General features: G+C 63.8%; 190 protein-coding genes, 3 pseudogenes and 1 riboswitch (2 of these 194 running past the window's edge). Of the genes and pseudogenes, 110 read left to right on the forward strand and 83 right to left on the reverse strand.

Annotated features, from left to right (window positions below):
- The 8 genes from CCZ28_RS03860 to argE all read left to right on the forward strand — a co-directional run.
- Positions 1 to 145, forward strand: partial view of an ABC transporter substrate-binding protein gene (locus tag CCZ28_RS03860; RefSeq protein WP_140216056.1) — the 3' end only. The gene continues 1493 nt to the left of window position 1, outside the view; 145 of the gene's 1638 nt are visible here — the last part of the coding sequence; its start codon lies beyond the left edge, outside the window; it ends in the stop codon at positions 143 to 145.
- 75 nt (positions 146 to 220) lie between these two features.
- Positions 221 to 1177 (forward strand): ABC transporter permease, encoded by a 957-nt coding sequence (locus tag CCZ28_RS03865; RefSeq protein WP_140216058.1) that lies wholly within the window; start codon positions 221 to 223, stop codon positions 1175 to 1177.
- Positions 1174 to 2073, forward strand: coding sequence for an ABC transporter permease (locus CCZ28_RS03870; RefSeq protein ID WP_140216060.1), 900 nt, complete (start codon positions 1174 to 1176; stop codon positions 2071 to 2073). Before CCZ28_RS03865 ends, CCZ28_RS03870 begins: the two co-directional genes overlap by 4 nt.
- 1 nt (position 2074) lies before the next feature.
- Entirely contained in the window at positions 2075 to 3919 is a 1845-nt protein-coding gene (locus CCZ28_RS03875) for an ABC transporter ATP-binding protein (protein WP_140216062.1), read from the forward strand.
- Positions 3916 to 4221, forward strand: a complete 306-nt coding sequence (locus CCZ28_RS03880; RefSeq protein WP_140216064.1) for a (2Fe-2S)-binding protein — start codon at positions 3916 to 3918, stop codon at positions 4219 to 4221. Before CCZ28_RS03875 ends, CCZ28_RS03880 begins: the two co-directional genes overlap by 4 nt.
- On the forward strand, positions 4206 to 5621 hold the full coding sequence (locus CCZ28_RS03885) for an NAD(P)/FAD-dependent oxidoreductase (RefSeq protein WP_140216065.1): 1416 nt from the start codon (positions 4206 to 4208) through the stop codon (positions 5619 to 5621). Before CCZ28_RS03880 ends, CCZ28_RS03885 begins: the two co-directional genes overlap by 16 nt.
- A 5-nt stretch (positions 5622 to 5626) precedes the next feature.
- On the forward strand, positions 5627 to 6778 hold the full coding sequence (locus CCZ28_RS03890) for an NAD(P)/FAD-dependent oxidoreductase (RefSeq protein WP_205894664.1): 1152 nt from the start codon (positions 5627 to 5629) through the stop codon (positions 6776 to 6778).
- On the forward strand, positions 6775 to 7926 hold the full coding sequence (gene argE, locus CCZ28_RS03895) for an acetylornithine deacetylase (protein WP_140216069.1): 1152 nt from the start codon (positions 6775 to 6777) through the stop codon (positions 7924 to 7926). Before CCZ28_RS03890 ends, argE begins: the two co-directional genes overlap by 4 nt.
- Before the next feature lie 17 nt (positions 7927 to 7943).
- On the opposite strand, the gene CCZ28_RS03900 is transcribed toward argE, so the two are convergent.
- On the reverse strand, positions 7944 to 8870 hold the full coding sequence (locus tag CCZ28_RS03900; protein WP_140216071.1) for a 2-hydroxyacid dehydrogenase: 927 nt from the start codon (positions 8868 to 8870) through the stop codon (positions 7944 to 7946).
- Between the two features lie 231 nt (positions 8871 to 9101).
- Between CCZ28_RS03900 and CCZ28_RS03905 the strand changes: the two genes are divergently transcribed.
- From CCZ28_RS03905 to CCZ28_RS03985, 16 genes and pseudogenes are all read left to right on the forward strand, one after another.
- Positions 9102 to 9815: a cupin domain-containing protein gene (locus CCZ28_RS03905; RefSeq protein ID WP_140216073.1), complete on the forward strand. Its 714-nt coding sequence runs from the start codon at positions 9102 to 9104 to the stop codon at positions 9813 to 9815.
- Positions 9816 to 10158: 343 nt separating this feature from the next.
- Positions 10159 to 11865, forward strand: coding sequence for a ShlB/FhaC/HecB family hemolysin secretion/activation protein (locus CCZ28_RS03910; protein WP_140216075.1), 1707 nt, complete (start codon positions 10159 to 10161; stop codon positions 11863 to 11865).
- A 40-nt stretch (positions 11866 to 11905) separates the two neighbouring features.
- Positions 11906 to 24526: pseudogene (locus tag CCZ28_RS03915) on the forward strand (two-partner secretion domain-containing protein); the annotation flags it as partial.
- Positions 24527 to 24552: 26 nt separating this feature from the next.
- The gene (locus CCZ28_RS03920; RefSeq protein WP_167509203.1) at positions 24553 to 24909 is read left to right on the forward strand and encodes a hypothetical protein; all 357 of its coding nucleotides are present in this window, start codon (positions 24553 to 24555) and stop codon (positions 24907 to 24909) included.
- A gap of 296 nt (positions 24910 to 25205) precedes the next feature.
- Positions 25206 to 26294 carry a DNA/RNA non-specific endonuclease gene (locus CCZ28_RS03930; RefSeq protein ID WP_140216079.1) on the forward strand — a complete coding sequence of 363 codons (1089 nt, stop codon included), beginning with the start codon at positions 25206 to 25208 and terminating at the stop codon, positions 26292 to 26294.
- A 2-nt stretch (positions 26295 to 26296) separates the two neighbouring features.
- Positions 26297 to 26830: an SMI1/KNR4 family protein gene (locus tag CCZ28_RS03935; RefSeq protein ID WP_140216081.1), complete on the forward strand. Its 534-nt coding sequence runs from the start codon at positions 26297 to 26299 to the stop codon at positions 26828 to 26830.
- A 372-nt stretch (positions 26831 to 27202) separates the two neighbouring features.
- Positions 27203 to 27403 (forward strand): hypothetical protein, encoded by a 201-nt coding sequence (locus CCZ28_RS03940; protein WP_140216083.1) that lies wholly within the window; start codon positions 27203 to 27205, stop codon positions 27401 to 27403.
- Positions 27404 to 27405: 2 nt separating this feature from the next.
- Positions 27406 to 27981, forward strand: a complete 576-nt coding sequence (locus CCZ28_RS03945; RefSeq protein WP_140216085.1) for a DUF6883 domain-containing protein — start codon at positions 27406 to 27408, stop codon at positions 27979 to 27981.
- A gap of 5 nt (positions 27982 to 27986) precedes the next feature.
- On the forward strand, positions 27987 to 28184 hold the full coding sequence (locus CCZ28_RS24905) for a DUF4926 domain-containing protein (RefSeq protein ID WP_140216087.1): 198 nt from the start codon (positions 27987 to 27989) through the stop codon (positions 28182 to 28184).
- Between the two features lie 397 nt (positions 28185 to 28581).
- Positions 28582 to 29580, forward strand: coding sequence for a hypothetical protein (locus CCZ28_RS03955; protein ID WP_140216089.1), 999 nt, complete (start codon positions 28582 to 28584; stop codon positions 29578 to 29580).
- Positions 29577 to 29816 carry a hypothetical protein gene (locus tag CCZ28_RS24375; RefSeq protein WP_167509204.1) on the forward strand — a complete coding sequence of 80 codons (240 nt, stop codon included), beginning with the start codon at positions 29577 to 29579 and terminating at the stop codon, positions 29814 to 29816. Before CCZ28_RS03955 ends, CCZ28_RS24375 begins: the two co-directional genes overlap by 4 nt.
- Positions 29817 to 30232: 416 nt before the next feature.
- Positions 30233 to 30592 (forward strand): hypothetical protein, encoded by a 360-nt coding sequence (locus CCZ28_RS03960; protein ID WP_140216091.1) that lies wholly within the window; start codon positions 30233 to 30235, stop codon positions 30590 to 30592.
- A gap of 349 nt (positions 30593 to 30941) precedes the next feature.
- Positions 30942 to 31931 carry a PoNe immunity protein domain-containing protein gene (locus CCZ28_RS03965; RefSeq protein WP_240795230.1) on the forward strand — a complete coding sequence of 330 codons (990 nt, stop codon included), beginning with the start codon at positions 30942 to 30944 and terminating at the stop codon, positions 31929 to 31931.
- Between the two features lie 50 nt (positions 31932 to 31981).
- A pseudogene (locus CCZ28_RS03970) lies at positions 31982 to 35512 on the forward strand (DUF637 domain-containing protein); the annotation flags it as partial.
- Between the two features lie 14 nt (positions 35513 to 35526).
- Positions 35527 to 35739: a hypothetical protein gene (locus CCZ28_RS03975; protein WP_205894631.1), complete on the forward strand. Its 213-nt coding sequence runs from the start codon at positions 35527 to 35529 to the stop codon at positions 35737 to 35739.
- Positions 35740 to 36091: 352 nt separating this feature from the next.
- Positions 36092 to 36805 carry a cupin domain-containing protein gene (locus tag CCZ28_RS03985; RefSeq protein WP_140216096.1) on the forward strand — a complete coding sequence of 238 codons (714 nt, stop codon included), beginning with the start codon at positions 36092 to 36094 and terminating at the stop codon, positions 36803 to 36805.
- Positions 36806 to 36848: 43 nt separating this feature from the next.
- Here CCZ28_RS03985 and CCZ28_RS03990 read toward each other — a convergent pair whose 3' ends face one another.
- From CCZ28_RS03990 to CCZ28_RS04035, 10 genes are all read right to left on the reverse strand, one after another.
- Positions 36849 to 37340 (reverse strand): Lrp/AsnC family transcriptional regulator, encoded by a 492-nt coding sequence (locus CCZ28_RS03990; protein WP_007161776.1) that lies wholly within the window; start codon positions 37338 to 37340, stop codon positions 36849 to 36851.
- Between the two features lie 29 nt (positions 37341 to 37369).
- Positions 37370 to 38059 carry a haloacid dehalogenase gene (locus CCZ28_RS03995; protein WP_140216098.1) on the reverse strand — a complete coding sequence of 230 codons (690 nt, stop codon included), beginning with the start codon at positions 38057 to 38059 and terminating at the stop codon, positions 37370 to 37372.
- Between the two features lie 70 nt (positions 38060 to 38129).
- Positions 38130 to 39419 (reverse strand): 4-aminobutyrate--2-oxoglutarate transaminase, encoded by a 1290-nt coding sequence (gene gabT / locus CCZ28_RS04000; RefSeq protein ID WP_140216100.1) that lies wholly within the window; start codon positions 39417 to 39419, stop codon positions 38130 to 38132.
- Positions 39420 to 39560: 141 nt separating this feature from the next.
- The gene (locus CCZ28_RS04005) at positions 39561 to 41024 is read right to left on the reverse strand and encodes an NAD-dependent succinate-semialdehyde dehydrogenase (RefSeq protein ID WP_140216102.1); all 1464 of its coding nucleotides are present in this window, start codon (positions 41022 to 41024) and stop codon (positions 39561 to 39563) included.
- 271 nt (positions 41025 to 41295) lie between these two features.
- Positions 41296 to 41838, reverse strand: coding sequence for a ProQ/FinO family protein (locus CCZ28_RS04010; protein ID WP_058761941.1), 543 nt, complete (start codon positions 41836 to 41838; stop codon positions 41296 to 41298).
- Positions 41839 to 41926: 88 nt separating this feature from the next.
- Positions 41927 to 42832, reverse strand: a complete 906-nt coding sequence (locus CCZ28_RS04015; protein WP_140216104.1) for a LysR family transcriptional regulator — start codon at positions 42830 to 42832, stop codon at positions 41927 to 41929.
- Between the two features lie 62 nt (positions 42833 to 42894).
- Positions 42895 to 44949, reverse strand: coding sequence for a 2Fe-2S iron-sulfur cluster-binding protein (locus CCZ28_RS04020; RefSeq protein ID WP_140216106.1), 2055 nt, complete (start codon positions 44947 to 44949; stop codon positions 42895 to 42897).
- 45 nt (positions 44950 to 44994) lie between these two features.
- Positions 44995 to 45606, reverse strand: a complete 612-nt coding sequence (locus CCZ28_RS04025; protein ID WP_140216108.1) for a glutathione S-transferase family protein — start codon at positions 45604 to 45606, stop codon at positions 44995 to 44997.
- Between the two features lie 145 nt (positions 45607 to 45751).
- Positions 45752 to 46417 (reverse strand): response regulator, encoded by a 666-nt coding sequence (locus CCZ28_RS04030; protein ID WP_140216109.1) that lies wholly within the window; start codon positions 46415 to 46417, stop codon positions 45752 to 45754.
- Positions 46414 to 49809, reverse strand: a complete 3396-nt coding sequence (locus tag CCZ28_RS04035) for a hybrid sensor histidine kinase/response regulator (RefSeq protein ID WP_140216111.1) — start codon at positions 49807 to 49809, stop codon at positions 46414 to 46416. Before CCZ28_RS04035 ends, CCZ28_RS04030 begins: the two co-directional genes overlap by 4 nt.
- A gap of 292 nt (positions 49810 to 50101) precedes the next feature.
- On the opposite strand from CCZ28_RS04035, the gene urtA reads away from it, so the two are divergent.
- From urtA to urtE, 5 genes are read left to right on the forward strand one after another with little or no spacing between them, the layout of a single operon-like run.
- Positions 50102 to 51346 (forward strand): urea ABC transporter substrate-binding protein, encoded by a 1245-nt coding sequence (urtA, locus tag CCZ28_RS04040; RefSeq protein WP_140216113.1) that lies wholly within the window; start codon positions 50102 to 50104, stop codon positions 51344 to 51346.
- A 56-nt stretch (positions 51347 to 51402) separates the two neighbouring features.
- A complete protein-coding gene (gene urtB, locus CCZ28_RS04045) occupies positions 51403 to 52320 on the forward strand; it encodes an urea ABC transporter permease subunit UrtB (protein ID WP_167509205.1) in 918 nt (305 codons plus the stop codon).
- 10 nt (positions 52321 to 52330) lie between these two features.
- A complete protein-coding gene (urtC, locus tag CCZ28_RS04050) occupies positions 52331 to 53491 on the forward strand; it encodes an urea ABC transporter permease subunit UrtC (RefSeq protein ID WP_140216115.1) in 1161 nt (386 codons plus the stop codon).
- Complete coding sequence (gene urtD / locus CCZ28_RS04055; protein WP_140216116.1) at positions 53488 to 54252, forward strand: urea ABC transporter ATP-binding protein UrtD; 765 nt, start codon at positions 53488 to 53490, stop codon at positions 54250 to 54252. Before urtC ends, urtD begins: the two co-directional genes overlap by 4 nt.
- A gap of 47 nt (positions 54253 to 54299) precedes the next feature.
- On the forward strand, positions 54300 to 54989 hold the full coding sequence (urtE, locus tag CCZ28_RS04060; protein WP_140216118.1) for an urea ABC transporter ATP-binding subunit UrtE: 690 nt from the start codon (positions 54300 to 54302) through the stop codon (positions 54987 to 54989).
- 333 nt (positions 54990 to 55322) lie between these two features.
- On the opposite strand, the gene CCZ28_RS04065 is transcribed toward urtE, so the two are convergent.
- The 8 genes from CCZ28_RS04065 to CCZ28_RS04100 all read right to left on the reverse strand — a co-directional run bounded on the left by CCZ28_RS04065 (position 55323) and on the right by CCZ28_RS04100 (position 64451).
- Positions 55323 to 56561, reverse strand: a complete 1239-nt coding sequence (locus CCZ28_RS04065) for a Zn-dependent hydrolase (protein ID WP_140216120.1) — start codon at positions 56559 to 56561, stop codon at positions 55323 to 55325.
- A gap of 12 nt (positions 56562 to 56573) precedes the next feature.
- Positions 56574 to 57749 carry an amidase gene (locus CCZ28_RS04070; RefSeq protein WP_140216122.1) on the reverse strand — a complete coding sequence of 392 codons (1176 nt, stop codon included), beginning with the start codon at positions 57747 to 57749 and terminating at the stop codon, positions 56574 to 56576.
- Between the two features lie 30 nt (positions 57750 to 57779).
- Positions 57780 to 58775, reverse strand: coding sequence for an ABC transporter ATP-binding protein (locus CCZ28_RS04075; protein ID WP_140216124.1), 996 nt, complete (start codon positions 58773 to 58775; stop codon positions 57780 to 57782).
- The gene (locus tag CCZ28_RS04080; protein ID WP_140216126.1) at positions 58768 to 59841 is read right to left on the reverse strand and encodes an ABC transporter ATP-binding protein; all 1074 of its coding nucleotides are present in this window, start codon (positions 59839 to 59841) and stop codon (positions 58768 to 58770) included. Before CCZ28_RS04080 ends, CCZ28_RS04075 begins: the two co-directional genes overlap by 8 nt.
- Positions 59838 to 60731 (reverse strand): ABC transporter permease, encoded by an 894-nt coding sequence (locus tag CCZ28_RS04085; protein ID WP_140216128.1) that lies wholly within the window; start codon positions 60729 to 60731, stop codon positions 59838 to 59840. Before CCZ28_RS04085 ends, CCZ28_RS04080 begins: the two co-directional genes overlap by 4 nt.
- A 1-nt stretch (position 60732) precedes the next feature.
- Entirely contained in the window at positions 60733 to 61686 is a 954-nt protein-coding gene (locus CCZ28_RS04090; RefSeq protein WP_058761926.1) for an ABC transporter permease, read from the reverse strand.
- A gap of 87 nt (positions 61687 to 61773) precedes the next feature.
- Positions 61774 to 63447, reverse strand: a complete 1674-nt coding sequence (locus CCZ28_RS04095; RefSeq protein ID WP_140216130.1) for an ABC transporter substrate-binding protein — start codon at positions 63445 to 63447, stop codon at positions 61774 to 61776.
- A 203-nt stretch (positions 63448 to 63650) separates the two neighbouring features.
- Complete coding sequence (locus tag CCZ28_RS04100) at positions 63651 to 64451, reverse strand: IclR family transcriptional regulator (protein WP_140216132.1); 801 nt, start codon at positions 64449 to 64451, stop codon at positions 63651 to 63653.
- A 255-nt stretch (positions 64452 to 64706) separates the two neighbouring features.
- Between CCZ28_RS04100 and fmdA the strand changes: the two genes are divergently transcribed.
- The 11 genes from fmdA to CCZ28_RS04155 all read left to right on the forward strand — a co-directional run bounded on the left by fmdA (position 64707) and on the right by CCZ28_RS04155 (position 76353).
- On the forward strand, positions 64707 to 65936 hold the full coding sequence (gene fmdA, locus CCZ28_RS04105) for a formamidase (RefSeq protein WP_140216134.1): 1230 nt from the start codon (positions 64707 to 64709) through the stop codon (positions 65934 to 65936).
- A 24-nt stretch (positions 65937 to 65960) separates the two neighbouring features.
- Positions 65961 to 66308 carry an FmdB family zinc ribbon protein gene (locus CCZ28_RS04110; RefSeq protein WP_140216136.1) on the forward strand — a complete coding sequence of 116 codons (348 nt, stop codon included), beginning with the start codon at positions 65961 to 65963 and terminating at the stop codon, positions 66306 to 66308.
- A 33-nt stretch (positions 66309 to 66341) separates the two neighbouring features.
- The gene (locus tag CCZ28_RS04115) at positions 66342 to 67385 is read left to right on the forward strand and encodes an aliphatic amidase (RefSeq protein WP_140216138.1); all 1044 of its coding nucleotides are present in this window, start codon (positions 66342 to 66344) and stop codon (positions 67383 to 67385) included.
- A 23-nt stretch (positions 67386 to 67408) separates the two neighbouring features.
- Positions 67409 to 68440 (forward strand): AAA family ATPase, encoded by a 1032-nt coding sequence (locus CCZ28_RS04120; RefSeq protein WP_140216140.1) that lies wholly within the window; start codon positions 67409 to 67411, stop codon positions 68438 to 68440.
- 332 nt (positions 68441 to 68772) lie between these two features.
- Positions 68773 to 70203 (forward strand): amidase, encoded by a 1431-nt coding sequence (locus CCZ28_RS04125; RefSeq protein ID WP_140216143.1) that lies wholly within the window; start codon positions 68773 to 68775, stop codon positions 70201 to 70203.
- Between the two features lie 233 nt (positions 70204 to 70436).
- Positions 70437 to 71195 (forward strand): DeoR/GlpR family DNA-binding transcription regulator, encoded by a 759-nt coding sequence (locus tag CCZ28_RS04130; RefSeq protein ID WP_140216145.1) that lies wholly within the window; start codon positions 70437 to 70439, stop codon positions 71193 to 71195.
- On the forward strand, positions 71173 to 72453 hold the full coding sequence (locus CCZ28_RS04135) for a Zn-dependent hydrolase (RefSeq protein WP_140216146.1): 1281 nt from the start codon (positions 71173 to 71175) through the stop codon (positions 72451 to 72453). The genes CCZ28_RS04130 and CCZ28_RS04135 overlap by 23 nt, the downstream gene beginning before the upstream one ends.
- Before the next feature lie 10 nt (positions 72454 to 72463).
- Entirely contained in the window at positions 72464 to 73405 is a 942-nt protein-coding gene (locus CCZ28_RS04140) for a phosphotransferase family protein (protein WP_140216148.1), read from the forward strand.
- Positions 73406 to 73410: 5 nt separating this feature from the next.
- A complete protein-coding gene (locus CCZ28_RS04145) occupies positions 73411 to 74346 on the forward strand; it encodes a choline kinase family protein (protein WP_140216150.1) in 936 nt (311 codons plus the stop codon).
- Between the two features lie 226 nt (positions 74347 to 74572).
- A complete protein-coding gene (locus CCZ28_RS04150; protein WP_140216152.1) occupies positions 74573 to 74818 on the forward strand; it encodes a hypothetical protein in 246 nt (81 codons plus the stop codon).
- Positions 74815 to 76353, forward strand: coding sequence for a sodium:solute symporter family protein (locus tag CCZ28_RS04155; RefSeq protein WP_140216154.1), 1539 nt, complete (start codon positions 74815 to 74817; stop codon positions 76351 to 76353). The genes CCZ28_RS04150 and CCZ28_RS04155 overlap by 4 nt, the downstream gene beginning before the upstream one ends.
- Here CCZ28_RS04155 and atzF read toward each other — a convergent pair.
- The 8 genes from atzF to CCZ28_RS04195 form a co-directional block, all read right to left on the reverse strand.
- A complete protein-coding gene (atzF, locus tag CCZ28_RS04160) occupies positions 76350 to 78146 on the reverse strand; it encodes an allophanate hydrolase (RefSeq protein WP_140216156.1) in 1797 nt (598 codons plus the stop codon). The genes CCZ28_RS04155 and atzF overlap by 4 nt on opposite strands.
- 11 nt (positions 78147 to 78157) lie before the next feature.
- Positions 78158 to 81757: an urea carboxylase gene (uca, locus tag CCZ28_RS04165; RefSeq protein WP_140216158.1), complete on the reverse strand. Its 3600-nt coding sequence runs from the start codon at positions 81755 to 81757 to the stop codon at positions 78158 to 78160.
- Between the two features lie 179 nt (positions 81758 to 81936).
- Positions 81937 to 82572, reverse strand: coding sequence for an urea amidolyase associated protein UAAP2 (locus tag CCZ28_RS04170; protein ID WP_058768870.1), 636 nt, complete (start codon positions 82570 to 82572; stop codon positions 81937 to 81939).
- A 9-nt stretch (positions 82573 to 82581) separates the two neighbouring features.
- Entirely contained in the window at positions 82582 to 83292 is a 711-nt protein-coding gene (locus CCZ28_RS04175; protein ID WP_140216160.1) for an urea amidolyase associated protein UAAP1, read from the reverse strand.
- Between the two features lie 11 nt (positions 83293 to 83303).
- Entirely contained in the window at positions 83304 to 84062 is a 759-nt protein-coding gene (locus CCZ28_RS04180; RefSeq protein WP_058787829.1) for an ABC transporter ATP-binding protein, read from the reverse strand.
- The gene (locus CCZ28_RS04185; protein ID WP_140216162.1) at positions 84062 to 84874 is read right to left on the reverse strand and encodes an ABC transporter permease; all 813 of its coding nucleotides are present in this window, start codon (positions 84872 to 84874) and stop codon (positions 84062 to 84064) included. Before CCZ28_RS04185 ends, CCZ28_RS04180 begins: the two co-directional genes overlap by 1 nt.
- A gap of 23 nt (positions 84875 to 84897) precedes the next feature.
- A complete protein-coding gene (locus CCZ28_RS04190) occupies positions 84898 to 85962 on the reverse strand; it encodes a putative urea ABC transporter substrate-binding protein (protein ID WP_140216164.1) in 1065 nt (354 codons plus the stop codon).
- 51 nt (positions 85963 to 86013) lie between these two features.
- Positions 86014 to 86113: riboswitch (guanidine-I (ykkC/yxkD leader) on the reverse strand.
- A gap of 193 nt (positions 86114 to 86306) precedes the next feature.
- Positions 86307 to 87212 carry a LysR family transcriptional regulator gene (locus CCZ28_RS04195; protein ID WP_140216166.1) on the reverse strand — a complete coding sequence of 302 codons (906 nt, stop codon included), beginning with the start codon at positions 87210 to 87212 and terminating at the stop codon, positions 86307 to 86309.
- A gap of 179 nt (positions 87213 to 87391) precedes the next feature.
- Here CCZ28_RS04195 and CCZ28_RS04200 point away from each other — a divergent pair, with 179 nt between their 5' ends.
- From CCZ28_RS04200 to CCZ28_RS04230, 7 genes are read left to right on the forward strand one after another with little or no spacing between them, the layout of a single operon-like run.
- The gene (locus tag CCZ28_RS04200; protein ID WP_140216168.1) at positions 87392 to 88912 is read left to right on the forward strand and encodes an ABC transporter substrate-binding protein; all 1521 of its coding nucleotides are present in this window, start codon (positions 87392 to 87394) and stop codon (positions 88910 to 88912) included.
- Positions 88913 to 88960: 48 nt separating this feature from the next.
- A complete protein-coding gene (locus tag CCZ28_RS04205; protein WP_140216170.1) occupies positions 88961 to 89878 on the forward strand; it encodes an ABC transporter permease in 918 nt (305 codons plus the stop codon).
- 8 nt (positions 89879 to 89886) lie between these two features.
- Complete coding sequence (locus tag CCZ28_RS04210) at positions 89887 to 90789, forward strand: ABC transporter permease (protein WP_140216171.1); 903 nt, start codon at positions 89887 to 89889, stop codon at positions 90787 to 90789.
- Positions 90790 to 90803: 14 nt separating this feature from the next.
- The gene (locus CCZ28_RS04215) at positions 90804 to 91799 is read left to right on the forward strand and encodes an ABC transporter ATP-binding protein (RefSeq protein WP_140216173.1); all 996 of its coding nucleotides are present in this window, start codon (positions 90804 to 90806) and stop codon (positions 91797 to 91799) included.
- On the forward strand, positions 91796 to 92758 hold the full coding sequence (locus tag CCZ28_RS04220; protein ID WP_140216175.1) for an ABC transporter ATP-binding protein: 963 nt from the start codon (positions 91796 to 91798) through the stop codon (positions 92756 to 92758). Before CCZ28_RS04215 ends, CCZ28_RS04220 begins: the two co-directional genes overlap by 4 nt.
- Positions 92759 to 92809: 51 nt before the next feature.
- On the forward strand, positions 92810 to 94204 hold the full coding sequence (locus CCZ28_RS04225; protein ID WP_140216177.1) for a M20 family metallopeptidase: 1395 nt from the start codon (positions 92810 to 92812) through the stop codon (positions 94202 to 94204).
- On the forward strand, positions 94204 to 95358 hold the full coding sequence (locus tag CCZ28_RS04230) for a M20 family metallopeptidase (RefSeq protein ID WP_140216179.1): 1155 nt from the start codon (positions 94204 to 94206) through the stop codon (positions 95356 to 95358). Before CCZ28_RS04225 ends, CCZ28_RS04230 begins: the two co-directional genes overlap by 1 nt.
- 417 nt (positions 95359 to 95775) lie before the next feature.
- On the opposite strand, the gene CCZ28_RS04235 is transcribed toward CCZ28_RS04230, so the two are convergent.
- On the reverse strand, positions 95776 to 96705 hold the full coding sequence (locus CCZ28_RS04235) for a hypothetical protein (RefSeq protein WP_167509206.1): 930 nt from the start codon (positions 96703 to 96705) through the stop codon (positions 95776 to 95778).
- A 320-nt stretch (positions 96706 to 97025) separates the two neighbouring features.
- On the reverse strand, positions 97026 to 97496 hold the full coding sequence (locus tag CCZ28_RS04240; RefSeq protein ID WP_140216182.1) for an Lrp/AsnC family transcriptional regulator: 471 nt from the start codon (positions 97494 to 97496) through the stop codon (positions 97026 to 97028).
- 159 nt (positions 97497 to 97655) lie between these two features.
- Between CCZ28_RS04240 and CCZ28_RS04245 the strand changes: the two genes are divergently transcribed.
- The 3 genes from CCZ28_RS04245 to CCZ28_RS04255 all read left to right on the forward strand — a co-directional run bounded on the left by CCZ28_RS04245 (position 97656) and on the right by CCZ28_RS04255 (position 99981).
- Positions 97656 to 98669: a 1-aminocyclopropane-1-carboxylate deaminase gene (locus CCZ28_RS04245; RefSeq protein ID WP_140216184.1), complete on the forward strand. Its 1014-nt coding sequence runs from the start codon at positions 97656 to 97658 to the stop codon at positions 98667 to 98669.
- A gap of 48 nt (positions 98670 to 98717) precedes the next feature.
- Complete coding sequence (locus tag CCZ28_RS04250) at positions 98718 to 99122, forward strand: hypothetical protein (protein WP_140216186.1); 405 nt, start codon at positions 98718 to 98720, stop codon at positions 99120 to 99122.
- A 442-nt stretch (positions 99123 to 99564) separates the two neighbouring features.
- On the forward strand, positions 99565 to 99981 hold the full coding sequence (locus CCZ28_RS04255) for a hypothetical protein (RefSeq protein ID WP_140216188.1): 417 nt from the start codon (positions 99565 to 99567) through the stop codon (positions 99979 to 99981).
- A gap of 324 nt (positions 99982 to 100305) precedes the next feature.
- Here CCZ28_RS04255 and CCZ28_RS04260 read toward each other — a convergent pair whose 3' ends face one another.
- Together CCZ28_RS04260 and CCZ28_RS04265 are read right to left on the reverse strand one after the other, a co-directional pair.
- Positions 100306 to 102135 carry a chemotaxis protein gene (locus CCZ28_RS04260; RefSeq protein WP_140216190.1) on the reverse strand — a complete coding sequence of 610 codons (1830 nt, stop codon included), beginning with the start codon at positions 102133 to 102135 and terminating at the stop codon, positions 100306 to 100308.
- A complete protein-coding gene (locus tag CCZ28_RS04265; protein ID WP_140216192.1) occupies positions 102132 to 103892 on the reverse strand; it encodes a hypothetical protein in 1761 nt (586 codons plus the stop codon). The genes CCZ28_RS04260 and CCZ28_RS04265 overlap by 4 nt, the downstream gene beginning before the upstream one ends.
- 413 nt (positions 103893 to 104305) lie before the next feature.
- On the opposite strand from CCZ28_RS04265, the gene mgrA reads away from it, so the two are divergent.
- Entirely contained in the window at positions 104306 to 105343 is a 1038-nt protein-coding gene (gene mgrA / locus CCZ28_RS04270; protein ID WP_140216194.1) for an L-glyceraldehyde 3-phosphate reductase, read from the forward strand.
- A 66-nt stretch (positions 105344 to 105409) separates the two neighbouring features.
- Here the strand turns inward: mgrA and CCZ28_RS04275 are convergent, their stop codons facing one another.
- Positions 105410 to 106321: an AraC family transcriptional regulator gene (locus tag CCZ28_RS04275; protein WP_140216196.1), complete on the reverse strand. Its 912-nt coding sequence runs from the start codon at positions 106319 to 106321 to the stop codon at positions 105410 to 105412.
- Between the two features lie 282 nt (positions 106322 to 106603).
- Here CCZ28_RS04275 and CCZ28_RS04280 point away from each other — a divergent pair, with 282 nt between their 5' ends.
- Entirely contained in the window at positions 106604 to 107911 is a 1308-nt protein-coding gene (locus tag CCZ28_RS04280; RefSeq protein WP_140216198.1) for an ABC transporter substrate-binding protein, read from the forward strand.
- A gap of 73 nt (positions 107912 to 107984) precedes the next feature.
- Positions 107985 to 108758 (forward strand): L-iditol 2-dehydrogenase, encoded by a 774-nt coding sequence (locus CCZ28_RS04285; RefSeq protein ID WP_140216200.1) that lies wholly within the window; start codon positions 107985 to 107987, stop codon positions 108756 to 108758.
- A 10-nt stretch (positions 108759 to 108768) separates the two neighbouring features.
- Here CCZ28_RS04285 and CCZ28_RS04290 read toward each other — a convergent pair whose 3' ends face one another.
- Complete coding sequence (locus CCZ28_RS04290) at positions 108769 to 109362, reverse strand: DUF1349 domain-containing protein (protein ID WP_140216202.1); 594 nt, start codon at positions 109360 to 109362, stop codon at positions 108769 to 108771.
- A gap of 261 nt (positions 109363 to 109623) precedes the next feature.
- On the opposite strand from CCZ28_RS04290, the gene CCZ28_RS04295 reads away from it, so the two are divergent.
- From CCZ28_RS04295 to CCZ28_RS04305, 3 genes are all read left to right on the forward strand, one after another.
- On the forward strand, positions 109624 to 109833 hold the full coding sequence (locus tag CCZ28_RS04295; protein ID WP_140216204.1) for an MHS family MFS transporter: 210 nt from the start codon (positions 109624 to 109626) through the stop codon (positions 109831 to 109833).
- Between the two features lie 85 nt (positions 109834 to 109918).
- Positions 109919 to 110989, forward strand: coding sequence for a catalase family peroxidase (locus CCZ28_RS04300; RefSeq protein ID WP_140216206.1), 1071 nt, complete (start codon positions 109919 to 109921; stop codon positions 110987 to 110989).
- Positions 110986 to 111540 (forward strand): cytochrome b, encoded by a 555-nt coding sequence (locus CCZ28_RS04305; protein WP_140216208.1) that lies wholly within the window; start codon positions 110986 to 110988, stop codon positions 111538 to 111540. The genes CCZ28_RS04300 and CCZ28_RS04305 overlap by 4 nt, the downstream gene beginning before the upstream one ends.
- A gap of 633 nt (positions 111541 to 112173) precedes the next feature.
- On the opposite strand, the gene CCZ28_RS04310 is transcribed toward CCZ28_RS04305, so the two are convergent.
- On the reverse strand, positions 112174 to 113118 hold the full coding sequence (locus tag CCZ28_RS04310; protein WP_140216210.1) for a DNA replication terminus site-binding protein: 945 nt from the start codon (positions 113116 to 113118) through the stop codon (positions 112174 to 112176).
- A gap of 100 nt (positions 113119 to 113218) precedes the next feature.
- A complete protein-coding gene (locus tag CCZ28_RS04315; protein ID WP_140216211.1) occupies positions 113219 to 114793 on the reverse strand; it encodes an alkaline phosphatase D family protein in 1575 nt (524 codons plus the stop codon).
- 206 nt (positions 114794 to 114999) lie between these two features.
- Between CCZ28_RS04315 and CCZ28_RS04320 the strand changes: the two genes are divergently transcribed.
- Entirely contained in the window at positions 115000 to 116268 is a 1269-nt protein-coding gene (locus CCZ28_RS04320) for a 3-phosphoshikimate 1-carboxyvinyltransferase (RefSeq protein WP_140216213.1), read from the forward strand.
- 39 nt (positions 116269 to 116307) lie between these two features.
- Positions 116308 to 119379 (forward strand): hybrid sensor histidine kinase/response regulator, encoded by a 3072-nt coding sequence (locus tag CCZ28_RS04325; protein ID WP_140216215.1) that lies wholly within the window; start codon positions 116308 to 116310, stop codon positions 119377 to 119379.
- Here the strand turns inward: CCZ28_RS04325 and CCZ28_RS04330 are convergent.
- Entirely contained in the window at positions 119345 to 120223 is an 879-nt protein-coding gene (locus tag CCZ28_RS04330; RefSeq protein WP_205894632.1) for a helix-turn-helix domain-containing protein, read from the reverse strand. The genes CCZ28_RS04325 and CCZ28_RS04330 overlap by 35 nt on opposite strands.
- Positions 120224 to 120369: 146 nt before the next feature.
- Between CCZ28_RS04330 and pobA the strand changes: the two genes are divergently transcribed.
- Together pobA and CCZ28_RS04340 are read left to right on the forward strand one after the other, a co-directional pair.
- A complete protein-coding gene (gene pobA, locus CCZ28_RS04335; RefSeq protein ID WP_140216219.1) occupies positions 120370 to 121554 on the forward strand; it encodes a 4-hydroxybenzoate 3-monooxygenase in 1185 nt (394 codons plus the stop codon).
- A gap of 78 nt (positions 121555 to 121632) precedes the next feature.
- Positions 121633 to 122409: a TSUP family transporter gene (locus CCZ28_RS04340; protein ID WP_058768882.1), complete on the forward strand. Its 777-nt coding sequence runs from the start codon at positions 121633 to 121635 to the stop codon at positions 122407 to 122409.
- Here CCZ28_RS04340 and nudC read toward each other — a convergent pair.
- From nudC to CCZ28_RS04365, 5 genes are all read right to left on the reverse strand, one after another.
- Complete coding sequence (nudC, locus tag CCZ28_RS04345) at positions 122377 to 123204, reverse strand: NAD(+) diphosphatase (RefSeq protein ID WP_140216221.1); 828 nt, start codon at positions 123202 to 123204, stop codon at positions 122377 to 122379. The genes CCZ28_RS04340 and nudC overlap by 33 nt on opposite strands.
- The gene (locus CCZ28_RS04350; RefSeq protein ID WP_437179189.1) at positions 123201 to 124880 is read right to left on the reverse strand and encodes a ferrous iron transporter B; all 1680 of its coding nucleotides are present in this window, start codon (positions 124878 to 124880) and stop codon (positions 123201 to 123203) included. The genes nudC and CCZ28_RS04350 overlap by 4 nt, the downstream gene beginning before the upstream one ends.
- 487 nt (positions 124881 to 125367) lie before the next feature.
- Positions 125368 to 126102 (reverse strand): DNA polymerase III subunit epsilon, encoded by a 735-nt coding sequence (gene dnaQ / locus CCZ28_RS04355; protein ID WP_140216225.1) that lies wholly within the window; start codon positions 126100 to 126102, stop codon positions 125368 to 125370.
- Between the two features lie 33 nt (positions 126103 to 126135).
- Positions 126136 to 126600, reverse strand: a complete 465-nt coding sequence (rnhA, locus tag CCZ28_RS04360; protein WP_058773114.1) for a ribonuclease HI — start codon at positions 126598 to 126600, stop codon at positions 126136 to 126138.
- Positions 126593 to 127369, reverse strand: a complete 777-nt coding sequence (locus CCZ28_RS04365; protein WP_058768878.1) for a methyltransferase domain-containing protein — start codon at positions 127367 to 127369, stop codon at positions 126593 to 126595. Before CCZ28_RS04365 ends, rnhA begins: the two co-directional genes overlap by 8 nt.
- Positions 127370 to 127459: 90 nt before the next feature.
- On the opposite strand from CCZ28_RS04365, the gene gloB reads away from it, so the two are divergent.
- The 3 genes from gloB to fabI all read left to right on the forward strand — a co-directional run bounded on the left by gloB (position 127460) and on the right by fabI (position 131013).
- On the forward strand, positions 127460 to 128239 hold the full coding sequence (gene gloB, locus CCZ28_RS04370; protein WP_140216227.1) for a hydroxyacylglutathione hydrolase: 780 nt from the start codon (positions 127460 to 127462) through the stop codon (positions 128237 to 128239).
- 146 nt (positions 128240 to 128385) lie between these two features.
- Complete coding sequence (locus CCZ28_RS04375) at positions 128386 to 130017, forward strand: lytic transglycosylase domain-containing protein (RefSeq protein ID WP_140216229.1); 1632 nt, start codon at positions 128386 to 128388, stop codon at positions 130015 to 130017.
- Positions 130018 to 130212: 195 nt separating this feature from the next.
- Positions 130213 to 131013, forward strand: coding sequence for an enoyl-ACP reductase FabI (gene fabI / locus CCZ28_RS04380; protein WP_140216231.1), 801 nt, complete (start codon positions 130213 to 130215; stop codon positions 131011 to 131013).
- 41 nt (positions 131014 to 131054) lie between these two features.
- Here the strand turns inward: fabI and CCZ28_RS04385 are convergent, their stop codons facing one another.
- From CCZ28_RS04385 to CCZ28_RS04415, 7 genes are all read right to left on the reverse strand, one after another.
- Positions 131055 to 131918, reverse strand: a complete 864-nt coding sequence (locus CCZ28_RS04385) for a formate/nitrite transporter family protein (protein ID WP_140216233.1) — start codon at positions 131916 to 131918, stop codon at positions 131055 to 131057.
- On the reverse strand, positions 131918 to 132163 hold the full coding sequence (locus tag CCZ28_RS04390; RefSeq protein WP_058765317.1) for a hypothetical protein: 246 nt from the start codon (positions 132161 to 132163) through the stop codon (positions 131918 to 131920). Before CCZ28_RS04390 ends, CCZ28_RS04385 begins: the two co-directional genes overlap by 1 nt.
- A 97-nt stretch (positions 132164 to 132260) precedes the next feature.
- Positions 132261 to 132644 (reverse strand): response regulator, encoded by a 384-nt coding sequence (locus tag CCZ28_RS04395; RefSeq protein WP_140216235.1) that lies wholly within the window; start codon positions 132642 to 132644, stop codon positions 132261 to 132263.
- Positions 132645 to 132751: 107 nt separating this feature from the next.
- Positions 132752 to 132964: a hypothetical protein gene (locus CCZ28_RS04400; protein ID WP_167509207.1), complete on the reverse strand. Its 213-nt coding sequence runs from the start codon at positions 132962 to 132964 to the stop codon at positions 132752 to 132754.
- A gap of 300 nt (positions 132965 to 133264) precedes the next feature.
- A complete protein-coding gene (gene catA / locus CCZ28_RS04405; RefSeq protein ID WP_140216237.1) occupies positions 133265 to 134194 on the reverse strand; it encodes a catechol 1,2-dioxygenase in 930 nt (309 codons plus the stop codon).
- Between the two features lie 53 nt (positions 134195 to 134247).
- Positions 134248 to 134538: a muconolactone Delta-isomerase gene (gene catC / locus CCZ28_RS04410; protein ID WP_140216239.1), complete on the reverse strand. Its 291-nt coding sequence runs from the start codon at positions 134536 to 134538 to the stop codon at positions 134248 to 134250.
- Between the two features lie 27 nt (positions 134539 to 134565).
- The gene (locus CCZ28_RS04415) at positions 134566 to 135687 is read right to left on the reverse strand and encodes a muconate cycloisomerase family protein (protein WP_140216241.1); all 1122 of its coding nucleotides are present in this window, start codon (positions 135685 to 135687) and stop codon (positions 134566 to 134568) included.
- Between the two features lie 102 nt (positions 135688 to 135789).
- Between CCZ28_RS04415 and CCZ28_RS04420 the strand changes: the two genes are divergently transcribed.
- Positions 135790 to 136671 (forward strand): LysR family transcriptional regulator, encoded by an 882-nt coding sequence (locus CCZ28_RS04420; RefSeq protein ID WP_140216243.1) that lies wholly within the window; start codon positions 135790 to 135792, stop codon positions 136669 to 136671.
- Between the two features lie 42 nt (positions 136672 to 136713).
- Here the strand turns inward: CCZ28_RS04420 and CCZ28_RS04425 are convergent, their stop codons facing one another.
- The 5 genes from CCZ28_RS04425 to CCZ28_RS04445 form a co-directional block, all read right to left on the reverse strand.
- On the reverse strand, positions 136714 to 138066 hold the full coding sequence (locus tag CCZ28_RS04425) for an OprD family porin (RefSeq protein WP_140216245.1): 1353 nt from the start codon (positions 138064 to 138066) through the stop codon (positions 136714 to 136716).
- 1330 nt (positions 138067 to 139396) lie between these two features.
- Positions 139397 to 140872: an ABC transporter ATP-binding protein gene (locus CCZ28_RS04430; RefSeq protein WP_140216247.1), complete on the reverse strand. Its 1476-nt coding sequence runs from the start codon at positions 140870 to 140872 to the stop codon at positions 139397 to 139399.
- Positions 140869 to 141690: an ABC transporter permease gene (locus CCZ28_RS04435; RefSeq protein WP_140216249.1), complete on the reverse strand. Its 822-nt coding sequence runs from the start codon at positions 141688 to 141690 to the stop codon at positions 140869 to 140871. Before CCZ28_RS04435 ends, CCZ28_RS04430 begins: the two co-directional genes overlap by 4 nt.
- Positions 141687 to 142622 carry an ABC transporter permease gene (locus CCZ28_RS04440; protein WP_140216251.1) on the reverse strand — a complete coding sequence of 312 codons (936 nt, stop codon included), beginning with the start codon at positions 142620 to 142622 and terminating at the stop codon, positions 141687 to 141689. Before CCZ28_RS04440 ends, CCZ28_RS04435 begins: the two co-directional genes overlap by 4 nt.
- On the reverse strand, positions 142619 to 144115 hold the full coding sequence (locus CCZ28_RS04445) for an ABC transporter substrate-binding protein (RefSeq protein WP_240795231.1): 1497 nt from the start codon (positions 144113 to 144115) through the stop codon (positions 142619 to 142621). The genes CCZ28_RS04440 and CCZ28_RS04445 overlap by 4 nt, the downstream gene beginning before the upstream one ends.
- Before the next feature lie 937 nt (positions 144116 to 145052).
- Between CCZ28_RS04445 and CCZ28_RS04450 the strand changes: the two genes are divergently transcribed.
- The 3 genes from CCZ28_RS04450 to tal all read left to right on the forward strand — a co-directional run bounded on the left by CCZ28_RS04450 (position 145053) and on the right by tal (position 149425).
- Positions 145053 to 146600, forward strand: a complete 1548-nt coding sequence (locus CCZ28_RS04450; protein ID WP_140216254.1) for a GGDEF domain-containing protein — start codon at positions 145053 to 145055, stop codon at positions 146598 to 146600.
- An 840-nt stretch (positions 146601 to 147440) separates the two neighbouring features.
- Positions 147441 to 148451: a tRNA dihydrouridine(20/20a) synthase DusA gene (gene dusA / locus CCZ28_RS04455; protein ID WP_140216256.1), complete on the forward strand. Its 1011-nt coding sequence runs from the start codon at positions 147441 to 147443 to the stop codon at positions 148449 to 148451.
- A 47-nt stretch (positions 148452 to 148498) separates the two neighbouring features.
- Positions 148499 to 149425, forward strand: a complete 927-nt coding sequence (gene tal, locus CCZ28_RS04460; protein ID WP_140216258.1) for a transaldolase — start codon at positions 148499 to 148501, stop codon at positions 149423 to 149425.
- 12 nt (positions 149426 to 149437) lie between these two features.
- Here the strand turns inward: tal and rssC are convergent, their stop codons facing one another.
- The gene (rssC, locus tag CCZ28_RS04465) at positions 149438 to 149920 is read right to left on the reverse strand and encodes an anti-sigma factor antagonist RssC (RefSeq protein ID WP_059229407.1); all 483 of its coding nucleotides are present in this window, start codon (positions 149918 to 149920) and stop codon (positions 149438 to 149440) included.
- Positions 149917 to 151101 carry a two-component system response regulator RssB gene (gene rssB, locus CCZ28_RS04470; protein WP_140216260.1) on the reverse strand — a complete coding sequence of 395 codons (1185 nt, stop codon included), beginning with the start codon at positions 151099 to 151101 and terminating at the stop codon, positions 149917 to 149919. Before rssB ends, rssC begins: the two co-directional genes overlap by 4 nt.
- Before the next feature lie 204 nt (positions 151102 to 151305).
- On the opposite strand from rssB, the gene CCZ28_RS04475 reads away from it, so the two are divergent.
- Entirely contained in the window at positions 151306 to 151605 is a 300-nt protein-coding gene (locus CCZ28_RS04475) for a PilZ domain-containing protein (protein WP_140216262.1), read from the forward strand.
- Positions 151606 to 151664: 59 nt separating this feature from the next.
- On the opposite strand, the gene CCZ28_RS04480 is transcribed toward CCZ28_RS04475, so the two are convergent.
- Positions 151665 to 152366, reverse strand: a complete 702-nt coding sequence (locus CCZ28_RS04480) for an MlaA family lipoprotein (protein WP_205894634.1) — start codon at positions 152364 to 152366, stop codon at positions 151665 to 151667.
- A gap of 142 nt (positions 152367 to 152508) precedes the next feature.
- Between CCZ28_RS04480 and CCZ28_RS04485 the strand changes: the two genes are divergently transcribed.
- On the forward strand, positions 152509 to 152778 hold the full coding sequence (locus tag CCZ28_RS04485) for a DUF4404 family protein (protein ID WP_140216266.1): 270 nt from the start codon (positions 152509 to 152511) through the stop codon (positions 152776 to 152778).
- Here the strand turns inward: CCZ28_RS04485 and queF are convergent, their stop codons facing one another.
- From queF to CCZ28_RS04500, 3 genes are read right to left on the reverse strand one after another with little or no spacing between them, the layout of a single operon-like run.
- Positions 152779 to 153606 carry an NADPH-dependent 7-cyano-7-deazaguanine reductase QueF gene (queF, locus tag CCZ28_RS04490; RefSeq protein ID WP_140216268.1) on the reverse strand — a complete coding sequence of 276 codons (828 nt, stop codon included), beginning with the start codon at positions 153604 to 153606 and terminating at the stop codon, positions 152779 to 152781.
- Between the two features lie 14 nt (positions 153607 to 153620).
- The gene (locus CCZ28_RS04495) at positions 153621 to 154400 is read right to left on the reverse strand and encodes an ABC transporter permease (protein ID WP_058765378.1); all 780 of its coding nucleotides are present in this window, start codon (positions 154398 to 154400) and stop codon (positions 153621 to 153623) included.
- Positions 154397 to 155329, reverse strand: coding sequence for an ABC transporter ATP-binding protein (locus CCZ28_RS04500; RefSeq protein WP_140216270.1), 933 nt, complete (start codon positions 155327 to 155329; stop codon positions 154397 to 154399). Before CCZ28_RS04500 ends, CCZ28_RS04495 begins: the two co-directional genes overlap by 4 nt.
- Before the next feature lie 140 nt (positions 155330 to 155469).
- Between CCZ28_RS04500 and CCZ28_RS04505 the strand changes: the two genes are divergently transcribed.
- Positions 155470 to 155880, forward strand: a complete 411-nt coding sequence (locus CCZ28_RS04505; RefSeq protein ID WP_140216272.1) for a PA2817 family protein — start codon at positions 155470 to 155472, stop codon at positions 155878 to 155880.
- A gap of 58 nt (positions 155881 to 155938) precedes the next feature.
- Here the strand turns inward: CCZ28_RS04505 and nfuA are convergent, their stop codons facing one another.
- The 3 genes from nfuA to CCZ28_RS04520 all read right to left on the reverse strand — a co-directional run bounded on the left by nfuA (position 155939) and on the right by CCZ28_RS04520 (position 158574).
- Positions 155939 to 156523 carry a Fe-S biogenesis protein NfuA gene (gene nfuA, locus CCZ28_RS04510; protein WP_058765386.1) on the reverse strand — a complete coding sequence of 195 codons (585 nt, stop codon included), beginning with the start codon at positions 156521 to 156523 and terminating at the stop codon, positions 155939 to 155941.
- An 81-nt stretch (positions 156524 to 156604) separates the two neighbouring features.
- Positions 156605 to 157570 carry a sensor domain-containing diguanylate cyclase gene (locus CCZ28_RS04515; RefSeq protein WP_140216274.1) on the reverse strand — a complete coding sequence of 322 codons (966 nt, stop codon included), beginning with the start codon at positions 157568 to 157570 and terminating at the stop codon, positions 156605 to 156607.
- A gap of 2 nt (positions 157571 to 157572) precedes the next feature.
- Positions 157573 to 158574, reverse strand: a complete 1002-nt coding sequence (locus tag CCZ28_RS04520; protein WP_140216276.1) for a response regulator — start codon at positions 158572 to 158574, stop codon at positions 157573 to 157575.
- Between the two features lie 215 nt (positions 158575 to 158789).
- Between CCZ28_RS04520 and metH the strand changes: the two genes are divergently transcribed.
- Together metH and CCZ28_RS04530 are read left to right on the forward strand one after the other, a co-directional pair.
- Positions 158790 to 162506, forward strand: coding sequence for a methionine synthase (gene metH, locus CCZ28_RS04525; RefSeq protein WP_205894665.1), 3717 nt, complete (start codon positions 158790 to 158792; stop codon positions 162504 to 162506).
- A 93-nt stretch (positions 162507 to 162599) separates the two neighbouring features.
- The gene (locus tag CCZ28_RS04530; protein ID WP_140216280.1) at positions 162600 to 163727 is read left to right on the forward strand and encodes a PQQ-dependent sugar dehydrogenase; all 1128 of its coding nucleotides are present in this window, start codon (positions 162600 to 162602) and stop codon (positions 163725 to 163727) included.
- A 35-nt stretch (positions 163728 to 163762) separates the two neighbouring features.
- Here the strand turns inward: CCZ28_RS04530 and CCZ28_RS04535 are convergent, their stop codons facing one another.
- On the reverse strand, positions 163763 to 164065 hold the full coding sequence (locus CCZ28_RS04535) for a DUF1883 domain-containing protein (protein ID WP_058765397.1): 303 nt from the start codon (positions 164063 to 164065) through the stop codon (positions 163763 to 163765).
- Positions 164066 to 164150: 85 nt separating this feature from the next.
- On the opposite strand from CCZ28_RS04535, the gene CCZ28_RS04540 reads away from it, so the two are divergent.
- The 9 genes from CCZ28_RS04540 to CCZ28_RS04580 all read left to right on the forward strand — a co-directional run bounded on the left by CCZ28_RS04540 (position 164151) and on the right by CCZ28_RS04580 (position 173446).
- The gene (locus CCZ28_RS04540; protein WP_140216282.1) at positions 164151 to 165179 is read left to right on the forward strand and encodes an RNA methyltransferase; all 1029 of its coding nucleotides are present in this window, start codon (positions 164151 to 164153) and stop codon (positions 165177 to 165179) included.
- A 101-nt stretch (positions 165180 to 165280) separates the two neighbouring features.
- Positions 165281 to 165685, forward strand: coding sequence for a 3-phosphoshikimate 1-carboxyvinyltransferase (locus CCZ28_RS04545; RefSeq protein ID WP_140216284.1), 405 nt, complete (start codon positions 165281 to 165283; stop codon positions 165683 to 165685).
- Between the two features lie 51 nt (positions 165686 to 165736).
- Entirely contained in the window at positions 165737 to 166759 is a 1023-nt protein-coding gene (locus tag CCZ28_RS04550) for a YncE family protein (protein ID WP_140216286.1), read from the forward strand.
- Positions 166760 to 166917: 158 nt separating this feature from the next.
- Positions 166918 to 167775, forward strand: a complete 858-nt coding sequence (gene efeU / locus CCZ28_RS04555; protein ID WP_140216288.1) for an iron uptake transporter permease EfeU — start codon at positions 166918 to 166920, stop codon at positions 167773 to 167775.
- Positions 167772 to 168974, forward strand: coding sequence for an iron uptake system protein EfeO (efeO, locus tag CCZ28_RS04560; RefSeq protein WP_167509209.1), 1203 nt, complete (start codon positions 167772 to 167774; stop codon positions 168972 to 168974). The genes efeU and efeO (CCZ28_RS04560) overlap by 4 nt, the downstream gene beginning before the upstream one ends.
- A complete protein-coding gene (gene efeB, locus CCZ28_RS04565) occupies positions 168971 to 170263 on the forward strand; it encodes an iron uptake transporter deferrochelatase/peroxidase subunit (RefSeq protein ID WP_140216290.1) in 1293 nt (430 codons plus the stop codon). Before efeO (CCZ28_RS04560) ends, efeB begins: the two co-directional genes overlap by 4 nt.
- Positions 170264 to 170287: 24 nt before the next feature.
- Positions 170288 to 171103 (forward strand): iron uptake system protein EfeO, encoded by an 816-nt coding sequence (efeO, locus tag CCZ28_RS04570; RefSeq protein ID WP_140216292.1) that lies wholly within the window; start codon positions 170288 to 170290, stop codon positions 171101 to 171103.
- 200 nt (positions 171104 to 171303) lie between these two features.
- The gene (locus tag CCZ28_RS04575) at positions 171304 to 172962 is read left to right on the forward strand and encodes a nitrite/sulfite reductase (protein ID WP_140216294.1); all 1659 of its coding nucleotides are present in this window, start codon (positions 171304 to 171306) and stop codon (positions 172960 to 172962) included.
- Positions 172946 to 173446, forward strand: coding sequence for a DUF934 domain-containing protein (locus CCZ28_RS04580; protein WP_140216296.1), 501 nt, complete (start codon positions 172946 to 172948; stop codon positions 173444 to 173446). Before CCZ28_RS04575 ends, CCZ28_RS04580 begins: the two co-directional genes overlap by 17 nt.
- A 61-nt stretch (positions 173447 to 173507) precedes the next feature.
- Here CCZ28_RS04580 and CCZ28_RS04585 read toward each other — a convergent pair whose 3' ends face one another.
- Together CCZ28_RS04585 and sohB are read right to left on the reverse strand one after the other, a co-directional pair.
- Entirely contained in the window at positions 173508 to 174500 is a 993-nt protein-coding gene (locus CCZ28_RS04585) for a YhdH/YhfP family quinone oxidoreductase (protein WP_140216298.1), read from the reverse strand.
- Between the two features lie 52 nt (positions 174501 to 174552).
- Entirely contained in the window at positions 174553 to 175578 is a 1026-nt protein-coding gene (sohB, locus tag CCZ28_RS04590; protein WP_140216300.1) for a protease SohB, read from the reverse strand.
- 250 nt (positions 175579 to 175828) lie between these two features.
- Between sohB and CCZ28_RS04595 the strand changes: the two genes are divergently transcribed.
- The gene (locus CCZ28_RS04595; RefSeq protein ID WP_140216302.1) at positions 175829 to 176140 is read left to right on the forward strand and encodes an SCP2 sterol-binding domain-containing protein; all 312 of its coding nucleotides are present in this window, start codon (positions 175829 to 175831) and stop codon (positions 176138 to 176140) included.
- A gap of 120 nt (positions 176141 to 176260) precedes the next feature.
- Positions 176261 to 177589: an IS4 family transposase gene (locus CCZ28_RS04600; protein WP_140216304.1), complete on the forward strand. Its 1329-nt coding sequence runs from the start codon at positions 176261 to 176263 to the stop codon at positions 177587 to 177589.
- A 44-nt stretch (positions 177590 to 177633) separates the two neighbouring features.
- Here CCZ28_RS04600 and CCZ28_RS04605 read toward each other — a convergent pair whose 3' ends face one another.
- From CCZ28_RS04605 to CCZ28_RS04635, 7 genes and pseudogenes are all read right to left on the reverse strand, one after another.
- Positions 177634 to 179115, reverse strand: coding sequence for an efflux transporter outer membrane subunit (locus CCZ28_RS04605; protein WP_140216306.1), 1482 nt, complete (start codon positions 179113 to 179115; stop codon positions 177634 to 177636).
- Complete coding sequence (locus tag CCZ28_RS04610) at positions 179112 to 182222, reverse strand: efflux RND transporter permease subunit (protein ID WP_140216308.1); 3111 nt, start codon at positions 182220 to 182222, stop codon at positions 179112 to 179114. Before CCZ28_RS04610 ends, CCZ28_RS04605 begins: the two co-directional genes overlap by 4 nt.
- 1 nt (position 182223) lies before the next feature.
- Positions 182224 to 185355, reverse strand: a complete 3132-nt coding sequence (locus tag CCZ28_RS04615) for a multidrug efflux RND transporter permease subunit (protein WP_140216310.1) — start codon at positions 185353 to 185355, stop codon at positions 182224 to 182226.
- A gap of 9 nt (positions 185356 to 185364) precedes the next feature.
- Complete coding sequence (locus CCZ28_RS04620; protein ID WP_140216312.1) at positions 185365 to 186600, reverse strand: MdtA/MuxA family multidrug efflux RND transporter periplasmic adaptor subunit; 1236 nt, start codon at positions 186598 to 186600, stop codon at positions 185365 to 185367.
- 289 nt (positions 186601 to 186889) lie between these two features.
- Positions 186890 to 187390 (reverse strand): thiol peroxidase, encoded by a 501-nt coding sequence (tpx, locus tag CCZ28_RS04625; protein WP_140216314.1) that lies wholly within the window; start codon positions 187388 to 187390, stop codon positions 186890 to 186892.
- Positions 187391 to 187470: 80 nt separating this feature from the next.
- Positions 187471 to 191163: a translocation/assembly module TamB domain-containing protein gene (locus CCZ28_RS04630; RefSeq protein WP_140216316.1), complete on the reverse strand. Its 3693-nt coding sequence runs from the start codon at positions 191161 to 191163 to the stop codon at positions 187471 to 187473.
- Positions 191160 to 192835 (reverse strand): annotated as a pseudogene (locus CCZ28_RS04635) (autotransporter assembly complex protein TamA). The gene CCZ28_RS04630 and the pseudogene CCZ28_RS04635 overlap by 4 nt, the downstream one beginning before the upstream one ends.
- 178 nt (positions 192836 to 193013) lie before the next feature.
- Here CCZ28_RS04635 and xthA point away from each other — a divergent pair.
- The 3 genes from xthA to CCZ28_RS04650 all read left to right on the forward strand — a co-directional run bounded on the left by xthA (position 193014) and on the right by CCZ28_RS04650 (position 196393).
- The gene (xthA, locus tag CCZ28_RS04640) at positions 193014 to 193826 is read left to right on the forward strand and encodes an exodeoxyribonuclease III (protein ID WP_140216318.1); all 813 of its coding nucleotides are present in this window, start codon (positions 193014 to 193016) and stop codon (positions 193824 to 193826) included.
- A gap of 70 nt (positions 193827 to 193896) precedes the next feature.
- Entirely contained in the window at positions 193897 to 195249 is a 1353-nt protein-coding gene (locus tag CCZ28_RS04645) for a substrate-binding domain-containing protein (RefSeq protein ID WP_140216320.1), read from the forward strand.
- A gap of 391 nt (positions 195250 to 195640) precedes the next feature.
- On the forward strand, positions 195641 to 196393 hold the full coding sequence (locus CCZ28_RS04650) for a class I SAM-dependent methyltransferase (RefSeq protein ID WP_140216322.1): 753 nt from the start codon (positions 195641 to 195643) through the stop codon (positions 196391 to 196393).
- Here the strand turns inward: CCZ28_RS04650 and CCZ28_RS04655 are convergent.
- Positions 196386 to 196871: a DUF192 domain-containing protein gene (locus CCZ28_RS04655; protein WP_140216324.1), complete on the reverse strand. Its 486-nt coding sequence runs from the start codon at positions 196869 to 196871 to the stop codon at positions 196386 to 196388. The two genes, CCZ28_RS04650 and CCZ28_RS04655, sit on opposite strands and share 8 nt — an antisense overlap.
- Positions 196872 to 196935: 64 nt before the next feature.
- On the opposite strand from CCZ28_RS04655, the gene CCZ28_RS04660 reads away from it, so the two are divergent.
- Complete coding sequence (locus CCZ28_RS04660) at positions 196936 to 198144, forward strand: MFS transporter (RefSeq protein WP_140216326.1); 1209 nt, start codon at positions 196936 to 196938, stop codon at positions 198142 to 198144.
- A complete protein-coding gene (locus CCZ28_RS04665) occupies positions 198141 to 199352 on the forward strand; it encodes an MFS transporter (protein ID WP_140216328.1) in 1212 nt (403 codons plus the stop codon). Before CCZ28_RS04660 ends, CCZ28_RS04665 begins: the two co-directional genes overlap by 4 nt.
- Here CCZ28_RS04665 and cfaB read toward each other — a convergent pair.
- The 3 genes from cfaB to CCZ28_RS04680 all read right to left on the reverse strand — a co-directional run bounded on the left by cfaB (position 199343) and on the right by CCZ28_RS04680 (position 201460).
- Entirely contained in the window at positions 199343 to 200527 is a 1185-nt protein-coding gene (cfaB, locus tag CCZ28_RS04670; RefSeq protein ID WP_140216330.1) for a C17 cyclopropane fatty acid synthase CfaB, read from the reverse strand. The two genes, CCZ28_RS04665 and cfaB, sit on opposite strands and share 10 nt — an antisense overlap.
- Before the next feature lie 193 nt (positions 200528 to 200720).
- The gene (locus CCZ28_RS04675) at positions 200721 to 200915 is read right to left on the reverse strand and encodes a hypothetical protein (RefSeq protein ID WP_140216331.1); all 195 of its coding nucleotides are present in this window, start codon (positions 200913 to 200915) and stop codon (positions 200721 to 200723) included.
- A 257-nt stretch (positions 200916 to 201172) separates the two neighbouring features.
- Positions 201173 to 201460, reverse strand: coding sequence for a hypothetical protein (locus CCZ28_RS04680; protein ID WP_140216333.1), 288 nt, complete (start codon positions 201458 to 201460; stop codon positions 201173 to 201175).
- A 229-nt stretch (positions 201461 to 201689) separates the two neighbouring features.
- Between CCZ28_RS04680 and CCZ28_RS04685 the strand changes: the two genes are divergently transcribed.
- The 3 genes from CCZ28_RS04685 (at position 201690) to mqo (ending at position 205997) form a co-directional block, all read left to right on the forward strand.
- Complete coding sequence (locus CCZ28_RS04685; protein ID WP_140216335.1) at positions 201690 to 202106, forward strand: response regulator; 417 nt, start codon at positions 201690 to 201692, stop codon at positions 202104 to 202106.
- Between the two features lie 348 nt (positions 202107 to 202454).
- Positions 202455 to 204044 (forward strand): ABC-F family ATPase, encoded by a 1590-nt coding sequence (locus tag CCZ28_RS04690; RefSeq protein WP_140216337.1) that lies wholly within the window; start codon positions 202455 to 202457, stop codon positions 204042 to 204044.
- A 456-nt stretch (positions 204045 to 204500) separates the two neighbouring features.
- Positions 204501 to 205997 carry a malate dehydrogenase (quinone) gene (gene mqo / locus CCZ28_RS04695; RefSeq protein WP_058765158.1) on the forward strand — a complete coding sequence of 499 codons (1497 nt, stop codon included), beginning with the start codon at positions 204501 to 204503 and terminating at the stop codon, positions 205995 to 205997.
- Between the two features lie 72 nt (positions 205998 to 206069).
- Here the strand turns inward: mqo and CCZ28_RS04700 are convergent, their stop codons facing one another.
- The 3 genes from CCZ28_RS04700 to CCZ28_RS04710 form a co-directional block, all read right to left on the reverse strand.
- Complete coding sequence (locus tag CCZ28_RS04700; protein WP_140216339.1) at positions 206070 to 207863, reverse strand: gamma-glutamyltransferase family protein; 1794 nt, start codon at positions 207861 to 207863, stop codon at positions 206070 to 206072.
- 218 nt (positions 207864 to 208081) lie between these two features.
- Positions 208082 to 208585 carry a DUF1294 domain-containing protein gene (locus CCZ28_RS24650; protein ID WP_140216341.1) on the reverse strand — a complete coding sequence of 168 codons (504 nt, stop codon included), beginning with the start codon at positions 208583 to 208585 and terminating at the stop codon, positions 208082 to 208084.
- Positions 208582 to 209418, reverse strand: a complete 837-nt coding sequence (locus tag CCZ28_RS04710; RefSeq protein WP_058768452.1) for an undecaprenyl-diphosphate phosphatase — start codon at positions 209416 to 209418, stop codon at positions 208582 to 208584. Before CCZ28_RS04710 ends, CCZ28_RS24650 begins: the two co-directional genes overlap by 4 nt.
- A gap of 267 nt (positions 209419 to 209685) precedes the next feature.
- On the opposite strand from CCZ28_RS04710, the gene pnuC reads away from it, so the two are divergent.
- The 5 genes from pnuC to CCZ28_RS04735 all read left to right on the forward strand — a co-directional run bounded on the left by pnuC (position 209686) and on the right by CCZ28_RS04735 (position 212344).
- On the forward strand, positions 209686 to 210249 hold the full coding sequence (gene pnuC, locus CCZ28_RS04715; protein WP_140221280.1) for a nicotinamide riboside transporter PnuC: 564 nt from the start codon (positions 209686 to 209688) through the stop codon (positions 210247 to 210249).
- Positions 210246 to 210773 (forward strand): AAA family ATPase, encoded by a 528-nt coding sequence (locus tag CCZ28_RS04720; protein WP_140216343.1) that lies wholly within the window; start codon positions 210246 to 210248, stop codon positions 210771 to 210773. The genes pnuC and CCZ28_RS04720 overlap by 4 nt, the downstream gene beginning before the upstream one ends.
- A 37-nt stretch (positions 210774 to 210810) precedes the next feature.
- Positions 210811 to 211365: a Smr/MutS family protein gene (locus CCZ28_RS04725; protein WP_058765168.1), complete on the forward strand. Its 555-nt coding sequence runs from the start codon at positions 210811 to 210813 to the stop codon at positions 211363 to 211365.
- 63 nt (positions 211366 to 211428) lie between these two features.
- Positions 211429 to 211977: a GTP cyclohydrolase I FolE gene (gene folE / locus CCZ28_RS04730; protein WP_058778153.1), complete on the forward strand. Its 549-nt coding sequence runs from the start codon at positions 211429 to 211431 to the stop codon at positions 211975 to 211977.
- Between the two features lie 61 nt (positions 211978 to 212038).
- Positions 212039 to 212344, forward strand: a complete 306-nt coding sequence (locus CCZ28_RS04735; protein ID WP_140216345.1) for a putative quinol monooxygenase — start codon at positions 212039 to 212041, stop codon at positions 212342 to 212344.
- Between the two features lie 159 nt (positions 212345 to 212503).
- Here CCZ28_RS04735 and CCZ28_RS04740 read toward each other — a convergent pair whose 3' ends face one another.
- A complete protein-coding gene (locus CCZ28_RS04740; RefSeq protein WP_058778151.1) occupies positions 212504 to 213052 on the reverse strand; it encodes an adenine phosphoribosyltransferase in 549 nt (182 codons plus the stop codon).
- Positions 213053 to 213261: 209 nt separating this feature from the next.
- On the opposite strand from CCZ28_RS04740, the gene CCZ28_RS04745 reads away from it, so the two are divergent.
- The 6 genes from CCZ28_RS04745 to rbsD are packed head-to-tail and all read left to right on the forward strand — an operon-like array spanning position 213262 to position 219081.
- Positions 213262 to 214215 (forward strand): sugar ABC transporter substrate-binding protein, encoded by a 954-nt coding sequence (locus CCZ28_RS04745; RefSeq protein ID WP_140216347.1) that lies wholly within the window; start codon positions 213262 to 213264, stop codon positions 214213 to 214215.
- Positions 214216 to 214226: 11 nt separating this feature from the next.
- Complete coding sequence (locus CCZ28_RS04750; RefSeq protein WP_140216348.1) at positions 214227 to 215789, forward strand: sugar ABC transporter ATP-binding protein; 1563 nt, start codon at positions 214227 to 214229, stop codon at positions 215787 to 215789.
- On the forward strand, positions 215786 to 216763 hold the full coding sequence (locus CCZ28_RS04755; RefSeq protein WP_140216350.1) for an ABC transporter permease: 978 nt from the start codon (positions 215786 to 215788) through the stop codon (positions 216761 to 216763). The genes CCZ28_RS04750 and CCZ28_RS04755 overlap by 4 nt, the downstream gene beginning before the upstream one ends.
- Entirely contained in the window at positions 216763 to 217782 is a 1020-nt protein-coding gene (locus CCZ28_RS04760; protein ID WP_140216352.1) for a LacI family DNA-binding transcriptional regulator, read from the forward strand. The genes CCZ28_RS04755 and CCZ28_RS04760 overlap by 1 nt, the downstream gene beginning before the upstream one ends.
- On the forward strand, positions 217772 to 218680 hold the full coding sequence (gene rbsK / locus CCZ28_RS04765; RefSeq protein WP_140216354.1) for a ribokinase: 909 nt from the start codon (positions 217772 to 217774) through the stop codon (positions 218678 to 218680). The genes CCZ28_RS04760 and rbsK overlap by 11 nt, the downstream gene beginning before the upstream one ends.
- A complete protein-coding gene (gene rbsD / locus CCZ28_RS04770; protein ID WP_140216356.1) occupies positions 218677 to 219081 on the forward strand; it encodes a D-ribose pyranase in 405 nt (134 codons plus the stop codon). Before rbsK ends, rbsD begins: the two co-directional genes overlap by 4 nt.
- Here rbsD and CCZ28_RS04775 read toward each other — a convergent pair.
- Positions 219078 to 221948, reverse strand: coding sequence for a sensor domain-containing phosphodiesterase (locus tag CCZ28_RS04775; protein WP_140216358.1), 2871 nt, complete (start codon positions 221946 to 221948; stop codon positions 219078 to 219080). The two genes, rbsD and CCZ28_RS04775, sit on opposite strands and share 4 nt — an antisense overlap.
- Positions 221949 to 222299: 351 nt before the next feature.
- Between CCZ28_RS04775 and CCZ28_RS04780 the strand changes: the two genes are divergently transcribed.
- The 3 genes from CCZ28_RS04780 to CCZ28_RS04790 all read left to right on the forward strand — a co-directional run bounded on the left by CCZ28_RS04780 (position 222300) and on the right by CCZ28_RS04790 (position 224515).
- Positions 222300 to 222812 carry a ferritin-like domain-containing protein gene (locus CCZ28_RS04780; protein ID WP_140216360.1) on the forward strand — a complete coding sequence of 171 codons (513 nt, stop codon included), beginning with the start codon at positions 222300 to 222302 and terminating at the stop codon, positions 222810 to 222812.
- Between the two features lie 39 nt (positions 222813 to 222851).
- Positions 222852 to 223751 carry a manganese catalase family protein gene (locus CCZ28_RS04785; protein ID WP_140216362.1) on the forward strand — a complete coding sequence of 300 codons (900 nt, stop codon included), beginning with the start codon at positions 222852 to 222854 and terminating at the stop codon, positions 223749 to 223751.
- A 341-nt stretch (positions 223752 to 224092) separates the two neighbouring features.
- On the forward strand, positions 224093 to 224515 hold the full coding sequence (locus CCZ28_RS04790; RefSeq protein ID WP_240795232.1) for a hypothetical protein: 423 nt from the start codon (positions 224093 to 224095) through the stop codon (positions 224513 to 224515).
- A 35-nt stretch (positions 224516 to 224550) separates the two neighbouring features.
- Here CCZ28_RS04790 and CCZ28_RS04795 read toward each other — a convergent pair whose 3' ends face one another.
- Complete coding sequence (locus CCZ28_RS04795; protein ID WP_140216364.1) at positions 224551 to 225150, reverse strand: glutathione S-transferase family protein; 600 nt, start codon at positions 225148 to 225150, stop codon at positions 224551 to 224553.
- A 1-nt stretch (position 225151) separates the two neighbouring features.
- Positions 225152 to 226321 (reverse strand): PLP-dependent aminotransferase family protein, encoded by a 1170-nt coding sequence (locus CCZ28_RS04800; RefSeq protein ID WP_140216366.1) that lies wholly within the window; start codon positions 226319 to 226321, stop codon positions 225152 to 225154.
- Between the two features lie 80 nt (positions 226322 to 226401).
- Here CCZ28_RS04800 and CCZ28_RS04805 point away from each other — a divergent pair, with 80 nt between their 5' ends.
- The 5 genes from CCZ28_RS04805 to CCZ28_RS04825 all read left to right on the forward strand — a co-directional run.
- Positions 226402 to 226863 (forward strand): MarR family winged helix-turn-helix transcriptional regulator, encoded by a 462-nt coding sequence (locus CCZ28_RS04805; RefSeq protein ID WP_140216368.1) that lies wholly within the window; start codon positions 226402 to 226404, stop codon positions 226861 to 226863.
- A 108-nt stretch (positions 226864 to 226971) separates the two neighbouring features.
- Positions 226972 to 227577: a LysE family translocator gene (locus CCZ28_RS04810; RefSeq protein WP_140216370.1), complete on the forward strand. Its 606-nt coding sequence runs from the start codon at positions 226972 to 226974 to the stop codon at positions 227575 to 227577.
- Positions 227578 to 227584: 7 nt separating this feature from the next.
- Positions 227585 to 228772 carry a benzoate/H(+) symporter BenE family transporter gene (locus tag CCZ28_RS04815; protein ID WP_140216372.1) on the forward strand — a complete coding sequence of 396 codons (1188 nt, stop codon included), beginning with the start codon at positions 227585 to 227587 and terminating at the stop codon, positions 228770 to 228772.
- Between the two features lie 56 nt (positions 228773 to 228828).
- Positions 228829 to 229830 carry an NADP-dependent oxidoreductase gene (locus CCZ28_RS04820; RefSeq protein WP_140216373.1) on the forward strand — a complete coding sequence of 334 codons (1002 nt, stop codon included), beginning with the start codon at positions 228829 to 228831 and terminating at the stop codon, positions 229828 to 229830.
- A gap of 173 nt (positions 229831 to 230003) precedes the next feature.
- Positions 230004 to 230686, forward strand: the 5' portion of a protein-coding gene (locus tag CCZ28_RS04825; RefSeq protein WP_140216375.1) for a GGDEF domain-containing protein. It continues 241 nt past the right edge of the window; the window shows 683 of its 924 coding nt (coding positions 1-683); it begins with the start codon at positions 230004 to 230006; its stop codon lies off the right edge, out of view.

The raw sequence follows: 230686 nt of genomic DNA on the forward strand, positions 1-230686 counted from the left end.
GATCAACCAGCACTGCGGCATCGGCCTGCCGATCTTCACCAGCTCCATCGATGCCCATTCGCCCAAGCTCGGCGGCTACGGCATCATCCCCATCGGCGGCTTCATGGGCTACATGTTCGGCGAACACGTCTGGCTGGAAGCCTGACGCTTTGTGCCTGGTGGCGAGCGCGGTCCGTAGTGGCCGAACGCTCGCCGCTCCACGCTCAAGCAGGAGGTGGCTGTGGATCGTTCCGTCTTTTCCCTCATCATCAGGCGCGTCGGCGGCGGGGTGCTGACCCTGTTCATCGTCTCGCTGCTGGTGTTCTTCGTCTCCGCGCTGTTGCCGGGCGATGCCGCCCAGCAGGCCCTGGGCCAATTCGCGCTGCCCGAGCAGGTCGCGGCGTTGCGCGCCCAGATGGGGCTCGACCAGCCGGCGTTGCTGCGCTACTTCCACTGGCTGACCGGTCTACTGCACGGCGATCTCGGCCAGTCCCTGGCCAGCCAGGCGCCCATCACCAGCCTGATCGGCGACCGCCTGCTCGGCTCGCTGATGCTGGCCGGGGTGACCGCCCTGGTCTCGGTGCCGCTGGCGCTGGTGCTCGGCATCGCCTCGGCGATGAACGCGGGCGGGCGACTGGACCGGGGGCTCAACCTCTTCACCCTGGGCATCGTCGCGGTGCCGGAATTCCTCGTGGCGACCCTGGCGGTGCTGGTCTTCGCCGTGCATCTGCACTGGACCTCGGCGCTGACCTTCGCCCATGACATTTCCGGCCCCCTGGATTTCCTGCGCGCCTATGCGCTGCCGGTGGGCACCCTGTGCTGCGTGATCGTGGCGCAGATGGCGCGGATGACCCGTGCGGCCCTGGTGGAGCAACTGCAGAGCCCCTATGTGGAGATGGCGCGCCTGAAGGGCATCGGCCCGGTACGTGCCGTGTTGCGCCATGCCTTGCCCAATGCCGTGGGGCCCATCGCCAACGCCGTGGCCCTGAGTCTTTCCTACCTGATGGGTGGGGTGGTCATCGTCGAGACCATCTTCAACTATCCCGGTATCGCCCAACTGATGGTGGACGGCGTCGCCAGTCGTGACCTGCCGCTGATCCAGGCCTGCGCCATGCTGTTCTGCTGCGCCTATCTGGTGCTCATGACCCTGGCGGACCTCTGCGCCATCCTGTCCAACCCGAGGCTGAGAACGCTATGACCCGACCCGTGACGCCCGTGCGCAGCGCCGCCGTCCTGCCGGTGGACGGCAAGACGCTCGACGCCCAGCTGTCCCCGCCCCGTACCCGTCGCCCGGCACGCTGGTCCCTGACCGGACTCATCGGCGGCTTCCTGGTGGCCTTCTGGCTGTTCATCGCCGTATTCGGCGTGTGGCTCGCGCCCTATGATCCGGGCGCGCTGGGCGGCTCCGTGCTGGCCAGCTACAGCGCGGCCCATCCCCTGGGGACCGACTACATGGGCCGCGACGTGCTCAGCCGCATCCTCGACGGTGCTCGCTTCACCGTGGGCCTGGCGCTGATCGCCGCGGTGCTGTCCTGCGCCCTGGGCACCGGCCTGGGCCTGCTCGCAGCGCTCTCGGGGCGCTGGGTGGACGAGCCGCTGTCGCGGCTGATCGATGCGCTGATCTCCCTGCCAAGCAAGATGCTGGCGCTGGTGATGGTCTCGGCCTTCGGCTCCTCGGTGCCGCTGCTGATCGTCATGGCGGTGGTGGGCTACGCCCCGGGCTGCTATCGCATCGCCCGCAGCCTGGCGATGAACCTTACCGAACTGGAATACGTCCAGGTCGCCCGCACCCGTGGCGAGGGCCGGCTGTACATCGCCCTGGTGGAGATGCTGCCCAACATGCGCCTGCCGCTGCTTACCGACCTGGGCCTGAGATTCGTCTACATCGTGCTGCTGCTCAGCGGCATGAGTTTCCTCGGCCTTGGCGTGCAACCGCCCAATGCCGACCTGGGTTCGCTGGTGCGGGAAAACATCGGCGGCCTGGCCGATGGCGCCCCGGCGGTGCTGATGCCGGCCCTGGCCATCGGTACCCTGACCGTGGGCGTCAACCTGCTCATCGACCGGTTCGGCGCGCGGCGCCGGGGAGGGCGTTGAGATGACGACGCTGGTAGAGGTCAAGGACCTGCGCGTGGTCGCCCAGTCCGAGGATGGCAGTGAAACCCTCATCGTCAAGGAGGTCGGCTTCAGCCTGGCCAAGGGCGAGGTGCTGGCGCTGATCGGCGAGTCCGGCTCGGGCAAGACCACCATAGCGCTGTCGTTGCTCGGCTACGCCCGCGCCGGTTGCCGGCTCGCCGGCGGCTCGATCCGGGTGGGCGACACCCAGGTACTGGAGCTGGATGCGGCGGGCCTGCGGCAGTTGCGTGGCCGTACCGTGGCCTATATCGCCCAGAGCGCGGCAGCGGCCTTCAATCCGTCTCGCCGGTTGCTGGAGCAGATTATCGAGAGCGCCCTGATCCACGGCGTACTGACACGGCGCGACGCCGAGGCCCGCGCCCTGGAACTGTTCCGCGAACTGGCGCTGCCGGACCCCGAGCATATCGGCGAGCGTTATCCGCACCAGGTGTCCGGCGGCCAGCTGCAGCGGCTGATGGCGGCCATGGCGCTGATCACCGATCCGACCCTGGTGATCCTCGACGAACCCACCACGGCGCTGGACGTGACAACCCAGATCGAGGTGCTGCGCGTCTTCAAGCAGGTGGTGCGCGAACGTGGCGTGACCGCCATCTATGTTTCCCATGATCTGGCGGTGGTGGCCCAGATGGCCGACCGTATCCTGGTGCTCAATGGCGGTGAGGTCTACGAGAACCGTCGTACCGAGCGCCTGCTGGCCAGTGCCCGGCATCCCTATACCCGCAGCCTGCTGGCCGCGGCTCAGCCGGAGCCCCTGGCCGAGCGCGGGTTGCCCGCGGTGGAAACCCGGGCGCCCGTGCTGGAGGTAAAGGATCTGGTCGCCGGCTACGGCCCGCTGAATGCCGAGGGACTGCCGCGCTATCGGGTGCTGGAAAACATCAACCTGAGCATCGCACCGGGGCAGGCCCTGGGGGTGATCGGCGAATCCGGCTCCGGCAAGTCGACCCTGGCGCGGGTGATCGCCGGCCTGCTGCCGCCCGCGCGGGGCAGCGTGCACCTGGGTGGTGAGCCCTTGCCGCCGGGCCTGGATGGCCGCACCCGCGAGCAGTTCCGCCGCGTGCAGCTGGTCTACCAGAACGCCGACACGGCGCTGAATCCGGCCCATAGCGTGGAGCGCATCCTGATGCGCCCGCTGGAGACCTACCATGCCTTCGACAAGGCCACCCGTCAGCGCAAGGTGCGCGAATTGCTTGACCGGGTGCAGTTGCCGGCCAGCCTCGCCAACCGGCGTCCAGGGGAGCTGTCCGGTGGCCAGAAGCAGCGGGTCAATCTGGCCCGGGCCCTGGCGGCCGAACCCGAGCTGATCCTCTGCGACGAGGTCACCTCGGCGCTGGATACCGTGGTCGGCGCCGCCATCCTCGACCTGCTGGTGGAGCTGCGGCGCGAGCTGGGGCTGGCCTATCTGTTCATCAGCCACGACATCTCCACGGTGCGCAGCCTGTGCGACGAGGTGCTGGTGCTCTATTCCGGTCAGCCGGTGGAGCTGGGCACCCCGGCCACGTTGCAGCATCCACCGCTGCATCCCTACACCGAATTGCTCACCGCCTCGGTGCCCGCGCTGCGCCAGGGCTGGCTGGAGGAGCAGCCGGTCCGTACGGTGGCGCCCCTGGCGCCCAAGATCCAGGCGACCGGTGCGCTCTGTAGCTTCCTGCGCCGTTGTCCGGTGCGTGTCGAGGGCCGCTGTGATCGTGAGGCGCCGCCGCAACAGCGGCTGCCGGGCGGCAACCTTATCCTTTGTCACCATGACGGCGAGACCTTGCAGCACCTGCAAGGCGGCGCCGTGCTGCACACCCAAGGAGTTCGCGCATGACTTCCCGCTTCCAGCGACTCGCCGAAACCGGTCGCCCGCAGGTCAGCCTCACGGTCGACGGCCTGCCGGTCACGGCGCTGGCGGGTGACACCCTGATGGTCGCCTTGCTCGCCAACGGCCCGGCGTTGCGGCGCTCCGAATTCGGCGAAGAGCGCCGTGCCGGCTTCTGCCTGATGGGGGCCTGCCAGGATTGCTGGGTGTGGACCGCCGAGGGCGAGCGCCTGCGCGCCTGTGGTACCGAGGTCCGCGACGGGCTGCAGATCCTCACCAAGCAACCGGAGGCGGTATGGAATCTGGCCTAGCATCCTCTGACTCGAAGACGCCGCGGGTGGTCATCGTCGGGGCCGGCCCGGCCGGCGTACGCTGCGCCGAAACCCTGCTGGCCGCGGGTATCGCCCCGGTGGTGGTTGATGAGAATCGCCGCGACGGTGGTCAGATCTATCGCCGCCAGCCCGAGGGATTCCAGCGCTCCTATGCCACCCTCTACGGCAGCGAGGCGGCCAAGGCCGAAGACCTGCACCGCACCTTCGACGGGCTGCGTGGGCGGCTGGACTATCGCCCGGAGACGATGGCCTGGCACCTGCACGAGCGCACGCTCTACACCGTGCAGGGCAATCGCCAGCGCACCCTGGACTTCGACGCCCTGGTGCTCTGCACCGGCGCCAGCGACCGGCTACTGCCGGTGCCGGGCTGGAACCTGGCGGGCACCTATACCCTCGGCGGCGCCCAGATCGCCCTCAAGGCCCAGGCGGTGTCCATCGGCCGGCGGGTGATCTTCCTGGGTAGCGGTCCCTTGCTTTACCTGGTCGCCAGCCAGTACCAGCAGGCTGGTGCCACCGTCGCAGCGGTGCTCGATACTGCGCCGCTGCGGCTGCGCGCCCTGGCGGCGCCCAAGCTGCTGGCGCGGCCGGGTGTCGCCTGGAAGGGCGTGCAACTCATGGCTTCGCTCCAGCGCGCCGGGGTGCCGTTGCACTTTGGCGTCACCCCGCTGGAAATCCTCGGCGATGCCGAGCAGGGCGTACGGGGCGTGGCCTTCGCCGATGCCCGCGGCCTGCGCCAGGAGGTGGTCGGCGATGCCGTGGGCCTGGGCTATCACCTGAGACCGGAAACACAGCTGGCCGATCTCGCCCGCTGCGCCTTCGAATTCGAGCGGGCGACCGGGCAATGGGTACTGCAACTGGATGCCGAAGGGCGGACGTCCACGCCGGGCGTCTATGCCGCTGGCGATGGTGCCCGGGTACGCGGCGCCGATGCCGCCGAACTCGCCGGGCAGCTGGCCGCCTGTGCAGTGTTGACGGATCTCGGACGCACGCCACCAAACGGCCTCGCCGAGCGCTGCCGCGAGGGCCTGGAGGTGCAGGAGCGCTTCCGCCTCGGCCTGGCCGAGGCCTTTCCCTGGCCGGCCAAGCAGATGGCCAGCCTGCCGGATACGGCGGTGGTCTGTCGCTGCGAGGGCATCACCGCCGGTGAACTGCGCGCCGTGGTACGCGAGAAGGGCGCCCGCGAGGCCAATAGGGCCAAGGCCTTCAGCCGCGTTGGCATGGGCCGTTGCCAGGGTCGCTACTGCGCCCAGGCCGGTGCTGAGATCATCGCCGCCGAATCCGGGGTGCCGGTGGAGATCGTCGGCCGCCTGCGCGGCCAGGCACCGGTACGGCCCCTGCCGCTGGGCATCGTCGCCTGCGAAGAAGAGGTTTCGTCATGAGTCAGATCGCCGCCAACCGCGCGGACGTCATCGTCGTCGGCGCCGGCATCATGGGCAGCGCCAGCGCCTTCTTCCTGCGTCGCCGGGGGCTGTCGGTGCTCCTGCTGGAGCGCGACCAGGTCGGGCGTTTCGCCAGTGGCACCAACTTCGGCAACGTGCGCCGGCAGGGTCGCTACCTGACCCAGGTGGCCCTGTCCAACCGCTCCCGTGGCATCTGGGGTCGCTTGCCGGAATTGATCGGCGATGACCTGGAGTTCATCCCCGGTGGCCACCTGCGGGTGGTCTACGATCCCAGCCGCATCGCCATGCTGCACGACTACGCCCGGGCGCCGGAGACCGCTGCCCTGGAGCTGCAGGTGCTCGAAGGCGCGGCCCTGCACGAGAAGTTTCCCTACCTGGGCCCCGAGGTGGTGGCCGGCTCCTATGCGCCCCACGACGGCCATGCCAATCCGCGCCTCGCCGCGCCGGCCTTCGCGCGCGCCGGGGTACGCGAGGGCGTCAATCTGCAGGAGGGCGTGGAGATCACCCAGGTGTCCAAGTCGGGCGCCGACTTTCTGGTGCAGGCCGCCGATGGCCGCCGTTTCCAGGCACCGCGCCTGCTGATCACCGCCGGCGCCTGGGGCAGCCGGCTGTCCAGCCAGTTCGGCGAGCCGGTGCCCATCGAGACCCATGGACCGCAGATGGGCGTCACCGAGCCCTTGCCTTATGTCTTCAAGGAGGCGGTGGGCGTGTCTTCGCCGCTGGTGGCGGAGACCATCTATTTCCGCCAGATCCCGCGCGGCAACGTCATCTTCGGCGGCTGCTTCCGTACCCGCCCGGACCTGGACACCCGCCTGGCTCGCGCCGAACCCCATGGCCTGCTCAACCAGCTCACCCAGTTGCGCCGCCTGGCGCCGGCCCTTGGCCGGGTCAACGTGATCCGCACCTGGAGCGGAGTGGAGGGCTATATCGCCGACGACCTGCCAATCATGGGCCCGAGCAGCCAGGTGGACGGTCTCTACTATGCCTTCGGCTTCTGCGGCGCCGGCTTCCAGCTTGGCCCAGGGGTGGGCGACACCATGGCCGAACTGATCGCCACCGGCCGTACCGACACGCCCCTGGCGGCCTTCGACGTGGCCCGTTTTGCCCAAGCCCGCACCGAGAGTCTCGCCGGATGACTAGCCAGGAACTACTGCGTACCCTGATCGGTTTCCCCACGGTCTCCGCCGACTCCAACCTGGCGCTGATCCATCACGTGCAGGGCCTGCTGGAAGCAGCCGGCATCGCCTGTCGCCTGGTGCTCGACGAGAGCGGGCGCAAGGCCAATCTTTTCGCCAGCGTCGGCCCGGCCGACGTTCCCGGCGTGCTGCTCTCCGGCCATACCGACGTGGTACCCGTGGAAGGTCAGGCCTGGACCCTGCCACCCTTCGAAGGCACCCTGAAGGACGGCCGGATCTATGGTCGCGGCGCCTGCGACATGAAGGGCTTCGTCGCCTGCGCGGTAGTGGCCCTGCTGGCTGCCGCTCGCGGTGAACCTTTGAAACGACCGCTGCAACTGGCGCTGTCCCACGACGAGGAGATCGGCTGCGTCGGGGTCCGGCGCCTGCTGGATGTGCTGGAATTGGCGCCCGTGCGACCCTTCCTCTGTATCGTCGGCGAACCCACGGAATTACAGGTTGCCCTCGGCCACAAGGGCAAGGCGGCGCTGCGCGCCCACTGTCATGGCCAGGAGGGGCACTCGTCGAAAGCCCCCCTGCATGTGAATGCCATCCACCTGGCCAGCGATCTGGTCGGCGCACTGCGCGCCAGCCAGCGGCGCCTGGCGGAAGAGGGCGCGCGCGATGCGGCTTACGACATTCCCTACACCACCCTGCATGTCGGGCGTATCGACGGCGGCAAGGCGCTGAACATCGTGCCCAATCTCTGCACCCTGGATTTCGAGATCCGCCATCTGCCGGCCGACGATCCCGCTGCCCTGGTGGCCGCGCTGCAAGACACGGCGGATGGCCTGGTCCGCGAGGCCCGCCAACTGTCACCCAAGGCGGCCATCGAAATCGAGACCGTCAACGCCTATCCCGGCCTGGACACCCACCCCAGCGTCGAGGCCGTGCGTTTCCTGCAGACCCTGGTCGAACCCGGAACCGCGCAACTCAAGGTGGCCTTCGGTACCGAAGGCGGGCTCTTCGCCAGTCGGCTGGATACCCCCGTGGTGGTCTGCGGCCCCGGCAGCATCGACCAGGCGCACAAGCCGGACGAGTATGTCGAGCTGAGCCAGTTGGATGCCTGTGATGCCTTGCTGGGGCGGTTGCGGGTGGCTTTGAGTTAAGCCACCCCGACCGCTACCTAATAACCCCGCTGCCGATCCACCAACCCCCGCAGCGGCTCACCACGCTGATGGCGACGAATGTTCTCCAGCAGCACCGTGAAAGCCGTTTCCGGCACCGTCATGGCGCCTACGTGGGGCGTCAGCCAGATCCTCGGGTGCTGCCAGAAGGGATGGTCGGCAGCCGGCGGTTCCGTTTCCAACACATCCAGCACCGCCTGGCTCAGCTGGCCATTGTCCAAAGCAGCCAGTAGATCCGCTTCCACCAACTGGGCGCCGCGGCCCAGGTTGATCAGGCTGGCGCCACGGGGCAGGGCGGCGAACAGGCGGGCATCGAGGAGGCCACGGGTCTCCTGGGTCAGGGGCAGCAGGCAGATAAGGATCTCACAGTCGGCCAGGAACGCCGGCAACTGCTCGGCGCCGGCATGGCAGCGTATGCCGGGTAGCTCATGGGGCGAGCGCGACCAGCCCGATAGGGCGAAGCCGAAGCTCGCCAGCCGCTCCAGCACCGCCTGGCCGATCTGACCGAGGCCAAGCACCCCGACACGTCTGTTCTCCGCTGTCACCAGGGCATGTTCCTGCCAGCGCCCCGCACCCTGCTGGTCTAGGTAGAGTGGCAACTGGCGATGCAGCGCCAGGACCATGAGCGTCGCGTACTCCACCATGCCAGCGACGATGCCGGGATCGAGCATCCGTACCACTGGCAGCTCCGGTGGCAGCCGGCTCAGGTCGAACTGGTCGATGCCGGCGGAGGTGGCGAATAGCACTTCGAGATTGGGCAAGCGACTGGCCAGGTCTTCCGGTGGTTGCCAGCAGGCCAGGTAGCGGATCTCTTCGGCGTTACCCACCTCCGGCCAGTGGCGAAATTCGATATCGGGCGCGCGTTCCTGGAACAGGCGTCGCCACGCCTGGCCCCGCACGGGATCGGCCTTGTATAGCAGCGTCATGGTGAGGTCTCCGGCAAAGCCCAAGCATGGCGCACCGGGGCGATAGTTTGTCCCGAAATTCCGGGGGCTGCCGCCATGATCGGTGGTCCAGTGAAAACTGCGCCGCACCTTCGAAAAACGGCAGCTTCTGTGCTGCCTACCGCCCGAAACGCCATAACCCGGGTGCCTCGGCGGTCGATACTTGCCCTGTCCGCGGCACGCCTGCCGCACCTCTGATCGCGAGGAACCGCCATGCCCCTGCTGCACTACTGCCAGCCGTCCAGTGACCGCCAACTACCCCGGGCCCTCTATGCCCTGCATGACGATCCCCTGGCCGCCGGGCGCGAGTTGCATCTGCACGATGCGAGGCTGGGCTATGTCATGGGCAGTGCCGTCAGCCATTCCGCCGACTGCCAGATGGAGGACTATCCCTGGGTGGAAGTGAGCGTCATCGAAGCCGGCGAATTGCAGCTCGAATGGACCGGTGGTGCCTTGCAGCTCAAGGCCGGCGATGCCTTCGTCCTGCCGCGCGGGGTGCAGTGCCGCTGGCGGCACCAGGGCGAGCTGCGCCGCCTGTTCATGGCCTTTCCCGGCCGCGCCAGCGAAGGCCCCATGCCCTCGGCACCGCTGCTGCTCGATCCTGAGGCCCCGCGTGAGCCTTCACCGCCGCCGGCGGCCAGCGTGCTGCTGAGCCCCGAGCCCAGCGCCACGGGTTGCGATCTGTTCGAAAGCGGCGGCGGTGCCCTGCGGGTGGGGATGTGGGAATGCACGGGCTACGCGCGCAAGGCCGTGAGCAATCCCCACTGCGAATTGATGCTGCTCTATGCGGGGGCGGTGACTCTGGCCGTCGACGGGGACGCGCCCTGTCACGTCAGGGCGGGCGAGGCGGTGCTGGTGCCGGCGGAAACCCCCATGGCCTGGGACAGCCGCGAGACGGTGCGCAAGCTCTACTGCATTCTGCACTAACGGTGGAAATCACGTTAAGCGATAGGTGGCGTCTATCGGCTACGATTCTAGGGCATCCGCAACGCCGAGCTGAGCGTACGAGAGTTTTCGCCTTTTTTTTGACGAAAGCCGTGGGTTTGCCGAATTTTGGACAGGCGAAGTGCTGCGCCAGAGCACTTTGGTATAGATAGGCCGACACTTAAGATAGCAGTCCCGCTACTGCCGTTTACCGGTAAAGTCCCCCCATTTATCGGTTGATATCACAATGCCACTACACCTTTGTGATTAATTTATCAAATCGAGCCTGGGTTGCCAGGGCTAGGGTGGTGCCACACGGAAGTCAGTACTTTCCAGGGATAGAGCCATGTTCGTTCTCCTTCGCCAAGGTGTTGCCTTGGCTTGTCTTTTTTTGCTGTCGAACGCCTATGCCCAGGTGGTCCCCACCAATCCCGGAGATACCGACCTGATCCGCAATCGGCAGGAGCGTCTGCTCCAAGAGCAGCAAAAGCGCCTGCAGGATCTTCAGGAGCTGCCAGGGCCGGCCGCCCAACCGGCGCCACCGCCACCCAGCGAAGCAGGGCGCTGCTTCACCATCCAGCACATTGAGCTCAAGGGCGCCGAGCATCTCTCCGCTCAGGACCAGGCGACCCTGACACAGCCCTACGTCGGCCAATGCCTGGGTGTGAACCAGCTCAACGCCCTGCTCAAGACCATCACCGATCACTACATAGGGCATGGCTACGTCACCAGTCGGGCCTATCTGCCACAGCAGGATCTCGCCAAGGGCACCCTTACCATCCTGGTGGTGGAGGGCAAGCTGGAAAGCCTCAAGCCCGCGGCGGGCAGTGGCTTGACGCCCCGCGAGCTGATGCAGACCTTTCCCGGCGCGCCGGGCGAGTTGCTCAACCTGCGCGAGCTGGAGCAGATGGTCGACCAGCTCAATCGCTTGCCTTCCAACCAGGTGCAGATGGACCTGGTACCGGGCAAGGCGGTCGGTGGCAGCGATGTCGCGGTCAAGAACACCCCGAGCAAGCCCTGGCGCACCTCCCTGTCGCGCAACAACAACGGCCAGCGCAGCACCGGCGAGCAGCAGTGGGGTCTGGGCCTGGAATGGGACGACCCGCTGGGCCTGGCCGATCAGCTGGTGCTGCGGGGCGGTCACGATGGGGTGAGCGATAGTAACCAGCTGTCACGCAACGGCTACCTTGGCTACAGCCTGCCGTGGGGCTGGTGGACCTTCAACTACAGCTACAGCCGCAACGACTACCGCTCCCAGGCCAAGGCCAACGGCTTCGCCTTCCAGCAGAGCGGCGACAGCCAGAACCAGCAATTCAAGGCTGAGCGGGTGGTGCATCGCGACGCGGTGAGCAAGACAGCGCTCAACTCGGGGCTGTCGCTGCTGAGCACCAATAACTACATCGAGGACAGTCGCCTCGGGCTGAGCAGCAATCGCATCAGCGAGCTGCAACTGGGCTTCAACCACGGTCGCCGCTTCGGCAGCGCCTTCGTCAACCTGGATCTGGGCTGGCAGCGCGGCGTCGGGATCTTCGGCGCCCAGAGCGATCCCACCTCCGGCCCCGGCCAGCCCACCGCCCGCTACCGCAAGTACACGGGCACCCTGAGCTATCTGCAGAACTTCCAGCTGCTCGGCGAGAACCTCAGCTTCAGCAGCCTGGCGACCGGCCAATACAGCGACGACGTGCTCTACAGCCCGCAACGGATGAGCCTGGGCGGCCTGGCCTCGATACGGGGCTTCAAGGATCAGTCGCTGTCGGGCGACACCGGCGGCTACTGGCGCAACGACCTGCGCTGGACGCGGGCGGTGACCTGGGGCTGGTTGCAACCGCTGTTCAGCCAGTACGGCATCGGCCTGGGCTATGACCAGGGCGTCATTCATCACGGTCGCTACAACCCCGAGATGCATGGCCGGCTGTCCAGCGATTCCTTGGAACTGTTCGCCCGCGGTCGCTACCTGTCCGCCAGCCTGACCTTCGCCCAGTCGCTTGAGCGCCCCGCGGCGCTGCCCGAGCGCGAGCACCCGCTCTATTTCAGCGTCGACCTGTTTCTGTAAATCACCCGTTTCGCTACACCGCACTACCTGAGGAGCTGACATGGACGTCCGCCAATTCGACTTTCTCGCCGCCCAACCCAGCGCCGAACTCAAGCCGCGTGACACCTTCTGCGGCATTTCCAAGCGCGCCTTGGCCCTGCTGCTGGTCAATGCCCTGTTCTGGCAGCCGATCTGGGCCCAGGCCGAGGGCATCGTGGTCAGCAACGGCAATGGCGCCCGGCTCGATCAGGCGGGTAATGGCGTCCCCATCGTCAACATCGCCACGCCCGGGGCCAACGGCCTGTCGCACAACCAGTTCCAGGACTACAACGTCGACAGCCGCGGGGTCATCCTCAACAACGTCACCGACCGCACCGGCAATACTCAACTGGGCGGCATCATCGTCGGCAACCCCAACCTCCAGGGCCGGGCGGCCGGCGTCATCCTCAACGAGGTGGTGGGCGGCAGCCCCAGCCAGCTCAGGGGCTATACCGAGGTCGCCGGCCAGGCGGCGCGGGTCATCGTCGCCAACCCCTATGGCGTGACCTGCAACGGCTGCGGCTTCATCAATACGCCGCGGGTGACCCTCACCACCGGCAAGCCGATCCTCGACGGCAATCGCCTGGATCGTTTCCAGGTCGATGGCGGCAGCGTCACCATCGAAGGCAATGGCCTCAACGCCGACAACGTCGACCAGTTCGATATCGTCACCCGCTCGGCCAAGATCAATGCCGAGCTGCATGCTCGCCAGCTCAACATCGTCGCCGGCCGCAACGACGTCGCCGCCGATAGCCTTGCGGCTACTCCGCGCCCCGCCAGCCCTGGCGACGCCCCGCAACTGGCCATCGACTCCTCCGCCCTGGGTGGCATGTACGCCAACACCATCCGCCTGGTCGGTACCGAGGCTGGCGTAGGGGTGAAACTGGCCGGCAACCTGGCGGCCAGTGCCGGGGATATCCAGCTCGATGCCAACGGCCAGCTGACCCTGGCCCAGGCCGCCGCCAGCGGCAACATCGCCTTGAAGGGGCAAGGCGTCGACGCCCAGGGCCCGGTCTATGCCGGGGGTCGCGTCAACGCTCGGAGCGGGGGCAATCTCACCATCCACCAGAGCGTAGCGGCCCGTAACGCCATCACCCTCAACGCTGCCGGGCAACTCACCAATGCGGGTGTCATCGAAGCCGGGATAAATCCCGACAACAGCCGCAATGCCACGGGCGATGTCAGCCTGCAAGGCGCCGGGATCACCAACCGGGGCTCGGTGATCGCCAGCCGCAATCTCAGTGCCACCACCGGCGGCGGCCTCGACAACACTGGCGCCACCCTGAGCGCCGTCAGCCAGGCGCAACTCCAGGCCAGCACCCTCGGCAACGCCCAGGGCCGTATCCAGAGCCAGGGCAGCCTGGCGGTACAGGCCACCACCCTCGATAACACCCAAGGCCTCGTGACCAGCGCGGGCGCGCTCACCGCGACCCTTGGCCAGACCAGCAATGGCAAGGGCGAGATTTCCAGTCAGGCGCGCCTGACGCTGCAAGGCCAGGGCCTCGACAACCGCCAGGGCAAGCTCATCGGTACCTCGGGCCTGGACCTAACTCTGAATACCCTGGACAACCGTAGCGGCACCCTGGTCAGCCATGGCGACCTCCAGGCACGCCTCAGCGGCGCCCTGGACAACCGCCAGCAGGGCACCCTCCAGGGCGCCGGCAACACCACCCTGAGCTTCGGCCAACTGCTCAATGCCCAGGGCGTGCTCACCAGCGCGGCGGCCCTGAGCCTGAGCGGTAATCAGGTCAATAACGACAGTGGCCAACTCGGCAGCCAGGGCAACCTGACTGCCACCCTGGGTAGTCTCGACCAGCTCAATGGCCAGTTCATCAGCCAGGGCCAACTCAGCCTCATCGCCGACCGGCTGGGCAACACGGGCAACAGCCTGGTCGGTGGCCAGAACGGCGTCGAGTTGCGGGTAACCGCAGTCGACAACCGCGGCGGCGAAGTGTCCAGCCAGAGCGGCAGCGTCAGCCTCACCGGGCAGAGCCTGCTCAATAGCGGCGGCAAGGTCATCGCTGGGAGCGATCTGACGGCCAGCATCACCACCCTCGATAACAGCGGTAGTGGCTTGCTGTCGGCCAAGCAAGGCTTGCGCCTGAGCGGCCAGACCCTGGCCAACGGCGCTGGCGGTGTGTTGAACGCAGGCGCTGGCCTCCAGGCGACCCTGAGCGGCGCGCTGAACAATGCCGCGGGTAAGCTCCTCGCCCAGGGCGGCCTGACGCTCGGTAGCGCCAGCCTGAATAACCTCGGGGGCCTCCTCAGCGCCCAGGGTGCCCTGGCCGTGACGACCGGAGACCTGGGTAATACCCAGGGTCGTCTCGTCGGCCAAGCCGCCCTGAACCTCACGGCCGCCAGCCTGGACAATCGCCAAGGCCTGGTGTCCAGCGTCGGCCAGCAGACCCTGACCGTCACCGGCGGCGCGGTGCAGAACGACGGCGGTCAGCTGGTTACTAACAGCGGCCTGACCCTCAGCAGCGCCAGCCTGACCAACGGCAGCGGCACCCTGAGTGCCAAGGGTGCCGTGAGCCTGACCACCACCGGGGCGCTCAGCAACGCCCAGACCGGTCGCCTGATCGGCAGCGATACCTTCAGCGTCACCGCCGGCAGCCTCGCTAATGCCGGTCGCCTGGCCAGTGCCAAGGATCTACAGGTCACCACCGCCAGCCTGACCAACAGCGGTGAATTGTTCAGCCAGGCCGGCCTGACCCTGGACCTGCAGCACGGCAGCCTGAGCAACGCCAGCGGCGCCCTGATCACCGCCCCCGGCGCCCTGGTACTGAAGAACCTGGGTGATGTTCGCAATGCTGGTGAATTGAGTAGCGGCCAGGCCTTCACCCTGGTGGCGGCCAGCCTGGACAACAGCGGCGGCAAGCTGATCAGCAACGCCAGCCTGACCTTGCGCATCGCCCGTGCCCTGGCCAATGCCAAGGGCGTCCTGTCCGCTGCTGGCCTGGACATCGAGGCAGCCAGTCTCGACAACAGCGCCGGTATGCTCACCAGCCATCAAGACCTGAAGGTGATGCTGGCGGGTGACCTGCTCAACGGCCAGGGTCAACTGCTCAGCGACGGTGCGCTGGGCGTTACCGCGGCCAATCTGGACAACCGCCAGGGCGTGATCTCCAGCGCCGGTCAGCAGACCCTGACCTTCACCGACGGCGCCGTGCAAAACGACGGCGGCCAACTGGTCACCGATGGCGGCCTGACCCTCAGCAGCACCAGCCTGGACAACGGTGCCGGCACCCTGAGTGCCAAGGGCGCCGTCAGCCTGACCACCACCGGAGCGCTGAGCAACGCCCAGACCGGTCGCCTGATCGGCAGTGACACCTTCAGACTCAATGCCGGCAGTCTCACTAACGCCGGTCGCCTGACCAGTGCCAAGGATCTCTCGGTCACCACCGCTAGCCTGACCAACAGCGGCGAACTGTTCAGCCAGGCCGGCCTAACCCTGGACCTCAAAAACGGCAGCCTGACCAACGCCAGCGGCGGCCTGATCACCGCACCGGGTGCGCTGCTGCTCAAGAACCTTAATACGGTGCGCAACGCCGGTGAACTGAGCAGTGGCCAAGCCTTTACCCTGGCCGCGACCAGCCTGAACAACAGCGGCGGCAAGCTGATCAGCAACGCCAGCCTGACCCTGCGTATCGCCCGTGCCCTGACCAATGCCAAGGGGGCGCTATCCGCGACGGGGTTGGATGTCGAGGCGGCCAGCCTGGATAACAGCGCCGGGGTGCTCACTAGCCACCAAGACTTGAGTGTGAAGCTGGCAGGTGACCTGCTCAATGGCCAGGGCCAACTGCTCAGCGACGGTGCCCTCGGCGTTGCTGCCGCTAACCTGGACAACCGCCACGGCCTGGTCTCCAGTGCTGGTCAGCAGGCCCTCACCGTGACCGGCGGCACCGTGCAGAACGGGGGCGGGCAATTGGTTGCCGATGGCGGCCTGAGCCTGAATAGCGCCAGCCTTGATAACGTCGCGGGCACCCTCAGTGCCAAGGGCGCCATGAGTCTCACCACTGGCGTCCTGGCCAACAGCCAGAAGGGCCGCCTGGTGGGTGGCGATCGCCTGACGATCAGCGCCCTGCGCCTGGACAATACCGCTGGCCTGATCTCCGCGGCCAAGGGCCTGCAACTGGCGCTGAGCGATGGCTTGAGCAATGGCCAGGGGCAACTCCTCAGCGAAGGTACCCTGGGGATCACCGCGGCCAACCTGGACAACCGTCAGGGCGTGATCTCCAGCGCCGGCCAACAGACCTTGACCGTCACCAGCGGCGCGGTGCAGAACGACGGCGGCCAACTGGTCACCGATGGCGGCCTGACCCTCAGCAGTGCCAGCCTGGACAACGGCACCGGTACCCTTAGCGCCAAGGGCGCCGTGAGCCTGACCACCACCGGAGCGCTGAGCAACGCCGAGAACGGCCGCCTGATCGGCAGTGATACCGTCACGGTGACCGCCGGCAGCCTGACCAACGCCGGTCGTCTGGCCAGCGCCAAGGACCTGCAGGTCAGCACTGCCAACCTGACCAACAGCGGCGCACTGTTCAGCCAGGCCGGCCTGACGCTGGACCTGCAGAATGGCACCCTGACCAACGCCAGCGGCGGCCTGATCACGGCCCCTGGCGCACTGCTCCTGAACAACCTCGGCACGGTTCGCAACGCCGGTGAACTGAGCAGCGGCCAAGCCTTCACCCTGGCCGCGACCAGCCTGGACAACAGTGGCGGCAAGCTGGTCAGCAACGCCAACCTGACCCTACGCATCGCCCGCGCCTTGGCCAATGCCAAGGGCACCCTGTCTGCGGCCGGCCTCGACCTCCAGGCCGCCAGCCTGGCCAACGCGGGTGGCACCCTGGTCAGCCGCGGCGCCCTGAGCGTGACCACTACCGGGCTGCTGGACAATAGCGCCGATGGCCTCTTCAGCGCGGCCACCACCCTCGACGTCACGGCCAACAGCCTGACTAACAGCGGTGGCAGCCTGCTGGCCAAGGGCGCAGCGGCGGTCACCACTGGCCAACTGGACAACACGGCTAAGGGCCTGATCAACAGCCAGGCCAAGCTGACCCTCACCGCCGACCACCTGGACTCCAGCAATGGCGGCGAAGTCTCGGCCAAGGGTGACCTGCAACTGACCTTGGGTGAACTCAAGCAACAGGGTGGCCGTCTGATCGGTGAGGGTGCCCTGGCCCTAGACCTGGGGCGTAGCGGCGGGACCGGCAACCTCGACAATACGGGGGGCCTGATCACCACCACCGGCGTGCTCAGCTTTGCCCACCTTAACCAGGTCACCAATACCAGTGGCGAGATCAGCAGCGCCCAGTCTTTCGACCTCATCGCCCAGGCGTTGGATAACAGCAAAGGCAAGCTCATCAGCCAGGGCCTGCTCAAGGTCCAGGCCGGCCAGATCACCAACGATGGCGGTCTGCTCTCCGGCTGGCAGGGCCTCACCGTCATCGGCAGCAACCTGAGCAACCGCCAGAGCGGCACCCTGTCCAGCAAGGCCGGCGACGTGACCGCCACGCTCACCGGCACCCTGGACAATGGCGACAACGGCGCTCTGGCCACCCAGGGCGCTCTCACGGTGACCGCCGCCAACCTCAACAACACCGGCGGTGTCCTCTCCAGCGGCGGTGCCCAGACCCTGACCGTGACCGGCACGCTGCAGAACGGTAGCCAGGGCCTGATCGACGCCAAGGGAACGCTCACCGTCAATGCCGGCCAGTACGCCAACGGCGGCACCACCCAGGCCCAGCAGGCGTTGAGCGTCAGTGCGGACAACCTGGACAACAGCGGTGGCACCCTCAGCGGCCAAGCCGCTGTCACCCTCGACCTGCTCGGCGCCCTCACCAACAGCGGCGGGGCCGTGCTGGCCCAGGGTGACCTGCTGCTCAAACGGGCGACTCAGGTCGCGAATAGGAAGGGCCGACTCAACAGCGGTGGCCTGCTGACCCTCTTGGTCGGTGGCCTGGACAATAGCGCTGGCGGCACCCTGGCCGGCCAGAGCGGCCTGAGACTCACCGCCAGCGGCCAGGTGAGCAATGGCGGCGATGGCCTGCTGGCCAGCCAGGGCGGAGCCCTGAGCGTCACCGCCAGTGCCCTCGACAACAGCGGTGGCACCCTGCAAAGCGCCACCGGCCTGACCGTTGCCACCGGCTCCGGCACGGTCGGCAACGCGGGCGGCAAGCTGCTGGCCCAGAACGGCGACCTCAGCATCACCGCGGGCAGCCTGGACAACCGCGGCGGCATCCTGGCCAGCCTTCAGGGCGCCTTCACCGCCGGCATCAGCGGACTCCTGGCCAACGGCGGCCAGGGCCAGACCGGAGGCACCATCCAGGCGCAGCGCCTGGATCTCAGCGCCGGCACCCTGAGCAACTACAACGGCAAACTCTCGGCCCTGGGCGGCGATGCCCTGATCCAGGCCAGCAGTGTCGATAACCGCAACGGCAGCCTCTACGGCAAGGGCCTGGTGCGCGTCCGTGGGGGCAGCTTCGACAACAGCGGCGACAACGACGGCCAGGTCTTCGGCAACCAGATCGATTTCAGCCTGAGCGGCGCCCTCAATAACCGCCTGGGCATCATCGAAAGCAACAGCACCCTGAGCCTGGCCGCGGCCAGCCTGGACAACACCAATGGTCGACTGCGTGCCCTGGGTAGTGGCGGTACCACGCTACTCAACCTCGGCGGCACCCTGGACAACACCAATGGCCGGCTGGAAAGCGCCAACCAGAACCTGCAACTCAACCTCGGCGGCCTGACCAACACCAACGGCACCCTGCTGCATGTGGGCACCGGTACCTTCGGCCTGGGCCTGCCCCTGCTGCAGAACGCCGGCGGTAGCGTGACCAGCAACGGTACCCTGACCCTGAGCGGCAGCAGCTGGACCAACAGCAGCACGTTGCAGGTGGCCAACCTGGTGGTCAACGTCGACAACCTGACTCAGACCGGCAGCGGCCAACTGCTGGCCAGCAATAGCTTCAACGGCAACGGCGGCAACTGGACCAACGACGGCCTCATCTCCGCCGGTGGCAATTTCAGCCTCGCTCTGGGCGGCACCTACCAGGGCGTAGGGCGCCTGAGCAGTGGCTACGACTTCACCCTGAACGCCGGGCAGCTACTGCTGGACAATCCCAACGCCCGCCTGACGGCTGGCAGCGGCACCACCACCTTCAACATCGGCGGCCTGCTACGCAACCAGGCGCGGATCACCTCGGCGGGTAATTTCACCCTCAATGCTGGGCAAGTCGACAACCGGGGCACCCTGGGCGCGGCAGGCAACCTGGCAATCAGTACCCCTAGCCTGACTAATCAGAACAGCAGCCTGATCTTCAGTGGCGGCAATATGGCATTCGGGGTGAATGACTTCACCAACCGCTATGCCGATGTGTATAGCCTGGGTCGTCTACTAGTCGCTCGTGATAGCTCAGCTACTCAGCGTGCCAGCCGCTTCGAAAATATATCCGCGACGATGGAAAGCGCAGGCGATATGACACTTCGCGTGGATGAGATAATCAATCGTAAAGATATTCTAAATTATAATGAGCAATTCCTTTCTGGCGACATAGCCTACGAGTGCCTTAACTGTAAAGGTAGGTACTACGACCTGTATTATTATGTCACTCAAAAATTGAAAAGGGTTATTAGTGCTGACTCGCGGAGCGCCTCTTTGCTTTCTGGGGGAAGTCTCCAGGCTGATAGTAATAACTTCAGTAATAGATATAGTGTTATCAGTGCTTCTCGCGATATCGACATCCGGACGGGTAACTTCGAGAACACTGGTGCTGCGGACTCGGTAGTGGAAAGATTTTTACAGTACCGCAACCCAAATGATTCCGAAAGTAAAGATGTTTTTTATTCTTTGATCGGAGAGGGTGGAGCTGTTAATGAATACAATAAGTATATGGCCGAGAGGAAGCACCGCTATTTAGAGACTGTTCGTTTTGGTGGGAGAGATGGCGGTACGGAAACTCGATTTCTTAATAGAAATGAACAGGTTTTAAATGAGTCGAATCCTGACTACTCACCTTCTAGGCAGGTGGCTCTGCCTGGCATATTTTCCACCTATACCCAAGTAGATTCCCGAGAAACCGTTACCAGCACTGGCGCCAGCGCAATGGCGGTAGTGCAGGCCGGAGGCAGTGTCCGTATCGAGGCCTCACAAAACCTTTCTAATGGCCTCGTACAGCAGGGCATAGGCGCACAGCGTGGGGGTAATCGTACTCAAAATACCCAGGTTCCGGGTGTTGCGGTTCAAACGACGGTTACCTTTAATTCCCAACTACCCCCAGACCTAGCCCAACAACAAGTCAACCCCACCACGCTCCCTGGTTTCTCGTTGCCCACCGGCCAAAACGGCCTGTTCCGCCTCAGCGGCCAACAGAACAGCGCGGCAGACATCAATACGGGCAGCCAGGCTCAGTGGCTAGCCAAAAGCCAGGCCGCCGTCGGCGATCAGGTCAATACTCAGATTGCGACCTACACCGCGGGCCGTATCGGAGATATTGCCAAGGCCTTGGTCGGTACTCAGACAGAGGCTGTCGCGTCGCTGCAGATTCGTACCCCCACCGACACGCCCCTGGCCAATCAGATGGCGCTCGGTACCCTGGCGCAGGCGTCAAAGCTTGTCGATTCGACCACCAACCAGCCGGCTACCGGGGGTAGCAAGCTACGTTGGAGCCCGCTTGCCGAGGGTTCGCTCAAGAAGGTCGTCGCCGCCCAAGGCATCATGGCGCCCGAGGTCTCCGTAGTCCTGCCCACCACCGTGGGCCATGACCTGCCACACCGCTACCTGGTGGAAACCAACCCGGCACTGACCGACCTCAAGCAGTTCATGAGTTCGGACTACCTGCTGGGCAACCTCAACTACAACCCGGACACCAGCTGGAAACGCCTGGGCGATGGCCTCTATGAACAGCGCCTGGTCCAGCAGGCCATCGTCGCCCGCACCGGGCAGCGCTTCATCGACGGCCTGACCAGTGACGAAGCCCAGTTCAAGTACCTGATGGACAACGCCATCGCCAGCAAGCAGGCGCTGGGCCTCAGCGTGGGCGTGAGCCTGACCGCCGCCCAGGTGGCGGCCCTGACCCACGACATCGTCTGGATGGAAGACCAGGTGATCAATGGCGAGCACGTGCTGGTCCCGGTGCTCTACCTGGCCAACGCCAACAACCGCCTGGCGCCCAACGGTGCGCTCATCCAGGGCAGCGACGTCACCCTGATCGCCGGCAACGAGCTGACCAACGCCGGCACCCTGAGAGCTACCAACAACCTCACGGCTACCGCCACCAGCAACCTGGTCAACAGCGGCCTGATCCAGTCCGGTGATCGGCTGAGCCTGACTAGTACTCTGGGTGATATCACCAACCGTGCGGGCGGCATCATCAGTGGACGCGACGTGAGCCTGACGGCCAGCCGCGGTGACATCCTTAATGAACGCACTGTTACCACCCATACAGCAAACTATGCAGGCCAAACCCTGCGAGAAGACTACGCCGATACCGCCGCCCGTATCGAAGCCAGCAACAACCTCAGCCTCATTGCTGGGCGTGACATCAACAACGTCGGCAGTGTGCTGAGCGCCGGTGGTAATGCCACCCTGATCGCAGGGCGCGACGTCAACCTGGTAAACGCCCAGACGCAGACGGGCCGTAGTAGCGGTGCCAACAACACCAGCTCCAGCATCACCCAGCTGACCGGCAGCCTTACGGCAGGCCGTGACCTGGGCATTGGTGCCGGACGTGATCTCACCGCCGTTGCTACGACCCTCAGCGCAGGTCGCAACGCCAGTCTGGCTGCCCAGGAGAATCTGACCCTGGGCGTGGCTGCCAACGAAAGCCACAGCTACAGCAAGAGCAAGAAGACCACCCGCCAGGAAGACCACGTCGACCAGCAGATCACCACCCTGACTGCGGGCGGCAACGTCAGCCTGGTGGCAAGACAGGGCGACCTGACCCTGGTGGCCAGCAAGGTTGCGGCGGGTGGCGAGGCCTATCTCTACGCGGGCCAGGACCTCAACCTACTGGCGGCCCAGGACAGCGACTACTCGCTGTACGACATGAAGAAGAAAGGCAGCTTCGGCGCGAAGAAGACCAAGCGCGACGAAGTGACCGACGTGCGCAACCTCGGGAGCGAGATCAAGGCCGGCGGCGACATTACCCTGCAGAGCGAAGGCAACCAGACCTACCAAGCCGCCAAGCTCCAAAGCGGCAAGGACCTAACCCTCGACAGCGGTGGCAGCATCACCTTCGAGGCGGTGAAGGATCTGCACCAGGAGAGTCACGAGAAGAGCAATAACAATGCTTTCTGGGTTTCGTCCAAAGGCAAGGGCCAAACCGATGAAACCCTGCGCCAGACGCAGATCATCGCGGAGGGCAAGGTCAGCATCCAAGCCGTCGAAGGGCTGAAGATCGACGTCAAGGAAGTCAACGGCCAGACGGTAAGCCAGACCATCGATGCCATGGTCAAGGCCGATCCAAACCTCGCCTGGATCAAACAAGCCGAAGCACGCGGTGACGTGGACTGGCGGCAGGTCAAAGAGATCCACGACAGCTTCAAATACAGCAACTCCGGCCTTGGCCCGGCCTCGCAGATGATCATCGCCATCGCGATGGCCGTCATCATCGGCCCCATGGCGGGCGGTTTGATGGGCGGCACCGTCACCCAGGCCGCCATTACCACCGCTGCGACCAACGCCGCCGTCAGCACCATCAACAACCGTGGCAACCTGGGCGCCGTATTCAAGGACGTGACGTCCTCGGACAGCCTCAAGAGCTACGCCATGGCCGGTGCCTCTGCGGGCATCCTGCAGATGGCCGGCTATGACGCGACCAAGCTCAAGTTCGATACGGCCAGTGCCCAGGCGGTCGGCACCAAGCTCATGGCCGACACCCTGGCCCGCACCCTCATTTACGGTGGCAGCTTCCAGGACAACCTCAAGCAGGCGGCCTTGGGAACCGCCGTCGGTATCGCGGGCGTCAATGCGGCGAACGCAATCGGGGATCTAGGCCTCGCTAGCGGGAGCCTCTCTAAGATCGCGCTGCATGCTGCCCTGGGTGGCTTGATGGCCGAAGCCATGGGCGGTGACTTCCGTAGCGGCGCCTTGGCCGCCGGCGCCAGCGAAGCCATGGTGGGGATGCTGGGCGATAAATTCCTGCCGCCGGGCACCCAAAAAGGTAGCCCAGAGTATCAACGCGGCATGAGCAATCTGCTGGCCGCTTCGCAGTTGGTGGGTGTACTGGCCGCGAGCCTGAGCGATGGCGATATCCAGGCCGCTGCCACGGTAGCCGCCAACGCCACGGCGAATAACTACCTACGCCACCAAGACGTGGAGAACCTGGCCAAGGAGCTGCAAGGCTGCGAAGCCCGGGGCGATTGCCAGGCCGTCCGCGACAAGTACCAGGCCATCAGCGATGCCAACAGCGCGCGTGCCAAGAATTGCCAGCAAACGGGCGACTGTCAGCAGATCGAGCAAGAGATCCTGGCGGGCCAGCGGGCGATGGATCAACTGCACGGCTATGCCGACCAAGTGGTTAATGAGCAGTTTGCGAATCAACAACAAATAGACAGGAATACCGTTTCTAACAATATCATTGAGACTGGATACAAGGATCTAGAAAGTCAGCGTGAGCGTGAGCAAGCGCAGGCTCGCCAAGACGCTGAGCGTCTGAAAAATGACCCTGCCGCCCTGAAGCAGGAACTGAATGCCCAGGCCACGGACCTGGCGCGGAAGGATCTTGAGCAGCAGATGGCCAGCCAGGCCGACCAGCTTCGTGACAAGCTGGCAAACGATGCCGCTCTACGAGCAGAGGTTGGCGACCTCTTGGATTATCAGCAACGACTGGCAGGTGCTGCCGCCAATGTCGCCGGAGGTGCCAAGGCCATCGGCGAAATGCTCGAGCCGAGTGTCTGGGATCTGCTGACTCCGGCGGCTAAGGCAGTCAAGCTGGGCATGATCGTGGCCGCCCTGAAGGGAGGCGCCACTGAGTTCAAGATTGGCAGCCAAGTGGCGGGCGATCTGGCCACTATCGAGCAACTGTCCGGCAAGCTGAATGACCTGAACGCCGGTAAGTTGCCTGGCGAAGCGGAGCTGTCGAAGTATTATGACAAGACGCCGTTGGGGCAGGCGATCAGTGAAGCCAATAAGACGGGTTTTGGTGGTGCAAAAGGAACGACAACTGCTGGGGAGCTTGCTGGCGCACCTGCCAAAAATCCATTGCTTGATGATTCGATTCCGAGAAATGGTGATCGTCTGGTCGTGAACCAAGGGCCCGCGCCTACTTGCGGACATAACTCCTGCGGTATGGTTCTGGATACGTTGGGCAAGGAGGTTGATATAGAATCTCTTATCCAAAGGATTGCGCCTTCTGAGGGTGGGATTTACGCTCGAGATGTCGCAAACCTGATGACTTCTGAAGGTGTTCCTGCAAGTGCCTTTGGAAGCAGAAATGTTGCTGATTTGGCCAGGTACACCGGTGATGGAACTCCGGTGGTTGTCCGCATTGTTGACAACACGAGAGGCACTGACTTCTCCCATTTTGTTGTGGTGGATGGGGTTACAACTAGAAATGGAATCTCCGTTGTAGCTATTCGCGATCCGCATGGGTCGCAATACTTTAGTCCCGTCAGTACCTTTCAAAGAAATTTTTCAGGTGAGGTTGTTGTTCCTCGGAGTGCAATTAAGTGAGATTAAATATTGATTTTCCTAAAAACATGATTACGGATGAATTGCTCAGGCAGGAACGAATACCGTGCTTTTGCAAGGTTTCAAAAGAGTTTGAAATTTCGTTTTCGGATACTGTCCCTGAGTCATCGGGGGTGGTATCAGAATGGGATCGTAGAGAGCTGGAGTTAAGAGCCGTTGCAGGAGCGGGAGGTCGATATACGCATTTCGCTAATGGTTTGATTACATTGCAGAAAATTGATGAAGGCGCTTACAAGATCCTTGATCTTGACATGTTTTATAGAAGTTACGGCTGGTGCGCTGTCTTACGGGGTGGGGAGTATGCGCCTCCTGGAAATTTTTGGGATGAAGAGTAAAGGCATTTCTGATGAATGCTAGGCTGGGGATTCAATTGTATGAATGGACTCTCTCAGTCGAATTCCGAATCCAATCATTGATTATGCGTTTAGAAATGGTGCAAAAGCGGCAGGTGCAGTCAATGAAACGGCTGGTTCGATCAGAGGCGTCAATCCCTGCTTTCCAGAGGCCGGGCCGACTCATAACTGCATAAACTGTTCAATTGCAACTGATGCAACCTTGGCAGAAAATCCGGCTTCAGCGCTTCCGATAAAGTCAACAGATGGTGTCCAGGCCGCTGCCACGGTAGCCGCCAATGCCATGGCGAATAACTACCTGCGCCATCACTAACAATATCATTGAGACTGGATACAAGGATCTAGAAAGTCAGCGTGAGCGTGAGCAAGCGCAGGCCCGCCAAGACGCTGAGCGTCTGAAAAATGACCCTGCCGCCCTGAAGCAGGAACTGAATGCCCAGGCCACGGACCTGGCGCGGAAGGATCTTGAGCAGCAGATGGCCAGCCAGGCCGACCAGCTGCGTGACAAGTTGGCAAGCGATGCCGCTTTGCGGGCCGAGGTTGGCGACCTTTTGGACTACCGGGAGCGGCTGTCAGGTGCTGCCGCCAATGTCGCCGGAGGTGCCAAGGCCATCGGCGAAATGCTCGAGCCGAGTGTCTGGGACCTGCTGAGTCCGGCGGCCAAGGCGGTCAAGCTGGGCATGATCGTGGCCGCCCTGAAGGGAGGCGCCGCCGAGTTCAAGATTGGCAGTCAAGTAGCGGGCGAGTTGGCTACTATCGAGCAACTGTCCGGTAAGCTGAATGACCTGAACGCCGGTAAGCTGCCAGGCGAGGCGGAACTGTCGAAGTATTATGACAAGACGCCGTTGGGGCAGGCGATCAGTGAGGCAAGGGCGACAGGTTCTGGAGGGGCAAAAACAAATCTAGAAGGCTATCCAACACTTGCTAGGCCGAATCAAACTACACCTGGCAATGTGATTCTTGGTGATCTTGACTCACTTGGCCGTCCTACGGGGGTAACTGCAGTACTTAAGCCGGAAACATTGGGTGGTGGTTCCAGTGCTAACCCTGCAATTCGCCCACCGGGCTTCGAGGGGCAGGGAGCTAATCATGCACGTGGGCATTTGCTCGCTAATTCACTTGGGGGCGCCGGCGATGACGCAAGAAACCTGGTGACGCTTTTTCAGCGCAACGCAAATCATCCCAATATGAGTTCATTTGAGCGTCAAGTGAAGGCCGCTATTCAGAATGGAGAGACCGTTAGCTATAGAGCAATTCCGATTTACAAAGGGAGTGATCCGATACCTACGGGGGTTACATTGACTGCTCGTGGGTCAGGAGGTTTTAATCTCGATGTTTCAATTCCAAACATAAATGGAGTTAGATAAATATGATTACTGATTTGTTCAGTATCCTTCCTCCTACGCGCGAGCAGCGCTTTTTTGATGATATGACTTGGTCTCATTTTGAGTCCGCATGGCAAGTCAGTCTGCCTAAAGACTTTAAGGGGTTTATATCTGTATATGGTGGAGGGGTGATTGATGATTTTGTATGGATCCTTAGTCCTTTCTCGAAAAATTCTAATTTAAATTTTGAAAAAAGCAGGTATTTTCGAGAAGCTTACCTTGTGATGCAGCAGGATTTTCCGTTGGACTATCCAAGACCAAATTACCCTTTGCCAGGTTCGTTCTTACCTTGGGCGGTAACGGACAATGGAGAGACTTTTTTTTGGGTTGTTTCCGGAGAAGCTGACTCATGGAAGGTTGGTATTCATAGTGTCGATCAAGGAGAGGAGGAGATTTATAATTTAGGGTGTGTCGAGTTCTTATTGGGTCTCCTTCGTGGGGATTTTTTATCAAAAATTTTGCCTAGGCAATTCCCGCCGGTAGGCATAGAAAAGCATATATTTACAGCGGTTGAATAATAGCAAGGCTTCTTGTTTTTGAATTTTATTGAGTTGGTGTGATTACGCAGGGTGGCTGTTATCAGCTTGGCGGAAACCTCAAGATGGTAGTGTGGTGTCGTGATTATGTGTGGTTATGGTGGCTTTTACATCTATAACACATATAGCTTTAATAGGCTTCGGTGATATCGATTATTTGTTGCTGTATAAGATTCAATTTTTCTGTTTAAAGTGGATTTATTCCCTTGACTCGAAGTGGTGCGCGTCGTGCCGCTTCAAGCATTTTATTTTTAGTATTCTCCCTGTCGATCCCTAACAATCTGAGCACGTTCGATCAAACAGCTTCAAAACGTCCAGGCAGCCGAACTGGCGCGGCAGGACCTGGAGCTGCAGATGGCCAGCCAGGCCGACCAACTGCGTGACAAGTTAGCTAACGATGCCGCTCTACGGGCTGAGGTTGGCGGCCTCTTGGACTACCAGCAACGACTGGCAGGTGCGGCCTCTAATGTCGCCGGAGGAGCCAAGCTCATCGGCGAAATGCTCGAGCCGACTGTCTGGGACGTGCTGACTCCGGCGGCAAGGCGGTCAAGCTAAGCATGATCGTGGCCGCCCTGAAGGGAGGCGCCGCTGAGTTCAAGATTGGCAGTCAAGTAGCGGGCGAGCTGGCTACTATCGAGCAACTGTCCGGTAAGCTGAATGACCTGAACGCCGGTAAGCTGCCAGGCGAAGCGGAGCTGTCGAAGTATTATGACAAGACGCCGTTGGGGCAGGCGATTAGTGAAGCCAATAAGACGGGTTTTGGAGGTGCAAAAGGAGTTCCAGAGCTTGTCGAGGGAGCTCATTCACTTATAGGTGCCAATCGTGCGGTTATCGATCCACGCAAGCTCACAGACTACGCATTGAATCCAGATCATCCGGTTGGTGGTAACAAAGCACGTGTTTTTGAATCGGCACTCGGATTTACGAAGGACAATTCTGATCTGCTTATGAAGCAGCTTAAGGAGGGGGTAATGAACAATACACCAATTCCTGGAAAGGTGGATCAATATGGTGCTCGCTTTACCGTAGATATTCCTGTTATGGGGCCGGATGGAAGCGGAGTCGTTAGGAGTGGATGGATTTATAAGCCCGGCTCAAGCACTCCAGAGCTGACAACAATTTTTGTGAAGTAATTTATATGTCTTTAAAAGTTAATGAAGTCGTGCGCCTATTAGAGGATATTCCTGCTGAGGGGGTTTATAGTGGAAGCCTCGGGGTAATAGTAGCCGTCTTCTCGGGGCCTGAGGAGGCTTATGAGGTTGAGTTCTGCAATGAGAAAGGTGCCAGCACTGCACAGGTGGCACTGAGACCGTCTCAGTTTGAGGTTATGACATAATTAATTTATTGTAAAAGCCACTATCAGAGCAGGCTGCAAGGAGAGAACCCTACTGATTTTGGTCTCATGACGGTTTTTCCTAGCGACAGCTGGCTAAGCTTGGCAAGCTAAATTAAGAAAGCTTGGATTGGTGAAGAGTAAAAATAACCTTGGCGCTGCTGAGGCTTTTTTCCACTCGATGATTTGTGCAAAGCAACCCTGCATTACTCGAATGTGTGTCTGCTCGTTGACCTCTTCCTCGTCCTGTTACATCCAATAACCGCGTAGCTTGATACCAGGGAACGTTTGTTACCCGCTTTGGGGCGGTTAAAGGTGGGGCGTTTTCGTTCAGTCTTAAAAGCTCCGACACGCCCTGCGCTGAGACCGTCGGTACTATGCTCATGGCCGACACCCTGGCGTGCAGTTTGGCAATCAGCAGTGGCAGGACAATATCCTCGACTCTGCACACAAAGCCTTGGAAAGCCAGCACGAGCGGGAGCAAGCGCAGGCGCGCCAAGACGCTGAGCGTCTGAAAAATGACCCTGTAGCCCTGAAACAAGAACTGAATTCTCAGGCCACGGACCTGGCGCGGCAGGACTTGGAGCAGCAGGTGGCAAGCCAAGGGGATCAGCTGCGTGACAAGTTGTTAAATGATGCCGCTTTACGGGCCGAGGTTGGCGACCTCTTGGACTACCGGGAGCGACTGGCAGGTGCAGCGGCCAGTGTCGCTGGAGGTACCCCGACCATCGGCGAAATGCTGGAACCGAGTGTCTGGGACGTGCTGAGTCCGGTGGCCAAGGCGGTCAAGCTGGGCATGATCGTGGCCGCCCTGAAGGTAGGCGCCGCTGAGTTCAAGATTGGCAGCCAAGTAGCGGGTGAGTTGGCTACTATCGAGCAACTGTCCGGCAAGCTGAATGATCTGAACGCCGGTAAGCTGCCGGGCGAAGCGGAACTTTCGAAGTATTATGACAAGACGCCGTTGGGGCAGGCGATCAGTGAAGCCAATAAAACGGGTTTTGGCGGTGCAAAAGCAACAAGTAAGGTAATTGCTCGGTATGGGCCTATGAATCAAGGCCCACTACCTAAGGGCATCGCGGACACCTTCCGCAGCGGTACGTATTCTGAGGTAGTCACTGAACAGCCAAGCACACTGTATCGAGTCTATGGTGGAGCGGCGCAGGAGTTGGGCGGCTATTGGACCGCGACAAAACCAGCGGGCCCAGTCCAGTCTATTATTGACCGTGCTTTGGACCCCCAATGGTGGAATACCGCTACAAAAGTCGTTAAAATTGAAGTTCCTGCAGGTGTCAAATATTTTGAAGGTGTGGCTGCTCCGCAACGTGGCTTGGTTGCTGGTGGTAGTCAAGTGCTATTTCCCAAAGATTTTAAAATTGATGCTTCGTGGATAAGTAAATGAATAAGTGTAATTGGGAAGTCATAGATGAGTTTTTGTCGCCTCAGGAATACGAGAGGTTTGTCGCCTGGATTGCTGATCAAGTTGGCACTGGGATGGTAGAACAGGTTCCTGTTCAGGAAAGCTATGCAGGGCCAGGGTTTGAAGAAAAGTGGTTCAGATGTATAGTGGAAAGTGAAACATGGAGATTGGTTGCTCCTCAAGTCCCTTTTCGCGGCTATTGGGTGCCAATAGAATAAAATAATTTCTAAGAAAAGATTAGAGTTATTGATCCATCCTCCGGGTTTAAGCCGGGCACTATTACTAGCGTTCAGCAATATTTTGATACTAGCGGGAACAGATTAAGGTATGAGGCTGATCGGTGGAGGCCTTGGGAATAAGTCAATGTTTTTTTACGTTCCTGACTTAATTGCAGAGCTGGTTCCTACTAAAAGAGCTGCTGGGTTTGAGATTGGCGATGACTTCGAGTCAATTCTAAAGCGAATAGGTTCCGTTGGATGGCATAATAAGGACTCTGAGCTAGATGAGAGAATCCACTCGAACACTGGTTGGATCGGTGTGAAATCGAGATCTGGCTTTCCCGGCGGCCCTTACAAATTGGTTCATTCACTTATATATCTAATAGCTCCAGGGTAAAAATTGAGGTTGGTGAATAGTGAGAAAAAAATACAAGCTCAGTGGTTTAGTTGAAGATTCATGCTCTCCATTAAATGGTAATGTGCCTGTAATTAATGATGAGATGCTATCTCTAGCCGGGCGACTTGCTGACCAGTTACTCGAGATGCTAACTATACGGAATGGGTTTTATACTTTAGAAAATGCTTTACATGTTTTTCCATCAAGCTCCACTGAGGAAGAAATAGGATTGCACGAGTGGAATGATCCTCAGCTGTGGCGCAATGGGTATGAGGATGCGGTGACGAATTGCTTGTTCTTTGCTGAAGATGTTTTTGGTGGTCAGTTTTGTGTTAAGGAAAACAATGTTTTATATTTGACCCGGAAGCGGGTTCTTTAGATCACTTGGCTGATAGTATCGACGGCTGGGCTGAGGAGATTCTTTCTGACTATGATGTTTTGACGGGGGCGTCACTTGCCCGTTTATGGCAAAAAAACATGGCAGGATTTTGACCGGGAAAAGGCTTATTCCTAACGTGACTTTTTTCTTGGGCGGCGAATATTCTTTGAGTAATCTGCGTGCCGCTAGTGCTGTTGAAGGCATGAGGTTTAGATCTGATATTTTTTGGAAAGTCAGGGCATGCCTGATGGGGCGAAAGTCAAATTAAAATTTAATTATTAGTATTTTGCTGGTCTTTTTTTGAGAACTTGTGCTTGCTACGGCGTGGTATCAGTAGAAACCCCTGCAGTTGAAGTTCCGGAAAAAGGGGGCAGGTCACGAACGCCTTCTGTTTGTGAAAGTGTTTCGAGGGGAATTAATGAGTCGGGCATCATTGGGAAATCAAGATTATTGGGAAAAACAATTTCTCTATAGGGCTGAGCGTGCTCGGCTTGAATGGGAGCGCATAGTGCAACCTAGTAAAAACCCTGACTATCGCCCTCAGTATGTTTGGGATACAGCAAGAGGAACTTGCTTTCGCCTTTTATTGACAAGCTATTCGCGCGGCGATTCTGTACTTGAGTTAAACAAGTACTTTATCAGCGTTCTTGATGCTTGGGAGCTGTCTGATAGGTTGGCACAAGAACTGAACACTCGATTAGCGCCGGGACAGGGCTGGGACCATCGGCATCTGTTAACTGCTCCTTTGGCAAGTGATGATCCCCGTAGCCACGATGACCCGCGTGCTTGGATATTTAAATTAAGCAATCTTAATCACTACAACTGGTGCTTTTGGTTGGTAGGGCTAGCACTCGCTTTGGATATTCCAGAGGAGCAGTGGCAGCGGCTATTGCTTCTGGTCGGCGGCGAAGGTGATGACGAACTGCTAGACCGAGTCATCGCGAGCCGAGCGCCTTCACGTCGTATTGGTGAAACGTTACTGCATCCTAAACCTTACGCGCGTCTACTCAAGGCGGTAAATGCTCCAAAGGAACAGCAGGCAGTATTGCTGCGCGACTTTGTTGATCATTGGTATCCGGAGTTGAAGCGCAAGGGCAAAGACGAATTGTGGTGGTACATATATGGCGATCCTGAAAAGCATCCTCTAGAAAAAGGTAGTTATTTTGGCCGTTGGTGTGTCGAGGCAGTAGCTGCGGTAAAGGCATTTGGAATGGATGATAGTTTGTGCTTAGGGCATGAATATTATCCGGGTGATTTGTTAAGGCCAGATGGACCTACCACTCATCCGCTTAGAGTAGAGCCAAAGAAGGGCTTACTGGCCAGGTTATTTTTGAAATAGGTATGTATAGACTTGCTGCGTTGCTCCGATGTGAATTGGTGACACTGTAACGCGCCGGTCAGCGCTTCATCGATGGCCTGACCAGCGACGAGGCCCAGTTCAAGTACCTGATGGACAATGCTCTGCGTAGCAAGCAGGCATTGAACCTTAGCGTGGGCGTGAGTCTGACCGCCGAACAGGTAGTGGCCCTGACCCACGACATCGTCTGGATGGAAGACCAGGTGATCAACGGCGAGCACGTGCTGGTGCCGGTGCTCTACCTGGCCAACGCCAACAATCGCCTGGCGCCCAACGGCGCCCTGATCCAGGGTAGCGACGTCACCCTGATCGCCGGCAACGACTTGAGCAACTCCGGTACCCTCAAGGCTACCAACAACCTCACAGCCACCGCCAACAACGACCTGGTCAACAGCGGCCTGATCCAGTCCGGTGATCGCTTAAGCCTGACCAGCACCCTGGGGGACATCACCAACCGCGCCGGTGGGATCATCAGCGGACGCGACGTCAGCTTGACCGCCAGCCGTGGCGACATCCTCAACGAACGCACTGTCACCACCCACACGGCAAGCTATGCGGGCCAGAGCCTGCGAGAAGACTACGCCGACAGCGCCGCCCGTATCGAAGCCGGCAACAACCTAAGCCTGATCGCCGGTCGCGATATCAACAACATCGGCAGCGTGCTGAGCGCGGGTGGCAACGCCACCCTCATCGCCGGTCGCGACGTCAATCTGATCAGCGCCCAGACCCAGACCGGGCGTAGAAGCGGCGCCAACAACACTAGCTCCAGTATCACCCAACTGACCGGCAGCCTTACGGCAGGCCGTGACCTGGGCATTGGTGCCGGACGTAATCTCACCGCCGTTGCTACCACCCTCAGCGCAGGTCGCAACGCCAGTCTGGCTGCCCAGGAGAACCTGACCCTGGCCGCGGCGGCTGACGAAACCCACAGCTACAGCAAGAGCAAGAAGGTCACTCGCCAGGAAGACCACGTCAGCCAGCAGATCACCACCCTGACCGCAGGAGGCAACGTCAGCCTGATGGCGAACCAGGGCGACCTGACCCTGGTAGCCAGCAAGGTTGCGGCGGGTGGCGAGGCCTACCTCTACGCCGGCAAGGACCTCAACGTCCTGGCCGCCCAGGACAGCGACTATTCGCTGTACGACATGAAGAAGAAGGGCAGCTTCGGCGCGAAGAAGACCAAGCGCGACGAAGTGACCGACGTGCGCAACCTCGGCAGCGAGATCAAGGCCGGTGGTGACATCACCCTGCAGAGCGAAGGCAGCCAGACCTACCAGGCGGCCAAGCTCCAGAGCGGCAAGGACTTGACCCTCAACAGCGGCGGTGACATCACCTTCGAAGCGGTGAAAGACCTTCACCAGGAAAGCCACGAGAAGAGCAGCAACAGCCTGGCCTGGACCAGCATGAAGGGCAAGGGCAGCACCGACGAGACGCTTAGGCAGAGCGAGTTGATGGCCCAGGGGCAGTTGGCGATCCAGGCGGCGAACAAGATTCATATCGACGTCAAGGACATCAACGCCCAAACCGTCAGCCAGACGGTAGACGCCATGGTAAAAGCCGACCCCAACCTGGCCTGGATCAAACAGGCCGAGGCCCAGGGCAATGTCAATTGGCGACAAGTGAAGGAGCTTCATGACTCCTTCAAGTACAGCCATTCGGGATTGGGCCAGGGCGCCATGCTGGCGGTGATCATCGTCGTTACCGTGCTAACGGCCGGGGCGGCTTCAGGTCTAGCAGCGACCGCCGGTACAGCAGCTAGCAGCGCCGCCACAGCAGCAGGGGTTACCTCCGCCTCTACGGCTGCCGCCATAGGCTCGGCTGCCTCCGCCGCCACTACTGCGACACTCTCCTCCATAGCCTCGCAGGCGGTGGTCAGCACCATCAATAACAGAGGCAACCTAGGCGCCGTCTTCAAGGAAACATTTAGCAGTGACAGCATAAAAGGCTATGCCACGTCGGCGCTCACTGCTGGCTTCACGGCAGGGGTCATCGATACCAATCTGGGAGGCAAAACCGGAACCAACAGCTTGACCAAGGGCTTTGATCTTTCCAAGGCCAGCGATATAGGCGGATTTGCCCTGCATGCCGGCGCTCAGGGTGTCGCCTCGGCTGCCATCAAAACGGCTATTCAGGGCGGCAGCCTCGGTGACAATCTCGTCTCCAGCCTGACCTCCCAAGCCAATGCCGTGGTAGCGGCAGTCGCCTTCAATGCCGTGGGTAGTTTTGCCGAGTCCCACTGGAAGGAGGCCAAGGATGCCGGGGATGTTGCCGGCATGGACTATTGGAAGGAGGGTGGCCTAGGGCGAACGGCCCTGCATGCTGCCGTGGGCGGCCTGGTCTCCAGCGCCAGCGGTGGCAACTTCGCAACGGGAGCGATTGCGGCCGGCACTAGCCAAGCGTTCGCAGGTGTCCTGAACAGCACCTTCGCCGAGCATCCCGAGCTCAGGCAGGCCGCCGCGCAAGTGGTCGGCCTGACGGCGGCAGGGTTAGCTGGGGAAGATGTAAACAAGGCCGCCTGGGTTTCGCAGATGGCGGACCAGTACAACCGGCAACTGCACCAGAAAGAAGCCTTGGCATTGGACAAGCTTAGGCAGGAGCCGGGTGCGAACAAGGAGCGCTTGGACGCTGCTGCCTGTGCTTTGACCCACTGCAGTGCCTCGGTTCCGGAAAGCGATCCCAATTACTCGAAGTTACTGACCCTCGAGCAAAACGGGAGAGGCTACACGGCTGAGATCACTCAGCTCAAGGGAACAGGCGCGTTCGACGAGTACACGGCCTGGGACTCGGCCAACGACTTTCGCTTGAAGCACGATGAATTCTTCCAGCGCAGCGGCGCGGCTGGTCAAGCGGTTGCCAATGCGCTCGGGGCAGGGTTCTCCTATGCGGGTGCCCTCGCCATGGCTCCTGGCTGTGTCACCGTCGTAGGCTGCATGCCTTCGCTGGGGCTTGGCGCTGTAGGTTCGATGCAGGTTGGGGCAGGGTATGAGGCCAGTGGACGGGCCATGGCCGACTACGTGCCGCGGCAAGGTCAAGCTGTCCTGGCCTCCTTCAATCCGAGCACGTACCCCGGCGAGGCCACGCCTATACTTGATGACTTGCCGCATGTGGTTATGGCAGGGGCTGAGGTCGCTTTACCTTTGGGGGCTGGGCGGCTGGTTAGGGCGGGTGAAACAGTAACGGTAGCTGGTGCAAAAGCAACTGCTACAGCGGGAGACACTGTAGCTACCGAAGCCACAAGTGCAAATGCCCAAGCTGCATTAAGAGCGAAGCTATCAGGACTACAAAAAGCTCAAGAGACGGCAGAGGTCACTAGAACACTGCCTGATGGTCGAATTCGTTACTACACACAAGAGGTTCCAGCTAGAACGGAAGGTCCTACTCGGGGAGCCTCTTTCGTTACAGAGTTTGATCCTAAAGCGGGTACTACGAGGCAGTGGATGGAAAGCTATGATCAATCAGGAGAAGTAATCCGTGTCCATCCGAAAAGTATTAATGGACAGCCGGTTGATGCTCAGCACTATCCTCCGACTGGAACAGAACTGAAGAGTTGGGGGCGGCAATGAGCATGGAGGACGTAGTGGCTGACCGACTTGAAAAAGTAAGTGCGGATGGTTTTGATATTTTTAAAATCTCACAAGAGGCGCTTAATATTTATCAAGATCCACATTTTTCACTTACGAAAAAGCTTGATCTTGCGTTGTTATCCTTAGTGGCAATGGTCGAAGGACCAGAGTTTGAGATGACAGAAAAAGAGTTTCGTGATTTTTTATTTGATATTCGACGGGTGTAGTATCTTAAAATAGCTATATTGATCAGGCACTATCGACACCTGCCTGGCGTCCGGGACTGGTCGTTCAAAAACGTGCCGCGACGAATGGGAACTACGCACTCGGAAGTTCGAAGTTTTCTGTCGAAGTGGCGGCCGCGTTGGGTCGAAGAGTTACAAGAGGTAAGCCAGGGCGCCCCAAGAGCGCACCCGATCTCTAGTAGTAAAACGTGGTCTGTCCCCTATTAATCGCCTTCGAAAAACGGCAGCTTCTGTGCTGCCTACCGCCCGAAACGCCATAACCCGGGTGCCTCGGCGGTCGATACTGGCCTCGTCCGCGGCACGCCTGCCGCACCTCTGATCGCGAGGAACCGCCATGCCCCTGCTGCACTACTGCCAGCCGTCCAGTGACCGCCAACTACCCCGGGCCCTCTATGCCCTGCATGATGATCCCTTGGCCGCCGGGCGCGAGTTGCATCTGCACGATGCAAGGCTGGGCTATGTCATGGGCAGTGCCGTCAGCCATTCTGCCGACTGCCAGCTGGACGACTATCCTTGGGTGGAAGTGAGCATCATCGAAGCCGGCGAATTGCAGCTCGAATGGACCGGTGGTGCCTTGCAGCTCAAGGCCGGCGATGCCTTCGTCCTGCCGCGCGGGGTGCAGTGCCGCTGGCGGCACCAAGGCGAGCTGCGTCGCCTGTTCATGGCTTTTCCCGGTCGCGCCAGCGACGGCCCCATGCCCTCGGCACCGCTGCTGCTCGATCCTGAGGCCCCGCGTGAGCCTTCACCGCCGCCGGCGGCCAGCGTGCTGCTGAGCCCCGAGCCCAGCGCCACGGGTTGCGATCTGTTCGAAAGCGGCGGCGGTGCCCTGCGGGTGGGGATGTGGGAATGCACAGGTTACGCGCGCAAGGCCGTGAGCAATCCCCACTGCGAATTGATGCTGCTCTATGCGGGGGCGGTGACTCTGGCGGTCGCGGGTGAAGCGCCCTGTCACGTCAGGGCGGGCGAGGCGGTGCTGGTGCCGGCGGAAACCCCGATGGCCTGGGACAGCCGCGAGACGGTGCGCAAGCTCTACTGCATTCTGCGCTGAAGGGGCTGGCCGCTGCGCCAGCCGAGCGTTGGCGAAGCTTCGCTCAACCCGCCTTGATCAGACTACGCAGCGGCAGGGCGTTCTTGACCACCGGTGACTTGATGACGATGTAGCTGAAGTACTTCTCGATGCCCACGTTACGGTCGAGGATGGATTCCATCAGTTCCTGGTAGTGGCCGATGCTGCTGCACATGAAGCGCAGCAGGTAGTCGTAGCCGCCGCTGATCAGGTGACACTCGAGGATCTCGTCGACGCCCCGGATGAAGGATTCGAATTTCACGAAGTCGGCGCGCTTGTGGTCGGAGAGGGTGACTTCGGTGAACACCGTTACCGAGTTGGCGATCTTGGCGAGGTTGACGTGGGCCTCGTAGCCGCTGATGTAGCCGGCCGCCTCCAGGCGCTTGACCCGCTGCAGGCAGGGGCTGGGGGAGAGGCCCACGGCTTCGGCGAGGCTGACGTTGGTCATCCGGCCGTCCTTCTGCAATTGCACCAGGATATTGATATCGATGCGGTCCAGTTTCGTTGCGGCGTCCATCGTCATTCCTCGCAGTCGTGAACGGCAGGCTAGGCACGCAGGGCGGTCTGATGCGCATGCACCAGATCGGCGAGACTCGCGTACTCGCATCGCGTGCCATCCAGGGCCTGCCGCGAAAGGTTCCAGGGCCGCGAGCGATCACGGCGCAAGGTACACAGTGGAAAATCCACCAGGGGGTTCCAGGGGTCGTCCGGTTCGCTGCCGCGTACCGGCAACAGATCCTCGCGCGCCAAGCCCAGCTCTTCGAGGGTGGTATCCAGCGCCAGGCGCAGATCACCACCCCGATTGGGTACCACGGCGGCGAAGACGTCTGGCAACCGCGCCGTGACCGCTGCGGCTTCGCTGTCATCGGGCGAGGCCAGCAACACCAACCGATAGAACTTGCTCAGGTACTGCAGCGCGCCCGGCGCATCCTCGAACACCGGCCAGCACGTCGTGGCGTTTCCAAAGGCCACGCTGGCATCCAGGTCAGCGTCCTGCTGCAACTCCTGCGCCAGGCGCTGGTGGATGCGCAGGTGCAGGCTGGCCTGGCTGGCGGCGGGAGCCGCCTCGCGCAACTCGCGGGCCAGGCGGTGATAGCTGCCGAGCAGCCAGTCGGGATGGGTGCTGAGGCCAGCCTGCGCCACTATGGGGCGCAGGGCTTCCAGGATGCCCCCTTCACGATCGATAAGGGTGCCGTAGCAGGAAAAGCCAATGGCTTGGTAGCGCGTTATTCTCATGATCGGTTTCCCCTGGGCGCCGCTCCGGTGGGTCCTGGCGGCGTTGCGTTCGACCTCCGTGAACAGCTTCTCAGGCGCCGGCCTGGGCGAGGGCCTGGCCGAACATCTGCAAGGCTTCGGCCAGTTGTGTCTCGGTGGTGGTGAGCGGAGCCAGGAAGCGAATGACGTTACGCTCCACCCCGCATTTGATCACCAGTAGCCCGGCCTGGCGGGCGCCGTCGATCACCTGCTGGGCGAGGGTGGCATCGGGGCTGTGACCGTCCGCGCCGACCAGCTCCACCGCCAACATGAAGCCGCGACCGCGGACCTCGCCGATGCGCGGATGGCGGTTCTGTAAGTCGAGCAGACCGCTGCGCAGTTGCTCGCCGAGAGCTACGCCGCGGGCGACCAGCTCTTCTTCCTCGAAGATGTCCAGCACCGCCAGGGCTGCGGCGCAGGCCAGGGCGTTGCCGCCGTAGGTGCCGCCGAGGCCACCGGGTTGGGGCGCGTCCATGATGGCCGCGCGGCCGACCACGCCGGAGAGCGGTAGACCGCCCGCCAGGCTCTTGGCCACCGTCACCAGGTCGGGCTGGATACCGGTCTGCTGGAAGGCGAAGAGGCTGCCGGTACGGCCGAAGCCGGTCTGGATCTCGTCGGCGATGAGCACGATGCCGTGCTGGTCGCACAGGGCGCGCAGCGCCTGGAGGAATTCCACCGGCGCCGGGCGGAAGCCGCCGTCGCCCTGCACCGGCTCGATCAGGATGGCGGCGACCTGATCGGGGGCGATCTGGGTGGCGAACACTTCGCGCAGGCCGGCCAGCGCCTGTTGGGTATCCAGGCCGCGGAAGGCATCGGGGTAGGGCGCATGATGGATGTCGGCGGGGAAGGGGCCGAAGTTCTGCTTGTAGGGCTGGGCGAAGCCGGTCAGGGTGACGCCCAGCAGGGTGCGGCCGTGGAAGCCGCCGCGGAAGGCGATCACGCCCGGCCGCTTGGTATGGGCGCGGGCGATCTTGATGGCGTTCTCCACCGCTTCGGCACCCGAGGTGAGCAGCAGCGTCTTGTAGGCTTCGCCGTTGCCGATCAGGGTGTTGAGGCGGCTGGCCAGTTCCAGGTAGGGCTCGTAGGCCATCACCTGGAAACTGGCGTGGGAGATTTCTCCGACCTGGCGGCGCACGGCCTCCACCACCCGTGGATGGTTGTGGCCGACGTTGAGCACGCCGATGCCGCCGACGAAGTCGAGGTAGCGGCGACCGTCCACGTCCCAGATTTCGCTGCCCTGGGCGCGAGCCACCACGACAGGATGGGCGGTGACGATACCGCGGGGCACGCTCTGTTCGCGATGACCCAAGAGGCGATCGGTGGCTTTGGCAGCGGAATTCATGCAGCTATCTCCAGGCAGGGGCGAGGCTTTCAGCCTACGCAGACAGCGGGGTCGGTAACGCTGAAGTTGCCGGCCCTGGCATCGTGATCGACTGTTTTGGTCCGGGGTAGCGGCATTTTCGGTTGTCCACCGTCAGGGGTTTTAATCGAGCCCGCCGAGGTGCCAGGCCTTAACCTCCAGGTACTCATCCAGCCCCAGGTGCGAACCTTCGCGACCCAGTCCGGACTGCTTCACGCCGCCGAAGGGGGCGACCTCCATGGAGAGGGTGCCGGTATTGAGCGCCACCATGCCGAACTCCAGGCGCTCACCCACTCGCCAGGCGCGACGCAGGTCCTGGGTGTAGTAGTAGGCGCCGAGGCCGTAGGGCGTGGCATTGGCCAGGGCCAAGGCTTCGGCTTCGTCACGGAAGCGGAACAGCGGCGCCACCGGGCCGAAGGTTTCCTCGCGCGCCAGCAGCATGTCGGCCGTGGCACCGGTGAGCACCGTGGGGGCGACGAACTGGTCGCGGCCGCTGGGCGGGCCACCGAATAGGGCCTTGGCGCCCTGGGTCAGGGCGTCGTCGATATGGCGGGCGACCTTGTCCACCGCCAGGCGATTGATCAGCGGGCCAAGGGTCACTCCGGCCTCCAGGCCGTTACCTACCTTGAACTTGGCCACCTCGGCGGCCAGGCGTTCGGCGAAGCGGTCGTGGATACCGTCCTGGACCAGGATGCGATTGGCGCAGACGCAGGTCTGACCGGCATTGCGGAACTTGCTTTGCAGTACCCCGGCGATGGCGAGGTCCAGGTCGGCGTCATCGAAGACGATGAAGGGGGCATTGCCACCCAGCTCCATGCTGGTGCGCTTCACCGTGGCCGCGCACTGGGCCAGCAGCAGCTGGCCGATCCGCGTAGAGCCGGTGAAGGACAGCTTGCGTACCGCCGGATTGCCCGTCAGTTCGCCACCGATGCCGACGGGCAGGCCGGTAAGGACGTTGAACACGCCGGGCGGAAAGCCCGCGCGTTCGGCCAGTTCGGCCAGCGCCAGGGCCGACAGCGGGGTGAGATCCGAGGGCTTGACCACCACCGGGCAGCCGGCAGCCAGCGCCGGCGCAGCCTTGCGGGTGATCATGGCATTGGGGAAGTTCCACGGGGTGATGGCGGCGGCCACGCCCACCGGCTGCTTGAGCACCAGCACCCGGCGGTCCCGGGCGGGGGCAGGCAGGATATCGCCATAGCTGCGCCGGGCTTCTTCGGCGAACCATTTGACGAAGCTGGCGCCATAGGCGATCTCGCCGCGCGCCTCGGCCAGCGGCTTGCCCTGTTCCAGGGTCATGAGCAGGGCCAGGTCGTCCTGGTTTTCCAGCATCAGCGCGTGCCAGCGCTCCAGCAGCGCCGCGCGTTCGGCCGCGGGACGCTCGCGCCAGGCGGGCCAGGCCGCTTCCGCGGCGGCGATGGCGCGGGCGGTTTCCGCGGCTTCCAGGGCCGCGACCTGGGCGATCACCGCGCCGGTGGCGGGGTTTTCCACGGCGAAGGTGGCGCCGTTATCGGCACTTATCCAGTGGCCATCGACATAGGCCGATTGTTTGAACAGGCGAGGATCACGCAGATCGAGGTGCAGCGGCATGGTGGCGCTCCCAGTGGCAGGTCAGGCCCTGAGTCTAGGGAGGCGCAGCGGTGGCGAATGCCGAATTCGACGGGCCCGAGCGCCCGCGCAACGCGTTCGTCTCGCTGTGGCCGCAGTTTGTGCGGAAGGTTTGCATCGATCCGCCAGGCTAGCTGGTAACCACGAGCCTGGCGGATTGACGTCAGTGAAAAGCGCGACCGGAAGGCCGTAGCGCTACAGCGGCCGCCGGGTTCAGGCGCTGGCGCCTGCCCGGCTTGCGCGGGAGGCGGGGTTATTGAGCCGATTCCGCCTGGGGGGCGTCGCTGGTCTCGACTGGCTTTTCCTTCGCAGGTGCCTTGTCGCGGCGGGCTTGTGCCCGTTGCCGCCGGGCCTGGCGCGCGGCATGCAGCGCCTGCGAAGCGGTGACGACGCCGGCCGGCTGACCGTTCAGGTCGAGACGGGGCGCATTCTCCTTCATGCTCGCCCAGTATCTGTGACCCTGGCACCAGGCCGCGATGCCGAGCTTGAGCTGCTCGATGGACAGGCCGAGCGATCCCAGGTGCTGCTCGGCATCCTTGAGGATGCCTTCCTTCAAGGGCACCTTGGGCGCCGGATTGACCGGGAAGGCTAGCGGAAAATGCTTCTGCAGGGCGCGAATGGCATTGAAAGCCGCTTCCTGCTCGGGAGTCCTGGCTTCGCGCGGCGGCTTCTGCGGCTTCTGAGGCTTTTGCGCCTTCTGAGACTTCTGCGGAGGTTGCTGCTTGGCAGCAGGTTGCAGCTGCGCCTTTTCGGCGCGGAGCCGGTCGCGAAGCTCGGCTAGTTGTTCAAAACCCATTGTGTAGCTCATCGGTAGCGGATTTGGTCGGGCGTGAGGGTACCTCAAGCCGCGCCTTTGCACAGCCTCGGGCTGCCTTGAACTTCGATCAGCCGACGAAGCCTCTGCCCAATAGCGGGTCGCTCCGCAGACTGGCCACCGCCAGCTCGACAAAGGCGCGGACCTTGGCCGCCGCCTGGCGACCTTCCGGATAGACCAGGTGCACCGGCAGCGGGGAGTCCTCATGGTCTTCGAGCACGATCCGCAAGGCGCCCTCGGCCAGCGCCGGGGCGATCTGGTAGTGCAGCGCCCGGGTGAGGCCCCAGCCGGCCTTGGCCGCGGTGATGGCGGCCTCGTTGGTGTTGCACTGCAGCAGCGGATCGACCACCACCCGTTGCCCCCGGGCGAAGCGCCATTCCGGCGAGGCCCAGGCGCCCTGGCTGGCGAGGATGCGATGGTCCCGCAGCGCCGCGGGAGTGGTGGGTGTGCCCTCTGCCTCCAGATAAGCGGGCGAGGCGCAGACCACCCGCCGCATGCGGCCGACCTGGATCGCGGTGAAGCCGGAATCCGGTAGCTGGCCGATACGCAAGGCGACGTCCAGCCCCTCGTCCAGCAGATTCACCTGGCGATCGACGAACAGGGTGCGCACCCGCATCTGCGGATGGCGCCCCAGGAACTCCAGCACCAGGGGCAGCACGTGCAGTTGGCCGAAGAGCACCGGTGCGGTGATCGCCAGGGTGCCGGATGGCTTGGCCTGGTGCCCGGCCGCGGCCAATTCCGCTTCGGCGATCTCGTCGAGGATGCGGCGGCAATCCTGCAGATAGCGGACGCCGGCTTCGGTAGGCTTCACCGAGCGGGTGGTGCGCACCAGCAGCCGGGCGCCGATGAGGTCTTCCAGGCCGGCGACCATGCGGGTCACCGCCGGCGCGCTCAGGTGTAGCTCGCGGGCGGTGCGGGCGAAACTCTGGGTTTCGGCGACCTTCACGAACACGCGCATTGCCTGCCAACGATCCATCTGCCTCGCCACCCTGGGCTGCCGACCAGGCTGCATGGTAGCCAACTTCACAACCCTGAGGACTAAAGATCGAGTTCCAGGCGCGTACTGCCGGCAGCCGGTACCGCGCCGCACAACAGGGCTTCGCCCTCGGCGACGGCGGCCGCCGGTTCCCGGGGATAGGTGACCGCACCGCTCAAGACTCGGGTTCGGCAAGTGCCGCAGTGGCCTGCACGACAACTGAAGGCCGGGGCGAGGCCGCGGGCTTCGGCCAGCTCCAGCAAGGAGCCCGCAGCGGGCGTCCAGCGGGCTTCCTTGAGTGACTCGGTGAAAATCACCGGTACGGTTTCCGTTGCGGCGGGTGGCCGCGCGGGTACCACCGCACCCGCGGGCAGGCTGCGTTGCAGCGCAGCCGGGCCGAAGGCTTCCGCGTGGATACGGGCATCTTCGATGCCGTAGCCGCGCAGGCCGTCGTACAGCGCCTGGGTGAAGGCTGCCGGGCCACACAGGTAGAAGGCGTGATCGCCGAAGGGCAGGAAACGGGCGAGCACCTGCATGTCGATCCGCCCGGCCACCTCGTAGTCGACGCCCGCCACGGCGTCCTGGGTATCGCTCAGCGCCCGGACCACCTGGATCGCGCCACCGGCGGCGGCCACCAGCTCGGCGAGTTCCGCGTCGAAGGCCCGCTCGGCCTTGCGACGGGCGCCGTAGAAGAGGACGACCGGACGAAAGCGTTGGGTACGGCGCCCTTCATGGACCAGGTGCCGCAGCATCGCCAGCAGCGGGGTGATGCCGATCCCCCCGGCCAGCAGCACCAGGGAGTGATTCCCGGACGCCGCCAGGGCGAAGTCGCCGGCCGGCAGCCGGGTATCCAGCAGGTCACCCTCGCGCAGCTGGTCATGCAGCCAGCCGGACACCCGGCCCTCGCGCTTGACGCTGATGCGGTAGTGGCCATCGGCGGGCGCGTTGGACAGGCTATAGCTACGCAGCAGCGGGGGCTGGCCCTCATCCGGGCTGATGCGCAGCGGCAGGAACTGGCCCGCCTGGGCGGGTACCAGGTCGGCGCCATCCATGGCGGCCAGATGAAAAGAGCGGATGCTGGCGCTTTCTTCGACGATGCGCGCGACCCGCAGCGACTGCCAGCGGTTGCCGCGCTCGAGGGCCTGGAGACGGGCGCGGGCCTGCGGCCAACTGCCGGTCAGCTGCACGCTGTCTGCCTCCTCGTCGGGGTGCGCCGTCCAGCTTAGGGCAAGGGCGGCGCGGCGCCGTACCAGCCGCTGCGGGCGGAAGCTCCAGAGCCGCTCGGCACCGGAGAAGGCGGCGATCTCGGGCGAGTCGAACAACACCTCGGCGGTACCGCTCAGCTGCAGCAGCTCGCCGCTCTGGTAATCCACGAACAGTAGGCCGGCCTGGCCGTTGAGGACGATATTGCCCAGGGTGTTGAAGAACAGGTTGCCGTTGAAGTCGGGAATGGTCAGCAGCCCGTCCCCGTCCACCCGGACGAAGCCCGGCTTGCCGCCGCGATGGGAGACGTCCACCCGGCGTTGACCCTCCTGTTCCGCGTAGGAGGCGACGAAAAAGGTATTGGCGCCCTCGATCAGCCGTCGCGCGTCGTCATCCAGGCTCGTGAGGTGTTCGGCGGGCGGGACGGGCAGCGTGTCTGGTTCAGCGGGGAGGTGTAGGTCGCGCGGTTGGATGTAGCGTGGGCAATTGCCGAAGCTCTGATCGACCGCCAGGTGAAAACCCTGGGGAGTCATGCCGATCACGCCGTTGACGCGATTGCGCCGCCGGCTGTGCAGCTCGATGCCCAGCAGGCCCACCGCCGCGCCGTCGACCAGTCCTGGCCCGGCTGGATCGTCGACCGGCAGCGTGGCGGTGATCTCCAATCGAGTCGGGGTCGGCGCGGCGACGAAGCCCGGTGGGCCTTCCAGGATCGTCGCCCAAGCCAGGCCCGCCGCGTCCACGCTGCCCAGTACCAGGAAGGGCAACTGTTGGTAGAAGGCGCGGTGCTGATCGGGCATGAAGGAGCGGATCACCCGCGGGCCGACCTCGGCCATCCGCTGGCGGACACCGACGCGCTCCTGGATGAGGGTTTCTCCCGGGTGCCAGGTGGGCAGGGTGGTCAAGGACTCGTTCATCGATGGTGCTCCTCGCGGTGGAGAGGGGGCGTGGCCCGGCGTTCGTCAGCTACGCAGACCGGCGGCCGTCTGCGGAAAGGGGACGAAGCCCGGCAAGGCCTCCACCCGTTGCAGGAAGGCGCGCACCGCCGCATAGGGCGCCAGATCGACGTTGCCCTCCGGCGCTCCGGCGAGATAGCTGTAGAGAGCCACGTCGGCCAGGGTGGGATGGTCGGCGGCCAGCCAGTCGCGGGTGGCCAAATGACTTTCCAGGCGTTGCAGCAGTACCTGGGCGCGGGCGATGACTTCCCTCGCATCGAGCGGGGCGCCGAATACCGTGATCAGGCGCGCCGCCGCCGGACCATAGGCCAGTTCGCCAGCGGCTACCGACAGCCAGCGCTGTACCGCCGCGGCGCCGGCGGCGCCTTCCGGCAGCCAGTCGGTGCGGCCCAGTTTCTTCGCCAGGTAGACGAGAATGGCGTTCGAATCGGTGATGACCAAGCCGTCGTCCTCCAGCACCGGCACCTGGCCAAAGGGATTGAGCGCGAGAAAGGCCGGCGAGCGGTGTTCACCGGCGGCGAGATCGACCTCCACCAGCTCGGGCGCAAGGCCCAGCAGGGAAGCGAACAGCACGGCGCGATGAGCATGACCGGATAGCGGATGGTGATAGATCTTCATGATGCAGCTCCTGGCAGGTAGCGGGCCGGGGATGGTCCCGCTGGGTGCTACCAGCTTGGGAGCTAATGGGTATTGCGGGAATGGGCGTTCTCGTCAGTTCTTTATTCCGCAAACTGGAAGGATGCGGCAGGCGGTACTTCTCGCCTCAGCGACAGGCCGCGATGGCCAGGGTGGCGGCGGCGGTGCGGGTTTCCACGCCGAGCTTCACATAGACGTGTTCCAGGTGCTTGTTCACCGTCCGCGGTGAGAGGCCGAGGATGTCGCCGATGTCGCGGTTGGTCTTGCCGCAGGCCACCCAGTGCAGCACCTCGACCTCGCGGCCGGTCAGTTGGTAGCGGCTGCTGAGGGGCGCGAGGTCCAGCGCGGTCCTGGCCTGGGGCCGGCTCACCGGCAGGCTCCTGGCCGCCTGGAGTTCGCGGGCCGTGCGCAGGTGGGCGGCCACCCGTGCCAGCACCTCGTCGGTCTTCAGCGGCTTGGTGACGTAGTCGATGCCGCCCGCGGCGAAGGCCTCCACCACATGTTCGCTCTCGGTCAGGGCGGTCATGAACAGCACCGGGATGTCGGCCAGTTCGGCCTGGGCCTTGATCCGCCGGCAAGTCTCGAAGCCGTCCAGGCCAGGCATCACCGCATCGAGCAGCACCACGTCTGGCCGCCGGCGCTGCATGCGTTCCAGGGCGCTGGCCCCGTCCATGGCCACCAGCACCATGTAGCCGCTGGCGTCCAGCGCATCGGAGAGCAGCGCGAGGTTGTCGGGGGTGTCATCGACGATCAGCACGACGCCGGCGGGAGCGGGCTGTAGGACGGCATTCATGGGTGTTCTCCTTCCAGGGGCAGGTCGGCCGGCTGCAGGCTGTCCTTGAGGCGGCGGTTGAAGTCGTTGAGCTGGAAGCGCTTGACCAGGCTGCGCAGGCTGGCGACATAGGCGGCGCTGAGCGGCTCGTCGCGCTCGATGCGCTCCAGGCATTCGAGGATACCCTTGACGTAGCCCAGGGCGCCCAGCTCCCGTAGCTCGGCCAGACTGGCGGCGCTCGGTGCCTGCAGGGGCAGCGGCGATGCCTGGGGTGGCCCCGCTGGGCGCTCCAGCCATTCCAGGTTCAGGTGCTTCCTGATCTTCTCCAGCAACTGCGGCGTGTGCACCGGCTTGGCCAAGTAGTCGTCGCAAGCGGCGGCGGCGCTGCGCTCACGGTCGTCGGCGAAGGCATTGGCGGAGATGACGATGATCGGCGCCCGGGAGAGGCCGTTGCGGCGGATCAGGGTGCTGGTCTCCAGGCCGTCGAGCAACGGCATGGACAGGTCCATGAGGATCAGGTCCGGCTGCCACAAGGCCACCTGGCGGATGGCGTCCTGACCGTTGCTGGCCTCGGCCAGTTCGAAACCCAGGGGTTCGAGCATGCCGGCCAACACGCGGCGATGGTCGAGGTGATCGTCCACCAGCAGTACCCGACGGCGCGGCCCCTGGTAGCCGCTGATAGGGTGCTCGACGTGGACCAGCGCCTGGGGCACCCGCACCTCGGAAAGGAACAGCCGCACGATGAAGCGGGTGCCCTGGCCTGGCGTACTCTGGACATCCAGGGCGCCGCCCATGAGGGTCACCAGCATGCGGGTGATGGTCAGGCCCAGGCCGAGGCCGTTGTCCTGGCGCAGCGGGTCACCGCGTTCGAAAGGCTGGAACAGCCGCTCCAGCTGCTCCGGGGCGATCCCCAGGCCGCTGTCGAGGATCTCGAAGGTGGCGGTTTCCCGCGCGTAGGTGACCCCCAGCACCACGCCGCCCCGGTCGGTGTAGCGCACGGCATTGCCGAGCAGGTTGATGAGGATCTGGCGGACGCGCTTTTCGTCGCCGCGGACCACCGCTGGCAGGCGCCCTTGGGCGTCGAGGCGGAAGCCCAGGCCCTTGTCCTGGGCCTGGGGGGCGAACATCTGCTGCAGCTGCTCGATGAATTCCGGGAAGGGGATTTCCGAGGGTTCCAGGTTGAGCTTGCCGGCCTCGATCTTGGCCACGTCCAGCAGGCCGTCGATCAGCGACAGCAGGTGCGAGCCGCTGCGGTAGATGGTGGCCAGGGCGTCCTGCTGGCGGCTGTTGCTGGCTGCATCGCGCTGCAGGATCTGGGTGTAGCCGAGGATGCTGTTCAGCGGCGTGCGCAGCTCATGGGACAGGCCGGTGACGTAGCGACTCTTGGCGGCGTTGGCGGCCTCCGAGGCTTCCTTGGCGCGCTGCAGGGCCTCGTCGGTCTTGCGGTGGGCCTGGATTTCCTGCATCAGCAGCGCGGTCTGGCGGGTCGACTCCTCCAGGGCCACGTGGCGGCTCTCGCGGGTCAGCACCACCCACCAGGCCAGCGCCCCGGCGAACAGGGTGAGCACCATGAAGGCCTTGAAGAAACCCTGGTAGAGCAGGTGGCGCTCGTCGCCCTGCAGGCCCTGGGAGACCTGGCTGTAGATCAGCGCCAGGGCGCAGAACATCAGCCCGACCATGACCAGCAGCACGCCCAGATAATGCGCCAGGCGGGTATGCAGGCGCGGCACCGAGGTGTTCGGCAGCAGCCAGCGCAGCAAGGTATCGAACTGCGCGGACAGCCGCGCCGCGGGCTTGCACAGGTCGCCGCAGCGCGCGTCCAGGGCGCAGCACAGCGAGCAGATGGGCGCGCCGTACGCTGGGCAGAAGGCGATGTCTTCGCGCTCGAAGGCGTTGGTGCAGAGCACGCATTCCAGGTGGACCTGGGCGGGATGGAGCAGCTTCAGCACGCTGGTGCGGGCGATGTAGTAGCGGCCCCGGGTGAGCCAGGCCAGCAGCGGGGCGCAGACCAGTGCCGCGAGCAGGGACACCGCCGGCGAGATGGCCTGGGCCAGGGCGCCGAACACCCCGGCGTGGGCCAGGCCGGAGAGCAGCGAGGCCAGCAGCATGGCCCCGACCCCCACCGGGTTGATGTCGTAGAGGTGCGCGCGCTTGAACTCTATGTGCCTGGGCGACAGCCCCAGCGGCTTGTTGATCACCAGGTCGGCGACCACCGCGCCGATCCAGGCGATGGCGATGTTGGCATAGAGCCCGAGCACCTCCTCGATGGCCTGGAACACCCCCAGCTCCATGAGCATCAACGCGATCAGCACATTGAACACCAGCCAGACCACGCGGCCGGGATGGCTGTGGGTGACCCGGGCGAAGAAGTTGGACCAGGCCAGGGAGCCGGCATAGGCGTTGGTCAGGTTGATCTTGATCTGGCTGACGATGACGAACAGCACCATGGCGCCCATGGCCCAGCCCGGCGACGAAAAGACGTAGCCGAAGGCCACCAGGTACATCTGGGTCGGCTCGGCGGCGCGCTCCAGGGGGATTTCATGCTGCAGGGCGAGAAAGGCCAGGAAGGCGCCGGCGAGCATCTTCAGCGCCCCGGGCAGGATCCAGCCAGGGCCGGCCAGGAGCAGCGCGGCCCACCAGCGGCGGCGGTTGGCGGCGGTCTTCTCGGGCAGGAAGCGCAGGTAATCGACCTGTTCGCCGATCTGGGTCACCAGCGCCAGGCCCACGGTGCAGGCGGCGCCGAAGGACAGCAGGTTGAAGGCACCGGCCTCGCCCTCGCGGCCGGCGAAGGTGGTCCAGTCCGCCAGGGCACCGGGATTCTTGGCGATGACGAAGGCGTAGGGCAACGCCAGCAGGATCAGCCAGAGCGGCTGGCTCCACAGCTGCAGGCGATTGATCAGGGTGATGCCATAGGTGACCAGGGGAATCACGATGATCGAGCAGATCACATAGGCCAGCGCCAGGGGGATGCGGAAGTACAGCTCCAGGGCCAGCGCCATGATCGCCGCTTCCAGGGCGAAGAACAGGAAGGTGAAGCTGGCGTAGATCAGCGAGGTGATGGTGGAGCCGATGTAGCCGAAACCGGCGCCGCGGGTGAGCAGATCCATGTCCACCCCATAGCGCGCCGCGTAGTAGCTGATCGGCAGGCCGGTGAGGAAGATCACCAGGCTCACCGCCAGTACCGCCCAGAGGGTGTTGGTGAAGCCGTAGCTGATCGCCAGGGCGCCGCCGATGGCCTCCAGGGCCAGGAAGGAGAGGGCACCCAGGGCGGTATTGGCGATGCGGAATTCCGACCATTTGCGGAACGACCGGGGGGTGTAGCGCAGGGCGTAGTCTTCCAGCGTCTCGTCGGCGACCCAGCTGTTGTAGTCGCGGCGGATCTTGGCGATGCGTTGCGTCCCGGTCTGCTGCACGGCTGGGCTCCTGAGGGGGCGGTGGGCTCGTCAGGCAAGTTCCGTGCCCCACCATGGGGCCCGTGCCTGACGCCTCGGCATATATCGCCCGGGCAACCTTGCTCCGCGCGGGCGCGCGATGGACCCAGCATGCCCCAGGGCGTTGCAGCCGGCAGTACGTCAGATGACGTATGCCCTTACGTCATCCTGCGTATGTTCGGTAGCGGCACCGCCACCCCATTCTTGCTCCGCAGCGAAAACCCGCAGTCCTGGCCCCCAGGGACGAACGGCAATCACCTAGAGGAGCGAGAAGATGCACAGATCATCGGGCGTGAAATCCAGCCTTCCCCGGCGCCTGGCGCTGGGCGCCGCGGCGTTGTCCCTGCTGGCGGCCAGCGTGTTCAGCCAGGGCGTGATGGCGGACGCCGCCAATACCACGGGCCTGGCCGTCACCGACAAGGAGGTCACCGTTGGCCAGTTGCATTCGGCCACCGGCACCATGGCCATCTCCGAGACCGGCGCCATCCAGGCCGAGCGCCTGGCCATCGAGCAGATCAATGCCCAGGGCGGGGTGCTCGGCCGCCAGGTCAAGATCATCCAGGAAGACGGCGCCTCCGACTGGCCAACCTTCGCCGAAAAGGCCAAGAAGCTGCTGGAGGCCGACAAGGTCGCCGCGGTGTTCGGCTGCTGGACCTCGGCCTCGCGCAAGGCGGTGCTGCCAATCTTCGAGAAGGACAACGGCCTGCTCTACTACCCGACCTTCTACGAGGGCCTGGAGCAATCGAAGAACGTCTTCTACACCGGCCAGGAAGCCACCCAGCAGATCCTCTCGGCGCTGGACTGGCTGGCCAAGGAGAAGGGCGCCAAGACCTTCTACCTGGTGGGCTCGGACTACATCTGGCCGCGCACCTCGATGAAGATCGCCCGCAAGCACATCGAGAACGTGCTGCACGGCGAGGTGGTGGGGGAGGAGTACTACCCGCTGGGCGGCACCCAGTTCGGCTCCCTGACCAACAAGATCAAGCTGAAGAAGCCCGACGTGGTCTTCGCCGCGGTGGTCGGCGGTTCCAACGTGGCCTTCTACAAGCAGCTCAAGGCGGCCGGCATCACCTCCGCCAAGCAGAATCTGCTGACCCTCTCGGTGACCGAGGACGAGATGCTCGGCATCGGCGGCGAGAACATGGCCGGCTTCTACTCGTCGATGAAGTACTTCCAGACCCTGGACAACCCCAACAACAAGGCCTTCGTCGAGGCCTTCAAGGCCAAGTACGGCAAGGACGCGGTGATCGGCGACGTGACCCAGGCCGCCTACCTCGGGCCCTGGCTGTGGAAGATGGCGGTGGAGAAGGCCGGCAGCTTCGACGTCGACAAGGTGGTCGCCGCCTCGCCGGGCCTGGAACTCAAGACCGCCCCGGAAGGCTACGTGAAGGTGCATGACAACCATCACCTCTGGAGCCGCTCGCGCATCGCCCAGATCCAGCCGGACGGCACCTTCAAAGTGGTCTACGAGTCGCCCGAGCTGATCGAGCCAAACCCCTTCCCCAAGGGTTATCAGTAAGCGCCAGTTCGGGGCCGCCTCTGTGGCGGCCCCGCCCACCTCCGCGGGAGAGTCTCATGGAAAGCTTATCGGACTTCGGCGCGATCGCCGTGATGCAGGGCTTCAACGGCCTGTCGGTGTTCTGCGTGCTGCTGCTGATGGCGCTGGGCCTGGCGATCATCTTCGGGCAGATGGGGGTGATCAACATGGCCCATGGCGAATTCCTCGCCGTCGGCGCCTACACCACCTATGTCGTGTCGACGTTGATCCAGCATCATTTCCCCGCCTTGCAGCCCTATTACTTCTTCTTCGCCATCGTCCTGGCCTTCTTCGTCGCCGGCGCCATCGGCTGGCTGGTGGAGTGGGCGATGATCAGCCGGCTGTATCAGCGGCCGCTGGACACCCTGCTGGCCACCTGGGGCCTGTCGCTGATCCTGCAGCAACTGTTTCGCTCGGTGTTCGGCGCCCGCGAGGTGAGCGCCGAGATGCCGGAATGGCTGATGGGCTCCTGGAGCCCTACCGCCAGCATCGACATTCCCAAGAGCGGCCTCTTCGTGATGGCGGTGACGGTGCTGCTGACCATCACCCTGTTCCTCATGCTGTACCGCTCGCGCTGGGGCCTGCAGGTCCGGGCGACGGTGCAGAACCGGCTGATGGCGCGGGCCGTAGGCATCAATACCCGGCGGGTGGACCGCATGACCTTCGCCCTGGGCTGCGGCGTGGCCGGGGTGGCCGGCGCGGCCTTCACCACCATCGGCTCCATCGGCCCCACCGCGGGTTCGCTGTACATCGTCGATACCTTCCTGGTGGTGGTGTTCGGTGGCGCGGCCAGCCTGCTCGGCACCATCGCCTCGGCCTTCGGCATCGCCCAGGCGCAATCGCTGCTGGAGTTCTTCCTCTCCGGCTCCATGGCCAAGGTGCTGACCCTGTCGGCGGTGATCCTCATCCTGATGCTGCGGCCCCAGGGGCTGTTCTCGGCAAAAGTCCGCAAGTAGGGAGCGCGAGATGAACAAGGCAATCGACAACCTGCTCGGCGGTCGCCAGGGTGCCCTCGGCCTGCTGGTGCTGGCCGCGCTGATCCTGGTGGTGTTCCCGCTGGCGCTGGATACCTTCCGCCTGAACCTGGTCGGCAAGTACCTGACCTATGCGTTCGTCGCCGTAGGCCTGGTGCTGTGCTGGGGCTATGGCGGCATCCTCAGCCTCGGCCAGGGGATCTTCTTCGGCCTCGGCGGCTACTGCATGGCGATGTTCCTCAAGCTGGAGGCCTCGGACCCGGTGAGCACCAAGATCCAGTCCACCCCCGGCATTCCGGACTTCATGGACTGGAACCAGATCACCGAACTGCCCTGGCTCTGGCAGCCGTTCCACAGTTTCGGCTTCACCCTGGTGGCGGTGGTCGCGGTACCGGCGCTGCTGGCCTTCATCATCGGCATGGCGATGTTCAAGCGGCGAGTCGGGGACGTCTATTTCTCCATCGTCACCCAGGCCATCGCCGCCATCCTGAGCATCCTCATCATCGGCCAGCAGGGCCTGACCGGCGGGGTCAACGGCATCACCGACCTGAAGACGGTACTGGGCTGGGACATCCGCCCGGACAGTGCCAAGGTCACCCTGTACTTCATCAACGCCGGCCTGCTGTTCGCCTGCATCCTGCTCGCCCGCTTCGTGCTGGCCTCCAAGCTCGGTCGGCTGCTGGTGGCCATGCGCGACAAGGAAGAGCGGGTGCGCTTCTCCGGCTACGACGTGGCCAGCTTCAAGATCTTCGTGTTCTGCGTGGCCGCGGCCTTTTCGGCGGTGGGCGGGGCCATGTTCGCCCTGCAAGTGGGCTTCATGTCGCCGTCCTTCGTCGGCATCGTGCCCTCCATCGAGATGGTGATCTTCGCCGCCGTCGGCGGGCGCCTGTCGCTGCTCGGCGCGGTGTACGGCACCCTGCTGGTGAATTTCGGCAAGACCTATTTCTCCGAGTCCTTCCCCGAACTCTGGCTGTACCTGATGGGCGGGCTGTTCATCGCGGTGGTCCTCTACTTCCCCAACGGCCTTGCCGGCCTGTGGAAGAGCCATGGACTGCCCCTGGTCGCCCGCCTCAGACGCCAGCCGGCCCGCACCGTCGCCGCACCAGCCAAGCCCACCGCTGCCAAGCCATCCCCGCTGGAGACTACGCCATGAACACCAGTCCCGTCGGTTTCCAGCTGGCCAAGCCGGTGCTGGCCATCGAAGGCCTGACTGTCTCCTTCGACGGCTTCAAGGCGGTGAACGACCTCAATCTCTATGTCGACCGCAACGAGGTGCACGTGGTGATCGGCCCCAATGGTGCCGGCAAGACCACGGTGCTCGACCTGATCTGCGGCAAGACCCGCGCCACCGCCGGCAGCATCGAATTCAACGGCCGCGAGCTGACCAGGATGAAGGAGTTCGACATCGTCCGCGCCGGCGTCGGTCGCAAGTTCCAGAATCCCTCGATCTACGAAAACCTCACGGTGTTCGAGAACCTGGAGATGTCCTATCCCGAGGGCCGTAAGGTGTTCGGCGCGCTGTTCTTCAAGCGCAGCGCGGCAGTGGTCGCCCGGGTAGCGGAGGTGGCCGAGCAGATCTTTCTCGCCGACCTGCTGCACCAGCAGGCGGACCTGCTCTCCCACGGCCAGAAGCAGTGGCTGGAGATCGGCATGCTGCTGATGCAGGACCCGGAACTGCTGATGCTCGACGAGCCGGTGGCGGGCATGAGCGTGTCCGAGCGGGCCCAGACCGCCGAGCTGCTCAACCGGATCAGCCAGGGGCGCTCGGTGCTGGTCATCGAACACGACATGGAGTTCGTCAAGAGCATCGCCCACAAGGTCACGGTGCTGCACCAGGGCAAGGTGCTGGCCGAAGGCAGCATGGAGGCGGTGCAGAGCGATCCTAAGGTCATCGAGGTGTACCTGGGGCATTGAGACCCCGGCTATCCCCATCCACCCAGCCGATCACGGAGATCCCGGCCATGTTCACCATCCAGAACCTCGTCTCCGGCTACGGCCAGAGCCGCATCCTCCACGAACTCAGCCTGGACGTGGCGAAACAGGAAATCGTCGCCGTCATGGGGCGCAACGGCATGGGCAAGAGCACCTTCTTCCGCAGCCTCATGGGCATCCTGCCGAGCTGGAGTGGCAGCGTCGCGGTGGACGGCCAGGATGTCTCGACATTGGAGACCCACCAGCGGGTCGAGCGCGGCATCGCCTACGTGCCCCAGGGGCGGATGATCTTTTCCCACATGACGGTGCTGGAGAATATCCAGACCGGCCTGCCGGCCTCGGCCAGGGGCAGGGTGCCGGACGATCTCTATGCGCTGTTCCCGGTGCTGCACGAGATGCGCCAGCGCAAGGGCGGCAACCTCTCCGGCGGCCAGCAGCAACAACTGGCTATCGCCCGCGCCCTGGCCACCAATCCCAAGGTGCTGCTGCTGGACGAGCCGACCGAGGGCATCCAGCCCTCGATCATCAAGGACATCGCCCGCACCCTGAAGGAGATCCGCACCATGCGGGACTTGACCATCGTGGTGTCCGAGCAGGTGCTGTCCTTCACCCTCGATATCGCCGACCGCTTCCTGGTGATCGAGAAGGGCCGCTTCGTGGTGGAGGAAACCCGCGACAAAGTCGACGAGGCGACCATCAGCCGCTATCTGTCGGTCTGAGCGCCTGTGCGCTATCCACATCGGTCTCGGCCATGCCGGTGCGCTGTAGCGACCGCTCTTACAGTATGGATTGCCCTTTATGAGCAACTGTCTTACCGCCGCCATGGCCGTGATAGACCGTAGGTTGGGTTGAGACGGCTCCATCGTCGAAGCCCAACATGACCGGCGCCCGGAGACCGTGTTGGGCTTCGCTGCGCTCAACCCAACCTACGCCGTCCGGCAGGAACAGTCGCTACGGCGCACCGGCATGGCCGCGATAGCGAACGTCCGCCGTCCGCTTGCTCGTGTGATGTTTCAGACGTTCGCCTCTGAAACACCACACGAGAGGATCCGTCAGGACGCCCGGGCCAGCACCGCATGCAGCAACACATTGGCGCCTGCGGCCAGGTGCTCCTGCTGGGCATCCTCCAGCTCGTTGTGGCTGATGCCGTCCTTGCAGGGCACGAAGATCATGGCGCTGGGTGCCACCGCGGCCAGGTAGACGGCGTCGTGGCCGGCGCCGCTGACCACATCCATGCTGGCCAGCCCCAGGGTGTCCGCCGCGCTGCGCACCAGCCCGATGCAGTCGGCATCGAAGTGACAGGGCTTGAAGTAGACGACCTGTTCCACGGCGACATCCAGCCGCGCATCGCTGGCCATCAGCGCCGCGCAGCTGTCTCGTAGCGCCTGGTCCATGGCGGACAGCACGGCGTCGTCGAGGGCGCGCAGGTCGACGGAGAACTTGACCGTACCGGGGATGGTGTTGCGCGAGTTGGGCGACACCTGTATGAAGCCGACCGTGGCCCGCGCATGGGGGGCGTGGTCGAGGGCGATCTGGTTGATCCGCTGTACCAGCTGGGCGGCGGCCAGCAGTGCATCGTGGCGCTGGTTCATGGGCGTGGGACCGGCATGGGCCTCCATGCCGGTGACGACCACGTCGTACCAGCGCTGGCCGAGGGCGCCGGGGACCACGCCGATGGTCAGGTCATGGGCTTCGAGGACCGGTCCCTGTTCGATATGGGCTTCGAAATAGGCGTCGAACATCCCGTTGGGCACCTCGCCGGGCGCCTGGCTGCCGGCGTAGCCGATGCGCGCCAGTTCACCGCCCACGGTCAGGCCGTCGATGTCCTGTTGCGGCAACACCTCGTCCAGGCCGAAGGCACCACTGAACACGCCGGAGCCCATCATGACCGGGACGAAGCGCGAGCCTTCCTCGTTGGTCCAGGCCACCACCTCCAGGGGCGCGGCGGTGCGGATGCCGGCGTCGTCGAGGGTGCGCAGCACCTCCAGGCCGGCGAGGACGCCGAAGTTGCCATCGAACTTGCCGCCGGTGGGCTGGGTATCGATATGGCTGCCCATGGCGATGGCCCGGCGACTGGGGTCGCTGCCTTCACGGCGGGCGAAGATGTTGCCGATGGCGTCCACCCGTACGCCCAGCCCGGCTTCCCGGCACCAGGTCACGAAGAGGTCACGCCCTTGGCGGTCCAGGTCGGTCAGCGCCAGGCGGCAGACGCCACCCTTGGCGGTGCCGCCGATCTCGGCGAGGTGCATCAGGGATTGCCAGAGGCGGTCGGAGTTGATCTGCAGGGTCATGGGTAGCTCCAGTCAGGGCAGACGCTGGCCGGTCAGGCGACGGGCCAAGGCGATGAGGGAGAGATCGCTGCCACGCGGGCCGATCAGCGACAGCCCCAGGGGCGCGCCTTCGACCTGCAGCAGCGGCAGGGAGAGCTGGGGGCACCCCGACAGCACCGACAGGCAGAGCAGGCGGATGGACAGGTTGCGGTAGTCCTCCAGCGCCTCGTCCGAGGTGCTTAGCAGCGGTGCGACATCGGGCATGGTCGGCAGCAGGAGCACGCCGTCCCGGCCGAGCAGCGCCTGGAAGCGTTCCGCGAAGTCCCCTGCCGTCTGCCTGGCGGACGCGACCTGGCTATCGTCGAGGGTCTGGGCCCAGGCCACACGCTCCTTCACGCCCGGACCGAGCTGGACCGGATGGCGCGAGAGGAAATCGCCCTGGTTCTCCCAGACCTCGCGGCCCTGGATGTGGCGGAACGCCCAGTAGAGCTCGTCCAGGGGCAGCACCGCGCCCTTGACCGGGGTCGGCAGCAATTCGAGCTCGTCCAGCAGGGCGCGGGTGGTCTCGCGGACGCTGGGGGTGACCAGGGCCAGGAGGTCGGTCGCCAGCAGCAGTCGCGGCAGCGCTGGCAGGGGGCTGGGATCCGCGCCGAGCAGCACGTCGCCGACCCGGGCGAAGGTGTTTAAATCGCGGGCGAACCAACCGCAGGTATCGAAGCTGTGGGCCAGCGGCATGCAGCCGTCCAGGCTGATGCGGCCGTGGGTGGGACGCAGCCCGATCAGCCCACAATGGCTGGCCGGCGCCCGTACCGACCCTCCGGTGTCGGTGCCGAGGGCGAAGTCGCACAGACCGTTGGACACCGCCGCAGCCGAGCCGGAACTGGATCCACCGGGAATCCGCAAGGGCGCGGCGCCATTGCGCGGCGTGCCGAAGTGGGCGTTCTTGCCGGTCATGGAAAAGGCCAGTTCATCGGTGATGACCTTGCCGGTGAAGCGGGCGCCGGCCTCCAGCAACTGCCGGACGACCGGGGCATGGCTGGACTTGAGTCCGGACGCGGCCAGCTTGTGCGGATTGCCGCAGCCGGTGGGATAGCCGGCGACGTCGAAGAGATCCTTGACGGCGAAACTCAAGCCGCCGAGAGGGCCGCTGTCCGCGTGGGGTACGGGACTGTCGGGATAGGGCAGGTAGCAGTGGGCTTGGGCGTTCATGGGGGCTCCGCAGGCGTTCGAAAGGGCGATTCAGTGAAGGGCGCTAGGCGGTGCGGTCTGCGCCAGTTGCCAGCAGGCCGCGCGGTGGCCGTGGCCGAGCGGGGTCGCCTCCGGCACCGCCTGGTGGCAGTGTTCCTGGGCCAGGCCGCAGCGCTCGGCGAAGGCACAGCCGGGCGGCAGGCGGGACAGGTCCGGCGGGGCGCCGCCGATGCTGTCCAGGCGCTTGCCTTTTTGCAGGGCGCCTTCGCTACGGCTCTTCAGCAGCGCCTGGGTGTAGGGATGGCGGGGTTGGGTCAGCAGCACGGCCGCCGGGCCTTCCTCGACGATGCGCCCGGCGTACATCACCGCCATGCGGTCGGCGACTTCCGCAGCGGCGCCGATGTCGTGGGTGACGAAGACGATGGACAGGCCGAGTTCGCGTTGCAGCTCGCGCAGCAACAGCAGGATCTGGATCTGCACCGTGGCGTCCAGCGCCGTGGTCGGCTCGTCGGCCAGCAGCACCTGGGGATTGCAGGCCAGGGCCAGGGCGATCATGGCGCGCTGGCGCATGCCCCCGGACATCTCGTGGGGGAAGGCGTCGAGGCGGCGTTCCGGGCTGGGGATACGCACCCGTTCGAACAGCTGCAGGGCGCGCGCCCGGGCCTCGGCCTTGCTCAGCCCCTCATGGCGGCGGATGGCCTCGATGATCTGCTGGCCGAGGGTGTAGACCGGGTCGAGGGCCAGCAGCGGCTCCTGGAAGATCATGGCGACGCGCTTGCCGCGCAGCTGGGTCAGCGCCTGGGCCGACAGCGCCAGCACATCTTCCCCGGCGATCTGCAGCCCGCCGGCATAGCGGGTGGTCTTTTCCGGATGCAGCCGCATCAGGGCGCGCAGCGTCACGCTCTTGCCGGAGCCGGACTCGCCGATCAGTGCCAGCACCTCGCCCTGGCCGACCTCCAGGGACACGCCGTTGACCGCCTGGATGCGCTTGCCCGGCGGGTGGAATTCCACGTGCAGGTCACGCAGCTGGATGAGGGCCTCAGACATGGCTCGCCTCCGGGGACGGGTTGGGGGACAGCACGTAGCCGGAGTCGGGCTCGTAGCGCAGGCAGGCCACGCTACGACCCGGCTCGGCCTCGGCGAAGCGCGGTGCGCGTTGGGCGCAGACGGCTTGCGCGAACTCGCAGCGGGTATGGAAACGGCAGGCGGACGGGGGCGCTATGGGATTCGGCGGATCGCCCGCCAGCGGGGCTTCCTTGGTACGGTGCAGGGGATCGGTACTGGGCATGGAGCGCAGCAGCGCCCGGGTATAGGGGTGCAGGGGGCGCTCGAACAGGGCATCGGCCTCGCCCACCTCGACCACCTCGCCGAGGTACATCACCAGCACCCGGTCGGAGACGTAGCGCACCACATTGAGGTCATGGCTGATGAAGACATAGGTCAGCCCCAGCGCCTCTTTCAAATCTGCCAGCAGGTTCAGCACCTGGGCCTCCACCGACTTGTCGAGCGCGGAGACGGATTCGTCGAGGATGATCAGCCGCGGCTCCAGCGCCAGCGCCCGGGCGATGTTGACGCGCTGCCGCTGGCCACCGGACAGCTCGTGGGGATAGCGCCCGGCGAAGCGACTCGGCTCCAGCCCGACCCGCGCCAGCAGGTCATGGGCGCGGGTCAGGGACTCGGTGCGGGAGACGCCATGCACGCTCGGGCCGAAGGCGATGGAATCCTCGATGGTCATGCGCGGATTGAGCGAGGCGTAGCTGTCCTGGAAGACCATCTGGGTCTGCCGGCGATAGTCGCGTAGCGGCAACACCTCGCCGACGGTCTGGCCATCGAATACCAGCTCGCCGCTGTCCTGGCGGGTGAGTTGCATCAGCAGCCGGGCGGTGGTGGATTTGCCACAGCCGGATTCGCCCACCACGCCCAGAGTCTCGCCCTTGAGCAGGGTGAAGCTCACGCCGTCCACCGCGCGCACTGCCAGGCGCTCCCGGCGCAGGCTGAAACCGGTCTTCTTCAAGGGAAAGTGCTTCTTCAGGTCGCGCACGATCAGCAGCGGCTGGGCGGGACCGCCGACGTCGCGCGGGTCAAGCGGGGCTGGCAGGGGCGACGGGCTCATTGCTTGACCTCCATGGCCGAACGCAGGCCGTCGGCCAGCATGTTGAAGGATACCGAGGTGATGAAGATCAGCAGGCCGGGCAGGGCGGCGACCCAGGGCTGGCTGTAGATGGCGGTGCGCAGGGTATTGAGCATCAGCCCCCATTCGGGCTCGGGCGGCTTGACGCCGAGGCCGAGGAACGACAGCCCCGAGGCCAGGATCATCGACACCGAGATCAGGCTGGTGGCATAGACGAAGATGGGCCCTATGACGTTGCCCAGCACGTGCTTGCGCACGATCAGCAGGGCCGAGGCGCCACTGGCCCGTGCCGCGTCCACGTAGTCGCTGCGCCGCACCGCGGTGGTCACGCTTTCGGCGATGCGGGCGATCTGCGGCACGAAGACGATGGTCAGGGACACCAGGGCATTGGTGATACCCGCCCCCAGGGCCCCGGACAGGGCGATGGCCAGCAGCACCGAGGGGAAGGCGTAGAGCACGTCGATGCAGCGCATGATGACCGTGTTCAGCCAGCCACCGGCGTAGCCGGCGACGATGCCGAGGGTGCCGCCGAGGACGAAGGCCAGGATCACCGGGGCGATGCCCATGAACAGCGACAAGCGGGCGCCGAGGATCAGCCGCGAGAGCAGGTCCCGCCCGAGTTCGTCGCCGCCCAGCGGCAGCCCCGGCGTGCCGATGGGCTTCAGCCGCTTGAGCATCGAGGTGGCGAAGGGATCGTGGGGCATGATCCAGGGCGCGAACACCGCCATGAGGAGCAGCAGCAGGATGATACTGGCCGAGACCATCGCCAGCGGGTTGCGCACCAGGCGGTGCAGCACGTTGGCGAGGTGGCTGCGCGAGCGCGCGACACCGGGCGCGGCGGGGGTGAGGGACGTCTGGATGGCGGCGGTCATGTCAGCCTCGTTCGATACGGGGGTCGAGGACGGTCTGGAGGACGTCGACCAGCAGGTTCAGCAGCACGAAGAACAGCGCCAGGATCAGGATCGAGCCCTGCAGCAGCGGCAGGTCGCGTTGGAAGATCGCCTGGTTGAGCAGGAAACCGGTGCCGGGCCAGGCGAATACCGTCTCGATCAGGATCGAGCCGCCGAGCAGGTAACCCAATTGCAGCCCCACCACCGCCAGGGCGGTGGGCGCGCAGTTCTTCACCACGTGGCGCAGCACCCCGCCTTCGCTCAGGCCGCGGGCGCGCAGGCCGATGACGAATTCCTGTGCCAGGGTGTCCGCCACCAACGCCCGTACGGTACGGGCGACGATGCCCATGGGAATGAAGGACATGGTCACCGCCGGCAGGATCAGGTACTGGACGTGAGCCCAGTCCCAACGCCAGTCGCTGGAACCGCCCGGTCCGGCGCCGGTGGCCGGCAGCCACATCAGCTGGGCGGAAAAGACGATGACCAGCACCATGCCCAGCCAGTAGTTGGGCAGGCTCACGCCGATGACCGACACCAGCGAGGCCAAGCGGTCGGCCCAGGAGTTGCGGAAGTAGCCGGCGACGAAGCCGAACAGCGAGCCCAGGCTGAAGCCGATCAGGCTGGCGAGGACGGCGATCATCAGGGTATTGCCGACCGCCTTGAGCACCTCGCCGGTCACCGGCCGGCTGGTGGCGATGGAGGTACCCAGATCGCCGTGCAGGGCCCGCCACACCCAGCGCAGGAATTGCTCGGGCAGCGGTCGATCGAAGCCGTAGACCCTCATCATCTGCCGCTGCAGTTCGGCCGAGGCATCGGCGGGCAGGATGGACACCAGCGGATCGCCTGGCGCTATGTGCACCAGCATGAAACAGAGGAAGGCCACCCCGAGCATGATGGGTAGCGCATAGAGCAGACGGCGAAGCAGATAGCCGAGCATGGTGGTAAGCCTCCGGGCCTGTGCCTGCGGGAGTCCGTGCCGGCGAAGCACGGGGCTGACCGCCCCGGGGGGGCGGTTCAGGCGGCGTCAGTCCATGGTCATGGTGGCGATGTCGATGAACCAGCTGCGGGGTTGCACCACGTGCCCGATCTTCGGCGAGAGGGCGCGCGGGCCGACGTCATGGGCGACGAAGAGGAAGGGCGCCTCGTCGACGATGTTGGCGTGCAGCATGCCCAGGGCCTGGTTGCGCGCCTGTTCATCGAAGGCCGTGCGTGCCTTGGCGATGAGTTGGTCGGTCTGCTCGTTGGTGTAGTAGCCCCAGTTGTTGGAGACCGGCGGCAAGGCCTTGCTGCTGACGAAGCGCACCATGGCGAAGAAGGGATCCATGGTCGCCGCGCTGACGTTGGTCGCGTCCGCGCCGTGCGCCGCCGGGTCCTTGGCACCGAGGCGCCAGCTCGAATAGAGGGTGTTCCATTCCAGGACGTCGAACTGCACGTCGAAGAAGCACTGCTTGAGGTTTTCCTGGATGTACTCGTTCATCGGCAGCGGCTGCATCTGGCCGGAGCCCGAGGCTGAGGTTTGCACCTTGATCTTGGCCGGGTGGTCGGCGGAATAGCCGGCCTCGGCCATCAGCTTCTGTGCCGCGGCCACGTCGTAGCGAACCTGGAAGCTGGGCGAACCGCGCCAGGGGTCGCCCGGCTCCACCACCCCGGTCGCCGGCTCCATCTGCCCGCTGAGCAGGGTCTTGAGTTCGTCGCGATTCACGCAGAGGTTCGCCGCCTGGCGCACGCGCTTGTCATGGAACGGCGATTGCGGCAGCAGGGAGAACTGCCAGGGCCAGAGATGCGGCTGCAGGTTGGAATAGATCTTGTAGCCACGCGCTTTGATCGCATCGAGGGCATCCGGCGCGGGTGCTTCGATCCAGTCCACCTGGCCGGACAGCAGGGCGGCGGTGCGGGCACTGGCTTCGGGCAGGGGCAGTAGCACCACGTGATCGATGTGCGGGCGGCGCTTGGGGTCCCAGTAGGCGGGGTTGGCCGCCAGCTCCAGGCGCTCGCGCGGGACGAACTTGGCCATCTTGAACGGACCCGTGCCGGAGGCGTCGGCGGCGAAGGCCGTCCAGGCCTGCTGGGCGCGTTGCGCCGGATCGGTCACGGCGGCCGGTACGGCGTCGAACTTGGCCTGCCAGTGGGTCGGCGAGGCCATGAACAGGTTGGTGAGGTTGTAGGGCAAGAAGGAGTCCGGTTCGGAGGTAGTGAGCTCGACGGTATAGGGGTCGATCACCCGGGCGGACCTCAGAGTCGGCATGCGCGAGGCCGTGACGCCGATCTGCGAGGGATCGTATTGCGGCGCCGCCTTGTTCAGCACCTTGTCGACGTTCCAGACCACCGCCTTGGCATCGAAAGGCGAGCCATCGTGGAAGGTCACACCCTGGCGCAGCTTGAAGATCCACTTGGTGTGGTCGTTCGGGTCGACCGCCCAGGACTCCGCCAGGTCGGGAATGAGCACGCTGGGCTTGTCCGCCGCGCTGAGGTCCCACTGGGTCAGGCCGTCGTAGAGGGTGATACCGGTGAAGCGATTGCCCTCGTAGCCCTGGTCCGGCTGGCCCAGGGTACGGGGGATGTCCCCGGCGGTCATGGCGATGCGCAGGGTCTTCTCCTGCGCCGCAGCCAGGCCGCTGCCACCCAGGGCGCAGGCCAGGGCGAGGGTCAGACCGGCAAGCCGGGCAATCGGCGTGGAACGGTTGGCGTCATCGCTCATCGGTATCCCTCATCGGTTGAAGTTGGCTGAGGGTGAAAAAGCAACGTGTATGCCAATCGATACTAAAGTATCGATTATCGATTCAAATTCGCGATCACTTGAGGTGAGGGAGCGTGCCAGACGGCCCTCCGTACCAACCGGGTGTCCAAGCCGCCCACCTGGCCACATTCAAAACGGTGCGCAGACCTGCGGGCAGTGCGCCGTTAGTGCGCGAGGGACTCGGAAATGCTGCGGGCGCAGTCGCGTACCAGGGGCGCGAGTCGCTGCGTCGCCTCTTCCAGGGTCCAACGACTGGTCGGCGGCGAGAGGTGCACGGCCCCTGCCGGCATGCCGTGCCGGTCGACGATGGGGGCGGCGATGCCCATGTCGCCGAGGAACAATTCCTCGCAATTGATGGCGTAGCCCAGGTGGCGAGCGGTCTGGATGCGGGTGAGGATGGCCTCGACATCGGTCAGGGTGCTCGGGGTGCGGGCCTCGCGCGGCGCGGCGGCCAGCACTGCCCGTACTTCGGCGTCGTCCAGGCAGCCCAGGTAGGCGCGGCCCGAACTGGTGCAGTACATGGGAATGCGCATCCCTACCGGGGTGAGCACGGGGATGGTCTGGGTCGTCATGATCTGGGCAATGTAGACCATGCTCTCGTCGACCGGCTCGGTGAGGCTGGCGGTCTCGCCGGAGGCCTGGGCGAGCTGAGCCAGGTAGGGATGCGCCAGCCGCACCAGGGGATGACCTGCCAGGTAGTTGAAGCCCAGTTCGATGACCTTCGGCAGCAGCCGAAAGCGCCGGGTGCTGGGGTCCCGACCGACGTAGCCCAGAACTTCGAGGGTGTGCACGGCGCGCTGCGCGGAGGCCTTGTTCATGTCGGTCAGCCGCGCGATCTCGCCGAGCGTCAGGGTGCGCTGCGCCATGAAGGTCTGCAGGACCTGCAAGCCTTTGCCCAGGGATTGGTTGAACAGCGGATCGGGGAGGGGAGTATTGGTTGGCGGGGCCGAGTCTTCTGCACTCATCGACGGGTCCAGGCTTGAGCGGGTTGCACCAACCTCGGGTTGGTGGTGAGAGCCGGCAGGGCGCCGCTGGCGAACTGTAGCGCAATCACCGATCCAGAAGGGCGGGACGTGGGCAACCTCCGAGAATAGGGCTGCGGCAGGCGGTGGCTACGTCATCCGACGTATTTCCCCCTTTCGCCCTGGCATCAAGACTAGCTCCCGACACCCCGCCCTGGCCCCGATACGCGGGCCCCACCAGGTCCAAGGAGCTTCGTCATGACCGACACCCTGATCAAGGTCGACCTCACCCAGGCCGCCACCGAGAACGAGAACGTCCACAACCGCTGGCACCCCGACATCCCCATGGCCTGCTGGGTCAAGCCGGGTGACGACTTCATCCTGGAAACCTACGACTGGACCGGTGGCGCCATCAAGAACGACGACGACGCCAGCGACGTGCGCGATGTCGACCTCTCCACCGTGCACTACCTGTCCGGTCCGGTGGGAGTGCAGGGTGCCGAGCCGGGCGATCTGCTGGTGGTCGATCTGCTCGACATCGGCGCCAAGGCCGATTCGCTGTGGGGCTTCAACGGCTTCTTCTCCAAGCAGAATGGTGGCGGCTTCCTCACCGATTACTTCCCCTCGGCGCAGAAGTCCATCTGGGACTTCGAGGGCATGTTCACCAAGAGCCGGCACATCCCGGGCGTGCGCTTCGCTGGGCTGATCCACCCCGGCCTGATCGGCTGCCTGCCGGACCCCAAGCTGCTGGCCAACTGGAACGCCCGCGAGCAGGAATTGATCGACAGCAATCCGACCCGGGTACCGCCGCTGGCCAACCCGCCGTTCGCCGCCACCGCGCACCTGGGCAAGCTCACCGGCGCTGCCCGTGATGCCGCCGCCGCGACCGGCGCACGCACGGTGCCGCCGCGCGAGCACGGTGGCAACTGCGATATCAAGGACCTCTCGCGGGGTTCGAAGATCTTCTTCCCGGTCTACGTCGAGGGCGCCGGGCTCTCGGTGGGCGACCTGCACTTCAGCCAGGGCGATGGCGAGATCACCTTCTGCGGCGCCATCGAGATGGCCGGCTGGGTGCACATGAAGGTCGAGCTGATCAAGGGCGGCATGGCCAAGTACGGCATCAAGAATCCCATCTTCAAGCCCAGCCCCATCGTGCCCACCTACAACAACTTCCTGATCTTCGAAGGCATCTCGGTGGACGATGCCGGCAAGCAGCACTACCTGGACGTCAACCTGGCCTATCAGCAGGCCTGCCTCAACGCCATCGAGTACCTGAAGAAATTCGGCTACAGCGGCGCCCAGGGCTATTCGCTACTGGGCTCGGCGCCGGTGCAGGGGCATATCAGCGGGGTGGTCGACATCCCCAACGCCTGCGCCACCCTCTGGCTGCCGACGGACATCTTCGAATTCGACATCAATCCCAGCGCCGCCGGCCCGACCCGCTACCTGGACGGCAGCATCGACATGCCCATCGCCTACGACAAGTAGCGGTCCGCCCGCCAGGAGTTCGCCATGCCGATCTACGAATACGACTGCCCGCACTGCGGTGACTTCACCCTGCTGCGACCCATGGCCCAGCGCGACGATCCCTGCAACTGTCCCGCCTGCGCGACGCCCAGCCCGCGAGTGATCCTCAGCGCGCCGGGTCTCGCGACCCTGGCGGGCGGCCAGCGCCGTGCCCATGAGACCAACGAGCGGGCGCGCCACGCGCCCCAGTCGCTGGAGGAATACAAGGCCAGGCGCAGCCATGCTGCCGGCTGCAGCTGCTGTGCGCCGAGCAAGCCGGTGGCGCGCAGCAAGGCCAATCCCCATGGGCTGAAGACCAGTCCGTCGACCCGGCCCTGGATGATCAGTCACTGATCTCCGCTTCATCTCTTTCGAAGGAGCAACCCGATGCGCCATGGCGATATCTCCAGCAGCCCCGACACCGTCGGCGTGGCTGTCGTCAACTACCGGATGCCGCGTCTGCACAGCAAGGCGGAGGTCCTGGACAACGCCCGCCAGATCGCCGCGATGATCAAGGGCATGAAGCTCGGTCTGCCGGGCATGGACCTGGTGGTGTTCCCCGAGTACAGCACCATGGGGATCATGTACGACCGCGACGAGATGATGGCCACCGCCGCGACCATCCCCGGCGAGGAGACGGCGATCTTCGCCGCCGCCTGCCGCGAGGCCAGGACCTGGGGCATCTTTTCCCTCACCGGCGAGCGCCACGAGGAGCATCCGCACAAGGCCCCGTACAACACCTTGGTGCTGATCGACGACCAGGGCGAGATCGTGCAGAAGTACCGCAAGTGCATTCCCTGGTGCCCCATCGAAGGCTGGTATCCCGGCGACCGCACCTACGTCAGCGAGGGTCCCAAGGGCCTGAAGATCAGCCTGATCATCTGCGACGACGGCAACTACCCGGAGATCTGGCGCGATTGCGCGATGAAGGGCGCCGAGCTGATCGTGCGCTGCCAGGGCTACATGTATCCGGCCAAGGAGCAGCAGGTGCTGATGGCCAAGACCATGGCCTGGGCCAACAACTGCTACGTGGCGGTGGCCAACGCCACCGGCTTCGACGGGGTGTACAGCTACTTCGGCCACTCGGCGCTGATCGGCTTCGACGGCCGCACCCTGGGCGAGTGCGGCGAGGAGGAGATGGGCATCCAGTACGCCCAGCTGTCGATCTCGCAGATCCGCGATGCCCGTGCCAACGACCAGTCGCAGAACCACCTGTTCAAGTTGCTGCACCGGGGCTACACCGGCGTCTACAACTCCGGCGATGGCGACAAGGGCGTGGCCGATTGTCCCTTCGACTTCTACCGCACCTGGGTGCTGGATGCGCAGAAGGCCCAGGCGGACGTCGAGCGGATGACTCGCTCCACTATCGGGGTGGCGGACTGCCCGGTGGGCGAACTGCCCCATCCGGGCCAGGAACGCCAGCTCGGCTGAAGAGTGCCGCGCGGGGAGGGAGCATGCCATTCGTCAACGATCTGCTTGAGCATAACCGCAGCCAACTGGCCCCTGAGGGTCAGGCGCCGCTGCCCTCGCGCTTCCTCTTCGAGCCGGCGGCGGTCATGGCGCTGCTGCGGGGACGCATCCTCGGTCAGGACAGGGTGCTCGACCAGGTGGAAGCCCTGCTCAAGGTGGTCAAGGCCGACATCGGCGATCCGGAACGGCCGCTCGGCGTCAGCCTGTTCATCGGCCCCACCGGGGTCGGCAAGACCGAGATCGTGCGGCTGCTGGCCCAGGCCATCCACGGCCGCGCGGATGCCCTCTGCCGCATCGACATGAACACCCTGGCCCAGGAACACTACGCCGCGGCCCTGGCCGGGGCGCCACCCGGCTACGTGGGCAGCAAGGAAGGCACCACCCTGTTCGATGCTGAGGCCATCGCCGGCAGCTATGGCCGCCCCGGCATCGTGCTGTTCGACGAGCTGGAAAAGGCCGATCGCCAGGTCATCCGCACCCTGTTGAACGTGCTCGACAGCGGCCAACTGGTGCTCAGCGCCGGCAGCAAGCGCCTCGATTTCCGTAACGCCCTCATCTTCATGACCAGCAACCTGGGCGCCCGCGCCGTGCAGGCCTATCGCGCCCGCTTCGAGCGTGGCTGGCGACGCTGGCTCAACCTGCTGCCTCTTGACCAGGGTCGCGTGCTGGAGGACGCGCTGCACGACCATTTCGACCCGGAGTTCCTCAATCGTATCGATCGGATCCTGGCCTTCCAGCGCCTCGAACACGACTGGCTGCCCGGCCTGCTCGACATCGAATTGGGCAAGCTCAACCAGCGCCTGGGTCGCCGCGGGCGCCGCCTGGAACTGGATGAGAGTGCCAAGGCCTTCCTCTGCCAAGGTCACGATGCCCGCTTCGGCGCTCGCGACCTAGTCCGGCGCCTGCGGCGGGTATTGGAACCGGCCGTGGCCGACTTCCTGCTGGAACGGCCCCAGGCCGTTCGGTTGCTGGTCGAAGCCCGCGGCGCGGGATTGCAGCTGCGCTGCCTCGACTGAGCGGCGGCTCGGGCTGACCGCCCATGCACGCGGCGGATGGTCCGCCTTGGCGGGGTAGCGTTCTGCGGGCTTCGCCCATAGATGCCCAGCCCCGGCGTCTCACGTCGCTCATCCACCTATCCCGCTACCACCCATAGCCCGACATGACGGTCACTGTTGACGTCTTTCCGTCGCTCGTCTTCCTCCCGTTGCTGCCGTGGTGGGAAGGGGCCTTCTGCACTGGTAAATAAATCCCACATATTCCACAAAATCAACGAAACAGACTTGACCTCTTCTGCCGCCCGGTTATTCAATAGACGCAGTCACCCGGGCTTTGGAACGGCATCGAATCCATGAGAATCCCTCTTTCCAGCAAGGAATTACCCGACGTACTGGCATCCGCTGCCGGTATTCGCCAGGGCGAGCTGACCTCAGTGGGGCTTGTGGAATGCTGCCTTGAATCCATAAAAGCCAACAATTCCACGCTCAATGCCTTCGGTGACGTCTATGCCGACAACGCCCTGGCCGAAGCCCGGCTGTTGGACGCCGAAGCGGGCGAAGGCCGCTTCCGCGGCCCCCTGCATGGCGTGCCCTTCGGCATCAAGGATCTCTTCCATACCGCCGGCCTGCGCACCACCCGGGGTTCGCTCACCGGCCTGGACAATGTCCCGGAGCAGGATGCCCCTATCGTTCGCCGGCTGAAGGCCGCTGGCGGCATTCTGCTGGGCAAGACGGCGACCACCGAATTCGGTTGGACGGGCGCCAGCACCTCGCGGGTGTTCGGCGATGGCCGCACCCCGTGGAATCCGCACCTCAGCAGTGGCGGTTCGAGTTCCGGATCGGCCATCGCCACGGCGGCGCGCATGGTGCCGGCGGCCCTGGGTTCGGACGGTGGCGGCTCGGTGCGCATCCCCAGCGCCTTCTGTGGCACCTTCGCGCTGAAAGGCTCCCTTGGCAGAATCCCCACCTGGCCATGGTCGGCGACGGAAATGCTCAGCCATGCCGGCCCCATCACCCGTACCGTGCGTGACAGCGCGCTGCTGTTCGACGTTCTCTCCGGTCCGCACGCCCTGGACCACCAGGCGCTGCCGGCCCCGCAGGAGTCCTACCTGGCCCGCTGCGACCAGCCGCTGCGTCCCTTGCGCGTCGGCTATTGCCCCACGCTGTTCGAGACCCCGGTCCAGCCGCAGGTGGCCGCAGGCGTCGAAGCGGCGGTGAATACCCTGGCGCGTAATCTGCCGCTGGAGATCGAGCGCCTGACCCTGGACTGGCAGGACCCGCTGGCCATCTTCGAGACGCTCTGGGTGGCGGGCCGTGGCATCGCCTATGGCAAGACCCTCGCCGAGCGTCTGGATGAACTCGATCCAGGCTTTGCCAGCTTGATCGAGAAGGCCGCGGGCTACGACCTCGCTGATTATCTGAAGGCCACGCAGCGGCGGGCAGCGTTCGCCAACCAGGTACACGCCTTGTTCGACCGCTATGACCTGTTGCTGCTGCCGACCTTGCCCATCCTGCCGTTTCCCGCGCACCTCACCGGGCCGGAGGAGGGCTTCGAGGCGCCTGGCAGCGCTATCCCCTGGGCCCGCTGGACGCCCTTTACCTACCCCTTCAACCTGTCCGGGAATCCCGCCGCCAGCCTGCCTTGCGGCTGGAGCGAAGAGGAGTTGCCGATCGCGTTGCAGGTGGTCGGTCCGCGGCATGCCGACGGCGAGGTCCTGCAATTTTGCGCGGCGGTTGAAGCCTTGTTGCCCTGGGCACACCGACTGCCTCCACTGCTGCGCTAGCCCGATTCAGACGGCGCCCGCCCACCCAAGAGGCTGGCCCGTTGCGGTACCTTGACCTTCTGCCTTTCACCCTTGCCCGTGAAAGGAGTCCTTACATGGCGTCAGCCTGTTCCATCTCGTTCCGTCGCGCTGCGCCTCCAGGGGCCAGGGCCAGGCTGCGCATGCGAGTCGGCGAATCGGTCAGAGCGGCCCGTTACACTGAGCGCTTCTCTCTGCCGCGGACGACCCACGCCATGCTGAACCAGCCTCGCCTCGACGAAATCATGCGTCTCATCAACCTGCAGCAACGCGTCAAGGCGGCGGACCTGGCGCAGGCCATGCAGGTATCGGAAGAGACCATTCGCCGCGATCTCAAGCATCTCGAGGAAGCCGGCAAGCTGAGGCGCATCCATGGCGGCGCGGTGCTGCCCAAGCCCAACGAAGAGCAGCCGCTGCAGGTGCGCAGTCGCATCCAGACCCGGGCCAAGACGCGCCTGGCGGTGTGCGCGGCGGAACTGGTCCAGGAGGGCATGGCGCTGTTTCTCGACACCGGCACCACCACCCTGGCGCTGGCGCAACAGCTCACGCGCTTCAGCACCCTGCGCGTCGTCACCAACTCCCTGGACATCGGCCTGCTGCTGACCCAGCACAGCGCCAACCAGGTGCTCATGACACCCGGCGACATCCGCCGCAACGACAACGCCCTGATCGGTCCGCACACCCTGGCATTCGCCGGGGGCTTCCATTACGACATCGCCTTCATGGGCATAGGCGCGGTGGATGTCGAGCTGGGCCTGATGGATTACGAGGAACCCGAGGCGCATCTGCGCCGTACGCTGACGGCGCATTGCCGCCGCAGCGTGATCCTGGCGGACGACGCCAAGTTCGGTCACCGCACCTTCATCAACACCTTGCCGTTCTCGGCGGTGGATACGCTGGTGAGCAACCGGCCGCCAGCCGTCGAGTTCGTGCGCTGCCTGGAGTCAGCCGATGTCGAGCTCCTTTGTCCCTGATCTTCCCGTCGCCGACGCGGCTGACCTCGATGCCTTCGATGCGCTGTTCGCGCAAAGCTCGGCCATCGGCGTTACCGCCAATGGTGGCCTGCATCGTCTCGCCGCTTCAGCGGAAGACGGCGCCATGCGTGACCTTTTCAGCGCCTGGCTGCTGGCCCATGGCTTCAGCGTAAAGGTCGACGCCGTAGGTAACCTGTTCGGCCTGCTGACCTTCGATCCTGCAGCGCCCTATGTCGTCTGCGGCTCCCATCTGGATACCCAACCCAAGGCCGGGCGTTTCGACGGCGTCTATGGCGTCCTCTCCGGTGCGGTCGCCAGCGCCAGCGTCGCGCGCCAACTCGCGGCGCGTGGCGAAACGCCGGCCTTCAATCTGGCCGTGGTGAACTGGACCAACGAAGAGGGCGCGCGCTTTCAGCCCAGCCTCATCGGTAGCAGCGCCTTCATCGGCAGCCTTGCGGTCGAGGACGCCTGGGCCAGCCAAGACAGCGCGGGCGTAACCCTGGGCGAGGCCCTCACGCAGATCGGCTATCGCGGCGCGGCGATGCTGGACTTGCCGGTGGCCGCCTATCTGGAGCTGCACGTCGAGCAGGGCGTCCAGTTGGAGGAGCAGGGGCTCGCCATCGGCGTGGTGCGGCACACCTGGGCCGCGCTGAAATGGCGGCTACGTTTCGATGGCGAGCAGAACCACACGGGACCGGCGCCCATGGCCGTGCGCCGTGATGCCCTGCTGGCCGCGGCCGAGGCCATCGTGGCGGTCAGGGCCGAGGCCGAACGCCACGGGTTGGCGATGCACACCTCGGTGGGGCGCCTGGAGCTCGAACCCAATTCGCCCAACGTGGTGCCGGCCCTGGCGCGACTCTGGGTGGAATTCCGCTCGCCGGACACGACGTTGTTGGCGGAGGCCGAAGAGCGCTTCCGCGCCACTCTCGATTCCATTGCCGCCAGAACGGGTACTACGTTCTCGCTCGAAAGCGCGCAATTGCGCGAGCCCAGTCACCTGCACGATGGGTTGAGCGATCTGGCACGCCAGACCTGCGCGGCCCTGGGGGTACCCGCGGGAGATAGCGCCACCGTCGCCGGACACGACGCCATCAGCCTCGGGCGGCGCTTTCCCGCGGCCCTGTTGTTCGTACCCAGCCGGGGCGGACTCTCCCACAACGAAGCGGAATTCTCCGCTACCGCCGACCTGCACCAGGGACTCCGCGTCCTTACCGCGTTGCTCTATCGCGCCTGTTGCCAGCCCGAGCTGTATCTCTGAGGAGCCCGCCATGACGTCGACCCTCGAATTCAATCGCCTGCAAGCCGCCCTGATTGGGGCCGGGCTGACGGGCGTGCAGATCACCACGGGTACTGCGGGCGTGGCCTCGCCGACCCGCCTCGCCTGCGAGTGGGCTGGCTTCCACGTCCTGAGTGACCAGGGCGCCTTCTATGCCAAGGTGCTCTACGACGACATGCGGCCCGTCCTCGACTTCGCCCAGAGCGCCGAGGCGACTCGTTGCGCGGCCATGGCCGGGGTGACGCCGGCGCTACGGCTCGCGGATGAAGACAACGGTGTCTTGCTGCTCGAACGTCTGGCACCCGAGGACTGGCATTGGGCACGCCTCGACCGGCTCCAGCCGCAGCACCGCCTGGACGCCCTCTGGCGGTTGAAGCTCAAGGTGCAGGAAGGGCCGACGCCAGCCTTCGAGCGCTCGCCCTGGGCCGATATCGAGCGGCTCCGCACGCTTTGTCGAGCCCAGGCGGTGGTCTTGCCCGATGACCATGCCTGGATCGATGACTGTGTCGACCAGGCGTGGGCCGCCGTGCAACGGCATCCCATCGAGCGCCGTCCGCTGCACGGCGATGGCCTGGCCGGCAATGTGATGATCAACGCGGCGGGCGAGTTGCGGCTGCTGGATTTTGATCGGGGCGGTTGCTTCGATCCCTGGTACGACGTCGCCATCACCCTCAACGAGCTGTACCCCTTCGAGCCGCAATGGCGCGCCGGTATCGCACGCTGGAGCGCGACGGCGAGCGACGCCGACTACGCACGCTGCCGCCTCTACGGCCTGTTGGATGACTGGTACTGGACGCTGTGGGGCCTCTGGGCTGGCGTCGCCTCGACGCGGCCGCTGGAGTTCTCCAAGGTCGGCCAGTGGACCTTGTTGCGTTGCCGCACGACGATTCAGGAGTCGCGCTTCGAAAGCTGGCTCCGTCAGGTAGGAGGATAGGCCAGATGAAGCGACTAGGCGAAGCGAGCACCCAGGCGGAACGGCAGCTGGAGCAGGCGATTCTCAGTCATGCGCCCTGGGCTGGCTGTGCGGCCCACTATGCCCCGGTCAGCGGCGGCATCTCCAACACCAATTGGCGAGTACAGATCGAGGGTGCACCCACGGCGTTCTTCCTGAAGGTGCCGGGGCAGGGCACGGAACTCTTCATCGACCGGCGCACCGCCCACGATGCCAGCCTCAAGGCGGCGGCCACCGGTTATGGCGCCCCGGTGGTGGCCTTTCTCGAAGCGCACGGCGTGGAGGTCTTCGAATTCATGGAGGGCTGGCGCGCCTCGTCCAATCGCGACTTTCTCGACCGCGACGTTCGCCACCGGGCGTTGCACGCCCTCAAGGCCTTCAACGACCAGCCACTACTGATCCAGACCAAGACCGTCTTCGACATGATCGACGAGCACCAGCGCCAGGTGCGGGAACTCGGTGGCCAGTGGCCGGACGACCACGCTTGGCTCGACCGCCAGTATCGGCGCGCGATGCAGGCGCTGGAGGCCTCCGGGATCGATCTTGCGCCCTGCATGAACGACACCCTGGCCGGCAACTTCATGCTCAACGCCACGGCCGAGGTGCGGCTGGTGGATTTCGAATACGCCTCCAACAACGACCGCCACTACGAACTGGCGCTCTGGTTCGGCGAGATGTTCTTCGCCCCGGACATGGAGCTGGCACTGGTCGAGGACTACTTCGGCGCGGTGACCACTCAGACCCTGGCGCGGGTGTACGTCAACAAGGCCCTGGCCGATCTCAAGTGGTCCACCTGGGCCATGGTGCAGCACGCCGTCTCGCAGCTCGATTTCGACTTCTACAAGTATGGCGCGCTCAAGCACAGCCGCGCCCGCAGCGTCATCCACGATTCCCGCTGGGAGACCTGGCTCAGGCAGGTCTGACGGATCCCCGAGCCACCTCGCAGAAGGTGGCCGACAACGACAGGAAACACCGGCGTACGCCAGGGGATGAGTTGCTCAGCCTCCTGGAGCGCCCCTCGACTGCCTCGCGAAGCCTCTTTCGATCAACCGTCGGCCTGCCACAGGAGCCAGCCCTCGTGAACAGTCTCTTCTTCTATCGCCACGTCGGCGCAGCGCTGCGTCGCTGCCTGCGCCAGGGGGTGTCGGCATGACGTCCGCCAGTCCCTTCTCGCTCAAGACCTGCGCTTTCGGTCTGTATTTCCTCGCCCTGCTGCTGATGGCGGTGTTCCCGCCGTTCTACCTCAGCGTGAGCGGCAGCTCCCGGCTGGTGCTGGGCATTCCCTTGCCGATCTTCTACTGGATCCTCATCGCCGTGCTGCTGGGTATCGGCGTGGGGGCGCTCTATCTGGTCGAATCCGCCAATGGCGACATCCCCGAGGAGACTCAGCCATGATCCCTTCCGGTAGCACCTTCGACATGCTCGTCAGCTTCGGCGTCATCGGCCTGTTCCTCGCCGGGATGATCGCCGTGCTCTATCTCACCAACAAGCAGAGCCACGACTTCGCCGACTATGCCGTCGGCGGTCGCTCCTATGGACCCTGGTACATCGCCATGTGCTACACCAATTCCTGGTGGCCGGGCGCGACCTTCACGGCGTTCTTCTCGCTATCGGTGGGCGGCGCCCTGGGTTTCTACGGCATGGTCTATTCGACTCTCGGGGTGACCGCCATGTACCTCATGGCCAATCGCGCCTGGACCTGGGGCCAGAGATTCAACCTCACCACCCAACCCGACCTGCTGGGCATGAGATTCAACAGCCCGGCGGTCAAGCGACTCGCCTCCATCATCGGCATCATCTCGGTGTTTCCCTGGGTGGTGATGGGCATCCAGGCGCTGGCCATGCTGTTCCAGTTCGCCAGCTTCGGCAGCTGGGGCATCACCGCCTGCCTGACCGCCGGGGTGCTGGTGGTACTGATCCGCCAATACTGGACGGTGAGCATGGGCATGCGCGGCCTGATCATGACCGACATGTACCAGGGGCTGATCGCCTACGTGCTGGCCGCCGGGCTGTGTATCTTCTTGCTCGGTGGCAGTCAGAACGCCTCCTTCGCCAACCTCGCCGCACTGCCGGCCAAGATGCTGCTGATTCCCGGGGATTCCGGCACCGGCTATGGCGCCTGGTATATGTTCAGCCTGATCTTCACCGGGGTCATCGGCTCCATGTGCTGGCCCATGAGTTTCCAGCGTATCTACACCGCCAGCGGCGTACGGTCGGTGAAGAAGGGCACGGTCTACACCATCCTGCTGGTGGGCGGTTTCTACGGCATCCTGATGCTGTTCGCCGCCGCGGTCAGCCAGGACCCGAACGTGGCGGCTCATCCGCAACAGGGCTGGTTCCTGGCGCTGTTCGACATCGGCGGCCCCTGGCTGTTGGCCCTGGCCATCGCCATCGTCCTGGCCGCGAGCATCGGCCACGTCGACGGCTGCGTGCAGGTCTGCGGCGTGCAATTCGCCAACGACCTCGCCACCTGGACCACGCCGCGCACCGACCGCCAGCTCACCGCGCTGGCCAAGGGTGGGATGATCGTCTTCATCGCCGCCGCCGCGGTGGTGGCCTATCTGACGTTCAACTACTCGCGCCTGCAACTGCTGGCGCAGATCTCCTACCAGGGCATCATCCAACTGGCCGTACCGCTGTTCTTCGGGATCTTTACCCGCTGGGGTAACAAGCAGGGCGCCATACTCGGCATGCTCACCGGGATCCTCATCGCCATCGTGCTGACCGTTATCTACCCGGACGACATCGCCGTGCTCGGCTCGCTCACCAGCGGCATCGTCGGGGTGATCTTCAACGCCCTGGTGTTCGTCGGGTGCGCCCTGGCCATCAAGCCCAGCGAGGCGGAAAGCCGGCGCGTCGCCGAGCTGTTCGAGCTCGGCGTGGCTTCGCGTTCGGCTGCCAAGGGCGCCGTTGCACCAGCCATGGGCTAGATAGAGCGCGCCAGCCAGGCGCGCCAGCCGCCGTAAGCCGTGATGTCCTCGGCCCCCGCCAGGCCATAAGGCTCGCAGATGAAGCCGGTTTCCCAGCTGCCGTCGGCCAACTCCACCTTGCCCAGGCCGAGCGGGGCGGGGATGCCGGCGAGGAAGCTGCCCAGTTCGCTGCTGGGCAGTTCCCAGACCTCCACCTCGATGGCCGCGCCGTCCTGCTCGACTCTCACCATGCCGGGCCGCAAGGGCGGTCCGCCAGCCAGGGCGTAAAGGCGATAGCGTGGGGCGCTCTTGGTCAGGGCCAGGCGGCGGGCGCCACGGGCGAGCAGTTGGCCGTTGAGCGGTAGGCCCTGCAGATGGGCGCCGCAGACCACCAGACGGGTGCGATCATGGCGCGCGGCGCGAGTGGGCAGGCTGGCGTTCGGCAGATTGCCGCCCACCAGCGGCAGGCCCTGGCTCTCTTGCAGCGCCGCCGCCAGGCTGAGCAGGTACTGGTCGGTGAAGACCCGGCCGAACAGCGTCACGCCCCAGGGCAGGCCGTTGCTCATCACCCCGGCGGGTACCGCCACCGCCGCATAGTCCAGCAGGTTCATGAAGTTGGTGTAGTAGCCGAGGTCGGCGTTGCGCGCCACCGGCTCGGCGGCCAGCTCCGCCAGGGTGACCGGCCGGGGATAGGTGGGGGTGAGCACGCAATCCAGCTCGGCCAGCAGTGCATCGCACTGGGCCTTTAGCGCCTGCAGCCGGTAGCCGGCGCGGAAGGCGTCCACCGCCGAGGCACCGGGCGCCTTTTCCAGCACGGCGCGGATCACCGGCAGCACCGCCTCCGGATCGGCTTCGATCAGGGCTCCGGCCACGCTGTAGCGCTCGGCTACCCAGGGGCCCTCGTAGAGCAGGCGGGCGGCTTCCAGAAAAGGCGTGAGATCGAGCGGCACGGCTTCACCACCCAGGGCTTCCAGCTGGGCCTTGGCCGCTGCGAACAGCGCGGGGCTTTCCGGGCAACCGAGGAATTCCAGCTGGGTCGGCACGCCGAAGCGGAAGGGGCGTGGGCGGCCGAAGGCGCTGGCGTCGTTCCATTGCGGATTGGCGCGGCTGTAGGGATCGCGCGGGTCGGGCTGGGCGCCCAGGGCCAGCAACTCGCTGGCCTCCAAGGCGGTGGCGGTAAAGAAGGTCACGCAGTCGAGGGTCTGGCAGGCCGGTACCACGCCAGCGGTGGACAGCAGCCCCTTACTGCCCTTAAGGCCGACCAGGTTGTTCAACGCTGCCGGTACCCGTCCGGAGCCGGCAGTATCCGTGCCCAGGGCGAAGCTGGCGACGCCCAGGGCCACGGCCAGCGCCGAGCCGGCGCTGGAACCACCGGCCGGATAGTCCGGATGGACGCTGTTGCGGCAGGCGCCATAGGGCGAGCGGGTGCCGTTGAGGCCGGTGGCGAACTGATCGAGATTGCACTTGCCCAGGGGTATGGCGCCCAAGGCCACCAGCCGCTCCACCAGGGTGGCGGAGCGCTCGGGCACATAGGCGTAGGCCGGGCAGGCCGCCGTGGTGGGGATGCCGGCCAGGTCGATATTGTCCTTGAGCGCGAAGGGAATGCCGTACAGCGGCAGCTCGGCCGGCTCGCGGCCGTCGAGTGCGGCCAGATAGGGCTCCAGTTCCGCCGGGGTCAGCAGGTGGATGAATAGCCGATACTCAGGGTTCAGCTGCTCAGCCTTTTCCAGAAGTTCGGCCACGAGAGCCCGTGGCGTCCGGGTACCGGCGGCATAGGCGGCGCGCAGGGTGGCGAGGCGCAGGTCGAATGTCATGGCGGCTTCCTTCAATTCTTGTCGATGACGAGCAGGCGCTGGCCGGCGCGGACCGGAGAACCTGGCTGGACATGGAGGTCGCGAATCCGGCCGCTGCAGGGAGCAAGCAGGGGGATTTCCATCTTCATGGATTCAAGGACGAGTAGCGGCTGGCCGGCGTCCACCTGATCGCCAGGCTGGACCTGCGCCTGCCAGAGATTGCCGGCGACCGGACTTTCCAGTGCCTGCTGGCCAGCGGTGAGCGGCGCGTCCGTGGTCGGCTCGGCAAGGGGCTCGACGCTGTCGAAATGCGCCTGGCCGGAGTCGATCCAGCGTTGCCGCTCGGCGGCGAAGGCGGCTTGCTGGCGGCTGCGGAAGGCGGCGATGCCCTCGGCTTCGCGGGCCAGGAAGGCCTGGTAGTCGGCCAGCGACAGCTCGCTGTCCTCGATACGTAGCGGCACGCGCCCCAGGGGAAAATCCGCCCGGATGCGCAGCAATTCCTCGGCCGAGACCTCGTAGAAGCGGATCTGGTCGAAGAAGCGCAGTAGATAGGGCTGGCCCTGGAAGGCCTCGACCTCGCGGTAGCGATTCCACATCTGCAGGGTGCGGCCGACGAACTGGTAACCGCCCGGTCCCTCCATGCCGTAGACGCAGAGATAGGCGCCGCCGATACCCACCGAGTTTTCCGCGGTCCAGGTGCGGGCGGGGTTGTACTTGGTGGTCACCAGGCGATGACGCGGATCGAGCGGGGTGGCGACCGGTGCCCCGAGGTAGACATCGCCCAGCCCCATCACCAGGTAACTGGCGTCGAAGACGATGCCCTTGATCGCCTCCAGGGAATCCAGGTCATTCACCCGACGGATGAATTCCAGGTTGCTCGGGCACCAGGGCGCGTCCTTGCGCACCGTGGTGGCGTACTTCTCGATGGCCAGGCGGCAGGCCGGATCGTCCCAGGACAGCGGCAGGTGGACGATGCGCGAAGGCACCCGCAGATCCTGGGCATCCCCCAGGGCCTGCCAGCAGCGGGTCACAGTCGCCAGCAGCTCGGCCAGCGGCAACGCCTCGGGCTGGTAGTGCACCTGCAGCGAACGAATGCCGGGGGTAAGTTCGCGCAGGCCGGGCAGGGCCAGGGCGGCCAGTGCCTGCATCAGGCCATGGCCGCGAAAGCGCAGGGCCAGGTCCAGCTCCGGCGGGCCGATCTCCAGCAGCAGATGGGTATCGCCGGAGAGCCGGGCCACCAGTCGTTCGGCGCCCTGGCCGAGGTCCAGCACCACGGGATCGCCGCGCTCGGGGGTAACGGCGATCTCCGCCTGCGACTGCAGACTGCTTTCCTCGGCCAGGCGTGCCTGCTGCAGGCGCCGAGCGGTCCCCAGGTTCACCGGCAGGAAGCGTACCCGGTCGCCGGCCTTGAGTTGGCCCAGTTGCCAGAGATCGGCCTCGATCACCGTGACCGGGCAGACGAAGCCGCCCAGGCTCGGGCCGTCCGGACCGAGGATGACCGGCATATCGCCGGTGAAATCCACGGCGCCCACCGCATAGGGGTTGTCGTGGATGTTGGAGGGATGCAGGCCGGCCTCACCGCCGTCCTCCCGCGTCCATTCCGGCTTGGGTCCGATCAGGCGCACCCCGGTACGGCTGGAATTGAAGTGCACCTCCCAGTCGGTGGCGAGGAAGAGGTCGAGATAGGCCGGGCTGAAATAGTCCGGCGCGCCATGGGGACCGTAGATGACGCGCAAGGTCCGGGTGGCGGGCAGGTGGGTGGTCAGCGCCTCCGGCAGACGGGCGCCCACACTGGAGTCGTTGAGCCTGTGCAGATGGAGCACGTCACCGGCGCGCAGGGCACGGCCGCCATGGCCGCCGAATTGGCCGAGGGTGAAGGTACTGCGGCTGCCCAGGTACTCGGGCAGGTCAAGGCCCCCGCGCAGGCAGAGATAGCTGCGCGCACCCGCACCCTCGATGGCGCCCAGTTGCAGGGTGGCACCGGCCGGCACCCGGAAGGCGCTGTCCATGGCCTGGGGCTGGTCATCCAGCAGGATCGGCAGGGCCGCGCCGGTGACCGCCACCACGGCCTCTGTGTTGAACCTGAGGGTGGGGCCGGCCAGGGTGATTTCCAGGGCGGCGGCGCGCTCGTCGTTGCCCAGCAGGCGATTGCCCAGGCGCAGGGCGCGGTCGTCCATGGGGCCGGACGGCGGAATCCCCACCGACCAGTAGCCGAGTCGACCGGGGGCATCCTGCACCGTGGTCTGGGTGCCGGCGCTAAGCACCTCCAGGGTAGTGGCCTGGTAGCTGAGGCCTTCCAGGCAGCGGGTCCAGGGGTGGCCCTCGGCGAAGGGCGCGGCGGCGAGGATCTGCCGCAGATAGTCGCGATTGGTTTCCACGCCGTAGAGCTGGGTCTCGGCCAGCGCCTGGTCGAGGCGCTGGCGGGCAGCCTCGCGATCGGGCGCCCAGGCGATGAGCTTGGCCACCAGGGGATCGAAGTAGGGCGGGATCTCGCAGCCAGCCTCGACCCAGGTATCCAGGCGCAGGGCGCGGCCATCCGCTGGTGGGAAGTCGACCTGGGTGAGCAGGCCTGGGCTGGGCTGGAAGTCACGGCCCGGGTCCTCGGCATAGAGGCGCGCCTGGATGGCATGGCCCGAGGGATTGAGACCCTGGGCCAACTCGGCCAGCGGCGGCAGCTCGCCGGCCGCCAGTTCGATCATCCAGCGCACCAGGTCGACACCCCAGGCCTGCTCGGTGACCCCATGCTCGACCTGCAGCCGGGTGTTCACCTCAAGGAAATAGAAGCGGTCGGCGGCGCTGTCGTAGACGAATTCAACGGTGCCGGCGCTGCGATAGCCTACCGCGCGGGTCAGGGCCAGGGCGGCGGCGCAGAGGGCCTCGGCCATGCCGGCCGGCAGGTTGGGCGCCGGGGTTTCCTCCAGTACCTTCTGGTTGCGCCGCTGCACCGAACAGTCGCGCACCCCTAGGGCCAGCACCTCGCCCTGGCCATCGCCGAACACCTGCACCTCCAGGTGCCGCGCCCGTTCGATGTATTTCTCCAGGAACACGCCAGCATCGCTGAAGTTGTTCTGGCCCAGCCGGCGTACCGTCTCGAAGGCCTCGCCGAGTTCGCTGGCCGAGCGGCAGACGCGCATGCCGATGCCACCGCCACCCGCGGTGCTCTTGAGCATCACCGGATAGCCGACCTGCTCGGCGGCGCTCAGCGCGGCGGCCAGGTCTTCCAGCAGCTCGGTGCCTTCCAGCAGGGGCACGCCCTGGGCGCGGGCCAGGGCGCGGGCGGTGTGCTTGAGGCCGAAGGTGCGCAGCTGCTCGGGGGTGGGGCCGACGAAGGCGATGCCGGCGACCTCGCAGGCTTCGGCGAAGGCAGCGTTCTCCGATAGAAAGCCATAGCCGGGGTGGATGGCCTGGGCGCCGCTGCGGCGGGCCACGTCGAGCAGCTTGGCGGTGTCCAGGTAGGTCGCCGCGGCGGCGCCCTCACCGAGGCTGAAGGCCTGGTCGGCCCCGCTGACATGGCGGCTGGCGCGGTCGGCTTCGCTGTAGACGGCGACCGAGGCAACGCCCAGCTCGCGCAGGGTGCGTTGGATCCGGCAGCCAATGGCGCCACGGTTGGCGATGAGCAGGGTGGTGAACATTCGAGGCGTCCTCGAAGGTGGCGGGCCGTCCCGCCGGGTAAGAGCTCTTGGGGTCGTCCCCGAGAGGCGCACGAAGGTGGCTGATTAGGGCTGGCGCGGATCTCAATAGCGCCCGGCGCGTATCTCGCAGAAGCGCTGGAGGCGCGGGCGCAGCCAGTGCCAGAGGCGCGCGGTACGGCTTAGTCCCATATGAGCACCTCCGCCGGCGTGGGATTCCAGCCATTGCAAGGGTTGTTCAGCTGCGGGCAATTGGAGATCAGCAGAATGACGTCCATCTCGGCACGCAACTCCACGTACTTGCCGGCGCCGGAGATGCCGTCCTCGAAGGTCAGGCCGCCGTCGGCGGTCACCGGTACGTTCATGAAGAAGTTGATGTTGGCGCCGATGTCGCGCTTGCCCAGGCGCCCGTCATGGCCACCGGCACAGAGGAAGTTGTCGCGGCAGCTGTGCATCTGGCGGCGGTCGAGGGCGTAGCGCACCGTGTTGCTTTCCTGGGAACAGGCGCCGCCCAGGGTGTCGTGGCGGCCACAGGTGTCGGCGACGATGGTCAGCAGCGGATTGCCGAGGTTGGAATAGAGCACGCTGCCGGTCGATAGATAGACCCGCCCCTGACGTCTCAGGGTGCGCTGGGGATCGTAGCGCTCCTGGGGATTGGCGGCGGCATAGAAGAGGGTGTCCACCGCCTGGTTGCCTTCCAGGTCATGGATGCGCAGGGTCTGGCCGGCCTTGATTTCCTTGAGGTACGGCGCCCCGGCGGGCAGGACGGCGCGGTAGCTGGCTTCTTCCGGGCGTTTGGTGCTGGCGTTCAGGGTCATGGCGAGGCCTCAGACGAAGTAGCGGGCGGTGTTGAGGAAGGCGCGCTCGTTTTCCGGGCGCGAGGTGCGGCAGCCCTCGGCCACCTCTGGCGTGGCGCGCAACTGGGTCAGCTCGACCGGCCGCGGCGCATAGACCGGATCGGGGTCCAGCGGATGCTGCAGGGCGGTGAGCACCACCAGGGTGTTCATGGGCGCATAGAGCTCGACGACATCGCCGGCGCGGGAATTGCCCGGGACGAAGCTGAAGGCGCCCTCGGCATCCACGTCGACCCGGCTGAACAGATTCAGGGTCATCAGCAGGTCTTCGAGGCCCAGGCCCCACTTGGCCAACTCCACCAGCAGGTTGTCGGTACCGTTGCGGTGGAAGCCGTTGCGCAGCTCCTGGTAGCGCCCCTCGCCGTACCGCTCGGCCACCTCGGCGGCGTTGGCCACGCCGCCGAAGCTGTCGTGCCAGCCGCAGGTGTCGCGCACCAGCGCCGCCAGCACCCGGCCCATATCGGAATAGAGGCAGTGGCCGGCGGTGAGGCGGGCGGTGTGCTGGCCCTTGAGGGTGTCGGGCAGGTTCAGGCGTTCGCTACGGTCGTCGGCATTGAACAGCAGCAGGCTGACATTGGCGCCGCCCTCCACATCGGTCAGCCGCAGGACCTGGCCGCGGCGGAGGATGAAGGAGGCGGTACCGCCGCCGGGAATGCGTTCCTGGTAGAGCACGTCGTCAGGCATGGGTGACCTCGTCAGGTAAGGGCCGGCCGGACCGTCGCCGGAGCGACGGTGCGAGCCTTGGCGGTCAGGGGAATGTCGTAGGTGATGCGGGCGCCATAGGCACCGGGGGCTTGCGGGTCCTGGCGGACCTTGTCGAACACCAGCACCCGGGTGGCCAGGCTGAAGCCCTCGTGCAGGTCATGGGTGACCATGAACACGGTCAGCGGCCGCTCGTGCCAGAGTTCCAGCAGCAGGGCATGCATGTCCTTGCGAATGCCCGGGTCCAGGGCGCCGAAGGGTTCGTCCAGCAGCAGGATGCGCGGCCGGACGATCAGCGCCTGGGCAATGGCGAGACGCTGCTGCATCCCGCCGGAGAGCTGGCCCGGGTACTTGTCCAGCGCCTGGCCCAGGCCCACCCGTTCGAGCAGCGCCGCGGCCTGGGCCCGCGCCTCGCGCTTGGCGCCGCCCAAGAGCCGGCCGAGCAGGGGAGCCTTGGGCAGTTCCAGGCCCAGGGCGACGTTGTCCAGCACGGTCAGATGGGGAAACACCGAGTAGCGCTGGAAGACCACGCCGCGCTCGGGGTCCGGCTCCGCCGACAGCGGCCGGCCGTCGATGCGGATCTCGCCGCGGCTGGGCCGTTCCTGGCCGAGCAGCAGCCGCAGGAAGGTGGACTTGCCGCAACCGGAGGCGCCGACCAGGGCGCAGAATTCACCTTCGCGCACCTGCAGGTTCAGGCCTTCCAGTACCACCTGCTCGCCATAACGCTGCCAGAGATTGCTGACCTCGATCATCAGCGAGCCTCCCCGAACCAGGGAAAGGCGCGCCGGGTGAGCAGGCGCAGTCCCGCATCCATCAGCCAGGCGAGCAGGGTGATCCAGGCGACATAGGGCAGGATCACGTCCATCGCCAGATAACGCCGCACCAGGAAGATGCGATAGCCCAGGCCATCGGTGGCGGCGATGGCTTCGGCAGCGATCAGGAACAGCCAGGCGCAACCCAGCTGCAGCCGCAGGGCGATGAGCAGGCGTGGCAGCAGCTGCGGCAGCACCAGCCGCAGGATCACCGTCCAGCTGTTGGCCCCCAGGGTCTGGGCCTTGATCAGCAACTCCCGCGGCAACTCCCGGGCGCGCTGATCCAGCTCGCGGATCAGCACCGGCGTCACGCCGATCACGATCAGCATTACCTTGGCCAACTCGCCCAGGCCGAAGACGATGAAGAGGATCGGCAGGATCGCCAGCGGCGGGATCATCGACAGCACCGTGACCAGCGGTGACAGCGGCGCTCCCACCAGCGGCAGGCTACCGGCGGCGATGCCCACCACCAGGGCGATCAGCGCGGCGATGCCCAGGCCGATACCGAGGCGTTGCAGGCTGGCCAGGGTGTCCTGCCAGAAGGGATAGCCGCCGGTGCGGACATCGGCGGTGAAGGCCAGGCGCTGCATCGCATCGGCCATCTGCGCCACGCTCGGCAAGAGCTTGTCGCTGGGGTTCTCCGCCAGCCGCGTGGCCGAGCCGACCAGATAGAGTAGGGCGAGCAGGGCGAAGGGCAGCAGCACCAGCAGGAGCCGGCCACCGCGGTCGGGATGCCGATTGATGAAGCGCATGGGAGTCTTCCTCGCGACCGGGCTCAGAGCTTGCCGTCGGCAGCCAGCTGCACGAAGGTCGGGTCGAAGCGCAGCTTGACGTTGTGGGCGTCGCCCGTGGTCTTGCCACCGGGATAGGCGATGCCGATGGCGTCGGCACTGGGCGCGCCCTGGCCCAGCAGGCCGTGGTCGAAGGAGAACTGGGCGATCCGCTGCATGGTGGCGGGCAGCGCGGGGTCCTTGACGAAGGCGACGGCCTCGGCAGGCGTGCTGAACAGGCGGGTGTTGTCGAGTTGCGCCTGGAAGCCGGCAAGGTCGGTGCCGGAGGCCTTGGCCATGGCTTCCAGGGCCGCCTTGCCCTTGGCATCGCCGGACTTCATCAGCGCCATCATCTCGAACCAGGCACCGGTCAAGGCCTTGCCCAGGGCGGGGTTATCCTTGAGCGTGGCCGTGTTCACCACCAGCATGTCGAGGATCTCGCCGGGGATCTTGCTGGAGTCGAACACCTCGGTGGTATCCGGCTGGGCCTTGATCTCCGCCAGCAGCGGATTCCAGGTCACCACGTTGCGCACGTCAGGCGTCTGGAAGGCGGCCACGATATCGGCGTCTGAGGTATTGACGGTGGTGAGGTCCTTTTCACTCAAGCCCACGGTCTGCAGTGCCCGCGCCAGCAGGTAATGGGAGACCGAGAATTGCACCAGGTTGACCTGCTGGCCCTTGAGGTCGGCCAGGGTCTTGCCCTGGCCCTTCATCACTATGCCGTCGTTGCCGTTGGAATAGTCACTGACGATCAGTGCCGTGCTGTCCACGCCACCCGCGGCCGGAATGGTCAGGGCGTCCATGTTGGTCATGGCGCAACCATCGAACTGGCCGGCGGTGTATTGATTGATGGATTCGACGTAGTCGTTGAGCTGCACGACCTCGATGTGGATGCCGTATTTCTTGGCCCACTTGTCGATGATGCCCTGGGCCTGGGCTTCGCCCCAGGGCATCCAGCCGGCGTAGATCGTCCAGCACACCTTGAAGTCGTCGCGCGGCGCCGCCTGAGCGGTGGCACCGAGCAGCAGGGAACAGCCCAGAACGAGCGAGGCGAGCAGGGGATGGCGCATGGGACCTCCAATAGGATGGACGACGGGACAGGAGCACGCGACTGGCGCTGTGTCTCCCGGGCTTTTATCCCGCCGTGTAACCCCATCAGAGGTCGACGACTCTCGGACCAGACACTCGCCGTGGCGAGTCGGAACCCTAGTCATCCATTGCAAATTGTGGTGCATCAAACCGGCTGGCCGGTGCTCCTGCACGCTTTAGGCGTAGCCAGATGCGTGCCAATTGTCGCCAAGTCCCGTGGCCAGGGGGATGGCGCCGGTCGGAGAAGGCGGGAGAGGGCAGGTGGTGCGCCGTTGCAGTGCTCCTGGGAAGTCGTTGCGCACCGCTTTGATACACCGCCCCTTGCTCAGACTCCGAGCGCCTCGACCAGCACCTCGCGAAAGGCCGCTACCGCCGGTGGCAGTTCTCGACCGGCCATGCTCTGCAACTCGACCCGCCGCGCCGCCAGGCCTTCGTCCAGCAGCGGCAGGGCCACCATCTGGCCGTCGCGCAGCCGACTGCGCAGACTCAGTTCGTTGAAGAACCCCACGCCGTCGCCCAGGGCGGCGAAGCGGTAGAGCGCCTGCATGTTGTTGCTCACCAGCACCGGCTCGAAGGACAACCCCTGGACGCCGCAGCAGATGTCGAACAGCTGACGTACCGTGGTATCCGATGTCGGTAGGGCCACGGGATAGGGCTGCAGATCGGCCAGCGCCAAGCCCGTGCGTCCGGCGAGTGGATGGCCGGGTGCGACGATGGCCTTGATGGCACCGCTCTGGGTGGCTTCGACGCGGATGTCGGGCTCGGGCTTGAGGCTGAAGGTGAGGCCCAGGTCGGCATCACCGTCCTGTACCCGCCGGGTCACCGTCGCCGGTGCGCAGACGTCCAGGGAGAAGTGGATACCGGCGAAGTCCCGGCGAAAGGCGGCGATCACCTCGGGCAGGAAATCCAGCGAGAAGCCCTCGGTGGCCGCCAGGCGCACCTGGCCGCGGCGCAAATCGGCCAGGCCCCTCAGCTCGGCCGCCACCTGTTCGCTGGCCAGTTGCGCCTTGCGCGCATGCACCGCCAGGCGTTCGCCGGCGGCGCTGGGCACCACGCCGCGGGCGCGGCGCTCCAGCAGCGGCGTCTCCAGTTCCCGTTCGAGCTTGGCGATCTGTCGGCTCACGGCACTGGCCGCGACATTGAGGCGCTGGGAGGCTTCGCTGATGGAGCCGCAGCGCACCACCTCGAGGAAATAACGCAGGGCGGTCGACTGAATTCCGTGCAGATGCATGACGTCTCCTTTGCCGAATTGGCATGGCTTGCATCTAAATATTCTGCTTGTGGCATGGGATGGCAAGACCTAGAGTCGGGCCAAGGGACCAAAAACAGTCTCACGCAAAACAGCAAAACCTTCTTTCCCGCGCTTCGCGGACCTGCCTTTGACCAACCACAGCTCTGGAGACAGACGGCATGGGATTCAAAGGTTTCGTTTGTAGCTTCGCGCTTTTCCTCGTCCTGGCCCAGGGCCAGGCCTTCGCCAGCAAGGCCAACGACACCCTGGTCTACGCCTCCGATACCGAGCCCGAGAACGTCAGCCCCTATCACAACGATGTCCGCGAGGGCGTCATCCTGGCCCACCTGGCCTGGGACGACCTGGTTTATCGCGACCCCAATACCGGCAAGTACCTGCCGATGCTGGCCACCCACTGGGAGCAGGTCGATCCGCTGACCATCGATTTCGATATCCGCAAGGGCGTGACCTTCCACAACGGCGATCCCCTCACCGCCGACGACGTGGTCTTCACCTTCAACTACGTGACCTCGCCCGAGGGCAAGGTGGTCACCCAGCAGAACGTCAACTGGATCAAGAGCGCCGAGAAGCTGGGCGACTACAAGGTCCGCCTGCACCTCAAGCAACCCTTTCCCGCCGCTCTGGAATACCTGGCCAACGCCTTGCCCATCTATCCGGCCAAGTACTTCCAGCAGGTGGGCCTAGCCGGCTTCGCGCAAAAGCCGGTGGGTACCGGTCCCTACCGCATCGTCTCCGTCACCAGCGGGCAGGGCGTCAAGCTTGCGCGCAATCCCAACTACTTCAAGGACAGCCCCCAGGGTCAGCCGCGCATCAGCCATATCGAATTCCGCGTCATCCCCGATCCCGAGACGCGCATGGCCGAACTCATGACCGGCGGCGTCGACTGGATCTGGCGCGTGGCGCCGGACCAGGCCGCGCAGCTCAAGGGAATCCCCAATGTCACGGTGGAAAGCGGCGCCAGCATGCGCATCGGCTTCCTCAGCATGGATGCCCAGGGCACCTCTTCGCCGGATTCGCCCTTCGCCAAGTTGCAGGTGCGCCAGGCGGTCAACTACGCCATCAACCGCCAGGCCATCGCCAGCCAGCTCATGGGCGGCGGCAGCCAGCCGCTACAGGTAGCCTGCTATCCCGGACAGTTCGGCTGCGATGCCAAGGCGGTGACGGGTTATCCCTACGACCCGGCCAAGGCCAAGGCGCTGCTCAAGGCCGCTGGCTATCCCAACGGCTTCAGCACCGAGCTGTTCGCCTACCGCGACCGCGACGTGGCCGAGGCGATCATCGGTGAACTGCGCGCCGTGGGCATCGACGCCAAGTTGCGCTACCTGAAGTTCGCCGCCCTACGGGACCAACAGCGCGCCGGCAAGGTGCCCATGGCGCTGCTCGCCTGGGGCTCCTTCTCCATCGCCGATGCCTCGGCGTCCACCGGCGTCTATTTCAAGGGCAATGCCGACGACGTGGCCAAGGACCCGCAGGTGATCGACTGGCTCAAGGAAGCCGATACCTCCATGGACCCGGAGGTGCGCAAGGCGGACTACCGCAAGGCGCTGCAGCGGATCGCCGCACAGGCCTACTGGGCGCCCCTGTTCAACTACTCCGTGAACTACGCCTTCAACTCGGACCTGGCCTTCCAGCCCTATCCGGACGAGTTGCCCCGTTTCGCCCTGGCGCACTGGAACTGATCCGTCCCGGCGCCCCCGGTCGGGGCGCTGCCATCCGAGGAACCGAGCATGTCCGGCTATCTCTTGCGTCGCCTGGGTATCGCCCTGGCCGTGGCCTTCACCGTTTCGCTGATCAGTTTCTTCCTGCTGCACCTGTCCGGTGACCTGGCCACCGCCATCGCCGGACCGGAAGCCACCGCCGAACAGATCGAGGTGGTGCGCCATCAATACGGGTTGGACAAGCCCCTGCCCACGCAGTACGTGGAGTGGGTGGGGGATCTGGCGCACCTGGACCTGGGGCAGTCGTTCTTCTTCCAGGAATCGGTGCGTGACCTCATCGCCACCCGGCTGCCCATCACCCTGACTCTGGGCGCCATCGCCCTGGCGGTGGCCTTGCTACTCGCCATCCCGCTCGGCGTGCTGGCGGCGGTCAAGCGCGACACCTGGGTCGACCGGGTGGCGCTGACCCTGGCCACCTTCGGCCAGGCGATGCCCAGTTTCTGGTTCGCCCTGGTGCTGATCGTCATCTTCGCCGTCAACCTGCACTGGCTGCCGGTCTCCGGCAACACCAGCTGGAAGAACTTCATCCTCCCGGCGATCGCCCTGGGCTACTACGCCACGCCCTCGCTGATGCGCCTGACCCGCGCCGGCATGCTCGACGTGCTGGGCGCCGACTACATCCGCACCGCCCGCGCCAAGGGCCTGAGCCCGGCGCGGGTCCTGTTCAAGCACGCCTTGCGCAATGCGCTGATCCCGGTGGTAGCCCTGGCCGCGGTGGAATTCGGCTTCATGCTGGGCGGCTCGGTGGTGATCGAGGCGGTGTTCTCCCTGCAGGGCATCGGCCAACTGGCCTGGGATGCCATCGCCCGCAACGACTTCCCGGTGGTGCAAGCCATCGTCCTCTTGATCGCGCTGATCTACATCGTGCTGACGCTGGTCGCCGATCTGCTCAACGCCATGCTCGATCCGCGCATCCGCGTGCGCTAGGAGGCTCCATGACCGTCGCCAATCCCTTCGTCCTCGACGACTATCTACCGCCACGCCCGACCTTCGCTCGCCAACTGCGCCGCTGGTTCGGCCACCGCGGTTTCGCCATCGGCGCCGTGCTGCTCCTGCTCATCGTACTGGCCGCCCTGGCCGCGCCCTGGCTGGCCCCCCACGATCCCTATGCCCAGGACATGATGCAGCGGATGCACCCGCCGGTGTGGATGGCCAAGGGCACCTGGAGCCATCCGCTGGGCACCGACAAGCTCGGCCGCGACTACCTGTCCCGGCTGCTCTATGGCGCCCGTATCTCGCTGTTCATTGGCCTCGCCGCCGCGCTCATCTCCGGCGCCATCGGCACCCTGCTGGGGGTGCTGGCCGGCTACTACGGCGGCAAGGTGGATGCCCTGGTGAGCTACCTGGTGACCACCCGCCTGGCGCTGCCGATCGTGATGGTGGCCCTGGCCTCGGCCGCCCTGGTCGGTGGTTCGCTGAAGGTGGTGGTGATCCTGCTCGGCTGCCTGCTGTGGGATCGCTTCGCCGTGGTGGTCCGCGCCGCGGTGCAACAGATCCGCGATGCCGAATACGTCACCGCCGCCCAGGCGCTGGGCTGCTCCACCTGGCGGGTGGTGGTCGGCGAGATCCTGCCCAACCTGCTGGGCGCCCTGATCGTGGTGATCACCCTGGAGATGGCCCACGCCATCCTACTGGAAGCGACCCTGTCATTTCTCGGCGTAGGGGTACAGCCGCCGCTGCCGTCCTGGGGCCTGATGATCGCCGAGGGCAAACCCTACATGTTCTTTTCGCCCTGGGTGATCGCCATTCCCGGCGTCGCCCTGATGCTGCTGGTGCTGGCCATCAACCTGGTCGGCGATGGCATCCGCGACCTGGCCGCGCCTGACGGCCGCAACTAAGCAGAGGATTGGATATGGCACTGCTCGACGTACGAGACCTGCGCATCGACATCCCCCTGGGTGGCGATACCCTGCATGCGGTCCGCGGGCTGGACCTGCAGGTGGAGCGGGGCGAGATGCTCTGCCTGGTGGGGGAATCCGGTTGCGGCAAGTCGCTCACCTCCCTGGCGCTGATGGACCTGCTGCCACGCCAGGCCCGGCGCCAGGCGGCGCGGCTGAGTCTGGGCGAGCACGATCTGCTGACGGTGGGCGAGAAGGGCATGCGCGACCTGCGCGGCAATCGCCTGGCGATGATCTTCCAGGAGCCCATGACCGCCCTCAATCCGGCCTACAGCATCGGTGACCAGCTCGCCGAGGTCCTGCGCCGGCATCGCCAGCTGGACCGCAAGAGCGCCTGGGCCCGCGCCGAGGCCATGCTGGAAAAGGTCGGCATCAGCAACGCCGGCGAACGCCTGCGGCAGTATCCGCACCAGCTCAGCGGCGGCCTGCGCCAGCGCGTGGTCATCGCCATGGCGCTGCTCTGCGAGCCGGACCTGATCATCGCCGACGAGCCCACCACGGCGCTGGACGTCACCATCCAGGCGCAGATCCTGCACCTGCTGCGCGACCTGCAGCGCGAATTCGGCACCGCCATCGTCTTCATCACCCACGATCTGGGCCTGGTGGCGCGCATCGCCGACCGGGTAGCGGTGATGTACGCCGGGCAGATCGTCGAGCAGGCGCCGGCCGCCGAGCTCTTCGCCGAACCGCGACATCCCTATACCCGCGGCCTGCTGGCGAGCATCCCGGTGCCCGGACGTACCCGGCCCGGGCAACCGCTGGGCGCCATCCCCGGTCTGGTGCCGAGCCTGGTGGGCGAGCAGCACGGCTGCGCCTTCCGCAATCGTTGCCCGCAGGCGGTGGCGACCTGTGCCGAGAGCGTGCCGCTGATAGAGGAGGGCGCGCACCTCATCCGCTGCCATTTCGCCGTGCAGGACGAGCCCCTGCGCCTGATGGGAGGTGTGCGATGAGCCGCGAGATCGCCCTTGAACTCTGTGATATCCGCCGGGAATTCACCCTGAACCGTGGCCTGTTCCGGCCGCCGGCGACCCTCAAGGCGGTGGATGGCATCTCCCTGCGGCTCCACCGTGGCGAGACCCTCGGGCTGGTGGGAGAGTCGGGTTGCGGCAAGAGCACCCTGGCCAAGCTGCTGCTGGGCCTGCTGGCGCCCACCAGCGGCGACATTCTGGTAGGTGGCGAACACCTGCGCGGCGTGGATCGCAAGCGGATGGCGCGGCATATCCAGCCGATCTTCCAGGATCCCTATTCCTCGCTCAATCCGCGCAAGACGGTGCGCCAGATCGTGGCGCTGCCGCTCAAGGTGCATGGCCTGGGCTCGGCCGCCGAGCAGCAGCGCCGGGTCGCCGAGATGCTCGACGTGGTGGGCTTGCCCCGGCGCGCCGCCGACAGCCATCCCGGCCAGCTCAGTGGCGGGCAACGCCAGCGCGTGGCCATCGCCCGCGCCCTGGTGATGCGCCCCGACGTGCTGATCTGCGACGAACCCACCTCGGCGCTGGACGTCTCGGTGCAGGCGCAGATCCTCAACCTGCTGCTGGAACTCAAGCGTGAATTCGGCCTGACCTACCTGCTCATCAGCCACAACCTGGCCGTGGTGGAGCACCTGGCCGACCGGGTCGCCGTGATGTACCTCGGCAAGATCGTCGAGGAGCGCGAGCGGGCGGCGTTGTTCGCCCAACCGGCCCATCCCTATACACGGGCGTTGCTCGATGCGGTGCTCACGCCCGATCCGTCCCTGGGGCTGCCGGCCTTGGGGCTCGGCAACAGCTTTCCCAATCCCATCAATCCGCCCAGTGGCTGCGCCTTCCATCCGCGCTGTCCGCGCTGCTTCGCCCCCTGCGCCGAGCGCTATCCCGAGCGCGAAAACATCCCTGGCGGCACCAAGCGCTGCCATCTGCCGGAACCCGCCTGAGCCGGGGCGGGCGCTGGCGCCCGCTACCCCCGAATACCCCTGGAGCCTGCCATGACCAGCCGTACCCACGCCCTCGAGCTTGCCGCCGCCCACTTCGACGACGGCGCCTTCCGTGACCGGCTCGCCGCCGCCGTCGCCCAGCCCACCGAAAGCCAGGAACCCGAGCGCCAGGCGGAGCTGGGACGTTACCTGGAGGATTTCATCGCCCCCTATGTCGCCCGCCTGGGCTTCACCAGCCGGCGCCTGGACAATCCCGTCGCCGGCAAGGGCCCCTTGCTGATCGCCGAGCGCATCGAGGACCCGGCGCTGCCGACCTTGCTCAGCTACGGCCACGGCGACGTGGTACGCGGCGACGCCGCCAACTGGCGGCCCGGCCTGGCACCCTGGACGCTGGTGGAGGAGGGCGAGCGCTGGTACGGCCGGGGGACCGCCGACAACAAGGGCCAGCACCTGCTCAACCTGGCGGCGCTGGAACAGGTCATCGCCGCCCGGGGCGGGCGCCTCGGCTACAACGTCAAGCTGCTGCTGGAGATGGGCGAGGAGATCGGCTCGGTGGGGCTGCGCACCTTCTGCCAGGAGCAGCGCGAAGCCCTGGCCGCCGACCTCTTCATCGCCTCCGATGGTCCCCGCGTGTCGGCGCAACGGCCGACGCTGTTCCTCGGCGCCCGCGGTACCTTCAACTTCGACCTGCACCTGGACCTGCGCGAGAGCGGCCATCACTCCGGCAACTGGGGCGGGCTGCTGGCCAACCCCGGCATCATCCTCGCCCATGCGCTGGCCAGCCTGGTCGATGCCCACGGGCAGATCCGCGTGCCGGGTCTCAAGCCAGCCGAATTGCCCCTGCCAGTAAGACGCGCCCTGGCCGACATCGAGCTCGATAGTGCCACGGGCGATCCGCAGATCGATCCGGACTGGGGCGAACCGGGGCTCACCCCGGCCGAGCGCGTCTACGGCTGGAACACATTCGAGGTGCTGGCCTTCACCACCGGCAACCCCGAGGCGCCGGTCAACGCCATTCCGCCCCGCGCCCGCGCCCACTGCCAGATCCGCTTCGTCGCCGGCTGCGATTGCGACTCCTTCATCCCGTTGATCGAGGCGCACCTGGCCGAACAGGGCTTTGGCGCCGTGCGCGTGACCCGCACCAAGGATGAAATCCTGCACGCCTCGCGCCTGGACCCGGAGAATCCCTGGGTCGACTGGGCCATGACCTCCCTGACCCGCACCCTGGGCGAGAAGCCGGCGCTGCTGCCCAATTTCGGTGGCGGCTTGCCCAACGACATCTTTGCCGACATCCTCGACCTGCCCACCCTGTGGGTACCCCATTCCTATCCCGCCTGCTCCCAGCACGCGCCCAACGAGCACCTCCTGGCCCCGGTGGCGCGGCAGGGGCTGCAATTGATGGCCGGGCTGTTCTGGGACCTGGGCGATCGCTGGAGTCAGCGCTAATGTCCCTCGCCAAGTCCGCTGCCCTGGAGTGGCTCGCCACCCAGCGCGAGCCCATGACCCGCCTGCTGCAACGCCTGGTCGATACCGATTCCAACAGTTACGACAAGGTCGGCGTCGATGCCGTCGGTGCGGTGCTCGCCGCGGCCCTGGCCGAGGATGGCATCGACGTCGAGCGCACACCGATCGCCGACTTCGGCGACATTCTCGCCGCCCAGGTAGGCCCCGCCAGCGGTGCCAGCGTGCTGCTGCTGGGGCACCGCGATACCGTCTTCCCGCCGGGTACGGTGGCCAGTCGCGGCTTCACCCGCGATGAAAAGCAGGCCTACGGACCGGGCGTCGCCGACATGAAGGGTGGTCTGGTGGCCAGCTGCTTCGCGCTACGCGCCCTCAAGCGCGCCGGCCAGTTGCCGTTCCCGGTCAGGGTGCTCTACACCGGTGACGAGGAAATCGGCTCCGGCAGCGCCCGCCCGCATCTGGAGGCAGCGGCGCGCGGGGCCCGTGCCGTGCTCAACTGCGAGCCCGGCCGCATCACCGGCAACGTGGTCAAGGCGCGCAAGGGCGGCGCCAGCCTCACCATCAGGGTAAGCGGGCGAGCGGCGCATTCCGGGGTCAACCACGCCGACGGCGCCAGCGCCATCCAGGCCCTGGCGCTCAAGGTCATCAAGCTGCACGCCCTGACCGACTACGGCCGTGGCATCACCACCAACGTCGGCCTGATCGAGGGCGGTACCTCCAGCAATACCGTCGCCCCTAGCGCCACCGCACGACTGGACGTGCGCTTCGTCGCCCTGGCCGACTGGCCCGAGCTGCAGGCCCGCATCGCGGCCATCGTCGCCGAGGAAGAGCTGCCGGGTACCAGCGCCAGCCTCACGCCCACCGGTCTGTTCCTGCCCATGGAAGAGCATCTGAGCACCGACCTGCTCGCGCTCTACCAGCGTGAAGCGCGCGAACTCGGTTTCGCGGTGGAGGGCGAATTCACCGGCGGCTGCGCCGACTCCGGCTTTACCGCCAGCCTGGGTATACCCACTCTTTGTGGCCTGGGCCCGGTGGGCGGCAAGGTCCACACCGATGCCGAATTCCTCGTGCTCGACACCCTGGTCCCGCGCACCCAAGCGCTGGTCGCCACCATCCTGGCCCTGGCCGCCTCTGCCTGATCTTTGAGATTGCGCATCGGTGGCGCCTCAGCTGGACTGTACGACGCGAGCGATGACTGCTTCTTCAACACTGAGGCGAAGTCTCGCGTCGCGATACAGGAGTTCGGATGCGGCGGACGATCAATACGGAGATCCCATCCGAATTGAAGACGTCACCCTCCAGTTCCACTGTTCATCTGGTGCTCAACGCCTACAAAATTACCGAGGCGCGTATGTCGGACACAATCGCTACTAAACATTGAACCGACTAAAAGCCGCTTGTGACCACCGATGTCATAGAGGCTCACCCGAAAGGGTGAATCCCCTACAGCGTAATCAATATCAGTAGATTTTCAATCATCAAAAATATATTAGGCAGATTGAAAAGCGAAGGCAGGGCTAGATGTAGTTAAAGGTCGGTTTGCGATGACTTTATTGTTAATTTTTTGTTTTGCTCCAAGCCTCAAGTAGCGACTTTGATTGCGCAACAGTGGTCGCAACCAATTCAATACCTGTCGTGTCCGTTGTGGCGGCTGCTGCTAGGTTGGCACCGCATACTGAGTGAAAACTTATGGTGCCCTTCTTAGGCAGTGGAATGGTTTGAACGTAACTGGGGTCTGCAACTTTCGTAGTGAACGATTTTCCTCTAAACTTTCCGCTTCGAATTTCCACATTGATGGTTCGGCAGGCAGAAGTGAGCAATACGTGGCGCATCTGGTTGAGTTCTCCTCGCGATTCTTTGTCTCTAAAGAGCGCTGCTCCTGGCGGAGCGTCTTCAAGAAAGTTGACAAATAGAGTTATGGAGGATTTTCCAGATTTTAGCACGAACTCTTGGTTAATCTTTACCCTAGGAAAATCATACGGGTCGAAGGCTACTGGATAGGGTTCCTGTGGCGGTGTGGCTACCGGATCTGCCGATATGGCTCCAAGCACGTTACCCTCAAGGGTGCCACTCCAGAAGGGGCTTTTCACAATGCTTAGCCCATCCACAGCGGCGGCCCCAATTGCTGAGATGACAGTTTTTCGATTATCCACCACCTCAGTCCCTACGCTTGCAAGAAGATCAGTATTGGAAATTTTAGTCCATTGTAGTGTGGTTTTGCGCCCCCAAGGATCATTGGCTGCGACTGCGAGAAATGTCTTCGACTCTGCAGGAACAGCGGTCAGTTCTATTCCCGACTCTCCTGAACTGATGCGCTCCCCGTTTTTGTCTTTCGGATAATCAATTACGATGATTGACTTGGGCAAGGCGTAACGCATCCGTCCCTCTGGATCCCACCCATCTAGCTTCTTATACTCTACTGTCGGTAACGAGCCGCAACCGGCCAGTGCTCCTAATGCTACGAAAGCCCACTTGCACTTTTTCATCGCAATGCCCTCCGTTGCACGGCCCCAAACGGCCGACTCAAGCAATAGATTGCTCCGACATGTTTTTATGTCAAGTGTCAAAAACAGTGACGACCACTCTTGCCGTTTTTAGATAACATTGTGCTGGTAAGCTGGAAGCCGGGATTAGCTCCTTCCTATAAGGGTTTAGTTCTTTTTTCCTAAGTGCACGGCATTCAATAGGAAAAATTAATTCCGCATAAAATAAGGATTGAATAGAAAATCAATCCATTAAGAAAAAGAGCATTTGACTCGGGAGCCCTGGGAGCAAAAACCCTCCTACGGTGCTCTGTAGCCTCTTACTAGATGGGCAACAACCCATCGGTCTTGATCTCGTTCAGCACGAAAAAGGTGCGTACCTGGCGCACGCCGGGCAGGGCGATCAGCCGCTCGCTGTGCAAGCGATTGAAGGCCGCGATGTCCTTGACCCTGAGCTTGATGAAGTAATCGACGTCACCGGCCACCAGGTAGCACTCGAGGACCTGGGGCAGGGCGCGCGCGGCTGCCTCGAAGGCCTGGAAGGAGTCCGGCGTCGACCTATCCAGCACCACGCCCACCAGCACCGCGGTTTCCCGCTGCACTGCCTTGGGGTCCACATGCGCCCTGACACCGGTGATGACGCCGCTCTCGAACAGCTTGCGCGTGTGGTTCCAACAGGCGCTCGGACTCAGGGAAACTTGGCGCGCCAACTCGGCATTGCTCAGGCGTCCATCCTGCTGCAGCGCCCGTAGGATCTTGCGTTCGACGGGGGTCAGTTCAACGGCTTCATTCATCGAAAGAATCTCCATTAAAAATTGGTTTTTACTGAACGCTATGACCGATAGGTCGCAATTACAGAAAGAAAAGCATCTTTCGTACCGCATCTTCGAAAGCACCTTTTTCGAGGTTTTCCCTAGCATTGAAAGCGTTCTCTCACCACTGGAGTCGCCGCCATGTCCCTGGATCTCGAAAAACGTTTCCCCCGCGTCAAGCTCGGTTATTTCCCGTCGCCCCTGCACAAGCTCGAGCGCATGTCGAAAGACCTCGGTGTCGAAATCTGGGCCAAGCGCGATGACGTCTCGTCCGGCCTCGCCTATGGCGGTAACAAGGTGCGCAAGCTGGAATGGCTGGCCGCCGATGCCCTGGCCAAGGGCTGCGACACTCTGGTGTCCATCGGCAACATCCAGTCCAACCATACCCGCCAGGTCGCCGCCGTCGCCGCGGCGCTGGGTCTGAAGTGCCGCCTGGTCCAGGAAGAGTGGACCAAGTGGGAAGACCCGGTATACGACAAGGTCGGCAACATCCTGCTGTCCCGCCTCATGGGCGCCAAGACGCTGCTCGAAGGCGAGGGCTACTCCACCGCGGTGAAGGCCACCTGGGAACGTGCCCTGGAAGAGGTGCGCCGTGAAGGCGGCAAGCCCTACGCCATCCCCGCTGGCGCCTCGGACCATCCGCTGGGTGGCCTCGGCTACGCGCATTTCGCCGACGAGTTGGCCGCCCAGGAACAAGACCTCGGCATCTTCTTCGATACCGTGATCACGGCGACCTGCACCGGTTCCACCCAGGGTGGCATGGTGGTGGGCTTCCGCGCCCAGGAGCGTGAGCGCCGGCTGATCGGTATCGATACCGCCGCCGATGCCGAGATGACCCGCACCGCCGTCACCAAGATCGCCCGCAACACTGCCGAACTGATCGGCCTGAACAAGGAGATCCGCGACGAGGACGTGATCATCGATCCGCGCTTCTGCGGCCCGGACTATGGCTTGCCGGACGGCCCGACGGTCGAGGCCATCCGCTACACCGCGCAGATGGAAGCGATGCTGACCGACCCGGTCTATGAAGGGAAATCCATCGCTGGCCTGATCGCCATGGCCCGCAGCGGCGAACTGCCCAAGGGCAGCCGGGTGCTCTATGTGCACCTCGGCGGTGCGCCGGCGCTCAACGCCTACCACAACGCCTTCGAGTAACCCCAGGCCACCCAGACCCAGCCACGTCCGGTCAAGAGGAAATCCAGCATGGCGATCCCCCCATGGAAAACCCTGGACCACACCCGACCGGCCGTGGCGCTGGTCATCCTGCATGGCAGCCTCGAGCTGGCGGTAGCGAACGCGCTACTAGCCGGCCTGCCCAGTTGCCTAGAGCTTCCCGTCCTGCAATTGGACGAGGTTACCGCCTTACATGACGACTGGGCATCCCACGGCTCGGGAAGCCAGGTCGCCAGCCAACTGGCCCGCCTGGGCAGCGATTGCCTGCTGCTGGCCGTCGAACCGGAAGGGTCGAACGAACTCGAGTGGCTCGGCTCGGTTACCGGTCAGCGGCTGCTGCATTTCCACACCGGGGCGCAGGTGCCGGTTGAGGATTTGGTCGCGCAGCTGCAGCAGATCAGGCGGGAGCGGTTGTTGTCGGTGTTGCCGCTTTGAATGACTAGAGCGATTTATGGCAGTTTGATATCTTTTCTCTCGGTTATGGGATGAGATCTCCGACTAGGAATCTCAGTCTTGGGCTTAGGAGAAGGTAGGCGAACGAGTGGTAAGTCGAAATAATCGAGATGAGTTTGGAGCGGCGAATACTCGTATTTTGCAAGAGCGTGTTGGCAACAAGTGTTCTAATCCAGATTGTCGAAGAACTACCTCTGGTCCAAATTTTCAAGAGGATAAATCTACGAGGATTGGGGTTGCTGCTCACATTACCGCTGCTGCACCCGGCGGTCCTCGTTTTGATTCTTCCCTTACGCCGTCTGAGCGTAGCTCAATCTGGAATGGCATTTGGCTATGCCAGACTTGCTCTCGATTAGTCGACGTCGACCAGTTCCGATATCCGGCAGTAATGCTTCATCAGTGGAAGCACGACGCGGAGAATAGTGTGCTGGAAGAAATCGAAGGAAAAACCAAGCCGCTGAGGGTAAGTTACCCCTCTGAGCCCGAGGAAAAAGAGGGATGGATTTGTCCGTACTGCAAAACAATAGCCGATTACGATCAGCTGGTTTGTCTCGGGTGTCACGCCGATATTGTTCATGGATCAACAAATAAAGAGCGTGAGGAAGCCGCAAAATTTGGACTGATGATCGGCGGAGCTTTTTCATTTTTACTATTCATGCTTTTTCCAGGCTGGTTAAATTCAACTTTTGACTGGCATGTTCCGGTGGCATTTGGCTTTGGCTTCTATGCACTTTTGTTAGGGGTAGTGGTTAGCGTAGCCTTGGCTAAATTATGTCTTTCTTTCGAAGTCAGACGTCGCGCCTCTCAGCCGCCTAGATTTTTTAGAAATACTTTAAATTGACCTACCTTGGTTAGCGAGATGAGCTCCTAGAAGAAATCATGCTAGATGATCCGGACTTTAGCTCTAGCAGCCCTAAGCGCCTTACGAAATGAAGTCTACGCATCATAGGGAAATAGCATATGGCTTGTCTGGAAATTCGCCGAGCGAAGGCTAGGCGAAAATCAGTGAGGAGGGATGGTTCTAAGTGGTAAATTAAAATTCTGAGTTGATTTTCTAATGCAGGACGGAAAAGTACAGGAACTTTCCCGAACAGCTTAACGTGGTAGTTGCACTAAGGAAGTGCAAAAGCTTGATGTTACTCTAATGTATCCCCCATTTTGGCAACTAAACGAGATGAATTTTTTTGTGTTCGCTTGGACTCAGGTTTGCACTGGTTCGGCGCGAGGACCAATAAACCGAGTGAGCCTGGAGAGTTTCTAAGGTAGGTTGCCAAGTATCTGAAACCACACTTGAAACGGGCTCTTCCCTCTTAATTAGTGGGAACCAAAGCTGTGGCGGCAATGGAAGCCGACTATGACGGCAGGCCATTACAAAGACCGGCCAATGGCCAAGGCGTACAGAAGACAGAGCAGTATAGTGCCCCCCGTCAGAACACTCCCTTATTAGGATATCTCTGGCTGCAGCACCATCGGCTGTGATAGGTATGTCACAAAGGGCAAAGCCATGCGAGGAGTCACCGTGATACAGGGCAACCTCCGTATCAGGCCCGGGCATCCAAAGCTGGTGATTGCAATGCTTCATTTCGCTTCGTGCGAATCTAGCGAAATGTTCGCTAGCCTCCGTTTTGCCACCCAGGGTGGAAAAGAGCAGCATGATCGGAATGAGAGTGCTACCCTTTGTATGCTGCGCCCGACATTCTTCAGTCCTGGCCTGGGGATGCCTTATAAGCTCCTGGTAGCTGCCGTAAATGGTTGGGTATCGATAGTGTCTAATAAAATTGAAGTGGTAGTAGTTTAGAAGCTCACGGCAGTATTCCTTCGCATGGCTGCGCCAGTCTTTCATCATCGATAGGAAGGTTAAAGCGCAACTGATATTAGTGACTTGCTCATCGGCTATTGGCGAGAACAGAGCTTGATTATTATTGATGAGTTCGACGATGTGCCGGGCAAGATCAGATGCTTCCTCCGGTACATCTGAGGTATCAAGCACTTGTAGCGCATTTGTATCTAAGTGAGGCCAGAGCACCCACAGCCCCCTGACCGCGATACGTCCCAAAACCTCAAACAGCTTGAGGTTGATGTCCACTGCACTGTGGGAATTTACGGAGCTGGCTAACGCATCTCGTTTGGCCGTCAGCGGCAGAATTTTAACTTCTATCAGCTCTGACCAGATATTGGTGTGCAGATCGAGCAGTTCATTGAAGGTCAACCCAATATGCTTGTGTCCTATCGATGCATCCTCAATATCTCTCTTGACCAGCTCCCATGCACGTAGAATAACTAGTTCGCTGGCTCGATATGGGGCTTCTAGGTTTTCCTGCGTGCGCGCCCAGACGAACAGCACCGAGAGACAAATATACATTTGTCTTAGCGTGGCAAGCCGCTGGGAGGCTTCGAGGTTTTCGGCCTTCACTAACCCTTCAATTAATGCGGTAAAGTGGCGAATTGAGACATCAGGCTCATCAAGCATTGCGATAGACTTCTGGAAGTGAGACTGCAGGGTCTTGCTTACGTGCTGGTGCTGGAGCACTCCATTAGCAAGCAAGCCTGCCATGTAATCGCCATTCCACTCCTCAAAGGAAATTCGGTCATTAGCAAGCCTGCTCATCAAGCCTGTCAAATTATCTCTTACAGCCTCTTTAACATCACCCCCGAAGCACAGGCAGATTACAATCCTCAATGACTCGTATTGGGTAGAAATCCGCTTGGGGATGTATACGTCTATGATGTCGTTGATTGAAGTTCTTACCCCTTGGGGTACTGCGTCCCACTCTGCCCGAGTTAGGTCTCCCTGCTTGATTGTAAACAGGTAAAGCTTCCGCTCACCATCTATCTCTGGGCCTACAGCGGCCACATCAACTCCAAATTGACGTGGCCCCGTCGATGGACGCGAGATAACATTAAAGCCAAGTTCGCTCAACAGATCGGGTAAAACGACGTCCAGTTCATTACGCTCGCGGAGCGAAGCGAGGTATTCACGGAATACGAGTTTCATTGTGATCGCTTCTCGTACAGAAAGTGGAGGATCTGAAGCTCCAGCGTAGAGGGTTCTAGAATCGAATGTCTTGGCAACTGAAATGAATGTTGAATAGTGGCGAGCGATTGCTCCACACGTCGCATTGACCCTGTTTCACCTTCGGCCGATCCCTGTGGGGGAGGGAACTCCGGAACCCAGCTAGCAATACTATTGCCGTAAAGCATGATTTTTTCAGTGGCCAGCTTCGCTATAATTGAAGATTTACGAGCCTTTATCATCTGACTTTGCATTTCCTCATTGCCCCGATGACGCTCCAGCTGACGCTCACGCTCCGAGGGCTGCAGTTCGCGGATGTGCCTGCTGCCGAGGTCTTCCAAGTATTTCTGCAATTCCTGCAAGACTTTCTTAACAGCCTTCGAAGCGAGATCTGTGCTACTCCCTGCAATCTCATCCAGGTAATCTGATCGCAGACCAGAATAGTTGATAAGAATAGGATCGAACAGAAGACTCTGCAGTGCACCCATGGTCATGTCCGTGGCGTTACGCATTAGGCTGACTATAAAAGAAGCAATGAAGACTGGTTTCAAGAAAAAGCTCCCAAGAGCTTTTTTTGCAATGAATATGTAATCACTTTCCGGCACATCCAACGCGTGACAAAAAATGAGCGTAAACACTCGACCTTCACTGGCTACAAATAGGCTGTCTCTGATCGCAATAGATAAACGCAATGGCTCAGACCGGAGCCAGTTGACTATCCACTCGTCCAAGATTCTATGTTCGCCGCTCTCAAGTTGATGTAGCACTGAACTGAAACGAATGAATGGAACGCCGGGCTCACTGAGGATGAACTTCTCAATCACATTTCGAGCTTCTGAAACATCACCTTTCCTGATTAGTTCAGCTAACAAGATGTCTAGTAACTGGACAATTTCATCCTCTGGCTGGCCTGAAGCTACAAGCTCAAGGAGGTCGCGACGGACTTGAGCACTGTAGTAGCTGGAGTTGCCCAGTAATTGACGAGCAACCGTTTCTTTTGCTGTCAATGTAATGGGAGTACTAGCTCGCTTTATTAGTTTGTATGTTGATTGCTCAAGTTCTACTGGAGCTTCTTTTTGCCATGCAAGTGCTAAGGCGAGGAGAGCGTCTCGTACCATAGGTTCGGTCTCACGCTCGACCACGACAAGGATGGTCTCGATCAAGCCAACGTTCGAACGTCGTACTTCAGCAGACAAATTGCAGAGGGCTCTGGCTGCCTGGGCGCGCTGAGAGGCGTCGCCGTTTTCAAGAAACTTAATCGCCTGATCCAAGTAAAATTCAGCATCCACCATGACTCCAGCGCTTATGCATGCTTGGAGGCAATGAAATCGCTGAGAAAGTAGAGCGTCTGATTTGATGAGCTGCAGCAGTTCAACGGGCCGCTCCGGCGATGTTTGACACCACTTAAGTATCTGAGCGTACGAGGAATGGCTGAGTATGGGATTGTCATTAGGGATTACCCGAGAAATTAGCTCAAGTAAATCTTCAGTGCTAATGGCAATTGAGCCAAACGCCGGTAGGAGAATCTCCATCCCATATAGCAATTCGTTGTTCGAAAAGCGGGAATGCTCAGGCAGAGGGATGAGGGTGCGCAGATCGACATCCATTGACTGATGAGCATCGATCAAAGCTTGGGAGAAGAGCGCGCTATCGTGCCGCCAGCTATTCTCAATTATTAGATCTAATAGCTTGTTTTCTGCAAAGGCTCTAACAATTTCATCTCGCGATTGGGTAGTCATAGCAGCTCCTGCCAAGAAGTCCATTGCTCAGGTATCGCTTAGCTTGGTCGTATACTAGATGTTACGACCGCCATGAAGCGAGTGACTAGCAAGTCTTTTATTTAACATAATATACATTATGCGAAGTTACGGTTATGCCTGCCTGCACCGAGACGACCTTTGCCTATCCATCTCTCTGGCTCACCGCCAGGCGATCCCGGTCACAGACTATCAGCCACCAGCGATTCAGAATCTGAGCCCTCTGCCGGCTTGCTCGGTTTTGTCTGGCAAATCCCGGCGACGGTTTGCTCAAGGTGCTGCTGCCGGCTTTACTCTCGTTGGCGCTGCCTTTCCACTCGCTGCATCGCGGTCTGTGTCGTACGCGAATATCTTGTTCGTTCCGTCGATCCAATTTCTCTCCACAGGAGCTGTTCATGGCTTATCAAGCCGCTTCCGATCGCTACGACCGTATTCCTTACCGCCGAGTCGGCCGCAGTGGCCTGGTGCTGCCGGCGCTGTCGCTTGGGCTGTGGCACAACTTCGGCGATACCACGCCGCTGGATCGTCAACGCGCCTTGCTGCGGACCGCTTTCGATCTGGGCATCAACCACTTCGACCTGGCCAACAATTACGGGCCGCCCTATGGCAGTGCCGAGATCAATTTCGGCCGGCTGCTGCGTGAGGACTTTGCGGCCTATCGCGACGAGCTGATCATCTCCAGCAAGGCCGGCTGGGACATGTGGCCTGGCCCCTATGGTCAAGGTGGCGGTTCGCGCAAGTACGTGCTGGCCAGCCTGGACCAGAGCCTCAAGCGCCTGGGACTGGACTACGTCGATATCTTCTATTCGCACCGTTTCGATGAGCATACGCCCCTGGAAGAAACGGCCGGTGCCCTGGCCAGCGCTGTCCAGCAAGGCAAGGCGCTCTATATAGGCATCAGCTCCTATTCGGGGACCAAGACCCGCGAAATGGCCAAGCTGCTGGCTGAATGGAAGATCCCGTTGCTGATCCATCAACCAGCCTACAACTTGCTCAATCGCTGGATCGAGAAGGATCTGCTGGATGCAACCGAGGAAATCGGCAGCGGCGTGATCGCCTTTACGCCGCTGGCCCAGGGGCTGCTGACCGATAAATACCTCAACGGTGTGCCCGCGGAAGCCCGGGTCAATCAGCCCGGTGGCCAGTCGCTGCAGCAAGGTCATCTGTCGGCCGAAAATCTCGAGCGGGTTCGCGCCCTGAACGCCATCGCCCAACGCCGTGGGCAGAGTCTCGCGCAACTGGCATTGGCCTGGACCCTGCGCGATCCGCGGATCACCAGCGCCCTGATCGGCGCCAGTCGGCCGGAGCAGATCGTGGAGAACGTGGCGGCCTTGGACAACCTGGCCTTTACCGCCGAAGAACTGGCCGAGATCGATACCCATGCGGTCGAAGGCGATATCAATCTCTGGGCCAAGCCGTCGAGCGCCGAATAGTCTCGCATCGTCACCGCGGGTGATGGGGTTACCACCACCCTCACCCGCCCTCACCCTCCGTCCTGGTCAGGGCTCCACACTGGCCTTGCTATTGGTTAGCTTGCGCCGGTACTCGCTTGGCGTCTGCTGCATCTCGGTGCGGAAATGCCGATTGAAATTGGACAGATTGGCGTAGCCCACCTCGAAGCAGATGGCCGCGATGGACAGCTCCGGACGCATCAACAGGCGGCAGGCGCGCTGGATGCGCAGCTTGCGGGCCAGTTCGATGAAGCCATGGCCGGTGACCTTCTTGAAGAAACGGGAAAAGCCGGCTTCGCTCATACCCACGCGCTGGGCGATCACCGGTAGCCGGATGTCCTCCGTCAGTTCGCTCAACAGGTAGTCGAAGGCGTGATGGATGCGCGCCGAACTGCGGGCGTCCAGGGCCGGTGCATAACAGGCACTGGCCAGACAGACCACCTCGGCAGCCGGTGCGCGAGCCAGGAGCTCCAGCAGGGAAAACAGCCCCAGCAGCCGCCGGGCGCCCCGTAACGCTCCGATTTCTTCGATCAGCTCGGCCGCGCCGCGGGCCGTTGCACCGGTGAATTCAAGGCCGCGCCTGGCTCGTTCGAGCAACGGCAGATACTCGCCGAGCTCCGGGGCCAGGGTACTCAGGGAGCGCAGCAGTTCGCCGCTGAACTGGATGACCACATCGCGACCTTCCAGCACCTCGCCCGGTGAGAGGTCACCGATCCAGTCATGCGGTAGGTTCGGGCCGATCATGGCCACATGGCCTGCGTCGAAGGGACCGACATAGTCACCCGCCAAGAGGCGTCCACTGCCCTTGCGGATCAGGTGGATCTCGTACTCGGGATGATGATTCCAGCGTGCCAGCGCGAAGGGATAGTCGTGCTGGTACCAGCGAAAGCTCTGGTCGGGCTCGGCGAGGATCACCTCCAGCTCCGCAGGCCGGGGTTCCAGAAAGGCGGCGACGTGCATGGGGTGACCTCGATGTGCCTGGAGCGAATCGGACCACCCTAGGCCGATACGGCCGTCCAGACAAGCTGCGAGTCCTGCCGGATCGATACTTTTTTGACTTGGATAGGCAGACACGCGACTGATCAAAAAAGTATCGGTGGCCGGTCAGAGACTCGTTAGCAAAGGCCGGAGCTGTGCTGCTGTAATCAGCGCCAGCCTAGGTGCCGAAATCAAATTCCTACCGATGGCGATCTTTCATAACAACAACAAGCTGCCGTACGCGGCAGTCACGGAGAGAAGACGATGAAGCCCTCCTTCGCTTTGCTGCTGTCCGCCAGTCTCAGTTTCACCGGCGTCGCCCAGGCTGTCGAGTCGGTCACCATCGCCACGGTCAACAACAGCGACATGATCCGCATGCAGCGGCTGTCCCAGGTGTTCGAGCAGCAGCATCCCGATATCAAGCTCAATTGGGTGGTGCTCGAAGAGAACGTCCTGCGCCAGCGCCTGACCACCGACATCACCACCGGTGGCGGCCAGTTCGACGTCCTCACCATAGGTACCTACGAGACTCCGCTCTGGGGTGCCAAGGGCTGGTTGGAGCCGATGAAGGAGCTACCCGCGAGCTACGACGTCAACGACATCTTCCCGGCCGTAAGGGAGGGCCTGTCGGTCAGGGGGACCCTCTATGCCCTGCCGTTCTATGGCGAGAGCACCGTCACCTACTATCGCAAGGACCTGTTCCAGCAGGCCGGCCTTACCATGCCCGCCCAACCCACTTGGTCGCAGCTGGGCGCCTTCGCCGCCAAGCTCAACCAGCCGGACAAGGAACAGTACGGTCTGTGCCTGAGGGGCAAGCCCGGCTGGGGTGAGAACGTCGCGCTCATCAGCATCCTGGCCAACGCCTTCGGCGCCCGCTGGTTCGACATGCAGTGGCAGCCACAACTCACCAGTCCCGAGTGGAAGGCCGCCGCCACCTTCTATGTCGACACCCTGCGCAAATACGGGCCGCCCGGTGCTTCCAGCAACGGCTTCAACGAAAACCTGGCACTGTTCAACAGCGGCAAGTGCGCCCTCTGGGTCGACGCCAGCGTGGCCGGCTCCTTCACCACCGACAAGAGCCAGAGCAAGGTAGCCGATCAGGTCGGTTTCGCCGCCTCGCCCCACGAGGTCACCGACAAGGGCTCGTCCTGGCTGTACGCCTGGTCACTGGGCATCCCGGCCACCTCCAAGCACAAGGACGCGGCCAAGGCCTTCATCACCTGGGCCACTTCGAAGGACTACATCAAGTTGGTGGCGGACAAGGACGGCATCGCCAACGTGCCGCCGGGCACCCGCGAATCCACCTACAGCCCGGCCTACCTGGCGGCGGCGCCCTTCGCCAAGATCACCCTGGAGATGATGCAGCACGCCGATCCGGCGCATCCCTCGGCCCAGCCGGTGCCCTATGTCGGTATCCAGTACGTGACCATCCCCGAGTTCCAGGCCATAGGCACCAGCGTCGGCCAGTTGTTCGCCGCCGCGCTCACCGGGCAGATGAGCGTCGACCAGGCGCTGAACGCCGCACAAACCTCCACGGCCCGCGAGATGAAGCGCGCCGGTTATCCCAAATAGCGCCCGAATCACCCAAGGCCCTGGCGCTGTGCCTTGCCTGCACCAGGGGCCTTCCTCGATAGGAGTACAACACGTGAACAGACTGGAAGGAAAAAGCGCCCTCATCACCGGCGCCGCGCGTGGCATCGGCAAGGCCTTCGCCCAGGCCTATCTCAAGGAAGGGGCAAGGGTGGCGATCGCCGACATCAACAGCGAAAGAGCCCAGGCGACCGCTACGGAGCTGGGGGAAGGCGCCTATGCGGTGACGATGGACGTCACCGATCAGGCCTCCATCGAGGCGGCCATCGCCCAGGTGGTCGCCACCGCCGGCAAGCTGGATATCCTGGTCAACAACGCGGCCCTGTTCGATCTGGCCCCCATCGTCGAGATCACCCGGGAAAGCTACGACCGACTGTTCTCGATCAATGTGGCCGGCACCCTCTTCACCCTGCAGGCCGCGGCGCGGCAGATGATCGCCCAGGGCCATGGCGGCAAGATCATCAACATGGCCAGCCAGGCGGGCCGCCGCGGCGAGGCGCTGGTGGCCGTCTATTGCGCGACCAAGGCCGCGGTGATCAGCCTTACCCAGTCGGCCGGGCTCAACCTCATCGAGCACCGCATCAACGTCAATGCCATCGCCCCTGGGGTGGTCGACGGCGAGCATTGGGAAGGCGTGGACGCCCTCTTCGCCCGTTATGAAAACCGTCCCCTGGGTGAAAAGAAGCGCCTGGTCGGCGAAGCCGTGCCCTACGGTCGCATGGGGACGGCAGAGGATCTGGTCGGTATGGCGATATTCCTCGCCTCCAGTGACAGCGACTTCGTGGTCTCCCAGACCTATAACGTGGATGGCGGCAACTGGATGAGTTGAGCGGGTGCGGCTAGCTCAGATCGTGCAAGTCCTTGACGATCGCCGGCCCGATCTGGAGGTCGGCGAAGGTCACCTCCAGGCCTTCCCGCTGTGGCGAACAGCAATAGGGGCCGACCTCCAGCGTTTCGCCTTCATCCGCCGTAAAACGACACAGGCGCAGCAGCGGCCAGGTCAAGCCATCCAGGGAGTACTGGATGCGCAGCACCTCGGCATGCAGCGTCAAGCGCAGCCAGAAACCCCAGACCGCATCGGGCATGGGCCCCAGGGCCCAATCGGAATAGCCCTGGGTCAGCACGCTGCCCAGGTGGGGGATGTCATCGCTGATCTCCAGCCCGGTCTTGCACCAATGTTCGGTACTTGCCCGGACCATCAGGCCGGCCTGGTCATAGAGCTGGGTAAAGGTGCCGGTGATGCGCACCTGGACGGTGAAGTCGTTTCCGGCCGCATAGCCGAGAAAATGCCCGCTATCCCGCTCAAAGCCGTATTGAGTCTTCTGCCAGAAGTCGGTGCCTGCGTCGGTGCGGATCTGTAACAGCCCGTCCGCCTCCGACCAGTGCGTCGGCTCATTCAGCCAGAGGGATGGCAGGGTCTTGGCGAGAGTCATGGCTGGCTATCCGCAGTCGATGGGCTGTCGAAACCTTAGATCATGAATCTCACCTGCGCCAAAGCGTGATTGGCGGATCTAGGTCAGGAAGACCAGCAGCTGATGGGGATAAAGCTTGGTGACCATAGTCACCGGACTCGTGCTGGCCAATGGGTTGGTGCTGGGCCTGCTCGAGGGCTTTCAGCCGGCCTATATCAGCGAACTGCTGCCGGCGCGGCTACGCTTCTCCGGCTTGGGTATCGGTCGGGAAGTAGCGTCCGTTTGGCCCCGATCATCGCCACCGCGCTGCTGGCGCACTATCGCTCGCCAGAGCCCACTGCTCTGTACCTGGGTTGCATGGCCTTGATCACCGTGGTCGCCACCCTCTTTACGCCCGAGACCTACACCCGCCAGCAGCGTCGGGAAGACCGAGCTGTGCTCAACTCGAGGCAGCAGCCCTATCCATCCTCGCCGTCAGCGGTTATGCCCTGACTCTTGGGAAGGACGAAAAGATTGACGATTGTCACTACCCGCGTCACGGTGCCTCTTCTAATGACTGAAATCGGCTTTACCCCTGATGACAAGCTCGCAGCGCAAGATCCCTTGGTTACCTCTACTGGGCATAGGCGCTATCGTCAGTGGCCTTTCCTTCACCTTTGCCTGGGCCTCTGGTTGGATAGGCAACCGTGTCACCACTCGCACCTTCCTCGGCGCGAGCTTAGACGACTTCGAACCAGGCTACCGCCGCGCCCACGGCAAGGGCGTCTGCTTCGTCGGCGTTTTCCGCAGCAGTGGCGCTGCCGCCTCCCTATCCCAAGCGCGCGTCTTCTCCCAAGCTGCACTGCCCGCCCTGGGGCGCTTTTCCATCGGTGCCGTGGATCCCCACGCGGCGGACAACTCGACAGCCACGGTCAGCATGGCACTGCTGCTCACCGCCGATGATCACTCCCAGTGGCGCATGAAGCTCAATAACGCGCCTTACTTCGATACCCGCAGTCCAGAAGGCTTTCTTGCGCAACAACAGGCATTTGCGCCGGATCCGCTAACTGGCAAACCCGACCCAGTGCGCGTCACCGCCTTCCTCGCGGCCTATCCTGAAGCGCGCAAGGCAATTGAACGCAAGGCCAAGGCGCCATGGCCCAGTAGCTTTGCCGGTGCCCAATACAACGTCATCAACGCCTTCATCCTGGTCACAGCTGACGGCAAGCGCCAACCGGTACGCTGGTCCATGCGTCCCCACACTGCCTTTGTCGGCGTTTCTGGCGAGCAGCGAAGCCAGGCGCGTCACGACGTCCTGTTCGAAGACGTGGCCCAGCGGCTGACCAAGGGGCCGCTCTATTGGGACCTGGTTCTGCAGCTCGCCGATCCGGGTGATCCGGTCGACGACCCCTCGCAACCTTGGCCATCGGAGCGCCGTCAAGTGGTGGCCGGTACCCTGGAGGTCCGCAGCGTGGCCGACCAACGCCTGGGCGGCTGTCGCGACGTCAACTTCGATCCTACACTGGTGCCTCCGGGTATCGAGTTGTCTGCAGATCCGGTTTTAGCAGCCCGCGCCGGAATCTATTCGCACTCTTATAACGCTCGTTTACGCGAGATCGCCCAGGGCAAGGCGAAGGATGCCGTGAGCCAGCAGGAACCCACGCCATGAACCACCGCCCCAAGCATTTCAACGGACTCGCTCGTACGCTTCACTGGCTGATGGCCGTCGCGATCATCGCCATGCTATTCATCGGTGCGGGCATGATGACATCCCTGACCTGGCGGCCCTGGTTGATCAATCTGCACCAGCCGCTCGGCATCGCCATCTTGCTATTGGCCGTGCTACGCCTGGCTAACCGGCTGCTGAGTCCCGTTCCCGAGTTGCCCTCCAGCCTGCCGCGCTGGCAGGTAAGCGCGGCCCTGGCCTCGCATCGACTGCTCTATCTACTGATGATCTGCCTGCCCCTGTTGGGCTGGGCCGTGCGTTCAGCCGGCAACTGGCCGGTCACCTTGGCACCTGGCTGGTATCTACCCGCCATCGTTGCCCCTAACAGCACGCTCTACGCCTGGCTGCGCCTGGCACACACGGCATTCGCCTGGTTGCTCTTCGCGTTGATCCTCGGCCACCTCGGCGCCGCCCTGGTGCACGCCTGGATTCATCGGGATGGCGTCTTCTCCAGCATGGCGCGCGGCCAGAAAAAAACTGAGGTCGAGGCTTAGGGTTGGTAGCCTTTGGAGGCTACGAAGTGCGTGTAAACGTGGAAAAGGTGGGCTTAAGCGCCCAGTCTTAGTGCGCCAATGCGGGGCGATGCCTGCCTAGGAAAAGCATTTTTAGGTGTTCGAACGGGTTACTGCTGTTCAGTAGACCCGCATCAGATAGGCGTCCCGATTGCCGTCCAAGGCTCAGGTAGAAGACAACACCTCGAACCTGACCGCACTTTCCGCCAGGCATGAAAAAAGGGAGCACTAGGCTCCCCTATCCAATACGTCGTTGTCCTCTTGTTTTTGTTGTCGGACGCCAACGCCATCGATTGTCAGTACGCCCCACCAAGGGGTGGGAAGTGAACAGATTACTTTGGTGACTCAAGGGAGCTCCAAAATGATCGGTTCGCGAGCCTAGGCCTTCTTGTTTTTGTTGTGGGCTGTTAGCGGCGCATCTTGTTGTTCTTGTGCCAATAATAAAGCAGGCACTGTGCCAACATTTTCAAGCTATTGAATTTGATGGAAATTTTAAAAAATCCCCTAATGTCGGGGCACCTGTCGCCTAAGATTTCGTTACCTTTCCACTCGCTTGCGAGGGCTCTGGTTACGACACCGAAGCATCCGGTAACGCTATGAGCGCTCGGGTCGCCGTCACCGGCTATAGGTGGATCTCTTGAGGGTCGCTTCGTTGTGCCGCTGCGCGACCGGTCGCGCCGGGTTCTCGGTGGGGAGGTACAGCAATCGTGTTGCCAGTACTTCGCGACGAGGCTTGATATCGGGTCGTAGCGCGCCACGTTGGGTGCGATCGAAATCCCGCAAATCCACCACCTGCATGCCGTCCTGGGCCGGCACCACGAATACCGGCAGGTTCGCGTGGATCATGGCGTCGTAGCGGCTCTCTTCACCGAACCACAGCATCGCGCGCGGATGCGGCGCGATCTTCTTGTGCCTGACCAGGATGTCATCGTCCGCCATCCGGTTGAGCGCCTGGTGCTCCTGCCATTCCGGTGTGCGATCGAGGGCGATCCGTTCGCGGTCCGCGCGGGCCAGGGCCAGGGTCTTCAACTGTTCCCTTACCTTCGCCACCTTGACCCGCTCACCGCCAGAGGTATGACCGGCCCAGGTAAAGGTCAGCTGCCGTACTGGATCGGGGAAACCCTGCACCTTGCGGATCAGTTGCTTGGTATTGAACGCCCCACCCAAGGCCTTGCGCATGATCCGCGGCCGCGCCTCTGGAGCCAGCTCCAGTTCCAGGCGTGTCTGCTCGATCGCCGCGCTGAAGGCGCTCTTGCAGGTGTTGATGGCCAGGATTTCCTCGACCAGAGGCTCGGCGAGCGCGATGTAGCCTGGCAGCCGGCTCACCGTGCCCGGCGCCTGGCCAGGCTGCAGGTGAAAGGCCAGCAAGGCCTCCTGGGTGAGCGCCACCGCCTCTGCGCCATCGAAGACTTCCACGGCGATGTGATCCGGCACCCGCTGCTGAGCCAGCAGCGGCAGTCGCCAAACCTGAGCAGCCACCACCTTGCTCGGCCATAGCTCGTTGAAGGCATTAATGGTGCTCTTGAGGGTCTCGAAGGCGTTCTTGATGTCTTCGTACATGGGTCGCATCCAACCTAATGACCACTAGATTGTAGCATTTAGCGCCATTTTCTCCTCCTTTTTGTTAACTAAGGCAGAGGATCAACGTTAAACACTCCCACTATATAGGGGTGGTATTACTCTGGACGGGTTTCAGCAGTTGAGCGAATTGGGCTTCCCCATCCTGATTGCGCAAGGTGACCTTCAACTCGGCCGATTCTCCATCGATCTCCACTTCCCCAAAGAACTGGAATTTGCTCAGGGGTGAGGTGTTTGGCTGGGGCGGCGCCTTCTGGAATACGACGCTGGGGCCAAAGGTGGCATCCAGCGGATTCGGCCCGAAGCTACCGGCGTTGAGCGGGCCGGCGACGAACTCCCAGAAGGGTTCGAAATCCTGGAAGGCTGCCCGATCCGGGTGGTAATGGTGAGCCGCGCAATAATGCACGTCGGCGGTCAACCACAGGGTGTTGCGGATTTGCTGGCGAGCAATGAAACCCAGCAACTCGGCTATCTCCAACTCCCGCCCCTTGGGTTGGCCGGGATCGCCATTGGCGATGGCTTCCCAACGCGGCTGTCCCTGATCGTCCTTGCCGTCCGGTACCTGCAGTCCGATAGGCATGTCGGCGGCGATGACCTTCCAGGTGGCCCGCGATGACTGCAGCTCCTGCTTGAGCCAATCCAGTTGCTCTCGCCCGAGGAACGCCCCTTTCCCGCTCGCGTCATCTCCCAGGTTGCTGTCGTTCCCAGCGCGATAGCTGCGCATATCCAGGACGAAGACGTCCAGCAGCGGGCCGTAGGCGATCCTCCGGTAGATGCGCCCTGCCCCGTCGGCGGATACACCGCGCATGGGCGCGTATTCCAGGAAGGCCTGGCGAGAACGACCGCTGAGGAGACCGATATCCTTGACCTTGTAGCGGTCGTCCAACTGCTTGCTTGGCGACCAGTTGTTGGTGGTCTCGTGGTCATCCCATTGCCAGACCTGGGGCACCTCGGCATTGAACCGCCGCAGATGGTCATCCATCAGGTTGTAGCGATAGTTGCCGCGGAATTCGTCGAGCGTCTCGGCCACCTTGCTCTTGGCTTCCGTGGTGACGTTGCGCCAGATGCGGCCCTCTTCCACGGTCAATTGGGCCGGCACCGGGCCGTCGGCATAGATGGTATCGCCGCTGTGCAGGAAGAAATCCGGACGGCGCTCGCGCATGGCGTTGTAGATGCGCATACCGCCGATATCGGGATTGATCCCGAAGCCCTGCCCCACTGTATCGCCACCCCAGACGAATCTGATGTCGCCACGCTGCGTCGGTGCCGAGCGCAGGTGTCCGGCGACTGGCTCGCTGAGCGCTCCGGTATCCACGTCCTCGAAGCGGACCCGATAGAAGATGTGCTGATCGGCGGGCAGCCTGGCGAGATCGAGACGGGCCGTATAGTCCTGGGCCGCCGTGGTTACCGGCCCCAGCACCTTGCGCGGCGAGCTGAAGCTCGCCTGGGTATCCCACTCCACCAGGAGGCGTGCCGGTCGATCCGTCCGGCTCCAGATCAGGGCCCGATCCTGGGTCACATCCCCGGCCTGGACGCCGTCGGTCACGACAGGCCGGCCGGAGGGCGCCGCCCAGGTACGGGAGCCCAGGGCCGGTAACAACAGCGTGGCCCCCAGGCCTTGCAGGACACGGCGTCGATCAGGACGAAGCAGGGACATGGCAGGTTCCTCGGGTAGAAAACAGCTAGCACTACCCCGACCTGATGACCTGTTCGTGACAGTAGAGGGTGGATGACGACTCGATCACACCTATAGGGGTGGTATTACGAAACAAGCCGCCTGGGCCTGAGCCACGCGAAATGGCATCATGGCGCCCTTGTTGCGATCCGCCGCCATGGCCTGTCGCGAAGTTGCTTGGAGCCCCCATGTCTGCCAGACCCTACATCACCGTTACCCCTCCCAACGCTGCGCTGAAGGGGCGGATCGCCCCGCCCGGCTCCAAGTCCATCACCAATCGCGCCCTGCTCCTGGCCGCTCTGGCGAAGGGAACGAGTCGCCTGACCGGCGCGCTCAAGAGCGATGACACCCGCCATATGTCCGAGGCCTTGCGGCTGATGGGCGTCACCATCGAGGAGCCGGATGCCACTACCTTCGTGGTGACCAGCTCTGGTCGCCTGCAGCAGCCCTCCCAACCGCTGTTTCTCGGCAACGCTGGCACCGCGGTGCGCTTCCTTACCGCGGCGGTGGCGACCGTTGATGGCGCCGTCACCCTGACCGGCGATGCCTATATGCAGAAGCGCCCCATCGCGCCCCTGCTCGACACCCTGAACGCCAATGGCATCCAGGTAGCAGCCCCGACGGGCTGCCCGCCGGTGACGGTCCAGGGTCAGGGGCGCCTCACCGCCCGGCGTTTCGAGGTCGATGCCGGGCTGTCCAGCCAGTACGTCTCGGCATTGTTGATGCTGGCCGCCCTGGGCAGCGAGCCCGTGGACGTGGCCTTGCGCGGTAGCGAGATTGGCGCGCGTGGCTACGTCGATCTGACCGTGGCCGCGATGCGCGCCTTCGGCGCCGAGGTGGAACAACTCGATGCCGCTACCTGGCGGGTCGCCCCGACCGGCTACGTGGCCCGCGACTATTTCATCGAGCCGGATGCCTCGGCCGCCACCTACCTCTGGGCCGCCCAGGCACTGACCGGCGGCGCCATCGACCTGGGGGTCGCCGACGATGGCTTCACCCAGCCCGATGCCAAGGCCCGCGAATACATCGCCGCCTTTCCGCAGTTGCCGGCCGTGATCGATGGCTCCCAGATGCAGGACGCCATTCCCACGCTGGCCGTAGTGTCGGCCTTCAACGAGACGCCGGTGCGTTTCGTGGGGCTGGCCAACCTGCGCGTAAAAGAGTGCGACCGGGTAGCCGCGCTGCACGATGGCCTGAATGCCATCCGCCCCGGCCTGGCCAGCGTGGAAGGTGACGACTTGCTGGTGGCGGCCGATCCGGCATTGGCGGGCAGCCAGGTCGACGCGGTAATCGAAACCCACGCCGATCACCGCATCGCCATGTGCTTCGCCCTGGCCGGTCTCAAGGTCGCGGGCATCCGCATTCTCGATCCGGAATGCGTCGGCAAGACCTATCCTGAGTACTGGAATGCCCTGCGCAGTTTGAATGTCCAACTGCACGAGGGTGTCGAGGCCTAACCGCCAAATTGCCGCGCGCCAGTCCAAGGGAATCCCTGAATGTCGATCTCTCCGCTCGAACAGCTGGCGCTTCTGCAATTGACGTCCCATGCCCTGGTCATCACCGACCGGCACGGGCGCATCGAGCGCTGGAATCGCGGTGCGGAGCTGCTGTGTGGCTGGAGCGCCGCGGATGCTGAAGGTCAGCTCTTCAGCGAGTTGCTGACAGCCGGTCGCGATGCAGCCTTTCTCGCGACCGCTCAGCACCAGGCGCTGATCGACGAGTATGGGCAAGGGGCAGGCTGGATCGGGCTTCGCAAAGGCCAGTCCCGCTGGGTGGAAGTGGCGACGACCGCCCTGAGGCAAGCCACCGAGCTGCTCGGTTTTGCCCATGTCCTGCAGGACCGGACCGAACAGCTGGTGTCCGAGGAACGGGTACGCCTCGCCCAGCAGGTCGGCCGGGTCGGGACCTTCGAACTCCTGCCGGGCGAGGCGCGACTGCTGGTGTCGTCGGGCTTTTGCCACCTCTGGGGGCTGCCGGAACGGCGCAGCTACCCCTTGGAGGAATTGATCAAGCAACTGCACCCCGACGACGTGGCCAGCCTGAGAACGCTCTCGGCGGAGCCCGACGATGATGCCTTGGATTATCTTGAATACCGCATCCGGCGCGCCGATACCGGCGAGGAGCGCTGGCTGGGGCGGCGCGGCCAACTGATGTCCAGCCAGGGTGCGGGGCGCTACCTGGGGGTGTGCTACGACATCACCGAACGCAAACGCAACGAGGCGGCCATCACCGAGCGGGATATCTGGCTGCAGGAGCTGTACCACGGCATGCGCGAGGGCTTCTACATGGCCCAGGCGATCCGTGATGACGCGGGCCTGATGCAGGATTTCCGTTTTCTCGAGGTCAACCCGATCTTCGCCACCCTGACGGGCATTCCGCTGGACCAGGTACTGGGCAAGACGCTGCGCGAAGCCCTCCCGCCATTGGAAGCGGATCTGCTACCCGCCTACGCCGACTTCATGAACTCCGATGCGGAATTCACCCAGTTCGATATCCTGCTGAATCTGCAGCACGAGCACTGGTACGAGGTACGCGCCCACAAACTGCCGGCGGATCGCTTCGCCGTACTGTTCATCGACATCAGTGGCCATCGACGCCAGGCGCAAGAGCTGGCCCGCAACGAGGCGCAGCTGCGCGCCATCATCAACTCCATCGACCAGATGGTGTGGGCCACGCGCCCGGATGGTCATCATTTCTACTTCAACGATCGCTGGTACGAATTCACCGGTGTCCCGGAGGGCTCCACGGAAGGCGATGGCTGGTCCAATGTCTTCCATCCGGAGGACCAGGAGCGCACCTGGAAGGTCTGGCACCACAGCCTCAGTACCGGCGAGCCCTACCATATCGAGTACCGCCTGCGGCATCGCTCGGGCCGTTACCGCTGGGTGCTCGGCCGTGCCCAACCCGTGCGTGACGCCAAGGGACGCATCGAGCAGTGGTTCGGCACCTGTACCGACATCCAGAGCATCGTCGATGCCCGCGAAGTCCTCACCCGCTCGCGCCAGGAGCTCGAGCACCAGATCGAATTGCGCACCCGCGAGCGCGATCGGATGTGGCGCATCAGCCACGACCTGATGGTGATCTGCCGTGCCGATGGCGAGGTGAAGACGGTGAACAGCGCCGCCACCCGGCTGCTGGGCCGTCGCGAAACCGACCTGGCCAGTCTCCAGCTGACCGAGCTGCTGCATCCTGAGGACCAACGCCGGGTGTTCGATACCTTGCACAGTCTGGGCACCAATCAGGGGGCGGCGAACCTCAGGGCGCGAGTGCGGGCCCGGGATGGTAGTTATCGCATCCTCGACTGGACGGCCAGCGCCGAGGACGGCCTCATCTATGCCGTCGGGCGCGACGTCACCGAGCAGGAAGAACTGCAGGAGCAGTTGCGCCAGGCGCAGAAGATGGAAGCGGTGGGCCAGCTCACCGGCGGGATCGCCCATGACTTCAACAACTTGCTCACTGGGATCATGGGCAGCCTCGATATGCTGCAACGTCACCAGAAGGCCGGCCGGCAGGAGAAATTCGAGCAGTATCTGGGGAGTGCCCTTACCTCGGCCCAGCGTGCCGCCGCCCTCACCCAGCGTTTGCTGGCCTTTTCCCGCCGCCAGGCGCTGGACCTCCAGCCGGTCCAGGTCAATGCCAGCGTGCAATCCATGGAAGAGTTGCTGCTGCGCAGCCTGCGTGGCGACATCGCGCTCGTCCTGGATCTGTATAGCGGTCTCTGGCAGGCACTCACGGATCCCCACCAGTTGGAAAGCGCCCTGCTCAACCTGGTCATCAATGCGCGAGACGCCCTGCCCCATGGCGGTAAGATCAGCATCGAGACGCACAACGTCTATCTGGCTGAAAGTGGCAACGGCCTGGATGCGGTGAGCGCCGGTGACTACGTCGCCCTGCTGGTGACGGACGATGGGACCGGGATGCCACCGGAGGTCATGGCCCGCGCCTTCGATCCCTTCTTCACCACCAAGCCCATCGGCCAGGGTACCGGCCTGGGGCTGTCGATGATCTATGGCTATGCCAAGCAATCCAAGGGGCATGTGCGCCTGGAGTCCAAGCCCGGCAAGGGGACGACCGTCGGTCTCTACCTGCCCCGCTACCTGGGCGCCGACGTGGAGCCAACCCCGGTCGCCCCACCGGCCATCACGCCGCGAGGCGGTGGCAAGATCATTCTGGTGGTCGAGGACGAGCCTGTGGTCCGGCAGATGGTGGTGGAGCTGCTCAGGGAGCTGGGCTATGCGACGCTACAAGCCGAAGATGCCCGTGCCGCCCTGCCCATCCTGGAAAGCAGCCAGCCCATTGATCTGCTGCTATCGGATGTCGGCCTACCCGGCATGAACGGTCGCCAACTGGCGGAAATCGCGCGCCAGCGCCGACCCCGGCTCAAGGTGCTCTTCGCTACCGGCTATGCGGAAGGGGCTCACCTGGAAGGCTATCTGGAGCCAGGGATGACGCTGATCACCAAGCCTTTCAATCTGGATGCCCTGGCCAACCGGGTGGCGGAAACCCTGGATGCCCCGGTTGAAGCTTCCAGCCCTACCCCGGCACTGCTGCCTGACGGCGATAACTGAGCGGGCTCTCGCCGGTGCCACGACGAAAGAAGCGCGCGAAGTAGGCGGGATCGGCGAAGCCAAGGGCATCGGCGATCTCCGCCACCGATGCCTGGGTGAAACTCAGATTGCGCCGCGCCTCCAGCAGCAGCCGCTGGTGGACGATCTCCAACGCCGAGGTGCCGGCCAGTTGGCGGCACACGGCATTCAAATGCACTCCGGAGATACCCAGGGCGCCGGCGTAACGGCCCAGGTTCCAATGGTCGCGATAATGCTGCTCCACCAGGGCCAGAAAGCGCCCCAGATGCTGCTCGGCACGCCTTGGCAGCGCAGCCGCCTTGTTTCGCGTCTGCTGCCGTACCAGCCAGACGGCCAGGCTATCCAGCAAGGCCTCCAGCATCACCTCCCGCCCGGGCCGCCGCCCCTCGTATTCGCCGACCAGTTGGCCGATCAGCCGTTCGATCCACAGCGCCTCCTCACCGACGAGTTCGAAGCGCGTCGCACTGAGAAACAAGCCCTGCCCATTGCCCTGGCAGCGCTGCTTCAGGCGCTCCACCTGGGGCAGCGGCAAGGTGATCACGAAGCCTTCGACGGCGGGATCGAATTCGAAGGCATGTACGCAGAGCATCGGCAGCACCACCAGTAGCGGACCGGACAGCGCGCCGTGCCAGTCCTCCAGTTGCAGGCGCAACGAACCCGTTCGGACATAGAGGATTTGCACCAGATCGGCGTGCCTGTGGGTATCGATGCACCAGGCATGCAACCGGCTCCGACTCGCGATCGTCTCGCAATGCAGCAGGTCGGGAGCGGGCCAGGCCTGCGCCTCGCCATACAGCTTGAAAATAGGTGGATAGCCGTCGTTCATCGTCAGACCTCGGGCGATAGCCGCACGAACCATCGGAAAGTACCAGAAATTGGTGGATAGCAGCCTGACTATCCTGCCTCTAATCGTCCAAAAATACCGAAACCATACAAGAACGCGGCGTTCACGCCCGACAAGAGGGATTCCCCATGCACACCCAAGTCGTGATCATCGGCGCCGGTCCGTCCGGCCTGCTCCTGGGCCAGTTGCTCAGCCGCTCCGGCATCGACAACGTCATCCTCGAGCGCCAGAGCGCAGAGCATGTCCTCAGCCGTATTCGTGCCGGCGTCCTCGAACAGGGTACCGTCGACCTGCTCCACCAGGCCGGCGTGAGCGAGCGGTTGGAGCGCGAAGGCCAGGTGCATCACGGCGTGGAATTCGCCATCGATGGCAAGCGCGAGCGTCTGGATCTGCATGAGCTGCTCGATGGCCGTTGCGTCACCGTCTATGGCCAGACCGAAGTGACCCGCGACCTGATGGCCGCGCGCAAGGCCAGTGGCGGGATCACGCTGTACCACGCCAGTGATGTCCAGCCCCACGAGATCGCGGGTGAGCGCCCCTATGTCACCTGCCAGATCGCCGGCGAGTCGGTGCGTATCGACTGCGACTACATAGCGGGTTGCGACGGCTTCCACGGGGTGTCCCGCCAGGCCATTCCGGCGGGGGTACTGACCGAGTACGAGCGCGTCTACCCCTTCGGCTGGCTGGGCCTGCTGAGCGACACCCCGCCGGCCAGCGAAGAACTCATCTACGCGAGCCACGAGCGCGGCTTCGCCCTGTGCAGCATGCGTTCCGCGACCCGTAGCCGCTACTACCTGCAAGTGGATGCGGGCGACGCGGTCGAGAACTGGTCGGATGAGCGCTTCTGGGAAGAGCTCAAGGCCCGCCTGCCCAAGGAAACCGCTGCGCAGCTGGTCACCGGGCCCTCGCTGGAAAAGAGCATCGCCCCGCTACGCAGCTATGTCGTGGAGCCCATGCAGTACGGCCGGCTGTTCCTGGTCGGCGATGCCGCCCACATCGTACCGCCGACCGGCGCCAAGGGGCTCAACCTGGCCTTGGGTGACGTCCGCAACCTGCACCTGCTGCTGGAGCGGGCGTACCGTACGGGCAACCCCTCTTGCCTGGAGCGCTATTCGGAGCTGTGCCTGAAGCGTATCTGGGCAGCGGTGCGATTTTCCTGGTGGATGACCACCGCGCTGCACCGTTTTCCCGACACCGATGCCTTCACCCAACGTGTCCAGGACGCCGAATGGCGCGCCCTCCTCGATTCCAGAGCGGGGCGCACCACCATCGCGGAAAACTACGTCGGCCTGCCCTTCCCGACCCTGGATTGAACCTGCGGGGAGACGGGTGGTGACCAGGGCGTGACTGGTGCATGATGGCGCCCCCGTTTGATCTGGCCCGCCGCTCCCATGCTCGAATTCGCCTTGGACCCCACGACCCTGGTACTGCTCGCCGGGGTCGCCTTTCTCGCCGGTTACATCGATGCCATCGCCGGTGGCGGGGGATTGCTGACGGTACCCGCGCTGCTCATGGCCGGTGTCCCCCCGCACCTGGCCATCGGCACCAACAAGCTCAGCTCCACCTTCGGCAGCGCCACGGCGGCCTACACCTTCTACCGACGCAAGCTCTTTCAGCCGCGCCAATGGCGCCATGCCCTACTCGCGACCGCCATCGGCGCCGGTGTGGGTGCCCTGGTCGCGCATCATCTGCCTGCGGATTTCCTCAACCAGCTGCTGCCCGTGGTGGTCTTCAGCTGTGCGCTGTATCTGCTGTTCGGCGGCACGCCCAAGGCGCCCCTACTCAGCGATGCCCCCATCCCGCAACGTCGCCAATGGCCACAGGGCGTGACTCTGGGAATGTACGACGGGGTCTTCGGTCCCGGCACCGGGGCCTTCTGGACGGTCAGTAGCCTGCTGCTCTATCCACTGGACCTGCTCAAGGCCAGCGGCGTCGCCCGCACCATGAATTTCGTCAGCAACGGTGTCGCCCTGGCGATGTTCATCGCGCTCGGTCAGGTCCTGTGGGTGCTGGGCCTCACCATGGGCCTGTCGCTGACCCTCGGCGCCTATCTGGGGGCCCGCAGCGCCATCGCCGGCGGAGCCAAGTTCATTCGCCCGGTATTCATCTGCGTCGTACTGGCGCTGACGATCAAGCTAATCTGGCAGCACTGGTTTGGCGCCGCCTAAGCGTTCGGCGCGATAGAGATCGATCAGATAGCGGGAGATGGAAAAGGCAGGTGGCAGCGTCGGCAGAGCCCGCAGCTCGAACCAGCGAGCATCCTCGATCTCATCGGGCTGGCAGCGAATCTCGCCGGCCACGTAATCGACGTGGTAACCGAGCATCAGGGAATGCGGATACGGCCAGTTCTGGCTGCCCTGGTAGCGCAGGTTGGTCACGCTGACGCCCACCTCTTCCATGATTTCCCGGTGCACACAGGCCTCGGCCGACTCCCCCGGTTCGACGAAGCCCGCCAGGGTGCTGTAGACGCCCGGGGCGAAACGGGGCGAGCGGGCCAGCAAGACCTCATCGCCCCGGGTGATCAGCGCGATCATGCTGGGCGACAGCCGGGGATACTGGGTGAGCTGGCAGTTCGGGCATTGCAATCCGCGCTGGCCATCGAGGGGGAAGGTGCGGGTCCCACACTGACCGCAGAAGCGATGTTGCCGCGCCCAGGTACCGATCTGATTGGCGTAGCCCAACAGCTTGAACAGCGCATGGGGCGATTGCAGCATCAGCGGTCGCAGTGGCTGCCAGTTGCACCCTTCGACGTCTTTCGGGCTATCGAGCTCGATCAGGGTGACGGCCTGACCCTGCCATTGGCCGAGTCCATGCAGATCCCCTTCGAGCCCCTGGAGGAGCGGATCGTCGCTGGTGAAGAGTACGTTCGCCCCACAGGTGAGAAAAACCTGGCCACTGTGGACGACCAGCCAACCGGGCGATGTTCGCGCCGCCTGGAACCAGCCAGGTTGCCACGGCGTCATGCGGCAGCCGACGTCCAACCCAGGGCGCGAATGCTTTGCGCCGCGATATCGAGAATGTCCGGCGTACCGCCATGGCCCTCGGTACCACCGCTCTCGACGAAGAACTCGATGCTGCTCAAGGCATCCGCCAAGACTTCCAGGGTAGCCGGCTCGCAAGCCTGACCACCGTCGATCAAGCACCGTTGGATATAACCGGTGCAGGCCCGCACCAACTCGGCGGCGCGCGGATTACCCAAGAAGAACAGGGCTCCCCGTACCGTATCGAGCAAAGCAGGGACGGTGGTGAGGTGAAGGGTATCGCCACGCGAGTCGAGGAAGGCGCCAATGGCGCGCTTGGCATCGGTGAGCCCCTGGTAGGCCTCCTTGTGCAGCAGCGCCTGGGCTTCACCCAGCTGGTAATTGGCCACGCTGACCTGGACATCCTGGGCGTCGAGGGTGGCATCGAGCAAGGTACCCTGCCCCTCGGGCTGACCGATCAGGCTTTCCACGAGCAACAAGGCATCCGCCAGCGGTGCCAGATCCTCGAGCACCAGCGTCTTGTCTTTCCATTCGGAGATGCTCGGCAGGCACTGCTGCAGCACACGGCCAGCGTTGTCCTGGCCCACCATCTCCAAGGTCTTGCCCAGCAGGCCGACTTGGATATACAGCCGCGAGAAATTATCGGAGACCGCGGAACGGCCTTGTTCGCCGCCGTTGCGCACCTCGGTCTCGATGAGATCGATCAGATCCTTGACCGTTTCCAGCTCTTCGCGAATGGCGGCGGACAGCGAGTGCAGGACCGCATGACCGGGCCCGGCAAGGCGTTTCTTACCGGCCTCCAGTTGCGCGTCGGTGAAGCCCAGCCGCTCGATGCCGTAGGCGTTCATCACCTGCTGCGGATGGGCCGCATCGACACCGGCGAGGGCCAGTAGATACAGGAGTTCCTTGAGCGTACTGCGCGCCGGCTCGTGCAACTCGTTACCCAGCATCTGGCGCAGTTCGCGATCGACGCGGGCGAACAGTTGCTTACGCTCCCGCGTGGGCGTCAAACGACCCTGGGCGAAGCCCTCGGCAGTCGCCGCAGCGACCCAGGGCAGGTAGCCGCCGACATGGTCGTGCAGCAAGGCGGCCGAACGTTCCAACGCCCGGGCCATGAGCCTCAGGCTGGCCAGGCTATTCACGTCGCGCAGGAAGCCGAGCAAGCCGACCTGGTACATCTGCCGCATTCTGCGCGCCTGGGCCGCCCGCTCACGGACCGCCAGCCGGGTTGGCTCGGTGATCTGCGGACGTTGATCCAGGCGCACACTGAAGAAATAGCTTTCCGGCAACTCCGGCTCGCCTCCCGCCATGCGCAGGGCATTGATGGCAGGCAGCAGCAATTCGGGCATCTCCTCCTGCCCGCTGCGGAGTTGCTCGAGGTAGCGGCGCAAGATGTGCAGGCCGCGACAGATCGACATCAGGTGCTCGTCATGTTCCGGACCAGCGCCTGCGGGAATGTCGTTGGCAATCTGCAGGGTCTCGTGCGCCAGGAGTTGGGCACCTGTCAGCTCGATGAGTGTCAGGGCACCACGAATCTGGCCGATACTCTCGACAGCACGTTGCAGCAGGCTGCTGCAATGCCGCTCGACGATGAATCGTTCAAGATAGGATTCAGCTTCCTCTATGGTCGCGAACAGCTGTTCACGAACCAAGCTCAAAGCTCTCGCTCCAGTCACCATGGTGCCTTACGCCTCCTGCGCCAATACAACTTCGCAAACGTCACCCTAGACGGGGAATAAGGCTTGCTATTCCTGATGAATCTTAAGTGCCGCGTCATCCTGACGAGGCAACACTAGGCGCCATACGGCAAAGGCTCAGCTCGGTGCTGCCTCATCGTACGAAACCTAACAATCCAGTACTGCTGGTGCTCAAGCGCGCCGGACGGTCACTACGACCTATCCCGCTGACCGCTCCGCCCTGCATCCGCAGCAGCGAAGCGACAGTTCCAATTCGCCATATGAATGCTTGGAAGCGATAAAAGTTCCCAGGAGATCGAAATTCGGCGACCCGTCCAGGTTCAAACGATCAGCCTGCACCGTCTTTGTTGAACGATAGCTGAAATTTGTGAAGTCTTTCCGCCTATTCGGACGAGCGTAACCGCGCGCGCCTTACCGATTGAGCAAGCCGCCTTGCCCCTACCGCGCCTCACTCAGCGCCAGTCCCCGCGAGCCAGAGCGGAACCTTGCCGCAACTCTTCTCGATGGCAGCCATGCGCACGGCATGAGCCTCGAGATCCGCGGAACTGGCACTGATCACCCGGGTGCGTGGACGATCGGCCGGCAGTCGCTTGATCGGCATGACGTAGTTACCGTCACCGTTGCCTTCCTGGCCATGGGCTGCCAGGGAAAGACTGGTCTGGCCACCGGTCATGGCCAGATAGACGTCGGCGAGGATCTCGGCGTCGAGCAGTGCGCCGTGCAGCTCGCGATTGGAGTTGTCTACCCCATAACGTTTGCACAGCGCATCCAGGCTGTTGCGCTGCCCGGGATGGCGCCCACGGGCCATGACCAGGGTATCGAGTACCGAGCAGTGCTGGGTGATGTCGGCACGCTCAGGGTGAACGCCCAGGCGCGCGAATTCGCTGTTGATGAAGCCCACGTCGAAGGGAGCGTTGTGGATGACCAGCTCGGCGCCTTCGATGAACTCGAAGAAGCTATCGGCGATCTCGGCGAAGCGTGGCTTGTCGGCGACGAAGTCATTGGTGATGCCGTGTACCGCGATGGCGCCTTCGTCGATCTCTCGATCCGGATTGAGATAGACGTGGAAATGACGCCCGGTCAGGCGGCGCCCGATGACCTCGACCCCACCGATCTCGATGACCCGGTGGCCGTCGGTTACCGGCATGCCGGTGGTTTCGGTATCCAGAACTACGTATCTCATCGCTACCTCTTGGCCTGTTTCGCTCGGCCGGTGTTAGGCCTTGGCGGCCTGCTTGACTTGTCTTACCTCATCCACGCCACGATTGGCCAACTGATCGGCCCGCTCGTTTTCGGGATGACCGGTGTGCCCTCTTACCCAGCGCCATTCCACGTCGTGCCGCTGTACCTGGGCATCGAGTGCCTGCCACAGCTCGGCGTTCTTCACCGGCTGCTTGGCGGCGGTCTGCCAGCCACGCTTCTTCCAGTTCGCCAGCCACTGGGTGATTCCCTTCATCACGTACTCGGAGTCGGTGGTCAGCCGGATACGACAGGGACGCTTGAGCGCCGCCAGCGATTGGATGGCCGCCATCAACTCCATGCGATTGTTGGTGGTGTTGGCTTCGCCGCCCCACAACTCGCGCTCCGCACCGCGATACTTCAGCAGGGCGCCCCAGCCGCCGGGACCCGGATTGCCCTTGCAGGCGCCGTCGGTAAAGACCTCGACGATGTCGTCACTCATTGGATTCACTCGATTCGCGCCGGGCGATCTTGGCGACCGGCATGGGCACCAGCTTGCCGCGAGGTTCCTTGCGGACCTGGGGCACCGGGCGCAACCCGAACATCAGCTTGCGGGCCGATAGCAGGTAGAAGCCGGCACCGGCGGCCTGCTCGCTGCTGGGATCTATGTCCCCCTGCTCCATCCAGGCCAGGCGCTGCTGCCACTTGTGGGATGAAAGCGGCGGACGATAACACCCGAAGCGCCGTTTCTCCAGCGCGAAGCCCAGTAGCGACAACCAGTCCGCGACCCGGCTGGCTCCGAAGCAGCGGGCCTTGCGCAAGGCGTCGCGGGCCAGATAGTGGCGCACGCCCCACAGGCTCCAGGGATTGATGCCCACCACCACCAGATGCCCACCGGGCCTCACGCTCAGCGCCGCTTCGCGGAGCAGACGATGGGGCGACAGGGAAAAATCCAGACCGTGTTGCAACAACACCACATCCGCGGCGTGCTCGCCCAGCGGCCAGGCGCCTTCCTCGCAGATGATGTCGACATCACCCAGCGGTGGCCCGATCCGCACCGTATGCCGGAGCTGACCGCAGTTGGCCGGAGATTCCGGATGCGGCCCGTAGTGGACGAGGTAGCTGCCGAAATGCCGCTTGAGCTCTTCGTCGATCAGCACCCGCTCCTGCTCGAGCAACAGTTGCCCCAGTGGGCCGGACATCCACTCCCGCGCCGAGCTCATGAGCTTGAGCCAGCGTGGATCGACCTGGGCCGAGAATTCGTCGTGCATCGTCTGGTCCTCTCCTGAAGAAGCCTGAGCTGTTGCCGTACCACCTGCTGCTACCCTAGAGACTCGCCGTCCGACCAGAGAGCTCACCCCATGTTCGATATCGTTCCTCTACCCGCTTTCAACGATAACTATATCTGGCTCATCAAGGACGCCGGGACGAGACGGGCGGTCGTCGTCGACCCGGGCGATGCCGCTCCGGTAATGACTTGGCTCGATAGCCACCCCGACTGGCAGCTGACCGACATCCTCATCACCCATCATCATCACGATCACACCGGCGGGATCGCCCCCCTCAAGCAGCGCACTGGCGCCCGGGTCACGGCGCCTGCCGACGAACGTATCGCCGACGTCGACCTGCCGCTGGCGGATGCGGACCGTCTCGAGGTGCTGGGGGCCACCTTCGAAGTCATCCGGGTGCCCGGTCACACCGCCGGCCATATCGCCTACTACCAGGCTGGCGAGCGACCGCTGCTGTTCAGTGGCGATACGCTGTTCTCGGCCGGCTGCGGCCGGCTGTTCGAGGGTACGCCTACGCAGATGCTGGAGTCCCTGCAGCGATTGGCCAGCCTGCCGGATGCCACCGAGATCTATTGCGGCCACGAGTACACCCAGAGCAATCTACGCTTCGCCCGCGCGGTCGAGCCGCAAAGCGCTGCGGTGCAAGACGCGCAGGAGCATACGCGGCGCTTGCGGGAAGCCAACCGCCCCACCCTACCCACCACCTTGGGGCGCGAACGCGGTATCAATCCCTTCCTGCGCACCGCCGATCCCGAGGTTAGACGGCAGTTGCAGGAGCAACGCGGCGTGGCAGCGGATGCGCCGGAGGATACCTTCTTCGCCGCCCTGCGCGCCTGGAAAGACACGTTCTGACACGCATTGACAACCCCCCGGCAAGGACGCCGCAGGGCCTTGTTTTACGTCGTCGTACAGGTCACAGGCTTACGGGTTGTTCCTTGACCCTCCGGGAGACGGTTCCTAGAATCGCCCATCATCCAAATCCCGGAATGCCCAAACCAATGCCGCCAGCGACGCCGAAAACCCGCGAAATAGACGTGCTGGCCACCTCCTTCAAAGTCTCTGCGCTGTGCCTTGCCATCTTTCTCGCCGGCTGTCAGAGCAACAACCAGACGACAGATAATAGCTATCAAGCCGACCTGGAAATGACGCCGCACAAGATGCAGCGTCCGCCGGAATGGCTGCGGAAGGCACCCTCGGTGGCAGCCACCAGCGGCGATATTTGGGACCGGGTTCGGGATGGCTACCAGCTCCAGGACCAGGGCGAAAACGGCACCAATCCGCGCATCGATCGCCAGCGCCTCTGGTACGCCAGCCACGAGGCCGACCTCGCCCAGTCCTGTAGCCGTGGCGCGCCCTATCTGCACTACATCGTGGAGCGGTTGGAAGAGCGCAAAATGCCCCTGGAACTGGCCCTGCTGCCAGTCGTGGAAAGCTCTTTCAACCCCAACGCCCTCTCACGCAGTGCCGCCGCCGGTCTCTGGCAATTCATTCCGACCACCGGCAAGTACTTCAATCTGCGCCAGACCCGCTTCTATGACGGTCGCCGCGACATCACCGCCTCGACCAACGCCGCGCTGGACTACCTGAGCAAGCTGCACGACATGTTCGGCGGTGACTGGCTGCTCGCCCTGGCCGCCTACAATGCGGGCGAAGGCACGGTCAGTCGCGCCATCGAGCGCAACCAGTCGCTGGGCCTGCCGACCGATTACTGGAACCTCTCCTCACTGCCGCAAGAAACCCAGGATTACGTTCCCAAGCTGCTGGCGGTCTCGCAGATCGTGCGTAATCCGGGCGCCTATGGCCTCGCCCTGGAATCCATCCCGGACGAACCCTATTTCGAAGTGGTGGACATCAAGCAGCATCTGGACCTGAACCGTGTCGCGGAGCTGGCCAACCTGGATGCCAAGGAGCTCTACCGACTCAACCCCGCGTACACCCAAGGGGTGACCATGGACGGCCCCAAGCATCTGCTGGTGCCGGCGGAGAAAGCCAAGCGTCTCGCCGCGACCCTGCCGTCCATCGCCTCCGATGCGGTCGTTCAGTGGCAGGAATATCGTGTCCGCCGTGGCGACACCCTGCGCGGCATCGCCAAGCGCAACCACGTCAGCGTCGAGCAGCTCGTCGCACTCAACAAAATCAGCAGCCATAGCCGCCTATCCGCCGGACGGGAACTGATGCTTCCGCGGCGAGAGACCGGCAATACCACGACGCCGCTGGAGACCATCGCCGTCGCCGAGGAACCGGTGGTACGCACCTACAAGGTCCGCACCGGCGACAGCCTCTGGTCCATCGCCCGCGCCAACGACGTGGAGCTGGCCGATCTCAAGCGCTGGAACGATCTGGGCAAGCGTGGCCTGAAGGTGGGCGAGACCCTGAAGCTACACGATACGGGCAGTACGACGACCACGGCGGCAGCGGCCCTGCCCGCCGCCTACACGGTCAAGCTCAAGACCGCCAAGGCCACCCAGAATGCCAAGGGCGCGCCAACCTACTATCGGGTCAAGGCCGGCGATTCGCTGTATCAGATCGCCAAGCGCTACAAGATAGGGGTACAGGCCCTGCAGGACTGGAATCCGCGGATCGCTTCCGCCCTGACTCCCGGCCAAACACTGACGCTCTTCCTCAACTGAGCCGCGACCGCTCACCGCAGCGGTCATCCAGCGCTTTTGTCGAAGGTATCGACCTGCTACCTTACCGCCCCACCCGTGCCCGCCCCTCCGGGGATCGGGACAAGATCTTGCTCTGACCTGCGCAGAGCCCTGCCCAACCCGACCGTCGGCCCTGCGGCTGAGGCGTCGGATTCAACATAGAAAGAGGAAAAAACCATGGGATTTCTCGCCGGTAAGCGCGTTCTCATCGTCGGCGTCGCCAGTAAGCTGTCCATCGCCTCCGGCATCGCCGCCGCCATGCACCGCGAAGGCGCGGAACTGGCCTTCACCTACCAGAACGAGAAGCTCAAGGGCCGCGTAGAAGAATTCGCTGCAGGCTGGGGCTCCAACCCCGAGCTGTGCTTCCCCTGCGACGTTGCCGACGACGCCCAGATCGAAGCCGTCTTCGCCGCCCTGGCGCAGAAGTGGGACGGCCTGGACTGCATCGTCCACTCGGTCGGTTTCGCCCCCGGCGATCAGTTGGACGGTGACTTCACCAGCGTTACCACCCGCGAAGGCTTCAAGATCGCCCACGACATCAGCGCCTACAGCTTCGTGGCCCTGGCCAAGGCCGGCCGCGAGATGATGCGCGGCCGCAACGGCAGCCTGCTGACCCTGTCCTACCTGGGCGCCGAGCGCACCATGCCCAACTACAACGTCATGGGTATGGCCAAGGCCAGTCTCGAAGCCGGCGTGCGCTACCTGGCTGGCAGCCTCGGCCCGGAAGGCACTCGCGTCAACGCGGTGTCCGCCGGCCCCATCCGCACCCTGGCCGCGTCGGGCATCAAGAGCTTCCGCAAGATGCTGGCCGCCAACGAGCGCCAGACCCCCCTGCGTCGCAATGTGACCATCGACGAAGTCGGTAACGCTGGCGCCTTCCTGTGTTCCGATCTGGCCTCGGGCATCAGTGGCGAGATCCTCTACGTCGACGGCGGCTTCAACACCACCGCGATGGGCCAGCTCAACGACGACGAGTGATGGCAGACAGAAGGGCCGGCATTTGCCGGCCCTTCTGCTTTTCAGTTCTCGCTACGCACCTGGGCGTGGCTGATCAACGCGAAGATCAGACTACCCCCGACGATATTGCCCGCCAGCGTAGGCCCGGCGAAGGTCAGCCAGAACTCTCCCCAGGTCGCCTCCCCGGCGAACACCAGATAGGCCACCTCCAGGCTGCCCACCACGATATGGGTGAAATCGCCTAGTGCCATCAGATAGGTGATGAGCACGATGATCCAGATCTTGGCGCTCTCCGCTGCCGGCAGCATCCAGACCATGGTGGCGATCATCCAGCCGGACACTATGCCCTTGGCGAACATGCCCGTGGCGTCGTTCTCCATGACCTTGGTGCCAATCGCGAGAAATTTCGCATCAGCCTTGGCATCGAACAGCGGCAGATGCAGGATCACGTAGGCCACCAGTATCGTACCCAGCAGGTTACCGATGAGCACCACGCCCCACAGCCGCCCAAGTCGACCGAAATTGTGCAACGTGGGCTCGCTCATCACCGGCAGGACTGCCGTCAGGGTATTTTCGGTGAACAGCTGCTGGCGCGCGAGGATCACCCCGAGAAACCCGGCTGAATAGCCAAAGCTGGCGATGATCTTGCTATAACCACCTTCGGGCAGATTGGCGTTGAGCAAGCCCATGGCCATCAGCGAAAGCCCCATGGTCAGCCCTGCTGCCAGCGCCGACCAGAACAGCGCGGCGATGGTGCGCTCCAGCTCGTGATCACCCTGGGAACGAATGATCTCGTGCAGCACCACGGCACGTGGCAGTTGGCTCTCGTCGACGTTTTGTTCTTCCTCGCGTGTCAGTTCTGGATCGTCCGGACCGGACTCATGACGCTGTCGTGGCTCTTCGGCCTTTCCCTGGTCTCGACTCATCAGACGGCCTGCTCATCCCAAAGGAGTTCATCGTCGTCACCTATTTCCGTCACTCGGTTGAGTGCGGCGTCGGCGGCCTCTTCTGCTTCGGATGCCAGATCGAAATGACGCTCGGTGGCCACCTTGTGGAAGGTGGGCTGGGCGTCGTCCCGCCGTGCCTTGACGGCGATGACCGCCTCGAATCCCTGTTCAGCGGGAACGGCGGACGAGATAGCTTCGTGATGAGTGAAATGCTTGATGGCCATGGGCGCCGATGTCTCCTGAAAACTGAGGCGACCGGATTGGTCGCGTCTGTTCTAGTAGACTGTTTCGGCGGAAAAACGATCTCCGTGACGAAGCGGATCAGCTACCCAGCAGTTTCTGAACCTGCAGGTGGAGACGTTCGAGAGAGAAAGGCTTGGTCAGCAAGGGGACCTTGCCCAGTAGCGAGGAACCGGTATCGATGATCTCGGCGGGGTAACCGCTGATGAACAACACCTTGAGATCCGGACGCAGCTTGAGGGCGGGTTCGGCGATCATCACACCGGAGACACCATCAGGCAGGCGGAAATCGGTGATCAGCAGATCGAGACGCGGACGCCCCGCGAGGATACGAAAGGCTTCCAGTGAGGAAGGTGCTTGGAGAACGGTATAGCCCAGTTCGGAAAGATAGTCCGCGAGAATCATCAATATCTGCGGCTCGTCCTCGACTACCAGGACGACCTTGCTCGTTTCCGCGCTCACCATCAAACCCCTATACGCACTCGCTCGGCTCCCTTGGACCGAAGGAGACCGTAAAGTTCAAACTTGTAGGATCAGTTACAGGCCGCCGGCTCGCCAGCGGCCTGTCGCCATTACTGCTGTTGCTTTTGGCCTTGATCATTGAGCGTGGTCTTGCCACCACCGGTGGCGGCGCCAGCACCTTCACCGGTCTTCTGGCCAGCCGGCGTACCCAGACCAGAGCTGTTGGCCTTGGGCGGATTGCCCACGCCCTCGGCAGCGAAGGCGGCGCCACTCACGGCGATCAGACCAGCAAACATCAAGGCAGCGGTTTTCTTAGCGTTCATGGTAGGACTCCGGTTTGATTGGACACTGTTTAGGCAGGCCAAGCGCCGATTCGTTCTCCATTCCCGCTCGCATGGGCTGTAACCGAATGCGAAATACCGCGTAAGCCACCACTTTAGCACAGAAGCCTTATGCCAGAGCCATCGCTCAAGCCTGAGTGCTTTCTCGTGCCCCCGCCCGACAATTCTGGCGCCCGCACAAACCAGTCCATCACCGGCAACCCTTTGGCCTGGCAGCCGCCGATTTATACGACGAAGCCCGGAACGCAGGACGTTCCGGGCTCTTTATCGACTGGTTCCGGTTCAGGCCTCGAGCGCCCGGACCCGCTCACGCCGCTCCTGGGCCGCCGGCTCCGCGGTGGGTTGCAGCTCGAAGTCGAATTCGATTTCGGCGAAACGTCCGCTCACCCCTAACGCCTCCGCGCGCGCCGGGTCCTCGTGGAAGTCGATCTGGGCGATCAGCTCGTCCCGTGTGGCATAGGCGAAATCATCGTGCAGGTACTGGTCACCCGCCAGGTTGATCTGGGTGGTCAGGTGGCGATGCTGGGGTGCCGAGATGAAGAAGTGGATATGCGCCGGGCGCTGGCCATGACGGCCCAGTTGGTCCAGCAGCTGCTGGGTCGGACCGTCCGGCGGGCAGCCATAGCCCGAAGGCACGATGCTCTGGAAGCGATAGCGTCCTTCGCTGTCGGTGACGATCCGCCGACGCAGATTGAACTCGGACTGGCTTGGATCGAAGTAGGAATAGGTGCCACCGGTGTTGGCGTGCCAGACATCGACGATGGCACCGGCCAGCGGCTGGCCATTCACGTCACGCACCACGCCCTGCATGAACAGCGGCGTACCGGCGTCGGCGCCATCGTCCAGACGTGCGCTGCCCTGGCACAGGGGCGCACCCGCGACATAGAGTGGGCCTTCGATGGTACGCGGCGTACCGCCCACCTGGCCTTGCTGGGCGTCTTCGGCGTCCAGGCGCAGATCCAGGTAATGCTCCAGCCCGAGTCCGGCCACCACCAGGCCCGCTTCCTGCCGCGCCCCCAGGACGTTCAGGTAGTTCACGGCGGCCCAGAATTCCTCGGTCGTGATGTCCAGATCGTCGATGATCTTGATGGTGTCGGTCAGTACCCGATGCACGATGGCCTTCATGCGGGCGTTGCCTGCGGGCTGCTCGAAGCCGCTGACGGTTTCGAAGAATTTCTGCACCTCGGCGGTGTGGGCGATACGTACGGTCATGGCGGTAATCCTCGTATTGTTCTTATCAGGCAGTCAGGCGAAACACAGCGTCGTTAGCGGTCGTCGGCATGGATTGACGAAGGATGTCGGCAGAGGGCGTTAACCTCGATCTCCATGTAGGGATACAGCGGCAGTTGCATCAGGGTGTCGTGCAGCGCCTGGGCGTCGGGTACGTCGAAAAGGCTTACGTTGGCGTACAACCCGGCGATGCGCCAGAGGTGACGCCAGGTACCCTCGCGCTGCAGACGCTGCGCTAATTCCTTCTCGTCGGCCTTGAGCCGGGCAGCCTGTTCAGCGGGCATGTCGGTAGGCAGCTTCACGGTCATGCGGACATGGAAAAGCATGGTAGGGACTCCTGGGCGAAAAGGGGGTCAACGGCGGGCGAAGCGCGCCAGGCGTTCTTCATCGAGCTGGACGCCGAGTCCCGGAGTGGTCGGGACCAGTAGCTGGAAGTCGCGGTACTGCGGCGGATCGATGAGGATGTCCTCGGTCAGCAGCAAGGGCCCGAAGAGCTCCGTGTGCCACTCCAGGCGGTCCAGGGTGGCGAAGGCATGGGCACTGGCGAGGGTACCGATGCTGCCTTCGAGCATGGTGCCGCCATAGAGTCCGATGCCGGCGGCTTCGGCGATGGCCGCGGCGCGCAGGACGGCCCTGGGGCCGCCGGTCTTGGCGATCTTCAAGGCGAAGATGGGAGCGACACCGGCCTGGGCCAGGGCAAAGGCATCGGCAACGGACTCGATGGCTTCGTCGGCCATCAGCGGAATCGGGCTGTGGGCGTTCAGGCGAGCCATGCCCAGGCGGTCATAACGCGGCAGCGGCTGCTCGACCAGCTCAACGCCGGCGGCGGCCAGGTCACGCACGGCCTTGATCGCCGCCGCCTCGCTCCAGGCCTGGTTCACGTCGACCCGTACGGAGGCGCGCTCGCCGAGCGCACGCTTGATGGCGGCGACATGGGCGACGTCCTGGGCGGGGCTGCGACTGCCGATCTTGAGTTTGAAGTGCCGATGCCGACGCAGGTCGAGCATGAGTTCGGCCTCGTCGATATCCTTGCCGGTGTCACCGCTGGCCAGGGTCCAGGCGCACTCCACCCCGTCGCGCACCCGCCCCCCGAGCAATTCGGCCACCGGCAGCCCCAGGCGCTTGCCCTGGGCATCCAGCAGCGCGGTCTCCACGGCGCTGCGGGCAAAGGTGTTGCCGCGCACGCTGCGATCGATACGCTGCATGAGCGCATTGAGGTTGGTGGCGTCCTGGCCGATCAGCGCGGGGGCGATCCAGGTATCCAGGTTGGTCTTGATGCTTTCCGGACTTTCGCCGGCATAGCTGAGTCCGCCGATGGTGGTCGCCTCGCCTAGACCGACGATACCGTCGCTGCAATGCAGCTTGAGGATCACCAGGGTCTGCCCGTGCATGGTATGCATGGCCAGCTTGTGCGGGCGGATGGTCGGCAGGTCGACGATCAGTGTCTCCAACCTTTCTAGAGTAGGACTGGCCATGGGCTCTGTACCAATGCGCGTTGTTGTTTGAGCCGAGATTGACGCGCAGGGAGGGTTACCGTCCAATATGGATTAGGTCTGGCTCCATACCTTGGAGGTATTGTGGAACTCCGGCAACTACGCTACTTCTGCGTGCTGGCGAAGACGCTCAACTTCACCCGGGCAGCGGAACTCCTGCACATTGCCCAGCCGCCGCTGAGCCGGCAGATCCAGCAGATGGAAGATGAACTCGGTGTGGTACTGATCGAGCGCGGTCGCCCGTTGAAACTGACTGAAGCCGGTCGGTTCTTCAACGAGCAGGCGGCGCAACTGCTCGAGCAGTTCGAACGTACCTGCGCCGATACCCGTCGTATGAGCGAGGCCAGCAAGAGATTCCTCAGTATCGGCTTCGCGCCGTCGACCCTCTATGGCCAACTTCCCGATCTGATCCGCCGGCTGCGCAGCCACGGCGACATCGAGCTGAATCTCGCGGAGTTGATCACCCTGCAGCAGGTCGAGGCGCTCAAACGCGGACGCATCGATATCGGCTTCGGGCGCATCCTCATCGAGGACCCATCCATCACCCAAGTCATCCTCCGCGAGGATCCCCTGGTGGCAGTGCTACCCAAGGGCCATCCGCTGCTGGCGGCACCGGTCAGCCTGGCTCAGCTGGCGCGACAACCCTTCATCCTCTATCCGGGCTCGCCCCGCCCCAGCTACGCGGACCATGTGCTCAAGCTGTTCGCCAGCCAGGGCCTGAACATTCATGTGGCCCAGACACCCAATGAACTGCAGACGGCCATTGGCCTGGTGGCAGCCGGGGTCGGAGTGACCCTGGTGCCGGCGTCGGTGCAGCGCCTGCACCGCGATGACATCGGCTACACCCCGCTGCTAGACGCCCAGGCAACCTCGCCCATCGTGGTCAGCTACCGTGCCGACGACCACTCCGCCATGCTGCTGGAAGTCTTGGCGGAACTGGAACAGTTAGCGCCCACAGGCGTGTGAGAACCCGGCGACCGCTGCAGGAGCGGCCGCCGGGCCTGCTGCTTAAAGCAGTCGCAGGGGGTAGTCCACGATCAAGCGCAACTGATCGACCGAACCACCGGTGGACGGCGATCCGCGGTGCCAGGCTTGACGCACGCGGATCGACAGCCCTTTGGCAGCGCCCGACTGAAGGACGTAGCGACCTTCCAGGTCGAGTTCCCGCTCGCGATCATCGGCCCCATACAGCCCGCGGTAGGCGCTGTTGGCAGGAAGACCGCTACCGTCGATATCGGTACCCTTGACGTACCGGGTCATCAGACTAAGACCGGGCACCCCCAGTGTCTTGAAGTTGAGGTCGTAGCGTGCCTGCCAGGAGCGTTCGTTGGGGGCGTTGAAGTCGGAGAACATCACGGCGTTGCCGAGGAGCAGCCCCGAGCCGAGGCGGTTGTTATCGCCCATGCCAACATAGTCGGCCGGGGTATCGCCGTTGATCTTCTGCCAACCCAAGGTGAACGTCTGAGGGCCCTGAGTGTAGGCAGCTGCCAGGCTGTAGGACGTATTATCGATAGGACCAGCGTTCGCCTTACCTGTATCGACCGTGTGATAGAGGTTCGCATCGAAGGTCAGCGACTGGGTGCTGGACAGCGCCTTGACCAAATTCAGGTTGCCGTAGTACTGATTCCAGATGTTATCCAGTTGCGCCCCATACAGCGATACACTGACGCCTTTTACCGGGCTGTACTTACCCCCGGCGAAGTCGATGCTAGCGGCCCGCCGCCGTGCGTAGCCGGCCCAGAGATCCCCGTCCCTATTAGTACTGACCTGATCGGTAGCCGAGGTGAAATGCCCAGCCTCCATCATCAGATCGGCAACGTCGGCACTGACCACGCTCCAGCCCGTTGCGGTTTGCGGAAACAGCCGACTGGTACTGATGGCGAAAACCGGCGCCGAGGGTGCCTGCTGGCCATAACGAACCACCGTCTTGCCCACGCGTAGCTTGACCGCTGCACCAGCACGAGAGTACTCATCCGCCGGCTCGTTCCCCGCATGGACGGGTAAGTTACCCGTCCCACGACGGCCCGGGCCACCATCTAGCTTGAGCCCTAGATAGCCAAAGGCGTCGACCCCGACACCCACGGTGCCCTGAGTGAACCCCGACTGATAATCCATCAGGAAGCCCTGAGTCCAGTCCTGCTGATTAGCCCGGCGGTTGGCACGGTCACTACTGAAGTAATAGTTACGCAGGGTCAGCGTAAGCTTGCTGTCGTCCACGAAACCTTCGGCAAGGGCCGCTTCGCCGCTCGATAACAGCGCACAGCCTCCCACCACACCCAGTGCCAAGGGGCGGAAAAGTCGGCTAAGACCTGGTTTATAAATATTAGTTGGTGTTCCTATCTGACAATGCGAGCGTTCCATGACGTCCTCTGTTCGTTATTGGCAAGGCTTGATGGGAGGGGCGCGCAGCCAGGAGCACTAGGGCAGCGAGGCCACCCCATCACGCCATGTACTGCGCGTTGGATAGGGCCCGCACTCCCCCATGCGGGCCCAAATATCGGGTCAGAGAGCGCCGGCAAGTCGACCGCTGAAAAAGAAAAAGCTTCGAAGAAAGGCCTCGAAGGGTTTCTTCAATTTGAATAGGATGGATTTATTGCTCAATGCAGCAACGTCTACTGATAAGTAATCTGGCGGCTGCATCTTCATTTTGGAATCATTGGCGGAAAACGGTATTTTTATCGATGTCATCGGTTTGCCGTCTTACAACATGAAGAAAATAGCCGAGCCATTGGATGTGCTCCATCATTTAACGAGAAACGACGCTGACTGAGGTTCTCACTATAGTGCAGCAGGCCTTCGCATAGGCTTTACCGAAAACTAGAGACGAACGCTTCGAGATGGTGCCGGTTACGATGCTTGACGGCTCAAGCCCAATGTAGAAACAAATTGTCGCTTGGGTTCCCTCTATGGATTTTCCGTTCAGATGTCACGTTGCAACCGGAGAAAATCTACGACATGAAATATAAAGAGACCTCATCCTGCTTTCTTTTTTCGTCATGTGTCAAGCACCTAGAGAAACACTTTTAAAAAGTCTTAAAAGTAAAACTTTTATTACGTAAAAATGATAATTCAATTTAGACCACGACCCCATGCTCTTCGACCACAGAAAAGCAGCAGAGATAAAAGACAAAGATATACTATGACCAGGATATAACTGAAGGAGTGACAACCAACAAGCTCTGCGACAGCTGTATTCATATCGCCAGGATCGACGACCAGCAACGCCGCCTAATGCCTTGACCCGCCTGGTAATTGCGGATCTTGTCGCCTAGGCGAGCCAATCATTAAGACCAATAACCAATAGGACCCAAAGCAATACCTGATCAGTACTAAGATATTACTAAATAATTCGCGACACTCAAACGTTTGCCTTAACACCTAGCTACCGGCTGCTATTCGTCTCTTATTGCTCGTCGCTAATACCTAATCGCAGGTCGCTATTCATTAGCCTCCATACTGAGCAGTATGCTGTGATTGACAGTTTTTAATGTATAGCCTGTAGACTAATTCAATAGATGAATGATCGTTGATTTTCTCGAAGACGCGTTGAGCAAACCCCGCCAACACCCATCCATTGAGCGATCTCCGGCAGCTAAATGTCCGCCAGCACCTTCAATAGATGGGTGATATTCTGAATTAGCGTCCCGCGTACCAGGGCAAAAGGTTAGTTGTGCGAATGCCAGCGAAAGCTTTAGACAGTCTTGGTTAGGATCTCTTCCAGGTTCTCAGGACGAGGCTCCAGATCTGGCAGATTCCGCGTGAGCGCCGCCGGGTCTGCCAGATGGATGCGCCGATCGGCCACAGCCTCGACCAGAGCTTCGTCATGACTCACCAGCAGGATGGCGGTTCGTGCTTCCTCGGCCATTTCCACTAGTAACTCGATCATTTCCCGTTGGGTGATGAGATCGAGTCGTGAGCTGGGTTCGTCCGCGAAGATCAGCGCGGGCTCCAGGAGAAGCACGCGCAGCAACGAAAAGCGCTGCAGCTCGCCCCCGGAGATGTTGCCCGGCAGCCGATCCAACAGGCGCTCGTCGAGCCTCAAACGCTGCATCAGCCGACCGATGCGGGACGCATCCAGACGATGCAACCGGACCAGATCGGCCAGCAACTGACGGACTGTAGCCGCTGGGGCGAAGGCAGCCACCGGATCCTGGTGCAGCTTCTGGAAGGCGAAACGACTGAGCCCCGGCTTGCGTCTCATGGTGCCCGCACTAGGCGCGGCGAGCCCTAGGATAACGTCTCCCAGAGTCGACTTGCCGCAGCCGGATGGACCGGTCACGCCCAGGATTTCGCCTGGCCGGACCTCGAAGGACAGCGCCTCGAAGAGTTGCCGACCGCCCCGCTGGACGGCCAGGTTCTCGACCGCCACAACGGGCTCACCTTTCTCGCCGCGACGCTCCCGACGCGGCCAACGAGTCGGATCGGCTGCCAGCAACTGACGGGTATAGGCATGCCGTGGTTGACCGAGGATCTGCTCGGCGCTACCGGACTCGATCACCCGCCCCTTGAGCATGATCATCACCTCACCGCCCAGACGACGCGCGACTTCGAGATCGTGGGTGATGATGAGCAGGCTGCCACCTTCGGCCAGCATGGCCTTGAGTAGTGCGATGACCTCGTCGATCCGGTCACGATCCAGCCCCTTGGTGGGCTCATCGGCGATCAATACCGGCGCACCGCCTGCATGGGTGGCGGCGAACGCCAGCCGCTGCGCCATGCCGCCCGACAGTTGGAATGGATACTTGCGCTCGGCCCCTGCCAGCCCCAGGCGCGCCAGAGCCGCCATGGCCTTTTCACAGGCCTGGGTGCCCGAAAGGCCGCCTACCTGGGTATAGGTCTCCGTCACCTGGGCCAGCGCCCTCATGGTCGGGTCCAGGCTCAGCCAAGGCTCCTGCGGTAACACGGCAAGTCCCCTGCCCCACTGCTGGCGGCGCCCGACCTGGCGGCCCTCTTCGGCGAAGCCATCCGGCAAACGAATCTGGCCATGGGCCTGTAGGCCGGCCGGCAGGTTGCCGACCAGTCCCTGGGCGAACAGGCTCTTGCCCGAGCCGGTCTCCCCGATGATCGACAACACCTGGCCTGGCGCCAGGCTGATGGACAACGGTTCCACCAGTTGCCCCTGCTCGCTACGGATTTCCAGGGCGGTGGTCATGAGCGATGACGTCATGGCTTGCGTCCTCCGGTGATGAGCATCAGTGACAACACGGTCAGAAAGATAGCGATGATCGGCAAGGCGATGACGAAGGGCGCCTCGGCGTAATAAGGCAGCAACTCGGTGATCATCAGCCCCAACTCGGCGGTGGGCGGCCGCACTCCGATACTCACGAAGCCGAGCGCGGCGATGGCCATGATGGTCGAGGCGGCACCGAAGGCGGCGATGGTCAACAGCACCGGAGCCAGTTGCGGCCAAAGATGCCGCCGCACGATATAGACGGGGCCGAAGCCCAGCAGTTGGCTGGCCGCTACCGCCGGCGATGCCAGCACCGTGCGGGAAAGCGCGCGGGTCATGCGGAAATACTCCACCCACAACACCAGGGCGACGGCGCTATAGAGCGCGATAAAAGAGCCCGGGAATACCGCGACGATCAATAGCACCAGGAGCAGACCCGGCAATGCCAGGAACAGCTCAGCCACTCCGCCCAGCAGCTTGTCGACCGCGCCGCCCTTCCAGGCGGCCAGGATACCCAGCAGCACACCGGGAATGGCCGCGGTGCAGACGCTGATGAAGGCCAGCCCCAGGGAAAAGCGGATGGCGACCGATAGCCGCGCCAGCATGTCCCGCCCCAGGTGGTCGGTGCCCAGGGGATAGGCATCGCTGGGCGCCGTGAGGATCGCCAGATAGTCCTGCCGGGCGATGTCGCCCGACCACAGCAATGGCGTGAGCACGGCGAAGGCGACCATAGCGGTCAGCAATCCCATGCCCAACCAGCGGGCCGAAGCGCGCGCAGGCGGCGCCGCGAGGACGCCGGAATTGTCCAGGCTCATGAGTTTCTCCCGCGTGGATCGATCAGGTGATTGGCGACATCGACGCAGGTATTGAGGATCACGAACAGCAGCCCCATTGCCAGGGCCGTGCCCTGCACCATGGGCACGTCGCGCTGGACGATGGCGTGGACCAGCCCATGACCGATCCCCGGCCAGGCGAAGAGCGTCTCCACCACCACCACGCCCTCGATGAGATACACCAGCTGTACGCCCAGGTAGGTCACCACGGGAACGCCGATGTTGCGCAGGCCATGGCGCAGGAAGACGCTGGCACCCCGCAACCCCTTCAACTTGCCGAAGGCATAGTAGGCCGAGGCGGCCACCTCGACGGTGGCATCCCGGGCCACCCGCGACGACACCGCCGCAAGGCCCAGCGCGAGGGTAAGGGTCGGCAGTACGCTGTGCCAGAAGGTACCGTGCCCAGCCGCCGGAAACAGCTTCCAGGAGATGGCAAACAGCAGTACGAAGATCACCCCCAGCACGAACTGGGGCAAGGCGCGCACGGCAGTGGTCAGAACCAGCAGGGTCCGGTCCAGCAGACTGCCCGGACGCAGACCGGCCAGCACGCCCAGCGGCGGACCAAGCAGCAGCGACACACATACGGCACCGATCGCCAGCCGAATGGAACTGCCCAGTTCATGGGCGACGACCGCCATGACGGGTTTACCGGAGACCAGTGAGTGGCCCAGGTCCAGCGTCAGCAGATCACCGATCCAGGCGAGGAAACGCCACAGCAGCGGTTGATCGAGATTCAGCTCCGCCCGCACCGCTTCGGCGGCTGCCGTATCCACCATATCGTAGCCATAGCGCCCGGCGGCGATGCGGTACGCGGCATCACCAGGCAGCAGGCTCATGAAGAGAAACGTGAGGGCGCCTACCAGCAGCGCTACCATGACCGCCTGCAATAGACGGAAGCTCAACAGCCGCGTCATTCGACCCACCGCATCTTGCTCAGCCCGAAGGTACGCTCGAAGGGATCAATGGCCGCTCCGTCGACGGCGTTCGAAACGGCGATCGTCTGTCGATACCAGGCCACCGGGATCACCGGCAGCTCATTCTGCACCTGAGCCATGGCGGCGTGGCGCTGCCGCTGCTGTTCGGCCGGATCATCAGTGTTCAGCAAGGCATGCAGCGCCTGGTCGAAAGCGGGATTCTTCCAGCCTAGCGGTCCCCACTCCCCGCCCCCGTTGCCAAAATCATTGAGCAGGGTAACCAGCGGATCGGGCGCCAGAGCGAAGTTACGGCCATAGAGCGCAAGCTGGAGCGACCCATCGTTATGCGCTGCCGGGATGGCGCTGGAATTCTGTACCGAAACCTCCACATCGATCCCGACATCCTTGAGCTGGGCTTGGAGCGCCGTGGCGATCAGCGGTAGCTCGGGACGATCAGAATAGGTCAGCAGCTTGAGCTTGAGCGGTTTGCCATCCTTTTCCAGGATGCCATCGGTCCGCGGCACCCAGCCTTGTCCGGCCAGCAGCTTGCGCGCGGCAGCGGGATCGTAGGCGAGCGGGGCCAGTCCAGCGTCATGCCAGGCGGGCACGTTCTTGGCGAACAGCTGGGTTGCACCGGTACCGGGCGCACGAAGTACGGCGGTCGCGATTCCTTCGCGCTGTATGGCCAGGCTGAGTGCCTGGCGTACCTCTACCGGAGCGGTAGCCCCTGCGCCGGAATTGGGGGTCAGTAGTACCACCCGAGGAACCGGCTCGATCAATACCTTAAGGTTGCTCGAACGCGTGAGCTTGGCGATGCTCGGCGGATCGAGCTGGAATACCAACTCCGCGTCCCCGCTTTCCGCCATCAGGGTGCGTGTCTCACCGCGCCCTGCCGCCAGATAGGTGGTCTTGACGATCTCTGGCTTGGCTCCCCAATACCCATCGAATCGCTCGGCGGCGAGGCGTTGGGGCGGCTCCAGCAAGGTCACCCGGTAAGGACCGGTACCGATGATCTGCTGCACCTTGCCTTCGGCGTCGAAGGAGCTGAGAGCCAGGATATTGGTGGAGGAGTGAGCCAGCAGTGCCAACAACGGCTTGAAGGGCTTGGCAAGCTGGATCACCACCTCGTTGCCCTCGGCGGTGATCGATTCCATACCCGCCTGCTTCAATACCCCCGGTTTGCTGCGTGCCACTTCGAGTACGCGAGCAACGCCCGCGGCGGTAAGCTCGGTGCCGTCATGGAATTTCACCCCCTGGCGAATAGCCAGACGCCAGGTCCTGCCATCCGCCGAAGCGACCCAGCGCTCTGCCAGGCCTGGTACCGGATTGCCTTGGGCATCGCTGTCCAAAAGCGTCTCGGCGATCTGCATGCGCTGGAAGACGAAGCCTGAAATGGACGGGTCCAACCCTCCGATCTCGAAGGGGCCGACAACATCGAAAACCCGCTCTTGGGCCGAGGATGCCAAGGGAAACAAAGCCACCAGCGTCGCCAATGCAGACGCTGCCATGGCAGTGCGGAAGGGGCGATATGAAGACATGACAATCCTTATGAAAACAAAGCACCAATGTCGGCCATGAGCCTCCTTGCAGGAGCCTGGCCGCCGAGGCCGCACGTTATATCATAACGATTTCAGCTTGAAATCAGACCTCTCCCCGTTAGCAACATCTTGAAATACCTCGGGAATATAAGGCTCGATAGCTAGTAGACCATCGCTAGTCGTGTGCAAGACGACTGGAAAGATGCTGCCAGAGTTCAGGAGAAAATCCGGCGTCTGTCTGCTCAAAGACAGTTCTGAACTGATCAAGTCCTGCATAGCAGGGTTACCGAGGAACCGAATAGGTCTACACGTCCGCACCCAAACCTTCACCGACTCTACTAAAGGACAGCGGCCATCCATGTAGTTATTGAAAAACGTTTGAAGCCTTGATGAAGCAAGGCTTAGCGAGACCTTACCGGCGAACTCCGCAGGTGAATCGATTAACGGCACTTTAAATAAAAGTTATTATCTCCATCATTTCGACCATACAGTCAAATTCTCTCTTTTTGTGATGAACATCACATCACCACAGTTGCTATTCCCTTGGAGATGGAGAGGATAGGCCCCGCCACCCCAAGGCTTACCAGCGAAGGAATGCAAGGCATGAACCTCCAGGGCCACGATTTTTACTGACAATGCTTTGAAGATCTTATGCAAACAGACATATTCTAGCAAACCAACTGCACTCGACTACCAAGAGCGCTTTTCCAACCCGGAAGTGAAAGTTGCCAGAAGAGCGCTTCAACCTGGCGACAAGGCCCTTATCAAATGGACCAAGTTTCAGCATCAGGCCAATGTCCTACCAAAAATGCCGACCTGCCTTATGTAACTGTTCGAAGAATAGCTCTTACTCGACCTGACATCTAAACTTCCGACCTGAGACGCTCGATTCATGCCAGACTTTTACGACCGGAATGCCGCCAGCGCGGACCAGACACCCAGGCAGACCTGGGTGTCTGCCATGGTGGTATTCGCGACGACATTCCTGGTTCTCATCTACATGTGCGGACAGATAAAAGAAAGATCCAAACTCGTGACTATCACGAACTTTCACATGCTTGCAGATGAGCGAATAAGCAGGGTAAAAAATCGATTCCAGTCCGAAGCGCGCAGAATCGAGGGCGCAAAGCGCTTTATAGAAAACTCCGACATCACTACTCAAGCAGAATTCAAAGGATTCATCACGCCCTTTCTTTATCCAGGCGGTGCCTATCTCTTCGTCCGCGACTTGAACGAACACAGCTATAAAACTGCAGGCTTGACCAGTGAAGGCCCGAGCGATTCCGGCTTTGACTACCGTGCCTACTCGAAAGCCAAGCGTGGCGAGACACCGCGACAAGGTAGCAACTCGCGACTAATGATCCTTTACTCGGCCTCACAACAACCAGACATGCGCTCTGGCGTAAGCATAGATACCGTCGACCCGACACTCCCTCAATTCTTCGAAAAAGCAAAAAACTCCTCCCAGCCGGTGGTATCCGCCCCCATCAAGCTCAGTAACGGAAAATTCGGCATTTTTTTCATAATAGCCGTTGGCTGTAAAAATGAGATCTGTCCAAAGGACGCGGCGTTCGTGGCAGCCATGGTGCCCATGGCGGAACTGATGGAAACCGGCCTTCCCGCTTCAAGCACTGGGCAGATGGCGATCAATCTATATTTTGTCGGTCCTGATGATAAATCCATCTCCATCTACACCAACGATGTACAGGAAACGCAACAGGCAGACTTCACTCAAGCCAGAAGCCTTCTACCTGACGACACCCGCTACGGCATGACCCTTTCAGCATCGGATAGTTTCGTTCTCGCCCAAGGGGAAGACTTTAAGATTTCCTACTTCATTGCGCTCAGTATCATCGTGAGCGGCTTGCTGGCGATGATGTTCTTCGTACTGGCTAACCAGAACCGAAAAACAGCTTATTTGGTTCTGAAAAGAACCCATGAAATGGATCTCATGGCACGCACCGACTCCCTGACCGGCGCCTATAACAGACGTCATTTCATCGAGGAGATGCGCCATCACACGGAGTCGATTCACCCCATATTCATCAAGCATGGCCTCATCGCACTGGATATAGACAAGTTCAAATCGATCAACGACAGTTTTGGTCACAACAAGGGCGACGAAGTACTGTCCGCATTAGTCCGCATCGTCTCGGAAAATCTGCGAATGAAAGATGTTTTTTGTCGCAATGGTGGTGAGGAGTTTTTCGTTGTTTGTCCTGATACGGATGCGGCCGGCTGCTTCATACTGGCGGAAAAATTGCGCCAACGCGTCGAAAGTCACGCCTTTCCCATAGGACGGCAGGTGACCGCTAGCTTCGGAATAACGGAGTTTTCCTATGGAGAAACCATTACCTCGATCACCGAGCGAGCGGATCGAGCGCTCTACCGAGCCAAGGTAGCAGGCAGGAACCGAATTGAGATCGAGGAATCAGCCTAGCAGACGAGGCCGGTCGACCCGCTTCCTTGGTCTGTCAAACCATATCCTGGGGTGGAAAGCGGGTTCGGCTTACCCGCCCATCAAACATTTCTCCTATGGCGGTCAACGCAGCCACATCAAGTTGCCGGGTCTTCCTGAGGTACAAGCACAGGCTCTCCAACGCGAAAGATGGACTCTTTTTGGATTGAAGCCCCTTAAGCCTCTACCGCTAACAGTCATCCCCCTAGTCGGATTAGGTTCTGTACGAAAAATACCTGCGCTCGGTGATGCTTCGTTGAAAAAGGCCTGGATGGCAAGCCCGGCCTAGGCGGCCCCGTCGCAATGCTCATTTACCGCTCGTAAACTCGAGCGCGAGCCCGGTCGAGCGCGACTCCGATCCGCTTCCTCAGCCTTTTTCGTGGGGCCGCCTAGGCCTCGCCTGACCTTCGCTCGGCGATTTTTCGTACAGAACCTAAAGATCCGATGGGTACCATCACCATGCCCATTAGCGGCGTCACGCCGCGTCCCGGATCACGATAGATCATCGCCCTTTCCCTCGGCATTGCTACGGCCAGCCTGCTCCCATGCGCCAGGCCGCGTGGATTCCATTTGCGCTTTTTCAACGAGATCCGAGTGGCCTGCTACCGGTCGAATGTGCGGGATTCCTGATAGACTCGGGACTCAATCCCGCACGATGCGGACCCGGGGCCGTGTTTGCAGTGTCGCCGTTCCTCGGCGCCACCAAGTGATCGCTCCCCTATCGATTTGCTACCTGCCTGCTCGCGAGTGCCCTGTTGGAGCAACGCGCCCCGAGAAACCGGCTGGGATGTAGCAAAACGGGCCTAGAACAGACGTACCAAGATGCTTGCCGAAACCGCCTCAAACCCAGTGACCACGCGCCCTGAGCCCTCCCGCCGCTTTTCCGTGGCGCCGATGATGGATTGGACGGATCGTCACTGCCGCTATTTCCATCGCCTGCTCTCCCAGCACGCACTGCTCTACACCGAGATGGTCACTACTGGTGCCCTGCTGCATGGCGATGCTCAGCGCTTTCTGCGGCATGACGACACCGAGCATCCGGTGGCCCTGCAACTGGGTGGTAGCGTCGCGAGTGAGCTGGCAGCGGCGGCGCGCCTGGGTGAGCAGGCGGGTTATGACGAGATCAACCTCAACGTCGGCTGCCCGAGTGACCGGGTACAGAACAACCTGATCGGCGCCTGCCTGATGGCCTATCCGGAACGAGTGGCCGATGGAGTCAAGGCGATGCGTGATGCGGTGGCCATTCCGGTCACGGTCAAGCATCGGATCGGTATCTCCGGCCGGGATAGCTACGAGTCCCTGCGCGACTTCGTCGGCCAGGTCGCCGAGGCCGGATGCCGTAGCTTTACCGTTCACGCGCGTATCGCCATTCTGGAAGGCCTCTCGCCCAAGCAGAATCGCGAGGTTCCTCCACTGCGCTACGAGGTCGCTGCGCAGCTGGTAAAGGATTTTCCCGACCTGGAGTTCATTCTCAACGGCGGCCTCAAGACCCTGGATACCTGCCGTGAGCAGCTGCAGGTGTTCGATGGTGTGATGCTGGGTCGCGAGGCCTACCAGAATCCCTATCTATTGGCCGAGGTGGACGCCGCGCTGTATGGGTCGGAAAGTCCTCGGATCACCCGTCATGCTGTCATGCTAAGCCTGCGACCCTATGTGGAAGCCCATCTGCAGCAGGGTGGTGCTATCCATCACGTCACCCGGCACGTCCTGGGCCTCGCGCAGGGCTTTCCCGGTGCCCGGCGCTTTCGTCAATTGCTATCCACCGACCTGCATCGCAGCCCCGATCCGCTGCGCCTGTACGACGAGGCCACTGAACTTCTCAGAGGCCACTGAGTCACGTCTCCACGATGTCCATTCGCTAACCGAAGGAAAGACCTGCCATGAGCAAGCTGGAACAACTCAAGCAATACACCACGGTCGTCGCCGATACCGGCGATCTGGACGCCATCGCCCGCCTCAAGCCCTACGACGCCACGACCAACCCCTCGCTCCTGCTCAAGGCCGCCGCCCTGCCCCGCTATGAAGATCACCTGCAGGCCGCCTTCAGTGGCGCCGGTGGCGACATCGGCCTGGCCTGCGATCGCTTCGCCGTGGCCGTGGGTGGTGAGATCCTCAAGTTGATCCCCGGCCGCATTTCCACCGAGGTGGATGCACGCCTGTCGTTCGACACCAATGCCACCCTGGACCGCGCCCACCGCCTGATCGAGCTGTACGAGAAGGCCGGTATCGGCAAGGACCGCGTGCTGATCAAGATCGCCTCCACCTGGGAAGGCATCCGCGCGGCCGAGCAACTGGAGAAGGAAGGCATCCAAACCAACCTGACCCTACTGTTCTCATTCGCCCAGGCCGCTGCCTGCGCCGATGCCGGCGTGTTCCTGATCTCGCCCTTCGTCGGTCGCATCTACGACTGGTACAAGAAAGCCGAGGGCCGCGATTACGAAGGTGCTGAGGATCCGGGCGTGAAGTCCGTGACCCGCATCTACCAGTACTACAAGGCCAATGGCTACAAGACCGTGGTGATGGGCGCCAGCTTCCGCAACCTGAACCAGATCGAGCAGTTGGCCGGCTGTGATCGCCTGACCATCAGCCCCGAACTGCTCCAGCAACTGTCGGACGCCCAGGGCGACCTGCCGCGTGTGCTGACCGCCGACTCCACCACTGGCGAGCCCAAGCAGCAGCTGAACGAAGCTGCCTTCCGCTGGGCGCACAACGAAGACGCCATGGCCACCGAAAAACTGGCCGAAGGCATCCGCCAGTTCGCGCGCGATCAGGAAAAGCTGGAAGTGCTGCTGCCCGGCAAGCGCTAAGCGATGACGCGGTCAGTGCCTTTCCAGGGCACTGACCAGATCGCGAAAGGCATTGCGGTTGGATTCATTGAGGCCCATCAACACCCGATGGGCTTCAAGCACGCGACTGCGCACCTCGGCTTCCGATTGATCCTGCGGCGGCAGGTCGGTCAGACACTCGGGGCAAGGTAGGACCGTCTCGACGATATTGAACACCTGATCGAATCCCATGGAGTCCAGCAGCCGCAGGATGTCCGGGTTGTTCGTCGTCAGCATGGGCAGCAGGCCGATGCGCTGCCGCGACAGGATCGAAAGCTTCGCCAGCAGCCCCAGGGTGGTGCTGTCGATGCTCTGCGTCTCGGTCAGGTCGATGACGATGGACGAGAAGTTCAACGACGAGAAGATGTGCTCGATGGTCGCATCCAGCGCCGAGCAAAGGGTCAGACGGACCTCGCCCGTGAATTTCAGGACAAAGGTGCCGTCCTGCTCGGCAAATTGGATTTTTCCGGTGCTCATGCCAGGTTCCTGCTCAACACCAGCAAAGCGATGTCGTCGGGCATCTCGGAAACGGATACCAGATCCAGGGCTTCACTCAGGCCTGCCAGTGTACCGCCCGCGCGGCGAACGTAATCAGGCAGGCTGCTTTCTTTCTCTTTCAAATTGTCTCCCGGTAGCAGATCGAAGATGCCATCCGAAAAGAGGGTAAGGCTGAAACGCTCGGGCAAGGCCATCTGGTAGTCATTGTAGGTGGCCTCCTGGAACAGGCCTACCGGCAACCCCTTACCTTCCAGGAAACGGGTTTCTTCCGGCGTATGCAGTACTGGCAACGGCAGATGTCCGCCGATGCTATAGGCCAGGGTACCCGTGGTTTCGTCGATGACGCCACCCAGCATGGTCACGTGCTTGCCCAGTTTGCAATCCAGTAGACCTCGGTTGATATGACCGAGCACATCCGATGGCTTGAATTCCGGCAGGGTGCCGTTGCGCTTGGACTCATAGAGCAGGCGCGTGGTCATGAACTTGAGCAGTACGGTCACGAAGGCCGACGAGGCGCCGTGGCCGGACACGTCCGCCAGATAGAAGGCTACCCGATGCTCGTCGATCCGAAAGTAGTCGACGAAGTCACCGGATAGGTACAACGACGGAATGATCTCGTGGGCGAAGCTCAGACCCTCGGTTTCCCAAGGCGTCACCGGCAGCATGTTCATCTGTACCTGGCGGCCGGCGTTCTGATCTTCCTCGAGCAGACTCAGGCTGGCCTGCAGCTCGCGATTGGCGTTCTCCAGCTTGACCCGGTAACGATCGTTCTCCAGACGTAGCCGCGCTCGATCCAGGGCACGATTCACCGAGTGCTCGAGCACCATCAGATCTTCGAGCGGCTTGATCAGGTAGTCGGCTGCGCCGAGGCGCAAGGCTTCGACGACGTCACTCATGACACCGGCGCCGGACAGCACCAGCACTGGCGTATCGATCGATAGCTCGCTAATACGGCGTAGCAGCATCAGACCGTCCACCTGCGGCATACGCAGGTCGCAGATGATGAGGTCAGGCTGTTCGCGCTCGAAAATTTCCAGGCCCTGCTGGCCATTGCTGGCCTGCAGGACAGTGAAGCCACTGTCTTCGAGATAGTCGGCGAGGCTTAAGCGAACCACCTCGTCATCGTCAATGATCAAGAGCGTGGCAGGCGAATTAGACATAGAGGATCCAGGCATGCACCCGAACGGCTAACCGGCGGAGATTATCCGACACGGGCCACGGTGATTACGACACGGCGGAGACACTACTCCCATCCATCGGGGCGTTCAAGCTTGCCAACTGGACGGATTTTCTTTACAGGGTGCCTTTTGGGAGTTTATACCTCAAGCAAACCTTCATCCATCCTCCCCAGCAGTAGGATTGCCATGAGTAGCATTGACCGCTCTTACAGTGAAAAACGCGACTTCATTCGCATGGCCGTCGACTCCAAGGCCCTGCTCAAGGTCGGCGACCAGACGTTCGAAGCCCGCTGTGTCGATCTGTCCAGCACGGGCTTCCAGATCGAGGCTAGCACTGCGCTGAAGGTCGGCGACAAGGTGACCGTGCTCATCCCATCCAACCATGCCGAACTCAAGGGGCTGGAAGCTGAAGCTGAAGTCCTGCGAGTCCAAGCCACGGACTCCGGCCAGCAATTGCTGGGGCTTTCCGTGCTGGAAATGCGCTAGTCCCCCGCACCCTGTGCACAAAAGGGCAGCCCGTGGCTGCCCTTTTCATATCCAAGGCGTTAGAAGTCGTCGACTACCTGACCATCCTCTACCTTGAATTCGCGAGTCTGCAGGTAGGCATTGCGAATGAAGATGTACTTGTCGCCGGTGATCAGTCGCTCGGCCGGTAGCAGGCTGGCGCGGGTGTCCACCGTGTTCAAGGCGAAGGCACTGTTGCGGACAGCGACATCATCCACATAGGGATAGGCGGTGGTGTAGCTGTCGGGAATCCGCCCGATACCATCGCGCACGGTGCTGGGACCGAAGAACGGCAGTACCAGATAAGGGCCGCTGGAAGCACCCCACTTGCCGAGGGTCTGGCCGAAGTCTTCATCGTTACGCTGCAGACCAGCCATGGTCGCGACGTCTACCAGACCGAGACCGCCCAGGGTGGTGTTCATCAACAGACGCGCCGTATCGACTCCCGCATGTTCGACCTTGCCCTGTAGCAGATCATTGGCCAGGTTGCGCACGTCACCGATGTTGTTGAAGAAGTTGCTTACGCCAGTCTGCACAAAACCCGGAGTGAAGCGCTGGTAACCCTGGGCTACCGGCTTGAGGGCATAGGTATCCAGGGTATCGTTGAACGCGAAGACCTTGCGGTTGAAGCCTTCCCAGGGATCAGGATTTTCAGCCTCGGCCGCCATGGCCTGACCGGCAAACGCCAGGGCTGTCGCAAAGACCGCTCCCCAAACCCTGGAACCCCGTCGCTCGACCGTCATCGCTACTCTCCTCGTAACACAGGGACGCCTTAAAGGCGCCGATTATAGTCATAGCTTTGCCATTTTGGCTTAGGACCTGACTTGACCTTTCGATCTTTGACCCACCGTTGCGGTCAAAGAATCCGAACACAGGAGAAACGCCATGACCACGTCTCATCTGCAGGAACAACTCGATCAACTCCGCCAGCAGCTGGATCAGGATCCGCCCACCTCGCCGGAAGATCGGGAAGACCTGGAATTGTTGATTCACGACATTGAATTCCAGCTGGCCAACGAAGACGCCACCCACACCCGCGATGGCAGCCTGGTGGACAGCGTCAACCTTGCAGTTGAACGCTTCGAAGTCAGCCATCCCACCATGGCGGGTACGCTCAGATCCATCATGAACAGCCTGAGCAGCATGGGTATCTGATCACTGCCGCACGTAACGCTCGCCCACGGGCTGGACAGCCTCGCTGCTGCGATAGGGATTGATGTCCAGCCCACCGCGCCGTACATAGCGAGCAAATACCGTTAGCTTTTCTGGCTTCAGCAGTCGCCACAGATCCAGATAAATGCGCTCGACGCACTGCTCGTGGAAATCGGCGTGCTGGCGGAAGGCGACGACGTAGCGCAGCAGGCTTTCCGGCTCCAGTGCCAGCCCTTCCTGATAGTCCACCACCAGGGTGCCCCAGTCGGGCTGCCCCGTGACCGGGCAATTGGATTTCAATAGATGGCTGTAGAGTCGCTGGCTGTCACGCGCATCGCCAACGCTCAGTAGCTCTCGCTGCGGATGAGCATACCCCGCTATCGGGACATCCAGCTCATCGATGCAGCGTCCCGCGGGACGCTGGATACCGCGCCCCGTCCACTCATCCAGGGACCAGAGGACCACGGTAACCGGGGCTCCGGCGACGTGACTCAGGTCCTGCTCAAGGGCAGCCTGCAACTCCGTGATCGAGGCGAATACCGACTGGTTGAGCGAGTTGAGGTACAGCTTGAAGGACTTGGACTCGACGATGTTCGGCGAGGCTGCTGGAATCGCGAATTCGGCGATGGCGACCACCGGCTTGCCGGACGGCAGCAGCCAGGACAGCTCATAGCACGTCCAGACGTCCACACCATGGAATGGCAGGTTAGCGCCATCCAATCCCAGCTCCGTCCATTTCAGCGCTCGCGGGATCGGATAGAGCAATCCAGGCGTGTACTGGCTGACATATTCGGTGCTTTTGCCCAAAGGCGATTGTTCTACGCTGTGCATGACTCTTTCGACACTCAATGACGCATGCCACGCCCGCTGACGAGCAGGCGGATGCTGACCAGGTAAAGCACGACCACGGCGAACAGCATGAAGGCGATCGCTACTCCGATACGAATATCGGACACGCCCAGGATGCCGTAGCGGAAGGCATTTACCATGTGCAGGATGGGATTGATGAGCGACACCTTCTGCCAGAACGGCGGCAGCAGGTCGATGGAGTAGAAGACTCCGCCCAGGTAGGTCAAGGGTGTCAACACGAAGGTCGGCACGATGGAGATGTCATCGAAATTGCGCGCGTAAACGGCATTGATGAAACCACCCAGGGCGAAGATCGTAGCGGTCAGGATGATCACCAGCAGCATGATGCCGAGGTGATGCACCTGCATATGGGTGAAGAACAGCGACAGCAGGCTGACGATGACCGCCACGGCGAGTCCGCGCAAGATGCCGCCCATGGCATAGCCGATCAGGATGATGTGGGGCGACACCGGAGCCACCAGCAGCTCTTCGACGGAGCGCTGAAATTTGCTGCTGAAGAAGCTGGAGACCACGTTGCTGTAAGCGTTGGTGATCACTGACATCATGATCAGCCCCGGCACGATGTATTGCATGTAGGTGAAGCCTGCCATGCCACCGATGCGATCACCGATGAGATTTCCGAAGATCACGAAGTACAGGACCATGGTGATCGCCGGGGGCAGCAGCGTCTGGGCCCAGATGCGGGTAAAGCGGCGCACTTCGCGGTGGACGATGGTACGCAGGGCCACCAGGTTGGCTTGGAATTCGGTACTCATCGGGCGACCTTGGCTAGATTCTTTTCCACCAGGGAGACGAACAGCTCCTCCAGGCGATTGGCTTTGTTTCTCAGGCTCTGCACCTGGATGCCAGCGGCGTCCAGCTGACGGAACAGGGCATTGACGCCGCTGGCCTTGTCGATTTGCACCTCGAAGGAGTGATCGCCCAGCAATCGCGTCGGATAGCCTTCCAGTTGCGGCGCTGTGGTCAGCGGCTGGACGACATCGACGATGAAGGTCTCGACATTGAGCTTCTGCAGGAGCTTGCGCATGCTGGTGTGCTCGACCAGTTCGCCATGATCGATGATGGCGATGTTGCGGCAGAGCTGTTCCGCCTCTTCGAGATAATGAGTGGTGAGGATGATGCTGGTCCCCTGCCGATTCAGCTCGGTGAGGAAATTCCACATGGAGCGACGCAGCTCGATGTCCACCCCGGCGGTGGGTTCGTCGAGGATCAGCAGGCGCGGCTTGTGGATCAGCGCGCGGGCGATCATCAGGCGCCGCTTCATCCCGCCGGAGAGCATGCGCGAGGGGGTGTCGCGCTTGTCCCACAGCCCGAGCTGGGTCAGGTATTCCTCGGCGCGCTCGCTGGCGATCCGTGCCGGAATGCCGTAGTAGCCGGCCTGGGTCACCAGGATGTCGAAGGCTTTCTCGAACTGGTTGAAGTTGAATTCCTGGGGCACCACACCGAGGCAGCGCTTGAGACCGGCAGGGTCCTTGTCCAGGTCGTTGCCGAACACCGAAACCTCGCCGCCCGACTTGTTGACCAGTGTCGAGAGGATACCGATGGTGGTCGACTTGCCTGCCCCGTTCGGACCGAGCAGCGCGAAGAAATCACCTTCGACCACATCGAGGTCGATGCCCTTGAGGGCGGTGAAGCCATTGTTATAGGTCTTGGTCAGACCGCGAATGGAGAGAGCTAGACTCATGTGCCTCCCGGCAAGAACTGATTCGCAAAGAAAAGTGCTACTTCCTATAACCCCGGCAACGGGCAAAGGTTCGATCCTAGTCGAACCAGACAATGAGGGACAGTGCCTCTATACTGCGCAGCCGCTTTCAGGAGAGACCCATGGCCAATTCCTATCTCGCCCACCACATCGCCCTCCTCGCCCAATTGCGCGCAGTCCTGGCCGATGTCGGCGCAGCCGAGCAGGTGCCCTCGGAGAATCACGCGCTGTTCCTCGAACGCTTCGATGAACTGGTCGCCGGCCTGCCCCAGGCGCCGGAAGAATATGGCTATCTCGGACAGGATTTGCTGAGCCAGATTTTCAGCCGTTATCCGCAGATCGCCCACCGGGTGCCACGCGACCTGCTGTGGTTCTTCGGTGGCGACTGCCTGCACTTCATGCCGGACGAAGAGCTGGCGCTCTATCAGCAACTGGACGAGCGTCGCCATGAGGCGGAGTCTCGCGGCGAAGCCTTCGATTGGGAGCAGGAAAAGCGCTTGCTGGCCCTGCTGGGCGACGCGTCCTTGCATTGAAACGGCGGACGGCTATCGACTTGGCCGATAGCCGTCCGCTACCGCGCTCGCTGCCAGATCAGTAGTAGGCATTCTCGCGGTTGGTATGGTCGGTCACGTCACGCACGGCGGTGAGTTCGGGAATCCGCTCGAGCAGGGTACGCTCCACGCCGTCCTTGAGGGTCAGATCGACCTGACCGCAGCCTTGGCAACCACCGCCGAAACGCAGCACGGCCACGTTGTCGTCGACGATATCCACCAGACTGACCATGCCGCCGTGGCTGGCAAGCCCCGGATTGATCTCGGTCTGCAGGTAGTAGTCGACGCGCTCGTTGAGCGGGCTGTCTTCGTTGACCATCGGCACCTTGGCGTTGGGCGCCTTGATGGTCAGCTGACCGCCCATGCGGTCGGTGGCGTAGTCCACCAGGGCGTCTTCGAGGAAGGGTTGGCTGATGGCATCGATATAGGCCGTGAAAGCCTTCAGGCCGATGGGCTGGTCGTCAGGCTTCTCTTCGCCGGGCTTGCAATAGGCAATGCAGGTCTCGGCGTACTGGGTACCGGGCTGGGTGATGAAGATACGGATACCGATCCCAGGGGTGTTCTGCTTTTCCAACAGGTCGGCCAGGTAATCCTGAGCCGCGTCGGTAATGGTGATGGCGCTCATGGTCACTCCTCAACAGGTGTGACAAGTTTACGCCACCCTACCCCTCGACGAAAGCCCTAGTGAAACAGTCGGATAATCGACTCAGTCCAGGCTGTTCACGAAGCTGGTAACCCGATTGCGCCCGGCGTGCTTGGATTCGTACAGCGCCTTGTCGGCTTGTTGAATCATCTGCTCGTGGCTGCCTAACGGGACGGAAAGATCGGTGATGCCCACGCTGATGGTGAAGGCGATAGGCGTACCCAGCACGTCCAGACGCATGGCTTCGACCGCCTCGCGCAACCGCTCCGCCAGTAATCGTGCTCCATCGACGGCCGTGTCGAGCAGCACTACGCCGAACTCCTCACCACCATAGCGACCCGCGATGTCCGCGGTGCGTACGTGGGTCTTGATCACGCCAGCCAGGGCCTTGATCGCCTGGTCACCCACGGCATGACCGTAGGTGTCATTGATGCGCTTGAAGTGATCGATGTCGAGCATCATCAGTGCCAGGCGACCGCCGTAGCGCTGGTGCCGGGCGAATTCCTCGGTGAGTCGCTCCTCCCAGTAACCGCGATTGGCGAGGCCAGTGAGACGATCGGTGCGTGACAGCTCTTGCAGCTTGTCGTTGGAAAGCTCCAGCTGCCGCTTGTTGATAGCGACGTCGGTGACGTCATAGATCACCACACAGATGTGGGCAATGGCGCCGGTAGAATCGCGCAGCGGCAACAAGGTCACGTTCTGGTACATGAAGGCTTCCACGCCGGTGATCGGCTGGTAGCTCTTGAAATGGACCAGATAGGGACGTTGTTCCCAGATGGAAAAGGCCCGGGTGCCCAGCAGGACGACGCTCTCGGCCTTGGCGCGGAACCAGGCCTCGTCGATTTCAGCGAAAACCGCGAACAGCGATTGCTGGCTGACCTCATTGAGAATCCGCCCGGAGTGGTTCTCCATGAAGCTGTTCCACACCTCGATCCGGTAGTCGAGATCCAGCACCACGACACCCACATCGATGTTCTGGACGATGTCCAACAGCCAGTGGAGCTCATTGATATCGATCTGTGCGGCCATGCTCAACTCATCAGGTAGCCGATCTTGCGGGTGATGCGCTTCACCGAATCTTCGGTGAACAGCAGCAGCAGATCGAAGTGGACGTTATGGCCTTCCAGGCTGTAGCTGAGTTCGACCGCCAGGGTCTTCTTCCAGCGGGTCTTGTTGACGACGATGAGTTCGTCGATGGACGCGTGGTGACCGAGGATGGTGGGATGCCCCTGGGAGAAGCGGATATCGAACTGCTCGGCGATCCCGGCCAGACAAGCCCCTATGATGATGCTCGACAGGTCCAGCAGCATCTCGATGTCGCCCGATTCGCCGGATTCACGCCAGCGCACCAGACGCGCCATGTCATCGAATTCGGAATCATGGAAGATCAACAGCGCCTCGCCGGCGATACCCTCGCCGATGTAGCCCTGGCACACCGCACTGAGGCGACTCTCGCGCTGGGCATCGAGCAGCGTCATGTGCAGCTCGCTGACTTCCAGGATATTGACGTTGGGAATGGGCAACTGCACGAAGACATCCAGCGCCTTGGCCAATAGCGCACCTGCCCGCCCCATGGAAACGTTGACGACTTCCCGGAAGGCATCACGAAAGCTGACCTGTAGATCCGGCCGCTCGACGGGTTGTGCCGGCGCCACGACAGTGGAGCTGTAGATGCCGTGACGTTCGAGCACCGCCACGAGCTCGGCGGGATCGGCCGGCTTGCGGATGAAATCCAGGGCGCCCAGTTCGCGGACCCGTGCCACCGCCTGTTCCTGGACGTCGCCCGAGACCACGATCACCTTGACCGCCAGGCCCTCACTACGGATCGCCGCCAGGGTGCCATAACCATCCAAAACCGGCATGGTCAGGTCCAGCAGCATGACCTGGCCCAGGCCTTGCCGCAGAGCCGTAAGGGCTTCTTCGCCATTGGTGGCCTGAGTGATGGATACGCCCCAGCCCTCCGGCAGGGAGCGAACCAGCTGCTTGCGCGCCATGTTCGAATCGTCGCATATCACCAGAGGAATCACGGCCACCTTCCATGACGCAGTTTTGACGCACAGTAAACGTCGCTAATTACACAGTAAAGCAAGACTTGCAAGGCTTGCTGGCCGGATCCCACCGCTCTTCGACATGAACGGTAAGCCAGCCCTTCATGAGGGTAGCTCATCATCAGCCTTCATCAATGACGGGGTCGCTGATGGCTTTTGCTATGCTGCCGCTCTTTGCCTGCGCCTCTTATCTCTGTGGAATGCCCATGACTGATCGTACCGCTCGCCTCTCCGCTCTTCGCCATGCCCTCGCGCAGCGCATCCTCATCCTCGACGGCGGCATGGGCACCATGATCCAGAGCTATCGATTGGAGGAAGCGGACTACCGTGGCGAGCGCTTCGCCGATTGGCCGAGCGACGTCAAGGGTAACAACGACCTGTTGCTGCTGACCCAGCCCCGGATCATCGCCGAGATCGAGAAGGCCTACCTGGACGCCGGCGCGGACATCCTCGAGACCAATACCTTCAATGCCACCCGGGTATCCCAGGCCGACTACGGCATGGAGGCCATCACCTATGAGCTGAATCTGGCCGGTGCCCAGGTCGCTCGCGAAGTGGCCGACGCCAAGACCCGGGAAACGCCGGATCGCCCGCGCTTCGTCGCCGGGGTGCTCGGCCCCACCAGCCGAACTTGCTCCATCTCCCCGGACGTCAACAATCCCGGCTATCGCAACGTCACCTTCGACGAACTGGTGGAGAACTACACCGAGGCCACCCGGGGACTCATCGACGGCGGCGCCGACCTCATCCTGATCGAGACTATCTTCGATACCCTGAACGCCAAGGCGGCGATCTTCGCCGTCCAGGGTGTGTTCGAGGACATGGGCCTCGAGCTGCCGATCATGATCTCCGGCACCATCACCGACGCCTCCGGCCGTACCCTGTCCGGCCAGACCACCGAAGCCTTCTGGAACTCGGTGCGCCACGCCAAGCCGATCTCCGTAGGCCTCAACTGCGCCCTGGGCGCCAAGGAACTGCGGCCCTACGTCGAGGAGCTGGCGACCAAGGCGGACACCTTCGTTTCCGCTCACCCGAACGCCGGCCTGCCCAACGCCTTCGGTGAATACGATGAAACCCCGGCGCAGATGGCGGCGGTGGTCGAGGAATTCGCGGCCAGTGGCCTGCTCAATATCGTCGGCGGCTGCTGTGGCACTACCCCGGCGCATATCCAAGCCATCGCCGAAGCGGTCGCCAAGCACGCCCCGCGCCAGCTGCCGGACATTCCCAAGGCCTGCCGCCTCTCCGGCCTGGAACCCTTCACCATCAGCCGCGAGTCGCTGTTCGTCAACGTCGGCGAGCGCACCAACATCACAGGGTCAGCCAAGTTCGCCCGACTGATCCGCGAAGAGAACTATGCCGAGGCCCTGGAAGTGGCCCAACAGCAGGTGGAAGCCGGCGCCCAGGTCATCGACATCAACATGGACGAGGGCATGCTGGATTCGAAGGCGGCCATGGTCACCTTCCTCAACCTGATCGCCTCCGAACCGGACATCTCCCGGGTACCGATCATGATCGACTCCTCCAAGTGGGAGGTGATCGAGGCCGGTCTCAAGTGCATCCAGGGCAAGGGCATCGTCAACTCCATCTCCATGAAGGAAGGCGTCGAAGCCTTCATCCATCACGCCAAACTGTGCAAGAGATATGGCGCGGCGGTGGTGGTCATGGCCTTCGATGAAGACGGCCAGGCCGACACCGAGGCGCGCAAGAACGAGATCTGCGCGCGCTCCTACGACATCCTGGTCAACCAAGTCGGCTTCCCGCCGGAAGACATCATCTTCGACCCCAACATCTTCGCCGTGGCGACCGGGATCGAGGAGCACAACAACTACGCGGTCGACTTCATCAACGCCTGCGCCTTCATCCGCGATAACCTGCCCCACGCCCTCACCTCGGGCGGCGTGTCCAACGTCTCCTTCTCCTTCCGCGGCAACAACCCGGTACGCGAGGCCATCCACTCGGTCTTCCTCTACCACGCCATCCAGAACGGCCTGACCATGGGCATCGTCAACGCCGGCCAGCTGGAGATCTACGACGAGATCCCCGCCGCGCTGCGCGAAAAGGTCGAGGACGTGGTGCTCAACCGCACCCCCGAGGGCACCGACGCCCTGCTGGCCATCGCCGACGACTACAAGGGCGGTGGCGCGATCAAGGAAACCGAGACCGAGGAATGGCGCGGCTTGCCGGTGGACAAGCGACTGGAGCACGCCCTGGTCAAGGGCATCACTACCTATATCGTCGAGGACACCGAGGAGTGCCGGCAGCAATGCGCGCGCCCCATCGAGGTCATCGAAGGCCCGCTGATGAGCGGCATGAACGTGGTCGGTGACCTATTCGGCTCGGGCAAGATGTTCCTGCCCCAGGTGGTCAAATCCGCCCGGGTGATGAAGCAGGCGGTGGCCCACCTGATCCCCTTCATCGAGGCGGAAAAAGGCGACAAGCCCGAAGCCAAGGGCAAGATCCTCATGGCCACGGTCAAGGGCGACGTCCATGACATCGGCAAGAACATTGTCGGCGTGGTGCTGGGTTGCAACGGCTACGACATCGTCGACCTGGGCGTGATGGTACCGGCGGAGAAAATCCTGCAGACCGCCATCGCCGAGAAGTGCGACATCATCGGTCTCTCCGGCCTGATCACCCCTTCACTGGACGAGATGGTCCATGTCGCCAAGGAGATGCAGCGCCAAGGCTTCACCCTGCCGCTGATGATCGGCGGCGCCACCACCTCCAAGGCGCACACCGCGGTCAAGATCGAGCCGCAGTACAAGAACGATGCCGTGGTCTACGTCACCGACGCCTCCCGCGCCGTAGGCGTGGCCACCCAGTTGCTGTCCAAGGAACTCAAGGCCGGCTTCGTCGAGCGCACCCGCGCCGACTACGTGGAAGTCCGCGAGCGCACCGCCAATCGCAGCGCCCGCACCGAGCGGCTCTCCTACGAGAAAGCCGTGGCCAACAAGCCGGCCTTCAACTGGCTGGGCTACCAGGCGACCAAGCCAAGCTTCACTGGCACCCGGGTGCTGGAGGACATCGACCTGGCGGTGCTGGCCGAGTACATCGACTGGACGCCCTTCTTCATCTCCTGGGACCTGGCCGGCAAGTACCCGCGCATCCTCACCGACGAGGTGGTGGGCGAAGCGGCCACCGCGCTGTTCCACGATGCCCAGGCCATGCTCAAGAAGCTGATCGACGAGAAGCTGATCAAGGCGCGTGCCGTGTTCGGCTTCTGGCCGGCCAACCAGGTGCGCGACGACGACCTGGAAGTCTATGGCGAGGACGGCCAACCGCTGGCCACCCTGCATCACCTGCGCCAGCAGACCATCAAGCCCGAAGGCAAGCCCAACCTGTCCCTGGCCGACTTCGTCGCACCCAAGGAGACCGGCGTCACCGACTACGTGGGCGGCTTCATCGTCACCGCCGGCATCGGCGCCGAGGAGCTGGCCAAGGACTACGAACGCAAGGGCGACGACTACAACTCCATCATGGTCAAGGCCCTGGCCGACCGCCTTGCCGAGGCCTGCGCCGAGTGGCTGCACGAGCGGGTGCGCAAGGAGCATTGGGGCTATGCCGCCGACGAGACCCTGGACAACGAGGCGCTGATCCGCGAGCAGTACAAGGGCATCCGCCCTGCCCCCGGCTACCCGGCCTGCCCCGACCACACCGAGAAAGCCACCCTCTTCGCCCTGCTCGACCCCGAGGCGCGCTTCAACGAAGCCGGCCGTAGCGGCGTCTTCCTCACCGAACACTACGCCATGTTCCCCGCCGCCGCCGTCAGCGGTTGGTACTTCGCCCATCCCGAGGCCCAGTACTTCGCCGTGGGCAAGATCGACAAGGATCAGGTGGAGCGTTATACCGAGCGGAAAGGCCAGGAGCTGACGGTGACGGAGCGGTGGTTGGCGCCGAATTTGGGGTACGACAACTAGCCCGGCAGACGCCTCAGGTAACAAAAACGCGGCCCTTTTCGCTGGCGTCCCTACTAGGGTGTAGGGACTCCCATCGACGAGGATCGCGTGCCCATGAAAGGCCTTACCCTAGCCGCCGGCAGTCTCCTGCTCGGTCTAGCCACCCTGAATGCCACCGCCGCACCCCAGGCGCTAAGCCAGGATCAGTGGCCCTTCACCGCCACGCCCCGTGCCACCCTGGATGCCCCCTGGGCCCTTGCCTTCCTACCCGATGGCACGGCGCTGGTCACCGAGAAAGGCGGCGCGCTCAAGCATCTGAATGTGCAGACCGGTAAAGCGCAGGACATCAGCGGCGTGCCCAAGGTGGTCCATGCCGGACAGGGTGGCTTGGGCGATGTCATCCTGCATCCGCAATACGCCAGCAATCATCTGATCTACCTGAGCTATGCCGAAGCTGGCGAAGGCGGCACTCAGGGTGCTGCCGTGGCCCGTGCCAAGTTGATCTTGAAGGAAGACGGCAGCGGCTCGCTCAGCGACCTCAAGGTGATCTGGCGGCAGACGCCCAAGGTCAGTGGCAACGGCCACTATGGCCATCGCATGAGATTCGGGCCGGACGGCAAGCTGTGGATCACCTCGGGTGAACGGCAGAAATTCACCCCGGCCCAGGACATGAGCAGCAACCTCGGCAAGCTCATCCGCCTCAACGACGATGGCAGCGTTCCTCAAGACAACCCCTTCGCCCAGCAAGGGGGTGTCGCGGCCCAGGTCTGGTCGCTGGGGCATCGCAATCCACTGGGTATCGCCTTCGACGCCCAGGGCCGGCTGTGGGAACAGGAGATGGACCCCCAGGGCGGTGACGAGCTGAATCTGATCCAGCGTGGCGGCAACTACGGCTATCCCGAGGTTTCCAACGGCGATCATTACGGTGGCAAGCCGATCCCGGATCATGACACCCGTCCGGAATTCATTCCGCCGAAGATCACCTGGACGCCGGTGATCTCGCCCGCAGGGCTGATGATCTATGAAGGGAATTGCTTCCCCGCCTGGAAGGGTAACGCCTTCATCGGCGGCCTGTCGTCCAAGTCGCTGGTGCGGGTCGAGCTCAAGGGCGAAGAGGCCCGCGAGGTGGAGCGCTATGCCATGGGCACCCGCATCCGCGACGTCGAGGAAGGCCCCAACGGTAGTCTGTGGGTACTGGAAGACGGTGCGAACGCTCGGCTGCTGGAGTTGCAGCCGAAATGACGGCCAGGGTCACCCGTCTGTAGGTGACCGCCACCTCAGCGCAGCTCGGAAGGCGAGCGGCGGACGATCTTGATGGAATGCTTGATATCGGGCTTGCGGGTCACGCTGATCGGCCGCTTGGTGACGGTGTCCAGGGTGATGTTCCAAAAGCCGGTGCTGGGTACGGTGATGCGCGCCGGGAAGCGGTCGAAGGCGCCGCCGTGGTAGGTATGGCGGCCGCCGTTCTTGAAGCTGCGGAAATTGGCATCGTTCATCAGGCGGATGTTGCACACCCCCGAACTCTGGATGACGACCAGGTCGCCCTCGTTGAGATGCTCGCGCTGGTGGATGAACTTCATGACGGGTCCTCGTCTTGCAAAGGACTAGGATAGCATCCCTGCCCTGTCCTATTATCGCCGCCCGCCCACGACCTGCCCTTTGCCCATGCGTATCGCCGATGTCGTCCAGTTGCTCGCCGCTGCCGGCGCCAAGCCCAAGCACAGTGCCCGGATCCTGCGCGCCTGGTGCCAGGGACTGCCGCTGGACACCGGCACCCGCCGCCAGCAGGCGGAGAACTTCCTGCCCCTGGACGTACGCAAGGCCATCCCGGCACTGACCGAGCGGCTGGAGGGGCTGGCCCGGGTCACTTCGGAGCATCCGGGCGCCGACGGTTCGGCGCGAATGCTGGTGACCCTCGCGGACGGCCAGGCGGTGGAAAGCGTCCTGCTACCCCGCGATGGCCTTTGCGTGTCCTCCCAGGTCGGCTGCGCCGTGGGCTGCGTCTTCTGCATGACCGGCAAGAGTGGCCTGCTGCGCCAGGTGGGCAGCGCCGAGATCGTCGCCCAGGTGGCCCTGGCTCGCCGGATCAGGCCGGTGAAGAAGGTGGTCTTCATGGGTATGGGCGAGCCGGCCCATAACCTAGACAACGTGCTGGAGGCCATCGACCTGCTGGGCACTGCCGGTGGCATCGGCCATCGCAACCTGGTGTTTTCTACGGTCGGCGATCCCCGGGTGTTCGAGCGTCTACCCCAGCAGGAGGTAAGGCCGGCCCTGGCGCTGTCGCTGCACAGCACCAATGCCGAACGTCGTGCCCGGCTGCTGCCCAAGGCGCCACGCTACGAGCCCGCCGAGTTGATCGAACAGGGCGAGGCCTATGCCCGGCTGATCGGCTATCCCATCCAGTACCAGTGGACCCTGCTCGCCGGCATTAACGACAGCCAGGAGGAAATGGACGAGCTGCTGCGGCTGATGAAGGGCAAGTACGGGGTGCTCAATCTCATTCCCTACAACAGCCTGGAAGTGGACGACTACCAACGCCCCGATGGCGAACGTATCGTTCAGATCGTGCGCTATCTGCATAGCCGCGGCGTACTCACCAAGGTACGCAATTCGGCCGGGCAGGATGTCGACGGCGGTTGTGGCCAGCTGCGGGCACGAGCCGAGGTGATAAGGCCCCGGCGGGTCACCGCCTGACCAGTCGTCCCGCCGAGGACTCCGCCCATCCGTTTCAGCGGAACACCGGCCTGTTCGGTCTTTCTGAATGCTCCTGCACCACTCAGAGGGAAGCACTACCTATGCAGGACCGCATTAATCGCCACGACCCCTTCATCACCGGCCTGAAGGAACGGCTCCCCGAAGAGCTGCGCGAGTCCTTCACCGAGGAACAGCTGGAAGCGCTCAAACTGGCCTTCGGCACCCGCAGCTGGGGCAAGCACAGCATCGATCTGCGCGGCACCCTCAAGTTCTGGCATCGCCGCTACTACTTCGTCTTGCTGGCCGGCCGTAACTATCGTCATCTCTCGCGCCTGGAGCAGGAGCTGTCGTTACTCGGCAAGGCCATCATGCTGGCGATGATCCTGCTGGCCTGCGGCCTGGTGGGCCTGGTGCTGCTCTATCTGCTCAAGTCTGCGCTCGGCATCGATATCCTGCCTGACTATCACGTGGGACTTTGGGACTGGTTCAAGGGTCTGTTCGAGTAGCACGGATTCGCTTGATCCTGGCAGGGAGGCTTGCCCATCGGGAGACCTCCTATGCCCCATTTGAATCGCCGCCAGACCCTTGGCCTGCTAGCCGCCAGTGCCGCCCTGCCCTTGCTGGGCGGTTATCCACCCAGGGTGCTAGCGGCCAGCGCGGAGTACCTCGCCCTGGTGGAGAAGGAAGCCCCTGGCGTGGGTTTCTATCGTCTGGCTGACGGCAAGCGCGTCGGCACGCTCGAATTGCCCGAGCAGCCCCATGAAATCGTCGCCGATCGCCAGGGCCGCTATGCCTATGTCGGCCAGTACGGCGTCAAGAGCTGGCAGGCACCGGGCACGGGTGGTCATCAGGTCAGCGTGATAGATCTCGTCGAGCGCCGCCTGGTGAGGTCCATCGATCTTTCGCCCTATCACCGGCTGCACGGCATGCGTCTGGATGACCAGGGGCGGCTCTATGTGCTCAGCGAGACCGATTCGCTGCTGATCCGCTTCGATGACCCGGCCACCGCCACGGTGCCGAGCCAGATCATCCCGGTCGGTGGCACCCGCAGCCATTACTTCGTGTTGACCCGCGACGGGCGCCGAGCCTATGTCGCCGATACCCTGAGCGGCCTGGTGATCCTGGTCGATCCGCACAACGCCGCCGTATTACCGGTGAAGAAGCGGCTCGGTCAGGCACCGGAAGGCTGCTGCCTGAGTCCGGACGAGCGGACCTTCTATGTATTGGATCGCTTCGCCGGAGTGCTCCATGCCTGGGATGCGCGTGACCTCACCCCGCTGCGCCAAGTGAAGCTGCGCGGCGAGGCCGTGCGGGTAGTCGCCCTGCCGGATGGACGACTGCTGGTCTCCAACCTGGCCGATAAAAGCTTGTCGCTGCTGCGGCCGGATACCCTGGCCGAGGTCGGCTATCTGCCCATGGGCAGCGCCGTACCAGGGCTGAACCTGGAGCCAGGCGGCGAGCGCCTGTTCGCCGCGCTGGAAGGCGATCAGTTGGCCGTCGTCGACCTGCATGCCTGGCGGGAGGTCCAGCACTTCGCCACCGGCAAGTCGCCCGATACCGCAGTGGTCTTCAGCGCCTGAGCTGAATCCCCGTGATCCCCGTGCCAGACCGCTTTATGAACCAAGCGGGCTGAGGTCGTACGAGAATCATCCTCATTTAACAATTCGAATCATTGTGATACAAATCACCGACCCGAAAGCCTGACTGCGCTTTCCCCTTTCCGTCGGTAGTCGAATCCATGCTCGTCCCTTTCCTGATCATGCTCCGCGAAGGCATCGAAGCGGCGCTCATCGTCGGCATCATCGCCAGCTATTTACAACGCACCGGTCGGGGGCATTGGATGCCCGCCGTCTGGATCGGCGTGATGCTGGCGGCAGCCCTGTCACTCTTCGTCGGTGCGGGCTTGCAACTGGCCAGCGCCGAATTTCCGCAACGCCAGCAGGAATTGTTCGAAGCGATCGTCGGCTTGGCTGCTACCGTCATCCTCACGTCCATGGTGTTCTGGATGCGCAAGGCAGCACGGTCGATCCGGACCGAATTGCACGAATCCCTGGAAGCCGCCCTCTCCACCTCGCGCAACCAAGTCTATGCGCTGATCGGCATGGTGTTCCTGGCGGTCGCCCGTGAAGGCCTGGAAACCGTGTTCTTCCTGCTGGCCATCTTCCAGCAGAGCGAAGGCCCAGGCGCGCCCCTGGGGGCCCTGCTCGGGCTGGCAATCGCCATCGCGGTCGGCTACGGCCTGTATACCGGCGGGGTACGCCTGAATCTCGGCAAGTTCTTCCGCTTCACCGGGCTGTTCATTCTCTTCGTGGCTGCCGGCCTGTTCACCAATTCGATCAAGGCGCTGCATGAGGCCGGGCTGTGGAATTCGCTGCAGCAGGTGGTGTTCGACTGGAGTCACGTCCTGCCGGCCGACGGCCCGGTGGGCACCGTGCTGGCCGGCATGTTCGGCTATCAGGACACCCCGACCGTGAGCACCCTCGGCGCCTATCTGCTGTTCCTGGCGATCACCCTGCCGCTGTTCTTCCGTACCCCAGCGCCACCCCGGCGCCCCGCCCCCGCCACCCCCACTGCCTCGATGGAGCGCCAGCCGTGACCGCAACCCCCAATGCCACCCCGCCGAAGCAGACCTCGCCGGCGTTGCGCCTGGCCGTGGTGGCCTCCGCCGGCCTGCTGATCGTGGCGGCGGCCGCCTTCTACTATGCCTCGCGCTCGGCCAACCAACGACATGCCGCGGCCGGGGCGGACGTGGTCACGGTCGACATCCTGGCCAATCGCTGCGAGCCGAACGCACTCGAGGTGCCTGCCGGCCCGGCACGCTTCCGTATCGTCAACCGCTCGGACCGGGCGGTGGAGTGGGAAATTCTCGACGGCGTGCTGGTGGTCGAGGAGCGCGAGAACATCGCCCCGGGACTCAGCCAGGTCATCAACGCCACCCTGGCGCCGGGCGACTACGCCATCACCTGCGGCCTGCTGAGCAATCCGCGCGGGACGCTGAAGGTGCTGCCCACCGCCGCCTCGGAGGCGGCCAGCAAGGCCATGCCGACGTTGACCCAGTTCATCGGGCCGCTGTCGGAATACCGGGTCTATCTCAATCAGCAGAGCCGCCTGTTGCTGCAAGGCATCACCGCTCTGCAACAGGCGCTGGCGGCGGGAGACCTGCAGCAGGCGCGGGACGCCTATGCCGCCGCCCGCCTGCCCTATCAGCGCCTGGCTGCGACCGCACAGCGCTTCGCCGAACTGGACAATCGCCTTAATGCCCGCGCCGACTACTACGAAAAGCGCGAGCAGGATCCGGCCTTCGGGGGCTTCCATCGTATCGAGCAGGGTCTCTTCGTGGCCGACAGCACCGCGGGCCTGGAGCCGGTTGCCGCCCGCCTGCAACAAGACGCCACCGCGTTGCGCGACGCCCTGCTCGGCCAGTCGCTGCCGCCGGAGCAACTCAGCGGCAACGCCGCCAGACTGCTGCACAACCTCGCCAGTACGCGCATCTCCGGTGAGGAAGAACGTTACAGCCAGCTCGTCCTGCCTGGTTTCGCGGCCAATCTGGAGGGTACCCGCAAGGTCATCGACCTGTTGCGCCCCTTGCTGAGCAAAAGTCACCAAGAGCTGCAACAGCAACTCGACACCCAGGCCCAGGCCTTCGCCGACGCCCTGGGCGATCAGCAGCGGCCCTATGCCAACCTATCCGCATCCGACCGTGATCGTATCGCCAAGGCGGCCCAGGCCCTGGCCGATTCCCTCGACCAGGTCGCTCCAGCCCTCGGCCTCACCGTAACCAAGACCTCGCCATGAAGAAGTCCTCTACCGATCAACCCAATATCGAACGCCGCCGACTGCTGGGAGGCCTGGGTGCAACCGGCCTGGCCCTGGCCGGTGCCGGCCTCTGCCCGATGCATGCCCAGGCGGACAGCACCGCCGAGGTGACCCGTGCCCCTGGCAGTTCCACCACCCACCAGCACCAGGAATTCCTTGGTCGGCACCAGAGCGGCATCGTCACCCCGCGGCCGGCGGCCGGCATGGTGGTGGCCTTCGACGTCCTCGCCGACGACCGCGAGGATCTCGAGCGACTGTTGCGTACCCTCGACGAGCGCATCCGCTTCCTTATGCGGGGCGGCCCCGTACCGGAGGTCGATCCCAAGCTGCCCCCACTGGATTCGGGCATCCTCGGCCCGGTGGTGACGCCCGACAACCTCACCATCACCGTTTCCGTGGGCGAGTCCCTGTTCGATGACCGCTTCGGCCTGGCCGCGGTCAAGCCGAAGCAACTACAGCGCATGACCGGCTTTCCCAACGACGCTCTCGAAGCGGATTGCTGCCATGGCGATCTCTGTCTGCAGTTCTGCGCCAACACGCCCGATACCAACATCCACGCCCTGCGCGACATCATGAAGAACCTGCCCGACCTGCTGGCGATCCGCTGGAAGCAGGAAGGCAGCGTTCCGGTCATGGACACGCCGCCCGGACAGCCCGCGGAAAGCGCCCGTAACTTCCTCGGCTTCCGCGACGGCTCGGCCAACCCGGACTCCACCGACCAGCAGGCGATGGATCGCATCGTCTGGGTCCAGCCCGACAGCGGCGAGCCCGTCTGGGCGGCTCAGGGCAGCTATCAGGCAGTCCGCATCATCCGCAACTTCGTCGAGCGCTGGGACCGTACCCCCCTGCAGGAGCAGGAGGCTATCTTCGGCCGGCGCAAGGCCAGCGGCTCGCCCATGGCCGGCGGTCACGAAACCGACGTGCCGGACTACGCCAGCGATCCCAAGGGCAAGGTCACGCCCCTGGATGCCCATATCCGCCTGGCCAATCCGCGCACCGCGCAGAGCCAGCGCAACCTGATCCTGCGGCGCCCCTTCAACTACTCCAACGGCGTGCGCAAGAACGGCCAGCTCGACATGGGGCTGCTGTTCATCGCCTACCAGGCGGATCTGGAGCAAGGCTTCATCGCCGTCCAGAAGCGCCTCGATGGCGAACCACTGGAGGAATACATCAAGCCCATCGGCGGCGGTTACTTCTTCGTCCTGCCGGGAGTCACCGATCCAAAGGATTACCTCGGCCGCAGTCTGCTGGCAGCCACGCAGTCTTAAAACAGCCTCGACAGGAGAAGTCGAATGAAACGCACGTCCCTCGCCGTAGCCCTCGGTCTGGCCTTCGCCGCACCGGTATTCGCCGCCAACTCGCCGCTGGATCTGGTGGGCCCGATCTCCGACTACAAGATCTACGTGACCGAGAACCTGGATAAGCTGACCCAGGACACCCAGAAATTCACCGAGGCGGTGAAGAAGGGCGACCTGGCCACCGCGCGCAAGCTCTACCCCACCACCCGCGTCCATTACGAGGCGATCGAACCCATCGCCGAACTGTTCAGCGACCTGGATGCGTCCATCGACTCCCGCGAAGACGATCACGAGCAGGGCGTAAAATCCGATGACTTCACCGGCTTCCACCGTCTGGAATACAGCCTGTTCGAGAAGAACAGCACCGAAGGCCTGACCCCGCTGGCCGACAAGCTCATGAGCGATGTCAAGGACCTGCAGAAGCGCGTCGAAGGCCTGACCTTCCCGCCGGAGAAGGTAGTGGGCGGTGCCGCCGCGCTCATGGAAGAGGTGGCCGCGACCAAGGTTTCCGGCGAGGAAGACCGTTACAGCCACACCGACCTCTACGACTTCCAGGCCAACGTCGACGGCGCCAAGAAGATCTTCGACCTGTTCCGTGCGCAGATCGCCAAGCAGGATCAGGCCTTCGTCACCAAGGTCGACAAGAACTTCGCCCACGTCGACAAGATCCTGGCCAAGTACAAGACTCCCGATGGCGGCTTCGAGACCTACGACAAGGTCAGCGAGCGCGACCGCAAGGCTCTAGTCGGCCCGGTCAATACCCTGGCCGAGGATCTCTCCACCCTGCGCGGCAAGCTGGGTCTGAATTAAGCAGTCCAGGGGGCGGCATCCGGCGCCGCCCCTTCCCCACCGCTTATCGCCGGAATAGATTTATATATAAAGAAACATCGCTTTTAAGCATATAGCCCTGCTGCTATCGTTCACGGCCTAGAAAAGTCGCTGGCGCCCCCTTGGGAGCCGAAGACTTCGATCACGCGCAGCCGTGCGCGCCGCCTGACAGCAGGATGACCATGTACGTTTACGATCAGTACGATCAGCGGATCGTCGAAGAACGTGTCGCCCAGTTTCGCGACCAGACCCGCCGCTTCCTGGCCGGAGAGCTGGGTGGCGAAGAATACCGCCCCCTGCGCCTGCAGAACGGCCTCTACATCCAGCGCTATGCGCCCATGCTGCGCGTGGCGGTGCCCTACGGCCTGCTGAACACCACCCAGGTCCGCAAGCTGGCGCAGATCGCCCGCGACTACGACAAGGGCTACGCCCACATCAGCACCCGCCAGAACTTCCAGTTCAACTGGCCGGAGCTGGAAGACGTCCCCGAGATCCTCGCCGAGCTGGCCACCGTGCAGATGCACGCCATCCAGACCAGCGGCAACTGCATCCGTAACACCACCACCGACCAGTTCGCCGGCGTCGCCCATGACGAACTCGTCGATCCGCGGCCCTGGTGCGAGATCATCCGCCAGTGGTCCACCTTCCACCCCGAATTCGCCTTCCTGCCGCGCAAGTTCAAGATCGCCGTCAACGGCGCTGCCCGGGACCGCGCGGCCATCGAGGTGCACGACATCGGCCTGGAAGCGGTACGCAACGAGGCCGGCGAACTGGGCTTCCGCGTGCTGGTCGGCGGCGGTCAGGGCCGTACGCCCCACACGGGTGAATTCATCCGTGAATTCCTGCCCTGGCAGCACCTGCTCAGCTACCTGGAAGCCACCCTGCGGGTCTACAACCGCTACGGCCGCCGCGACAACAAGTTCAAGGCGCGGATCAAGATCCTGGTCAAGGCCCTGGGCGCCGATGTCTTCGCCGAAAAGGTCGAGGCCGAGTGGGCCCATCTCAAGGATGGCCCCATCACCCTGACCGAAGCCGAGGTGGCACGGGTGTCCGCCTTCTTCGTCGACCCGGCCTATGCCGAGCTGCAGGACCAGGACGAGGCCCTCGCCCGCCTGGACGCCGAGCATCCTGGCTTCGCCCGCTGGCGCCAGCGCAACACCTTCCGCCACAAGCGTCCGGGCTACGTCGCCGTGACCCTGTCGCTCAAGCCCACCGGCGTGGCCCCGGGCGACGTCACCGACCGCCAGCTCGACGCCATGGCCGACCTGGCCGATCGCTACAGCTTCGGTGAGCTGCGCACCTCGCACCAGCAAAACGTCATCTTCGCCGACGTCCGCCAGGACCAGTTGCTCGAACTCTGGCATGAACTGCGCGAGCACGGCTTCGCCACGCCCAACATCGGCCTGCTGACCGACATGATCTGCTGCCCGGGTGGCGACTTCTGCTCCCTGGCCAACGCCAAGTCGATCCCCATCGCCGAGTCCATCCAGCGTCGGTTCGACGATCTGGACTACCTGTTCGACATCGGCGAGCTGGACCTGAACATCTCCGGCTGCATGAATGCCTGCGGTCACCACCACGTCGGCCACATCGGCATCCTCGGCGTGGACAAGAAGGGTGAAGAGTTCTACCAGGTGTCCCTCGGCGGCGACGCCGGCCGTGACGCCACCCTGGCGAAGATCCTCGGCCCCTCCTTCGCCCAGGACCAGATGCCCGAGGTGATCGGCAAGCTGATCAACGTCTACGTCGAGCAACGCACCGAAGACGAGCGCTTCATCGACACCTACCGCCGTATCGGTATCGACCCCTTCAAGGAGCGCGTCTATGCAAAGAATCATTAAGGGCGACCAACTGGTCACCGACAACTGGCATCTGCTGCCCAAGGACGTCGCGCTCGAAGACGTCCCCAATAGCGATGACGTGATCATCCCGGCTGCTCTGTGGCTGGAACATGGTCATGCCCTCACCTGCCGTGACGGTCGCCTGGGCATCTGGCTAGACAGCGACGAAGAGCCGGAGAGCATCGCCAAGGACCTGCAGCACTTCGCCCTGATCGCCATCAACTTCCCGGCCTTTGTCGATGGGCGCGGCTATTCCTATGCCCGTCTGCTGCGCGAGCGCTTCGGCTGGAAAGGCGAGCTGCGCGCCATCGGTGATGTCCTGCAGGATCAGCTGTTCTTCCTCAAGCGCTGCGGCTTCGACGCCTATGTGGTGCGCGCCGACCGCGATCCGGAAGCGGCCCTGAAGGGTCTGCGCGACTTCAGCGAGACCTACCAGGCGGCGGTCGATGAGCCGCAACCGCTGTTCCGTCGCCGGCAAGCCTAAGTACCAGGCCTGACGCAAAAGAAGACCCGCCGCGGCGGGTTTTCTTTTGGATCGTCCGACACTAGCCAAGATTGACGACTACGCGCCCCACCATCTTCCCCGCCAGTATCTGGCTGATGGTATCCGGCAGCTCGTGCAGGCCGATTTCCCGGGTCAGGCTGTCCAGGTCGTCCAGCTTCCACTGCACCGAGAGCTTGTCCCAGAGCGCGGCCTTGGCCATCAGCGGCAACTCGACGGAATCGACGCCCAGCAGATTCACGCCGCGCAGGATGAAGGGAAAGATCCCAGCTTCGAACTTGGTGCCGGCGGTCATGCCGCAGCAGGCCACGCTGCCACCGTACTCCAGCGACTTGATGACGTTGAACAGGATATCGCCACCCACTGTATCCACCGCACCCGCCCACTGCTGATCCAACAGCGGCTTGCCGACGCCGTCGGCCAGGGTCGCCCGGTCGAGGATCTGCCGCGCGCCCAGGCGGTGCAACCACTCCGCCCGCTCCAGCTTGGCGGTGGAGGCCGCCACGTGATAGCCGAGCCGTGCCAGCAACTTGACCGCCAGGCTTCCGACACCGCCACTGGCACCGGTCACCAGTACGGTACCGGACTCGGGGGCCAGCCCCATCTGTTCGAGCTTCTCGACGCAGAGCGCCGCGGTAAGGCCCGCGGTGCCCAGCGCCATGGCTTCGCGCAGGCCGAGGTTGTCCGGCCGACGGATTACCCAGGCGGCCGGAACGCGGATGTACTGGCCGAAGCCGCCAGCGGTGTTCATGCCCAGGTCGTAGCCGGTGACGATGACCTCGTCACCGACGGCGAATTCGGCGGCACTGGAGGCTTCCACCACGCCCGCCGCGTCGATCCCCGGAGTATGAGGATAGCGGCGGGTCACGCCGCGATTGCCAATGGCCGACAAGGCGTCCTTATAGTTGAGCGAGGAATAGCGGACCCGGATCAGCACCTCACCGTCGGGCAGGTCGGCCAACGTCCGGGTTACCACTTCCTGCTTGAATGCACCATGGGCCCCTTCGGTCACCCAGAGTGCCTGGAAATCACTCATCGCAGATCCTCCCTTGAAGTTTTGTTATGGGATGGGGCATGTCTTATGGACCTCAGCGCCAGCGAGTCGACTCGGACAGCCTCTCCCACCAGGTGGTCGCCAGCCGGTCGATGCCCAGGCTGGCAGCCATGCCGAGGCGTTCGGGCAGCGACTTCTTCTCAACGAAGCGCACGGCGAACACCTCAACCACCTGGGCGCGCTCGGCCAGGTATTCGTCGCTGGTACGTAGCTCGTCCACCAGTTGCTTGCCCAGCGCGGCCTGGCCCAGCCAAACCTCGCCGGTCGCCACTTCGTCGATGTTCAATTGCGGACGATAGTGGGCGACGAAGTTCTTGAACAACTCGTGAGTGGTATCCAGATCGTTCTGGAATTTTTCCTTGCCCTTCTCGTCGTTCTCACCGAATACCGTGACCGTGCGCTTGTATTCACCGGCGGTGAACACCTCGAAGTCCACGTCATGCTTCTTGAGCAGGCGATGGACATTGGGCAACTGGGCGACCACGCCGATGGAGCCGAGGATGGCGAAGGGCGCGCTGAGGATACGGTCGCCGATACAGGCCATCATGTAGCCACCACTCGCGGCTACCTTGTCGACACAAATGGTCAGCGGCACCCCGGCCTGACGGATGCGCGCCAGCTGCGAGGCGGCCAGGCCATAGCTGTGTACCAGGCCACCGCCGCTTTCCAGGCGCACTACTACCTCGTCCTTGGGCGTGGCCAGGGTCAGCACCGCGGTGATCTCGTTGCGCAGGTGCTCGTTGGCCGTGGCCTTGATGTCGCCGTGGAAATCCAGCACATAGACCCGGGACTTGCCCGACTCACTCTTGCGCTTGTTCTTTTCGGCCTTGGTTTCGCGTTTGCGCAGGGCCTTGAAGGCCTCCTTGCCCAGCACGCTTTGCTGCAGTCGCAGACGTAGGTCGCGATAGAAGTCGTTGAGTTTTTGGACCTGGAGCTGCCCACCCGAGCCGCGACGATTACGCCCACGGATGGCAGCGGCGAACAACAGCACGGCGAGGATGGCCACCACCAGGGTGACGGTTTTGGCCAGGAAGCTGGCATAGTCGGCAAGAAACTCCACGGACTCTCCTAGGATGGCGGCACGGTGCCCCGCCCAGCATACCGAGTCGCCTGGCCGATAGAAACTCGGCGGCCAGCCAAGGGCGCGCTGGTCGGAATAATCCGTCCGGTTTCAGCAAGGCCTGGATTTTCAAACAAGCGTATGAAGATTCATTGACAGCCTTCCTGCCGCCCCCTACCCTCGGTTGCAGTGACCCTGCCGGGCCCGCTGGGGTTCGGCCTCAATCGACAAGACCACAAGGACCCTCGCCATGAGCGCAGCCGATGCCATCGCCACCCTGAAAAGCAAGTTCGATCCCTCCGCCGCGGCCGGCCTGGATCTCACCTATCAGTTCGACGTCGAGGGCGGTGACAACTACTACGTGGTCATCAAGGATGGCACCTGCGACGTCCAGCAGGGCGACGCTACCGATCCGGATTGCACCCTGATCATGGACCAGGCCACCCTGGCCGGTATCGTCAGCGGCGAGACCGACGGCATGCAGGCCTTCATGTCCGGCAAGCTGCGGGTCGAAGGCAACATGATGCTGAGCATGAAGCTGGGCGAACTCTTCCCCAACTGAGTCGCCAGCCAGACGAAAAAGCCGGGCCTCTGCCTAATGCCAGTCAGTTAAGAGTTCGGCCTTGACGCCTGACTGGCGGCGCACAGAATCCGGTGCTTGATTCCAAGCACCGGATTTTTTATGCGTATTGCTCAAGCCCTGGAAATGACTCGCGAGTTGTCCTCAACCACGACGACACTTGAGGCCCTGGGTGAGCTGCTCGATCCCGACCTGATCAAGACCGCGCTGGAAACAGCCGGGGTGGCTACCCTACGCAAACGTCGGCTGCCGCTGGAATCCATGCTCTGGTGCGTCATCGGCCTGGCCCTGTTTCGTCGCCTGTCGGCCTGGGATATGGTCAATCAGTTGGACATCATGTTGCCCGGCCAGAAGCCCTTGGTCGCCCCCAGTGCCGTGGTGCAAGGCCGCCAGCGACTGGGAGTCAACGCAGTCCGTGAGGTATTCCAACTGACCCAACAGCGCTGGCACGAGACGGCCGGACATCCAGGCTGGCAGGGACTGCGCTTGCTCGGTGTTGACGGCGTGGTCTGGCGTACACCGGATACGCTCGACAATCGTGCGCGCTACGGCTCGGCGACCAATCAGCAGGGTGATACCAGCTTTCCCCAGGTCCGCATGGTGTGTCAGATGGAGCTGACCAGCCATCTACTGGTGAGTAGCGCCTTCGACGCTTACGCAAGCAATGAGATGAAGCTGGCCGAGCGATTGATCGAAAGCACGCCCGATCATTCACTGACCCTGTTCGACAAGGGCTTCTACTCGTTAGGCCTGCTACATCGCTGGCAGCGAACGGGCCACGAACGGCACTGGCTATTACCGCTGCGCAAAGGCGCCCAGTACGAGGTAGTCCGTGCATGGGGCAAACAGGATGCCCTGGTCAGCCTTCGAACCTCGCCACAGGCCAGCCGACAATGGCCCGATCTGCCGGACACCCTACAGGCGCGACTGCTGAGTAAGACCATCAAGGGCAAGCAGTACCAGATCCTCACCTCCATGACGGATCCTAGGCGTTTCGTCTCCGACGAAATCGTCGATCTCTACAGCCACCGCTGGGAAATCGAGCTTGGCTACCGAGAGATCAAGCAAGGCCTGCTCGATGGCCGCTACACGCTACGCAGCAAAACACCGGACATGGTGGAGCAGGAGCTTTGGGGGCTGCTCCTGGGATACAACCTGCTGCGTTATCAGATGGTGCAGATGAGTCGCCAGTGCCCGGGTGTTTATCCCTGCGAGATGAGCTTCTCCGCGTGCAGCTGGGCCATCCTGAAATTCCTGCTGAGCCTTTCGCTGAACAGTCCTGGCAACATCCCACGCTATCTCGCCGACCTGCATGCTTTGGCACCGCATTTCGTGCTGCCGCATAGGCGCGATTACCGTGCCTATCCGCGGGTCATCAAGCCCAAGCCTTCGAAGTATCCGACCAGAAAGAAAAATGCCAGTCAGGCTTAACTGACTGGCATTAGGGCCTCTGCCCGGCTTTTTCATGCCTCTCGTCAGGGCCGCCGCGGTGGCGCAGGTGGCGTAAGGTTGCCATCCCACCCACCGCCGAGCGCTGCGATCAGTTGGACGCTGGCGCTCAGACGACTGCCCAGCAGCGTCAGGTTGGTGCGTTCGTTGCTCAGGGCGGTGGTCTGCAGGGTTACCACGTCCAGATAACCGATCAGGCCGGCGCGATACTGGTTCTCGGCCAGTTGCAGGGCACGGCGGGCCGCGTCCAGGGCTTCCTGGCGAACACCGGCTTCGTCCTCATAGGTGCGCAATTGCACCAGGTAGTCTTCCACCTCGCGGAAGCCGTCGAGCACGGTCTGGCGATAGCCGGCGACGCTGGCGTCGTAGCTGGCCTCGGCGGATTCCACCTGGGCGCGGCGCAGGCCGCCGTCGAACAGCGTCAGGGCGAAGGACGGACCGATCGACCAGAAGCGATTCGGCGTACTGACCAGGCTGCCCCACTGGCTCGCACTGTAGCCACCGTTTGCGCTCAGGGTCAGGTCGGGATAGTAGGCCGCTTCGGCGACGCCGATGGCGGCATTGGCGGCCATGACCTGGCGCTCGGCCTGGGCAATGTCGGGTCGGCGCTCCAGCAAGGCCGAGGGCACGGCACTGGGTAGGCTCGGTAGCGTCGGAACGGTATTGACCGCCGCCAGCTGGAAGTTGGCCGGAACCTCGCCGATCAACACGGCGATGGCGTTCTCCAGTTGGGCGCGCTGATACCTCAGATCGATGGCGTCGGCCTGGGTGCTCTTCAGCTGGGTGGTGGCCTGGGCGACGTCGGCCGGGGTAACGATCCCCGCGCGATATTGGTTCTGGGTCAGGCGCAGCGAACGCTCGTAGGCGGCGACGGTGGCATCGAGCAGCCGCTGCTGGGCATCCAGTACCCGCAGTTGCAGGTAGTTGGTGGCCAACTGGCTCTGCAGGCTCAGGCGAGTGGCCGCCAGCTCCGCCGCGCTGGCCTGGGCGGTGGAGCGATCCGCTTCCAGTTGCCGGCGCACGCGGCCCCAGAGATCCACCTCCCAGCTCACCCCCAGACTGGCGTCATAGGAGTTGTTGATGGTGCTCACGCCGCCGCTGCTGACGGTACTGCTGGTGCCGCTGGAATTGCGGATGACGGTGCTGTTGCCCGACCCACCGCCGCGCCCGGACCGCGTAGCCCCCAGGCTGCTCGTCAGGGTGGGAAACAACGAGGAGCGCGCCTGGCGCACCAGGGCCAGGGACTGTCGATAGCTGGCCTCGGCCTGGGCCAGGCTCTGATTACGCTGGTTCAGCTGGGCCATCAGTCGGTCCAGGGTCGGGTCGTCGTAACGCCGCCACCAATCGCCGCGCAGCTCCAGGTCCTTGGGCGCAGCGGCCTGCCAGCCCTCGGCGTGGCGATAGGCGACGGGCACCTGGGTGGTCGGCCGCTGGTAGTCCGGGCCCAGGGTGCAACCGGCCAGCAACAGGGCTAGGGTCAGCGCCGACAGGCGCAGGGTTGGAATCATAGCGGCGTATCCAGGGCAGCGTCGGTACGGATGCCGCGCCAACGATTGACGCGGCGGCGCAGGCGTTCGAAATAGAGATAGACCACCGGCGTGGTGTAGAGGGTGAGGATCTGGCTCAGCACCAGCCCGCCGACGATCACCAGACCCAGCGGCTGGCGCATCTCGGCGCCTTCGGTACCGCCGATCAGCAGCGGCACGGCGCCGAGGATCGCGGCCATGGTGGTCATCAGGATGGGTCTCAGGCGCAGCAGGCAGGCCTGGCGGATGCCCTCCTCGGGCGACAGACCCTGGTGGCGCTCCAGTTGCAGCGCCAGGTCCACCATCATGATGGCGTTCTTCTTCACCACGCCGATCAGCAGGAACAGCCCGAGCATGGAGATCAGGCTGAACTGGCCGCCAGTGAGCTGGATGGCCAGCAAGGCCCCGACCCCGGCCGACGGCAGCGTCGAGAGGATGGTCAGGGGGTGCACGTAGCTTTCGTAGAGTACGCCCAGGACGATATAGACCAGCACCAGGGCACCGAGGATCATCAGTGGCTGCCCGGAAACCGTGCTGGCGAAGATATTGGCGGAGCCGCCCAGGCGCCCCTGGACATCGCTCGGCAGGCCGATGGCGGCCACCGCGCGCTGCACCGCCCGGGTGGCCTGCTCCAGGCTGACATCCGGCGCCAGGTCGAAATTGATGCTTTCCGAGGCGAACTGGCCGTCGTGGGTGACGCGGTCCTCGGCGAGGCTGTTGGTATAGTGAGCGAAGGCCGCCAGCGGCACCTGGGCGCCGCTGCTGGTGATGACCCGAACCTGTTCGAGCATGGTCGGGTCCTGGGCGTAGCGCGGATTGATCTCCATCACCACCTTGTACTGGTTGAGCGGCTCGTAGATGGTCGAGATCTGCCGCTGGGCGAAGGAGTTGTTGAGCACTGCGGCGACGGTTTCCATATTCACGCCCAGTCGCTTGGCCATTTCCCGGTCGATCTGCAGGGTGATCTGCTGGGTACTGCCCTCGCGACCGTCCACCGCGGTCAATTCCGGCAGCGCCTTGAGCGCCGCCAGCACCTTGGGCTGCCAGGTCTCCAGCAGATCGACGTCGCCGGATAGCAGGTTGTACTCATAGGACGAAGTACTCTGCTGACGCCCGCCGAATCTCAGGTCCTGATCAGCCATGAGGAACAGCTGGGCACCCGGCACCTTGGGCGCGTTGGCGCGGATGCGCTCGATGACCTTCTGGGCATCCAGCTTACGCTCGGCGATGGGCTTGAGGCGGATCAGCATCACCGCATTATTCACCCCGCTGCCGGCGCCGGAACTGCCGACGAAGCCGGAGGCGCTGGCCACCGCCGGATCGGCCAGCAGCGCCTTGCGCAGGATCTCGATCTTCGGTTGCATCACCTGGAACGACAGGGCGTTGTCGCCGCGGATGAAGCCGATCAACTGCCCGGTGTCCTGCTGCGGCATGAAGGTCTTGGGCACCACCACATAGAGCACGACGTTGAGCACTATGGTGGCGATCAGGCTCAGCAGGGTCAGCCGCCGATGGCGCAGGGCGCAGCCGAGGGTGCGGTCGTAGCCCGCCACTAGCCGCCGGTGGGTACGCTCGCTGAAGCGCTGCAGCCGACTCTCGCTGCCGGGATCGTGGGGGCGCAGCCAACGGGCGCAGAGCATCGGCGTGAGGGTCAGGGATACCACCAGCGAGACCAGGATGGCGGCGGCCAGGGTCAGGGAGAATTCGCGGAACAGCTTCTCGACGATGCCGCCGATGAACAGGATGGCGACGAAGACGGCGACCAGGGAAACGTTCATCGACAGCAGGGTGAAGCCCACTTCGCGGGTGCCCTGGTAGGCGGCCTTCAGCGGCGCCATGCCATTGTCGATGTGCCGGGCGATGTTCTCCAGCACCACGATGGCATCGTCCACCACCAGCCCCGCGGCCAGGATCAGCGCCATCAGCGACAGGGTGTTGAGCGAGAAGCCGAGGATGTACATCACGGCAAAGGTGCCCACCAGCGAGATGGGTACCGCCAGGGCCGGGATCACCGCGCTGCGCAGGCGACCGAGGAACAGCCAGACCACCCCGATCACCAGGAACACGGCGATGATCAGCGTCAGCTCGGCTTCATGCAGGGTCGCCTTGATCACCCCGGATCTGTCCATGGCCACTTCCAGGCGGGCGCTGGCCGGGACGATGGCTTCCAGCGCCGGCAGGCGCGCCTTGAGCGCGGCGATGGTCTCGATGATGTTGGCGTTGGCCTGGCGGTTGACCACCAGCAGCACGGCGCTCTGGTTGTTGTAGAAACCGGCGTTGTAGCGATCCTCCACCGCGTCGCTGACCTTGGCGACATCGCGCAGGCGCAGGGTGGCGCCATCCTGGTAGCGGATGATCAGCGGCGCATAGTCGGCCGCCTTGAACAGCTGGTCGTTGGCCTGGATCTGCCAGTTGTGCTCGTCATTGGCCACCGCGCCCTTGGGTCGGCGCTGGTTGGCATTGTTGATCGCGGTGCGGACGTCGTCCAGCGCCAGGCCGTAATGCTCCAGCTGGCGCGGCTCCAACTCGATGCGTACGGCCGGCAGGGAGCTGCCGCCGATCTGCACCTCGCCCACCCCGTTGACCTGGGACAGGCTCTGCGCCAGCACCGTGGAGGCGAGGTCGTAGAGCTCGCCCTTGCTCAGGGTCTTGGAGGTCAGCGAGAACACCATGATGGGTGCCTGCGACGGATTGACCTTGCGATAGCGTGGCATCTGGCGCATGCCGCTGGGCAGCAGGTTGCGCGAGGCATTGATGGCCGCCTGGACCTCGCGGGCGGCGGTGTTGACGTCCTTGTCCAGGTCGAACTGGATGATGATCTGCGTCGAGCCCTGGCTGCTGCGGCTGGTCATGGAGCTGATACCGGCGATGGTACCAAGGGAACGCTCCAGCGGCGTGGCGACGCTGGAGGCCATCACCTGCGGACTGGCGCCGGAGAGGCTGGCGGACACGGTGATGGTCGGGAAATCCATCTGCGGCAAGGGCGCCACCGGCAGCAAGCGGAAGGCGATGGCGCCCAGCAGCAGCAGGGCCAGGCTCAGCAGCAGGGTCGCCACCGGCCGGGCGATGAAGGGCGCCGAGAGATTCACCTCAGGCCGCCCTGCGCCGACCCAGGCGCTCGCCGAGACTATCGAAAGCCAGATAGATCACCGGCGTGGTGAACAGCGTCAGCACCTGGCTGACCAGCAGGCCACCGACCATCACCAGGCCCAAAGGCTGGCGCAACTCGGCGCCCGCCCCGGTGGCCAGCATCAGCGGCACCGCGCCGAACAAAGCGGCCAGGGTGGTCATCAGAATCGGCCGGAATCTCAGCAGCGCCGCCTGGTAGATGGCCTCCTCCGGCCTCAACCCTTGGTGCCGTTCGGCGTCGAGGGCGAAGTCGATCATCATGATGGCGTTCTTCTTGACGATGCCGATCAGCAGGATGATGCCGATCACCGCGATGAGGCCGAGGTCGTTACCGGTGAGCAAGAGCGCCAGCAGCGCACCGATGGCCGCCGAGGGCAGCGTCGAGAGGATGGTCAGGGGGTGGATGAAGCTCTCGTAGAGCACGCCGAGGACGATGTACATCACCACCACCGCGGCCAGGATCAGCAGCAAGGTACTGGATAGCGACGCCTGGAAGGCTGCCGCCGCGCCTTGGTAGCGGGTGTTGATGCCGATCGGCAGGCCGATCTCCTGCTTGGCCGCGTCGATGGCGGCCACCGCAGCACCGAGGGAGACCCCGCTCGCCAGGTTGAAGGACAGCGTCACCGCCGGGAATTGGCTCAGGTGGTTGATCACCAGCCGCGTCGGCCGCTGCTCCATCTTCACCAGGCTGGAGAGGCGCACCGGGGCGCGGGCGGTGTCGGTGGTGGTCTGCGCGGTGCTGGCCGTACCGGTACCGCTGCTGCCGCTGGCGGTGGTGCCGCTGCCGGCCTTGACCCAGACCTGATTCAGGGCGTCCGGCCCCAGGCTGTCGGCGGCGGCGCTGGCGAGCACCACCCGGTACTGGTTCGCCTGGGTGTAGATGGTCGAGATCTGCCGCTGGCCGAGGGCGTCGTAGAGGGCGTCGGTGATGGCCGACACCTGCACGCCGAGGCGCGCGGCGGCGTCGCGGTCGATGGTCAGGTACAGCTGCAGGCCCTTGTTCTGCAGGTCGCTGGTGACGTCGGTCAGTTCCGGGCGCTGCTGCAGGGCCTGGGTCAGGCGCGGTACCCAGGTGTCGAGCAGATTGGCGTCGGGCGAATCCAGGCTGAGCTGGTATTGGGTACGGCTGACGCGGTCCTCGACGCTGAGATCCTGCACCGGCTGCATGTAGAGGGTGATGCCCACCACCTTGGCGACCGCGGGGCGCAAGCGGTCGATCACTTCCTGGGCGGTGACGTCGCGCTCGCTCTGCGGCTTGAGGTTGATTTGCATCCGCCCGCTGTTGAGGGTGACGTTGTCGCCGTCGACGCCGATATAGGACGACAGGCTGGCCACCGCCGGGTCCTGCAGCACCACCTCGGCCAGTGCCTGCTGCCGCTCGCTCATGGCGCGGAAGGAAATGGACTGGGCCGCCTCGGTGATGCCCTGGATGGAGCCGGTGTCCTGGGCCGGGAAGAAGCCCTTGGGCACCAGCAGGTAGAGCACCGCGGTGAGTACGAAGGTCGCCACCGCCAGTAACAGCATCAAGGCTCTGTTGGCCAGCGACCAGCGCAGCGCCCGGCCATAGCCGGCGATCAAGCGTTCCAGCCAGACCAGCCGGTGTTCGGCGGCCTGCTCCTGCTTGAGCAGCCGCGCGCACATCATCGGGGTGAGCGTCAGCGAAATCACCAAGGAGATGAGGATGGCCACCGCCAGAGTGATGGCGAATTCACGGAACAGCCGGCCCACCACGTCCTGCATGAACAGCAGCGGGATGAGCACGGCGATTAGGGAAATGGTGAGGGACACCAGGGTGAAGCCGATCTGCCGGGCGCCCTTGAGGGCAGCCTCCAGCGGCGTGGCGCCCTCCTCCAGATGCCGCGAGATGTTTTCCAGCATGACGATGGCATCGTCGACGACGAAACCGGTGGCGATGGTCAACGCCATCAGCGACAGGTTGTTCAGCGAGAAACCGGCCAGGTACATGGCGCCGAAGGTGCCGATCAGCGACAGCGGCACCGTGACCGAAGGAATCAGGGTGGCGCTGAACCGCCGCAGGAAGACGAAGGTGACCATGACCACCAGCCCCACCGCCAGCAGCATCTCGTGCTGGACATCGGTGACCGCCGCGCGGATGGTCTCGGTGCGGTCGCTGAGTACGGCGATGTCGAGACCGGCTGGCAGGCTTTCCTTGAGGCTGGGCAGCAGCGCCTGGATGCGGTCGACGGTCTGGATGACGTTGGCGCCGGGCTGGCGCTGCACGTTGACCAGGATGGCGCCGCTACGATTGGCCCAGGCCGCTAGCCGATCGTTTTCCGCGCCCTGGGCGATGGTGGCGACGTCGCCCAGACGCAGGGCACCGTTGTCGGCGTAGTTGAGAATGAGCGCGCCATAGGCCTTGGGATCGCGGATCTGGTCGTTGGCGTCCAGGGTGGCGACCCGTGTCGGGCCGTCGAAGCTGCCCTTGGGCTGGTTGGTGTTCTCGCTGGTGACCAGGCTGCGCACATCGGCCAGGGTCAGGTTGTGGGCGGCGAGCTTGTCGGGATCGACCTGGATGCGCACCGCCGGACGCTGGCCACCGGCCAGGCTGACCATGCCCACCCCGCTCACCTGGGCCAGTTTCTGCGCCATGCGGGTATCGACGAGGTCGTAGAGGGTGGGCAGCGGCAAGGTCTTGGAGGTGATCGCCAGGGTGACGATGGGCGTATCGGCCGGATTGACCTTGTTGTACACCGGCGGCGCCGGCAGGTCGTTGGGCAGGAGGTTGTTGGCCGCATTGATCGCCGCCTGGACCTCCTGCTCGGCGACCGACAGATCCAGCTCCAGGTTGAATCTGAGGGTGATGACCGAGGCGCCACCGGAGCTGGTGGAGGCCATCTGCGACAGCCCCGGCATCTGGCCGAACTGGCGCTCCAGCGGTGCGGTCACGGCGCTGGTCATGACATCGGGACTGGCACCCGGATAGAGGGTGAGCACCCGGATGGTGGGATAGTCCACCTGCGGCAGCGCGGCGACCGGCAACAGGCGATAGGCCAGCAGACCGGCGATGAGCAGTGCCACCATCAACAGGGTGGTGGCCACCGGGCGCAGGATGAACGGACGCGAGATATCCATCGCGGCCGATCAGCCCTGGGTCTTGCCGGGCTTGCGTACCGCCGGCTTGGCCGGTTCGCTGGGCGGCGCCGAGGCACCGCTGACGATCTCCACCTCGTTGCCCTCGCGCAGCCGGTCGGTGCCTTCGGTCACCACCCGGTCGCCCGCAGCGAGGCCCTCAGTGACCACCGTGTTGCTGCCATCGTCCGGACCGAGCTTGAGCGCCCGGACCTGGATCTTGTTATCGGGCCCCACCACGTAGGCGAAGGTGCCGTTGGAGCCGAACTGGATGGCCGCCGACGGCACCACCAGCGCCTGGTCCAGCACCTGCTCGCGGACGCGGACGGTCACGAACTGGTTGGGGAACAGGGCTTCGTCGCCATTGGCGAAGCGCGCGCGGAATTTGAGGGTGCCGGTGGTGGTGTCGATCTGGTTGTCGAAGCTTTGCAGGGTGCCCTCGGCGACCTTTTGCGTACCGCCGCGATCCCAGGCTTCGACGGGCAACGTCTGACCGCTGCGCGCCCGCTTGAGCAATTCGCTGAGCTGGTTTTCCGGCAGGGTGAAGACCACCGAGATCGGCTGGGTCTGGGTGATGACGGCGACCACGGTGCTGTCATTGGCGGACAGCAGGTTGCCACCATCCAGCTGGCGCAGGCCGACCCGGCCGGCGATGGGGGCCTTGATCTGGGTGAAGGCCAGGTTCAGCTTGGCGTCGGCCACCGCGGCCTGGCTGTTCTTGAGGGTACCGCGATACTGATTGACCAGGGCTTCCTGGGTGTCCAGCGTCTGCTTGGCGATGCTGTCTTCGCGGAACAGCCCCTGGTAGCGCTTGAGATCCAGCTCGGCGTTGCGCAGCTGCGCCTGGTTCTGTTGCAGGGTACCTTCGGCCTGCTGCAGGGCCACTTCGTAGGGCCGCGGGTCTATGGTCGCCAGCAACTCGCCGGCCTTCACCTTCTGACCTTCCTCGAAGGCGACGCGCATCAACTCACCGGCCACCCGGGTACGAACGTTCACCGTATTGAGCGCCGTGACGGTACCAATGGACTTGCGCACGATGGGAAAGCTGCGCTGCTCCACGGCCACCACCCGTACCGGGGTCGGTCCGGTCATGCCGAACGGCCCGCGAGCACCCTTCCCGGCCGCCGCTGCACTTTTCTGCGCGTGCTGGTGATACCAGTACCAGCCACCGCCGGCCACCAGGAGAACGATGACGACCAGCCAGGTCAGTCGGTGACGCGAAGCAGTGCGGGGAGAAGAGTCTGACATCGATGGATACGTACACGCGGAGGAAGGCGGGAAGGTAAGCAGCAGGGACCCGGGTAGAACCAGCCCCTTTACCGCCATTTTACTCAAGGCGAAACGGGCAGACACCAGGGTGCCTGCCCGTTTCGCCGTTGGGGTGTTGCAGAAGTTAACTGCTCAAGTTGACGATTTCACACCACGACGGGCCGTCCGAAGGTCATTGCCACGCCTGGTCGGAAAGCATCGCTCGCCCACTCTTGCATCAACCTCCAAGGCCCCTGCCCACCCCGTACCGGCGGCAGGCGTCGAACGATCAGCCCAGGACCGCCAGGGCGGCCGCGTAGTTGGGCTCCTGGCCAATCTCGGGGACCAGCTCGCTGTGCAGCACCTTGTCTTGCTCGTCCAGCACCACCACGGCGCGAGCCGCCAGGCCCTTCAGCGGACCGCTGGCCAGGGCCACACCGTAGTCCTGCAGGAATTCCGCGCCGCGCAGGGTGGAGAGGTTCACCACCTGGTCGAGGCCTTCGGCACCGCAGAAGCGCTTCTGGGCGAACGGCAGGTCGGCCGAGATGCACAGCACGACGGTGTTTTCCAGCTTGTCGACTTCAGCATTGAACTTGCGCACCGAGGTGGCGCAGGTCGGGGTGTCCACGCTGGGGAAGATGTTGAGCACCTTGCGCTTGCCGGCGAGGCTGGCCAGGGTGATGTCCTGCAGATCGCCGTTGACCAGGCTGAAGGCCGGCGCCTGCTGACCGGGTTGCGGCAGGGTGCCTTGGACGTCGACCGGGGTGCCGCGCAAACTGACGGTTGCCATGAACTGCTCCTTTTGTCATGAGACGGGAGGTGGAGTAAACACGTTTTCCGCGAACGATCAAAGCCTTGCACGTCCTACGCTCAAAAATCGCGGCGATAGAAGAAGTCCAGGGAATTGGCCAGACCGGTGGCGATCTCCAGATAGAGCTGACGGGTGAGCTGATAGCGCAGCGATACGGTGGTGGCCGAATCGAAGACGCCGACACCATAACGCACGGAGAGCCGGTCGGTGAGATTGCCCGACGCGACGACACTGGTCTTGTCGCCCGACCCGGCCGTATCCAACTGGAAGTTCTGAATACCCAGGCGCTGCGCCAGCTCTCCCGCCGTACCGGAACTTCCCGCCAGACCCAACGCCAGCGCGGCTTGGCCGAGGATGTTGTTGTCTCCATCACTGCCGCTGGACAACGGCCGCCCCAGTACCAGATAGGACAACGCCTGCTCCTGGCTCATGCTCGGCTCGGAGAACACCTCGATGCGCGGCTGCTGGACGAAACCCGACAGCCGCAAACCCGCGGTGACGTTCTGGTCCTGCAGCACCCGTACCGCCTCGACGTCGATATAGGGCTGACTGATCGGCCCCTGAAAGAACAGCCGCGCCCTTCGCAGGGTCAGGCGCTGGCCATAGGCGTTGTAGCGGCCATTGCGCAGATTCAGTTCGCCGCGGGTATCCAGGTTGTCGCCGATGTGCACCTTGCCGACGATCTCGGCGGAGAGGCCGAAGGCCTCGAAGGTGAGCTTGTCGGAGCCGACCAGTACGTCCACGTCCATGGCGATCTGCAGCGGCTGCTGCCGGGCGGGGGCTTCCTGACCCACGATGACGGCATCGTCGGACACCTTCACCGTGGAGGGCGGCAACTGCTGGATCTGGATATGCCCGCGCGGCACCCGCACCTCGCCAGTCAGGGCCAGGCGGCCATTCTGCATCAGGATCTTGAGGTTGGGCGCCACCTCGAGCTGCGCATAGGGCTCGACATCGACCGGCAGCTTGTCGCCGGTGACCGCAACGTTGACGTCTAGGCCCTGGGCCCAGCCGACGCTACCCTGAATCTGGCCACGTCCCTGGCTGCCGCTGCGCCAACCGCCATCGAGGATGGCGGTATCGCCCTGGATACGTGCGCTGAGGTTGAGATCCTGCAGGCGGGTGGGCACGCTGCCACCGCCGATGTCGCCGCCGCTGAGCTGGAGCTGACCGTTGACCCGAGGCTCCAGCAGCGTGCCCCCCAGCTCGCCAGAACCATTGATCTTGCCGGCGAAGTGTTCGATGCCCTCGACGAAGGCCTTGCCCACCGCCAGATTGAGACCCTGCAACTGGAAGCTGCCGGCCAGCGCCCGCCGTGAATCGCGGGGATCCAGCTGGGCCTGGACGTTCAGCTGTCCCAGGTCGGTACTGTTCAATTGCACCTGGGTGTCTATCTGCTGCGGCCGCAGGGCACTGTTCACGTCGAGATCGGTATAGGTGAAGGTCTGCCATTGCCCGGCGGCGTCGCGCAGCTTGAGGCTACCCGGTCCCGCCTGGAGCCTGACCTCACCCGTGGGCCCGGCGGTGGGCAAACGCAGGTCCACGTCGCCATCCAGGGTGCCCTGCCAGGCCAGGTCCGGCGGCAACAGCGGTTGCAGACTCGCCAGTGGGAAGGCGCGCAAATGCCAGGCCAGGCGGGTGTCGGGCAGCAGTTGCTGATCATCGCCACAGAGGCTCGCCGCGCCCGAGCGCCAGCAGTGGCGACCCAGCTCCAACCGCCCACTGGCGAAGCGCTCGATGCGCGCCGGACTTTGCAGCGTCCAGTTCTGCCCGCCGGCGGAGACCGCGCCGCGGGCGAGCTGGCCTTTCCAGTCGCCGTTGGTGGCCAGGGTACCGCCGGCGTCCAACGCCAGCGTCAGTTGCGGCCCCTTGAGGGTGAGGTCGGCCTGCTGCTGGCGGCGGTCGCCTTGGCCCGACAGCCGCAGCACGCCCAGGTCATAGCCGGCCGCCTGAAGGCCCCGGGCGGTCAGCTCCAGCTTGCCGCGCTGGCGGTCATCGAGATCGGCGGCCAGGTCGAGCGCAGCGATACGGCTGTCGGTGTAGGCGATTTGCCGGCCATTCAGACGCAGCTGTCCCGTGGGCGCTGCTAGGGTACCGCCCAGGTCGAGCCGGCCCTGCGCGCTGCCGGCGAGATCGGGCCATAGCTGGCCCAGCCGGCGCAGGTCCAGCTGCAGCTGTCCTTGCAGGCGCTGATCGAGCGCCCCTTGCCCCTGAATCCGGTTGTCACCCAGGCGCAGGTCCAGTCGCGGCAGCTGCCACTGCTCGCCAGCGCCCTTGGCCTGGAGCGCCAGGACGGCCGGCTGGTTACGCAGGCGCCCCTTGAGGTCCAGCTCGGCCTCCGCTTGCAGGCGGCCATCCTTGAAGGCACCGGTGCTGCGCAAGGGACCGGCCAGGCTGCCGGGCAACTGGGCGACCCAGAAAGCCGGGTCCAGCCGGCTCACGTCCAGCGCGACCTGCCAACTGACGCCCTCGGCAAAGCCCAGATTGACCTTGCCCTGGGCGCGGCCCTGGCCGGCCTGGAGATCGAGGGACGGCAGGTTGAGCTGGGTGGTATCGCCGCTGAAGGGGCTGGCCAGGGTGAAGGCACCGGCCGGACCGGTGGCGGCTGCCTTGAAGTTGCCGAGGTAGGCGCCATCGCGATAGCTCACCTCAGCCTGCAGCCGCTGCAGGTTCACCGGTGGCTCCGCCATTGGGTACAGCCGCCGCCAGGGGAAGTCACGCCAGTCCAGGGTTGCATCGGCGGCAAAGCCCTGGTGCCAGTCGAGCTTCCCGGCCAGCATTACCCGTTGCTCGGGCGTGGCCTGCAAACGCAGAGCGGCGATCTGCGCGCCCTGGGCGTCGACCCGGCCATCCAGATCGAGAGCTACCGGACCGCCCTCACCCGGCAATTGCGCCTGGCCGACCAGGGCATAGCCGGCGGCGAGATCGCCACGGGCGGTGAGCTTGAGGTCATTCAGCCGCAAGGTCTCAGGCAGACTGGGCGCCGCCTTGAAGCCATTCGCGACCAATTGCAGATCGGCCGGAACATGCTCGACCAGCGGCTCGACGGTACCGGTCAGTCGTCCCGGCAAATAGCCGCTGCTGTCGGCGGCCAGGTGCAGGGTCTTTTGCAGCTCGCCGTCGATCTTCAGCGCCAGCGACCAGGGCGCCTGATCGGGTGCCGGCAAGCCAAGGGTGCCACTGAGTTGCAGCGGCCAGTCGCCACTGGGCTGCAGGTGCCCCTGGGTATCCAGCGTCAGACCGTAGGCGGCGCCAGCCAGGCGCTCGATGGCGATGCCGTCGGCCTGCCAGCGGGCCTGCAATTGCAGGTCACGGGCCTGTTCGGCACCGTTGTAGAGGATCTGCCCCAGGCGCACTTCACCCAGTTGCACCCGGAGTGGCAGACCCAGGGTCGGCAAGCGGATCGGGCCGCTGTTCTCTGGCGCCGGCGTGGGGCTGGGCGCCTGCTCGATGGCGACCCGCGACGCCACCAGGGTATCGATGCACAGCTGCAGGCCGAGCAGGCAACGTGGACGCCAGGCGAAGTCGGGGTCATCGACCGTCACCCGGGTAGTACCACCCTCCCACACCAGTTGCCGGGCTTGCCAGTGACCGCCCAGGCGGCCCTGGAAGTCGGTCAGGGTCAGGCCAGGCACCAGACCGAGCATGGTGCGCCCGAGGCTGGCGTTACTCAAGACGAGCACCAGCAGCAGGATCAGGGCGCCGACAAGGGTCGCCAGCACACCGAGGATGACACCGCCTACCGACTTCACAGCTCAGGTCCTATGGAAAAGTGCAGGCGAATGCCACCGGGTTCATCGAGGGCATGGGCCAGATCCAGGCGGATGGGCCCCACTGGCGAGACCCAACGCACGCCCACGCCGACGCTGGTCTTGAGCTCGTAGTTATTGAGATCGTTGAAGGCGCTGCCCTGGTCGACGAAGGTCGCCAGGCGCCACTTGTCCATCAGCGGGTACTGATACTCGACGCTGCCGGCGACCAGATAGCGGCCACCCACGTAGTCACCCTCATCGTTCTCCGGCGACAGCGTCTGGTATTCGTAGCCGCGGACGCTCTGGTCGCCACCGGCGAAGAAGCGCAACGAGGGGGGATCTTGTTGTAGCCGTTGGTGAAGTTGCCGCCCACCTGCAACCGTGCCAGGAAGCGATGCCCGTCCCCCACGGTGATCAGGCCGCGGGCCAGGGCCGTGGTATGGAGCATGTTGGCATCCGACAGCATGCCCTCCTTGGCTGCGGAAACACCGAATTGCAGCCGATAGCCGCGATGGGGATCGATGCGGTTGTCGCTGCGCAACAGGGAGAAATCCACGCCGGGCATCACCAGGTTGGAGGTGCCCTCGTCGTTGCCCAGGCGGTAATTTTCGTTACGCCACTTGAGCGAGAGCACTCGCTCCCAGCCATTGGAGAACTTGCGGTGCCACTCGGGGCCCACGACCAGCAATTGGCTGAGGGAATCGTCGTTGGCGATCTGCTCGTACTGGTAGCCACCGGCCAGACGGAACTTGTCGTTGATCGGGTCCTGGCCCGGAATGTCGTACCAGGTGGCGACACTCTGCCGCGGCGCCGACAACTCGGCCTCGGCGCCCAGGCTATGGCCTTGCGGGTTGAGCCAGTGGTTTTCCCAAGTGAATCTGAGGCGTGGCCCGACATCCGTGGAGTAACCCGGGCCGAAGCCGAAGGTACGCGGCTTGCGGGTACGCAGGGTCACCGTCACCGGGACCACCGCCGCGCCCTCGGTCTTGGGATAGGTATCGATCCGGGCGCCGTCGAAGAAGCCGCTGGCGAGCAGGTTGCTCTGGAAATCGGCGATCAGCTCGGAGTCATAGGGCGTGCCCTTGCTGAAGGGCACCATGCGTTGCAACAGATCCGGATCGAAGGGGGCATCGCCCTCGAAGGAGACCTTGCCCAGCGTGAAGCGCGGGCCGCTGTCGAACACCAGGTCGATATCGGCGAATCCAGTGGCGGGATCGATGCGTAGTTGGTGCTGGGTGAAGGTGCCGCGGAAGAAGCCGTAACGTTGCGCCTGGTTCTGGATCAGGCTCTTGGCGTCTTCGTAGAGCCCCTGGTTCAGCGGCTGGCCGGGCTTGAGGCCGGCGGGTATCGGTTGCTGGAAGGCGGCCAGCCGACGTGCCGGGCCTTCGATGCGAATGATGACGTTGCGCAGTTTCACCGGCTCACCCTGGTGAACCTTTATCACCAACCGTGGCGTTTCACCTGGATCGACGTGGGTCTCGATCTGGGCGTGGTAGAAGCCCAGCGCCTCAGCCGCCTGCTGTGCCTGACGCTCTGCCACCGGACGCAACCGCTGCAATGCGGCCGCATCGCGGCCCTCGACGGAGCCGATATAGTTCTGGATGTTCTCCTGCAGCGGAGCGTTGGCTGGATCGACCTGTACCCTGACTTCGGCCGGTGCCGCCCAGGCCATCCCGTGCAGACAACACACTCCAATCAAGGCGCGGCGTAGAGCGTTCGGACTATTCATACAGGGATGCTAACGGGCGTTGCGCTCTCAGACAAACGGATGGCCCAAGGGTTCGCTCCGCTGCCGTTTCGCCACGAATTCGCCAAATAGGCTAGGATCATCCTTTTTCAGAGCAGCCCTCATGAAAGTAATATGCTTCAATATCAATGGCTTGCGGGCAAGACCTCATCAGCTTTCTGCCATCATCGAGCGCTACGACCCGGACGTGATCGGGCTGCAGGAAACCAAGGTCTCGGACGATCAGTTTCCCCAGGCGGAAATCGAGGCGCTGGGCTACCACGTGCACTACCACGGCCAGAAGGGCCACTATGGCGTGGCCCTGCTGTCGCGCCTGGCACCGCTGGAGTTGCACAAAGGCTTCCCCGATGACGGCGAAGAGTCCCAGAAAAGATTCATCTATGGCGTCTTCGCTGACCGTCAGGGCGAGCCGCTGGTGGTCATGAATGGCTATTTCCCCCAGGGCGAGAACATCGCGCACCCCACGAAATTCCCTGGAAAGAGGAAGTTCTACGCGGATCTTCAGAAATTACTTGAGGAGCGTTTTTCCGCTGACACCCCCTTGCTGCTCATGGGTGACTTCAATATCTCCGCCCAGGACCACGACATCGGCATCGGTGCCGCCAATGCCAAGCGCTGGCTGAGAACCGGCGCCTGCAGCTTCCAGCCGGAAGAGCGTGAATGGATGCAGCGACTCCTCGGCTGGGGCCTGATCGACAGCTATCGCCACCTGCATCCGGACGTGGACGACCGCTTCAGCTGGTTCCCCTATCGCAGCCGGGGCTTCGAAGACGAGCCCAAGCGGGGGCTGCGCATCGACACCATCCTGGCCTCGCGGGCACTACGGGAGCGCATCCTGTCCGCCGGCGTGGACTACGATATCCGCGGCATGGAGAAGCCCTCCGACCATGCGCCGATATGGCTCGAATTGACCTGAGGAGCTGTAACCTTCACGTCATCGAGCCCCCCTAAGGTGGCGGCCTCGCTGTAGGTTCGAGGCCCGACCCATGAATTGCTCCGCCCCGGTAATCCGCCGTGTTTTGCTACGGCGAGCGGTGCTCACGCTGCTGCCCCTCATTGCGCCCGCGCTGTTCGCTGCCGAGCCGGGAACCACCCTTTTGCGCCTGCAGGGCTCCAATACGGTGAATGCCGATCTGGGACCACGGCTGGTAGCAGGACTGCTGGCCGAAAGAGGCTACGGCGATCAGCGCCTGGAGCCCACCGGCGTGGTGGATGAATGGCGGCTAATGGCCCGCGCTACGGACGGCAGCACGGTGGCGGTGCAGATCGCTGCCCACGGCACCGGTACCGGCTTCGCCGCCTTGGTCAGCCGGACGGCGGATGTGGCGGCCGCGTCGCGCCCCATCAACGACAACGAAGCAACCACGCTCGCTGCCCTGGGTGACCTGCGTAGCAAGGACGCCGAATATGTGATCGGCCTGGATGGCCTGGCGATCATCGTGCATCCCGGCAATCCACTGCGCGAACTCGACCTGCAACAGTTGGCGCAGATTTTCGCGGGCGACGTCAGCGACTGGCAGCAACTGGGCGGCAAGCCCGGCCCTATCCATCTCTACGCCCGGGACGACCGCTCAGGCACCTATGACACCTTTCGCGAGCTGGTGCTCGCCCCGGCGGGCAAGCGACTGAGCCAGAGCGCCAAGCGCTACGAATCCAACGACGAACTGGCGCAGCAGGTAGCGGGTGATCCGGCCGGTATCGGCTTCACCAGCCTGGCGGCCGCTGCCAAGCTGCCGACACTCGCCCTGCGTGATGGCGAAGGCCAGGCCATCGCCCCTAGCGAGGCGAGTGTCGCCACCGAAGACTATCCCCTGGCACGGCGGCTCTTCCTCTATGCCGCTCCCGGCCAAGGCTCCGACTGGGTCAAGGGACTGCTGGAATTCAGCCAGACCGCCGCTGGGCAGGCGGTGGTGCAGCAAAGCGGTTTCGTCGCCCAGCGCATAGTGCCGCTCAGGATCACCGCCACGGCCGGCCTGCCGCCCGCCTATGCCGAGCTGGCCAAGCGCGCCCAACGCCTCACCGTCAACTTCCGCTTCACCGCCGGCAGTGCCAGACTGGACAACAAGGCGCTGCGCGACGTAGAGCGCCTGGCAGCCTTCATGCGCCAACCCGAGAACGCCAATCGACGGTTGCTGGTAGTCGGCTTCAACGACGCCACCGAAGATCCCGCCCGGGCCGAGCTACTGGGGCGACTGCGCGCAACGGCAGTGGCCACTGCCCTGAGGCACCAGAACGCCTTTCCCAGCGAGGTGATTTCCCTGGGCGACCTGCTACCCGTCGCCGGCCTCTCGCAGAACGGTCGCTTGAAGAATCGCCGGGTCGAGGCCTGGATCGACTAGCGCGTCGCGGGCAATAGCACTACCAGGCAGCGCCTCGCTGTCGCGCCAACATTGGCCATCCCCGCGATCCCATTCTTGCGGATCACCACCGCGCGCGTCTTTGCCAGTCTTGCTTCAGCCGAACGCCAGCGGAGCAGTGGCTTCCCCAGGTGGCAACCAGGCGCTGCGCGGTGCTTTCCTCCTTCTTAAGGCAGCTTTAAGGCGGTGGTTGGCCCTGCCATGACACACTCCAGCCGCTAAGCTGAAACACAGCGACTTGCCTGCGGGCGCACTCCCTATGCTGGTCAGGGAAAATGCAATGCTGACCGGCAGCCAATACTTAAAGTAATGTCTCAAGAGAATCGATAATTAGCATTAGAAAATCACCATAACCCATTGGAAGGATTGCCATATGAAAGCCGAAGAGCGCTTCAGCGATCGAGTCGATGCCTATGAAAAGGGCCGCCCTACCTATCCCGCCGCCGTCGCTCGGCGCCTGACCGAGCGCCTCGATCCGGATAGCGTGGTAGCGGATGTCGGCGCCGGTACGGGCCTGCTGACCAGGGATTTTCTCGCCGCCGGCTATACCGTGCATGCCATCGAGCCCAACGGGCCGATGCGTGAGGCGATGGAAGCGACCTTGGCTGATCGGGCCGGCTTCCATGCCTGGAACGGTACGGCGGAAGACACCGGCCTGGGCGAGCGCAGCGTGGACCTGGTCGTGGCAGGCCAGGCCTTTCATTGGTTCGACCGCAGCAGAGCGCGGCAGGAATTCGCCAGAATCCTGCGTCCAGGCGGCGAGGTGGCGCTGATCTGGAACTATCGGCTCTCCGACAGCACGCCCTTCATGGCCGCCTACGAGGAACTGCTGCTGCGCCACGGTACCGATTACCGCCAGGTGGAGCACCGCAACCTGCGACCGGCCGAACTGGCGCGCTTCTTTGGCGTCCAGGGCTGCCAGCTGTGGGTCGTCCCCAACGGCCAACGGCTGGATCGCGCGGGCCTCCAGGCACGCGTGGAGTCGACCTCCTACCTGCCCGCCCCCGGCAGTGACGGACACCAGGCGCTCAGCGCCGAGCTGGACAGGCTATTCGAGGCTCACGCCGCAGACGGCGAGGTACGTTTCGACTATGACACCCTGGTGTACAGTGGCCCCCTCACCTGAGGGCCGGACTGACCGCATCAAGCCCCTGGACGGTCATACCAGCGGAGAGCCCGCGCTGGGAAAACCAGCCGGCTGCCGTTTCCAGAGCAAAACGCGCGGGTTGCCGAGAGCAGTGATGGGTATCGGTCAAAGGTTGCATCTCGGTGACATTGAGGATTTCGCCCTTGGCGGAGATGAAGGCTGCCGCCAAGGGACTGGGGGTGTCTCTCATCCACAGGCAGCGCGTATCGTCCCCCGGAAAGACGAACAACATGCCTTCATCCGCACGCAGAGGCGCACGACCCATGAGCCCGGTCGCGCGTTCCGCGGGCGTAGCGGCGACCTCCACCCGGAGCGGATGTCCGTCCAGATGCAGTTCCAGGCGCTCGGCCGACCAGACCGGCGCGCACACCAGAGCGGCCAGCCCCGCGATCACTCCGCTGCCGCGAGCCTTGCGCCCCCGTACCGCAATCCCGACGTCACGGATAAAAAACGTCATAGCACGTGACCTTTGCCCATCGAAAGCAATCTACTCCACATTGTCAGACAACCTCCCGAAGCCGATGTCCATCGCTAGCCCATCACCCGCACCCTCACCCGCCCAGGCCACGCGCATCACCCTGGGCACGGTGCTGTTCACCTTCATCGCCTACCTTACCATCGGCATCCCGCTGGCCGTGCTGCCGGGCTACGTACATGGCGAACTGGGCTTCAACTCCATCATCGCCGGGCTGGTGATCAGCAGTCAGTACCTAGCCACCCTGCTCTCGCGCTCCCACGCCGGTCGCATCATCGATACCGTGGGCGCCAAGCAGTCGGTGCTCTACGGCATGCTCGGTTGCGGCATCAGTGGCGCCCTGATGCTGGCCTCGGTACTGCTGCAAGGCTGGCCCTGGCTGAGTCTCGCCGCCCTCTTGCTCGGCCGGCTGGTGCTCGGCTGCGCGGAAAGCCTCTCCGGCACCGGTGCGATCTCCTGGGCCATTGGCCGCGTCGGCCCCAGCAACACCGCCAAGGTGATCTCCTGGAACGGAGTCGCCAGCTACGGCGCCCTGGCCATCGGCGCGCCCCTGGGGGTGGTACTGGTGGACCTGCTCGGGCTATGGATCATGGGGGCGAGCATCATGGCGCTGGCGGTGCTCGGCTATCGCATCGCCAAGCCCCGCCCGCCCATCGTTCCGGTACGCGGCGAACGCCTCCCCTTCAGCACGGTGCTCGGCCGGGTACTGCCCTTTGGCCTGGGGCTGGCGCTGGGCGGGATCGGCTTCGGCACCCTGGCAACCTTCATTACCCTTTACTACGCCAGCCAAGGCTGGAGCGGTGCGGCCCTGTGCCTGTCGGTCTTCGGCTGCTTCTTCATTGGCGTGCGCCTGGTTTGCGCCAACGCCATCAACCGCCACGGCGGCTTCCGCGTAGCCATTGTCAGCCTGGCAGTCGAGGCCGTGGGCCTGGCAACGCTCTGGTTGGCACCCAGCATGACCACCGCATTGGTCGGCGCCGCCCTTACCGGGATCGGCTTCTCGCTGGTGTTCCCGGCGTTAGCGGTCGAAGCGGTACAGCGGGTTCCGGCGTCCAACCGGGGCGCGGCGCTGGGTGGCTATTCGGTCTTCATCGACCTGTCGCTGGCGGTGACCGGCCCGCTGATTGGCGCGGTGGCCACCCACTTCGGCTATGCCGCAAGCTTCCTATGCGCCGCGCTCGCTGCGGTCGCCGGGCTGCTGCTCAGCATCCACCTACTGCGCCGGTACGACGATTCCTCACGAGAACAGCCATGACCACGACCGCTCCACCGGCCAACCCGTTCGCCATCACGCTGCGCATCATCTCCATCGTCGTCTTCAGCTTTCTCCTGTTCCTCGCCATCGGCCTACCGCTGGCGATCCTGCCCGGCTACGTGCACGACGATCTTGGCTATGGCGCCGTGATCGCCGGCCTTGCCATCAGCATCCAGTACCTCGCCACCCTCTTCACCCGGCCGCTGGCGGGCAAGCTGGCCGACAGCATCGGCGCCAAGCGCGGGGTGATCTACGGCCTGTTCGGCTGCGTGGCCTGCGGGGTGCTGACCTTGCTGGCCACCTCGCTGCAGAGCCTGCCCGGACTCAGTCTGGGCTTGCTGATCGTCGGTCGGGTGATCCTCGGCATGGCCCAGGCCATGATAGGTACCGGCTGCCTGAGCTGGGGCATGGGCAGCGTCGGTATGCAGCACGTGAGCAAGGTGATTTCCTGGAACGGTATCGCGGCCTATGGCGCGCTAGCCATAGGGGCACCGCTCGGTGTCGCCATGGTGGCGGGGCTGGGACTGTGGAGCCTCGGCGTGGCCATCGCCCTGCTCGGCGCCCTGGGTCTGGCCCTCGCCTGGAACAAGGAGCCGGCCCCGGTCATCCCCGGAGAACGGCTGCCTTTCCACAAGGTGTTCTGGCGCATCAGCCCCTTCGGCCTGTGCCTGTTTCTCAGCTCCATCGGCTTTGGCGCCATCGCCACCTTCGTGACCCTGTATTACGCCAGCAATGGTTGGCCCGAAGCGGCCTTCTGCCTGACGGCCTTCGGCGCTGCCTTCATTTGCGCCCGCCTGCTGTTCGCCGGCGCCATCAACAAGATCGGCGGCTTCCGCGTGGCCCTGGCCTGCTTCACGGTGGAGGCCCTGGGCCTACTGCTGCTGTGGCTCGCGGTCACCCCGCAGATGGCCCTGATCGGTGCAGCCATGGCCGGTTTCGGGCTGTCACTGGTCTACCCGGCGCTGGGCGTCGAGGCCATCGTCAAGGTACCGCCGACCAATCGCAGTGCCGCCCTCGGTGCCTATTCCCTGTGCCTGGACCTGGCGCTGGGTCTCACCGGACCGGTGGCTGGAGCCATCGCCACCGGCTTCGGTTTCAGCGCCATCTTCCTGTTCGCCGGACTGATGGCGCTGGCTGGCCTGGCACTGAGCGCCCTGCTCTATCGCCAGGCGCTCAGCGAGGCTGCCGTGGCCAAGCCTCAGGCGTAGAGGTCGGCTCGCGACCAGGGCAATTCGGTCCGGCCGTCGCCATGGGGCTTGTTGGCCAGGATCTGGTGGATATTGACCCAGTTATTGCGGAAGGCGTAAGCGCAGCCGGGCAGGTACAGTCGCCAGATACGCAGGGCCTCCGCGGGTACCAGGCGCGCCGCCTCTTCGAGGCGTGCCTCCAATGCCGCGCTCCAGAAGTCCAGGGTACGGGCATAATGCAGGCGCAGGCTTTCGACATCGACCACCTCCAATCCCGCTTCGCTCATCTCGGCGATGGCTCGTGACAGATGGGGCAATTCGCCGTTGGGAAAGACGTAGCGGTCGATGAAATCCCCGCCGCCATGGCCAACCGCACGCTCGTCGGCGTGCAGCGCGGTGATGCCGTGGTTGAGCACCAGCCCACCCGAACGCACGGCGGCGAACAGCTTGCGGAAGTACAGCGGCAGATTGGCATGGCCGACATGCTCGAACATGCCGACGCTGACCACCTTGTCGTAGCGGCCATCCTCGGGCAGGTCGCGATAGTCCAGCAGCTCCAGCGTCACGCGATCCGCCAGGCCTTCGGCCGCCACCCGCGCCCGCCCCAGTTCGAGCTGTTCGCGTGACAGGGTGATGCCGTGCACCTCGACGCCATGCTCGCGGGCGGCATGGCGCGCCAGTCCGCCCCAGCCACAGCCCACGTCCAGCAGGCGCTCGCCAGGCTTCAGCCGCAGCTTGCGGCAGAGCAGCTCCAGCTTGTCGCGCTGCGCGGTGGCGAGGTCCTCGGCTCCGGTCTTGAAGTAGGCGCAGGAATACACCAATTCAGGATCCAACCAGAGGCGATAGAAGTCGTTGGACAGGTCGTAGTGATAGGAGATGGCCGAGGCGTCGGTGGCCTTGTCGTGGGCATGGTGCACACCGTCCGGCGTCTGGGCCAGCCCCACCAGCGCCTGGCTGAGCCGGTCACCGATCTCGATGACCTCCTGAATGTCCCCTTCCAGATCGATGCGGGACTCCACGAAGGCCTGACCCAAGGTATCCAGATTCAACTGGCGCGGATCGGCCAGCAATCCCAGATCCTTGACCACCAGCGTCACCCGAGGCGAGTCACCCAGGTCGATCTCCGGCCCCTGGTCGATGCGAATGCGCAGGGGAAGACGCAACTGTTGTAGCTCGGCGGGCAGCGCTGGATACATGATGTGCTCCTGAACGTTGTGAACGGACCTCTGGCGAACGTTGCGATGACAGGGGTTGGCCACTACAGGACCACCCGTTCAGCACCCTAACGCGAAAACACATCCCGTTACATCTGGGAACGCGGACGCAGCTTTACCTGATTCGCAAGGATGATCGGGGAACTGAGGGAAATCTTGTCGGCAGGCCGATAGCCTACAGTGGGCCCGGATCCGGGATAGGTGCCGGGGGCTTCGGCGGCTCGGTCAGATTCTCGACGACCTCATCGGGGATCTCGGTATCGATCTCCTCATCGGCCATATCGGAATCGTTGAGAGGTGCCTGGTCGCCGCCCAACCACCAGGTTGGCAGCGCACCGAAGGAATCAATGACGGAATGGGAAGAAATCATGCGGCAGCTCCTGTCGGGAAGTCCTCCGCATTAGTGGGCGGCCACTAGCAGATGTTTCATCGAGACGCTTAAATCGATTCTCGGATGACCGGGACCGGGATAGACGACATCCACCGCCGCGCATTATCTGGTGGCGTTCCCGTGGTCTCTGCTGAAGAGATTTTCCATCGTGACGTCGAGGGTTCGCGATAGAGCTCTTCAGCAGTACGGATGACCCGGCCAGGCCCGACGTGAACCGGGCGCGTGGCGCCTTCGTATCAACGATTCAAAGGATCGCCAGCACCCGCCTGGTCATCGACTTCGCCCGGGTCGATTTCTTCATCGGTATCCTTGGCTTCGTCGTCATCCAGCGTATCAGGGGTTGGGGGCTCGGCAGGAGCGGGCTCGGTGGCCGCCGCCGCTATATGCCGGGCTTCCAACTTACGCGACTCGTTGGCGAGATGAAGGCTATTGATGGAGCTCTGCAACACGGACAGCGGAGCGGCAGCGCGGCGCGTCACGCCTGGCGACCCCATCCGGGCCCAGGTACGCATTTCGATGATCATGGTGCCACCTCTCAAGGAGACCAGGATGGCCTCGAGAATGGGAGGCCGCCCGGAACCCTACGTTCAGTGGCCACTATCACCGTCAGTCCGATAAAAGCCTGGTCGACCCGCCGGATTCGCGCTCCCCGTGCAGCATTGCCGGCGCGACTAGGCGATCCCCTGAACAAAACAGGACAGCTGGCCAGCAGCGACTAGACTCTAGAGATAGCCACCCGTGGAGCTCATGCCAATGGTCCCTCCGATCCGATCCGCTATCGTCGAGGAACGACTTGCCGTCGTCTCCGAAGACGAGCTGCTGCTGCAGGCGCTGGTCCGTGAGGTCCTCACGCAGGAAGGCTTTCGCGTGGAAACCTTCGGCACCGCCGATGCCGCCCTGGCTTATCTGGAACAGCATTTTCGGCAAGTACAGGTCGTGGTCTCGAATGTCCGGATGCCCGGCGTACTTGATGGCGTGCAACTGGCCAAGATCATCACTGAACGCTGGCCAGCCCTCCCTGTGGTCCTGATGTCCGGCTACGCTGGGCTCGACAAGGATCTACCACCCGGCGTGCCCTTCCTGCACAAGCCCTGGACCCTGGATCAGCTGACGGAAGCGGTGTGGAAGGTGGTACCGCGTTTTCCGCCGCAAAGTCCTGCGTCCGACTAGTACCCGACTTCCGCGAGGTCGTCCTTTCCTGCCTGGCTAGCCAACCGCTCAGCCAGTACAACCAAGGGTTTCATTGGGACTTGGCCCGCACCCAGCTCAGGGATGCCTGGCAGCAAACGCTCGCCCATACAACTGCCGGCCCGCCTATGCCACAATATGCCCAATGCCGGGCGGATAGCCCGCTCTCATCGCAGGCCAGCTAGGCCGCGGCGTGCAAGGTGTATGACCCGCTCTCGCGCGCTGGATGTTCCCAACCTCGACTGGAACGAAATCGCGAAGCTGCACATTGGCCCCAAATTGGCCCCGGCAGCAATTGAACCAGTCTGAAACCCTCTACAGGTAACCCCCTTGATCTCCACCGCTAACATCACCATGCAGTTTGGCGCCAAGCCGCTGTTCGAGAACGTGTCCGTCAAATTCGGCAACGGCCATCGCTACGGCCTGATCGGCGCAAACGGCTGCGGCAAGTCCACCTTCATGAAGATTCTCGGGGGCGATCTCGAACCCACCGGTGGCCAGGTGATGCTCGAACCCAACGTGCGCCTGGGCAAGCTGCGCCAGGACCAGTTCGCCTATGAAGATTCCACCGTCATCGACACGGTGATCATGGGCCACGCCGAACTGGCGCGGGTCAAGGCCGAGCGGGACCGCATCTATGCCCTGCCGGAAATGAGCGAGGATGACGGCATGGCCGTGGCCGAGCTGGAAGTCCAGTTCGCCGAATTCGACGGCTACACCGCCGAAGCCCGCGCCGGCGAATTGCTGCTTGGCCTGGGCATTCCGCTGGAACAGCACTTCGGCCCCATGAGCGCCGTCGCTCCCGGTTGGAAACTGCGGGTCCTGCTAGCCCAGGCGCTGTTCTCCGACCCGGAAGTGCTGCTGCTGGACGAACCGACCAACCACCTGGACATCAACACCATCCGTTGGCTGGAAGGCATCCTGGTCGCGCGCAACAGCACCATGATCATCATTTCCCACGACCGCCACTTCCTCAACAGCGTCTGCACTCACATGGCCGACCTGGACTATGGCGAGTTGCGCCTCTTCCCGGGCAACTACGATGAGTACATGACCGCCGCGACCCAGGCCCGCGAGCGCCTGCTGTCAGACAACGCCAAGAAGAAAGCCCAGATCGCCGAACTGCAGCAATTCGTCAGCCGCTTCTCGGCCAACGCCTCCAAGGCCAAGCAGGCCACCAGCCGCGCCCGCCAGATCGACAAGATCCAGCTGGAAGAGGTCAAGCCGTCCAGCCGCGTGAGTCCCTTCATCCGTTTCGAGCAGTACAAGAAGCTGCACCGCCAGGCGGTGACGCTGGAAAACGTCACCCAGGGCTTCGACGGCACCCCGCTGTTCAAGCGCCTGGGCCTGCAGATCGAAGCTGGCGAGCGGGTCGCCATCATCGGTCCCAACGGCATCGGCAAGACCACCCTGCTGCGCACCCTGGTGGGTGAGCTGGCCCCCCAGAGTGGTGAAGTGAAGTGGACCGACAGCGCTGACGTGGGCTACTTCGCCCAGGATCACGCGGATGACTTCGCCGACGATACGACCCTGTTCGACTGGATGGGCCAGTGGACCCAGGGCGGCGAGCAACTGGTGCGCGGTACCCTCGGCCGCATGCTGTTCTCCAGTGACGATATCCAGAAGTCGGTCAAGGTCATCTCCGGTGGCGAGCAGGGTCGCATGCTGTTCGGCAAGCTGATCCTGAAGAAGCCCAACGTACTGGTGATGGACGAACCCACCAACCACCTGGACATGGAATCCATCGAGGCGCTGAACCTGGCGTTGGAGAACTATCCGGGCACCCTGATCTTCGTCAGCCACGACCGGGAATTCGTCTCCTCGCTCGCGACGCGCATCCTCGACATGAGCGAAAGCGGCGTGGTGGATTTCAGCGGTAGTTACGATGATTACCTGCGCAGCCAAGGCATCAACGGCTGAGCCAGGGTTCGTGTAGTGGATCTCAAGACCCACTACACGAACAAATAGAGGGTGCCCTGCGCGGTTACCGAAGGTATCATTTCGCACCGAAACGGGTACTCGACCAGGATCGCCGCGATCAACACCAACCGCTTGCGCTGGGAGACCGACAGGTCTCCCGCCACGTCTCGCACAACGTGGCGCCCCCTCCGGGCGCGCTCGACGGTCCCCGCGTCGCAGTCTGCCGGACCCGCTCAGGACGCCTGGCCACTCCGGTACGCCAGTACCGCCTGCTCTCTTTCATCCCATCAGAACATTGCCGGACGGCCGCTGTCGCAACTGACTGCTACGCCCTACCGGTTGCTTGCCCGTGCCCGGTCGTTACCGACCGTTGCCGGGTCGCCCAATCAGAGACCGGGCTCCGACGCCCGCTCTCCCTCAGGTGTAATGCGAGACACTGTCTCAGGAGTACGATGAATGCACAGTGGTAACGAAGAGTCGGATTTCGTTTTCGTCGGCGCGGGAATCATGAGCGCGACCCTGGCGGTCATGCTCAAGGAGCTGGAGCCCACGAGTACCGTCGAGGTACTCGAACTGCTCGACGTAGGCGCGGCGGAGAGTTCCAACCCCTGGAACAACGCCGGCACCGGCCATGCGGCCCTCTGCGAATTGAACTACACGCCTGAAAAGGCGGACGGCAGCATCGACATCACCAAGGCGCTGAGCATCAACGCGATGTTCGAGGCGTCCAAGCAATTCTGGTCCTACCTGGTCGAGGAAGGCCACTTCGGCTCGCCGCGTGCCTTCATCAGCCCCGTGCCGCACATGTCCTTCGTCCATGGCGCCAAGGATATGGCCTTCCTGCGCAAGCGCTACGAGGCGCTCAAGGATCACGCCTGCTTCGACGGCATGGAGTATTCCGAGGATCACGCCAAGCTGCGCGAGTGGATGCCCCTGGTGATGGAAGGCCGGCCGGCCACCGAAGCCGTGGCGGCCACCCATGTGGGCGGCGGCACCGACGTCAACTTTGGCGCCCTGACCATGAGCCTGCTGGGCCACCTGCAGACCCGTAGTGGCACCAAGGTCAGCTACAACCAGAAGGTGGTGGACCTGAGCCGCCAAGCGGATCAACGCTGGCGCCTGACCATCGAAGACAGCCGCTCCGGTGCCACCCGCACCGTGATCGCCAAGTTCGTCTTCCTCGGCGCCGGTGGCGCGGCTCTGCCGCTGCTGCAGAAATCCGGCATCCCCGAAGGCGCCGGCTACGGCGGCTTCCCGGTGAGCGGCCAGTGGCTGCGCTGCGACGATCCGCAGATCGTCGAGCGGCACCAGGCCAAGGTCTACGGCCTGGCCGGGGTGAACTCCCCGCCGATGTCGGTCCCGCACCTGGATACCCGCGTGGTGGACGGCAAGAAATCGCTGCTGTTCGGCCCCTTCGCCGGCTTCACCACCAAGTTCCTCAAGCGCGGTTCCTTCCTCGACCTGCCCAAGTCCATCAAGTCGGGCAACATCGGCCCGATGCTGGCAGTGGCGCGGGACAACATGCCGCTGACCCGCTACCTGGTCGGCCAGGTGCTGCAGTCCTTCGACCAGCGGGTCGAGGAACTGCGCAGCTTCTACCCGGCCGTGCGCAAGCAGGACTGGCGTCTGGAAGTGGCCGGCCAGCGGGTGCAGATCATCAAGAAGGATCCGCAGAAAGGTGGCGTCCTGCAGTTCGGCACCGAGATCGTCGCGTCCGGCGACGGTACCATCGCCGCCCTGCTGGGTGCCTCGCCGGGCGCCTCCACCTCGGTCTCCATCATGCTGACCCTGGTCGAGCGCTGCTTCCCGAGCCGCTTCCAGAGCGAGGAATGGCAAGCCAAGCTGCGCAAGATGTTCCCGGCCTTCGGTCACAAGCTGGCGGAAGAACCCGAGCTGCTGCGCGAGGTGCGCCAGCGCACTACCCGCGTGCTGCAACTCGATCAGCCAGCGTAATCACCCCACCCCAGCCCTCTCCCCCAGGGAGAGGGCTGGGTGAGGGTCTTTCGTCTACTCGCCAATACCCGCCTAATTCCCCAAGGCCGCGCCTTCCCGCCGCGGATCGGCGCCACCCTGCCACCCTGAGCCAATCCGGCGAATGACCTGGATGCCACTGGTCATCTCATCCTCGCGCACCTCGTGCCCACGCGCTTCCAGCGCCTTGCGCAACCCTGTCGTGGTCTCGCCCCGTTCGAGCTCCGTAGGGCCGTTGCGGCTGCCGAAGTTCGGCAATCCCGCCGCGGCCTGGGCATCCAGCTGCCAATCGAGCAAGCCGACCAGGGTCTTGACCACATAGCCGGCGATCTGCGAGCCGCCCGGCGAACCCAGGGCGGCCACCAGGGCGCCGCTATCGCGATCGAACACAAGAGTGGGCGACATGGTCGAGCGCGGCCGCTTGCCCGGCTCCACCCGATTGGCGACGGGCAAGCCCTTTTCGCGCGGCACGAAGGAAAAGTCCGTCAGTTGGTTGTTGAGCATGAAGCCCTTCACCATCAGGTGCGAGCCGAAGTAGCTCTCTACCGTGGTGGTCATGGATAGCGCCCCACCCCAGGCGTCCGCCGCCACCACCTGGGAGGTGGAGATGCGCAGCGGCGAGCGATCCGGCGCCCAGGCGAGCGTGGGGCCGGGCGGGGTTCCAGTTGCGGCCTTGCCCATGCTCCGGTCGCCCACCTGCAGGGCGCGACTGGCCAGGTAGCCCGGATCCAGCAGACCACTGACATTGACCGGCACCCGGTCCGGGTCCGCCACGTACTGGGCGCGGTCGGCATAGGCCAGCCGCTCGGCCTCGGCGATCAGGTGCACGGCCTCCGGGCGCGGCTCCTGGCCAGCTGGTAGCGACGTGGGGACGGGGCGCAGCGGCGCCAGGGCCCAGGCCGGATCGCGCGCTTCCAGGGCCTGCAGGATGCCCAGGGTCTGGGCCACGGTGATACCACCGGCTGGCGGCGGCATGCCGCAGACGCGCCAGCGTCTGTAGTCGGTACACAGCGGCATGCGGGTCTTGGCGCGATACCTGGCGAGATCCTTGAGGCTCAGGCTGCCCGGATTGGGACTCTGCTGGACCGCGGTCGCGATGACCTGAGCGAGTTCGCCGCGATAGAGCGCCCCCGCGCCTTCCTTGGCGATCAGCGCCAAGGTGTCCGCCAGCTCCGGATTGCGCAGGCGCGTGCCCACCGGCTTCACCCGGCCCTGGGCATCCAGGTAGAGCGCCGCCATGGCGGGAGAACCCTTGAGGAAGGGATCATGGAGCAACTGGTTATGCAGCCGCGGCGACAGGGGAAAGCCATCGCGCGCCAGGCGAATGGCCGGCTCGAACAGGCTCTGCCAAGCCAGGCGGCCATGGTCACGATGCGCCAGCTCCAGAGCACGCAACACCCCCGGTACGCCGACCGAGCGCCCACCGATCCGAGCCTCCTCGAAGGCCATGGGGCTGCCATCCGGGTGCAGGAAGAGTCCTTCGGTGGCGCCGGCTGGCGCGGTCTCGCGCCCGTCATAGGCCTGCACGCGCTGGCCGTCCCAATAGAGCAGGAAGGCACCACCGCCGATGCCGGAAGACTGCGGCTCGACCAGGGTCAGGACGGCCTGCATGGCGATGGCGGCATCGATGGCGCTGCCGCCCTGGCGCAGGATCTCCCGGCCCGCCTCCGCAGCCAGCGGATTGGCCGCCGCCGCCATCTCCCGCTTGGCCTCGCTGGCCACCAGCCCGGTACGGTAGCCGGAGCCGGCTTCTGGCGCCGGGGGCAGCGCCGCTTTCTGGTTGGAGGTGCAGGCGGCGAGGGTCAACGACAGGAGCAAGGGGGTGAGGAGCGACGGAGGAAGGCGCAACGGGTATCTCCTGGGCAGGGGGCGGCGTTCGCTGCCAAGCCTAGCCCATCGCCTTCGCCCGTGCGGCCTGGGCTCTGTACGAAAAATGCCTGCGCTCGGTGATGCTTCGTTGAAAAACGCTTCGGAATGCTCATTTACCACTCGTAAACTCCGCTTCCTCAGCGCTTTTCGCCTCGCCTGACCTTCGCTCGGCGATTTTTCGTACAGAGCCTGAGCCCCTAGAAGAGCGGCAACTGGCGGTGCAGGACGCCGCCACACAGCACATCGAGCCAGAGCAACTGGTGTAGCGCGACGATGGCGAAGAACACCAGGCGGAAGCTCAGCTTGACCGTCTTGTGGCGGAAACGCTGCTGGGCGATCAGGGCGCCGGGCCAGCCACCCAGCAATTCACCCAGGTGCAGAGCCCGCTCGGGCACACGCCAGCCCTTGTCACGGGCGCGCTGCTTGTCGTGTCGATAGAGGAAGAAGGTGACGACGCTGGCCAGCAGGTACAAGGCAATGGGCCAGAGCACCCCGCGCCCGAAGGCGAGGGACAGCATGCCGACCAGGGGCAGGATGAACACGCCGATCTGCAACACCAGCAGCACGTCCTGGCGGGCGATGGCCGCGCGCTGCTGATAGGGCGTCTGCGCCGAGGCACGCTTTGCGGTTTTGCCAGGGGCAGTCTGCGCAGACGCACGAGCCGGCTTGCGCCGGCTCTGCTGTTCGCTATCGGGTTTCACCCGGCCGCCTTGGCCGCGTGCCAGTCGATCCAGCCGAATTGCCAGGTGGCCAGGATGAGCAGACCGAAGACGATGCGATACCAGCCGAACACCTCGTAGCTGTGCTTGCCGATGAACTTGAGCAGCGCCTTGACCGCCAGCATGGCGAAGATGAAGGAGGTGATGAAGCCGACCCCGAACACCAGCACGTCGTTGGCCGTGAACAGATGGCGGTACTTGTACACCGAGTAGACGGTCGCGCCGACCATGGTCGGCATGGCCAGGAAGAAGGAGAACTCGGTGGCTGCCTTGCGCGACAGGCCGAACAGCAGACCGCCGATGATGGTCGAGCCGGAACGCGAGGTGCCGGGGATCATCGCCAGGCACTGGGCGCAACCGACCTTGAGCGCGTCGTGCCAGCGCATGTCGTCCACCTCTTCCACTCGGATGCGATGGGTACGCTTTTCCGCCCAGATCATGATCACGCCGCCGATCACCAGGGCGAAGGCCACGGTGATGGGGTTGAACAGGTATTCGTGGATCAGGTCACCGAGGATCACGCCCAGCACCGCGGCGGGCAGGAAGGCAATGATCAAATTGCCGGTGAAGCGTTGCGCATAGGACTTGCGCGGCAGGTCGGTGACGATCCCGAAGATCTTGGCGCGGTATTCCCAGACCACGGCCAGAATGGCCGCCAGCTGGATGATGATGTTGAAGGCGATGGCCCTTTCTCCGCCGAAGCCGATCAGATCGGCGACGATGATCTGGTGGCCGGTACTGGAAATGGGCAGGAACTCGGTGATGCCCTCGACGATCCCCAAGATCAGCGCCTGCAAGGCACTCCATAGGTCCATGGTATTACTCCATCCAAGTGAAACGTTTGCAGGTAGCCAGGCCTTAACGGCTCCGGCGGCAACGGGGTTCGAACCGTGACGCTCCGCGGGGCTTGGCCCTTCGCGGTACCCAAGACAACAAGCGCTGTGGTGGCCGCCCGGCACCTTACCAGAGCGAGACCGGTTGAAGAGACCGATGAACGGCCATTAGGTGCCGTACAATGACGAATCGAATCTCTCCGGATGTGAAGCATGTCGTTTCTGGAAACTCTCACCACCTTCATGGGCATGTCCACGGTAGAGCTGGTGGCCGCTGTCCTGGGCATCGTTGCGGTCTGGCTCACGGTGCGGAAAAACATCTGGGGCTGGCCCATCGGCCTGGTGATGGTGGTGCTCTACGTCTGGATCTTCTACGACGTGAAGCTCTACTCGGACATGCTGCTGCAGTGCGTCTACGCGGTACTGCAACTCTATGGCTGGTGGCAATGGCTGCGCGGCGGCCAACAGCATCAGGGCCGTGAGGTCACCTCGCTCGGCGGCGTAACCCTAGTGGGCGGGCTGGCCGTCGGCGCGGTGGGCAGCCTGGCCCTCGGCTACCTCATGGGCACCCACACCGACGCCGCCCTGCCCTGGCTCGACGCGGCGCTCACGGCCTTCAGCCTGATTGCCCAATTCTGGATGGCGCAGAAGCGCCTGCAGTGCTGGGCGCTGTGGTTCGTGCTGGATGTCATCTACGTGGGACTTTTCTACCACAAGGGCCTCTACCCCACCGCAGTGCTCTATGCCGTGTTCGTCGGCCTCGCTGCCTACGGCTGGCTCGACTGGCGCCGTGCGCTGGCAGGCACGCGATGAAGGTGGTGGTGCTGACCGGCCCGGAATCGAGCGGCAAGTCCTGGCTGGCGACCACCCTGAGCGACAGCTTCGGCGCTGTGCGGGTGGACGAATACGTGCGTGAGTACTGCGCGCAGCATGGCACCGATACCAGCCTGGCGGACGTGGACGTGATCGCCCGCGAACAGCTGCGCCGGGAAGACGAGGCGCGCGCCGCCGCACCGCCGCTGTTGCTGCTGGATACCCATCTGCTGAGCAATCTGCTGTGGAGTCGGTTGCTGTTCGGCACCGCCCCCGCCTGGCTGGAGCCCGCCCTGCTGACGCGCCGCTACGATCTGCACCTGCTGCTCGATCCCCGCGGCGTCGACTGGCAGGACGATGGCCAGCGCTGTCAGCCAGGCCTGGACGAACGCCTCGCGTTCTTCACGGACTGTCGAGACTGGTTGCAGGCGCACCGGCAACCCGTACTGGAAATCGCCGGCGACTGGCATGAGCGGCAAGCTGCCGCGCTGGCGGCGGTACGGCGGTTGCTGCACGAGGCCTGAGCCGCCGGTAGAATGTCGTCCTGTACCGGAGAACACCATGCACGACGACGATGCCTCTTTCGCCGACTTCACCCGCGGGATCCGTCCACTCAAGCAGGATCGCGCCGACACCGGCAAGCCCCGCGCCGACCGTGGCCAGATCGCCCAACGGCGCGCCGATGCGACCAAGACCACGGTCAGTGTCCGCGTCGATGGCCTGAGCGATGCCTTCGTCATCGACGTGGGTGCCGAGGACGAGCTCTATTGGGGGCGCGACGGCGTGCAGGACACCCAGCTACGGCGCCTCAAGGGTGGCCAGATCCCCTTCGAGGGCAGCCTGGACCTGCACGGCATGACCGTGGAGAAGGCCCGGGAAACCCTCTGGGACTTCCTCGCCGAAGCGACCCGCCTGGAAATCCGTTGCGTGCGGATCACCCATGGCAAGGCCGCGCGCCTGGATGGGCGCCGCCCGCTGATCAAGAGTCACGTCAATACCTGGCTCCGCCAGCATCCCCAGGTGCTGGGTTTCACCTCCTGCCTGCCCCGCCATGGCGGTACCGGCTCGCTTTACGTCTTGCTCAAGCGCACCATGCTCGAAGGTCGCGACGAGTGAGCCTGTGACTCGGCTGACGTCTCATCCGAGCGCCTTCTTCCTTATCGATAAACAGGAACCCACATGTCTCTCGAACAGCACTACTCCTCGATTCTGACCGGACTCGGCGAAGACATCGGCCGGGAGGGGCTGGTGGACACGCCCAAGCGGGCCGCCAAGGCCATGCAGTACCTCTGCCGCGGCTACAACCAGACGCTGGAAGAGGTGGTGGGTGACGCCCTCTTCACCTCGGACAACAGCGAGATGGTGCTGGTCAAGAACATCGAGCTGTATTCGCTGTGCGAGCACCACATGCTGCCCTTCATCGGCAAGGCGCACGTGGCCTACATGCCCAACGGCAAGGTGCTGGGCCTGTCCAAGGTCGCGCGTATCGTCGACATGTTCGCCCGGCGCCTGCAGATCCAGGAAAACATGACCCGGCAGATCGCCGAGGCCATCGAGAAGGTCACCCATGCCGCCGGCGTGGCGGTGGTGATCGAGGCGCAGCACATGTGCATGATGATGCGCGGCGTGGAGAAGCAGAACTCCTCCATGGTCACCTCGGTGATGCTGGGCCAGTTCCGCGCCAACGACGCCACCCGCGCCGAATTCCTCGGCCTGATCAACCGCTGAGACCAGCGCGACGTCCGCCATCCTGGAGGGTCGAATCCCGAAACCTCCAGGAGCCCCGCCCATGCCCGACGTCCATAGCCTCACCCTGCTCAGGGCTCAGCCCGAACGCTCGCCGGCGCTGGGCGCCCACCTGCTGGATCTCGTGGCACTGGCCGTGAAGGATGAGGGCTGCCTGGAATATCGGGTGTTCCAGGGCAGTGAAGACGGCGATCTCTGGGTGATCCAATCCCGCTGGACCTCGGTCGCAGCCCAGGACGATCACTTCAACCAGCCGCATACCCTCGCCTTCCTGGACGAACTGCCCAAACTCGCGGACGAGGTGGATCTGTATCCGTTGGAGCCGAAAAGTCCAATAGCTAAGCTTTGACGAGACGCGGCCTTGATTGCGGTAAATCGTAGGTTGGGCTGAGACGGCTCCATCGTCGAAGCCCAACAGCGCTAGCACCGCGGCCAGATCTGTTGGGCTTCGCTGCGCTCAACCCAACCTACGTTCGCCGCTAGAGACGGCTGCATCGGTGGACCGTAATCAGTACTCAGACAGCGCAAAGCTGGTCAGGGCGAAGGTGGGGATGCCGGCGGCTTCCAGGCGCTTGGAACCACCCAGCTCCGGCAGGTCGACGATGGCTGCTGCTTCATGGACGCGGGCGCCCAGGCGCTGGATCAGGTTGCCGGCGGCGACCAGGGTACCCCCGGTAGCGATGAGATCGTCCACCAGCAGGACCGAATCGCCAGGGGCGACGCTGTCCTTGTGCACCTCGATCACCGAGTCGCCGTATTCGGTGCTGTAGACCTCGGTCAACAACTCGGCAGGCAACTTGCCCTGCTTGCGAAACAGCACTAACGGCTTGCCCAGCTCGTAGGCCAGGATCGGGCCGATGAGGAAACCGCGTGCATCCAGCGCTCCCACATGGGTGAAGGACGCCGAGCGATAGCGCTCGAGCAAGGCCGTCATGACCGCCCGCAGCCCTTCGGGCGATTGGAACAGCGGCGTGATATCCCGAAAGATCACCCCCGGCTTGGGAAAATCGGGCACGGCGCGGATGAGGGATTTCAGGGCAGATTCGGAAAAGGACATGGCAAGACTCTTCGGCGCTTGGCGCCTGTTGGCAGACAAAGGCTCCAGTATAACGATCCACGCCGGCCGCAGGCCTACCGAGCATCCGCAACAAAGCTGAATCGATTCATGTAGTGCGACCCGATTGACAGCTACCGGCTCTGGGAACATCCTTCCGCGGACGCAAACGTTTGCGCGATCACAACAACCATAAAAATCGGAGATCCCCTATGCTGGCCTTCCGTCCTGCCCGCCTGCTGGCGGCCATCGCCCTCGCTTCCGCCTCGCTGATCCTGCCGTTCACCGCCAGCCATGCCATGGCCGCGGAAAAGCCCAAGGTCGCCCTGGTCATGAAATCCCTGGCCAACGAGTTCTTCCGCACCATGGAAGACGGCGCCAAGACCTACCAGAAAGAGCACGCCGGGGAATTCGATCTGATCTCCAACGGGATCAAGGACGAGACCGATACCTCCGCCCAGATCCGCATCGTCGAGCAGATGATCGTCTCCAAGGTCGATGCGCTGGTCATCGCCCCGGCCGATTCCAAGGCCCTGGTTCCTGTGCTCAAGAAAGCCAGCGACGCTGGCATCAAATTGGTCAACATCGATAACCGCCTGGACCCGGAAGTACTCAAGAGCAAGGACCTGGACATCCCCTTCGTCGGTCCCGACAACCGCAAGGGCGCCCGCCTGGACGGCGAGTACCTGGCCAAGCACCTCAAGGCCGGCGACCAGGTCGGCATCATCGAAGGCGTGCCCACCACCACCAACGCCCAGCAGCGTACCGCTGGCTTCAAGGACGCCATGGACGCCGCCGGCATGAAGATCGTCAGCGTGCAGTCCGGTAACTGGGAGATCGATCAGGGCAACGCGGTGGCCGCCGCCATGCTCAACGAATACCCCAACCTCAAGGCGCTGCTAGCGGGTAACGACAGCATGGCGCTGGGTGCCGTCTCGGCGATCCGTGCGGCCGGCAAGAAGGGCCAGGTACTGGTGATCGGCTACGACGACATCCAGGCCATCCATCCGATGCTCAAGGACGGTCGCGTCCTGGCCACGGTGAATCAGTTCGCCGCCAAGCAGGCGGTGTTCGGCATCGAAGCCGCGCTCAAGCTGGTCAAGGGTGAGCCCACCGGCGCCAAGGACGGGGTGATCGAGACGCCGGTCGAACTGGTCACCCAGTAAGGAGAGGCCCCATGTCGTCCGAGGTCATCCTCAGCGCGCGAGGTATCGGCAAGACCTATGCGCAGCCGGTGCTCGGCGCCGTGGACCTGGAATTGCGCGCCGGCGAAGTGCTGGCGCTCACCGGGGAGAACGGCGCTGGCAAGAGCACCCTGTCCAAGATCCTCTGTGGCCTGGTGCAACCCACCACCGGCGAGCTGAGTTTCCTCGGCCGCCCCTATGCCCCGGGCAGCCGCCGCGAGGCGGAGGCCCAGGGGGTGCGGATGGTCATGCAGGAACTCAACCTGCTGCCCACCCTCACCGTGGCGGAAAATCTCTTTCTAGACCGCCTGCCCCGGCGGCTGGGCTGGATCGACCGCCGCCAGCTGCGCGAACAGGCGCGGCTGGCGATGGCCCAGGTCGGCCTGGAAGCCATAGACCCGGATACCCCCATCGCCGAACTGGGCGTGGGTCACCAACAGATGGTGGAAATCGCCCGCAACCTGATCGGCGACTGCCGGGTGCTCATCCTCGATGAGCCCACCGCCATGCTCACCTCCCGCGAGGTGGAGTTGCTGTTCGAGCAGATCGAACGGCTGCGCGCCCGCGGCGTGGCCCTGGTCTACATCTCCCACCGCCTGGAAGAACTCAAGCGCATCGCCCAGCAACTGGTGGTGCTGCGCGATGGCCGGCTGGTGGCGGACGCGCCCGTGGCGCGCTACGACACCGACGAGATCGTCAGCCTCATGGTGGGTCGCGATCTCGGCGAGCACCTCGACATGGGTGAGCGCTGCTTCGGCCCGCCGTTGCTGGAGGTCAAGGGTCTGACGCGTGCCGACAAGGTGCGCGACGTCTCCTTCAGCGTCCGCGCCGGAGAAATCTATGGCATCTCCGGCCTGATCGGCGCCGGGCGCACCGAGTTGTTGCGGCTGATCTTCGGGGCCGACCGTGCCGATTCCGGCGCGGTACAGCTGGCGGGCCGGCCGGTGGACCTCGGCTCGCCGGCCAAGGTGGTGCGCCAGGGGATCGCCCTGATCACCGAGGATCGCAAGGGCGAGGGCCTGCTGCTCAGCCAGCCGATCAGCGCCAACCTGGCCCTGGGCAACATGGACAAGGTCGCCCGGCAGGGGCTAGTCAGCACCAAGCGCGAAGCGGCGCTGGCCGAGCGCCACATCAAGAGTATGCATATCCGCTGCAACGACGGCGCCCAGCCGGTGGGCGAGCTATCCGGCGGCAACCAGCAGAAGGTGGTGATCGGGCGCTGGCTCGAACGCGACTGCCAGGTGCTGCTGTTCGACGAGCCCACGCGCGGTATCGATGTCGGTGCCAAGTTCGAGATCTATGGCCTGTTGGCCGAATTGACCCGCCAGGGCAAGGCGCTGGTGGTGGTCTCCAGCGACCTGCGCGAGCTGATGCTGATCTGCGACCGCATCGGCGTGCTCTCCGCCGGCCGCCTGGTGGAGACCTTCGAACGCCATGACTGGGATCAGGAGCGGCTGCTGGCCGCGGCCTTCGCCGGCTATCGCTCCCGCGAAGCCCTGCTGGAAGACCCTATCCCGCCGTTGCAACCTCTTTCTTCTCAGGATGCCCTCCGATGAGCACTCTTCCCCTCACCTCCTCCCGGCGCGCCTTCGGCCTGGGCCTGGGTACCTATCTGGGCCTGGCCGGCGCCCTGCTGGCCATGATCGTGCTGTTCTCCGTGCTGAGCAGCCACTTCCTGTCGTACAGCACTTTCACCACCCTGGCCAACCAGATCCCCGATCTCATGGTGCTGGCCACCGGCATGACCCTCATCCTCATCATCGGCGGTATCGACCTGTCGGTGGGTTCGGTGGTGGCCCTGGCCGCCGCCGTGGTCAGTGTCGCCACCCTGCAATGGGGCTGGGGCATCCTCTCCGCCGCCGCCCTGGGGATGCTCTGCGCGGCCATCACCGGCGCCATCACCGGTAGCGTGACCGTGGCCTGGCGCATCCCCTCCTTCATCGTCTCCCTGGGCGTGCTGGAGATAGCCCGCGGCGCCGCCTACCAGCTGACCGATTCGCGCACCGCCTACATCGGCGACGCCTACGACTGGCTGTCCACCCCCGTCGCCTTCGGCATCTCGCCCTCCTTCGTTCTCGCCCTGCTGGTGATCCTGGTGGCCCAGTTGCTGTTGACCCGCTCGGTGTTCGGCCGCTACCTGATCGCCATCGGCACCAACGAGGAAGCGGTACGCCTGGCCGGCATCAATCCCAAGCCCTACAAGGTCATCGTCTTCGCCCTGATGGGCCTGCTGGCGGGTCTCGCCGCGCTGTTCCAGATCTCCCGCCTGGAAGCCGCCGATCCCAATGCCGGCGTCGGCCTGGAGCTGCAGGTGATCGCCGCCGTGGTGATCGGCGGGACCAGCCTGATGGGCGGCCGTGGCTCGGTGATCAGTACCTTCTTCGGTGTGCTGATCATCTCGGTGCTGGCAGCTGGCCTGGCGCAGATCGGTGCCAGCGAACCCACCAAGCGCATCATCACCGGCGCGGTGATCGTGGTCGCGGTGATCCTCGACACCTACCGCAGCCAGCGGGCCAAGCGGAGCGCCTGATGGCCACCATCAAGGACGTCGCGGCCCGCGCCGGCATCTCCTACACCACGGTGTCCCACGTGGTGAACAACACCCGCCCGGTAAGCCCGGGGGTGCGGGAAAAGGTCGAGGCCGCCATCGCCGAACTGGGCTACGTGCCCAGCGGCGTGGCCCGCTCCTTGCGCAGCCAGGCCACCGGCACCTTCGGCGTACTGGTGCCCAATGCGGTCAACCCCTACTTCGCCGAGCTGGCCCGTGGCATCGAGGATCATTGCGAACGCCAGGGCTATAGCGTCATCCTCTGCAACTCCGACGACGATGCCGAGAAGCAGCTGCGCTATCTGCGCGTGCTCAGGGAGCGGCGGATCGACGGCCTGGTGGTCGCCACCGTCGATGGCGATCCGCGCTTCGCCGAAGCCCTGGCGGGCCTGCGCATCCCGTTGGTGCTGGTGGACCGGCCGCTGGAAGGCGTCCAGGCCGGGCACATCCGCATCGATCACCAGCATGGCGGCCTGCTCGCCACGCGGCACCTGCTGGAACTTGGCCATCGCCGGATCGCCTGTATCGGCGGCCCTGCCGACTCGCCAGTGGCCCGCGAGCGGGTGACCGGTTACCAGCAGGCCCTGGCCGAAGCGGATGTCGCTGCCGGCCCCGTCCGCCACTGCCCCTTCACCGCCGCTGCCGGCCATACCGCGGCGCGCGAGCTGCTGGCCCAGCCGGATCGCCCAACCGCGATCTTCGCCGGCAACGACACCATCGCCCTAGGCGTGCTGCGCGCCGCCGCCGAAGCCGGTCTCACGGTACCTGGCCAGCTGTCGGTGGTGGGCTTCGACGACATCGAACTCAGTCGCTATCTCTATCCGGCGCTCACCACCATCGGCCAGTCGATCCGCGACCTGGGCGAACGCGCGGCCCAGCTACTACTGGCTCGCCGCGAGGGGGTGGGCGGCCCTTCTACCCACGACATCGCCGTACCCCGGCTGGTGCTGCGCGAATCCACCGCGGCGCCTTCTGCTCTGGAGATTTCCCATGCACCCTGACGTCATCGTCATCGGCAGCCTCAACATGGACCTGGTGGTGCGCGCCCCGCGCCTGCCCAAGGGCGGCGAAACCCTCGCCGGCCATAGCTTCGCCACCGCGCCCGGCGGCAAGGGCGCCAATCAGGCGGTAGCCGCCGCGCGCCTGGGCGCCACGGTCGCCATGATCGGTTGCGTCGGCGCCGATCCCTATGGCGATTTCCTCACCCGTAGCCTGGTCCAGGAAGGCATCGACTGCCGGGGCGTCTCGGTGGCGGCCGAGGTCCCGACCGGGATCGCCTCCATCCTGGTGGACGATGAGGGCCAGAACGCCATCGTCATCGTTGCCGGTGGCAACGGCGAGCTGTCCGCCGCGCATCTGGGGGCGCAGGAGTCACTATTGGCGGAGACGAAGATCGTCATCGCCCAGCTGGAAGTGCCGCTGGCCACCGTCGGCCACGCCCTGGCCCACGCCCACGCCCTGGGCAAGACGGTGATCCTCAATCCGGCGCCCGCCACCGGGCCCTTGCCGGCCGAGTGGTACGCCCATATCGACTACCTGGTACCCAACGAAAGCGAAGCCAGTCTGCTCACCGGGCTGCCGGTAGGGAATCTGCAAGAGGCCGAAGCCGCCGCCCGCCAACTGATTGCCGCCGGTGCCCGCCAGGTGCTGCTGACCCTCGGCGGCCAGGGCCTGTTGCAGGTCACTGCCGATAGCTGCCGTCATCACCCGGCCACCCCGGTCAAGGCGGTGGACACCACCGCCGCCGGTGATACCTTCCTCGGCGGTTTCGCCGCCGGACTCGCGGAAGGCCTGGACGTCGCAGCAGCCATCGCCCTCGGCCAGCAGGCCGCCGCCATCGCCGTCACCCGCCCGGGTGCCCAGCCCTCCATCCCCACGCGCCGGGAGCTCACTCGATGAAAAAGACGTCCTTATTGAATATCGCCCTGTCCCAGGCCGTCGCCAGCCTCGGCCATGGCGACCTGGTGGTCATCGGTGACGCCGGCATGCCGGTCCCGGCCGGCACGCCCCTGGTCGATCTGGCTGTCACCCCCGGGATTCCCGACTTCCACAGCGTATTGCGCGCCCTGCTCAGCGAGATACAGGTGGAAAGCCATCTGCTCGCCGAGGAAACCCTCACCGTGCAGCCACCGGCCCTGGCCGAGCTGGAACGCCTGAACGCTGACGGCGCCCTGGGCGCGCGCCGGCTGGTCTCCCACGAAGAACTGAAGACACTGTGTCGCCAGGCCCGGGTACAGATCCGCACCGGGGAGTGCCAGCCCTATACCAATCTGATCCTGGTGGCGGGCGTCACCTTTTAATCGCTCCCCGCCAGCAGTCGCCGGATCGCCGACAGGTCCAGTGGCCGCGCGAAGTGGTAGCCCTGGGCATGGCGCGCGCCCATGTCCTTGAGCACTTGCAGCGCCTGGGCGTCCTCCACGCCTTCGGCGACCACATCCAGCCCCAGGGACTCGGCCATGCGCACGATGGCCCGGACGATGGCGGCGCTACGGGTGCTCTCGGCCAGGCGCAAGACGAACGACTTGTCGATCTTGAGCCCGCGAAAGCGATATTCGTGGACGTAGCCCAGCGACGAGAAGCCCGCGCCGAAATCATCCAGCACCACCGAGACGCCCTGGCGATCGAGGGCCTCCATCGTCGCCTTGGCCCGCTCCGGTTCGGCGACCAACGCCCCCTCGGTCAACTCCAGGCATATCCGGCTCGGCGCTACGCCATGGGCCGCCAGGATCGTCAGCACCTCATCGGCGAATTCCGGTCGCACGATGCTGTAGCTGGAACAGTTGACGTGCACCACGGGCCACCCGGCCTGGGCGGGCTCGGCAAGGATGGCGGCGATCCGCGTCAGCATGTAGGTATCCAGCCGTCCGATCAGCCGCAGGCCCTCCACTTCCGGCAGGAAGGCGCCTGGCGGCAGGACGCTGCCGTCGGGCTGCCGCCAGCGAACCAGGGCTTCCAGCCCGACGATCCTGCCCGTCAGCACCTCGACGATCGGTTGGAAGAACGGCTCCAGTTCCTTGCCGTTCTTCAGCGCCTCGCGCAGCGCGCCTTCCCGCACCACCTGGTCGGATACCACCTGGCGCAATTCCTGGTTGAACACCGCGAAATTGTCGCGGCCACCCTGCTTGACCCGGTACATGGCCGTGTCGGCATCGCGCAGCAGATCGTCCGGCTGACGGTGCAGATCCGGATCGGCGACGACGATGCCAATGCTGCAGGACGCGAACAGGCTGTGATCGTCGATCACCAGCGGCTGGTCGAAGGCCTCGATGATGCGCTGGGCGATGATCACCGGGAACTCCAGCCCGCTCCCGGGTACCAGGATGGCGAATTCATCGCCCCCCAGGCGAGCCAGCAGATCGGAATCGCGCAGACAGCTGGACAGGCGTGCCGCGGCGGCAATCAGCAGCCGGTCCCCGAACGGATGACCGAACTGGTCGTTGACCCGCTTGAAGCGATCCAGATCGAGAAACATCACCGCCAGCCCACTACCGTCGCGCGCCAGCGCGGACCAGAGTTCGCCCAGGCGTTGCTGGAAGAAACTGCGGTTGGGCAGGCCCGTCAGGCTGTCGTGGTTGTTTTCGTACACCAGCCGGGCATTGGCCGCGTCCAGCGCCTTGGTACGCTCCTGGACCCGCACTTCCAGGGCTTGCCGGGACTGCTGGATCGCTTCCGCCGCGTTGCGCCGCGACAAGGCGGTATCGATATGCCGGGACACGAAGGTGAGCAGGTCCTGGTCGCGCTGGCTGTAGTAGACGTCTTCCCGATAACTCTGCACGGCCAGCACGCCCCGGACCTGGGTACCGTCGTACAGCGGAATGCCGAGCCAGGAAAAGGCCTCGGGCGTTCCCTCGATCGGAGTGATCTCACCCTGCTCGATGAGCTGGTGCGCTCTCTCCCGGTCGATGATGCAGGGGCGACGCTGGCGAATGGCGTATTCAGTGTAGCCACGCGTTTGCCGTCGTTTGCTCGGCGTCGCGTTGCGTCTTTCATCGACGAAGTAGGGAAAACTCACCTCACCGGACGCATCGTCGTAGAGCGCGATGTAGAAATTCTGCGCGTAGAGCAGCTCGCCGACGACCCGGTGCAAGCCGCCCAGCAGATCGGTCATGTCGGCGCTGGCGCTGGACAGCTCGGCGATGTGAAACAGCGCCGCCTGCAACTGCTCGGCGCGTTCCCGCTCGGCGATCTGCTCGCGCAGTCGGGCATTGAGCTCGGAGAGCTCCTGGGTGCGTTGCCCGACCGTCGCCTCCAGGTCCTCGCGCCGCAGAATACGATCCAGCGCCATGGCCACGTCGCGGGCAATGACCTGGAACAATGCCTGGTCTTCGCTACCGTAGCGGCGCTCGCGATCGTATACCTGCAGGCTGAGCACGCCAAAGGTGCGATCGGCGCCATCCTTGAGTGGGATCCCCATCCAAAACTCGGGCACGCTGCCCTGGCAGTAGTAGGGTCCCGCGACCAAGGCGGTCTCGATGGCTTCCTTGGACACCAACAGCGGCTCGCCCTGCAGCAACACCTGGGCCGTCAAGCTCGGGCGTTCGCGATCCAGCAGCTCGAAGGAACCCGGCTCGGGCGGATTCTCGTCGCGCTGATCGAAATAGTAGGGATAGTGGATTCGCTCGGAATCCGGCTCCAGCAGGGCCAGACAGAGGTTCTCGGCGTCGATCAACGTCACCAGCAGCTCGTGGGTCCGCTGCATGAACAGCTGCCGATCCACCGTCGAACTGGCCAGATAGGTGATGTCGTACAGCACCTGCTGAATGGCTTGCGCCCGCTGCAACTGCAAGCGCTGCAGCACGAAGCCGAAGCGTAGCGCCAGGGCAGCGAAATCGGTGCGCCCATCGGGCCGCACGAGCAGCCAGCCCAGCGCAGCAGGCCCGAGTCCGGTGGGATAGCAGTCGACGGCGGCCTGGTCACGCCAGGCTGCCAATTCATCATCGTCCAGTAGCGTCGGCCAGGCGGTCGCCTGGTTGCCCTGGGCGATCCGAGACCAGTTGCCGCGCCGTTGGTACCACGCCCAATCGGCCTCGGCGGCCACCTCGCGTAATTGCGCAATGACCTCATCCGTGTCCAGCTCCGGCGCGTTCGGATCCGGCCAGGGCAAAGGTTGGCGTCGCGCGCTCCCCACCAGGTCGGCGCCCGGCGTGCGCTCCTCAGGCACCTTCATGCTGACTCCCTCCCATGCATGCCCAAATCCTGACACAAATGCCTGGAACGCCGCCAAGTACGGGGTGAACGGTGCCCATGACCGGCTGAATGGCAAAAATATGACTGTGAGAAATGAGCATCTGGGACAAGGCTTATACAGCCAACGCCTGGCTGTCCAATAAAAACTCGCTCCAGACAGCCTGTTGCCGCTGGGGTTGTAAAACAAATCCTGCGCACCTTTCCCATCGATCCGAAAGCCCTTCGCCGCGCGAATCTCTCGCTAGCCAGAGCCCACTAATAATCAGACAGAACGCAGTCTGGCGGCAGGTTGCAACGGGCTGTCGCCTCTTTCCATCACTGGAGTTTCGCCATGACCGCTTCCAAGAAAGACAACCTCATCGATTGGCTTCGCGATGCCCATGGCATGGAAGAACAGGCCGAGAAGATGCTCTCCGCGCAGTCCGCACGCCTCGAACATTACCCGCAGCTGCGCCAGCGCATCGAGCAGCACATCAAGGAAACCCAGGAACAGCGCCAGGTGATCGAAGGTTGCCTGAGCCGCCTGGGCAGCAGTCCGTCCACCCTGAAGGACATGGGTGGCAAGTTGATGGCGCTGGGCCAAGCCATCGGTGGCGCACCGATGAGCGATGAAGTCATCAAGGGCGCCATCAGTGGCTATGTCTTCGAGAACATCGAGATCGCCACCTACACCGTGATCATCGCCGCCGCCGCCGATATCGGCGACAGCGAAACGCAGCAGGCCTGCGAACGCATCCTCGAACAGGAGAAGGCCATGGCGGCCTGGTTGCTCAACGACCTGCCCGCCACCACTCGAGCCTTCCTGGAACGCTCCGCGGACCCGGACCTGACCGCGAAGCGCTGATAACACCGTGATTTACCGTGACTAGCCCCTGGAGGTTACATGTTCGTCCATAACAAGCGACTGCAATACACCGTGCGCGTGTCCGAACCCAATCCTGGTCTCGCCAACCTGATGCTGGAACAATTCGGCGGGCCCCAAGGCGAACTCGCCGCCGCCATGCGCTACTTCACCCAGGCGATAGCCGAGCTCGACCCGGGTCGCAAGGACATGCTGTTCGACATCGCCACCGAAGAACTCAGCCACCTGGAAATCATCGGCTCGCTGATCGCCATGCTGAACAAGGGCGCCAAGGGCGACCTGGCGGAAAAGACCCAGCAGGAAGCGGACATGTATCGCTCCCTGACCGGAGCGGGCAATGATTCCCATGTCACCCAGGTTCTCTATGGCGGTGGTCCCGCCCTGGTCAATTCGGCGGGGGTGCCCTGGACCGCGGCCTACATCGATACCATCGGCGAACCCACCATCGATCTCAGATCCAATATCGCCGCCGAAGCCCGCGCCAAGATCGTCTATGAGCGCCTGATCAACGTCACCGATGACCCGGGCATCCAGGACACCCTGAGCTTCCTGATGACCCGTGAGATCGCCCACCAGAAATCCTTCGAGAACGCGCTGCATTCGATCCAGCCCAACTTCCCCCAGGGCAAGATCCCGCCGCGTCCGGAGTTCGCCAGCGTCTACTACAACATGTCGCAAGGCGAAGGCGATCTGCGTGGCCCCTGGAACCAGGGCCAGGACTGGGAATATGTCGAGCAACCCGCCCCGGCAGTGGACGGCGGCGATGGTCTGCCGGCGGTCACGCTACCGCCGCTGCAGGCCAAGGCAGTGGAACAACTCGCCACCCGTACCATGTCGGACCCGAGCGCGGCTCCGGTCACAGGCGCCGATCTGGGTGCCGGTCTGGCCAAGAAACTCGACAAGAATCGTCTGGAAGAGTGATCTTGCCCCGACGGCGCTCCTCGGGCGCCGTCGGGCTTCCCTCCCCCTGCCCTACCTTTGGTCGGCCAGGCGGCCAATTGCTATCCCTTCTTCGAACCTGGCCAATAGCCATCGGTCCTACTGGCTGCATCGCAGTAGGGGAAACCTTGATGGAAGATTATTTGCTGGCCTTCGCCATGGTCGTTCTGACCGCCCTGTTCATAGGCCTCACGACCGTCGGTCTGGTGGAATTCGCCTAATGGCGTTTTGCCCCCTCTTGCACTGAACATTTGCACAAAAGCGCAGTCTGCCGCTGTGCATTGATGCCATCACGTTGCACCGACGTAGTCAGGGACGCCACCATGAAACGCCACGCTTATGCCCTCGCCATAGCCGCTGCCTTGAGCTGCGGCAACTCCGCTCTCGCCATGGATCAGGATGCCCTGCTCTTCGAACAGGCGACCATGAACGCCTTCAAGAGCTGTGCGAACAAAGCGGTCATCGCCGGTACCCGCATCGGCGATACAGGGCGCTTTTCCGATACCGACAGCTGTGTCGCCCAGGCGCTGGCGCAGATCGAGCCGGTCTATCAGAAAGCCCTGACGTCACTGCAGAACAACGGCACCGCCCGCCGTTGCCTGCAGACCTACTACAGCAACTGGCTGGCACTGATAAAGTCGCTGCCCGAGCTGCAATCCAAGCCGCCGTCATCGGTATTGCTCACCGCCAACGGTGGCGAGCGCCGGCTCAACCAGTACTGGCAATTCGTGGTCAGCGCTCGCTAGTCACGCCCTGTTCGCCTGGGGAGCGGCCAGCCGCCTCACCCGATGCTGACATGCCCCGGCTGTTCAGCCACCCGCGCCAGCCAGGCGCGGATCGCCGGGAAGTCATCCAGCACGAAGCCGCCCTCATGGGCCACGTGGGTATAGGCATAGAGCGCGATGTCCGCAATGGAATAGTGCTCACCCACCAGGAAGGGCGTGCGCTGCAACTGCTGCTCCATTACCCGCAAGGCCTTGTAGCCCCGCACCAGGCAGCCCTCGTATTCCTCCCGGCGCTCCACCGGCATTCCCTGATAGAGCTTGATGAAGCGCGCCACCGCCACATAGGGCTCATGGCTGTATTGCTCGAAGAACTGCCACTGCAGCACCTGGGTACGCAAACGCGGCTCGCTCGGCAGGAAGGCGGTTCCCTCCGCCAGGAAATTGAGGATGGCATTCGACTCCCAGAGGCAGGTGCCGTCTTCCAACTCCAGCACCGGGATCTTGCCGTTCGGATTCTTCGCCAGGAAAGCCGCGGTCTGGGTCTCGCCCGCCAGGATATCGACCTCGTGCCAACGATGTTCCACACCCAGCAGGTGCAGCATCAGGCCGACCTTGTAGCAATTGCCGGAACGGCGATCTCCATAGACTTGGTACATCTCACAACTCCTTGTCGGTGGGGGTGGCAGAGCGGATCACGGCGGCCAGGCGTGCCAGGCCGGTATCGAGACGCTCGGGCAGCACATGGCTGAAGTTGAGCCGCAGCAGGCCGTGATGACTATCCGGATCGGCGAAGAAGGGTTCGCCCGGCATGAAGGCCACGTCCTGCGCCAGGGCCGCGTTCAGTAACGTACGGGTATCCAGCGGCGTGTTCAGGCGCAGCCAGAAGAACAGACCGCCCTGGGGTAACTGCCATTCGGCGAGATCACCGAAATGCCGCGTCAGGGCGACGGCGAAGCCATCGCGGCGCTCGCGGTAGAAGGCGCGCACCTCGTCCAGGTGCTGGCGATAACGTTCGCTACCCAGCCATTGCAGCACCTGCCACTGGCTGATGCGGCAGGTATGCAGATCGGCCGCCTGCTTGAGGGCGCGCAGTGGCGGCAACAACTCGGGCGAGGCGATCAGATAGCCCACGCGCAACCCCGGCAGCAGGGTCTTGGACAGCGTACCGGTATGGATCCAGGCGCTACGTCGCAGCTGGGCGCACAGGGGCAGCGCCGGCGCGCCGTCGTAGGACAGTTCGCGATAGGGCTCGTCCTCGACCAGGGTCACACCGAACTCATCCAGCAGCGCGGCCACGGCCGCACGATTGGCGGCGCTGTAGCGCACCCCGGAGGGATTCTGGAAGGTGGGAATCAGGTAGGCGAAAGCCGGACGGTGCTGCTGCAGGCTGAGTCGCAGGGCGTCCAGGTCCAGCCCTTCCGGGGTCAGGCTGACGCTCAGGCAGTCCGCGCCGAAAAACTGGAAGCTCTGCAGGGCGGCCAGGTAGGTGGGGCCTTCCAGCAGCACCGGCGTGCCGACGTCGAGATACAGCTTGGCGACCAGGTCCAGCGCCTGCTGTGAGCCGGTGGTCACCAGCACCTGCTCCGCCGTGCATTCCAGACCGTAGGCACGTGCCTGGGCGGCGATGGCCTCGCGCAGGGCCGGTTCGCCCTCGCTCATGCCGTACTGGCCCAGGCTCGCTGGCAGGCCGCTCCAGTCCACCTCCGGCAGGCAGCGCTCGGCCGGCAGACCGCCGGCGAAAGACATGACCTCCGGCCGCTGCGCCGCGGCCAGGATGTCGCGGATCAGACTGCTCTTGAGTCGGGTCACCCGTTCGGAAAATGCCATGTACCCTCCAGTGGCCGGCGGCCGGATAATGAGTCAAACTACTTGACCGACCCTAAACGACATCGAAAAGACAAGTCAATATGCTTGACCTAAATCAGACGGCGAATCAACGCGAGGTCATGGAAACCTTTTTCTTCGGTTACCAAGCCTTCACCGCCAAGGCGGACGACATGCTGGCCCGCCGTGGACTGAGCCGGGTCCACCAACGCATCCTGTTCTTCATCGCGCGGGAGCCGGGGCTGAGCAACAAAGCGCTGCTGGAGGTGCTCAATGTCACCAAGCAAGCCTTGAACATCCCACTGCGCCAATTGCTGGAGATGCAGCTGGTGACGATGGAGACCGACGCCGCGGACAAGCGCAAGCGGCGGCTGTCCTTGACCCGCGGTGGTGCCGCCCTGGAGCAGACGCTAAGACGCGAACAGATGCGCCTGGTGCAGAGCGCCCTCGCGGTCGCAGGTCCGCAGGCCGCCGAAGGCTGGCTGGCCTTCAATCAGGCCCTGAGCGGTCGGCGGGACAGCGAAGTGGTGAGCCAGGACAGTTGAAGCCAAGTTATCGACTTGGGAAAACTGTACCGATACATCGCTCAGCCAGTGTATGGATACCCACCTGCCGCGCCTGACTAAGCTGGCGCAAAGCTCAGGGATGCCGCCATGACCATAGAACTGCTCACCGCCTTCATACTCTTCGCCTTCGTTTCTTCCGCCACGCCCGGCCCCAACAACATGATGCTGTTGGCCTCGGGGGTGAACTTCGGCTTTCGTCGCACCCTGCCGCACATGTTCGGGATCAGCCTCGGCCACATGCTGCTGGTCATCTGTACCGGTCTCGGCCTGGGTCAGCTGTTCGTGCTCTATCCACCGCTGCAGCTCGTCCTGCGGGTGATCGGTGGCGCCTATTTGCTCTACCTCGCCTGGAAACTGGCCACCGCCGCCGCGCCTTCGCCGCGTGACAGCGCCAGCGGCAAGCCCTTCGGCTTCTTCCAGGCCGCCGCCTTCCAATGGGTGAATCCCAAGGCCTGGGTGATGGCCCTCGGTGCGGTGACCGCCTATATTCCCGCGGAGAACTTCACCGCTAATCTGTTGCTGGTCGCGCTGCTGTTCGCCCTGATCAACCTGCCCAGCGTCAGTCTCTGGACGCTGTTCGGCATGGGGCTGCGGCGGCTGCTGAGCAGTCCGGCGCGGCTAAGGGTGTTCAACTGGAGCATGGCCCTGCTGCTGGTACTGTCGCTCTACCCCATTCTCTTCGGTCACCACTGAGACTGTCATGGATGCTGCAACCCGCCGGCTGACCCCGCTGGCCGATACCTCTCCTGCCGCCGTGGTGGCAGGCTTCGTCGCCATGCTGGTGGGCTATACCAGTTCCCTGGTGCTGATGTTCCAGGCCGGTCAGAACGCCGGCCTCAGCACCGGGCAGATTTCTTCCTGGATCTGGGCGCTATCCATCGGCATGGCCTTGACCACCATAGGTCTCTCGCTGAAATACCGCACCCCCATCGTCATCGCCTGGTCTACGCCGGGCGCGGCGCTGCTGGTGACCAGCCTGCCCTCGGTGCCCTACAGCGACGCCATCGGCGCCTTCATCATCTCCGCCGCCCTGCTCGCCCTCTGCGGCCTCACCGGCAGCGTCGATCGCCTGCTGCGCCGGGTACCGCCGGCGCTGGCCGCGGCCCTGCTCGCGGGTATCCTGTTTCGTATCGGCGTCGAAATCTGCATCGCCACCCAACACCAGACCGCCCTGGTGCTGGGCATGGCCCTGGCCTACCTGGTGGCCAAGCGGCTATTGCCGCGCTATTGCGTGCTGATCGCCCTGGTCTTCGGGCTGCTGTTGGCCGCCCTGTCGGGACTGCTGGATTTCCGCCAGTTGCGGCTGGAGCTGGCCGTGCCGGTCTGGACCACCCCGACCTTCTCCCTGGCGGCCACCATCGGCATCGCCGTCCCCTTGTTCGTGGTGGCCATGGCCTCGCAGAACATGCCGGGCATCGCCGTCTTGCGCTCGGATGGCTACTCGGTACCGGCCTCTCCGCTGATCGCCACCACGGGGCTCACCTCCCTGCTGCTGGCACCCTTCGGCTCCCATGGCATCAACCTGGCGGCCATCAGTGCGGCGATCTGTACTGGTCCCCAGGCCCATGAAGACGCGAGCAAACGCTATACGGCGGCGGTCTGGTGCGGCCTCTTCTACGGCATCGCCGGGCTGTTCGGCGCCACCCTGGCCGCACTGTTCACCGCTCTGCCGAGCGAGCTGGTGATCTCGGTCGCCGCCCTGGCGCTATTGGGCTCGATCATGAACGGCCTGCATGGCGCCCTGGCCGAGCCCAGCCAGCGAGAACCGGCGCTGATTACCTTCCTGGTGACAGCGTCCGGGCTGACCCTGCTGGGTATCGGCTCCGCCTTCTGGGGGTTGGTGGCCGGTGTTGTGGCCAGCGTGATCCTGACCGCCCGCCGCCGTTAGGAAACGACTGGGCTCCTGGCCGGTCGGAACTGGATCGTTCCCCACAGGAGATCACCATGTCCCGTACCAATCGCCAGTTCCTGCTCGCCAAGCGCCCGTCCGGCGAACCCACCGCCGAGACCTTCGAGCGCGTCGAGCGGCCGGTCGGCGAGCCCGGCGCCGGCCAGGTGCTGATCAAGAACCTCTACCTGTCCCTCGACCCGGCCATGCGCGGCTGGATGAACGAAGGCAAGTCCTACATCAAGCCCATCGGCCTCGGTGAGGTCATCCGCGCTCTGGGCGTGGGCGAGGTGATCGCCTCCAACCATCCGGATTTCCAGCCGGGGGATACCGTCAACGGCATGCTCGGCATCCAGGACTACTACCTGGGCGAGCCCCAGGGTTGCTACAAGGTCGATCCGAGCAAGGCCAGCCTGCCGCAGTATCTTTCCGTACTGGGCATGACCGGCCTGACCGCCTACTTCGGCCTGCTCGACGTGGGCCAACCCAAGGCTGGCGAAACCCTGGTGGTATCGGGCGCGGCGGGTGCCGTGGGCAGCATGGTCGGCCAGATCGGCAAGCTGCAGGCCTGCCACGTGGTGGGTATCGCCGGTGGCGCGGAAAAATGCCGCTACCTGATCGAGGAGCTGGGCTTCGACGCCGCCATCGACTACAAGGCCGAACCTGACCTCGCGGCGGCCCTGCGCCGGGAATGCCCGAATGGCATCGATATCTACTTCGACAACGTTGGCGGTCCGACCCTGGACGCCGTCCTGGCGCAGATCAACTTCCGCGCCCGCGTGGTGCTCTGCGGCGCCATCAGCCAGTACAACAGCGACAAGGTCCAGGGGCCGCAGAACTACCTGGCCCTGCTCAGCAACCGCGCCCGTATGGAAGGCTTCATCGTGCTGGATCACGCCGCCCGCTACGCCGAAGGCCAGCAGCAATTGGCGATCTGGCTGGCGGACGGCCAGCTCAAGTCCCGCGAGCACGTAGTGGAAGGCCTGGATACCTTTCCCCAGACCCTGATGAAACTGTTCTCGGGAGAGAACTTCGGCAAGTTGGTACTCAAGGTCTAGCCGAGCGGCGGAAAATCGTCGCGGGCCGGCAAGGAATTTCCGCTCGCCTGCGGCAATCGCGTCAACTATCCAGCGGCAATTGGCCATTACTTATCTAAGTCGTTGATTTTTAATAAATATACAAATTGGCACACTTCTCGCTACATCGGGACTATTGGCCAAGGAGAACAGGCATGGTCCCGCCCTCATCCAACACCTTCGACCTCGATCACGCTCGCCAGCAACGTAATGCGAGCCAGGCTCCCCTCACTCGCGAAAGCGATCCGGAGGTGCTCGGCGCCCTGCGCCACCGCCTGACGACCATCCTGCAGTCGTCTTTGGACTTGGAACGGGTGCTGCAGCTTTTCCAGCAGGAGGTCAGTGCACTGGTGGAACTGCCAGGTCTCGCCTATCGCAATCCGCGCGAAGACATAGACATAGGTCTCGGGCTGGACGCGGGACATCAGGTGCACTACCACCTGAGCCACGGCGATATCCGCCTGGGCAATCTGACCCTCTACCGCAGCCAGCGCTTTCAGGAAAGCGAACTCATAGCGCTGGAATTCCTGCTCGGTAGCCTGATGTTTCCGCTGCGCAACGCCCTGCTCTATCGCGAGGCGCTCACCAATGCCTTGCGCGACGCCCTGACCGGGGTAGGCAACCGCAATGCCCTGGACCGGGCGCTGACGCGCGAACTGGAGCTGGCCCGCCGCACCCAGCAGCCGTTGTCGCTGCTGATGCTGGACCTGGATCATTTCAAACGTATCAACGACCGTTTCGGCCACAGCGTGGGCGACGACGTGCTCAGGCAGACCGCCTGTACCATCGGCGATTGCTTGAGGGGCATGGACATGGTGTTCCGCTTCGGCGGCGAAGA

Origin of the sequence: Pseudomonas oryzihabitans (assembly GCF_006384975.1) — a bacterium.
Taxonomy (GTDB): domain Bacteria; phylum Pseudomonadota; class Gammaproteobacteria; order Pseudomonadales; family Pseudomonadaceae; genus Chryseomonas; species Chryseomonas psychrotolerans_B.

Excerpts from the sequence above, each read along its gene's own strand:
- CCZ28_RS03910 (WP_140216075.1), top strand. The coding sequence starts at position 10,159 with ATGTTCGTTCTCCTTCGCCAAGGTGTTGCCTTGGCTTGTCTTTTTTTG.
- urtE (WP_140216118.1), top strand. The coding sequence starts at position 54,300 with ATGTTCACCATCCAGAACCTCGTCTCCGGCTACGGCCAGAGCCGCATC.
- nfuA (WP_058765386.1), bottom strand. The coding sequence starts at position 156,523 with ATGAGCGCCATCACCATTACCGACGCGGCTCAGGATTACCTGGCCGAC.
- pobA (WP_140216219.1), top strand. The coding sequence starts at position 120,370 with ATGCACACCCAAGTCGTGATCATCGGCGCCGGTCCGTCCGGCCTGCTC.
- CCZ28_RS04180 (WP_058787829.1), bottom strand. The coding sequence starts at position 84,062 with ATGATCGAGGTCAGCAATCTCTGGCAGCGTTATGGCGAGCAGGTGGTA.
- CCZ28_RS04115 (WP_140216138.1), top strand. The coding sequence starts at position 66,342 with ATGCGCCATGGCGATATCTCCAGCAGCCCCGACACCGTCGGCGTGGCT.
- CCZ28_RS04645 (WP_140216320.1), top strand. The coding sequence starts at position 193,897 with ATGAATTGCTCCGCCCCGGTAATCCGCCGTGTTTTGCTACGGCGAGCG.
- CCZ28_RS04790 (WP_240795232.1), top strand. The coding sequence starts at position 224,093 with ATGAAACGCCACGCTTATGCCCTCGCCATAGCCGCTGCCTTGAGCTGC.
- CCZ28_RS04585 (WP_140216298.1), bottom strand. The coding sequence starts at position 174,500 with ATGAGTGATTTCCAGGCACTCTGGGTGACCGAAGGGGCCCATGGTGCA.
- CCZ28_RS04095 (WP_140216130.1), bottom strand. The coding sequence starts at position 63,447 with ATGAGCGATGACGCCAACCGTTCCACGCCGATTGCCCGGCTTGCCGGT.
- CCZ28_RS04230 (WP_140216179.1), top strand. The coding sequence starts at position 94,204 with ATGTCCCTCGCCAAGTCCGCTGCCCTGGAGTGGCTCGCCACCCAGCGC.
- CCZ28_RS04515 (WP_140216274.1), bottom strand. The coding sequence starts at position 157,570 with ATGGCCGCACAGATCGATATCAATGAGCTCCACTGGCTGTTGGACATC.
- CCZ28_RS04150 (WP_140216152.1), top strand. The coding sequence starts at position 74,573 with ATGACGTCCGCCAGTCCCTTCTCGCTCAAGACCTGCGCTTTCGGTCTG.
- CCZ28_RS04210 (WP_140216171.1), top strand. The coding sequence starts at position 89,887 with ATGACCGTCGCCAATCCCTTCGTCCTCGACGACTATCTACCGCCACGC.
- CCZ28_RS04785 (WP_140216362.1), top strand. The coding sequence starts at position 222,852 with ATGTTCGTCCATAACAAGCGACTGCAATACACCGTGCGCGTGTCCGAA.
- CCZ28_RS04305 (WP_140216208.1), top strand. The coding sequence starts at position 110,986 with ATGAACCACCGCCCCAAGCATTTCAACGGACTCGCTCGTACGCTTCAC.
- rbsD (WP_140216356.1), top strand. The coding sequence starts at position 218,677 with ATGAAAAAGACGTCCTTATTGAATATCGCCCTGTCCCAGGCCGTCGCC.
- CCZ28_RS04100 (WP_140216132.1), bottom strand. The coding sequence starts at position 64,451 with ATGAGTGCAGAAGACTCGGCCCCGCCAACCAATACTCCCCTCCCCGAT.
- tal (WP_140216258.1), top strand. The coding sequence starts at position 148,499 with ATGAGCAAGCTGGAACAACTCAAGCAATACACCACGGTCGTCGCCGAT.
- CCZ28_RS04720 (WP_140216343.1), top strand. The coding sequence starts at position 210,246 with ATGAAGGTGGTGGTGCTGACCGGCCCGGAATCGAGCGGCAAGTCCTGG.
- CCZ28_RS04290 (WP_140216202.1), bottom strand. The coding sequence starts at position 109,362 with ATGACTCTCGCCAAGACCCTGCCATCCCTCTGGCTGAATGAGCCGACG.
- folE (WP_058778153.1), top strand. The coding sequence starts at position 211,429 with ATGTCTCTCGAACAGCACTACTCCTCGATTCTGACCGGACTCGGCGAA.
- CCZ28_RS04500 (WP_140216270.1), bottom strand. The coding sequence starts at position 155,329 with ATGAGTCTAGCTCTCTCCATTCGCGGTCTGACCAAGACCTATAACAAT.
- CCZ28_RS04340 (WP_058768882.1), top strand. The coding sequence starts at position 121,633 with ATGCTCGAATTCGCCTTGGACCCCACGACCCTGGTACTGCTCGCCGGG.
- CCZ28_RS04745 (WP_140216347.1), top strand. The coding sequence starts at position 213,262 with ATGCTGGCCTTCCGTCCTGCCCGCCTGCTGGCGGCCATCGCCCTCGCT.
- CCZ28_RS03945 (WP_140216085.1), top strand. The coding sequence starts at position 27,406 with ATGATCGTGGCCGCCCTGAAGGGAGGCGCCGCTGAGTTCAAGATTGGC.
- CCZ28_RS04010 (WP_058761941.1), bottom strand. The coding sequence starts at position 41,838 with ATGGGTTTTGAACAACTAGCCGAGCTTCGCGACCGGCTCCGCGCCGAA.
- CCZ28_RS04800 (WP_140216366.1), bottom strand. The coding sequence starts at position 226,321 with ATGGCATTTTCCGAACGGGTGACCCGACTCAAGAGCAGTCTGATCCGC.
- CCZ28_RS04415 (WP_140216241.1), bottom strand. The coding sequence starts at position 135,687 with ATGGCCAGTCCTACTCTAGAAAGGTTGGAGACACTGATCGTCGACCTG.
- CCZ28_RS04505 (WP_140216272.1), top strand. The coding sequence starts at position 155,470 with ATGGCCAATTCCTATCTCGCCCACCACATCGCCCTCCTCGCCCAATTG.
- CCZ28_RS04660 (WP_140216326.1), top strand. The coding sequence starts at position 196,936 with ATGTCCATCGCTAGCCCATCACCCGCACCCTCACCCGCCCAGGCCACG.
- argE (WP_140216069.1), top strand. The coding sequence starts at position 6,775 with ATGACTAGCCAGGAACTACTGCGTACCCTGATCGGTTTCCCCACGGTC.
- CCZ28_RS04260 (WP_140216190.1), bottom strand. The coding sequence starts at position 102,135 with ATGAAACTCGTATTCCGTGAATACCTCGCTTCGCTCCGCGAGCGTAAT.
- CCZ28_RS04110 (WP_140216136.1), top strand. The coding sequence starts at position 65,961 with ATGCCGATCTACGAATACGACTGCCCGCACTGCGGTGACTTCACCCTG.
- CCZ28_RS04485 (WP_140216266.1), top strand. The coding sequence starts at position 152,509 with ATGACCACGTCTCATCTGCAGGAACAACTCGATCAACTCCGCCAGCAG.
- CCZ28_RS04145 (WP_140216150.1), top strand. The coding sequence starts at position 73,411 with ATGAAGCGACTAGGCGAAGCGAGCACCCAGGCGGAACGGCAGCTGGAG.
- efeU (WP_140216288.1), top strand. The coding sequence starts at position 166,918 with ATGCTCGTCCCTTTCCTGATCATGCTCCGCGAAGGCATCGAAGCGGCG.
- CCZ28_RS04315 (WP_140216211.1), bottom strand. The coding sequence starts at position 114,793 with ATGTCCCTGCTTCGTCCTGATCGACGCCGTGTCCTGCAAGGCCTGGGG.
- CCZ28_RS03935 (WP_140216081.1), top strand. The coding sequence starts at position 26,297 with ATGATTACTGATTTGTTCAGTATCCTTCCTCCTACGCGCGAGCAGCGC.
- CCZ28_RS04530 (WP_140216280.1), top strand. The coding sequence starts at position 162,600 with ATGAAAGGCCTTACCCTAGCCGCCGGCAGTCTCCTGCTCGGTCTAGCC.
- CCZ28_RS04735 (WP_140216345.1), top strand. The coding sequence starts at position 212,039 with ATGCCCGACGTCCATAGCCTCACCCTGCTCAGGGCTCAGCCCGAACGC.
- CCZ28_RS04535 (WP_058765397.1), bottom strand. The coding sequence starts at position 164,065 with ATGAAGTTCATCCACCAGCGCGAGCATCTCAACGAGGGCGACCTGGTC.
- CCZ28_RS04540 (WP_140216282.1), top strand. The coding sequence starts at position 164,151 with ATGCGTATCGCCGATGTCGTCCAGTTGCTCGCCGCTGCCGGCGCCAAG.
- CCZ28_RS04130 (WP_140216145.1), top strand. The coding sequence starts at position 70,437 with ATGCTGAACCAGCCTCGCCTCGACGAAATCATGCGTCTCATCAACCTG.
- CCZ28_RS04170 (WP_058768870.1), bottom strand. The coding sequence starts at position 82,572 with ATGACCCTGAACGCCAGCACCAAACGCCCGGAAGAAGCCAGCTACCGC.
- mqo (WP_058765158.1), top strand. The coding sequence starts at position 204,501 with ATGCACAGTGGTAACGAAGAGTCGGATTTCGTTTTCGTCGGCGCGGGA.
- CCZ28_RS04080 (WP_140216126.1), bottom strand. The coding sequence starts at position 59,841 with ATGAGCCCGTCGCCCCTGCCAGCCCCGCTTGACCCGCGCGACGTCGGC.
- urtB (WP_167509205.1), top strand. The coding sequence starts at position 51,403 with ATGGAAAGCTTATCGGACTTCGGCGCGATCGCCGTGATGCAGGGCTTC.
- CCZ28_RS04375 (WP_140216229.1), top strand. The coding sequence starts at position 128,386 with ATGCCGCCAGCGACGCCGAAAACCCGCGAAATAGACGTGCTGGCCACC.
- efeO (WP_140216292.1), top strand. The coding sequence starts at position 170,288 with ATGAAACGCACGTCCCTCGCCGTAGCCCTCGGTCTGGCCTTCGCCGCA.
- CCZ28_RS04185 (WP_140216162.1), bottom strand. The coding sequence starts at position 84,874 with ATGCGCTTCATCAATCGGCATCCCGACCGCGGTGGCCGGCTCCTGCTG.
- CCZ28_RS04155 (WP_140216154.1), top strand. The coding sequence starts at position 74,815 with ATGATCCCTTCCGGTAGCACCTTCGACATGCTCGTCAGCTTCGGCGTC.
- CCZ28_RS04550 (WP_140216286.1), top strand. The coding sequence starts at position 165,737 with ATGCCCCATTTGAATCGCCGCCAGACCCTTGGCCTGCTAGCCGCCAGT.
- CCZ28_RS04190 (WP_140216164.1), bottom strand. The coding sequence starts at position 85,962 with ATGCGCCATCCCCTGCTCGCCTCGCTCGTTCTGGGCTGTTCCCTGCTG.
- CCZ28_RS04480 (WP_205894634.1), bottom strand. The coding sequence starts at position 152,366 with ATGACGGTCGAGCGACGGGGTTCCAGGGTTTGGGGAGCGGTCTTTGCG.
- CCZ28_RS03905 (WP_140216073.1), top strand. The coding sequence starts at position 9,102 with ATGCCCCTGCTGCACTACTGCCAGCCGTCCAGTGACCGCCAACTACCC.
- nudC (WP_140216221.1), bottom strand. The coding sequence starts at position 123,204 with ATGACGCCGTGGCAACCTGGCTGGTTCCAGGCGGCGCGAACATCGCCC.
- CCZ28_RS03870 (WP_140216060.1), top strand. The coding sequence starts at position 1,174 with ATGACCCGACCCGTGACGCCCGTGCGCAGCGCCGCCGTCCTGCCGGTG.
- CCZ28_RS04755 (WP_140216350.1), top strand. The coding sequence starts at position 215,786 with ATGAGCACTCTTCCCCTCACCTCCTCCCGGCGCGCCTTCGGCCTGGGC.
- CCZ28_RS04750 (WP_140216348.1), top strand. The coding sequence starts at position 214,227 with ATGTCGTCCGAGGTCATCCTCAGCGCGCGAGGTATCGGCAAGACCTAT.
- CCZ28_RS04615 (WP_140216310.1), bottom strand. The coding sequence starts at position 185,355 with ATGGATATCTCGCGTCCGTTCATCCTGCGCCCGGTGGCCACCACCCTG.
- rssB (WP_140216260.1), bottom strand. The coding sequence starts at position 151,101 with ATGTCTAATTCGCCTGCCACGCTCTTGATCATTGACGATGACGAGGTG.
- fmdA (WP_140216134.1), top strand. The coding sequence starts at position 64,707 with ATGACCGACACCCTGATCAAGGTCGACCTCACCCAGGCCGCCACCGAG.
- CCZ28_RS04215 (WP_140216173.1), top strand. The coding sequence starts at position 90,804 with ATGGCACTGCTCGACGTACGAGACCTGCGCATCGACATCCCCCTGGGT.
- CCZ28_RS04580 (WP_140216296.1), top strand. The coding sequence starts at position 172,946 with ATGCAAAGAATCATTAAGGGCGACCAACTGGTCACCGACAACTGGCAT.
- CCZ28_RS04025 (WP_140216108.1), bottom strand. The coding sequence starts at position 45,606 with ATGAAGATCTATCACCATCCGCTATCCGGTCATGCTCATCGCGCCGTG.
- CCZ28_RS04395 (WP_140216235.1), bottom strand. The coding sequence starts at position 132,644 with ATGGTGAGCGCGGAAACGAGCAAGGTCGTCCTGGTAGTCGAGGACGAG.
- CCZ28_RS04275 (WP_140216196.1), bottom strand. The coding sequence starts at position 106,321 with ATGCACGTCGCCGCCTTTCTGGAACCCCGGCCTGCGGAGCTGGAGGTG.
- CCZ28_RS04085 (WP_140216128.1), bottom strand. The coding sequence starts at position 60,731 with ATGACCGCCGCCATCCAGACGTCCCTCACCCCCGCCGCGCCCGGTGTC.
- CCZ28_RS03880 (WP_140216064.1), top strand. The coding sequence starts at position 3,916 with ATGACTTCCCGCTTCCAGCGACTCGCCGAAACCGGTCGCCCGCAGGTC.
- CCZ28_RS04390 (WP_058765317.1), bottom strand. The coding sequence starts at position 132,163 with ATGGCCATCAAGCATTTCACTCATCACGAAGCTATCTCGTCCGCCGTT.
- queF (WP_140216268.1), bottom strand. The coding sequence starts at position 153,606 with ATGCACAGCGTAGAACAATCGCCTTTGGGCAAAAGCACCGAATATGTC.
- CCZ28_RS04545 (WP_140216284.1), top strand. The coding sequence starts at position 165,281 with ATGCAGGACCGCATTAATCGCCACGACCCCTTCATCACCGGCCTGAAG.
- CCZ28_RS04675 (WP_140216331.1), bottom strand. The coding sequence starts at position 200,915 with ATGATTTCTTCCCATTCCGTCATTGATTCCTTCGGTGCGCTGCCAACC.
- CCZ28_RS04475 (WP_140216262.1), top strand. The coding sequence starts at position 151,306 with ATGAGTAGCATTGACCGCTCTTACAGTGAAAAACGCGACTTCATTCGC.
- CCZ28_RS04005 (WP_140216102.1), bottom strand. The coding sequence starts at position 41,024 with ATGCCGCTGCACCTCGATCTGCGTGATCCTCGCCTGTTCAAACAATCG.
- CCZ28_RS04725 (WP_058765168.1), top strand. The coding sequence starts at position 210,811 with ATGCACGACGACGATGCCTCTTTCGCCGACTTCACCCGCGGGATCCGT.
- CCZ28_RS04135 (WP_140216146.1), top strand. The coding sequence starts at position 71,173 with ATGTCGAGCTCCTTTGTCCCTGATCTTCCCGTCGCCGACGCGGCTGAC.
- CCZ28_RS04780 (WP_140216360.1), top strand. The coding sequence starts at position 222,300 with ATGACCGCTTCCAAGAAAGACAACCTCATCGATTGGCTTCGCGATGCC.
- CCZ28_RS24375 (WP_167509204.1), top strand. The coding sequence starts at position 29,577 with ATGAATAAGTGTAATTGGGAAGTCATAGATGAGTTTTTGTCGCCTCAG.
- pnuC (WP_140221280.1), top strand. The coding sequence starts at position 209,686 with ATGTCCACGGTAGAGCTGGTGGCCGCTGTCCTGGGCATCGTTGCGGTC.
- CCZ28_RS04280 (WP_140216198.1), top strand. The coding sequence starts at position 106,604 with ATGAAGCCCTCCTTCGCTTTGCTGCTGTCCGCCAGTCTCAGTTTCACC.
- CCZ28_RS04330 (WP_205894632.1), bottom strand. The coding sequence starts at position 120,223 with ATGAACGACGGCTATCCACCTATTTTCAAGCTGTATGGCGAGGCGCAG.
- CCZ28_RS04795 (WP_140216364.1), bottom strand. The coding sequence starts at position 225,150 with ATGTACCAAGTCTATGGAGATCGCCGTTCCGGCAATTGCTACAAGGTC.
- catC (WP_140216239.1), bottom strand. The coding sequence starts at position 134,538 with ATGCTTTTCCATGTCCGCATGACCGTGAAGCTGCCTACCGACATGCCC.
- CCZ28_RS03875 (WP_140216062.1), top strand. The coding sequence starts at position 2,075 with ATGACGACGCTGGTAGAGGTCAAGGACCTGCGCGTGGTCGCCCAGTCC.
- CCZ28_RS04385 (WP_140216233.1), bottom strand. The coding sequence starts at position 131,918 with ATGAGTCGAGACCAGGGAAAGGCCGAAGAGCCACGACAGCGTCATGAG.
- gabT (WP_140216100.1), bottom strand. The coding sequence starts at position 39,419 with ATGAATTCCGCTGCCAAAGCCACCGATCGCCTCTTGGGTCATCGCGAA.
- CCZ28_RS03995 (WP_140216098.1), bottom strand. The coding sequence starts at position 38,059 with ATGAGAATAACGCGCTACCAAGCCATTGGCTTTTCCTGCTACGGCACC.
- CCZ28_RS04245 (WP_140216184.1), top strand. The coding sequence starts at position 97,656 with ATGTCCCTGGATCTCGAAAAACGTTTCCCCCGCGTCAAGCTCGGTTAT.
- tpx (WP_140216314.1), bottom strand. The coding sequence starts at position 187,390 with ATGGCAACCGTCAGTTTGCGCGGCACCCCGGTCGACGTCCAAGGCACC.
- CCZ28_RS04175 (WP_140216160.1), bottom strand. The coding sequence starts at position 83,292 with ATGCCTGACGACGTGCTCTACCAGGAACGCATTCCCGGCGGCGGTACC.
- CCZ28_RS04680 (WP_140216333.1), bottom strand. The coding sequence starts at position 201,460 with ATGATCATCGAAATGCGTACCTGGGCCCGGATGGGGTCGCCAGGCGTG.
- xthA (WP_140216318.1), top strand. The coding sequence starts at position 193,014 with ATGAAAGTAATATGCTTCAATATCAATGGCTTGCGGGCAAGACCTCAT.
- CCZ28_RS04710 (WP_058768452.1), bottom strand. The coding sequence starts at position 209,418 with ATGGACCTATGGAGTGCCTTGCAGGCGCTGATCTTGGGGATCGTCGAG.
- CCZ28_RS03985 (WP_140216096.1), top strand. The coding sequence starts at position 36,092 with ATGCCCCTGCTGCACTACTGCCAGCCGTCCAGTGACCGCCAACTACCC.
- CCZ28_RS04815 (WP_140216372.1), top strand. The coding sequence starts at position 227,585 with ATGGATGCTGCAACCCGCCGGCTGACCCCGCTGGCCGATACCTCTCCT.
- urtC (WP_140216115.1), top strand. The coding sequence starts at position 52,331 with ATGAACAAGGCAATCGACAACCTGCTCGGCGGTCGCCAGGGTGCCCTC.
- CCZ28_RS04575 (WP_140216294.1), top strand. The coding sequence starts at position 171,304 with ATGTACGTTTACGATCAGTACGATCAGCGGATCGTCGAAGAACGTGTC.
- CCZ28_RS04300 (WP_140216206.1), top strand. The coding sequence starts at position 109,919 with ATGACAAGCTCGCAGCGCAAGATCCCTTGGTTACCTCTACTGGGCATA.
- cfaB (WP_140216330.1), bottom strand. The coding sequence starts at position 200,527 with ATGTATCCAGCGCTGCCCGCCGAGCTACAACAGTTGCGTCTTCCCCTG.
- CCZ28_RS04820 (WP_140216373.1), top strand. The coding sequence starts at position 228,829 with ATGTCCCGTACCAATCGCCAGTTCCTGCTCGCCAAGCGCCCGTCCGGC.
- CCZ28_RS04205 (WP_140216170.1), top strand. The coding sequence starts at position 88,961 with ATGTCCGGCTATCTCTTGCGTCGCCTGGGTATCGCCCTGGCCGTGGCC.
- CCZ28_RS04365 (WP_058768878.1), bottom strand. The coding sequence starts at position 127,369 with ATGCACGACGAATTCTCGGCCCAGGTCGATCCACGCTGGCTCAAGCTC.
- CCZ28_RS04805 (WP_140216368.1), top strand. The coding sequence starts at position 226,402 with ATGCTTGACCTAAATCAGACGGCGAATCAACGCGAGGTCATGGAAACC.
- CCZ28_RS04440 (WP_140216251.1), bottom strand. The coding sequence starts at position 142,622 with ATGACGCGGCTGTTGAGCTTCCGTCTATTGCAGGCGGTCATGGTAGCG.
- CCZ28_RS04685 (WP_140216335.1), top strand. The coding sequence starts at position 201,690 with ATGGTCCCTCCGATCCGATCCGCTATCGTCGAGGAACGACTTGCCGTC.
- atzF (WP_140216156.1), bottom strand. The coding sequence starts at position 78,146 with ATGACATTCGACCTGCGCCTCGCCACCCTGCGCGCCGCCTATGCCGCC.
- CCZ28_RS04605 (WP_140216306.1), bottom strand. The coding sequence starts at position 179,115 with ATGATTCCAACCCTGCGCCTGTCGGCGCTGACCCTAGCCCTGTTGCTG.
- efeB (WP_140216290.1), top strand. The coding sequence starts at position 168,971 with ATGAAGAAGTCCTCTACCGATCAACCCAATATCGAACGCCGCCGACTG.
- CCZ28_RS04600 (WP_140216304.1), top strand. The coding sequence starts at position 176,261 with ATGCGTATTGCTCAAGCCCTGGAAATGACTCGCGAGTTGTCCTCAACC.
- rssC (WP_059229407.1), bottom strand. The coding sequence starts at position 149,920 with ATGAGCACCGGAAAAATCCAATTTGCCGAGCAGGACGGCACCTTTGTC.
- CCZ28_RS04265 (WP_140216192.1), bottom strand. The coding sequence starts at position 103,892 with ATGACTACCCAATCGCGAGATGAAATTGTTAGAGCCTTTGCAGAAAAC.
- CCZ28_RS04065 (WP_140216120.1), bottom strand. The coding sequence starts at position 56,561 with ATGACCCTGCAGATCAACTCCGACCGCCTCTGGCAATCCCTGATGCAC.
- CCZ28_RS04740 (WP_058778151.1), bottom strand. The coding sequence starts at position 213,052 with ATGTCCTTTTCCGAATCTGCCCTGAAATCCCTCATCCGCGCCGTGCCC.
- CCZ28_RS04195 (WP_140216166.1), bottom strand. The coding sequence starts at position 87,212 with ATGCATCTGCACGGAATTCAGTCGACCGCCCTGCGTTATTTCCTCGAG.
- CCZ28_RS04015 (WP_140216104.1), bottom strand. The coding sequence starts at position 42,832 with ATGGATCGTTGGCAGGCAATGCGCGTGTTCGTGAAGGTCGCCGAAACC.
- CCZ28_RS04430 (WP_140216247.1), bottom strand. The coding sequence starts at position 140,872 with ATGACGTCATCGCTCATGACCACCGCCCTGGAAATCCGTAGCGAGCAG.
- CCZ28_RS04120 (WP_140216140.1), top strand. The coding sequence starts at position 67,409 with ATGCCATTCGTCAACGATCTGCTTGAGCATAACCGCAGCCAACTGGCC.
- CCZ28_RS04620 (WP_140216312.1), bottom strand. The coding sequence starts at position 186,600 with ATGTCAGACTCTTCTCCCCGCACTGCTTCGCGTCACCGACTGACCTGG.
- CCZ28_RS04090 (WP_058761926.1), bottom strand. The coding sequence starts at position 61,686 with ATGCTCGGCTATCTGCTTCGCCGTCTGCTCTATGCGCTACCCATCATG.
- CCZ28_RS04320 (WP_140216213.1), top strand. The coding sequence starts at position 115,000 with ATGTCTGCCAGACCCTACATCACCGTTACCCCTCCCAACGCTGCGCTG.
- CCZ28_RS04425 (WP_140216245.1), bottom strand. The coding sequence starts at position 138,066 with ATGGAACGCTCGCATTGTCAGATAGGAACACCAACTAATATTTATAAA.
- CCZ28_RS04125 (WP_140216143.1), top strand. The coding sequence starts at position 68,773 with ATGAGAATCCCTCTTTCCAGCAAGGAATTACCCGACGTACTGGCATCC.
- CCZ28_RS04665 (WP_140216328.1), top strand. The coding sequence starts at position 198,141 with ATGACCACGACCGCTCCACCGGCCAACCCGTTCGCCATCACGCTGCGC.
- CCZ28_RS04030 (WP_140216109.1), bottom strand. The coding sequence starts at position 46,417 with ATGAATGCCGTCCTACAGCCCGCTCCCGCCGGCGTCGTGCTGATCGTC.
- fabI (WP_140216231.1), top strand. The coding sequence starts at position 130,213 with ATGGGATTTCTCGCCGGTAAGCGCGTTCTCATCGTCGGCGTCGCCAGT.
- CCZ28_RS24905 (WP_140216087.1), top strand. The coding sequence starts at position 27,987 with ATGTCTTTAAAAGTTAATGAAGTCGTGCGCCTATTAGAGGATATTCCT.
- CCZ28_RS04650 (WP_140216322.1), top strand. The coding sequence starts at position 195,641 with ATGAAAGCCGAAGAGCGCTTCAGCGATCGAGTCGATGCCTATGAAAAG.
- dnaQ (WP_140216225.1), bottom strand. The coding sequence starts at position 126,102 with ATGAGATACGTAGTTCTGGATACCGAAACCACCGGCATGCCGGTAACC.
- rbsK (WP_140216354.1), top strand. The coding sequence starts at position 217,772 with ATGCACCCTGACGTCATCGTCATCGGCAGCCTCAACATGGACCTGGTG.
- CCZ28_RS04495 (WP_058765378.1), bottom strand. The coding sequence starts at position 154,400 with ATGAGTACCGAATTCCAAGCCAACCTGGTGGCCCTGCGTACCATCGTC.
- CCZ28_RS04775 (WP_140216358.1), bottom strand. The coding sequence starts at position 221,948 with ATGAAGGTGCCTGAGGAGCGCACGCCGGGCGCCGACCTGGTGGGGAGC.
- CCZ28_RS04760 (WP_140216352.1), top strand. The coding sequence starts at position 216,763 with ATGGCCACCATCAAGGACGTCGCGGCCCGCGCCGGCATCTCCTACACC.
- CCZ28_RS03990 (WP_007161776.1), bottom strand. The coding sequence starts at position 37,340 with ATGGACGCCGCAACGAAACTGGACCGCATCGATATCAATATCCTGGTG.
- CCZ28_RS04810 (WP_140216370.1), top strand. The coding sequence starts at position 226,972 with ATGACCATAGAACTGCTCACCGCCTTCATACTCTTCGCCTTCGTTTCT.
- CCZ28_RS04140 (WP_140216148.1), top strand. The coding sequence starts at position 72,464 with ATGACGTCGACCCTCGAATTCAATCGCCTGCAAGCCGCCCTGATTGGG.
- CCZ28_RS04400 (WP_167509207.1), bottom strand. The coding sequence starts at position 132,964 with ATGAACGCTAAGAAAACCGCTGCCTTGATGTTTGCTGGTCTGATCGCC.
- CCZ28_RS04450 (WP_140216254.1), top strand. The coding sequence starts at position 145,053 with ATGCCAGACTTTTACGACCGGAATGCCGCCAGCGCGGACCAGACACCC.
- CCZ28_RS04020 (WP_140216106.1), bottom strand. The coding sequence starts at position 44,949 with ATGAACGAGTCCTTGACCACCCTGCCCACCTGGCACCCGGGAGAAACC.
- CCZ28_RS03930 (WP_140216079.1), top strand. The coding sequence starts at position 25,206 with ATGCCATGGCGAATAACTACCTGCGCCATCACTAACAATATCATTGAG.
- dusA (WP_140216256.1), top strand. The coding sequence starts at position 147,441 with ATGCTTGCCGAAACCGCCTCAAACCCAGTGACCACGCGCCCTGAGCCC.
- uca (WP_140216158.1), bottom strand. The coding sequence starts at position 81,757 with ATGTTCACCACCCTGCTCATCGCCAACCGTGGCGCCATTGGCTGCCGG.
- CCZ28_RS04225 (WP_140216177.1), top strand. The coding sequence starts at position 92,810 with ATGACCAGCCGTACCCACGCCCTCGAGCTTGCCGCCGCCCACTTCGAC.
- CCZ28_RS04200 (WP_140216168.1), top strand. The coding sequence starts at position 87,392 with ATGGGATTCAAAGGTTTCGTTTGTAGCTTCGCGCTTTTCCTCGTCCTG.
- CCZ28_RS04655 (WP_140216324.1), bottom strand. The coding sequence starts at position 196,871 with ATGACGTTTTTTATCCGTGACGTCGGGATTGCGGTACGGGGGCGCAAG.
- CCZ28_RS04070 (WP_140216122.1), bottom strand. The coding sequence starts at position 57,749 with ATGAACGCCCAAGCCCACTGCTACCTGCCCTATCCCGACAGTCCCGTA.
- CCZ28_RS04075 (WP_140216124.1), bottom strand. The coding sequence starts at position 58,775 with ATGTCTGAGGCCCTCATCCAGCTGCGTGACCTGCACGTGGAATTCCAC.
- gloB (WP_140216227.1), top strand. The coding sequence starts at position 127,460 with ATGTTCGATATCGTTCCTCTACCCGCTTTCAACGATAACTATATCTGG.
- catA (WP_140216237.1), bottom strand. The coding sequence starts at position 134,194 with ATGACCGTACGTATCGCCCACACCGCCGAGGTGCAGAAATTCTTCGAA.
- CCZ28_RS04435 (WP_140216249.1), bottom strand. The coding sequence starts at position 141,690 with ATGAGCCTGGACAATTCCGGCGTCCTCGCGGCGCCGCCTGCGCGCGCT.
- CCZ28_RS03940 (WP_140216083.1), top strand. The coding sequence starts at position 27,203 with ATGGCCAGCCAGGCCGACCAACTGCGTGACAAGTTAGCTAACGATGCC.
- CCZ28_RS04595 (WP_140216302.1), top strand. The coding sequence starts at position 175,829 with ATGAGCGCAGCCGATGCCATCGCCACCCTGAAAAGCAAGTTCGATCCC.
- CCZ28_RS04220 (WP_140216175.1), top strand. The coding sequence starts at position 91,796 with ATGAGCCGCGAGATCGCCCTTGAACTCTGTGATATCCGCCGGGAATTC.
- CCZ28_RS04325 (WP_140216215.1), top strand. The coding sequence starts at position 116,308 with ATGTCGATCTCTCCGCTCGAACAGCTGGCGCTTCTGCAATTGACGTCC.
- rnhA (WP_058773114.1), bottom strand. The coding sequence starts at position 126,600 with ATGAGTGACGACATCGTCGAGGTCTTTACCGACGGCGCCTGCAAGGGC.
- CCZ28_RS04235 (WP_167509206.1), bottom strand. The coding sequence starts at position 96,705 with ATGAAAAAGTGCAAGTGGGCTTTCGTAGCATTAGGAGCACTGGCCGGT.
- CCZ28_RS04250 (WP_140216186.1), top strand. The coding sequence starts at position 98,718 with ATGGCGATCCCCCCATGGAAAACCCTGGACCACACCCGACCGGCCGTG.
- urtD (WP_140216116.1), top strand. The coding sequence starts at position 53,488 with ATGAACACCAGTCCCGTCGGTTTCCAGCTGGCCAAGCCGGTGCTGGCC.
- CCZ28_RS04240 (WP_140216182.1), bottom strand. The coding sequence starts at position 97,496 with ATGAATGAAGCCGTTGAACTGACCCCCGTCGAACGCAAGATCCTACGG.
- urtA (WP_140216113.1), top strand. The coding sequence starts at position 50,102 with ATGCACAGATCATCGGGCGTGAAATCCAGCCTTCCCCGGCGCCTGGCG.
- CCZ28_RS03885 (WP_140216065.1), top strand. The coding sequence starts at position 4,206 with ATGGAATCTGGCCTAGCATCCTCTGACTCGAAGACGCCGCGGGTGGTC.
- CCZ28_RS04310 (WP_140216210.1), bottom strand. The coding sequence starts at position 113,118 with ATGTACGAAGACATCAAGAACGCCTTCGAGACCCTCAAGAGCACCATT.
- mgrA (WP_140216194.1), top strand. The coding sequence starts at position 104,306 with ATGGCTTATCAAGCCGCTTCCGATCGCTACGACCGTATTCCTTACCGC.
- CCZ28_RS03900 (WP_140216071.1), bottom strand. The coding sequence starts at position 8,870 with ATGACGCTGCTATACAAGGCCGATCCCGTGCGGGGCCAGGCGTGGCGA.
- metH (WP_205894665.1), top strand. The coding sequence starts at position 158,790 with ATGCCCATGACTGATCGTACCGCTCGCCTCTCCGCTCTTCGCCATGCC.